The following is a 230,686-nucleotide window of genomic DNA, read 5'->3' as shown; positions in this document are numbered from 1 at the left end:
TCAGCTTTCCCGGCAGCTCCCGGCAGCCTCCGGGCAGAGCTCGAGCTCTGGCCGGAAGCTCTCGACAGCCTCGGGGCAGAGTTTCAGCTTTCACGGCAGCTCCCGGCAGCCTCCGGGCAGAGCTCGAGCTCTGGCCGGAAGCTCTCGACAGCCTCGGGGCAGAGTTTCAGCTTTCCCGGCAGCTCCCGGCAGCCTCCGGGCAGAGCTCGAGCTCTGCCGGAGGCTCTCGACAATCTCGGGGCAGGGTCTCAGCCTTCCCGGCGGCTTCCGGCAGCCTCCGCCCTGAAGTTTACCTCCTGCCTGGCCGGCCATGACACATCGCAATCGCGAGCTACCGCACGGCGTCGCGGTCTTGCGCCGCTCAGGCATCCACGAAGCCATCAGGAGGGCCGTACTATCCCCCTTGAGTCCGCCCTGAATGCTCGACGAATGTACCTCCGATCCGCGGTCCTTCAGGAGCCCGTTCGCTGATTGACCGGCGCAGGGTGGTGTTGATACGGTCCGCAACCGTCAGCGGATACACGAGTTGGTCGACGTGGGAGGGGAAACCGATGAAACTCGTGCCGAGCCTCTTGCTCGCTTTGCTCACCTGCGGCTGCTCGATCCCGACGACCGCGACGAGCTGCGACGCCGGATCGCAGCGCTACCGCCGGCCGAGATGTCGCTCATGAAGCGGACGATCATGAACGTCAAGGCGATGAACTGGCTGCGCGGGAAATAGGAAGGCGATCAGATGGGCAAGCTCCAGTGCCGCTACCAGGCTGGTGGCCAGTGGAGCAAATGGACCGACCAGGAACCCACGTACACCGTCGCCGACGCTCGCGGTCCCGCCACTTCGGTTCGCCGCGCCACACTTCTTCGCGCAGCGATCCGGCTTCTTTTACCTGCGCGCTCCGCGAGGACCGCGGCAACGTCACGAAGGTCGCCCAGCAGATGGGCAAGGATCGGACGCAGATCTACCGCTGGATCCGCAGGTACCGGATCAGCGTCACCGGAGTACGGCATGAGTCATGACGCAAGATCGCCCGAGGGGCTCGAGGGGCTCGAGCTCGCCGAGCTGGTCCGGGACGCCGCGCCGCTCCGGCTCCCCGCCCACGTCTCGGCGCGGCTCGCCGGCGCGGCCGCGCTCCACGGCTGCGCGCTCGCGTGGCTCGACGCCTCGGCCGTGCTCGCCGATCTCCGGGCCGCGCTGCCCGACGCGCTGCCGCCCGGCGCGAGCGCCGTCGGCGTCGTCGCCACCCCACGCGACGATCGCGCCGGCCTCGTGCGCGGCGGCCGCGCCGCCTGCCGCGCCTGGATCGAGGCCGTCTCGCTCGGGCTCGCCGTGCAGCCCGTGCCGTCGCTCGACGCCGCGGTCCTCGATGCGCAGCGCCTCCGCCCCGACGGCGCGATCGTCGCCGCGCTCGCGTTCGGCGCCGCGGCCTGAGCGCTCAGCGCTTGTAGAGGACGAGCGGCAGCGACACGAAGTTCAGGGTCGCGAACGCCACGCGCTGCCGCACCGCCGGCTCGGCGCCGAGCTCGACGCGCGCGTATCGATCGAGCATGGCGTTCAGCGCGATGCGCGCCTCGGTCTTCGCCAGCGCCGCGCCGAGGCAGAAGTGGATCCCCGATCCGAACGCCAGGCCCTCGGAGGTCGGCCGGTCCACCCGGAAGGTGTCCGGATCCGAGAACACCGCCGGGTCCCGGTTCGCCGCGCCGTACACCACGTCGACGAGGCTGCCCTCCGGGATCGTGGCCCCGCCGATCTCGACCGTCCGCCGCGCCACGCGCGTGAGCCGCTGCGTCGGGCTCGCGTAGCGCAGCGTCTCCGTCAGGATCGGCTCGACGAGGCCGCGGTCCTCGCGGGCGCGGCGCCAGAGCTCCGGCTCTTGCGCGAGGATGTGCAGGCAGTTGCCGATCAGGCCGGTCGTCGTCTCGTTGCCCGCGACGAGGAGGGTCATGCAGAAGCCGACCGCCTCGGCGTCGTTGAGCCGGGCGCCCTCGATCTCGGCCTCGACCAGCGCGGCGATCAGGTCGTCCGTGTGCTTCGCCCGCCGGGCCGCGACCTCCCGGCCCAGGAAGGCGTGCAGCTCGCCGATCCGCTGCCTGCGCTCCTCGGCCGGGATCCCGGCGTAGCCGATCGTCGCCTCCGACCAGTGGCGGAAGGTGACCGCCTGGTCGGACGGGATGCCGAGCAGCGCGCAGATCACGCGCATCGGCAGCGGCCGCGCGAGCCCGTCCAGGATCTCGGTCGGGCCCTCGCCGAGCTTGTCGACCAGCTCGCCGGCCACGCGGACCAGCCACGGCTCGAGATCGGAGACGCGCCGGGGCGAGAACGCCTTGCTCACGAGGCGGCGGAGGAGCGTGTGGCGCGGCGGGTCGTCGTGGAGCAGCGTGAACCGCGGCACCATCGTCATGACCGACGGCGTGTTGGACGAGAACGCCTCCGGATCGCGGACCGCGGCGAGGATGTCGGCGTACTTGAGCAGCCCCCAGGCGTAGATCGGCTTGTCGATGCCGGGCCCGGCCCCGGCCGGGATCCGCTTGAAGTACACCGGCGGGCCGTCGCGGAAGGCGCGATAGAGCGGATAGGGATCGGCGAGGAACTCCGTCGAGCCGAGGTCGTCGGGGACGTATGCGCGCGAGCTGTCCATCGTTGTCTCCCGTTGTCTCCATGAGCCTGGATGACCTGCGACGTCCAGGTCTGGTCCACTGTCCGGCGCTCGGCCATCGTCGCGCCGCGGGTTGGCAGATCCTCTGTAGCTTACACCCTCGGAGGCCAGGCCCGGTGACCTGGCTCTCGCCGGGGCGGCGCACCCACATCAGCGCCTGGTGAAGCCGCAGATCGTGGCCGCGGCGCCATGTCGCGTCGTGACCGCGAGCGTCCTCTCCGACAGCCCCGAAACGGCGGTACGGCAGCCACTTGACAGGAGGGTCCTCGATGTCGTCGCCCGGACTGCGTCCTGAACGTGGATTTGGCGTGCTCGCAGCTCGCCCGCTGGCTCAATTGAGCATGGAACCAGCCGAAATGATCGTGGGGGGTAAGGGGGGCGTGTGCCTTCGTGACGCTCTGGGCGCGGCCAATTGTAGTTTGAGCCGCATTCTCTTGGCCGAGCGCCGCTCGCACGGCACCTTCGGCTCGCTCGTGCCCCCTGGGCGCGAAATCCACGTTTAGACCGGGGCGAGCGCGAGCATCGACGTGATGCGAGTTCCTTCGTACATGAATCCTCCTGAGGCGAATGGGCTGATCGGGGGGCGGAGCGCGCCGGCGGGCCAGCGTCAGGGCGTCAGCGCGAAGCAGTAGAGCCCGCCGTAACCGCCGCCGGACCCGACGGTGGGCGAGTCGTCCTGGGGCGGGCCCTCCTCCACGAGGTAGACGCCCGGCGCGCACCCCGGCGCGTCGTGGGACGATATCCACTGGGACCCGCTCATCGCTGCGCCGAAGTTCCTCGGCCACGAGTGTCCGACGCGCGGTTTCCCGGAGGCACTGTCGCCTATCGCGCTCGTCCAGTCGTTGCACGTCGCCGTCGGGCCGACGAGCCGCCCTTGCCTGTCGCTTCCCGTCAGGGTGTCGTGGTTGTCCACCGTGGGCTGGCTCGGATCGGCCTGGTGGTTGGGGACGCCGTCCTCGTTGGGCAGATCGTTGATGATCGCCTCGTCGGCCCCGCTGGGACGCGTGCTCGGCATCTCCTCTTTGCTGTTTGCGACCAGCCGGCCGAGCCGGTCGTACCAGGGCCCCTCGCCGATGCGATCGATCGCATCGACCTGCTTGCCGTCCTCTCCTGCCGTGGCGCTCAGGAACGCGCGCCACCCCTTGCTGCCCGCGCCCGGGAGGCTGTTCTCGGCGATCGTCGCGCAGATCTTGTCCGCGCCGCGGAGACCGGCGCCCGGCCCCGTCTCCCCGAAGCGGAGGTCGCCCCCGAAGCCGTCCTCGGAGCCCGACAACTCCCGCATGGCTTTGAGGCTCGTCACGAAGAAGCTGAACTTCTCGGTCGTCCCGCCGCCGGTGGTCACGCCGCCGCCGGAGGTCGCGCCGCCGCCGCCGGAGGTCGCGCCGCCGCCGCCGGAGGTCGCGGCGTTGCCGCCGGAGGTCGCGCCGCCGCCGCTGCCGGAGGTCGCGCCGCTGCCGGAGGTCGCGCCGCCGCCGGAGGTCGCGCCGCCGCCCGAGGCCGACGACGAACTGGTCGCTCCGTCGTCCAGGACGCCCTCGTCCGAGCCGGAGCAGCCGAGCATGGGCGAGAGCAGCGCGAGGGTGAGGGGGAGCATCAAGGGATGATAAGCGCTTGTCATGGTCTTCGCTTTCCTGTGGTTGTTGCGTCGGGCTATCCGTTGCGCCGTGAGCCGGCGAGGCCCACTGGCACGTGAGATCGGCATGGCGAGCTTCACGTGGACGGTGGAGATGCCGGCCTGACCCGGCAGGGCCCACTCGACCGCCGGATCCGCCGGGGCCATCGGGCGCCGGCGGGTCGTTGCCGTCCGTCGTCGAGCTCGATCCGTTGTGCGACAGAAGGCTCGAGACCGCGCCTCGAGACCGCGTAAAGGATGCCGACCCGCCAATCTCGCCGGGGGACGAAATTTGCAGTCTGGAGAAGTTTTGGCGGCATCTCGATGGCGATCTGTCGGCCCGTTGAGGTCGCGGGTCAATGTCTTTGGCGCCGCGCCCGCGAAACCCGTGCAGGCGAGTACCTTTCGGTCCGGGGTTGCGCTCGGCGAGGTTCACGACGGCAGCGTCCGTCCGGGCGTTGGTCTGGCCCGGGAGGCGCGTCGCGAGACGCTATACGGCGTCACCGAGCGCCTTGCGGCGCACAACGGTGCTTTTCCAGTACGGTGGTCCCCGGTTGGGAGAGCGTGCTGGAACATCGGTCGGCTCGCCGAGCGCGGAGAGGAAGCGGACGATGTTCCGGGGCTCAGTGACCATGGCGACGAGCTTCATCCGCCCCTTGCAAGTTGGGCACTCGAGGACATCGATCGCAAATGTGCGGCGCAAGAGCTCGGCGCGGTTTGCCGACCGCCCGATAGCCGCCACGCTTGCGTTTCGGAGCGGCGTCATCGTCCGCCTTCGTAGGCTCTTCTGGCTTCGCAGGGCGCGGTCCGATGCGCTTGCGCGCTCGTCCTCCTCGACGTCGTGCTCGATCTCGAGATGCCCGTGCCGCCGGAGGTAACGGAGGATCCGCCCGACGGCGTGCTCTAGACTCGATGGCTTCGAGGCGACGCCCGCCGGCGAGAGCGAACGTGCTGCGGCCGAGGCGATGTCGCGCCTCCACCGGACCTATCTGTGGCAAGCCCTCTCGTCAGCGATCCGCGCCCTGCCTGACGCAAACGATCGGAACGAGTGGGCGCTACGCAAACAGGAGCTGCTCGAAATCTACGCCTGCGCGTGGCGGGAGGACGTCCCGGACGAGGACCGCGAATGGGCCCAGGCGTACCGCGATTGCTGCACGCGGTACGTCAACCGCCGACGCCGGGACGCGATCGCTCGGAACGCCTATGAGAGCTGCCTCCAGAGCAGTGGTGGCGTCTTCGACGGGGCGCCCGGACGAACGTGGCCGAATCACACCGATCGGGAATTGGAGCCGTGGCGTGCTTTCGCGGAGCGGGTCGATGACGCGCCCGAAGGCGAGAGCGAGCTCGAAACGGCCGAGGCGGCAGCTCGCGAATACTGGGATACGCTCTACCGGGACGCCCCGCCGTGGGACAGCAACCCGGACCGGGCGCACTGGCTCGCGGCGGCCCGCGCGGCTCGCGCCAAGGCGCTGGCCGGCGATGAGCTGCCGGAGAAGCGACGTTGGCTCCGGTGAGTCGGCTCTCCTGGTAGGCGCACTGGTCCGGCAGCCCTGCTCTCCGCCCTGGCCGTGTTCCTCAAGCCAGGGGCCGCCTTCTTCATCGCGCCCGTTCGCGGCGCTCGCCTGACCCGCCGGCGCGCCAGAGCGCCTCTCCGGCCCTGACGATCGGGTGATGGCGACGACGAGGTGCGGCCACACAGCCTCGACGACCACCTCGGAGGTACCGGATGCGATATGGGAAATGGCTGGCGCCCTTCGTTCTCCCTGCGCTGGCGGCGTGCGCGGCGGTCCCCGACGAGCTGCCCCGCGCGCTCTCGGTGGAGGAACCGCCCGTGGCCTCCGGCGCCGGCGAGGCAGCCGCCTGCAGCGCCCTCGCGCCCGCGGGGCCCTCGCTGAGCCTCGCGCTGCCGGGCACCGACCTGCTCGATCCTCAATGGGTCGTCGGGGGCAAGGACGCTCCGGTCTATCTCTACACCTCGTCCGCGACACCGACGGGGGGCCGGGTCCTCCAGCGCGTCACCCTGGATCCCTGGTCAGCGCAGCCACCCGCCTTCAGCGCGCCGGCGCTTGTGCTGAACGGGAGCAACGGGGTGCTCCTGGGTGATGCCTTCGCGGTGGCACATGTCTCTCCCCTCAACGAGGATGAAAACTTCGAGTCCGTGGTCGTTTTCCGCGAGCGCGACACGGTCCCCTTCCCGGCTCCCCTGCCTCCAGGCCACTTTTTCAGGACCGCGCTCGCCTGGAGCGAGGACAGCGAGTTCTTCTCTCCTCTGGCCGGGCACCACATCGGCATGCACTTCGGAGAACGCATGGTGTCGTTTCGTTCCTCGGGGGCGGTACAGCTCGCGGTCACCGAGGTCCACGAGCCCGGCCCGCGGTACTCGATGGTGGTCGGCGCCGTGTCGGAAAGGGTGAGCCACGCGATGACCGGGCTGTACGTCGGGTGCGCAGCAACGCCCATCGCCTTCGATGCGGCATCGTGGACGCGCGTGGATGAAGAGGATACGGGATGGGTGCTGCGCTACTGGCTCTTCGGCGCCGCGCTGGGCGCGCCCACCGATTGGAAGATCGGGTGGCGCCCGTGCGACGTGAAGTACCCGGGCGTCGGACCGGCGACGACCATTTACCTGGGACGGGTCTCCGCAGACGGCCTCAACATCGGCCCCAACGGCGAGGTGATGGCCTCGAATGAGGCGATCCACGAGGCCGCGCCGGTCGCGCGCCTCCGCATGGCCCCCCGCCCGGACGGCGCGTGGCTCGCCTGGACCCTCGCGCCGCTCGAGGACGCGCCGAGCGCGCTGCGCGTCGCGCGCATGACCCCTTCGGGCGCGATCGCGCTGCCGCCCATCACCGTCCCCTCGTGCTCCACGCCCGTCGCGGAATCCCTGGCCACCGAGCAGGTGGACGGAGACCTCGTGGTCGCGGTCGTCGAGACGAACACGGGCGGGAAAGACCGGATCGTGCTCCGCCGCTTCGACGCGGATGGCACATTGACCTGGATGACCACCCTTTTCCCGGGAGGGAAGGTGGAAGGCAGCCTGTCGATGCTCGCACAGCGCGACCGCGGGCTCCTGATCGCGTGGGCGGAGCGGCCGTCGAGCTCGTCCGCATCGCAGCTGCGCGCGAGGCGCCTCGATTGCGCCGAGGGGTTCGCCGCCGCCACGCCCGTCTGCGAGACCGAGGACGTGATCCCCCAGTGATGCGGCCGCCCGCCTCCGAAACTTGGCCCGCCCTCGCCCGGCGTGCGAACCCGGGGTCCGGAGACCTCTGCAAGGATGACCAGCCCTCGCTCCCACGCCGAGCTCGTCACGCTGCGCAAGCTCGCGCAGGATCTCGCCGCCCAGCGCAAGGAGCGCCTGTCGAGCGTGCACCTCCTCGCGGCCATCGCCCTGAGCGGAGGCCCCGCCGCGGATCTGCTCCGCGATCGGCGGCTCGACGACGAGGCGCTGCTCAAGGCGACCCGCTCGGTCGACGACGAGGGCCCCGACCCGATCGGCCGGGCCATGGGCGGCGCGCGCGACGTCGCGAAGCGAGCGACCGCGAAGGAGCCGGCGGCGCTCCACCTGCTGCTCGCGCTCCTGTCCGACAGGAGCTCGGCCGCGCACCGCGCGCTCACCCAGTCCGGGGTCGACCTCGCGCGGCTTCGGACCGCGGCGCTCCAGATCGCGCTCGGCGTGGTGCAGGCGCGGCGGATGCCCGGGCGGCTGATCCAGGACGGCGGGGCGCCCGAGACGCCGGCCGCGACGTCCACGGCGCGCCGCGCCCGCGGCGAGGCCGCCGATCCGCCGCGCACGCCGCGCGCGGCGCGCACATCCCAGGAGCTGCGGCCCGCCAAGGGCGCCGGCGTCGCGGTCCCGGAGCTGCGGCCCGCCAAGGGCGCCGGCGTCGCGGTCCCGGAGCTGCGGCCCGCCAAGGGCGCCGGCGCGCCGGAGACGCGGCCCGCCAAGGGCGCCGGCCCGGGCGTCACCGTGCCGCTGTTCCCGCCGGCGCCGCTGTTCCCGCCGGCGCGCCCTCGCCCCGCCGCCGTCCCGGCCGGCGCCGACGCGCCGCTTTCCGCCGAGTCGATCGGCGCCCTCACGCCCACCCCCTCCCCGGCCTCCTCCGCCCCCGCCTCCGCCGTGCCCGCGATCGGGCGGCCGCTCCCGCCGCTCGCGCCGCCGGCCGCCACGAGCGCGGCGGCGAGCGCCGCCCTCGCGGCGCGCTTCACCCTCGATCGCGCGCGCTTCCCGGCCCTCGCCTCCCTCGGCCACAACCTCTCGCTCGCGGCGGTGCAGGGGGAGCTCGAGCCGATCGTCGGCCGCGAGCACGAGATCGAGCAGGCGCTCGACGTGCTGGCCAAGCGCCACGCGAACAACCCCTGCCTCCTCGGCCCGGCGGGCGTCGGCAAGACCTCGGTCGCGCGCGGCATCGCCCACCGGCTCGCGTTCGACGAGCGGGAGCCGCGCATCGTCGTCGAGCTCGTGCCCTCGGAGCTGCTCGCCGGCACCGGCGCGCGCGGCGCGCTGAGCGAGCGCCTCTCCGCCCTCCGGTCCGAGCTCCGCGAGGCGGGCGGGCGGGTGATCCTGTTCATCGACGGCCTGTCGGAGCTCTTCGGCAGCGGCGCGCTCGACGAGGCGATGGCCGAGCTCAAGCTCGCGCTCGCCCGCGGCGAGCTCACGCTGATCGGCACCGCCACGCCCGAGGAGTACCGGAAGAGCATCGAGATCGACCCGGCGCTCGCGCGGCGCTTCACGATCGTCGAGATCGACGAGCCCGAGGAGGACGAGGCGTTCCTGCTCCTCCAGAGCGTCGCGGTGGGGCTCGGCGCGCACCACGGGCTCGCGTTCACCGACGAGGCGCTGGCCTCGGCCGTCGCCTGGTCCGTGCGCTACCTGCCCGGGCGCGCGCTGCCCGACAAGGCGCTCTCGATCCTCGACCTCGCGGGCGCGCGCACGCGGCGGCGCGCGCTGCCGGCATCACGCGCGTCCCGCGCGTCGCACACGGCGCTCCGTGAACCCGCGCAGCCCGCGCAGCCCGCGCGGCAGGTGGGCCCCGCCGAGGTCGCCGAGGTGGTCGCCGAGCTCGCCGATCTCCCGGTCGAGCGGCTGCTCGAGACCGACCGCGAGCGGATGCTCGCGCTGGAGACGCTGCTCGCCGACAAGGTCGTCGGCCACGGCGAGGCGCTCTCGCGCATCGCGCGGGTGCTCCGCCGGAACGCGGCCGGCCTGCGCGCGCGCCGCCCGATCGGGTCGTTCCTGCTGCTGGGGCCGACCGGCGTGGGCAAGACGGAGACGGCGAAGGCGATCGCCGAGGCGCTGTTCCACTCGCCCGACGCGATGACGCGGCTGGACTTCTCCGAGTACGCCGAGTCGCACGCGGTCGCGCGCCTCGTCGGCGCGCCGCCCGGCTACGTCGGCCACGAGGCGGGCGGCCAGCTCACCGAGGCGGTGCGGCGGAGGCCGTACCAGGTGGTGCTGCTCGACGAGATCGAGAAGGCGCACCGCGACGTGCTCGAGGCGTTCCTCCAGGTCTTCGACGAGGGCCGCCTGACCGACGGCCGCGGCCGGCGGGTGGACTTCACGAACACGGTCCTCGTGATGACCTCGAACCTCGGCGCGGCCGAGGCCGGCGCGCTCCGGTCCGAGCGCTCCGTCGGCTTCGCCCGCGCCTCCGCGGCCGTGTCGTCCGAGCGCCTGGGCGAGGCGATGCTCTCCGCGGCCCGCGCCGCGCTGCCGCCCGAGCTCTACAACCGCATCGATGAGGTCCTCTGCTTCTCGCCGCTCACGCGGGCGGACGTCGCCGAGATCACGCGACGGCTGCTGGGCGGCCTCGAGCGCGAGCTGGAGGCGCGCGGCGTGGAGCTCGAGGTCGAGCCCGAGGCGATCGACGCGCTGCTCGACGCCGGGGGGTTCGATCCAGAGCTCGGCGCGCGGCCGATGAAGCGCACGATCGCGCGCCTCATCGAGGCGCCGCTCGCGGAGCTCATCCTGCGCGGCCAGCTCGAGGAGGGGTCGGCGGCGCTCGTGGGCGTCGAGCAGGGCGAGGTCGTGGTCGACGCGATCGCGCGAGCCGGCACGCGGCGCTACGCCGCATGCTCCAGCTGAAGCGCGGCGCTACGCCGCATGCTCCAGCTGAAGCGCTGCGCTGCGCCGCGTGCTCCAGCTGAAGCGCTGCGCCGCGCCGCGCCGCGTGCTCCAGCTGAGGCGCGGCGCCGCGCGTCGGCGTGCTGCGCGGGCGCTCTCCGCGCGCCCGAAAGGTCTCCTCCCGCTCGATCCCTCGTGTAATCTGCCCCTTGATGAGCAGCGGAGGCGGGCCTCACCGACCGGACTCGCTGCGGGAGATCCCTAGACCCGGCGAGATCGTCGGGGCCAAGTACCGCATCGAGCACGTCATCGGTCGGGGAGGGATGGGGGTCGTCGTCGCGGCGCGCCACACCACCCTGAAGCGGCACGTCGCGCTGAAGTTCCTGCTCCCCAAGGAGAACCGTACTGCGCAGAACGTGGCGCGCTTCCTTCGCGAGGCGCAGGCCGCGGCCGCGATCACGAGCCAGCACGTCGCCCACGTCATCGACGTCGGCACGACCGAGGCGGGCCTGCCGTACTTCGTCATGGAGCTCCTCCGCGGGATCAACCTCGCCGAGCTCATCGAGCAGCGCGGGCCGCTCTCGATCGAGGACGCGGTGGGCTACGTCCTCGAGGTCTGCGAGCCGATCGCCGAGGCGCACGCGCTCGGGATCGTCCATCGCGACCTGAAGCCGAGCAACATCTTCCTCGCCGAGCGGGAGGACGGATCACGCCAGATCAAGGTGATCGACTTCGGGATCTCGAAGACCCTGGATGCGAGCGAGCTCGGCGTCGACGGCAAGCTGACCTCGACGCACATGGTCCTCGGCTCGCCTCCGTACATGTCGCCGGAGCACGTCCGCAGCGCGCGGTGCGTCGACGCCCGGACCGATATCTGGGCGATCGGCGTGATCCTTTACGAGATGCTCACGGCGAGGCGGCCGTTCGAGGCCGAGGCCGCGTCCGCGATCTTCGCGAGCATCGTGGCCGATCCGCCCACCCCGCCGCGCAGCCACCGCGCGGACCTCCCGCACGAGCTGGAGCGCGTCATCCTGAGCTGCCTGGAGAAGCGCCCGTACCTGCGCCCTCAGACCGTCGCCGATCTCGCGCAGGCGCTCGCGCCCTTCGCGCCGGAGCGCGCCCGCACGCCCCTGGAGCGCATCCTCTGCAGCGGCCCAGGGGCCGCGACCGTCCGGGCGTCGACCGCCGGGGCCCACGGGCCCGTCGACCTCGACGGCCCCACGCTCACGCTGGAACTCGCCGAGCGACGAGAGGCGGCGGCCGGGAACACCGCGCTGCCGGCGTCGCTTTCCGCGCCGCTCCCGGAGCCGCGAGCCGATCCCGCGCGCGATGGGGCGGAGCCGGCCCCCCCGCGAGCGGCCGCTGAGGGGGGCGCGCCGGCGGGGCGAACCGCCACGGCGATGAGCGTGGCGAAGCTCGTGGAGAGCACGACGCCGGCGCGGCACGCACCGGAAGACGGCGGCGACGAGGAGGACCGGGCGGGCGCGACGATGCGGGCCAGGCGCCCCGCGAGGCGCGCGCATGTCCTCCTCGGAGCCGCCGTCGTCGCGCTCGCGGGGCTCGGCTTCGTCGCGCTCCGGGGTCCTGGCGAGCGCGAGCCGGGCCTAAGGAGCGATCCGCACCAGGATCCGCAGCAGAAAGAGCACCAGCGCCAGCGCGTCCACGAGGCGTGCAAGCAGAGCCGCATGCGCCTCCAGAGCGGCGCGGCGCTCAGCCCCCTGGAAGGCATCGGCTGGGAGGTCGATCTCTGGCTCGCCAGCGGCGTCGGCAGGCCGGTCGCCGAGGAGCGTCCCTCGCCGGACGGCGCCGCCCGGGCGCCGGCGCGCGAGCCCGCCGGCGGCGCCACCCCGACGGCGAGCGCGCCGGCCCCACCGCTGACCGCCGCGTCCCTGGGCGACATCGCGGCCGGCGGGCGGATCACGCCCGCGCTCGACGCGGCGCTGAGCCGCGTGGCCGATGGAACGGTCGCGGTCAAGCAGGGCGTCCCCGCGAGCTCCCGCGCGTTCAGCGACGTCACCGTGACCTTCGGCGAGGGCTATAGCCGCGCCTTCTTCGATGCCCAGGTCCGGCCCCGCTTCATCGCCATCGCCGAGCGCCTCTACCAGGCCGCCGGCGCGGACGTCGGCGCGCTCTACGCCCGCTGCGCCGAGCTCGCGGCGCCCGATTTGGGCGTCTGGTTTCGCGGCCGCGACGCGAGCGGCGCCGCCGCGGCGCTGCTCCACCACATGGAGATGCGCGCCGAGCCGTCGCCCTCGGCGCTCCTCGCGCGATCCCCGGTGGACGCCACGGGGCGGGTCCGCTCGTTGCGCGCCAAGGTGGACGGCGCCGGGCTCGACGACAAGGCGCTCCAGGAGCTCCTCAATCAGCTGGGCGCCCATGTCGTGCCGTCGCAGACAGGCACCGCCGTGACGTTCCCGGCCGAGGCGCCGCTGCGCGCGAGGATCGTGAGCCGCGAGCTCTCGGACGTGCTCGACGCCGCCGAGCGCGGCGCTCCGTGAACGCCGGCGCCCGCGGCTTGCTCCGCGCTTCTCCGCCCCCGGGGGGAGCGGTCCCCCCTCGCGCGGGCCCCGTGTATGATCCGGCGCATGGGGGAGCGCACGCGCGCAGGAGAGGAGCTGGGGCGCGCGCCATCGGGGCAGCGCTCGGGGCCCTTGACCCGGGTCGCGCTGCGCGTCGGCGTCTTCTTTCTCGCCTTCCCGCTCGTCGTCTCCGGGGCGGCGTACCATCAGGCGCGACAGGCGGAGATGGCCGCGCTGGTGCGAGACGGGGACGCCATCGCCGACCTCCTCAAGTACAGCTCGCGGGCGCTCCTGGAGCAGGGGGCGCCGCACGCGATGCAGCGCGTGCTGGCGAACTGCGCGCTCCTCACCAGCGTGCGCCGGGTGCGCCTGACCGACCTCTCCGGCAAGATCCTCGCGAGCAGCTATCGCCCCGAGGTCGGGACGTCGAGCCCCTCTCCGCTGCTGCGCAGCTTCCTCGACGACGGCGCCGGCAAGCCGGTGGTCCAGCTGCTCGACGAGCGGAGCGAGCTGACGATCGTCCGGCCCGTGTACCACAGCCCCGCCGGGGGCATCACCGCCCAGCACGTGGTCGGGGCCATCGAGCTCGTCATGCAGCGGCGGGACGTCGACGCGATCGTGTCCGCCGCCGCGCTCCGGATGCTCGCGATCGCCACCGCCGGGTCGCTCGGCCTGTTCGCGGCGGTGCTCGTCGTGCTGCGCGCGACGCTCGCGCGCCCCCCTCCGCCCGTGTCCTAGGCGCGCCGCGCGGCCGGCGCGAGCCCGCCGCCGGCGCTCCTGCGCTGCCATCGATCGAGCCATGTCACGACGAGCCCCCGAGACGACCATGCCCGCCCCTCGCGCTCCACGCCTCCTGATCTGCGTCGCCCTGATCGCGCTCCTCGCGGCGGCGTGCAGCGACCCGGCGCCCGCGCCGCTCCGCGTGGGGCTGCTCGTCTGGGTGGGATACTCGCCGCTCTACATCGCGGCGGAGCACAAGATGAACGCGCCCGTCGAGGCGGAGATCATCACCTTCAGCACCGGCGTGGACATGGAGCGAGCGTTCATCGACGAGAAGCTCGACATCGTGGCGTCGACCCTGTTCGGCGCCCTGCGGCTGGCGGACCAGGGGGTCGATCTGCAGACGGTCATGGCGCTCGACACCTCGAACGGCGCCGACGGCATCGTCGCCCGCGACGGCATCGCGAGCATGCGCGATCTGAAGGGCAAGCGCGTGGCGGCCGACCTGGGCACCATCAGCCATCTCGTGCTGATCCGGGCGCTGACCATGTCGGGGATGTCGATGTCCGACGTCGAGATCGTCAACCTCACGCTCGAGCAGACCACCGACGCGCTGCGGACGGGAAACGTCGACGCCGCGGTCAGCTGGGAGCCGTTCCTTTCCCAGGCCGTCGCCGACGGGGCCAAGAAGATCTTCTCGAGCGCCGAGCTCCCGAACGAGATCACGGACGTGCTCCTCATGACCAGGGAGGCCGCGGTCCGGCGCCGGCAGGAGACCGTGGCGTTCCTGCGAGGGTGGGACCAGGCGCTCGAGTTCTGGCGGGCCCGGCCTTCGGAGGCGCTCGGCCTCATGGCGCGAGCCCAGGGGATGAAGGTCGATGAGTTCGAGAGCAGCATGACGGGCCTGAGCATCCTCGACCTCGCGCGCAATCAGCAGCTCTTCGACCGGTCCGCCGGGGGGCCGACGCTCTGGGCGGCGTACGACGCGACGGCCCAGGCGATGAACAAGGCGAAGATCCTCGAGAGCTCCCCGGCTCCGGCGGAGGCGCGGCTGAACTCGGAGCTCATCGCCGCCGCGCTCCGGAAGTGACGTCCTGCCGCCCCGAGCGGGACCGGCCTCCCCGCGGAGCGCCCGGTCGCCGGGGCGGACAATCGCTCGACGTGCTCCCGCGGCGGCGGGGCGCTACGCCGCGTGCCTGAGCGGGAGCCCGAGGGCCCTCGGGTCGAAGTACGCCTTGAACCGCGCGATCGCGCCGGCCGGGTGCTCGATGACGCTCACGCCTTCGTACGAGAACTCGGCCCCGCTGGGCAGCGTCCCGTGGCTCGTCCACTCGAGGATGGAGGCCTGATCCGACTCGGCGACGCACCGGAACTCGGATCGCACCTGGCCGAAGGCGTGGCGGTAGCTGCGCCAGAAGTTGCGGGCGCCGGCCGGGCCGCGCAGCGGCCTGGAGATCGTGGGGTTGCTGAGCTCGGCGTCGGGCGCGAACAGCCGCGCCATGGGCTCGACGTCGCCGCTCTCCTCGATCCGACGCAGGGCTTCGATGAACTCGCTCGACTTGGACATGATGCCTCCTGCGGCGCGGGCGCGTGCAAGGGGCGGACCTCGGCCCGCGCGCAGGCGGTGATGGAAGGGGCCGCCTCCGCTCGACGGCCTGCGGGCGACGTCCTTGCCCGCGAGCCCCCGGCGAGGCGCGCGCCCACGAGGGCGCTCGTCAGTGCGCGGCCGGGCGCTCGTGCCGCCGCGCGACGAGCGCGATGGCGACGGCGAGCAGCGCGGCGAGCAGGAACCCCCCGCCGAAGGCGAGGCCGATGATCCAGGGCTGCATCGCCCTCCCCAGGCCGTCCGCGAAGCCCGTTGCGGCTGCGCGGCTCGCGCGCTCGATCGCGGCGCTCGAGCAGCCGGAGTCGCCGGCGGGGCACCCGGCGAGCTGCTCCACGAGCTCTGCCGTCCCCTCGCGCGCCGCAGCCCTCGCCGCAGCGCCCGAGCCCTGCTCGACGAGGTTGACGAGCGCCCGATCGTGCTGGAGAGCGCCCTGGACCACGGCGCTGCTCACGGCCTCGCTCGTCTGCGCGATGACCGGCTCCAGGCCCTCGGCCTGCCGCCCGATCTCCGCCGCGCCGGCCCGGACCGCATCGTGGACGATGGCCCCTACGAGCGGCCGCTCGCCCTCGTGCGCGCCCTTCGCTGGCCCCTCGGCCGATGCTCCGGCGGGCCCGGTCCGGTCCTGCGTGCTGCGATCGAGCGCCTCGATCGTGCCGCGGGTAGCCTCCTTCGCCGCCTCGCGGACGCACCCGGGGGCGAGCACGAGGGTGGCGATCAGCGCCGCCGCGGCCGCTCGACCGGAGCGCGTTGGCTCGCCCGTGTGCAGCGCCGCCGATCCGGGTCCGGGAGAGAGCGAGCATTGCACAGCCGCGCCGGCCTTCATCAACCGTGCCCGCCGCGCGTCCAGCGGAGTGCGCGCGGCGTTCGCGCCCCGAGGGAGCTCGCGCCGTTCGGGCACCTCCCGCCGTCGGCGCACCACGAGAGCCGCGCTCGCCGCGCCAAGAGCCGCGCTACGGAGGCCCCGCCTCGATCGCCCGCCGGTACCGCTCGCGCCGGTGCGGCTCGCGCAGGATCTCGTAGGCCTCGTCGAGCACCTCGATGACGAGCCGCACGTCGTCGAGCAGATCGACGGTCGCGGCGGTGAGCAGGGTGGACGGCTCGAACGCCTTCCTGAGCGCGAGGTACGCGCGGCGGATCTCGTAGTTCGTCGCGTCGCGCGGGATGCCGAGGATCGAGAAATAGTCGCCGTCCTCCACCAGCGCGAGCCGCGCCCGGACGCGCTGCCGGATCGCCTCCTCGTCGAGCGGATCCTCCGCCGGCGGGGGCGGCGCCTCGGTGATCGACGGCGGGATGAGGACGTCGAGCACCTCCAGGCAGACGAGCGCGTAGATCACGCTGGCGTTCTCCGGCTCCGTCGCGCTCACGAGCTCGCCGACGCTGCGGCCGCGCGCGGTGCGCACGAGCTCCTCCTCCTCGCGCCGCAGCGCGCACTCGCCGAGGAGGTTGCGCCGGACGCCGTCGTCGAGGCGCGCCCCCGGGCCGCCGAGGCGGCGCAGGGCGATCTCGGGGGCGATCACGCGGCGGATCGTCTCGACGAAGACCTCGGCGCCGGTGGCGCCGCCGAAGACGTTCGGCTCCGCCTTGAGGCGGCCCGGCGGCTCGGGCTCCATGTCGCACGTGCCGGCCTCGACGAGCACGACGTGGCCGATGACCCACTCCGCGTGCGCGCGCAGGACCGGCCAGAGGTCGTCCTGGCCGAGGTGGCCGTGCGCGATGAGCGCCGCGCCGGCGTGCCGGCCCGAGGCGGGGAGCTTGCCCGCGAGCCGCGCCGCGACCTCGCGCTCGAGGTCGCCCCGCCCGACAAGGAAGGCGAGCAGCGTCTCCTCGGGGATGGTCGAGCCGGCGGTGACGAGATCGCCCTCGTGCAGGACGATGCGCCGCGCGCCCTCCTCGGTCGTGATCGCGAGGGCGCCGGAGGAGCGGCTGCCCACCGCGCGGGCGAGCGCGCGCGGCGCGTCGCCAGGGCCGAGCACCGTGGCCGACGAGGCGCCGCCGGAGCTCGGCGCGTCGTCGATGAGCTCCGGGGGCAGGGCGCGGCCGAGCACGGCCGCGCTGACCGTGGCCGGCGCGGGGGGCACCACGGGCGGCAGAGGGGGCGCGGGCGGCGGCGCGGGCCCACGCAGGGCCGCGCCGGAGATGGCCACGGACGGCGGAGCTGGGAGGGGCACGCGGCCGAGCGCGGACGTGCTGGGAGCGGCGGGCGAGAGCGGCGGGAGCAGACCGCGCCCGAGCGCACCGGCGCCCGCGCTCGCCGGGACGGGCCCCAGGGGAGGCGCCGGGGCGCGCGCCGCCGGGGCAGAGCGGAGCGGCGACGGCACGGGCGGCAGCGGCTCGGGCTCGGCCCTGCCGACCTGCGAGAGCAGCGCGGTCCTCACCTCGACCGAAGGAGGCGACACGAACGCGACGCCCGCAGAGGGCGCCGGGAGGCCAGGCGAGCGGGCGTCACGGGCGTCGCGCGACCGGGGCGGCGGCTCGGTGACGCGCTGGCGCAGGCTCGGCTCGACGCGACCCGACGGGGGGCGCGCCCAGTCGACGTCCTCCTCGGCGCGCGCGCGGTCGGACAGGGCGCGGTCCCACGCCGGCTCCTCCCGCGGCGCGGGGGAAGGCGCGGGCGACCGATCCCACGCGGCCTCGGGGCGCGATCGCGGCGACGCGAAGGCGTGGGGACGGCCCGCGTCGCGCGGGGTCGGCGGCGCGACGTCGCGGCCGCCGCTCCGGCGCGCAGGACCGCCGTGATCGCGCTCCTCCCTGCCGTAGTGGTGCGCGTCCCGCTCGGGCGCGAGCGGCGCCGCGAGCTCGGGGCCGGCGCGCTTCGTCGCGTGCGCCGCGTCGAGCGCGGGCTCGACGTCGCGGTGGTCCTCGTGCTCCTCGCCCGGCTCGGCGAGCTCCGCGAAGGCGTCGCCAGGCCCTGTGTGCTCGGCGCCTGTGGCCGCCGGGGGCGGAGCCGCCGCGACGACGTACGGCTCGGAGCTCGTCCTCGGCTGCGAAGGCGACCCGGTGGGCAGCGGGGCGTGGGCCCCGCTCGCGCCCGTCCGCGGCTCCTCCTCGTCCGGATCGAGGGGCTCGTCGAGGGCCGAGAGCAGCTCGGGCGACAGCATCAGGTCGACCTCCTCCTCGGCCGCCGGGATGCTCGACGGGTGCGCCTTCGCCGTGACCCGCTGCTCGGCGGCGACGAGGATCTCCTCGAGCTCCGGGCTGAGCCGCGCCGGGAGGAGCCGCGGGCCGACGGCGTCGCCGTCCTCCTCCGGGGGCGGCAGCACCGAGCCGACGTCGAGCGGATCGAGATCGCTGGAGAAGTCGGGGTTCGACGGGACCTCGTGCTCGACCGGCCCCGGGTAGCCCGCCGCGAGGCGCGCCTCGTCGGCGAGCTCCCCGCGGAACCGCCCGGGCTCCGCGACCGCGCTCACGTGCGCGGCGAGCTCGGCGGTGTCGACCGGGCGCTCGAAGACCTGCCCGAACAGCAGGGGATCGAGCTCCGCCGAGCGGACCGGATCGCCCACGAGGAGCACGGACGCGGCGACGCCGCCCGGCCGCAGGTAGAGGCGCTCGAGCGCCTCGATCGCGCCGGGCTCGTCGATGTCGACGATCACGACCCGCGGCGCGTCGATCGCGAGGCGCGCCTCGATCTCGGCCAGGGGCGCCGCGATCACCTCGAAGCCCCGGGCCCTCAGCGCCGCGCCGATCGCCTCCCCGTCCGCCGACGCGTCGGCCAGCAGGATGGCGCCTTCGCGCGGGCGCGCCTGCACAGCTTCGTGGTCGTCGCGGAGCTCGGACACGGCGGTCATCTCGTGGCGGCGGCCCGGCGGAGCAGCGCCCAGGGGCCCATATCGTCTGGACTGTCGACGGTCGCCGGCGGGCTGTCAAACGCGATCGCGGCCCCCTCGGCGTTCCCGCCGCGGTCGCGTGCGGCGGCGCGCTGCGGCGCCCCCCGCTCGGGGTGCCGCGTGGTAGACGTCGACGCATGGTGCTCGGCGCTTCCCACAACGAGATCGCCCTGACGGCCTTCCTGCTGATCGTCGTGCTGCTCGCCGCGAAGATCGGCCGCATCGGCGAGGCGATCGGCGGGCTGTTCGAGCGGGACGCGCCCGCGACGGACGGCGGCGCGCACGAGGACGGCGCGGAACAGCAGGAAGAACGCAAGGAAAGCTGAGCGCGCGCCCTCGCCGGCGGCCTCGGCTGCGCTTGCGTTCTGTTTTTTTGAAATTCATAGTCATCGATGTCCGTGAACGAGCCGGCCTCGCCGCGGCGTCGCGCGGCGATCGCGGCGCGGATCCCGCGCGGGTACAGCCCGGCGCTCCACCTCGCGGCCCCCACGGCGCTCGGCGCGCTCGTGGTCGCGGCGGCGGCGCGCCTCGTCGAGGCCGTCGAGGCCGTCGAGCTCCTCGCGATCCCGACGACGCTGCTGCTCGCGTTCGCCTTCGAGTGGTGGGCGCACAGGTCGGTGCTGCACCGGCGGGCGCCGCTGCTGGGCGCGCTGTGCGAGCGGCACGAGCGCGAGCACCACCTCGCCTTCACCGCGGACGACATGGCGCTGCGGAGCCCCCGGGAGCTCTGGCTGGTGCTGACGCCGCCCGCCTCGGCGCTCCTGGTCCTCGCCCTGCTCCTGCCGCTCGCCGCGGCGGCGGGCGCGCTGTTCTCGCGGGACGCGGCGCTGCTCGGGCTCGCGACGGCGATGGCGTTCTTCGTCGGCTACGAGTGGCTGCACCTCGCGTATCACCTGCCGGCGGACAGCCCGGTGTACCGGGTCCCGGGGCTCTCGAGGCTCCGCGAGCACCACCGCAGGCACCACGACCCCCGGCTCATGAAGCGCTGGAATTTCAACGTGACCGTGCCCGTGTTCGATCTCGTCCGCGGGACGCGCTGGTCACCGCCGCGCAAGGGCGCGTAGCCGCCGCGCCAAGGCGGGCAGCCCCGCGCGAGGGGGCGCCGCGGCGCAGCGCCGCCCTCCGCCCCGCCGGGGCGCGCGAGGCGCGACCGCGCCGGGGCGTCCGCCGCGGCCGTGTGCTAACGGGTCGCGCGTGCAGACGCGGACCAGAGACGGCCTCGTCCTCCTGCTCGTCGGGGTCCTGCTCGGCGGCGGCGTCGCCTGGCTCCTCGGCCGCCGGCGGGAGAGCCCCCCCGCCGCGCCGCGCGCGCTCGACGCCGTTCCGGCGGGCGCGATGCTCGTCGCGACGCTCGATCTCCCGGCGCTGCGCGCCTCTCCCGCGTTCGCCTCGTTCCTGCGCGAGGAGCGCGAGATCCCGGGGCTCGGCAAGGTGCGCGACGTGTGCGGCTTCGACCCGGTGGCCGCGTTGACCGAGGTCGCGATCGCCATCCCGGCGGCGGGCGAGGGCGGCGACTTCGGGCTTGTCGCGGCCGGCGCCGTGCAGGACGAGGCGCTGCTCGCGTGCGCCTCCAAGGTGATCGACGCCCGCGGCGGGCGGCCGATCGTCCACGGGATCGGCGGCTTCCGCGCGGTGCGGGACGCGAGCGCCGAGGGCCACGGCGAGATCGCCGTGCGCCCCGGGGGGCCGATCCTGCTCGGCGGCGGCGCGTACCTGCGCGCCATGATCGACGCCGTCGAGGGCCGCGCCGCGAGCGTCGGCGCGAGCGGCGCGCACGACGACATCGCCCGCGCCGTGGGCGAGGGCGCGGCGCGCGTCACCGTGGTCCTCGCGCCCGAGCAGCGCGCCGAGATCGGGCGCGAGCTCGCGCTGAGCGGCTCCAGCCGATCGCCCGCGGCGTCGCTCCTCTCCGGCGGCGCCAGCGTCGCGCTCGGCCCCGAGATCGCCGTCCACGCCGTCGTCCTCTGCGACGCGGAGGCCCCCTGCGCCGCGCTCGGCGCGGAGCTGCGCGCGGCCCGCGACGCGCGCGCGGCGGACTTCGCGACGCGGCTCGTCGGCTTCGGGGCCGTGCTCGAGCGCGTCGCGATCGCGGCCGACGGCAAGGCGGTCCACGCCCGCGTCAAGCTGTCGACCGAAGAGGCCGGCGTCCTCGTCGACCGGCTCGCCTCGCTGCGCGGCCTCCGTCAGCCCGCGCTCGCGCCCAGGCCGCCGCCGGCGCAGGGAGACAGCGGCGCACCGCCGCGCGAAGACGCCGGCGCGCCGCCGCCCGACGCGGTCGTCACACCCCCGCCGCGGGCCACGCCGGACGGCGGCGCGCGGTAGCGCGTGGACCCACACACCTTGGAGAACCGACCGCCGCGCTGCGGCAGGGGCTCCCTTGGTTCGTTCCTTACCCTCTCCCGTTCACCATCCACGGTTCCACGGTTCCACGGTTCCACGGTTCGTGATCCGCCTGACGAGCGCGCCGCGCCACCGCCGAAAGCCGCGCTGCGCGACCGATCGGGCCCCCACGGGCCGCCCCGAACTCCTGTAACCTGATCGTTGCCTTCCGACGGGATCGGCGCTCCGGTCCTTCCCGCCGCGCACGAGGCGGGCGGGGGCACATCGCATGCAGGTCGTCGGGATCTCCGCCTCCGTGGTCGTCGGGACCCTCCTTCTGGTCGCCCTCTGGGCGCTCCGAAGGCGGCTCCACGCCCGCGAGCTCGAGCTCGAGCAGAAGGCGCGCGAGCTCGAGCGGAGGGCGCAAGAGCTCTCGGTGAGCCGCGCCGCGGAGCAGCGGCTCGGCGAGGAGCTCGCCGAGGCGCGGCGGGCCGAGGACGAGGCGCGCAGGGCGAGGGAGGAGGCCGTGACCGCGAGCCGGGCGAAGAGCGCGTTCCTCGCCAACATGAGCCACGAGCTCAGGACGCCGCTCAACTCGATCCTCGGCTTCGCGCAGCTCGTGGAGCGCGACCCCTCGCTCGCCGACCGGCACCGCGAGAACCTCGCGGTCATCTGCAAGAGCGGCGAGCACCTGCTCGGCCTCGTCAACGACATCCTCGAGATGGCGAAGATCGAGGCCGGCCGCATGACGCTCGTCGACACCGACTTCGACCTCCACGAGACGCTCTCGGGGCTCTCGGAGATGTTCGCCGTCGAGGCCCAGAAGCGGGGCCTCACGCTCACGGTGGAGCGGGAGCAGGACGTGCCGCGGCACGTCCACGGCGACGAGGGGAAGCTGCGGCAGGTGCTGATCAACCTGCTCGGCAACGCGCTGAAGTTCACGCCCCGCGGGTCGATCACGCTGCGGGCCTCGGCGCGTCGCTCTACTGGCACGTACGAGGGCGGCGCGTACGACGGCGGCGCGCACGACGGCGCGGCGGCCGGGCGGGTGCGGGTGTCGTTCGAGGTGGCGGACACCGGCCGGGGCATGGCCAGGGAGGAGCTCGCGGAGCTCTTCGAGGCGTTCGCCCAGACCGCGACCGGGCGGCGGTCGCGCGAGGGCACGGGCCTCGGCCTGCACATCAGCCGGCGCATCGTGCGGCTCATGGGCGGCGACATCCGCGTGGAGAGCCAGGTCGGCCGCGGGACGACGCTCCGCTTCGACGTGCGCCTGTCGCTCGCCGACGCCGCGGGCGCGCGAGCCGGCGGCGCGCCGCGGGCGCTCCGCGTCGTGGGCCTCTCGTCGGGCCAGCCGAGGTACCGCGTGCTCGTGGTCGACGACCGGTGGGACGTGCGCCACTGCCTGCTCAAGCTGCTCGACTCGGTGGGCGTCGAGGCGCGCAGCGCGACCAACGGGCTCGGCGCGGTGGCGCAGTGGGAGACGTGGGCGCCGCACCTCGTCCTGCTCGACCTGCGCATGCCGCTGCTCGACGGCTACGAGGCGGCGAGCCGCATCAAGGCGAGCCCGCGGGGCCACGAGACGGTCGTGGTGGCGATGACCGCGAGCGCGTTCGAGCAGAACCGGGCGCTCGCGGCGGAGGCCGGGTGCGACGATTTCGTGAGCAAGCCGTTCCGCGACGCGGACATCCTCGGCCTGCTGACGAAGCACCTCGGGGCCCGCTTCGAGGTCGAGGAGCGCCCCTCGGAGCCCCGGTCGGCCCAGGCGGCGCCGGCCGTCGACCTCGCCCGGGCCGCGGCCGGGCTCCCCCCCTCGCTCCGCAAGGACCTCCGGCGGGCCGCGACGCGGCTCGACGCGAAGGCCGTCCAGGCGACGCTCGATCGGTTCCGGCCCGAGGACGCGGAGCTCGCCGGGGCGGTGGCCGAGCTCGCGCGGGGGTATCGCTTCGACAGCATCTTGGCGCTATCGAGCGCCGAGGAGGAGGAGCCGTCATGACGGACACCGACGCAAAGCCGGCCCCCCGGGGGGCGGCCCCGGGCGCGCGACCGGAGCGCCCCAGGGAAGAGCCCGCCAGCATCCTGATCGTGGACGACATGCCGGCGAACCTGTCGCTCCTGACCTCGATGCTGACGGCGCAGGGCTACGAGGTGCGGGCGGCGATCAGCGGCGCGATGGCGCTGATGTCGGCGGCGGCGGCGCCGCCGGACCTCATCCTGCTCGACGTGAACATGCCCCACATGGACGGCCACGAGGTGTGCCGCCGGCTGAAGGGAGACCCCCGGACGGCGGACATCCCGGTCATCTTCCTGAGCGCGATGACCGGCATCGGCGACAAGGTGATGGCGTTCGACGCGGGCGGCGTCGATTACGTCACGAAGCCGTTCGAGCTGCGCGAGGTGCTGGCGCGGGTGGGGACGCAGCTGCTCTTGCACCGGCAGCGCCGGGAGCTCGAGCGGCAGCGGAGGGAGCTCGAGGAGCGCTACGCGCAGGTGCGCCAGCTGCACGCGGCGCTGCGCGGTTACCTGTCCGACCGGGCGTGGGAGAGCATCGAGGAGAGCGTGTCGTCGAACAGGCCGAGCCCGCCGGCGCGCGAGGTGCTGACGGTGCTGGTCAGCGACATCGAGGAGTTCGTGCGCCTCTCGGAGCTCGAGGATCCCGGGCCGCTGCTCGCGGATCTCAGCCTGTACATGGCCACGGTGGCGCAGATCGTCTACGACCACGCGGGCGAGGTCGACAAGTATGTTGGCGACGGCATGCTCGCGTTCTTCCGGAGCGCGAGCGACGCGCTCGCGGCGGCGCAGCGGATCCAGCGCAGCATCGCGGCCTTCAACGAACACCAGCGCTCGCAGGGCCGGCCCGCGTTCCCGACGCGGCTCGGGCTCTCGACAGGGCCGGTCCTCCTGGCGAGCATCGGATCGAGCGGCAGGCGGGAGTTCACCATCATCGGCGATCGCGTGAACACCGCGTTTCGGATTCAGGCGCAGGCGAAGGCCGGTGGCCTGCTGATGGATGAGGCCACGTTCGCCGCGGCGGGGAGCCCGGGAGACGCGATGCCCGCGCTGGTGCGGATCCGGGGGAAGCAGGGGGAAGAGAAGCTCTATGCGATCTCGCCGGAGGCGATGTTGGCGGGCGGCGTGAGCGGCAGGGCGGACGACGCTTGAGCGCTCACGCGCGCTCCCGGCCCGAGAGGCCGACTCTTCAAGGGTGCTCCCGGGCGTGATCGTGTTGCCCCGCACCGCCGGGGCCATTCGAGTTCGAGCGCCTGGATCGTGCGATCTGCCGAAAACGTTCGTTCTTGTCCCTCGCGATGACCTCGTGCAATAGTCGCCGCGGAGGATGGAAACGAACATGAAGCTTCGATATAGCGTTACCTTGCTTGGCCTGCTCGCGACGTTCGCGGCGGGCGCGGCTGCGTGCTCGGACGATGGCGACACCACGACGACGACGACGACGTCGACCGGCACGGCCGGCGGCGGCGCCGGTGAGGGCGGCGGCACCGGCGGCGCAGGCCAGGGCGGCGCAGGCCAGGGCGGCGCAGGCCAGGGCGGCGGCGGCGCAGGCCAGGGCGGCGGCGCCGGCGGCGGCGGCACGGCCTGTGAGGCGCTGCTCTGCGACGGCTTCGAGTCGTACGAGGGCCAGGCCGCGAACGGCGATAAGCTCGGCAAGTGGACGGTCTACACGGCCATGGCGGGCTCCACCGTGTCGGTCGACACGGAGAAGGCGTACAGCGGCGCCAAGTCCATCAAGGTGACCACGCCCGCGAGCACGGGAGACAGCAACTACAAGTCGGCCATGATCAAGTTCACGGACGCCGGCGCCCCGCTCACCGCAGAGAACGTCATCCATGGACGCATGATGATGTTCCTCGAGGCTGCGCCGACGGGGGATGTCCACTGGACCATCATCGACGGTTCAGGGACCATTCCTGACAGCGATTTCATGGGAAAGCCCTACGCGGCGCAGTATCGCTATGGCGGGCAGCACCCGGTCGCGGCCGGCAGCCAGCTCATGGCGAATTACGATACGCCCGGATTCTGGAGCGACCCGAAGACCGGCCCGGAGACGGACTGCTGGAACCACGCGGCGGAGACGACGGTGGCCCCGGTCGGCAAATGGTCCTGCGTCGAGTTCAGCTTCGACGGGCCGAAGAACGAGATGCGCTTCAAGCTCGACGGCAAGGAGCTGACCGATCTCACGGTGACCGGGACCGGCCAGGGCTGCGCCAACAAGGTGGAGAACTACGAGTGGACCGCGCCGGCGTTCGACAGCATCGGCCTCGGCTGGGAGTCCTATCAGGCGGACGCGACCCGCACGATGTGGATCGATGACGTCGTGATCGGCACCGAGCCCATCGGCTGCCCGCCCGCGCAGTGAGCGCGCGTCGCTGAGCTCGGCGAAGCGCGGAGGCGGACTCCGCGCCTCGCTGGTCTCTGTCCAGGGGTCGGGCGCCCGCGCCACGAGCAGCGCCGGCGCCGGCGCGAGCGGCTCATCCCGCGCGCGGCGTCGGCCGACGGCGCGCCTGCAGAATGTCGGTATCGCCGATTGATCGCCCGCCGGGACCGCTCTACGAGACGGCGGTGGTCCAACGCCTCACGAACCTGGAGGTCCCCGCTGTGATGAAACCGGCCTATCGTCTCTCGCTGCTCGCCTCGTTCGTCCTGGTCGCTGCCGCTTGCGGCGGCGCGCCCGAGCCGGCCCCCGCGGTCCCCGACGTCCCCGCCCAGCCCGCGCAGCCTGCGCCCGAGGCGCCCGCTGCGCCGACGGCGGCGCCCGAGGCCAGCCCGCCGGCGGGCGGCGCGGCGCCGGAGGCCGCGGCCGCGCCGCCTGCAGCGCCGGTGAGCGTCTCTGTGCCCATCGAGGCGCGGTCCAAGTCGAAGCTCAAGGGCACCGCGATCTTCACCGAGGTCGAGGGCGGCGTGAAGGTCGCCGTCCAGGTCTCGGGCGCTCCCAAGGGCAAGGTCGCCGTCCACGTGCACGAGACCGGCGATTGCAGCGCGCCGGACGCGAAGAGCGCGGGCGCGCACTACAACCCCGAGAACCACCCGCACGGCCTCCCCGACGGCGCGCCTCGCCACCTCGGCGATCTCGGCAACATCGAGATCAAGCCCGATGGGACGGGCACCCACGAGATCGTCGCCAAGGGCGCGAATCTCAAGGACGGCGCTCCGAACACCTTCCTCGGCCGGGCCATCATCGTCCACGAGAAGGCGGATGACGGCAGCCAGCCCGCCGGAAACGCCGGCGGCCGCATCGGCTGCGGCGTCATCGCGCAGGGCAAGTGAAGCGCGCGCGACGCGGTCCGCCGCGCCGCGCTCATGACACGTTGAATCCGCATCACCCCCTCTCCCCGCGACCGCGCAGGTCGGGAGTCGCCCTCTCCGGCGTCACCGCGGCGGAGCGCTGACCGGGATATCCTGCTTGCGCGGGGGCGCGCCCGGGCCCGGGAGGCTCCCGCTCGCGGAGGGCCTCGGCGCCACCGCTGCGCGTCCGGGCTCCTGCTCCGTGCGCCGGACCTGCTCTGGGAGCGCCCCGCGCTCGAGGTCCGCCAGCGGCTCGGGCGAACGCGGCTGGGACGCGGAAGACGCCGCGGCCGCCGGGACGACCCGACCGGCGCCCGCGGCGCCGCGCTCCTCGCTGGCGCTGCGCGTCTCGTTCAAGGTGGCGCCCGCGAGGGGCGGCCCGGAAGCGGTGGAGCCCGACGCCCGCTCCTCGGGCCGCGTCCCGCTGACCAGCAGCGCGACGACGATCGCCGCCGCCATCGCCGCCAGGACGAAGCTCGCCCTGAAGGGCGAGCGCAGCCGCCGGAGCGTGTCGGCGAGCGTCGTCTCGTCGGCGTCCTCCTCGACCCGCGCCCTCTCCGGAGCCAGGCCGGCCGCGCCCAGCTCGACGCGGCCGGGCTCCGCCTGGGCCTGCGGCCGGGCCGAGACGGCTGCCGCCTCGCGCCGCTCCACCCCGTCGGCCTCCGCCTGGGCGCGCGGGCGCTCCGGGACCGTGGCCACCTCGCGCCGCTCCACCCCGTCGGCCTCCGCTCGGGCGCGCAGGCCGTCCGAGACCGTGCTGGCCTCGCTCCGCTCCGCCGCGTCGACCCCCGCCCGGCCGCGCGAACGGTCCGAGACCGTGGCCGCCTCGCTCCGCTCCACCCCGTCGGCCTCCGCTCGGGCGCGCGAACGGTCCGAGACCGTGGCCGCCTCGCTCCGCTCCACCGCGTCGGCCTCCGCCCGGCCGCGCGGACGGTCCGAGACCGTGGGCACCTCGCTCCGCTCGACAGCATCGTCCTCCGCGGGATCCGCCGGGAACAGGGGAGGCATCGGCTCCGGGCGCAGCTCGATCGCCATGCCGCCGGTGGACGGCCCGGAGCCCATCGTCGTGGGGATCGAGCCGCGCTCCCCCGCGTCGATGCCGTCCACGCCAGGGCGCACCCCGGAGAGCGAGTCGCGCAGCCCTCCGCGGAGGATGCGCTGGATGCGGTCGACGAGCGGCTGGGCCGCCGGCGGCGCGAACGGGCGGAGCGCCAGCGTGAGCTCCGCCAGATCGGGCCAGCGCTTGTCGCGGTCCCGCTCGAGGCACCGCATGATGATCGGATCGATCTCCGGCGAGAGCCCGCGGCAGACCTGCGACGGCAGCTGCGGCACGAACTTGCCCCCGAGCACGAGCGAGACCGTCTGAACGGAGCGGGCGTGCATGGGATACCGGCCGGTGAGCAGCACGTAGAGGAGCGACCCGACCGCCCAGATGTCCGCGCGCGCGTCGACGTCGCGCTGCCCGCGCATCTGCTCGGGGGGCATGTAGTGGGGCGTCCCGAGCATCTGGCCCGTGCTCGTCCGCATCTCGGCGACGCCGAGGAGCGCCGCCTGCGACACCTTGGAGACGCCGAAGTCGAGCACCTTGATGCACGGCGTCCCCTCGCGGGTCTGCGTCAAGAAGAGGTTGGCCGGCTTCACGTCGCGGTGCACAAGCCCGAGCGCGTGCGCCTCCGCGAGCGCGTCGCACGCCTGGATCACGTAGAGCGTCGCCTCCTCCACCGGCAGCGGGCCCCGCTGCTTGCGGATGACGCGGAGATCGCGGCCGTCGAGGAACTCCATCACCATGTACGGCAGCCCGTTCTCGAGCCGCCCGATGTCGTGCACCCTGACCGCGTGCTCGCTCCGGAGCCGCGACGCGATCCGCGCCTCCTGCATGAAGCGCCCGCACATCTCCGGGTCGGCCGCGGTGGCCGGCAGCAGCACCTTGATCGCCCGGAGCTCGTCGAGATCGACGTGGGTCGCGGCGACGACGGCGCCCATCGCGCCCTTGTCGAGCAGCCGATCCACGCGGTACTTGCCGGCGATCAGGGTCCCGATCTCCAGCCCTTCGATCTCTTCCAGGCCGCGCATGTTCGAAACCTCCGACGGAGAGCGCCGCGCCGCAGCACCCAGCATACCGCAGGCGATCGCCGGCCGGACAGCCGATGCCGCGGAAGCGACGCTCCTCGGGCCCGCCCTGGCCAGCGCGGCGTTCACGTGTCGGCGCGGCGCGATGTCGCGGACGCTCTCGCGTGGGCCGCTGCGCTCGGAGGAGCGCGCGGCGACGGCGCGACGCGCCCGGCTCAGCCCCCTCCCCGCGCCCCGCTTTGCCGCTTTATCGCGACCGTCCGCCGCGCGCCGCCCGACTCGACCGTGAGCTCCAGGGGGACATCCTCCTGCGCGCTCGGCAGCGCATGACGCATCGCTTCAAAGCTGACGAGCGGCCGGCCGTTGATGGCGACCACCACGTCGCCGATGCGGACGCCCGCGGCCGCGGCGGGGCCGTGCTCTTCCACGGCGACCACGACGGCGTCTCCGCTGCTCTTCAGCTCACCTTCGAGCAGCGGGAAGAGGGGCGCCGCCGTCAGCCCGAGCACGCTCACCGTCCTCCGGTAGCTCTGCACGGCGGCGTCGAAGCTCTCCTTGCGCATGCGGTAGCGCGCGACGGCCGCCACGGCGCCGTCGCGCTCCTGGAAGCGCGCGTCGACGCGCTCGGGGGTGGCGAACGCGCCGACCTGCTTCAGGTAGCGGCTCGCCTCGGCCTCCGCCATGCCCGCGCGCCGCGCGCCGCCGCCGTGCACCTGGATGAAGCCGTACGCCTGCGACCCCGCGAGCGCCGGCACGACGTTGCTCGCGAGCCGGGAGATCGCGTCGGCGCGCGCGACCGCGAGCGCCTCTTCCCGGCTCGCGCCCGAGCCCTCGCCGACCACGAAGATCGCGTCGCCCTCGGCGGTGAAGGGCTTATCCATCCACGGGGGGCTCTCGTCGGCCGGCGGCGCCGCGCGCCACCCCGGGCTCGACGCGGGCGCCGTGCCCGCCCCGGCGGCGGGACGCGGGCGGACCCGGACCTGGTACGCGAAGGCCACGGCGAGGACGAGCAGCGCCCCCGCCGCGAACGCCGCGAGCACCCCGCGCGCTCCGGAGCCGCCCGCCGCCGAGACGGCCGCGAACGGCGCCGGCACCCCTGCCGGAGCCGCAGCGCCCGCAGGCGCCGCTGCCGGCACCGCTGCGCCCGCAACGCCCGCAGGCACCGCTGCGCCCAGCGGCACCGCTGCCCTTGCCGCTGCCCCTGTCCCTGCCGCTGTCCCGACAGGCGCTGACCTCGTCACGTCGCCCCCCGCGGCAGAGCGCTTCGTCGCCGGCTCGGGCGGCCCGGGCGGCGTGCGTGCCGGCTCGGGCGGCCCGGGCGGCGAGCGCGCCGGCTCCGGCGCGGCGCCGAGCCGCTTCAGCGCCGGCCGGAGCCACGGGAACGCCAGCGGCGCGTTGCACCGCTTGCACGGCACGTACGGCTCCCGGTCCGCGAGGGCCGCCTGTGCGGCCTCCTTCACGTCGAGCAGCGTCTGCCGGGGCGCGTTGCACCGCTCGCAGGTGCCGTCGACCATCGCCGAGACCACCTCCGCACGCAGCGGGGGGCTCTCGGCGGCGAGGTGCTCGAGCAGCACCACCGGACAGCCCTCGATCTGGATCGACGTCACCTCGCCGCCCAGCGCGCGGAGCGACAGCGTGAGCGCCCTCGCGCCCTCGGACGTCACCCCGGCCGCGCCCGCGAGATCGAGCACCAGCGCCCCCTCGATCCCGTCGAGCGCGCGCTTCCACCGGACGTGCGCGTCGAGCTTGCAGCGCACGCGGATGCGCGTACCGCGCTCGTCGACCGTCTTCTCGATGGCCTCGTGGGTCCCCGCGTCGAGCCGCGCGAGCTCGTCGAGCGCTCCCCGCACGTCCTCCGGCAGCTCGATCCCCGCGTAGCTCGCCGCGAACGCGAAGTAGCTCTCGGCGTCGTCGTCGAACACCGCCGCCCCGCCGCAGCGCGGGCACGGGCTCACGGGCGGCTCGTGCGTCCTGACGAGGTGCGCGTCCCTGTCGCAGTCGAACAGCCGATCGAAGGCGGCGCCGCAGCGCTCGCACCGGTACGGGCCGTAGAACGACGCGACGCGCCCGTCCCCGAAGAAGCGGCGGATCATGCTGATCTGGTTGACGATCGGCTCGGTGCAGCGGCCGACGTAGATCTCGGACGCGCTCCGCGACACCTCCGCCAGCATCGCCATCCACTCGCGCACGCCGAACGACGTGACCCGCTGCACGCCGCCCAGATCGAAGAGCACGCGGCCGGAGATGCCGCGCGCGACCGCGAGGCCCTGGAGCTCCTCGGTCATGCGCCCCGACAGCGAGACGATCAGCAGGCTGCCCAGCCTCCGCTTTGTCACCATGAGGGCTCGCGGGCCTTGCCCGTGCGCCCGCTCGGGCTCCGCCCCGGGGCCGGCGTCCGCGGCCGACAGCGACAGGTGCAGCCTGGAGCGGGGCGGCGGATCCGGATCCCCCGCGTCGGGCCGCGACGCCGCGAAGAGCGGCGCCGACAGCTTCGTGGCGACCCCGCCAGGGCGGCCGGTCTCGACGGCCTGCGGCGCCCCGCCCGCGGCGTCGAGCGCGCCCGCGAAGGAGTCCTCGTTCTGGATCGACTCCTGCTTCTCGACGATGTGTGATTCGAGGTCCGCCCCCGAGGCGAGCGCGCCCCGCCACACCTCCACGCGCTGGCCGAACAGCTCCGACATGAACGACGACAGCGCGAGCGCCGAGGTGGCGAGCCGCTCCTCCCGCGCGAACGCCTCGAGCTCGATCTGGAGGTCCCTCGCGGTCGCGTACCGCTTCTCCCGATCCCGCTCCAGGCACTTGAGCAGGATGCGCTCCAGCGCCGGCGGGTAGTCGGCGCACACCTCGCTCGGCGGCATCACCGGGTCCTCGACGATCGCCCGCATCAGCTCGAACTCGGTGGCGCCGCGCCGGAACAGCCGGCTCCCCGTCGACATCTCGTAGAGCAGGATGCCGACCGAGTAGATGTCGCTCCGGCGATCGAGGTTGTCGCTCATGCACTGCTCGGGCGACATGTACGGGACCTTGCCCTTGAGCGCGCCGTCGCGCGTCTCGTTGACGCGGTTCGCCGCCTTCGCGATCCCGAAGTCGAGGATCTTCACGGCCCCGTCGTAGGTGACGATCACGTTGTGCGGCGACACGTCGCGGTGGATGATGTCGAGCGGCTTGCCGTCGAAGCCGACCTTCTCGTGCGCGTAGTGGAGCCCGGCCGCGACGCCCGCGGCGATGGTGATCGCGTGCTCGATCGGCATCCGCCGGTCCGCCGACCGGAGCGATTTCCTGACGGTCCTGAGATCCTCGCCGTGGAGGTACTCCATCGCGATGACCGGCACGCCGTCGACGTCCTCGATGTCGTACATCTGGACCAGGTTGGGGTGATCCAGGGTGGCGGCGATGCGCGCCTCGTCGAGGAACATCCGCACGAACTCGGGGCTGTCGGCGAGGTGCGGGAGGATGCGCTTGACCACGCAGATCTTCCGCACGCCCGAGATGCCGGCGACGGAGGCCACCCAGATCTCGGCCATGCCGCCCATGCCGATCTTCTTGATCAGGCGGTACCTTCCGAGCGTGCTGGGGTGGCGCGATCCGGCGCTCATGGGACCGGCGGCGTAGCGCTCGGTCATCCGACCGCCTCCACCGTGCGGGCCGGCGGCGTCACTTCTCCAGGAGCGCGGCGGGCGGTCATGGTGCTCATCGAGGGACTTCGGACTGGGATTTCGCGAAGCTCACGCTGCGGCGCTGCCCGCGCGACTCGATCTGGAGCGTCAGCGTATCACCGGGCGCGGTGCGCGCCCACGCGTCCGCCGCGGCCTTTCCGAACACCTCGACCGAGTGCACGGGGCGATCGCCGACCGAGAGCACGATGTCCCCCGCGGCGACCCCTGGATCCGCGCCGCGCTGCGGGCGCTCCGCCGCGACGACGACGAGGTCGCCGGAGGTGCGTACCCTCGCCTCGAGCTGGGGGAAGAAGCGCGCCACGGTGAGCCCCTGGAACGTGGCCGTCTGGCGGTAGAGCGCCGCGGCCGCATCGAAGCTCTGCCGGGGCAGCCTGTACCGCGCGAAGGCGAGGACCCCGTCGCCCTCCCTCCGCACGACGGCGTCGACGCGCTCGGGCGTCGCGAACGAGCCGACCTGCGCAAGGAAGCGCCCGGCGATGCGCTCGACGACCTCCGCGCGCGGCTCCGGTCCCGCCTCGGCCGGCGGCTGCGCGGCGAGGAGCAGGGCCGCGGGAGAGCCCGCGATCTCGGCGGCGAGGCCGGACGCGAGGCGCTCGATCGCGCCGTTGCGCGCCGCCGCGAGCGCGCCCGCCTCGCTGGCCGCGGGGCCGCCGCGGCCGACGACGAGCACGCTCTCGCCCTCGATGACGAACGGCCGCTCCACCCACGCGGGCGGGAGGTCGTCCGCGGCCGACCAGCCCGCCGCGCCGAGGCCGCTCCCGGACGGCCCCGGCGCGCGCGCCTCGCCCGCGGGCGCCGCCGAGGCCCCGGCTTCTGTCGAGATCGCAGCTGCTGCCGAGGCCGCAGGCGCTGCCGAGGCCGCAGCTGCTGCCGGGGCCGCAGCTGCTGCCGAGGCCGCGGGCGCCGCGGCGGAGCCGAAGCCGCCGCGCCACGCCGCGAAGCCAGCGGCCGCGAGCGCCACGCCGCCGAGCAGCGCGAGGAACGCCGCGTTGCCTCCCCCGCCGTGCCGCTGCGGCGCGGCGCCGCCCTCGCCGCGCTGCTGCGCCTGCGGCGCCGCCGCGGCCGGCTCCTGTTGCGCGCTCACCGGAGGCGGAGCCGATGGGGCGCGCGCCGCGTGGGCGCCGAGGAGGTAGAGCAGCGAGCGGGAGCCGTCGAAGGCGAGCGGCGTGTTGCAGCGCTTGCAGGTGACGCTCGGGTCCTGGCCGCCGCGGAAGAGGGCGGCGTGCCGATCGACCTCGACGAGCACCGGGCGGGTCGCGCTGCAGGACGCGCAGCGGCCCTCGACGACCGCCGACCCGATCCGCGCGAGCTCGGGCCACGAGGGGCCCGCCGTGCGCTCGGCGAGCAGCCGGGGACAGCCCTCGATGCGGACCGCCTCGACGGCGCCGTCGAGCTTGCGGAGCGCCGACTCGAAGCGCGCCGCGCCGTCGGCGGTGACCGCGGGGACGCTGCTCAGGTCGAAGACGACCTGGCCCTCGAGGCCGTCGATGATGCGGCTCCAGCGGAGCGTGGCGGTCAGCTTGCTCGCCACCTTGAGGCGCGTGACGCGCCCCTCGACGGACTTCTCCACCACGTCGCCGACGGCCGGCTCGTCGGCCCTCTCGAGCTCGAGAAGGATCTCCCGCACCTCCGGCGGGATCGCTCCGGCGCCGTGCTGGGCGACGAACCCGAAATAGGTCTCCGCGTCGTCGTCGAAGGCGCCAGGGCCGTCGCAGCGGGGGCACACCGCGTCGGGCGCCTTGCCCTCGGCGAGCGGGGCCGCGTCGTGGGCGCAGTCGACGAGCCGCTCGAACTGGGCGCCGCACGACTCGCAGCAGTACGGCGCATAGAACGAGACGACCCGCCCGTTGCCGGCGAACCGCCGGATCATGCTGAGCTGGTTGATGACGGGCTCGGAGCAGCGCGCGAGGTAGAGGGCGCGGAGGCGCGGCTGGGCCGCCTGGATCATCTGGAGCCACTCGCGGACGCCGAACGACGTGATCCGCTCGACGCCGGCGAGATCGAGCAGGACCTTGCCCTCGAGCTCCCGCGCGAGCGCCGCCCCCTTGAACGCCTCGGTCATGCGCCCGGCGAGCCGGACGACGAGGACGTCGCCGACCGTGCGCCGATCGAACGCGAGGCTGTCGAGGCGGCCGGCGGCGCCCGCGGGCGGCACGCTCCGCGTCGGCGCGGCGCGGTGCGCCCACGCGGCCGGCGGCGGCCGGTCCACGGTGGTGGGGCTGTGCCCCGACGAGACCGGCCCCGACGCGGGCTCGGCGATGTGCGGGCGCGACGCCCTGCGGCCGTTCTGCGGCGGCACCCGGATGGTCGGCCGCGCCTCCTCCCCGGCGCGCGCCGGGGACAGCGGCCCGGGCGTCGCGCTCGACGCCGGTGACGGCGGGTCGAAGGCGGCCTCGGACGTGAAGGTCGAATCCGACGCGATCTCGAGCTCCTCGAACTCCGCCATCCCGCCGGCCGGCTGCGCGACGACGCGGGCCGCCACGGCCGCCGGCGCCCGCTTCGCGGCGCGCGGCCTTCGCTCCCCTGGGCCTTCCCTCCTGGAGAGCGGCGTGGGCGCCTCGGAGAGGACGGTGAGGGTCATCGTCTGGTTGTGCAGGTCGCAGTGGCCTGTCGCGTACGGCGAGATCTCCCCGTACGAGTAGAACCCCGTCACCTGGGTGCCCTTCGGCAGCACGTCCAGCACCGCCTCGACCTCTTCCTCCGTCCGGTCTCCCAGCACGATCCGGCGCCCCACGCAGCTGATCGCGATCGCCAGCGCGCTGTCCCCGCCCGACTTGCCCGCCTCGCTCGCCGCCCTCGCCGCCTGCTCCGCGCCCCCGATCAGCCGCTCGAAGTCCGCCTTCATCAGCTGCACGAGGTGCCCTCTCGGCACGTCCCCCGCGAACGTCAGCGACTGCGCCTCGTGGTCCACGGCCAGCACCGTCCGCACAAGCGCCTTCTCGTCGTGCGCCGTCGCCCGCACCGCCAGCGGGAACAGGAGCGCCGACGCCGGCAGCTCCGCCGCCTTCTCCCCGAGGTACTCCTTGTAGAGCGCCAGCGCCGGGCGGCCGTCGACCTCGTACAGCACGTTGCCCTCCGAGCGCGTCACCACGCGCTCCGGCCCGAACTTGTCCCAGCCCCCCTTCGACCCGTGCTGGATCACCACGTGCTCGCCGTAGAGCCCCACCGCGGCCACGAGCCCGCTGCGCACCACGTCCCCCGCGCACACCCACGTCCGCTTGAAGTGCGTCCCGTCCCCGGACAGCCCTCCCGTCACGACGACCGACTCCGGCAGCACCGCGTTCATCCCGCGCACCAGCTGGCTGCCGTTCACGCCGAGCCCCTCCGACAGCACCAGCACCCCGCGCAGCCCCGGCCGCTCCAGCTTGCGCGCCAGCGCCTGCCCCGCGGCGAACGACGCGGACGCGCTCGCCACCTCCACCTGCGCCGTCGCCAGCGTCGTCCGCTCGAACCGCGCCACCGCCACCGTCAGCGTCCCGTCGCGCACCGACGTGCCCGCGATCTCTCCCGCGCTCGAGCACCCCAGCACGTGCGACCGCGGGTACGCGCGCCGCAGCTCCCGTATCGCCCCCGGGTCGTCGAGGAGCTCCGGCGCCCCGAACGCGAGCACCAGCGTCCGCTCGCTGTCGAGCACCGGCAGCGCCCGCACGGACCACTTCTTGGTGTCCCGATCGTAGTGGAAGGTCTCGAGGATCATGGAGCGCCTCGTTCTGAGGCTACAGCACGCGGGCCACGACGGGCGTCGCGTCGTGATGGCCGAGCCCGCTCGTGCGCTCGGCTACAACACGCGGGCCACGACGAGCGTCACGTCGTCGTCGAGGGCGCGCTCGCCGCGGAAGCCGGACACCGCCGCGACGATCGCGTCCCTCGCCTCCTCGGGCGGGCAGGCGGCCACGCTCTGGAAGAGCGATCGCAGCCGCTTCTCGGTGAACTGCTCGCTCGACTCGTTCTCGCACTCGGTCACGCCGTCGGTGAACCAGAGGAGGGCGTCGCCGCCCTCCAGGGCGACGGTGCTCGACGTGTACTCGGCCGAGCTCGCCGCGCCGAGCGGCTCGCCCTGCACGGCGAGCTGCCGGATCGCGTTGTCCCTGACCAGGTAGGGGAACGGGTGCCCGGCGTTCGCGAGGGTCAGCGAGCCGGCTCCCGGGTCGAAGATGCACGCCGTGCAGGTCATCAGGAACCTCTGCTGCCCCGCCTCGAAGATCGAGCAGTTCATGACCCGGAGCAGCTGCGCCGGGCTGAGCTGCTCGCGCGCGAACGTGCGCACGACGTCGCAGGCGGCCTTCGCCGCCCCCGTGATGATCGCGGACGAGATGCCGTGCCCGGTCACGTCGCCGACGACGGTGAGCAGCCTGCCGTCCGGCAGATCGTGGAACGTCCACCAGTCTCCGCCGCACTCCGCCGCCGGCTGGAAGTGGCTCGCGAGCCGCAGCGAGGGCCGCTCGATGACGTCCTCGCTCGGCACGAGCATCTGCTGGACGGCGCGCGCGACCTCGAGCTGCTTCTTCAGCGAGGCCTTCTCCGCCGTGTCGTAGAGCAGCTGCACGAGCCGGTCCCCGAGCGCGACGAGCTGGACGCGGACCTCGTTGATGGCCTCGTCCGAGCCGCTCGCGTCGGCGGCGCCCTGCCCCGCCGCGGCCTGCCCTAGCGCGGTCTGATGACCGCCGGCCTGGGTCGCGCCGCCGGGCGCCGCGCTGCTCAGGGAGAAGAGCTCGCCGAGCTTCGACGCGAAGCGCCGCTTGGCCGTCGAGATCGTCGAGCCGACCTCGATGGGCCGCGACGGCTCCACCTGCGAGCTCGCGGCGTCGTGGAAGATGGTCAGCGCGTCGCCGATGGCCACGACGACGCTGCGCAGCCGGTCCCGCTCGGCCAGGAGCTGGCGGTGGAGCGCGCCCATCTCGTTCGTGGAGAGGTCGAGCGAGCGGGTGAGCAGGCTCCGGTCGTCGGCGACGTGGCGGTAGTGCTCGCTGATACGCGCGAGCACCTTGTGCCAGGTCTCCTTGTCGGGGGGCTCGACGAGGTCCTCGAGCCCGAGGCGCCTGAGCTGCCGCGCGAGGAGCGGATCGATCTCAGCCATGGCGCCCTCCTCGGCCGGATCGCCCCGAGCGCGCCGCGAGCGCGGGCGTCACCACCCGGTCCGCTCCAGCGTCTCCATCGCCGGCGTGGAGCGCTCGAAGAAGTGGAGGGACGCGGGGAGCGAGCGGAACTCGCGCGGGTTGACGTCGAGGTCCCAGAAGGAGGTGACCATGGTCGAGGACATCGGCGAGACGTCGACGACAAGCACGGCGCCGGACGAGTAGATCTTGAGCATGCCCAGGCCGGCGCCGCCGCCCGAGGTGTCGAGCACGGGGGAGTTGGCGGAGTCGGCGCCGCGGGCGCTCAGGCCGCGGGTGATGCCCTCGAAGACGTGGTGCCGCCGGAGGCCGCCGAACGGATCGTGGGCCTGGAGGGCGAGGTACGCGCCGTCGGTGCCGAGGCGCAGGGTGGGGATCTCGTTCTCCTCGAGCACGAGGTCGCGCCGCCTGTCGTGCGCGTAGCGGGGGCGGCCGCGGCGGTCGACGGGCGCGTCGTACATGGCGTTCATGAGCAGCTCGTGCGCGAGGGCGGCGAGCCGCTCGGCGACGCGCGCGGGGGCGCCGGAGCGCTCGGCCCAGTGCGCGACCTCGGCGACGGTGCGGTCGCGGTCGTCGCTCGAGCGGGGGCGCCATTTCACGATGGTGGCGCCCCAGGAGAGCAGGTCGGAGAGGCGAGGCGGGAGGGCGAGCGGCTTGAGGATGCGGCGGGCGGCGAGGGCGATCTCCCACGGCCGCGGCATGGACGCGAAGCTCGGCCAGCCCACGATGCTGGAGAGGCGGGGCTCCTTGAGCGCGGCGTGGAGGATCGCGTCGGTGCTGCCCGAGGTCCACACGAGCAGGTGCATGCTGGGGTATCGCTCGGCGGCCCACTCGAGCGCGAGGTCGAGATCGGCGGCGTCGCAGCCGAGGAGGAGGGGCCGCTCGGACAGCCGGGCGCGCAGCTCGGCGGGATCGCTGGCGACGGGGACGTCCTGCAGGCCGGAGGCGGCGGCCATCGCGCGGGCGATGCGCTGGCCGACGACGCGGTTGCGCTCGAGGACGGCGATCGTCGCTTTGGGGGGGGAGGCGCTCAAGGGGTCACCGCGGGTCGTCCCCCTGGCAGCGGCTGCCTGCGGGTGGACACGGCCCCATTACATCACAGCGCGCGTCCGAGGGGCGCCGAGAAGACGCCGAGCCGCCGCGGGGGCGCCGGGGCGCGGGGGGCGCTCGCCCCGCAGTCCGTCGCGCCCGCGCGCCCGCAGAGGCGCGCCGCCGAGCGCCAGGTCCGGGGCCCGTACGGCATGGCGCCGTCGAGCCGCCGCGCCGGTCACGTCACCGGACGCACTGAGACCAGGCCGTCTTGTTGTTGACGGTGTGCTGTTCCCAGTCGAGCGTCGTTGAGTTGTACTCGAGCCAGACGCCGTCGGTCCAGGTGTTCGACGTGAAGGGCCCGCCCAGCCCGGTCATGCCGCACACCACCCCTCCGGCCGAGTCGTTCGCCAGGGGATCGATGCGGTGGTTGTTGCCGGCGATCCACTGCCATGCACCGTAGTTTTGCGGCACATCCACGCAGATGGCCTTCACCGTGGCCGTCACCGGGGTATCCACGCCCGTGGTGCTGGAGCCCTCGAGGAACCACTCGCCCGAGGCATCTTTTCGCACCTTCGCGTAGTCCGTGATCCAGTTAGGGTACTTGAACGCGCCGTTGCTGACCACCTGCGTGAGGAAGCACCGACGTGCCGACGTGCCGAATCCCATGCTCGTCGGCAGGCCGGAGCCCGGTCCCCAGGTCCAGGTGTATTGACCGGTCCTGTTCTCCACCGTGTTGACGCAGACGGCGTTGGCGCCCAGGTTCTGGCCGCTGGCGGAATCGACGTAGAGCATCCAGTCGCCGCCGGACCGCGTCACGCGCACGGAGGCCTGGGAGCTGGCCCCGAGCTTGCCCCAGACGCCCGAGAGGAAACACGTCCGGTCGGTGTCCGTCCCCAGGTTGAGCTCGCAGCTCCCACTGCACCCCCAGCCGTACGACCACCAGCCGACCCCCGCCTGGGCCTCCCCGACGGGCTCGTCCAGGGCCCCGTCGTCTTGCTGGCCCATCTCGCTCACACAGCCGAGCGCCAGGGGAGCGACAAGCAGCGCCAGCACCGGGAGGAGATGATCGCGCCTCAGCTCGTTCATCAGCGGCTTCAATCTCATGGGAGGAGCTCCTTGGCAGATCGGAAGTGAGTCGAATTTATGTTTAGGACAACACTCCACCCTTATCCTTTTCATCGGCACTTTGTCAACACGGCTAACTTTCGGACATCGCGCTCGTACGAGCATGAATCGCACAGCGAGACCGGAGGCGGCGGTGCGGCCAGAAGCGCTGAAGCGCCTTCATTGTAGGTCTGCTCTTCCCCGCAACGACTCCCGCGGTACATGCGCCCCGAGACGACGCCCGCGTCGCACCTGCGCAGCGCGGCGACCGCGAGTTAAGCCGACACCTTTAAGCCGCCAGAGGCCACGTCATGCTCGCCGGCGCGCCCTCACCACGCCCCGAGCGCCACCACGCCGATCTGGTGCGCCGTCGTCACCGGCAAGACCTGGAGCGCGGTCCGCGCCGGCTCCGAGCGCGGGGACGAGGAACCCACGAAGAGGGACGCCGCGGTCGCTGCGCCGACGACTGCCCCCGTCACGACGAGCGCGGTCCCGAGGGCGCCGGACGTGTCGCGCTGCACGCGCAGGCGGTGGAGCTCGGGGCACGCGGAGGGCTGCGGCGCCTTGGAGCACGCGTCCGAGGTCCACGCTGGATCGCGGCTGAGGCCATCGATCCGCTCGCGGATGTCCCCGTCGAGCGCGCTCGCCCGCAGCATGAAGACGGCCCCTGACGAGACGGCGGCCGTCGTGACGGCGATCCCCGCGATCCGCAGCGCCCCAGGCCACGACGCCCAGGGCCCTGGCGCAGGGGCCGCGGCCGGCCCGACCGGCGCGCTCTTCTTGGCGCTCGGCTCGGGGGCGCGCGGGGGCGGCGGGGCCACGCGCGAGAGCGTCAGCGCCGCGCCGACCGTCGCCCCGCCGGCGACCTCGACGCGCTGCGAGAGCTCCTCGTAGCCCGACAGCCGGGCCTGGAGCGTGTGCACCCCCGGATCGACGAACAGCTCGAGGACCGTGGTCCCCGAGCCGCGCGGCTCGCCGTCCAGGAGGATCTCGGCGTCGGGCGGGGCGGCGGTCACGTAGATCCTTCCGACGTGCTCCAGCGCCTTGTTGAACCCGCTCGTGAACCGGCGGAGGAGCGGCTCTTTCAGGACGGCGTCGTGATCGAGGCTCTCCGCCAGGTGATCGGCGGCCTCGCGGTGCTTGCCCTGCTCCAGCTCGGAGAGCCCGAGATACCCGAGGATCTCGGCCTGCTGCACCTCGGTCATCCCGGAGGCGTCGGGCGCCGCCAGGGCGGCCTCGAAGCCCGCCTCGGCGTCCGCCCACCGCCGCGTGAGGAACGCGATCCGGGCCTTCTGGCGCAGCGCCGCAGCCGCCGGCTGCGCCCCCCCGGGCGGCGGCGCCGCGCGCGAGGGCCCCGTGGCGCTGATCAGCGCGCCGAGGAGGCAGCACCGCAACAGGACCGACCGCAAGCGCGTCATAAGTAGCCCACCTTATCAACGACGTCGCCGGCCCGGCAACGGCGCACACCCGCGGTGCGGCGCGCGTTTACACGACGATTTTGACGTCGTCTCTGGAATGCAACCGACCGAGGCCTCGGCGGGTCGTCGTCCCCGGAACGCTCGGCAAGGGCGCTCCGGACGAAGGCCGGGCCCTCGAGACTGATCGCCCGGCAGCGAGCGCCGGTTCTGCGGCGCCTCGTCGACAGGCTCGACGACAGACGCCGCGCGGTCTTCATCGAGCATCGCTGTCCCAGGATCATCGCCGGCCCAGCACGGCGAGGCAGAGAGGTAGACTCGACCCCTACTCGCCTTCTTCGATCAGCACCTAGACCACCGATCACATTAGATCACGGGGAAAATCAGCAGAAGAGAAGAAAAAACCGCAAGGGCGCGAGGGGCGCAAGGGAAGAGAGAGAAAATTTCTCATCTCTCATCTCTCATCCCTTGCGCCCCTTGCGCCCTTGCGGTTTTTCTTTCCCGCATTCCCTTACCTTGGAGCTTGGTCCCAAACGGATCATTGAGTTTTGCAAGCCATTAAATTTAGACGACTTTCGCCCTGTTCGGCGCCCTAGCACGAGTCCCTTGGCCTGGTGAGCTATCCATGAGCGGGCCCATCACCTTGCCGATCGCGAGGACGGCGCCAGCCTGCGCACATCCACCGAGCACGACCTGCACCGAGACAAGCGCGGTTGGCTCTGAGCGAAGTGCCCGCCGGCCGCGTGCACCTGAACGTCTGCTCCTTACGCGAGACCGCCCAGCACGGTGGCGTTCCACTTCCACCCGCGCCCCGGGTTGGTGTTCCATGGAACGGTCCCCCCACCCACGCGCGAGCCCGATCCCATGCCCCCTGCCGCCTCGCCCAATTTCGCGTTTCTCGCCTACCACGACCCGCGCCTCGTCGTGCTCGGGACGCAGGCGGAGCGCTACTTCGCCGAGGACCCGAACACCTGCCTGGTGAAGCTGCGGCAGTTCGGCGAGATCCTCGCTCAGCGCGCCGCCGCGCGCCTCGGGCTCTACACGTCGCCCGAAGACAACCAGGCCACGCTGATCGGCCGCCTCCGCGACCGGGGCGCGCTCGACGCGACCACACGGCAGCTCTTTCACGACCTGCGCGTTGCCGGAAACAAGGCGACCCACGAGATCCGCGGCGATCACCACGAGGCGCTGCACCAGCTCAAGATGGCGCGCGAGCTCGCCGTCTGGTTCCAGCGCTCGTTCGGCAACAACAAGAAGTTCGACCCCGGCCCCTTCGTGCCGCCCCCGGAGCCGGCGAAGGAAGACGCCTCGCTCGCCGCCGAGCTCGAGCGGCTGCGCGGAGAGCTGGCCAGGAGCAAGGTCGACATCGAGGCCGTCCGAACCGCTGCTGAGGAGGAGGCAAGGAAGCGCCTTACGGCCGAGGAGCGCGCCCGAAAGGAGGCCGAGGACCGGGCGCTCTGGGAAGCGCTCGCCACCGAGGCCGAGCAGAAGCGGTCGAAGGACGTCGAGGCCTTCGAGCGCCAGAAGGCGCAGCTCGCCGCGGAGCTCGCCGCCCTCCAGGCCCAGGCCGCAGCGGCGCCTGCCGCGGAGGTTCAAGCCTTTGTCGACCGCGCTGCGGAAGCAGCGCAGGCGATCCACCTCGACGAGGCCGCCACCCGCCGGCTCATCGACAAGCAGCTCCGCGACGCCGGATGGGAGGCGGACTCCGAGCAGCTTCACTACAAGCGGGGAACGAGGCCGCAGAAGGGAAAGAACCTCGCCATCGCGGAGTGGCCGACGGAGACCGGCCCGGTCGACTACGCGCTGTTCGTAGGGCTCGAGGCGTACGCGGTCGTCGAGGCGAAGAAGATGAGCGTGGACGTGGCCAACGTCCTCAAGCAGCAGACCACCCGTTATGGCCGCGGCTTCAAGGTGGAGGGCAAGGGCAAGTTCGTGGGCGGACCGTGGGATAAAGGGCACAAGGTGCCTTTCCTCTTTGCCACGAACGGGCGCTCGTATCTCAAGCAGATCGAGACCAAGAGCGGCATCTGGTTCCGCGACGCGCGGCGCTCGACCAACCTCGCGCGCCCGCTCCAGGGCTGGTACACGCCCGAGGGGCTCGTCGCGCTCTTCAAGCAAGACGTCGACGCCGCCCACGCGAAGCTGGGAAGCGAGCCGACAGGCTACCTCGACCTGCGCGACTACCAGATCCGCGCCATCCGGGCCGTGGAGGCGGCGATCGAGAACGGGCAGCAGGCGTGCCTCGTGGCGATGGCCACGGGGACGGGGAAGACGCGCACCGCGATCGGGCTCATCTATCGGCTGATCAAGGCCCAGCGGTTCCGGCGCGTGCTCTTCCTCGTCGACCGGAGCGCGCTCGGCGAGCAGACGGTGGACGCGCTCAAGGACGCGCGGCTCGAGAACCTGCAGACGTTCGCGGAGATCTACAACATCAAGGGTCTCGACGACGTGCGACCGGACGCTGGCACCAAGCTGCATGTCGCGACCATTCAGGGCATGGTCAAGCGCGTCCTCTCGCCGAAGGAGGAGGGCGACAAGGAGAAGAGCGATGTGCCGCCGGTCGACCAGTACGACTGCATCGTCGTCGACGAGTGTCACCGCGGGTACACGCTCGATCAGGAGATGAGCGACGTCGAGCTGAGCTTCCGCAGCGTCGACGACTACGTCTCCAGGTACCGGCGCGTCCTCGATCACTTCGACGCGGTGAAGATCGGCCTCACGGCCACACCCGCGGCGCACACCGCGGAGATCTTCGGCAAGCCGGTCTTCCTCTACTCGTACCGGGAGGCGGTGATCGACGGTTGCCTCGTCGACCACGAGCCGCCGGTGTCCATCGTCACCGACCTCGCGAAGAAGGGGATGATCTGGAAGAAGGGCGAGAAGATGCGGCGCTTCGACCCGCGCACCGCCGCCGAGGAGCTTGTCGACGTCCAGGACGAGGTGAAGATCGATATCGACGGCTTCAACAGCAAGGTCATCACCAAGAGCTTCAACGAGGTCGTGTGCGCCGAGCTGGCCAAGCACATCGACCCCACCCTCCCGGGCAAGACCCTGATCTTCTGCGTCAACGACGCTCACGCCGATCTGGTCGTCACGTCGCTGGAGGCGGCGTTCGCTGCACACTATGGCAGCGTCGAGGACGGGGCGGTGGCCAAGATCACCGGCCACCCCAGCGTCGATCGCCCGCTCCAGCTCATCCGGCACTTCAAGAACGAGCGCCTGCCCAACGTGGTCGTCACCGTGGATCTCCTCACCACCGGCGTCGATGTCCCGGCGATCTGCAACCTGGTCTTTCTGCGGCAGGTCAAGAGCCGCATCCTCTACGAGCAGATGCTCGGCCGGGCCACGCGCCTCTGCCCGCAGATCGAGAAGGCGAGCTTCCGCATCTTCGACGCGGTGGCCCTGTACGAGAACTTCGAGCAGCTCACCTCGATGACGCCGGTGGTGAACGACGTGAGCTTCTCGTTCGAGGCGCTCGTGGGTGAGCTCCGGACGGTGAAGGACGACGAGGCGCGGGCAGCGGTGCTCGAGCAGCTCATCGCCAAGCTCCAGCGCAAGCGCCAGGTGCTCAAGGGAGATCGCCTGTCCCAGTTCGAGAACATCGCAGGAATGTCGCCGGCCGAGGTCGCGCGCCTGCTCAAGGCGGGGACGCCGGAGGCTGCGGCGGAGTTCTTCGCCCAGCACGGGTATCTCATCTCGTTCCTGGACAAAAAGAGCGAGGCTGGCCGGCCGCTGATCATCTCGGAGCACCTCGACCGGGTGATCGAGGTGGGGCCCGGCCACGGCAAGGTGGCGAGGCCGGACGACTACCTGGAAGGCTTCGCGGCCTATCTTCACGACCACGGCAACGCGCTCCCGGCGCTGATGCTCGTCACGCAGCGGCCGCGCGACCTCACCCGCGAGCAGCTCCGGGAGCTCAAGCTCGCGCTCGACGGGGCGGGCTACAGCGAGGCGGAGCTGCGGGCCGCGTGGCGGTACAAGACCAACGCCGACATCGCCGCCTCCGTCATGGGCTTCATCCGGCGCGCAGCGCTCGGCGATCCGCTCGTGCCCTACGGCGAGCGGGTGGACCGGGCGGTGGCGAAGATCGGCCAGAGCCGCGCGTGGACGGCCGTGCAGCGAAAGTGGCTCGAGCGCATCGGCAAGCAGATCAAGGCGGACGAGGTCGTGGACCGGGCGGCGCTCGATCGGGGGCAGTTCCAGGCCGACGGCGGCTTCCAGCGGATCGACAAGATCTTCGACGGGCAGCTCGAGCAGGTGCTGGGCGACCTGAAGGAGGCGATCTGGGAGAAGGCTGCGGGCTGACTGTGGTAGGTGGAAAGCGCCGACCATGACGACCGCTGACATCGTCCGCAAGCTCTGGGATCTGTGCCACGTCCTGCGGGACGACGGCATCACCTACCACGAATACCTCACCGAGCTGACGTACCTGCTCTTCCTCAAGATGGCGAAGGAGACAGGCACGGAGAAGGCGCTCCCCAAGGGATATTGCTGGGACGACCTCTCGACCAAGACCGGGGTCGGACTGCTCAACTTCTACCGCGCCACGCTGCTCCACCTGGGCACGGAGGCGTCAGGGCGCGTGCAGGCGATCTTCGTCAATGCCAAGACATCCATCAAGCAGCCGAAGAACCTCGAGACGCTGGTGAAGGAGATCGAGCGGCTCGACTGGTACTCGGCGCGCGAGGAGGGACTCGGCAACATGTACGAGGACCTGCTCGAGCGGAACGCGAGCGAGAAGAAGTCGGGCGCAGGCCAGTACTTCACGCCGCGGCCGCTCATCGACTGCATGGTGCGACTGGTCCAACCCAAGGCGGGGGAGCTGGTGCAGGATCCGGCGGCGGGGACGGCGGGGTTTCTGATCGCGGCGGATCGGTTCATCAGGGCGGATGACAAGATCTATGAGCTGAGCCAGCGCGAGCAGGATTTTCAGAAGAAAAAGGCGTTCTACGGGATCGAGCTGGTGGAGGACGCGCACCGGCTGGCGCTGATGAACCTGATGCTGCACGGCATCGAGGCGAACCTGCTGCGCGGGGACACGCTCTCGTCCGATGGCGAGCGGCTGGCACCTGCGGATGTGATCCTGACGAACCCGCCCTTTGGGACGAAGAAGGGGGGCGGGCTGCCGTCGCGGAAGGACTTCACGTATCCGACCTCGAACAAGCAGCTCGCGTTCTTGCAGCACATCTACCGCGGGCTGAAGCCGGGCGGGCGGGCCGCGGTGGTGCTGCCCGACAACGTGCTCTTCGAGGAGAACACCGGGGCGCAGATCCGGGCAGACTTGATGGACAAGTGCGATCTGCACACGATCCTGCGGCTGCCGACGGGGATCTTCTACGCGCAGGGGGTGAAGACGAACGTGCTGTTCTTCACGCGCGGGGAGGAGAAGAAGGACAAGGGGAACACCAGGGCGGTGTGGGTCTATGACCTGCGGGCGAACATGCCCTCGTTCGGGAAGCGGACGCCGCTCGGACAGGAGCACTTCGCGGAGTTCGAGAAGGCGTTCGGGAGCGATCCGTACGGGAAGAGCCGGCGAAAGGACCAGGGGGAGGAGGGGCGGTTCCGCAAGTTTACCCGGGAGGAGATCAAGGGGCGGGGGGACAACCTCGATATAAGCTGGCTCAAGGACGAGAGCGTGCACGGAGCGGATGAACTGCCAGAGCCGGAGGAGATCGCGGCGGAGATTCTGGAGAAGCTGCGGATCGCGACTGAGGAGATGGCGGCGCTGCAGGTGGAGCTGGGGGTGGAGGCGTGAGCGAGTTGCCGCAGGGGTGGGTGGTCTCGAACCTGGGTGCGTTGGGTATGTGGACGAGCGGCGGGACCCCCTCACGAAGTAAGGCTGAGTATTATGGCCCAGGGATCCCGTGGGTAAAGACCGGTGAGCTTCTAGATTGCACTATTCATGGGACAGAAGAATCAATCACCGAAGAAGGTCTCCGAAACAGCGCCGCCCGTAGGCTTCCCCTCGGAACGCTTCTTATCGCTATGTATGGGGCGACTATCGGTCGCCTCGGAATCCTCGGTGTCGAGGCTGCTACCAATCAGGCGTGTGCCGCACTGCTCCCACACGGTACAACTTCGAAACTAATCCCATTCCTATTCCATTTCTTGCGCTCGCAACGAGATGAGTTGAGGGCGATGGGGCAAGGTGGGGCACAGCCGAATATCAGTCAAGCGCTCCTAAAGGATTACCCGTGTCCAGTGGCGCCCATGGCTGAGCAGCACCGTATCGGTGCCAAAATCGAAGCCCTCACCGCCAAGAGCCGCCGCGCCAAGGAGGCGCTCGACGCCATCCCCTCGCTCCTCGATCGCTTCCGCCAGTCCGTGCTCGCAGCCGCCTTCCGCGGCGATCTCACGGCAGACTGGCGGGAGAAGAACCCCGACGTGGAGCCGGCCGAGGAGCTGCTCAAGCGGATCCGCGCCGAGCGGCGGCGGCGGTGGGAGGAGGCGGAGCTCGCCAAGATGCGGGCGAAGGGGAAAGTGCCGGGGGACGACCGGTGGAAAGAGAAGTACGAGGAGCCAGCGCCGGTCGATGCGAGCGAGCTGCCGGAGCTGCCGGAGGGGTGGGTGTGGGCAAGCACCGATGATGTCACGGCACCTGGCCGCCCAATCATTTATGGGATTATCAAGGCTGGTCCGGATGTACCTGGTGGCGTACCCTATGTACGAGTGACTGAGGTGGCATCTGGTCAGATTGACGTTCGGACTTTGCCCCGTTGCGATCCGGCACGCGCCGCACTCTTCTCCCGCGCCACGCTGCGTGCTGGCGACATCCTTATTTCGAAGGATGGTACTATCGGAAAGGTAGCATTCGTGCCGCCCGAACTGGAGGGCGGCAACATTACGCAGCACGTGCTTCGGCTCTCGCCCACGCCAGAGGTTGAGCGAAGGTTCATTGCAAGGATGATCGAAGCGCCGCATAGCCAACGATGGATGCGTGGCGAAACTCGGGGCATTGCACTTCAGGGTGTAAATGTAGGAGATTTTCGCCGAATGCCCATACCACTTGCACCGCAGGCGGAGCAGCGCGCTGTTGTCGATGCAATCCAACAAGCTCTCGGGCATCTTGACAGGATGCGAGGTATTCTTGAGGGCGCCGTCGCAGACATGAGCTTGCTTGACCGCGCCATCCTCGCCAAAGCCTTCCGCGGCGACCTCGTCCCCCAGGACCCGAACGACGAGCCCGCCTCCGTCCTCTTAGAGCGCCTCCGCGCCGAGCGCGAGCAGAACCGCAAGCCCACCAACGGCGCCGGCCGCCGCCGCGCCGCCGCATCCCCTCCCCCAGCTCAATCCGAGCCCACCGTTCCAGGAAGGAAACCCCTTGCGAGCCGCCGAAGCCAAGCTCCGGCGCGTTCTCGAGGCTAGCAAGCAGCTCCTGGTGCCGCACGACCAGCGGCCATACTCCTGGCATCGGCTCAGTGAGAGACATCTGGCAGCCTCCGCTGCCGAATGGGCCCACCGTCACCGCGGCGACCGGGATCGCTTAGCCTTCGCGATGGCCAGCAAGCAGCACGCGCTGTCGATCAGCGACCATCGTGAGCGTCAATGAGCCCGACGCCCAGGAGCCGGGGCAGGAAGCGCTCGCTGCGCACGCCCCGATCGCGGAATGCGGCCGGCCGCACCTGAGCCGCGCGCACTACCGCACGAACATAATCGTGGTCTGGGCAACCAGTTGACGCCGCTTCCCCGCCGGGAGAACGAACGCGCGCATCCGGAACGGGGAGAATGACATGGGATACGGGTTGAAGCTGAAGGCCAGCGCGCTCGTGCTGTGCGGTGGGCTCGTGACGTTGCTCGCATCGGCATGTGAGATGCAGTACGCCTGTGACACGCTGGAGCCGGGAAGCGCGGCTGCTGGATACCCGACGGAATCCGTAGGGGCGGGAGATTACCCAAGCAACGGAGGAGAAGACGAGCCGGACGACGAAGAGGTGGGCAGCGCACAGCTTGAGATGGCCGGGTCGTGCTCGCCGAGCAAGACATGCACCGACATGTACACCGACTGCCAAAGTATGCCTTGGCCCTGCTCGCGCTTTGTTGACCCAGGGATAACACTTTGTGCCATATGCCAGGAGAATTGCCTCAAAGGCCATGATTACAAATTCAGGCAATGCTACAAGTGCGGGTTCTATTGACCATGGGAGCCACCGTTGACATCGGCGGGTCCACCCACGTTGCTTTCGATGGGTTGACCACGGAACAACTATTCCAGATCGGCGCGAGCAACGTCGTGCGCGCATCGGACCGTCTCATCGTCGGTCCGAGTCGCCGGGATGCCATGGAACACGTCAGGGCACGTCGCGCGTGGTGGAATTCGACCGAAGACTGGGACAAGGTCTATTCGCCGGACGTCCACTGGGAGGCCCCCATCGTCTTGTGGGTGTCGGCGAGCCTTCACGAGCGGGTGAACCTCTGGAGGACTTGTAGCTGGTTGCGTCATCTCGGGTTCTCGCATCAAAACATCTTCGTTCTCGATTTTGAACCAGTTCCACCATCGCGAGCAGCAAGCCAAGAGGTCTTGACTCGTCCGTTTACCTGCTCTGAGTCGGTGTCCGATCATCCGGATGAGGTTCTTCTGCACCGTCTCGACAAAGCACAACCCTGGTCATCCGAACATTATGATCAAGCCGTCCGCCTCTGGGACAGCTACGTCGACGAGAACCCCTTGGCGTTCGTCGAGAGCTGCATCGCCAGCGTCGATGGCTTTGCAGAGCTCGCTCCCTTGTGGGCGCTCCTCTCGTGCTTCTTCCCGAGAAAGACCGCAGAAGGACGCCTGCGCCTCAGCCGATTCGACGAGATGGTCTTTTCCCTCCTCTCGTCCGAGTGGCAGACGGCCCTGGCGTTGGCCGTTCATAAATCGGAGACGCGAATGCACCTGTGGCATCTCCTCTCCTGCACAGGCGACCGGTTCCTGGAAGCTCGTCTGGATCAATGGGCAAAGCATGATTCGAGCGCGGCTGTCGAGCGCGCTCCTGGCCCGAAGCCACCTGGCCACCCGATGCTCTCGAAGGTGTACCGACTCACGGAACGTGGGATGCGCCTCCGAGAGACGGGGCTCGATCAGCTCGGGGACGCGCCAAGCCTGCCCATGGCGGGGACCGAGGCGTACTCGCCCGCGGCCCCCTGGGTGCTGCTCGACGACGGACGGCTCGCTCGTTCGTGAGCACGGGTCTCCCTGGCGGCGACGAACGAGCTCGATGAGGAGCGCCGGGCCGTCTACGGGGACCTGGTGCTATCCTCGCTGAACGCAGCCGAGGCGGAAGTTGGAGGCGATGATGAAGGGCGGATACCAGTTCCAGAGCGAATTCGCGCTCAGCCACATAGCGAAGGGGCGAGAGGAAGGGTTCCGGGAGGCGAGCATCAAGGCCAAGGCGCAGGCGGTGCTCACCTTCCTCGAGGCCCGCGGGCTCGAGGTCCCCGTCGAGGTGCGGGAACGCGTCCTCGCGAGCACCGACCTCGACGAGCTGGACCGCTGGATCCGCCGCTCCGCCGTCGTCAGCGACGCCCGGAAGCTCCTCGCCACGACCGGCTCCTGAACCGACGGCGCGGGCTTCAGGAGCGGACAAGCGCGCTGCTTCTGTCGCCACGGTGCTACGGCGGTGGCCCATGCTGCCCCAGCCAACCTCTCTGCGCTTGTCCGCCTCTGACAGCCTCGTTGCCAGATGCGCCGGCCATCATGGCCGCGACCGAGAGCGCCCATCGGCCCGGCGATCATCCTCGGCCAAAGCCCACCTGATTCACCGCCAGCCCGATGAGCCGCATCCGTCAACCGTCACGAGAGAACGTCGATGGCCGTCGTCGCCCCGAGGACGTTATCGATCCAGCGGTCGAGGGTCGCCATGTCCGTGCATGCCTGGACGCGCTCTCTCTCGCTCTCGCTGAGCACGATCCCGGCCCGCGCGAGCAACCGCAGCAGGGCGTCCCTCTTGCCTTCGAGCTTCCCTTCACGCATGCCCTTGAGCTCGCCCTCACGTAGGCCCCTGAGCTTGCCGCGATCGATGAGCTCCCGCACGAACGGAAACCTCTCCTCGTCTTCGATCTGCCGTTCCATGACCAACGCCTCCAGCGCCCGCCGCATGGGCTCACGCAACGCGTTCCAGATGACCTGAAATAGACCATCGCGTGCTCCTGGTCGAGCCGGGCCAGGGCGACGAGCGCCGCCTGGACCACGGTGAGCCCGTTCGGCCCGTTGCCGTGCGCCACCGCCGAGAGCACGGCCAGCTCGGGGTCCTGCTCCGCGTCGGCTGGGTCGGTGATCTCGGGGACGACAGCCGGACCGAGCACCAGCGGCTCGACGTGGCCCAGGCCCAGGCCGAGGTCGATGTTCTCCGCCGCCCAGGCGGCCACGCCGGCATCCGTCGCGATCACGAGGACGACCGTGCCGCAGCGCTTCTTGGCGCGCACGACGGTGACATACGTCGGCCACGAGAACTTCTTGTCCGGATCCACGTCGCGCTGGACCTCGATGACGATCGCCAGCACGAGCGCGCCGTTCGCGTCTCGAAGCTCGAGCACCAGGTCAGCGCGGAACTCCACCGGGATGAGCTGGTCGAGCGACGACTCGACCACCGCGACCGACGCGTGCGGCGGCACCTCGACGTGGAAGAGCGTCACGAGCAAGTGGGGCGCGAGCTCCGGGTGCTCGCGGAACATCTCGACGAGGGCGTTGTGCTCGAGCGTCGGCATGACGTTCGGCCTTGAGCACCCCCCATGCCGGCACGAAACGACGGGAAAACTCGGTGACAGTGCCGACTCGGGGGTGGCGGCGCCATGGCGGCGCGCGTCAGCCATTACTCCCCCTCCACGGCGATGGCCGATGCGCCAGCCAACCTCTCCGCGCTCGCCTCCCTGAGCACCGGCGGGCAACGCCGTCACCCAGGACGCTGTCGCTATGCCAGCTTGCGGTACCGCAGGCTCGGGGTCGCCTCGCTCTTCAAAACGACAATTGACACTCCTGATCCAGTTCGGCCTGTTGCCGTGCGCCACCGCCGAGAGCACGGCGAGTTCCTCCTCCTTGTCGTGGCCCCTGCTCCGCCATCGCCGCGCCCGCTTGCGGCCCGTTCACCCCCTCATTCGCCGGGATCTCCGCCGCGGCCCCGGCGCCGTCCGCGCTCGCTTCCTTGAGCGCCGGCGGCAACGCCAGCAGCCCCGGGCGCGGCCGATACCCCAGCTTCCGGTACGACAGGATCGGAATCGCCTCGTTCTGGTAGGGCGCGCTCTCCCAAGACGGCCCGCGCCTCCAACGGGCTACGTGCGCTGCGGACGCCGCCGCTCCAGGGACGCGGCCGGCGACGCCAGGATCGCGGACTCGATGCAGTACGCACATAACTGGGAGCTGGGTCGCCTGTTGACGCCGCCCTCCCATGGGAGACGCATCCGGAGTCGGGGAAGAAGATGGGGCACCGGCTGAAGGTGGAGACGCGCATGCCCGTGCGTTGCGGCTGTTCCTGTGCGCTCTTTGTCGATTCGGCACCCGCCAAGGCAGTCGAGTTCGGCGTTGGCATTCGCATGGCGCGAACCAGATCGGGGCTGGCCCCAGGCTTGCGGTCAATCCTTTCGCCGGGTTGCCTTACCGCTGGGCCTCTCTGTAGATCGGGGGAGAGTCGAAATGAGAAAAGTCTTTGCCATCCTGCTTCTTGGTCTTGTAGCTTGCAACTATGACATGGGGGAATGCTGGGTCCGCGGTGAGGAGACGAGCGGAGCCGGCGCTGGCAGCATTATTCCTACGACTGGTTCCGGAGACTTCGACGACGCGCCACCCGAACGGCAGAACGCCGAGGAACCAACCGAGTGCAACAGCACGGAGCCGAATCGCCCCGACGACAGCGGTCCGTCGCACGATGACGATCCGTATGAAGCAGGACTGAAAGTATTCTGCACCACGCCAGACCATGGTGCCACATGCTCAGAACGGTGCTTCGCGAAGGGAATCGGATGCGTTGCGCTCGCCGTACACCCATACAAGCCCGACGGCGGAAACGGCAAGCTATTTTCATGCAACGACTTAACAATCGGGTTCATGTGCGGATATCATTACCCGAATGGCGACGACTGCTATTATCCAGTTGGCGGCCTGCCATTCCCGAAGGTCTGTTCCTACTCTGGGAATGACTAGGTCTCTGCAATCGACCGTTGCAACGCCGACGAACCAGGAACATTGCCGAGGGCAGCATGGCGGACATCGAGAAGCTGCTGGTCGATTTCTACAACGGGGCACACATGGTCGACATCGTCGACAAATGGGCTTTTGTGGTCGCAAACCGACAGATGGTCCTTGAGAATCTCGCGTCGTTCGAACGGGCATACGAGCAGCTCGTCGAGCTTCGCGCAGCGGGGAAGCTCGGCGCCGGAGCGGCCGATTTCTCAGCGGAGAACCTCGACGTGGTCAAGCGCATCAACCAGCTAATCGCGCCGGGCTTCGACAGCGACGAAGCGCGTCAATCGGCTCGAGAGATACATGCTTTGGCTGAACGATGCGCGCGAGCGCTGCAAGGAAGCGACACGCCCCCCGCTGGACAAGGAAATCACTGACCCCGAGGAGGTGGGCAGCCCACGCGGGGTGAGAACTGTTGACGCTCACGCTGGCTCATGGTCCTGCGCGCAGGCTCATCAGCACGAGGGATGCGGGAGGGCCCCCTGAAGACCAAGGCCCAGGCCGTGCTCGCCTTCCTCGGGGCCTGCGGGCTGGAGGTCCCCGCCGACGTGCGAGAACGCGTCCTCGCGAGCACCGACCTCGACGAGCTGGACCGCTGGATCCGCCGTGCGGCGATCATCAGCGACGCCCGGGAGCTCCTCGCCGCGACCGGCTCGTGAACCGACGCCGCAGGCTTCAGGAGCAGACGAGCGCGCTGCTCCTGTCGACGAAATGCGACGGCGGTAGCCGATGCGCCAGCCTAGCTCTCCGCGCTCGCCTCCCTGAGCACCGGCTACTACGCCGGCAGCCGCGGACGCGGCCGATACCCCAGCTTGCGGGATGACAGGAGGTATCGGAACGGTGTCGGCGCCTTCCCGAGGACCGGCGTCCGCTCGTGTGCCCGAGAGCTCTCACGCGCGGCAGCGTGCCCTGGTCGCCGGCGAGCACACGCACGTCACATGGCGTGATGACCCCGAGGAGCTCCCCGGAATTCATGAGTGGGAGGGCGCTGCTCGGCCCCTGCGGGTCCCACCGCACGAGCCTGGCGCGCCACGCAAATCCAGCATGACTGCAACCACTCATGAGACGACCCGATGCCCTCAGTGACCCATGAAGCCCTTGTGGAGCTGTTCAAGAACCGGCCGACGCTCGCCGCCGAGCTGCTGCACGACGCGCTCGGCCACCCGGTCCCGACCTTCACGGAGGCGCGCGTCGAGTCCTCCGACCTCACCGAGATCGTGCCCTCCGATCGCCGGGCGGATGTCGTCGTCGTGCTGCTGGTCGGCGAGCAGCAGCGCGCGATGGCCATCGTCGTCGAGGTCCAGCTCGGCGTGGACCCGGACAAGCCCTACGTCTGGCCGGTGTACGTCACCCAGACGCGGGCCCGGCACCGCTGCCCAACCGGGCTGCTGGTCGTGACCATCGACGCGGCGATGGCGCGGTGGAGCGCGCGGCCGATCGACACGGGCCACCCTGGCTGGACGCTGACGCCGCTGGTGCTCGGGCCCCAGGGCGTCCCGGTCGTCACCGACGCCGCGCAGGCGAAGGCGGCGCCGGAGGTGGCCGTGCTCTCCGCGATGGCGCACGGACAGAGCGAGGCGGCGGAGGCGATCGGCTTGGCGTTCTTGGCGGCGGCGGACGAGCTCGATGAGGAGCGCCGGGCCGTCTACGGGGACCTGGTGCTATCCTCGCTCAACGCAGCGGCGAGGCGGAAATTGGAGGCGATGATGAAGAGCGGTTACCAGTTTCAGAGCGAATTCGCGCGCGGCTACGTAGCGAAAGGTCGGCAGGAGGGGATCCTCGAAGCCAAGGCGCAGGCGGTGCTCACCTTCCTCGAGGCCCGTGGGCTCGAGGTCCCCGTCGAGGTGCGGGAACGCGTCCTCGCGAGCACCGACCTCGCCGAGCTGGACCGCTGGATCCGCCGCTCCGCCGTCGTCAGCGACGCCCGGGAGCTCCTCGCCACGACCGGCTCCTGAACCGACGTCGCGGGCTTCAGGAGCAGACGAGCGCGCTGCTCCTGTCGCCGCGGTGCCTACGGCGATGGCTCATGCTGCGCCAGCCAACCTCTCCGCGCTCGCCTGCCTGACCGCCGGCGGGCAACGCCGTCACCCCGGACGCTGTCGCTATGCCAGCTTGCGGTACGACGGGCTCGGGGTCGCCTCGCTCTTCAAAATGACAATTGACACGCTGGAGCCGGGAAGCGCGGAAGCTGGATACCCGAAGGAATCCGTAGGGGCGGGACTACCCAAGCCACGGAGGAGAAGACGAGTCGGAAGACGAAGATGTGGGCAGCGGACAGCTTGAGATGGCGGGGTCGTGCCCGCCGAGATTAGGCCGTCCGCCTCTGGGACAGCTACGTCGACGAGAACCCCTTGCCGTTCGTCGAGAGCTGCATCACCGGCGTCGAAGGTTTTGCAGAGCTCGCTCCCTTGTGGGCGCTCCTCTCGTGCTTCTTCCCGAGAAAGACCGCAGAAGGACGCCTGCGCCTCAGCCGATTCGACGAGATGGTCTTTTCCCTCCTCTCGTCCGAGTGGCAGACGGCCCTGGCGTTGGCCGTTCATCAATCGGAGACGCGAATGCACCTGTGGCATCTCCTCTCCTGCACAGGCGACCGGTTCCTGGAAGCTCGTCTGGATCAATGGGCAAAGCATGATTCGAGCGCCGCCGTCGAGCGCGCTCCTGGCCCGAAGCCGCCTGGCCACCCGATGCTCTCGAAGGTGTACCGTCTCACGGAACGTGGGATGCGCTTCGAGAGACGGGGCTCGATCAGCTCGGGGACGCACCAAGCCTGCCCATGGCGGGGACCGCGGCGTACTCGCCCGCGGCCCCCTGGGTGCTGCTCGACGACGGACGGCTCGCTCGTTCGTGAGCGCGGGTCTCCCTGGCGGCGGCGAACGAGCTCGATGAGGAGCGCCGGGCCGTCTACAGGGACCCGGTGCTATCCTCGCTGGACGCAGCGGCGAGGCGGAAGTTGGAGGCGATGATGAAGAGCGGTTACCAGTTCCAGAGCGAATTCGCGCTCAGCCACATAGCGAAGGGGCGAGAGGAAGGGTTCCGGGAGGGGAAGGCACAGGACGTGCTCGCCTGCCTCGAGGCCCGCGGGCTGGAGGTCCCGGTCGAAGTGCGAGAACGTGTCCTCGCGAGCAACGACCTCGACGAGCTGGACCGCTGGATCCGCCGTGCCGCGATCATCAGCGACGCCCGGGAGCTCCTCGCCACGACCGGCTCCTGAGAGCGCCCCGGCCCCAGGAGCGGACAAGCAAGCTGCTCCCGTCGCTGGAAGGCGATGGCAGGTAGCCCGTGCGCCAGGCTGCTTCTCCGCACTTGCCTCCTTCAGCGCCCGCGGAGGGCCGGCAGCCAAGGACGCAAGCGATACCCGGGCTTCCGGTACGACACGATCGGCATCACCTCGCTCTTCAGAACGAAAACACACGGCTCCCGCCATGTCGTCCGAGTGAAGCCACCGGGAGTCCAAGCCGGAGCTGAATCGGAGGGCCAGCTGCGCAAGAACCACAGCGGACACAATGGCCGAAGCCTCGCTACGGCGTCGGCGCTCCTCAGGGACCTGAGTCCGCTCGTGTCGCCGAGAGCTCTGACGCGCCACCCTGTGCCCTGATCGTCGGGGCACACGCGCCTCACATGGCGTGATGACCCCGAGGAGCTCCCCGGAATTCATGAGTGGGAGGGCGCTGCTCGGCCCCTGCGGGTCCCACCGCACGAGCCTGGCGCGCCACGCAAATCCAGCATGACTGCAACCACTCGTGAGACGACTCCATGCCCTCAGTGACCCATGAAGCCCTGGTGGAGCTGTTCAAGAACCGGCCGGCGCTGGCCGCCGAGCTGCTGCACGACGCGCTCGGCCATCCGGTCCCGACCTTCACGGAGGCGCGCGTCGAGTCCTCCGATTTCACCGAGATCGTCCCCTCCGACCGCCGCGCCGACGTCGTCGTCGTGCTGCTGGTCGGCGAGCAGCAGCAGCCCGCGATGGCCATCGTCGTCGAGGTCCAGCTCGGGGTGGACCCGGACAAGTCCTACGTCTGGCCGGTGTACGTCACCCAGACGCGCGCTCGGCACCGCTGCCCGACCGGACTGCTGGTCGTGACCATCGACGCGGCGATGGCGCGGTGGAGCTCGCGGCCGATCGACACGGGCCACCCTGGCTGGACGCTGACGCCGCTGGTGCTCGGGCCCCAGGGCGTCCCGGTCGTCATCGACGCCGCGCAGGCGAAGGCGGCGCCCGAGGTGGCCGTGCTCTCCGCGATGGCGCACGGACAGAGCGAGGCGGCTGAGGCGATCGGCGTGGCCTTTTTTTCGGGGGCGGTGGACGAGCTCGATGAGGAGCGCCGGGCCGTCTACGGGGACCTGGTGCTATCCTCGCTGAACGCAGCGGCGAGGCGGAAATTGGAGGCGATGATGAAGAGCGGTTACCAGTTTCAGAGCGAATTCGCGCGCGGCTACGTAGCGAAAGGTCGGCAGGAGGGGATCCTCGAAGCCAAGGCGCACGACGTGCTCGCCGTCCTCGAGGCCCGCGGGCTCGAGGTCCCCGTCGAGGTGCGGGAACGCGTCCTCGCGAGCACCGACCTCGACGAGCTGGACCGCTGGATCCGCCGCTCCGCCGTCGTCAGCGACGCCCGGGAGCTCCTCGCCACGACCGGCTCCTGAACCGACGCCGCGGGCTTCAGGAGCAGACGATCGCGCGGCTCCTGTCCTGGCAGGCGATGGCAGGCCGGCCGGGCACCATCCTACTTCTCCGCCCTCGCCTCCTTCAGCGCCGGCGTCAGTGGCGGTAGCCACGGACGCGAGCGTGGCCCAGATCGGCGAGGGTGCCGGCGGTGAACGGTGAACGCTGGCGCTCCTATGGGGCCGCGGTCTTCACCCATCGGACGCGGGAAGCGGGATCCGTGAACCCCGAGCTCAGGGCGATTCCCCGTCATCGCCCGCCTCGCCGTCTCCCGACTCGCCCTCCTCCGACGCGCCGTCTTCCGGCTCGGCCTCCTCCGACTCGTTGCCCTCCTCCCCCTCCTCTTCTCCTCCGCCGTAGGCGCCGCGGGAGGCGGGGAACGGCGCATAGTCCTTCATCTTCTCGGTGCCCGCGTACCAGTACTCCGCGGCGGCGCGCAGCCTCCGCTCGGCGTTCACGACGAGGGTGTACGCGGCGTCGCGGAGCTTGCGCGAGCGCACCGCCTCGAGAGAGAGCTTCTTGTCGGCGAGCATGCGCGCGAGCAGCGGCGAGAGCTCGCGGAGGCGGTCCGCCGCGGCGCCCTCGCCGCGCGGCGCCTTGTGAATGGCCTCCGCGTGCTCGGCGCAGAGCAAGAGGAGATCGGAGGCGTCCTGGACCAGATCCGCGTCGCCGCTGCCCGCCCGGATCGCCATGAGCCGCTTTTTCCCTTCGGGGCTCTTCTTGAAGCGGAGATCGAAGAAGCGGAGCAGCGATTGCTTGATCTGGACGGCCTCGGCGGCCGGCTTCACGAAGGCCGCGGCGGCCCGCTCCTGGCGCTGCTGCGTCGCTTGCCAGCGCGATTGCACGACGCGCAGGAGCTCGATCTTCTCACGAAACCCGCGGATCTCCTCGCGCGTGAGCGTGGGCTCGCCCTCGGCGAACGGCGTGCGCACGAGATCCGCCGCGTCGCGCTCGGCGGCGAGCTGAATGCGGCTCGACCAGATGACGCGCCGAGCGAGCTTGCCTGGAAAGAGGGTGGTGTCATCGCCGAGCGACTCGGCCTCTCGGAGCAGCTCGGCCTCTCGCTCGGCGCTCAGCGTGAGCTCGGGCGCACCGCCCGACGATCGGCGCGCGCCTCCGGCGTCGCTCGAAGCGCGCGTGTTCTTGGCGTTCTTGGTCCTGGAGGAAGCGGCGATGGGTGCCTTCGTTGCCATGGCGATGAAATGTCTCCTTGTCGAGGTCAGCGCCCCTCAGAGCAGAGGCGCGGTCGCTCAATGGGGAAATCGGTAACGCCAAGGCTTCGGGTCACAGGAGAGCACGATACCGACGCTTTCGTCGCAAGGTCGCAAGGAGACAGAGGCGCCGCGCAAGCGGACACCGAGGCTGCGCAGCAGCGGTGCAGCAGCGGCAACGGCCCTGCGCAGGCGTCGGGCCATGGTGACCCAGGGCAGCAACTGGGCGTGCAGAGGGGCGCTGGGGCTGCACAGGAACCACGTGATCGTGCGATAGGACACCCAAATGGGTGCGCAGGAGGGTCGCGAGGGCCGCATAGGAGCCACGCGATCGTACGATAGGACACATCAATGGGTGCGCAGGCGGCTCGCCGGGGCTGCGCAGCTGGGCGCCGAGGCTGCGCAGGAAGGTCGCCGAGCCTGCGCGGCAGGGCCGCCGGGGCTGCGCAGCTGGGCGCCCAGGCCGCGCAGAAAGGTCGCCGGGCCTGCTCAGCAGGGTCGCCGGGGCTGCGCAGCTGGGCGCCGAGGCTGCGCAGCCCCGGCGGCCCTGCCGCGCGGGAGGGCGTCGAGGCCGCGCAGCAGGGCCGCCGGGACCGCGCAGCCGGGCCGCCGGGACCGCGCAGCACAACCGCTGGGGCTGCGCAGAAGGGCGCCGACGCCTGAACGACCGGGAGCCCTGGTAACACTTTAGACCGGGAGCCTAGGTGACACTTTCTGGGCTCCCGGGATCGCGGTCCGCGAGGCTCGGAGCCGCGGTCCGGGTGGCTGCCGTCACTTACCGGGGGGTGAGTAGACGCAGACCAATACGATTGGTTACGCGAACGGGGTTCTTCGTCGTCACGTACCAGCAGCCTATTAACGCAATCCGAGTCTCAAGACAAAGACAAAAGCCGTCATCGTCTCTCTTTGCGCGCGGTCGCGCCAGTTGACGGTGCCGAGGCGAGTGCCGCCAAAGGCTAGAAGCGAAGCTCATTCGAGGGGGGGCCGGGGGGGGAGACTGGCAACTTGTGAGTTTGCTGTTGGTTCGTTGTGAAGGCGCTCAGCGCTGCTTCTCGAAGCGGAGCTCCTTGTTCTTGAGCGTGACCTTTGCAAGCAGAACCGGCCCGTAGTAGAGGCTCCAGCCATCTTCCTCGACCGGATCGAGCCCCACCGGTTCGTAAGCGAGCAGCCGGGACACTCTCGTCTTCGAGGTCTGCCCGGCGAAGCTCAAGCGGCCCATATCGTCCAGTTTCCGCACCTTCATCGTGTCGGCATACTCGGGCGACTTGGGTCTCTCGGGCAGGCATCGACGAGATGGCGTGTACCGAGACGACGGCGTCTTCATCTCGAGTGCCTCATGCGGACGCTCCGTGTTGTACACCCGTCGGAACTGATCGAACGCGCGCTGCTGTGCGAGCATGGACGCGGCCGGCGGGCTTGCCACTTCGTCCTTTAGCGTGCGATGCATCCGCTCGTGCCGACCGTTCTGCTCCGGATGGCCGGGCTCGATTCGCTCCGGCGTAATGCCGAGCTGAATCCACCAGACGGACAACGCGGAGAGCCCACCGATGCCCGGGCTTGCGAACGGAGGCCCATTGTCCGAGCGGATTCGCGCCGGGAGGCCAAACTCTCGAAACGCTCGCTCGAAGTGAGGCCTTACAGCGATGTCATCTGCCTTGACGAGACCCTCGCACTTGAGTAGAAAACGGGTCGTGTGATCCGTGATGGTCAGCGGGTAGCAGCGCGTCTTGTCGCTGACCACGAAGTGCCCCTTAAAGTCCACGCACCACGTTTCATTCGGATACGCTGTCGGCGCGATCGGCAGCGGGTGCATGGGCGGATGAACCCGACGGCGGCGCGGCGGAATCAACCCGTGCTTCTTGAGTGCGTCGCCGATCGTGCTGGCGGCTGGCAGCTCCTTGACGCCTAGCGACTCCAGTCGCGCACGCAACTTCTTCGGCCCCCACTTCGGGTGCTCCTTGCGAAGCTCGATCAGCTTGTCGAGCACTTCCGCCGGCGTCCGATGCGGGCATGAGTGTGCCACCGGCCGATGCTCTGCGAGCCCGGCAGCGCCACGCGCTTCATAGCGCGCGACCCACTTGTAGCCTGTTTTCCGGCTGATCCCGAAGCGCTCGCAAAGCGCCGTGAACGTCTCGTCGGACTCGTTGACCAAACTGACGAAATGAACGCGCTGATCCATGGGACAGATCGCTTTCCAGGGCACCGACACCTCCGGTCGGTTTCCTACAAAAACCGAGAGCCTGTTACCTAGGCTCCCGGTCTGATCTGTCACCCAGGGTCCCGGTCAACTTTGTAACCCAGGCCCCCGGTCTGTACCCGCCGCGCAGCAGGCCTGCCGGAGCCGCACAGCCCCTAGAGCACCGATCACGCTGGAGTCACGAGGAAATCAACAGAAGGGAAGAGCAACCGCAAGGGCGCGAGGGGCGCAAGGGGAAGGCAAGAAAATATCTCGTCTCTGGTCCCTTGCGCCCCTCGCGCCCTTGCGGTTGCTCTCCTTCCCGCATTCCTTGCCCTTGGAGCTTGCTTCCCGGAAGAACGGTTGAACCACGCAACTTCTTGAATTCAGACAACTTTCAACCTGTTCGGCGCGCTAGTAATACAGCCGCACGTCGGTGAGCGACGAACGAGCTGGGCTCCACCGGAGTGCGGACAAGCCAAGCGTCACGAGCACCCGCCCGCCCATCGAGATCCGCTGAGATTCCGCGACGTGCGGCTGTAGTACCAGGGGCCCCGCGGATCACGAGGCGTGATGACCCCGAGGAGCTGCCCGGAATTCACGGGTGGGAGGACGCTGCTCGGCCCGTGCGGGCTCCACCGCGCGAGCGTGGTAGGCCACGCAAATTCAGCATGATTGCAACCACTCGTGAGACGACCCCACGCCCTCGGTGACCCATGAAGCTCGGCGATGGCGCACGGAGAGAGCGAGGCGGCGGAGGCGATCGGCTTGGCGTTCTTGGCGGCGGCGGACGAGCTCGATGAGGAGCGCCGGGCCGTCTACGGGGACCTGGTGCTATCCTCGCTGAACGCAGCGGCGAGGCGGAAGTTGGAGGCGATGATGAAGAGCGGTTACGAATTTCAGAGCGAGTTCGCACGCAGCTACGTGGCAAAAGGCGTGGAGAAGGGTCGGGAGCAGGGAATCCTCGAAGCCAAGGCGCACGACGTGCTCGCCTTCCTCGAGGCCCGCGGGCTCGAGGTCCCCGTCGAGGTGCGGGAACGCGTCCTCGCGAGCACCGACCTCGACGAGCTGGACCGCTGGATCCGCCGCTCCGCCGTGATCACCGACGCCCGGGAGCTCCTCGCCGCGACCGGCTCCTGAACCGACGCGCCGGGCCCCAGGAGCCGCCGAGCGCGCCGTTCCCATCGCCAGACGGCGGTGCAGGGCGTCCCCTGCACCAGCCTACTTCTCCGCGCTCGCCTCCTTGAGCAGCGGCGGCAACGCCGGCAGCCCTGGACGCGGCCGATACCCCGGCTTCCGGTACGACAGGATCGGGATCGCCTCGTTCTTGTACGGCGCGATCTCCCCCGGCTTCGGGCACTGATCTCGCACCCAGTACACGTCGTACGCCACGATCTCGTCCTCCGGCCGCCCGGTCCGCTCATGGTACCTGAGCAGGTAGTCCTGGAGGCCCGGCTTGCGAAACGGCTTGTTCCGGTCGAGCCGGATCCGGTTGAAATAGTCCTGCTGGATCTGCCCGAGCCCCAGCCCCCGCGCGTCGGAGAGGTTCAGATCGGGCGGGAGCCCCGTGAACGGATCCACGTGCCGGCCATCGACCGTTATCGCGTCGACGCTGATCGACCCGTCCTCCGTGATCGGGTTCGGCGCGAACATCCCCCACCCCTGGAGGGTCCGCGGATACACGATCGTCGCCTGCACGAACTTCGGCTGAGTGTGCTTGAGGAACGCAGGCACGCTCTTGTTCTCGTTGAGCGCCTGGCTCACCGCGCAGAGCCCGAGGTACGCAATCACCACCTCCCGCGCGATCACCCGGCCACGGGCGAGCCGCTCCCGGAGCGGCGACGGGCTCTCCACGACGCCGACAGCCCTCCCGCGCGGCGCCCGCGTCAGCCCGAAATACCGCGCGATGCCGTCGCGCCGACGCGACACGACCCCGAGCAGCGCGCCCGGCGCGCCGAGGGTCAGCGCCCAGAGGAACGGCCAGGCAAAACGACCTCCAGGGAGCGCCCGCACGACCTCGCGCAACGCCGCCGCCCCGCGGAACACCCGCCCATCCGCCGGGTCGCTCGGGTCGCGCACCTCGAAGAGCTCCGCCCTAGGCTCCCCTCCCCCGGCCGCCTCCGCGCCGCCCGCCGGGACGGCGCGCGCCTCCTCGAACCGGAGCAGCTCGAGGTTGTCGAGCCGGACAAGGAACCGCATGAGGGCGAAGGCGAGCGGCGAATCGCCGTCATAGACGACGACCCGGGGCGCCGCGCCGCGGCGATACCAGCGCGCGAGCGCGTCCCAGTGCTGCGCCGTCGGCAGCAGGAACGACCAGCCGATCATGAACCACGAGAACGGGCCGAGGCGCATCATCACCCCGAAACTCCCGTGCAGGGCCCACATCCCGCCCATCGCGAGCGCCCGCGTGAAGCGGCGGCCATACGGCGAGAGGATCCACGTCACGAGCAGCGCCTCGACCACCAGCACGCCCCAGGTGAGCCCCTTCATCGCCCAGAAAGGGATGAGCTCCCGCGCGATGACGGCGATTCCGGTCACCATGCGATCGAGGTGCAAGACGTAGTGCACCGTCTCGCCGCGATGCCAGATCTGGCCCGACTTGTTGACGACGTTGAAATAATAGATGGTCGCCAGGTTCAGGATCGCGAGCAGCACGATCCCCGAGACGTACGGCCGCTCGGCCCACTCGGGGCGCCTCCGATCCGCGAGATCGGCGGCCGTCCGCTCCCGCCGCTCGCGGTAGGAGCGAATCAGCGCGTCGACGGAGAAGCGCCTGCCCGTCGGCATGAACATGGCCCAGCAGGTGATGATGTTCACGACGACATAGCCGCCGTTCTCGATCATGACGATCCGGTTGTCCCGGCTCGCCACGAGCACGAACGACAGGATCGCGAACAGCCGAGTGTGCCAGCCGACGAAGTAGCAGAGGAAGCAGAAGAGCGAGAGCGCGAACGCGACGTGGACCTCTCCTGTCGACGAGAACGCGTGATACAGGCTGAAGTTGTATCCGCTGCTCGGGTGGAAGAGGTGATAGTGGTTGGTGAGCACCCCGTCGTTGCTGTAGATCCAGCTCGCCTCGGCCCAGTGGCGCACGCAGTCGGCCGAGAGGAGGAAGCCGAGCACCAGCCTGAACAGGCCGAGCGTGCGGACGTCGATGGTGCAGTAGTGCTCCTTGATCCACCGCCCCACGCGCCGTAGTCGGCCCTCGGCCGGCCGCCTCGGGGCCCCGCCCTCGGGCGCTGGCGGCGCGCCTTCACCGCGCGGCGCGCTCTCCTGCGGCGCGCCCTCATCGGGCGGCGCGCTCTCCCGTAGCGCGCCTTCGTCGGACGGCACATCCCCTGTCGGCGCGCCTTCGCCGGGCGGCACATCCCCTGTCGGCGCGCCTTCGCCGGGCGGCACATCCCCTGTCGGCGCGCCTTCGTCGGAAGTCACATCCCCTGTCGGTGCGCCGTCATCGTCCGGCGCGCCCGCGCCGGTTCCGCGCGCCGCGTCGGGTGCCGCGGCGCTCGGGTCCTCGTCAAGCTGACGCATGCGAGCGCCTCAGTTCGGCTTGCCGTGATGGCGGAGGGTCGGCAGGAGGGGCAGGCCCCCCTCGCCCAGCCTTCCCGTGCCGCCCCGCGAGTGCGAGAACAGCTTGTCCCGCTCGAAGCTCGTCGACGCGGGCTCACCCGGCGCGGGGGTCGGCGCCGAGACCCAGTACGCGTCGAAGCCCGACAGCGCCGCCTCACGCCCCGTTCCGGTCGCCTGGGGCCCGCCCTTCGCAAGGTAGTCCCGGAAGGCGCGCTGGTAGTCGGACCACTCCGGCCGCCGGATGCGATCGAGGTAATCGGACCAGAGCTGGCCGAGCCGCGCCCCGGGGTTCCCCGCCGGCTGGAGCTGCGGCTCCTCCCCGGTCAGCGGGTCGATCGGCTGCGACGCGCGCGTCTGGCCGTCGATCACCATCACCTCGTTGCTCCGCGGCGGCTCGGGCGCCATCACGTCCCACTTCGCCAGCATGCGCGGCCACGACGCCACGCCCGCGAGCACCGCCCCCTGCGGGACGGCCGCCGCGCCGGGCAGCGGGTTCTCCTTCGCCGTCTGCGCCAGCACCGCGGCGAGCACCACGAGCACCGCCGCCTCCCGCAGCGACCCCAGCACGAGCCGCGTCGTCCGCACCGCCGGCGCAGGGCCGTCCGATACCGGGCCCGCGCCGCCGTCCGCGTCGTCCTCGTCGGGCAGCGGGACCCCGCACGCCTGCCGGCCAAGGAGCTCGCTGATGCGGTGCCTGCACGCCGCGACAACGTCGTAGAGCGCGTTCAGGAGGTGCGAGATGCCCGGCAGCTTGAGCGGCCAGGCGAGCCAGCCGAGCGGCAACGCCAGGAGCCCCTCGGTGATCGCGGCGCCCCGCGTGTACACGCGCCCCTTCCGGTCGATCGCGAGCGCCGTCCGCTCCACGAGCTCCGGCGTGACCTCCTTCGGCATCGGCACGCGCTCCGTGGCGCCGGTCTGGTTGCGGACGTAGAGCTCGTCGAGCGCGACATTGCCCTGGAACGTCAGGTGCTCGCGCAGATCGAGCCGCTTGACCAGGCGCGCCAGCAGGAGGCAAACGCCGCAGTCGGCGTCGTACACGAGCGTGCGCGCCCGGCCCTCGCTCCAGCTGCGCTCGTAGGCGTCCCAGAGCTCGCCGGGCAGCACGAGCGGCGCCGCGGCGGCGAGCCCCCAGCCGAACAGCCCGAGGTCGAAGAAGATCCCGAGGATCAGCCCGTGCAAGACCATCAGCGCGGCCGCGACCCCGCGCGTCCAGCGGAAGAGCGCCGGGACGAAGAGCAGCGCCGGGATCGCGAGCTGCATGCCCCACGTGCCGAACGTCAGCCCGCGCAGCGTGCCGAGCGGCAGGGCGTCGCGGAGCCAGACGCCCGCGTCGCTCGCAAGGCGCTCGGCGTGGAGCGCATAGTAGAACGCCGTCCCGTCGCGCCACGCCTCCCCGCGCTGCTGGAGCGCCGTACAGAGGTAGATGAGGGCGAGCTGCAGCAGCACGGCCAGCGCGGCGAGCGACGTCGGCGACCACCCGGGCCGGCGCTCGGCCGCGATCTCGGCCTCCGAGACCCTCGACCTGTCGTTCAGCTCGGTGTCGCGCTTCTCGTCCCGGAGGGAGAGCGAGGCGCGCAGGCTGTCGAGCGAGAACCGGCTCCCGCACGGCAGGAACGCGGTGAGCGCGAGGATCGCGATCGCCGCGTAGTTGCCGGCGTTCTCGAGCAGGATGTTCCTCGACGTCAGGCTCACCAGCACGAGCAGCGAGAGGACGTGGAAGACGCGCGTCCGGTGCCCGATGAGGAACAGGGCGTAGACGATGAGCGCCAGCGAGAAGGCGAAGTGGGCCTCTCCCTCCGTCGAGAAGGCGTGGAACAGGCTGAAGACCTGCTGTTTGCCCCGGAGGTTGAAGAGGTGGTTGTGGTTCGGGAGGACGCCCTCGTTCGAGTAGAAGTCCCGCACCCATCGCCACCGCCCGAAGAGGTCGGCGATAAGGACCAGCCCGAAGGTGATGCGAAACAACCCGAGCGAACGGGCATCAAGACGCAAGAAGTGATCGCGAAGTGATTTCACGGAGAGTCCTCGACACGGAATCCGTAATCCGATGCGTGATCGAGCTCAGGGACGCTCGGCTTACGCAACAGCAGAGAGCGCACGCTCCAGAGATCGCCGAAGACGCGGTAGCGCAGCGCGGTCTGGTCGAGGTAGTCGACGCCCGCGGAGCCGCCCGTGCCGGTGCGCCGGCCGATCACCCGCTCGACCATCCGCGCGTGGCGCTGCCGCCAGATGAGCATGGCCTGCTCCATCTCCAGGATGCGGTCGAGCACCTCGCGCGGCCACGCGAGCCGGGGCAGCTCGCGGTAGCTCTCGATGAAGACGATCGCCGCGCGGATCGCCCTGCGCTTCTCGCGCGTGGGCTCGTCGGCCGCCGGGTCGTCCTCGGCGAGCAGGAACGCCTCGGCGCACGCGCTCTCCGCCTCGTAGCGCGCGCGGAGCCGCTCGACGTCCGCCGGGGTGAGCGCCCTGTCGATCGCCATCTGGACCCGGCGCTCGTTCTCCTCGCGCATCGATCGCGTGTAGCTGCGCAGGAAGCACAGGACGCCTTCCGGCTCGCTCGATCCGTCGATCGGCGTGCGCGAGAGCCACTCGTACAGGTAGTGCTTGAGGCTCGGCCCGCTCGCGAGCCGCGCCTCCACGCGACGCGTGGCCGCCGAGGGCAGGCCGTCCGCGGTCTTGAGCGCCTCCTTGTAGCTCCCCTCGCGGCCGAGCGGGATCCGGAGCGCGTCGTCGAGGCCCATCAGGAGCTCGATCTCGCGCAGCTGCGCCGACTGGAAGCCGCTCGCGGGGATGAGCCGATCGCGGAAGTCCAGGTAATCGCGGGTCGTCAGCGTCTCCATGACCCGGAAGTGCTCGATCGCCTGCTCGAAGATGGTGACGACCCGCCGGAACGAGCGCGCCGCGGAGGCGAGCTTCTGATCGGGCACGGGGTTCTGGCGGAAGAGCTCGCGCGCCGAGGTGAGCTCCCGGAGGATGAGCTTGAACCAGAGCTCGTAGATCTGGTGGACGACGATGAACAGGGCCTCGTCGTTGCCGACCTTCTGCTCGTCGTCGTCGAATCCACCCTGGAGGGCGAGCAGCTCCTCGACGTGGATGTAATCCCAGTAATTCATGTCGTTGGTGATTCGGGAGGCGCCGCCAGCGGAGCTCGCGCGGTGTGTTCGCAGCAAGCGGTGCGCCCGCGCCACGAGCAGCGCCGGGAGTCTACTTCCCGCCCCCCCGGAAACGGAAGGGCCTGGCACAGGTCGCACGGAATGCGCGTCGGCGCAAAAATCGACGTGATGCGCCGGTCGAGCGCGCGCGGCGCGGTGTGGCGCGCGCGGGCGGCCTCCACCGCAACGCGCTCGCGCGGCGCGGCGCGGCGCGCGCTTCGAGCGAGCGCGCGCCGTGCTCGGGGCGAGCGCACGGCGCGCGGTGGGCGAGCTCGCGGCGCGTTCAGGGCGCGCTCGCTGCGTCAGGCGGCGCATCGGCCGGGGCGCGCCGCACGCCGTCGGGGCCCATGTCGATGGGCGGCGCGTAGCTCTTCAGCTCGGCCCGCTCGTAGCTCGCGCCGCCCATGGCCTCGATCGCCACCACGCCGACGTCCGGGCAGAACGTCGACACGTAGCGCGCAGGCCTGTCGCCGAGGCGCTCCTCGACGGTCTGCACGCAGCCCGTGAACCGCCCCGCGGGCACCTCGATCGCCGCGTCGACCGCGGTGATCCGCGCGCGGCCGCCGTGCTCGCCGGTCCACGTGGTGCCGGGCGCGAGCGGCTCCTTGAGCACGAAGACGCCCGTGTCGCTGCGGATCACGCCCTCGCCGGTGAACTCGAAGCGCTTCACCCCCGAGGGGAACCGGAGCTCGCCGCGGCGCGCGTCCGCGCGGTGCACGCGCGCGACGAGGAGGCCCTGCTCGCCGCCCTCGCTCATGGTCGCGTAGTGGTAGATGTGCCCATCGACGAGCGGGAAGTAGCGCTCGGCCCGCGTGCCCGACGAGGCGCCCCGCTGCCCCTCGGGCGCCGCGTTCCACGCCGCGGGCCGACCCGGGCCGGGGGCGCCCCCGCAGGCCGTCGACGCGAGCGCGAGCGCCAGCGCGGCGCGCCGCACGGCGGGGAGGCCGCCTGAAGGGCGTCCGGTCTCGGCGTTCACCGCGCTGCCTTCTCGATCGTCACGGGGCCGTGTGGCCTTGGGACCAGTACCAGAGCGCGAGGAACGCGAGCAGACCCATGGCCGCGAAGAGAAGGACGACGGCGAGCGGGTCGGGGTCGATCCGGCGCAGGAGCTCCCGCGCTGCGCGGCGGACCTCGTCGCGCTCGGCCTCCTTCGCGAGCCGCCCCGCGTCCGCGCGGACGCGCGCGTAATCGCCGCGCTCGAACGCCTGCTCGAGGGCCTCGATCTCGGGATCGCGCTGGCGCGCCGGCGCGGCGTTCTCGGGGGCCGGCGCCGCCTTCTCGTCGCGCCGCTTCCCGCGCTTCTTCGTCCGGCGCCGCGGCTCGGCGTCGGCCTGCGCGTCCGGCGGCGAGCTCGGATCCGGCTCGGGCCGGGCGTCGTTGTCGGCCTGCTCCGTGTCCGTCACGTACAGCGCTCGGTGGTGATGAAGGCCATGGCCGAATTCCCGCGGCAGATCCCGGGACGGCGCAGGCTACCTCAAGCCCGGCCGCGTGTGCCCGAAAAAGGCCGGAAAACCCGCGCTCCGCCGGCGCTTTCCGCCGCCGGGGCCGCCCGGGCCCGGCGCGGAAGAGCACACCGCTCCGTGGCGCAGCGAGGCGGAGGGCGCCGAGGCCCCGGCCTACTGCAGCGGCAGCCGATCCCGCTGCCGGTCGACCTCGGCCGGATCCGGGCGGTCTCTCCAGGGGACCAGCGCCTCGCCCTCGCCGCTCACCACGCAGCGGAGCGCCTCGCAGGCGGCCCGGTAGTAGGCCTTGCGGCCGCAGCCGACGGCCTTGAAACGACCGCCGAGCTGCTCCTCGACGCGGACCTCCTTGTCGGCGCAGTCGAGGTCGGAGGTGGCGCGAGCCCGGACCATCGGCTCCGCGTTCGACGGCACGTTGGCCACGCTGCACGCCAGCGAGAGCGCGCCGGCGAGCAGGACGGCGAAGGGGGCGAGGGCGAGAGAAGGTGGACGCACGGCGAGAGCGTAGATCACAGCGGGAGCTCGCGCCGACTCATCTCTGCGCCGGCGGCGGCCATCCTCATCCAGGCCGGGTGCTGTCTTCATGCCGGCGGGGCGCGTCGTCATCCCGGCCGATGCCGTCGCCATCCGGGGACGTAGCCCACCTCACGCGCGCGTGGACTGCCGCTCCGGCCACCCGCTACGCTCGCTGGATCAATGCCCATCACGATGTGCGCCAACCTCGCCGAGCCCCACGCCTCGGGGACGGATCTCGTCTTTGGCGTTCCGCTCGCGCTCGCCTGGCGCAAGCTACAAGATCGCTTCGGCCCGCTGCGCTTCGACCCGCAGACGTCTCTTGCCGACGCAATGAACCGCGTTCCTCTCGACGAGGTCGTCAACCCCGCGTGGTGCGTCACTGGGGCTGGCTTTGGCGGCGAGGGAGTCCTCGAGCAACTGCGCGGCGAGCTCCAGGCCAAGTTCCCTGATGCCGATGCGCAGCTGCTGCCCAGCCGCGTGGCGCCTGACGACCTGCTCGCGTACGGCTATCTCTCGCGCGATCTCCAGTTCCCGACGGTCTTCGCCGTGCGAGATCTCTGGTTTCAGGGGCGGAATGTCCGTGCCTTCGGGATCAACGACGGCCCCCATCCCGACAACCCCGCCCGCTACGCGCAGGTCATCGCGCACGACTATGTGTCCGAGGACGAGTTCGTCATCGAGCTCTGCGCGGGCGACACCGAGGATCGCATCCTCATCGCCCAGATCCCGCCCTGCAGTCGGCTCGGCGTGACGGTGGGGGCTGCGCTCGACCGGCTCGAGCGGCTGCGGCCCGAGGACCGCGCGCTCCGATCCGACGAGGGGCTGTGCGTTCCACGGCTCCAGTTGGAGGTCTTCCGACAGTTCGACGAGCTCACCCATCGGCCTCTCTGCAATCAAGCTCTTCAGGGCGTGAGCTTCGATGAAGTGCAGCAGCGGGTGAAGTTCAGGCTCGACGAGGTGGGCGCCAGCGTAACCGCGGAGGCGGTCATGCACGGATATGGGGTGCCGGCGCGGAAGCGCTATTTCATCGTCCGAAGACCTTTCCTGCTGATGCTGATCCGCCGCTCCGCACCCATTCCGTACCTCGCGCTCTGGGTCGAGACCACGGCGTGGATGCAGGAGCAGCCGGCGCCCGCGCCCCCGGCATTCCCCCCGTTCGATCCGTCGTTATGGAAGGGGCCCCACCTGCGTTGATCGTGGCCCGCGCCACGCCCCGATCGACGAGACGCGGACGAATCCAGCCGCCTGATCTGTGGGGCGAGGGCTGCTCGCGGTCGAGGCGACGGCAGCGGTGTGCCAACGGGTCCCGGGCGGCGCACGACGCGCCGCGGCTAACCGATGCCTATCCGTCCGCCTCTCTGCTCCGCCTGACGACTTGCCCATCTGCTGCCGAGAAGCGCGGACGGCAGATGCGCTTGTTCGCCAGCTGATTCGAGTCAGATGGAGGGCACCGTTTACGCGGCACGTTTCGCGCCTTTGCCATGAGCGCTCCGTCCCGACGTTCGCCGAGGCGGCGGCTTCCCACGCGAATGAGGCGGAGGCGCGATCAGCACTTCGGCCGGGATCTGCATCGACGCGTGGAGCTTTCGGATCATCGGGAGCGTCAGCGCCCGTTTGCGGCCCAAGACCTCCGAGACGCGTGCCCTGGAACCGATCAGCGGCTCAAGCTCCTTGCGAGTCCACCCGAGTTGCTCGCAGCGCGCCTCGATCGCTGCGATCGGGTCTGGCGGCTCAATGGGGAACTGCTTGCGCTCGTATGCGTCGACCAGCGTCGCGAGCGCATCGAGCTCCTGCGCCTCGGGCGAGCCAGGCTCGGCGTCCCAGAGCTCTTCGATCCTGCGAAGCGCCCGACCGTGACTCTCCTCATTCACAACAGGCTCGATCATCGAAGTGCCCTCATACGCTCGTCGCGTCAATTTTGTCGTATTCGGCATGGGTGCCGACGAATCGGACATAGACCAGATACAATGGGCCGTACTTGACTTGAGCGATCAAGCGGTAGTTGTTGCCCTTGATGTCGAACACAACCCGGTTGTTCGGGAGGAAGTCGGCGCTTCCGAAGACGGATTTTATGTCAGCGGGCCCCGTCCAGGAGGCATTCTGGACGATGGAGAACCAGAGCCGCAGCGGAATCTCTGCATCGGCGTGCCGAGTCCAGAACTCAACGAGAGTGCTGCGGCTGAAGACCCTCACGGAGTGGAGGTATATCATGCTCCCACAGTGGGAGCAAGCCGTTCGAGTGCGGCCCTCGGTGGCGGCTGAACCAGGCTCTCCGCCATCGCCCGCCGAACGGCTGGAGCTTCACGCGCGGGGCGCGGAGCCTCGCTTCGCTCGGCGCCGCGCTCCGTCGCCTTGTTCGGCGGCCCAGGTACAGTTCCTTCCTCGCGGCACGGGCGGTTCGACGAGTTCGAGCATCGGCCCCTCTGCAATCAGGCTCTGCAGGGAAAGAGCCTTGATGAAGTGCAGCAGGACGCAGGAGCAGCCGGCGCCCGCGCCCCCGGCATTCCCCCCGTTCGATCCATCGTTATGGAAAGGGCCCCACCTGCGTTGATCGCGCCCCGCTCCCTCCGCCCCGTCGCGCCCCCTCTGCACAGGCGCCGCAGAGCGGCGGTCACCCGCACAGGAGACGGGCCCAGATCGGCGTTTTCGGCGCGGAAGCGCACTCCGGTGCGCTGAGCACCGAAAACGCCGAGATGGGCCCGTATCCGAAGCGGGTGACCGCCGCTCTCAGAATTGGAAGTAGACGAACGGGACCGCGGCCGCGCTCGCCGCCTCGTGGAGCCCGATCGCGATCACGAACAGCAGCGCGCCCTGCACCGGCGCCGGCGCCGCGATGAACGCGCCGCGGGCGCGCTCGTAGAGGCGCTCCGGCACGTAGTGGGACAGGAGCGCGATCCCGAGGAGCGCGATCAGCACGGGCGGCAGGTTCGGGTGGAAGGTCGTCAGCGTGCCGATCTGCCGCAGGATGAGCACGGCCTGCGAGAAGGTCGGCACGCGGAAGAAGATCCACGCGAGGCAGACGTAGTGGAACGTCAGCAGCACGCACAGCGCGCGGACGGCGAGGCGGGCGACGGGCGAGCTCGCGGCCTCGCCCCCGCGCTCGCCCTCGCCGGCGGATCGCCGGCGCTTGATGGCGCGCTGGACGGCACGCGTCACGGCGAGGCCGAGGCCGTGGAGGAAGCCCCAGAAGACGAAGTTCCACGAGGCGCCGTGCCAGAGGCCGCCGAGCAGCATCGTGATCATCAGGTTGCGGTACGTCGCCAGCTCGGAGCCGCGGTTGCCGCCGAGCGGGATGTACAGGTAGTCGCGGAGCCACGTGGAGAGCGAGATGTGCCAGCGGCGCCAGAAATCGGCGAGGTTGTGCGCCTTGTACGGCGCGTCGAAGTTCTTCGGGAACCGCACGCCGAGCAGGAGCGCCGAGCCGATCGCGATGTCCGTGTAGCCGGAGAAATCGCAGTAGATCTGCGCGGCGTAACCGTAGACGCCCGCGAGGACCTCCAGGGCCGAGTAGTTCTCCGGGCGCTCGAAGACGCGGTCGACGAGGTTGAGCGCGAGCTGGTCGGAGAGGACGACCTTCTTCACGAGGCCGATCGCGACGAGGAACAGCGCCTCCCCGCCCTCCTCGGGGGTGAGGCTCGGGGCGCGCTCGAACTGCGGGAGCAGGTCCCGCGGGCGAACGATGGGTCCGGCGACGAGGTGCGGGAAGAACGCGACGAAGAGCAGGTAGCGGAGGTAGCTCTTGTGGGGCGGGAGCTCGCCCCGGTACACGTCGACGACGTAGCTCATCGACTCGAACGTGAAGAACGAGATGCCGACCGGGGGCAGGAGCACCCGGAACGCGTGGCCGACGCTCACCGGCTCGCCCGTGACCAGGGCGCGCAGCGCCGCGGCGTTCTCGAGCGCGAAGTTCCAGTACTTGAAGAACCCGAGGAACCCGAGGTTCAGCACCACGGTGGCGATGAGCATCAAGCGCCGCGCCCTGGGCCGCTCCTCGCGGGCGATCGCCCGCGCGAGCAGGAAGTCGACGGTGGATGAGGCGAAGATGAGCGGCAGGTAGCGCCAGTCCCAGGCCGCGTAGAACCCGTAGCTCACGAGCAGCAGGAACACGAGGCGCGGCCAGGCGCCGGCGTACCGCACGAGCGCCCACGATCCGACGAAGACGGCGGCGAAGAACTCGGCGTAACGGAGGGTATTGAAGAGCACGGCCGGTCGGCGCCCGGGTCAGGCAGCGGCGGAGGGATCGGCGCGCGGCAGGGCCGAGCGCGTTGTCGAGGAGGAGCGGGCTACCCGGGCGGTGGGCGCCGTCTACCACAGGGGGCGCCGCGCGGTCGCGCTCCTGGCGCTGCCCGATCGCGCCGCGCGGTCACGCTCACAACGCGGCGCCCTGCGGAACAGCGCGGAACAGCGCGGAACAGCGTGGAACAGCGCGGTACGGCGCGAAATAGCGCGGAACGGCGCGGAACAGCGCGGTACGGCGTGGAACAGCGCGGTACGGCGCCGGGAACGCAACCGCGCGGCGCCATGTTTCGACGGCGCCATGGCGCGGCGCCATGTTGAACGGCGCCCCGCGTCGTGCCAAGGATGGAGCCGATGCTGGGTCGCCTGATCATCGGGGTCGTGAAGGGGCTCATCGTGGGGGGCTTGCTGGGCTTCGGGCTGGCGAAGCTCGGCTACGGCGCGCCCATCGCGATCGTCGCCTACCTGGCCGCGGCGCTCGCCGGGGTCCTCGTGGGGCTCGTCGCCGGCAAGCCCATCTGGGCGAAGGACGCGAAGATCGAGGCGGGGATGAAGGCCTTCGTCGGCGCGCTGCTCGGCGCCGGCCTGATGTATGCCGCGCGCCGGTGGCTCACCGTGCCGGTGCCGGTGCCGCTCGGCGAGCTCGGGGGCGCGAACCTGTCGCTCGGCGAGGCCGCGGGGAGCGCCGGGACGTTCGGCGGCCTGGCGGTCACGTCGCTCGCGGCGATCGCCGCGCTGCTCGGCGGCTTCTACGAGGCCGACAACGACCCCTCGGACGAGGAGAAGCCGGGCGCGAAGCCGGCGGTGAAGGCGGCGGCCGGGGGCAACAACAAGCGCATCGCCGCCCCCGCCGCGGCGGACGAGCTCGACGACGACCTCGAGGTCGAGCCCGAGAAGAAGCGCGCGAAGAAGTAGCCCGTGCCGTTCGCGCGGGCCCTCCTCTACGCGGTGTCGCTCGGCGCGCTCGCGCTCGTCGCGCGCTCGCTGCTCGTCGCGCCGGTGTCCATGGCGGTCGCGTGCGCAGCCATCATCGGCTACCTCGCGCTCGTCCTGTGCGGGGTCTTCTTCCTCGGGCTCGGGATGTTCGTTGACGTGGTGAAGCGCGGCCCGCCCGGCGCGCGGGGCGTGGCGCTGACGTTCGACGACGGGCCGAGCCCCGAGCACACGCCGGCGGTCCTCGATCTCCTCGACGAGGCGGGCGCGAAGGCCACGTTCTTCGTGATCGGCCGCAAGGCCGAGGCCCACCCGGAGCTCGTCCGCGAGATCGCGGCGCGGGGCCACGCCATCGCGCTGCACAGCCACGCGCACGACCGGCTCTTCTCGCTGCGCTCGGCCCGCCGGGTCGAGCGCGACCTCCGGCAGAACCTCGACGTCATCGAGCGGATCACCGGCGCCCGCCCCACCCTCTTCCGCCCGCCGGTCGGCCACACGAGCCCGCGCATCGCCCGCGTAGTCGACGCGCTCGATCTCGACGTCATCGGCTGGTCGGCGCGGGGGTTCGACGGGCTCCCCGGGGCCGACCCCGGGCGGGTGGCGTCGCGGATCATCCCGGGGCTCCGCGACGGGGCCATCGTGCTGCTCCACGATGCGGCCGAGCGCGACGACCACGCGCCCGCGGGGCCCCTGGCGCTCCCGCGCATCCTGGCGGCGATGGAGCAGCGCAACCTGGTCGGGGTCCGCGTCGACGCGTGGCTCGACGACGGCGCCCGGGACGACGGCGCGGCATAACGCGGACGCGCCGCGCTACCTCTCCGACATCAGCCTTTGAAGGCGACGAGCGCGCCGTGCGCCCAGCCATCGCGGTGACATCGGACGACGCCTCGCGCGAGATCGCCACAGACGCGTAGCCCTCGAAGGCGGCGACAACGTGCTTGGGGCGCGGGCTGGGTGGCGCGGTGCGCGCGCCCAAAGGCGCTTCGCCCCGCTGCGCGGGCGCCTGCCGAGGCCTGGATCCGCGCTGCGCACGCAGGAGGTCGCCCGAGCAGGGCTGAGCGGGCCACTGCACCGGCGGTGAGGGCCGACGCGGCGGTGGGTAGCCGGCTCCGGCGAACATCGGGTATCGTGGGGCGCATGACAAAATGGGCAGCGTGGGGATTGATCGCGGCGATCACGACGGTGCCGGCTTGCGGCGACGACAGCGCCGACAGCACCAAGGGCGACGAGGACACCGCGACGGCGAAGTGCTTGGCGTTCGCCAGTACCTGGTGCAGCCGCGCCGTCGGTTGCCTGGTGACGGTCGGGACGCTCCCCGAGTCCCAGCAAGCCGAGGAACAGGACAGTTGCGTCAACGTGGCGTTCGCGGCGGCGCGCTGCGAGGACGCGGTCGCGGTCAGCTCCAGCTACGACCAGTGCCTCGACGACGTCGAGGCCAAGCCCTGTTCGGACTGGGACGTTCCGGCAACAGAGATCTCGACGGTGACACCGCCGAGCTCGTGCAACGGCATCATCCTGCTGCCGTGACGCGCGCGGGCGGGCTGCCCGCGCCAGCGCCGGTCGATGGGGACGTCGCGCCGCAGCGATGCGGCAGCTCGCGCTTTCACCAGCCAAGGGACATCCGGCTGGACGTGGCTGCGTCCAGGAGCCCGGGGACCCGGCTATCGCCACCGCATGACGATATCCACCGGAGCGGTCGAGGCTGTGATGCCGGCGCTGGCTGCTCGCGTCCACCGGAGCCATGCGGCGATTGGAGAGCCGTGGTAGGATCTCGTCACCATGTACGCTAACGGCCGCCCCTCCATGCAGCCCTCGCGTTCGCTCCCGCCAACCCCGACAGCGCTGCAAGAGAGAAGGGCTTTGCAGCTCGGCGGCGGGGCGGCGCAGCGCCCGCCCCATCCGGCGACCGTAGCGCAGCGGCGCGAGGCGCCGTTCGGAGGAGCAAAGGCGCTGCCGCCCCATCCGGCGACCGTGGCGCAGCGGCGCGAGGCGCCGTTCGGAGGAGCAAAGGCGCTGCCGCCCCATCCGGCGACCGTGGCGCAGCGGCGCGAGGCGCCGTTCGGAGGAGCAAAGACGCTGCCGCCCCATCCGGCGACCGTGGCCCAGCGGCGCGAGGCGCCGTTCGGAGGAGCAAAGACGCTGCCGCCCCATCCGGCGACCGTGGCCCAGCGGCGCGAGGCGCCGTTCGGAGGAGCGAAGACGCTGCCGCCCCATCCGGCCCTCGCGCGCCGGGCGCCGGCGGGCCCCCCCCACGGAGCGGAGGCACAGGCTCGCTATGAGGCCGCGCAGGCGTCCTACAATTTCACCTCCCACGCTCGCGCAAGAGCGGAGCAGCGCATCATCGATCCGCAGTGGGTCATCGATCATGCAACCGAGGTTTGGGATTACCAGGACAACGAACAGGCGCGGGTGGGCTACTGGTGGTGGAATCAGACGCTGGGGGAGGGGGACTTCGTCGCCACGGCGAACGGAAGGGTGATCACCACGTTCTCGCGGTCAGAGATCGGTAGCTACATGAGGGCAAGGAACGGCCGCAAGCGCGAGAAGTCCTCGGTTCCTGGTCCGTTCAATCTATCTTCCAAGAAGAAGGAAGACGAAGACAAGGGGGGCAAGGGGGGCAAGCCCCCGCCCACGGCATTCGGCAACGCGCCCTCGTGGGCGAGGCTCGTCGGGAGCTCTTGAGCCGGGCGAGCACGTCCGGCGCGACGCTGCACGCTCCGGCAGCGAGTCCACGCGAGCGTCGGGCTCGACGTTCGGCCGGGGGCCATGCCTTTCGAGGGGGTGCGCTCCGTCGCCACGTTCTCCACAAATCCACGGGAATGCGATAAATCGAGATCTCTTGGCATCGCGGAACAGTCCCTGGCGGAATTTCTGACACACGGAACTACAGAGCCAGGCGAAACCTACGCCGGGGCGCGGAGCGGGGCGGAGCCCCGAGGAAACAAGTCCGGGCCGCCCGCGTGAAGGCTCCGTGAAGCCGCGCAGCAGTCCGGCCCTCGATGGCCGGGGCTTCCGGCGGGCGGCGCTAGACCGGCCGCGCCGGGTGGCGCTACGCTCGGTCCGATGCCCGCACCGGTGAGTCTGACGCTCTTTGCGCATGTCGCCGGGAGACCGGAGGACGAGCTCGACCTCGCCGAGGCGGCGCTCCTCATCGACGACGCCGCCTACCCGGGGCTCGACATCCCGCACTACCTCGGCGTGCTCGATCGGCTCGGCGGCGAGGCGCGGCGCGCGATCGAGCGCCCCCTGCGCGCCGCGGAGGCGACGCCGGGCAGCGGCCCCATCGAGCAGCTGCTCCGGTGGTTCTACGGTGACCTCGGGTTCCACGGCAACTCCGGGGACTACTACGACCCGAAGAACAGCTACCTGCACGAGGTCCTGGATCGCCGGACGGGCATCCCCATCACGCTCGGCGTCGTGCTCCTCGAGCTGTGCTGGCGCGCGGGCATGGAGGCGCAGGGCGTCTCGTTCCCGGGCCATTTCCTCGTGAGGACGCCGGTCCGCGGCGGCGTGCTGCTCATCGACCCCTTCGAGGGCCGCCTGCTCGGCCGGGACGACCTGCGCGCGCTGCACACCCGCGCCACCGGCGCCACGCGCGATCCGGATCCGCGGCTGCTCGTGCCGGCGCAGAAGCGGCAGATCCTTGTGCGCATGCTGAACAACCTGCGGTCGATCTACTCGAGCCGCTCGGACGCGTCGCGGCTGCGCAGCGTGCTCGAGCGGATGCAGGTGCTCGCGCCGACCGAAGAGCTTCGGAAAGAGCTCGATCAGCTCGGCGGCGAGCGCCCGTGGCCGTCGGTGGGGCGCGAGGTGAACTGACGCGGCCCGCTCGCCGCTCGCGCACCGCGCGCGATCGGATACGCTCGTCGGCATGGGTCAACCCGCCACGACCCCCCCGACCTTCGAGGAGCTCTACCAGAGCATCCGCGCCCTGCCCGAGCACCTGACGGGCGAGATCCTGGAGCCCGGGGTCCTCCGCACGACGTCGCGGCCCGAGAAGCGCCACCGCCGCGCGGCCAGGCTCTGCCTGCACGGCCTCGTCCCGTTCGACGCGAACGTCGGCGGCGCCGGCTGGTGGATCGAGCCCGAGACGGAGATCCGTTTCCCCGGCGGCCGGCTCGCCGTGCCTGACCTGTGCGGCTTTCGGGTCGAGCGGGTCCCCGAGCTGCCGGACGAGAACCCGCTGACGATCCTTCCCGACTGGTGCTGCGAGGTCCTGTCGCCGCGGACCGCCCGCGACGACGTGGCGGTGAAGCTGCCGCTCTATGCGCGCTCCGGCGTCGGCTGGAGCTGGATCGTGGACCCGATGCGCCGGCTGGTCGAGGTCTTCGAGACGGTCGGCGGGAGGCCGGCGCTCACGGCGACGGCGCAGGACGACGAGCGCGTCGTGCTACCGCCCTTCAACGGAGAGCTCGCGGTCGCCTCGTGGTGGATCCCGGGCGCCGTCGAGGAGTAGAGCGCTCCCGCCCAGGGAGGGCGGGCACGCTGCCAGGCGGGGGAAGCGAGGGCCATTGCCGATCGCTCCGGTCGTGTGGGAGCGCGCGTTGGCCTTCCCATCAGCCATGCCTGTCGGCCGCCCCCGGCAGCAGCACCACGAACCGCGCCCCGCCTTCCGCGCCTCGCTCGACCCCGATCGTGCCGCCGGCCGCCTCCACGAGCCCCCGGCACACCGCGAGCCCGAGCCCCGTCCCCTCGCCGACCTCCTTGGTCGTGATGAACGGCTCGAACAGCGTCTCGCGGACCGCCTCCGCGATCCCCGGCCCGTTGTCCTCGACCTCGATCCGCGCGCCGCCGGACGTCCCCCGCGACGCGCGCACCGCCACGCGCCCCCCGAGGCGCGGCGCCGCGTCGGCCGCGTTCAGGAGGAGGTTCAGGAGCAGCTGCACCAGCTGCCCGTGCAAGAGCGGCACGGGCGGCACGTCGGGCGCGACGTCCCGCACGAGCTCGATCGCGCGGAACGTCTTCTGCGGCGCCACCAGCGAGACGACATCGTCGATCGCCTCCGCGACCGACCCCGAGGGGTGGTGCCCTTCCTGCCCGTCGGCGCCGGCCTCGGCCGCGCCGCGCGCCGCCGGCCTGGCGAAGTCGAGCAGGTCGCGCAGGATCTTGTGGATCCGCTCCGTCTCCCGCTTCATCCGCTCGACGAAATCGCGCTCCTCGGCCGGCGTGAGGCCCCCGGCGAGCAGCAGATCCTGCAGGCCGAGGATCGCCGCGATCGGGTTGCCGATCTCGTGCGCGAGCCCCGCCGCGAGCCGCCCGACGGACGCGAGCCGCTCCGAGCGGACCAGCCGCTCCTGCGCGCTCTTCAGGTCCGCCGCGTAGCGCTCGACCTCGGCGATCTTCGCCCGCAGCGACTCCTCGTCGGCGCGGAGGCGGCTCGTCATGAGCGCAAGGCTCGCCCCGAGCTCCGCGAGCTCGCGCGCGCCGGCCCGCGGCACATCGAGATCGCGCGCCCCGCCGGCCACGCGGCGCGCTGCCTCCGAGACGGCGTCGATCGGCCGCACCACGAGGTGCGTCATGGAGATGTACGCGAACACGAGCAGCGCCAGCGCCACGATGCCCGTGTAGAGCGCCACGATCCGCACGAGCGGCGCGGCGGGCACCGTCGACGGGTCGGTCGGCACCAGCACGGCCACCGAGCCGGTCGACGCCGCGGGCGCGGGCTCCGCGAGCGGCGCCGCCTCACGCGGGGGCTCCGCGAGCGGCGCCGCCTCACGCGCGGGCTCCGCGAGCGGCGCCGCCTCGCGCGCGGGCTCCGGGACGACGACAAGGATCGCGCCGCCGCGTGCGGTGCGCACCGTCTTCAGCACCTCCGTGCCGGCCTCGACCGAGGCCGGCAGCGCCGCCGCGACCTCCGGCTCCCCGGCGCGGACCGAGAGCGCCCCGGCCGCGTCGTAGACGCCGATCGCCGACGCCCCGTCCGGGCCGAGCTGCGCCTCGAGCAGGAGCGAGAGCTCCGGGGCGGACCGGGTCGCCCGCGCCGCGGCCACGTGCCCGGCGATCGCGCGGCCGATCGCGCGGGCGCTCGACGCGCGCGCGCCGCTCATCGTGGCGCGCGTGAGGCTCGCCACCGCGAAGAAGAGCGGCACGAACGCCAGGAGGAGCAGCGCGCCGAGCGCGAACAAGAGCTGAAGCCGGATGCCGAGCCGCACGGTGTGGTCTGCCCCCTGTCGTCCCGCCCTCGCCCAGCGCTGCGCCCGCTGGTCCGTAGCAGCGAGCCGGGCTCGGAGGAACGACCTCTCTGATAGCGGCACACGCGCCCACGGCAAAGCTCCGGCCGATGGCCGGCCTGGGGTGTCGTGTGCGGCGTCCGGCGTGGTGCCCGCCGCGCCGAGCTGGTGCCCGCCGCGCCGAGGGTGCTACGAGGCTCTCCACAGATCGCGGCACACCGGCCGTTACAATGGCGACATTCTTATGAGCTTGATCGAACCCTCGTCCGACCTGCTCGAGCCACACCACGATCCCATCCTCGCAGGCGCTGCCGCCCGCGACGCGCGCCCGTCGACCGGCCGGCGCGACCGCTCGACCGAGCGCGCTGGACTGCCGCCGTCGAGCGACGCCGATCGCGAGCTGCTCCGGCTCGAGATCGAGCTCCTGCGCCGCGGCGGTCGCGACGCCCTGGAGCTGCGCCGGGAGCTCGCGGCGTTCTTCTTCGTCGTCATCGCGCTCTTCGGCGTCGCGCAGCTCGTCCGGGATCTCATGCGCGCCGATCTGCCGCCGCTGCTCCAGATGGGCCAATCGTGGGGCCTTTTGCTGCTGCTCCTCGTCCCGATCGGGTGGTTCGTGCGGCGGCAGCCGCTGCCGCTCGCGCGGCTCGGCGTGACGCTCTCCGGCGCGGGGCATAGCCTCCGCGAGGCGCTCGTCGTCGCCTCCGTCGCCTTCGCGGCGTGTGCCGCGCTCCGCGCGGGGCCCGCCCTCCGCGGCGAGCCGTGGCTCGACTGGGGCTCCGTCGCGGGCTACTCGCGCCTCGAGTTCGCGATCTTCCTCGCGAGCTATGGGCCCCACTGCCTGCTCCAGGAGTTCATCGCGCGCGGCGTGATCCAGACCTCGCTCGAGCGGCTCCTGCCCGACGCCGGACGCCTCTCGCCCGTCGTGGTCACCTCGGTGCTCTTCGGCGTGTTCCACCTCTATGTCTCGCTCGCCTTCGCGCTCATCACCTTCGCCGCGAGCGTCCTCTTCGGCCTCTTCTACGCGCGCCACCGCACCCTCGTCGGCGTCACCGCCGTCCATCTCACGGTCGGCCTCGCCAGCGTCGCCGCTGGCCTCAACTGACGCTCTCCGCGACAGGCATCCTCCCACGATGCGGCCCGTCCATCGTCTCGGGCAGGAGCGAGGGGGCCCGCTCGGATCGCGTCGCTCCGGGGCTCTCGACTCTACGATCCGCCCGCGCCGCCCTGGCCTCCGGGGCTGCCTTGGTCGCCGGGGTTGATGAACCAACCCTGGCCGCCGGCGCCACCGGCACCGCCTTCGCCACCCGCGCCACCGGCGCCGCCAGCGCCACCCGCGCCGCCCGCGCCACCGGCACCGCCAGCGCCGCCCACGCCGCCTCCCGGCCAGATCGGGCCCGGGCTGACGAGCCCTCCGCCGATCGCGGCATAGTCGTACGCGCGGTAGGTATCGAAATAGACACCGATCGGTCTGAGCGCGACGCCGTGGGCGATGACGAGGCTCACTGGACTGCCGTCCCAGCCCATGCCCACGGCGCCGACGACATCCCAGGAGTATTGCTGAAAGACCGGGTAGGCGGAGACCCGCGCATACGCCCCCGTGGGCACCAAGAAAATGGTGGAGGCCTCCAGGTCGACGCTCTCGCTCACGTCGAATCCGACCGCCGTGGAGAGCTCGTTGATCGACGGCGTGCAGCCGCCCAGCACGTCCGATGGGATCGCGGAGCCCGAGGGCTCGTCGTCGCCCGCCATTGCCGAGGAAGGCGCGGAGCCCCAGGACCCGCTGCCGGGCATCGGGATCGGTCGGGGGCTCCAGGGCGTGCCGCTACCCGGCATGCCCGGCAAGGGTTGCGTGCCCCAGGGCGCGTTGCCGCCCGGCGTGCCCGAGGAGGGCAGAGTACCCCACGGCATGCCACCGCCAGGTAGACCCGATGAAGGCAGGAGGCCCGTGGGGGCGCGAATGCCCCTCGACCTCGACGAAGGCTCCAAATTCGTGAGCGACGGGGGTTCCGGGATCGTGGGCGTGACGCTGGTCTCGATGCTCACCGAGGGTGAGACGCTCGACGCCACGGCGACCTGGAGCGCCCGCGGGCCGAATCCCTCCGCCAGCGTGAGCACGTGGGCAGGATCGTCCCAGTAGTATGTCCCCGGTAGAGCCGTCACATTCACGATCGCTTGCCCCTGACACAGGGCCGCACGGGCCACGCCGACCTCGGCCGGCACGCCGCTCCCGTCCGCGCTCTCCCGCACGTCGCGCACCTCCCGCTGGCCTCCACAGGAGAAAGGAGAAGCAAGTGCCATTATCGTGACAACCGAGACATGTGTGTGACGAATCGACATATACCGTCTCCTTGATCGCGGTCAGATCGGCGAACGAGCTCAGGAGCCGAGCCGCTCATCCCATGAGCACGCCGAGGGACGGATTGTCTCCCTCGACGTCGCTGTGTCCCGGGAGGCCTTATCTTCCGAGAGGGCGGCGACAAGCGGCCGGAAGCGAGGTCAGTCGGTGCGGCGAGCGCCCGGCGCCCTGGAGCGCTCCCTGCTCGATGAGTAGAGGAGGTCTATGACGCGCTCGATGCAAGAAGCGGGGAATGGCCTGGTGAGGCACCATGTGGTGGCCACGCCTAGATTGGGCGCCCAACATGATCTCGATGGCCTTGCGCTTGCTATCGGCCGGCGCGCGTGCTCGGCGTGCTCAGGGGCGCGGCCGGATCGGATATCCCGGACCGGCGTCTGCGCCCGCGCCCGAGGCGCAAGCGAGGCGAGTGTGAGGAGGTCTGCGGCTACAGGCGCTGCGCCGTGCGCGATCGCTGCGATTCACACCATGGTGGCCTGCACGCCGGGCATCGATCTGGACCGCGACCGCTGGTCGGCCGAGCGGGCGGCGCCGTCCCTGGGACGCGCGTCGCAGAGGGCGAGCGCGTACGGGTGGAAGGCCGTTCGCATGAATGACTTCAATCGCGACGACATGGTGGATGTCCTCTGGGAGCACCCCGAGAAGAGCCTGGCGGCGATCTGGCTGATGGAGGGGAGCCAGCTCGTCGCCCCGGGGCCGGTCATCCCGGGGCCGATCGGCCAGGGCTGGGAGGCGGTCAACGCGGGAGACTTGAATTCCGACGGCATGGCGGACGTGCTCTGGCGCAACAAGGAACAGAACCTGGTGGCAATATGGCTGATGGAAGGGAGCCAGCTGCTCTCGCCGGGGCCGATCATCCCGGGGCCGATCGGCCAGAACTGGAAGGTGATCTCGTTGTCCGATCTGAACCGTGACGGCATGGCGGATGTGATCTGGAACGACAAAGAGCAGAATGTGATGACGACATGGACGATGGATGGGCCTCAGCTCCTCGCGCCGGGGCCCGTCATCCCGGGGCCGATCGGCGAGGGCTGGGTGGCGCGCAGCGCACGGGACTTCAACCGCGACGGCATGGCGGACGTGATCTGGGACAACGAAGAGCAGAGCCTGATAGCCGTCTGGCTGATGGACGGCGCTCAGCTGCTCTCGCCAGGGCCGATTCTCCCTGGGCTCCCCGGCTTTCACGTCGTCACCGCGCAGGACTACAACGCCGACGGCATGGCAGATGTGCTCTGGAACGACACAGAACGGAACCTGATGGCCGTCTGGCTGATGGAGGGCGGCACGCTGGTCGTCGCGCCGGGACCGGTGATCCCGGGGCCGCTCGGCAGCGGCTGGGAAGCGCGCCCCGCCGCCGACGCCAATTTCGACGGCATGGCGGACGTGCTCTGGTACGCCACAGGAACGAACCAGGCGGCGGTCTGGTTGATGGACGGCGCCGACTTGCTCGCGCCAGGGCCGGTGTTCCTGGGGCCCGCTGACGGCTGGTGACACGGCGCCGCCTCACCGCCGCTGTCAGGCGATGTGGGACGAGGTGATGCGAGCGCTCCATCACCGCGAAGCGCCGCGAAACGCCGCGAAACGCCGCGCGAGCCCGGCGGGTTACCTCGTCGATCCCCCCGTTTCCCTGTGATCTTTCTCGCGCAAAGTCGACCGCCACCGGATTTCGGTCGTCTCGGGCCCGCGTCGTGGTTTGTAATTGACATTTACGAATCGCTTTGCTCTTCATGGCAATGCCGCCTTTCTGAGCCGGCCGGGACGTACATGACCGCCGCACGCTCCAGGACCCCCCTCCCGTACGAATCCATCCGCGGCCGGCGCCAGCGCGGCGTTCGTCGAGACGGAGGCGGCCTTGGCTCGCGGGATTGAGCTGGACCGCTCGCGCTACCCGCTGGTCGTCATGCGGGCCGGCGAGCACTATACCCAAGACGATTGGGACCTGCTGATGCGGGGCATGATTCAGCTCATCGTCGCGGGGCCGTTCGGCTTCATCAACGACACGCGCGGCGGCCAGATGCCGAACGCCGTGCAGCGGCGAGCCATCGCGCAGATGTACGTCGACCACGAGAGGCAGGTGCGCGCGCACATGCTCGCGTCCGGCATCGTGGGCGACTCCCGCCTGGTGAACGGCATCCTGACCGCGCTCAACTGGCTGAAGCCACCTCCGCACCCCGTCAGGGTCTTCTCGTCCATCACCGACGCGGAGCGCTGGGTTCTCCAGCATTTCAACTTCGAGCTCCGCCAGCAGGTCCTGGCGCCGAGCGTCGAGCACAGGGTCGGCTGACCCGCGCACGGCATCGTCGGCGCGCCGCGGTCGACGCCGACTGGGGGTAGCGGCGTGACCGCAAACCCCTTTCTTTTATCTTTTTCAAGTCTGCAAAAGACCCCATCTCGGGGCAATCAAGAAAGGCGAGTGAGGCTCACCGGCACGGGAAGTCATCGAAGTGGCCGCAAACGGAGAGGTCGGTGCGGCCAGCGCCTACGGATAAATCCCACGCGACCGCCGAAGGCCTACCGACGTATGGCTCGACCGTGAGCGTGCCTGTGATGGGATCGGGCTGCGAGACCATGCCGGCCCGCGCCGTGCCGTGCGGCGTCTCGACACCGAGCGTAAACGTTCCCGGTTGCCCGTCCCACCTCTGGATCCCGAACACGAGCACATCCTCCACGAGGGTCGCCGAGGCCAGACAGCCGGAGCCCTCCGGCCAGATCTCCACGAAGAGCGTCGGGGCGGCAGGGTCGTCGCCGCAATCGATGTGGCTGTAGGTCCGATCCGGCGGCACCGTCCAATCAGGTGAAGAGGACGAGTTGCTTGTGTCGTTGCCCCCGGCGCCTGGTGCCGACGTTCCGCCGCCGTCGCTCTCACCATTGCCGTCTTCGGGAACGATGACGCTGCCGCCGCAGGCGCTCGCGAAGAGGAGCGCTCCCAGGAGGACCACCCACACCATGCGGGCCATGCTAACACGGGCGAACGATCTCAGCGATGGTCGCCCCGCGGTCCGTGGCCGTGGAGTGATCCTCGGTCATCCCTGTCGCAGGAGCGCCCGCCTGAGCGACAGCCCCGAGGCTGTCACCGCCCCTGATCTCGGTGCTGCGCTGACGCTGAGACACGATCCGTTGCTCCATCGCTGATCTCCTGGTGTTCGCCCAGCGCTTGGTTGGCCACCACACAACTGGCACGCTCCTGCGCCGCGCCCCCCAAAGGCCGACCAGCCCCAGCAGATCTCGCGCTCCGCTCGTACCCACCGTCCACGGTCCCGTGGGGCAGCTCAGTTGCGCTCGCAAGGTCGTTCACGGTGCCCGCTGGCGCTCGTCGAGCCGCGTACGTGTCGAGCAGCATCGTTGCCCTCGCCTCCGCGTATCCGAGCGAGGCCCCTCAACCTGTCCTCCATCGATCGACGACTCCAGGTCACACCCTCACCCCCGCTCTCCCCCCTTTCCCCCCACGGTTCGGCCTCCTCTCTGCGCCAGCAGAGAACTGGGCCCCGGCGATCGACCTCTGGTACCGGCATCCGAGCCGATGGCCAACCTGGTGCTCGCCGTGCTCACCGCCCGCCGTATCGCGCGCAACGCGGCGCCGCTCGCCTGCGCGCTGGCCCTCGGGGGGCTCGTGGTCCTCGACGCGGCCACGCCGCTGCCGCCGCTCGCGGCCGCGGCCGCGCTGCTCGTGCTGCTCGCGGCGCTCGTCCAGCAGGCGCGGCGGCGCGCCGCCGCCATCGAGGCGAGCGCCCTGCTCGACCTCGAGGTCGGCGCCCTGCTCGTCGTCGCCACGTTCGCCGCCGTCCTCCGGCTCGACGGCTCGCTCGACGGCGACGCCCACGCCGCCCTCTACGTCGTCATCGCCCTCGTGAGCGCGTTCGCCCGCCCCGGGGCGTCGCTCCTCGTCGCGATCTCCGCCGCCGCCCTCGAGATCGCCGTCCGCTCGGCCGCGGCCCCGCGCGGCGCGCCGAGCCTCCTCGACGCCGCGCGCGCCGCCGCGCCGCACATCGGCTTCATGGCCGTCTTCTCGCTGCTGAACGCGACCATCCTCCGCGCCGAGATCGGCCGCGTCAGGAAGGCCTCGCACACCCGCCTCCAGGCCGAGATCGAGCGGCTCCGCGACGACGCGCGCAGCTACCGCCTGCTCTCCGCCCCGGCCCAGGCGCGCGGCGCGGGCGCGGGCCAGAAAGGCGACGACGAGCGGCTCGCCCGCTCCGGCGTCGAGGAGATCCACCAGTCGGTGCTCTTCGCCCTGCGCCTCCTGCGCGAGTCGCTGGACCTCTACACCGCCGTGCTCCTCTGGCAGAACGACGCCGGGACGCACCTGCGCATCAGCGAGCTCGCGAGCGACGCCCCGAACCTCTCCGAGGGCCCGTTCCTCTCCGGCGACGGCGTCTTCGGCGCGGCGATCACCCAGCGCGCGCCGGTCGTCCTCGGGGGCCTGAAGCCGGGCTACAAGCTCCCCTACTACGTCGGCCCCTCCCCGGTGCGCGCCGTGTGCGCGCTGCCGGTGTTCGAGCACGGCCAGCTCCGCGGCGTGCTCGTCGTCGATCGCGTCGAGGACCGGCCGTTCTCGCCGCGCGAGCTCGAGCTCATCGACGAGGCGTGCCGGTACGCCGTGCGGGCCATCCAGAACGAGCGCGTCTTCGTCCAGCTCGAGCGCGCCAAGGTCGAGCAGGGCAAGCTCTACCGCGCCGCCGAGGGGCTCGGCGCCGCCACGACGGAGGCCGGCGTCATCGAGGCGGGCGTCACGAGCGCCCGCGAGATCACGTCGGTCGATTTCGCGGCCGTCACGCTCTACGACGAGGCGCAGAAGGTCCACGAGATCCGCGCCGTCAGCGGCGACGGGGTCGCCGAGCTGACAGGGCAGCGCTTCCGCCACAACGCGGGGCTCGTCTCGATGGTGCTGCAGAACCGGCACCCGCTCCCGTACCGCGGCGAATACGACGAGAAGCGGCAGATCGTCTTCACCCGCCGCGTCACGCCGCCGTCGATGCCGTCGATCATCGTGCTCCCGCTCGTCGTGCACGACCGGCCGCTCGGCACGCTGGTGCTCGGCTCGCGGCGGCGCGCGGCCTTCACCGACTCGGTGCGCAGCACGCTGGAGGTCCTCGCCAGCCACATGGCCGTGTCGCTCTCGAACGCGCGCATGGTGCGGCGCCTCGAGGAGCTCGCGACGATGGACGGGCTCACCGGGCTGCTCAACAAGCGCGCGATGCTCGAGGTGGCGGACCAGAAGATCACCGCGGCGCGGCGGTTCTCGCGGCGGCTTTCGGTGCTCGTCACGGACATCGACCACTTCAAGAAGGTGAACGACACGTACGGCCACGACGTGGGCGACGTGATCATCAAGGGGCTCGGCGATGTCCTCCGGCGCGCGAAGCGGACGACCGACGCGGTGGCGCGCTTCGGCGGCGAGGAGTTCGTCGTGATCTGCGAGGAGACGGACGCGCGCGGCGCGATGCTGCTCGCGGAGCGCGTGCGCGAGGAGCTCGGCCGGACGACGTTCCACGCGGCCGGGAGCAACGGGCCGGTGCAGTGCCAGGTGACCTGCTCGATCGGGATCGCCACCTACCCCGAGGCGGGCAGCACGTGGGAAGAGCTCTTCAAGGCCGCGGACGAGTCGCTCTACGTCTCGAAACGGTCGGGCAGGAACCGCTCGACGGCGTGGTCGCCGTCGGTGCGGTCGAACAGCGCGCACCCGCCCGCGGCGGAGGCCGGCGCTCCGGCGAAGCCCGCGGCGGACGCGGGCGCCGCGGCCAGGCACGCGGCGGACGCGGGCGCTGCGGCCAGGCACGTGCCGCCCGCGACGACCAGGCCCGCGGCGGCGAAGCCCGCGGCAGGGACGCCCGCGCCGCAGCGCAGGCCGCCCGCGGCAGGCGGCGCCCCGGCGCCCTCCGGACAGGACGGCGCGCCGCCCGCCGGGAAGCGCGCCGCGGCCACCTCGCAGGCGCCGGGCAAGGCGCCCGGCGAGGCCGAGCCCCGGAGCAAGCCGAGGCGCCCGCCGGAGCTCGATCCCACGAGCAAGCCGAAGACGGCCGCCTGAGGCCCGCGCGCCGCTTGCGGCGCCCGCGCGGCGGGCACATAAGCCTCCTCGGCCAAGCCAAGGAGGCGCGATGAGCTCGGACCCCGATCGCGACGACCCCAAGGAGGATCTCAAGCAGGGGCTGAGCCTGCTCTGGCGCGCGGCGCGCAAGACGGCCGAGGACCTGCGCAAGGACATGGACCGCACGAGCGTCGGCAAGGCGATCGACGACGCCGGGCGCGAGCTCGTCCGGGCCGCGACGAACGTGGTCGGCCGTATCGGCGCCGAGCTGAGCAAGGGGCCGTCGCCGGCGCCCCCGCACCACGAGGAGCGCTCCGAGGGCCACGGAGAGGCCGAGGGGCCCGAGACGCGGCCCGCCGGGCCCACCCCGGAGGACCCGGGCTTCCGCATCGCGGTCGACCCGGAGGACAAGGACACGAAGCCCCGCTAGTCGCGTCGCGCCTGCCGGGGATCCCGCGGCGGCCCCGCTCGTGAGCGCCGGCGCGGGCGGGGCGCGGGCGGTGATGAACAGCCGACCGAGGCGCGGCGGATGTAGCAGGAGCGCGATCTCGCCGGTGGCCGCGACACTTGACGACGGGGGGCCGGTCTCGATGTAGCGCGCATGGGGCGACCATCCACCGGGCAACGTCCGCAGTTCCCTTCCACCGTGCCGCGACCGGTCCGGGCGCGCGCCGGGCGCACACCGACGGAGCGGACGCCGTTGGCGGTGCGGACCTTCGGCGTCGGCGTCGACGAGCCGACGAGGGAGCACGTGCGCCAGAGCCTCGCGGCGAAGCTCGGGCGCTTCGCGCCCCACATCGAGCGGCTCACGGTGCGCTTCACCGACGTGAACGGGCCGCGCGGCGGCGTCGATGTCGCGTGCGACGTGAAGGTCGTCCTGAGCGGGCTCCCCAGCGTCGTCTACCAGATGCGAGGTCACGAGCCGCGCGAGACGATCGACAGAGCCGTCCCGGGGATCGCACGTGCGGTGCAGAGCGCCCTCGAGCGCGCGCCGCGCGCCGCATCACGCGCGCCGGCGCGCGCCCCGAAGCGCACCGCGCGAGCGGCGAAGCGGAGCGCGGCGGCTCCGGCGCCGCTCGGTCATCCATCGCCCGAGGGCAGCTTCATCGGGCGGCGCGTGGGGAGCAGCAAGGAGAACCTCGAGCGCGCGCTGGAGAGGCCCGAGAAATCGCGGCGTGACGTCCCTGTCGACACGGCCGCTCCGGGGCGGAGCGCGACCGACCGAAAGGCGGGCGGCGGCTCGACGGCGCGGCGAAACACGTTGCGGAGGGCGCGGAAGGCCAGCGCGGCGCTCGAGGACTCGGCGCAGGACCGCCCGTCGCGCAAGTCGACGCGCAAGAGCGCCAATCGGGCGAAGCAGGGCTCGAAGCTCCAGCGACGCAAGGTCCGGGAGACGTCCACTCCGAGCGCCAGGGCCGCGAAGGCGATCGCCCGCTGATCAGGCGGTGCGCTCCTGGCCGCCCTCGGCCGTGACGCCTCCCACGAGCGCCAGGCACAATGTTCTCGCCCGCGCGCTGGCACGGACGATGCTCGAATCGGACGGGGTCCCGGCCACCTCGTCCGCCCGGCGAGTGACCGACGGGACACGCATGCTCCACGAACCAGAGGGGTGCCCATGGTCGGTCCGCTCGGAGAGTCCCAGAAGCCTCTGCGCTTCGCGCCTGTCGACATCGACACCGTGCGGGAGAAGCGCGGTTGGTTCCTCGCGATCGGCGTGGCCATGATGGTGCTCGGGGCGATCGCGTTCCTCGTGCCCTTCATTGCCTCTCTGGTCACCGCCATCACCCTCGGCTGGTTGATCGTGATCGCCGGCGTGGCCGAGGGCTGTCACGCCATCCAGAGCCGCGGCTGGGCCGGCGCCGGCTGGGAGCTCGTGAGCGCCTTGGTGCAGGTGGCGTTCGGGCTTCTCCTTGTGGGCTTCCCGATGACCGGCAAGCTCGCGCTGATGGTGATCGCATCGGCGTACTTCGTCGCCGAGGGCGCGCTCAAGCTCGTCCGCGCCTATCAGCACCGCGGGCCGCGGGGCTCGGCATGGCTCGTGTTCGACGGCATCCTGACGCTGGCGCTCGGGATGCTGATCCTCATGGGCGGCGTCATCACCGCCGCGAAGGTGCTCGGCTTGCTCGTCGGAATCAGCCTCGTGACCGGCGGCATATCGATGATCCAGATCGCGAAGGGCGCCCGCGTGCTCCCCACGCGATCGTGAAGGAGGCGACCTCCGCGCCATGTAGATGGAACACCCATTGCCTGGGGCGGGGAGCGCGAAGGCTCGGTTGGCAACCCGAACACACTCTTTGGTCATGTCGCACGCAAAGGAGCTCATCAAGGCCCTCACGGCAGGACGCTACGACGCCCGTCTGCGAGGAACACGGAAGGTGTGCGCCGTGCAGCTCACCGACGACGAGCGCGTCGTCGTGGAGCTCGCCGACGGGTCCTTCGGCATCGCGCCCGAAGGCGCGAGCGAGGACTGCCAGCTCTCCTGCTCGCTCGACGACTTCCTGCGGATCTTTCGCGGTGAACAGAACCTGATCACGGCGATCATGCAGGGCCGCGTCGGCGTGCGAGGAGACCTGGGCGTCGCCCAGATGTTTCAGAGCGTCTTCTCCCCGGGGGACCACCAAGCTCCAGAAGCGACGCGCTGAGCCACCATCGTCGGAGGGGACCCATGGAACGGCAAGTGAGCATTCTGGACGGCGGCACGTTCGTCGTCAGCGATCTGCGCGGCAACATCGAGCACTCCGTCAGCCGGCCGCTCGGCCTCTTCCACCTCGATACGCGCTTTCTCTCCGAGTGGATCCTGACGATCGACGGCATCGTCCCGGCCGCGCTGTCCACCGACGACGTGCAGTACTTCCAGGCCCAGTTCTTCCTCGTGCCGAGGCCTGCCGCGATGTACGTCGAATCGACCCTCTCGATCGTCCGGAGCCGGTTCGCGGGCGACGGCTTCCACGAGGACCTCCTGCTCATGAACCACGGCAAGGATCCCGTCGAGCTCGAGGTCCGCATCCAGGCCGCCGCCGATTTCGCCGACCTGTTCGAGGTCAAGGACATGCTCCCGAAGAAAGGCGAGCGCTATCACCGTATCGAAGACAGTCGGCTCGTCCTCGGCTATCGACGCGAGCGCTTCGTGCGCGAGACATGGATCTCCGCCTCGCAGCCCGCGCAGATCGATCCGAGCGGCTTGACCTTCCGGGTGAGCGTCGCGCCGCACGGCCGCTGGAGCACGTGCCTCGACGTCGTGGCGGCGATCGACGGCCTCGAGGAGCGGCACACCCGGGTGAAGTACACCCACGGCGAGAGCCACGCGCGCCCGAACATCGGCATCAGCCTCGAGAGCTGGATCGACCACGCACCGCGGCTCCTCACCTCGAACGAGTCGCTCGCCCGGACGTACGAGCGGAGCCTCATCGACCTGGCCGCGCTGCGCTTCTTCTCCAAGCTGATGCCGGACGCCGCCATTCCGGCCGCCGGTCTACCGTGGTTCATGGCGGCCTTCGGCCGCGACAGCGTCATCACGAGCCTGCAAGCGCTGCCCTTCGTCCCCGAGCTCGCGCGCTCCACGCTCCGCTACCTCGCGCGCCGCCAGGGCAACCGCCGGGACGACTTCCGCGACGAGGAGCCGGGGAAGATCCTCCACGAGGTTCGCTGGGGCGAGCTGACCGCCTTCGAAGAGCGGCCGCACTCTCCCTATTTCGGCTCTGCCGACTCGACGCCGCTCTTCCTGATCCTGCTGGACGAGTACGAGCGCTGGACCGGCGACGCGGAGCTCGTCCTGTCGATGGAGCACACAGCGCGCGCCGCTCTTCGATGGATCGACCAGTGGGGCGACCGGGACGGCGACGGGTATGTCGAATACGACACGCGCAACCCCGAGACCGGTTTGGAGAACCAGTGCTGGAAAGACTCGTGGGACGCCATCGTCTTTCACGACGGATCGCTCGCGCCGCGGCCTCTCGCGTGTTGTGAGATTCAGGGCTACGTCTACGACGCGAAGGTGCGCTGCGCCCGGCTCGCGCGCGAGCTCTGGGGGGACCCCGAGCTGGCGGAGCGCCTGGAGCGAGACGCGGCCGAGCTGAAACGTCGATTCAATCAGGACTTCTGGCTCGACGATCGCGGGTTCTTCGCCCTCGCGCTGGATGGCCGGAAGCGCCGGGTCGACTCCTTGACGTCGAACATCGGCCACTTGCTCTGGAGCGGTATCGTCGAGACATCCAAGGCGGAGCGCGTGGTGGAGCACCTCCTCGGCCCCCATCTGTTCAGCGGCTGGGGGGTGCGTACCCTGGCCGACGACGAGGGCGGATACAACCCCATCGGATATCACGTGGGCACGGTCTGGCCGCACGACAACTCGCTGATCGCGCTCGGGCTCCGGCGTTACGGCTTCAGCGTGGAGGCCGGGCGCGTCGCGACGGGAAACCTGGCCGCGGCGCCCTTCTTCCACTACCGCTTGCCGGAGGCGTTCGCCGGGTATCCACGAGAGCTCACAAAGTTCCCGGTCGAGTATCCGACCGCGTGCAGCCCCCAGGCCTGGGCCACCGCGGCTCCCTTGCTCTATCTGCGCGTCGTGCTCGGGCTGGAGCCGATGGGCAATCGCCTGTTCGTCGATCCGGCCGTCCCTGCCGAGCTCGGGGAGATTCGACTGCTCGACATCCCCGGGCGCTGGGGCAGGTGCGACGCCTTCGGTCGAGCGCGCCCGGAGTCGGGGCTCCGGGCGGCGTGAATCGCCATGGCGACGGCCAGCGCGTGGCCGTCGCCATGGATTCGCAGGATCCGCGCCGGTAGCGTCAGGCCGCGCTGCGCGCCTCGGCGGGGCGCTCCGGCGGCGCCATGAACTCGGGCCCCACCGGGTCGCGCACGGCTCCGTTGAGCACGGCGTCGATATGGGCGCGGGCGTCATCGTCGAGGCTCCATCCCATCACATCGTTGATCGGCGCTAGCTCCTCCGGCCGGCGAGCTCCCCAGAGGGCCACCGAGACCCCCGGTTGGTCCAGCACCCAGCGCACCGCGAGCGCGAGCACGCCGCGAGCGTAGCGGTCGTGCGCGAACCGATCGAGGCCCCTCACCGCGTCGAGGTACTGCGTGAAGCGTGGAGGCTGAAACTTCGGATCGGTCTTCCTGAGGTCGTCCCCCTTGAACGTGGTCTTCTCATCGATCGTACCACTCAAGAGCCCGCGGCAGAGCGCGCCGTAGGTGAGCGTGGCGACCCCGTTGTCGCGACACCAAGGCAGGATGTCCCCCTCCGCCTGCCTCTCGAAGAGGTTCAGCGGCGGCTGCGCCGAGGCGATCGGCGTGACGGAGCGGAACCGCCGCATCGCGTCGATCGAGTAATTGGAGACGCCGATCGCGCGGATCTTGCCTTGACGCTGGAGGTCGAGGAGGGCCTGGGCCGTCTCTTCGTAGGGAGTTTGTGGGTCGGGCCAGTGAACCTGATACAGATCGATGTAGTCTGTGCGCAGACGCACGAGCGAGAGCTCGACCTCCTCCAGGATCTGCTTGCGCGTCCCGTTCCGGAAGAGCGCGTCCCCGCGTCGCTCCAGGCCCACTTTTGTCGCGAGGACGACCTGCTCGCGCTGGCCCCGCTCGGCGATGGCCCGTCCGACGACCTCCTCGGAGTGCCCGAACCCGTAGGCCGGCGCGGTGTCGATCAGGTTGATCCCGAGGTCGAGCGCCGCATGAATCGTGCGGACCGACATGTCGTCGTCGGCGCCCCCCCATTGATACCCGCCCATGGCCCAGGTCCCGAGGCCGACCCGGCTCGCCGGAACAGGCACGTCACGAATGTTCGCTCGCTCCATGGTGCACCTCCTACGTTTCTTTCGATCGCCGCCGACGCAGGACGACCCGCGCTGGAGCCCCGTCGAGCCCCTCCAGGCGTATCGGCAGGGCGACGAGGTCGTACGAGCCGGGCTCGACGCGCGACAGGTCGAGCCCTTCGATGATGACGACGCCTGCCGCGAGCAGGACCCGGTGCGTCTCGGCCCCTTGATCCATGCCTCCGATCGACAGGTAGTCGATCCCTAAGGCCCAGACGCCTCGCTCGACCAGGAGCTGGGCCGCCTCCAGGGACAGGTACGTGTAATCGGAGCGAAATCGCTTCTCGCCCCAGCGCCCGGAGTTTCCCGTCTTGAAGAGGATCCGATCGCCGGGGCGGATCTCGACGGGCTCGAGGTGGGCCGGCTGGATACGATCGATCTCTCCGAGATCGAGGACACGCGCGGGTCCGATCAACCGGTCGAGCGGGACGCGATCGATCCCCGCGGCGCGGACGATGAAATGAACCGGAGCATCCACGTGCGTGCCGGTGTGCGCGCCGAGCGAGAGGCGTGAGACGGTCGCGGGATCGCCGCGCTCGATGTGCTCCGTCTGGACGATCTCTACCGGGGGATTGCCCGGCCAGTGCACCATGCCGTCGCGGATTGGCACGCTCACGTCGACCCACGGCTCCTCTGGCTGGTTCGGCGCTGGTTGTCGCATGGATATACGTCCCTCCAATCCATTCCGATGCATCCGTCATACCCGCCGGGGCCGGCGAGGCGGCGGGCTCAAGCGGCCATGAGGTTCACGGGCGACATCGGCTCCTGTCCCGACAGGACGCGAACGACCTCGCTCGCCGCAAATCGTCGGACGAACTCGATCGACTCTTCCGAGTAGTAGGCAGCGTGGGGCGAGATGACGACATTCTCGAGCGAGAAGAGCGGGCTCGTCGGCCTCCAGTCCCGGCGCTTCGACGGCTCCTCGGCGATGTCGTCGAGCCCGGCCCCCGCGATCCATCCCTCCTTGAGCGCCCGGAACAGGGCGCCGTCGTCGATGATCGGACCACGGGCGGTGTTGACGAGGATCGCCGTCGGCTTCATGCGCCGGAGCTCGCGTTCCCCGAGGAGACCACGGGTCCCGCGGGTCAGCGGCGCCTGGATGACGAGGTAATCGGAGCGCTCCAGGAGTTCGTCGAAGGACACGGGGACAGCGCCGGCGGCGCGGATCTCGTCCGTGTCGAGGAAGGGGTCGTGCGTCGTGACGCGCACACCGAAGCTCGCCATCCTCGCGGCGATATTTCGGGCGATCGCGCCGAACGACAGGAGCCCCAGGGTCGCGCCGCGCATCCGGTGGATCGGCCGGCCATCCTGCCAGGACCAGGAGCCACCGCGCGTGGCACGATCGTACGCGGGCAGCTTGCGGACGAGCGTGAGCAGGAGCGCCACGGCGTGGTCGGCGACCTCGTCGGCGCACCAGTCGTTCGGCGCGTTTGTCACGCGGATCCGACGGCGGGTCGCCTCCGCGACGTCGACGGTGTCGACCCCGGTGCCGTACCGAGCGATGACCTGGCAGCGCCGGAGCCCCGAGATGGCTCGCCCCTTCACCTCGGCGTACTGCGTGAGCACGCCGACGGCGTCGCGCGCGACGGCCACGACGTCCTCTTCGGTCTTGCACTGCGCGGCGACCAGCTCGAAGCCGGCCGGCTCCACGAGAGAGCGCTCGATATCGACGTCGCCGAAATCGTAGTCCAGCACGACGACCTTGCCCGTCCGTTCCATGCTCATGGTCCTTCCCCCTCCCGTGCCGATCAGTGTGAGTGACGAGGCAGCCCGCGGAGCTGAACGAGGTGCTGGTACCGAACGGCCGGCTCGAAGCACGCGCCGGTGGACAGGGGACCGACCGCGCTCCGGTAGATCTCCTGCCACGGCGTCTGGCTCTCGAGCTCCGGCAGCTTCAGGGACTTGCGGCGCTGCTCGATCTCGTCGTCCGAGAGCAACACGTCCACGCGACGCCGGCGCAGATCGACCTGGATGAGATCCCCCGTCCGGATCAGCGCGAGGCCGCCGCCCAGCGCGGACTCGGGCGACGCGTTCAGGATCGAGGGGCTGTCCGAGGTGCCGCTCTGGCGGCCATCGCCGAGCGTCGGCAGCGATATCCCCTTTCGAACCAGCGCGTCGGGCGGATCCATGTTCACGACCTCCGCGGAGCCCGGATAGCCGATGGGCCCCGTGTTGCGCATGACGAGGATGCAGCGCTCGTCGATCCCGAGCGACGGATCGTTGATGCGAGCGTGGTAATCCTCCGGCCCCTCGAAGACGATGGCCCGCGCCACGAAGACATCGGGCTGCGCGGGGTCCGACAGGTAGCGGTCGCGGAAGGTCTCCCCGATCACGCTGCTCTTCATGACGGCCGAGTCGAAGAGGTTCCCGCTCATGACGAGCAGGCCGGCGGTGCGGAGCAGAGGATCTTCGTACGGTCGGATCACGTCGCGGTTGGCGACGACAGCGCGGGCCACGTTCTCACCCGCGGTTCGCCCGGACACCGTGAGAGCGTCGCCGTGGAGACGGCCTGCGCGGAGCAGCTCGTGCATGACGGCGGGCGCCCCCCCGGCGCGATAGAAGTCCTCTCCCAGGAAGCGCCCGGCGGGCTGGCAGTCGACGAGCAAGTGGACGTCTTGCCCGACCCTCTGCCAATCGTCGTTGGTCAAGTCGACCCCGACGTGGCGCGCGATGGCGTTCACGTGGATGGGGCAGTTTGTCGACGCGCCGATCGCCGAAGCGACGGCGATCGCGTTCTCGAACGCCGCCTTGGTCATGATCGCGCTCGGCGTCAGGTCCTCGTGCACCATCTCCACGATCCGGCGCCCGGTCGCGTAGGCCATCTGCGCCCGCTCCCGATAGGGCGCCGGGATCGCCGCGCACCCGGGCAGCGACATCCCGACGGCCTCGGCGAGGACGTTCATCGACAAGGCCGTTCCCATGGTGTTGCAGTGGCCCACGCTGGGCGCCGCCGCGGCGACCATGTCCATGAACTCCGTGTAGTCGATGCTGCCGGCCGCCAGGAGCCGGCGCGCCTCCCAGATCACGAGCCCCGAGCCGGCGAGTTTTCCCCGGTAATATCCGTTCAACATCGGCCCGCCCGAGAGCACGATCGCGGGCAGGTCGACCGTGGCCGCCGCCATCAGGCAGGACGGCGTGGTCTTGTCGCAGCCCGTCGTGAGGACGACGCCGTCGATCGGGTATCCGAAGAGCACCTCCACGAGCCCGAGGTACGCGAGGTTCCGGTCGAGGGCTGCGGTGGGCCTCTTGCCTGTCTCCTGGAGCGGGTGCGCCGGGAATTCCAGCGCTATCCCGCCGGCGTCACGCACGCCCTCCTTGACTCGGACGGCGAGGCTCAGGTGATGGCGGTTGCACGGCACGAGGTCGCTCCCCGTCTGGGCGATCCCGATGACGGGGCGGCCGGACTGGAGCTCTTCACGGGTCAGCCCGAAGTTCAGGTAGCGCTCGAGGTACAGCGCCGTCATCTCCGGGTTCGTCGCGTCGTCCCACCACGCTTGGCTCCGCAGCTTTCGCTTCTGGTTCATCGCTCTTCTTCCTGGTTCCTGGACGAGGGGGCACCACGGCCTACCCGGCAGCCCGAAGCGCTTCGCCGCGCGTCGCCGTTCCGGCCTCTGCGATGTGGATCACCGTCTTCTCTCCACCCCCCGCTGCTCGCAGCAAGGCCGGCGCCTCGTCGAGCGCGATCCGCCGGCCGATCACGCGGCGCGCGGCGTCGGGAAACAGGATCAGGAACTGCTCGAGCATCCGCACGGCTTCCTCGTAGGCCTTGCGGCCGGCGTTCACGGTCCCGAACATCAGCTGGTTCTGGAGGACGAAATCGCGCATCAGGCCGCACGCGTCGAAGTCGATGGCGGGCCTCGGGGCAGGGATGCCGGTGAGGATGAACGCGCCGTTCGCCGCCAGCGCGGGGAGGGTCTTGAACGCGAACTCCGGCACGCCGACCGCCTCGATGATCACGTCGAACCGGCCGTGGCGCCTCACCAGCCCCGGGACGTCGGTGGACTCGCTCGATACGTAGTCGGCGCCGACGCTGCGCACGAAGAGCGCCCGATCGCCGTCGTCCGGCTCCCTCGAATACACGACCGCCCGATAGCCGTTCGCGACGAGCCCCATCGCCGCGAGCGCGCCGATCGGTCCGGCGCCGAGGACCAGGCCCCGCGGCCCGTCGTCCTCCCAGGGCAGGCGCGTCAGGGAGGCGTCGAGCTGGGCGAACGCTTTGGCCACGACGCTCAGCGGCTCGACGAGGACGCCGAGCTCGCCGATCGCCGGAGGGACGGGGACGAGGTAGCGCTCCTCCTCGACGAAGAGCTCGGTCATGAAGCCGCCCGCCCCGCAGATGCCGCGCTCGACGAACTCGCCTGTCCCGCAGAAGTCCTGGTGCCCGACGCGGCAGGCCGGGCACTCGATCCTGGCACAGGGCCGGCGCACGGTCGGCACCACGAGATCTCCGGGGCGAAGGCGAACCATGCCCTCACCCGTCTGCACGACCTCGGCGAGAGCCTCGTGTCCCAGCACGAGCCGGTCCGTCCCTGCCGGGGCGGACCCGTAGGTGAAAGCGGCGATCTCTCGGTCGGTCCCGCACACTCCGACGGCGAGGGTGCGGAGCAGCGCGTGCCCGTTCGCCAGCCGCCGAGCATCCGGTCGGTCTTCCTCCACGAGACACACCACCTTCTCGGCCATCAAGGCAGCGACCGACTTCACGCGTCCCCTCCCCTCTTCCTGCGAGCACCGGCCCGCTCGTCGTCGTGCGTGCCAGGCAGGGCACGTCGGCGATGCGTCCCATGGGTCGTTCGCCCGGGTGCGGCAAGCCCGTGGCGAGCCCCCGCCCGTGCGCTACCGCCTCGGCGAACGCGGTCGCTCCTTATGGGCGCGGAGGCGGAGAGCTTTCTCGTTTGATCGCGGTTGACCGGATTTGACGGGACTCGACCGATCGCTCGCCCTGCTGTCGCCTGCTCGCCTCAGGTGTCGTGTCCCAGGAAGGCGTGCATGCGCTCGAGCTCGGCGGCCAGCTCGCGGCGGAACGCCGGATCGCGCGGCGCGCGCCCCGACACATAGCCGAGCTCGGCCCGCTCGACGCCGTCGCGCGCGCTCAGGTTGGCCCAGCCGATCACCTTTTCGCCCCACAGCAGCGGCAGCGCGTAGTAGCCCAGCTTGCGCTTGGGTGCCGGCACATAGGCCTCGAAGCGATAAGCCCAGCCCCACAGCAGCTCGAAGCGGCGGCGGTCCCACACGACCGGATCGAAGGGCGCCAAGAGGCGCACCGACTCCTCCGGCGCATGGCGGCGCGATGCCGGGTCCTCGTCGGCCGGCCAAAGCCAGGTGGTGCCGTCGATCACGACGCTGGCCAGCCGCTCGCGCGAAAGCCGCATCGCCGCGCGCGTCTCGCCGCGCAGCTGCGGCGCGCCGTGGCCCAGCAGGGTGATCAGGTAACCGAAGCTGGCCGCCGGAAGCGGCGCGTACTTGCGCACCACCAGCTCCACCAGCGCGGCGGCGCGGCGCGCGCGGCCGGCCGGGCTGTCGTCGGCCGGCGGATGCGACACCGCCTCGTAGACGCGCGTGCCGGTGTCGCGCCGCACCACCCGGAGCAATCCGCGGTAGTGCATGCCCTCCAGCAGCTGGGTGCTGGCGTTGAGCGTGTTGCCCCAGTAGCCCACCACACGGCCGTGATGCGAGAACTCGGCCGCCACCTCCTTCGGATGGGTCGGGCCGCGCTCGCGGATGAAGGCCAGCACCTCGGTCGCGCGGCGCTGCGTGGCGGCGTCCCATACGCGCCTGGCGACGCGCGGATGCAGCAGCGCCAGGTGTTCGCGCGGCAGGAAGCCGTAGTTGACGAGGCAGTCCTCCTCGATCGCCAGCCGCGGATAGCGGCGCTCCAGGTCGCCGGCGCGATAGCCCTTGACGCGATGGCGCAGCGTCAGGTCCTGGGCGCGCGCTGGCGCGCGGATCGGGTCGGCCTGCACGAAACCCAGGCGCGAGATCGCGCGCCCCAGCGTGGTGGGCGCGAACAGCGTGCGCGCAACCGCATAGCGGCGCAGGTCGTCCAGATCGATGCTTTTCTTGGCGGGCATGGTGGCTCAGGGAGGTCGGCGCGCGGCGGGCGCCGCGAGCGGCGCCAGCCGGCGGTCGTGCCAGCCGGCCAGCAGCCGCTGCGCGGCCATCGAACGGTACTCCTGGTGACCGAGCGAATGTAACACGCTGATCGCAAACGGGCTCGACACGGCCGCGAAGGGCGGCCGGCGGCGCGGCGCCTACTGCTCGAGGCCCAGATCGATGATCGTGAGCGCGTCGCCCATCTCACCGACCTCGTCGCCGCAGTGATGCTCGGTGCCGGCGCAGCCAGGGCCGCCGAGATTGCCGCCCAGGCTTTCGCCCCAGCACTTGATCTGGTTCGTGTCGAGCAGCGCGCAGGTCACATCGCTCGTGACGGAGGCCATGACGGCCTTGGCGGTGCGTCCATCGCCCAGGTCGACCCTGGGAAGGTCGCCCCCCATCTCGCCGGCGCCGTCCCCGCGCGTCGCCCAGTCGCCGAGGCCGAGCTGGCCATAGCGGTTCCTCCCCCAGCACTTGACCGTGTTGTCGTCGAGCAGGGCGCAGGTATGGTCCGCGCCCGCCGAGACGGACTTGGCGGTGCGTCCAGGGCCCAGGTCGACCGTGGGGAGCAGCATCATGTCGGTGGCGGCGTCGCCCACGTCGCCGGAGTTGCCGATCCCGAGCTGGCCATAGCCGTTCGCGCCCCAGCACTTGACCGCGTTGTTGTTGAGCACCGCGCAGGTGTGCGCGTACCCGGCAGAGATGGACTTGGCAGTGCGGCCGACGCCCAGGTCGACCGTCGGGAGGTTCGCGCCCATCTCGCCGGCCTGGTCGCCCCGATCCGCCTTGTTCCCGAGGCCGAGCTGGCCGCTACCGTTGTCTCCCCAGCACTTGACCGTGTTATCGTCGAGCAAGGCGCACGTGTGTTGCCCTCCGGCGGCGACGGCCTTGGCCGTGTGGTTGAGGCCCAGATCGACGGCCGGGAGGAGATTGCCCATCTCGCCCGAGCTGTCGCCTCGATCGTTCATGTCGCCGACGCCGAGCTGGCCGCTGCCGTTGAACCCCCAGCACTTCACCGTGTCGTTGTCGAGCACGGCGCACACGTGGGCGTTGCCGACGGACGCGGACTTGACCCTACGGTCGGTGCCCAGGTTGATGAAGCCGAGGCTGGCCATCTCGCCGGCGCTGTCGCCGATGGCGGCGGTGCTGCCGATGCCGAGCCTGCCGGCGAAGTTGCTCCCCCAGCATTTGATGCCCGTCTGCGGCCACCACGGCGCGGGGAGCACCTTGAGCGCGCAGGAGAAACTGCTGCCCGCCATCACCGCGGACGCGTCGCCGATGAGGCTGTTCGGGAGAGAAGACCCCATCTCGCCGGCCACGTCGCCGCGGGCGAGGTTGTCGTCCAGGCCGAGCTGACCGGAGCTGTTGTAGCCCCAGCACTTGACGGCGCCCGTCATCAGGCGAGCGCACACGTGGTTGAAACCCACGCTGAGCCCTTGCGCCGTCTGGCTGCCCATCAAGGCATAGGGGAGCGAGTTGCCCATCTCGCTGGGATCGTCGCCGACGTTGCTGCCGTAGGAGAGCACGCCGGAGCCGAGCTGGCCATCGCCAACGGCGCCCCAGCACTTGATCCTGAGGTGACTGGACTCGATGATGCATGTGTGGTCGACGTCGGCGACGATCGTCACGGGGATCAGCGGGTTCACGCCGCCCGCGTCCGTCCCGATCTGGACATACGGTAGATTGCTCACCGCGGTCGCGGACGAGCCGCCTCGCGAATACGTATCGCCGAGCCCGAGCACCGCGGCGGAGTTGCTCCCCCAGCATTTGATCCTATCGTTGTCGAGCACGACGCACGTATGGTTGCCGCCGGCGGTGAGCGCCTTCGCGGTGCGGTTCAGCCCCAGATTGACGTTCGGGAGGGTGCTCATCTCGTTGACGTCATCGCCCCGTTCGTCCGTGTCGCCGAGGCCGAGCTCGCCCGCGTTGTTGCCTCCCCAGCACTTGAGCGCATTCGTATCGAGGATGGCGCACGTGTGGTTGAGGCCGGCGGCGATCGCCTTGGCGGTGCGGTTCGTCCCTAGGTAGACGGCCGGGAGGTTGTCGCCCATCTCGCCGGGCGCGTCGCCGCGGTCGGTGGTGTGAGGCGGGGAGCCGGGATCGCCGGACATCAGGCCGAGGTTCCCGGACTCGTTGTCGCCCCAGCACTTGACCTCGCCCGTGTTGAGCAGCGCGCAGACGTGGTCGTACGCGATGGCCACGCTCGTGGCGAAGCGGCCCGTGCCGAGATCGATCGCAGGGAGGTCGTCGCCCATCTCGCTGGACGCATCGCCCACGGACAGCCAGATGGGCCAGCCGAGGCCGAGCTTGCCGTAGCCGTTGCTCCCCCAGCACTTGAGCGCGTTGTCCTCGAGGATGGCGCACGTGACGTTGTTGCCGGCGAAGATGGCCTTGGCGGTGTGAGGCGCTCCGAGGCTGTTCGTCCCGAGGTTGACGGGCGGGAGGGAATCGCCCATCTCGCCGGGCGCATCGCCGATGTCCTGCGAGCCGTTGATCTCGAGGCCGAGCTGGCCGCTACCGTTGTCTCCCCAGCACTTGACCGTGTTGTTGTCGAGCAGGGCGCACGTGTGGCGCGCGCCGGCCGCGATCGCCTTGGCCGTGCGCCCCGTCCCGAGGTCGACGAACGGAAGCTTATCGTAGGTCGTGACCGTGCCTCGGTTGATCTCATTTTCGTAGCCGAGCTGCCCGACGTCGTTCGTCCCCCAGCACTTGACGAAGCCGCCTTCGAAGATCGCGCAGGTGTGGCTGGCGCCGACGGCGATGGCGCCAGGCCCCAGGACGCGGAGCGCGGCTGACGCGGCGAGCACGGGCTCTTCCAGATCACCCGTCTCCGCGCCGTCGTCGACGGCGCACCCAGCGAGCAGGCTCGCGGCGAGCGCGGCCAGAAGGAGCCCGGAGGAGACAAGGCGACAGCGCCGCCGGGAGGCGCGGGCCTCGCCGGCTAGATTCGAGTGCTTGAAAGAAGACTTCACGGAACCATCCTTTCGCGGCTCGCTGGTTGCAACGAGATCGTCGTCGAGGCGGCGCGGTGCGTGTGTCAGCCGCTGCCCGTCGGCCTCGCGGGTTGAGGGGGCCGCGCACGCAACACGCATACCAGCCAGCGCGGCGCGGTCTCCCTTCCTTGTTCCGGCGTCCGGGCCGGCTGGAGCGTGACATGTCACGCTCTGAGGCCGTGACATGTCACGCTCTGAAGCCGTGACATGTCACGCTCCAGCCGTGAAGATCCTATGCGCGACCGGACGCGCCGGCGCGCGCGCACCCGGCCGAGAACGCGCCTCGGCGGGATTCACGGCGCGTCTGCCCCTAGGTGCCGGGCACGGACGTGATGCACGGCCAGGTTGGGAGTGGCATCGCCTGGTATCCATCTTGCTGAGGGCCCGCGGGCTGACGTTCAGGCTGGCTCCAGGGAGGCTCGCTGTTTCAGCCGCTCGCGAGCTTGCCTCGCTCGTCCTTGGCCGGCGCGTGACAGCTCACGCGCCTGCCATCCGCTCGACAAGAGGACTGCTCAACTGCTCGACAATAGGACTTTTCCATGATGCCTCCCCGTGCACATTCCACATCGATCAACGCCCGGCGCGTCTCTCGGCGGGACGCGCTCTCCGATCCGATGGACCGCGCCGCGCGCCGGCGAACGACGGACGTCACGGCCCGCGCAGGCCGCCTGTCGGCTCATCCTCTGGTCCCCATGGCCGCGCTCGCGGCGAGCCTCCTCGCGTCGGCGTGCGCCGGCGGCGGCGGCGGCGCCGAGACGGGCGATCTGGAAGAGCCCGTGTTCGCCGCGTCAGCCGCGCTCCGCGTCCTGGGGCCCGGCGCCATCACCGCCGGGGCAAACCACACGTGCGCCATCTTCGAAGGCGGCTTCGTCAAGTGCTGGGGCTTGAACGACGAAGGGCAGCTCGGCCTCGGTGATAACGTCAATCGCGGCACCGGCACGATTTACGATAGCATCCCGTTCGTCAACCTCGGGACGCACAGCTCCGGACAGCCCCACACGGCGAAGGCGATCGCGGCGGGCGGCAACCATAACTGCGCCATCCTCGACGACGACACGGTCAAGTGCTGGGGCAGCGGCAGCAACGGTGCGCTCGGCATCGGGGTGGGCCTATTCGACAAGATCGGCGATTCGCCCTCCGAAATGGGCGACAATCTCCCGACCGTCAATCTCGGCACCGGCCGCACGGCCAAGGCGATCTATGCCCAAGGGAACCGCACGTGCGTCATCCTGGACAACGATCGGGCCAAGTGCTGGGGCGCGAACATCATGGGCTCGCTCGGCCAGGACACGGCCGCGGACACCTACGTGGGGGACAACGTGGCCGACATGGGCGACAATCTCCCGCCCATCGAGCTCGGCACCGGGCGCACCGTCAAGAGCCTCGCCCTGGCGCTCGAGCATTTCACCTGCGCGTTGCTCGACGACAACACGGCCAAGTGCTGGGGCAACAACAACTTCGGAGGCCTCGGTCTCCCGGGAGGCACGGGGTCCGGTCAATCCGCGAACCTCGGCGACCACGCGGGGGAGATGAGCACCATCCAGCCCATCGATTTCGGCACCGGCCGCACGGTCCAGGCCATCGCCGCCGGGGACAACCACGTCTGCGCCGTCCTCGACAACGGTCAGGTCAAGTGCTGGGGCGCCAACGAGGCAGGCGAGCTCGGCTACGGCGACCCCGGCAGCGTCAGGCGCGGCGATGGCCCGAACGAGATGGGCAGCAATCTCCCGGCGGTCAGCCTCGGCACCGGCCTCACCGCCAAGGCCATCACCGCGACCGGCAACCGCACCTGCGTCCTGCTCACCGACGACAGGATCAAGTGCTGGGGGAACAACTACCTCGGCGCGCTCGGGCTCGGAGACTCGACCCCGCGAGGTAACGCGGCCGGGACCATGGGCGACGCGCTGCCGTTCGTCGACATCGGCACGGAGATCACGGGCTCGACTCCTCTCGTGCCGACCACGCTCGTCGCCGGGGGGGACCATACGTGCATCGTCGAGTCCACCCATTCGCGGATCAAGTGCTGGGGCTCCGACGTTTACGGCCAGCTCGGCGTCGGCGTGATGGCCCCCGGGCCCCCGCCCGCCCGCGGGGATTCGCCTGGTGAGATGGGCAGCTCGCTCCCCTTCGCCTTCATTGGCAGCCAGACCGCGCACCAGGTCGCCGTCGGCTACAATCACGTCTGCGCGAGCCTGAAGAGCGGCGGCGTCAAGTGCTGGGGTTACAACGGCTCCGGCCAGCTCGGGCTCGGCGACGCCGACGCTCGGGGCGACGCGGCCGGCGAGATGGGGTTGAGCCTCGACGAGAGCCTGATCGGAGACGTGGAGTCGATCCTCGCGGGCGAGTCGTTCACCTGCGCGCTGCAGGAGCTCCCCTCCTCGTCCCTCACGGGCATCAAGTGCTGGGGCAGCTCCTATGCCGGCAAGCTCGGCAGCGGCGCTGCCAGCAACCAGGGTGACAGCGCTGCCGAGATGGCGAGCCTCGGCTTCATCAACCTCGGCACGGGCCGCACGGTCAAATCGGCGTCCGCCGGCAACAACCACGTCTGCGCCGTGCTCGACAACGACTCGCTCAAGTGCTGGGGCCTCAACGGCAACGGGCAGCTCGGGCTCAACGACACAACCAACCGAGGCGTCACGTCCGGCCAGATGGGAGACACCCTCCCCGCGATCTACCTGGGCGCCGGCCGCACGGCCAAGGCCGTCGCGTCCGGGGGCAATCACACGTGTGTGCTGCTCGACAACAACACGGTCAAGTGCTGGGGCTTGAACGACCACGGGCAGCTCGGCCGTGACGATACGCTCGCGCAGGGCGACCAGGCGAACGAGATGCAGAACCTCGCGACGGTCTTCCTCGGGACGGGGCGCACCGCCAAGGCGATCTCGGCGGGCGCCGAGCACAGCTGTGCGCTGCTCGACAACGACACGGTCAAGTGCTGGGGCGCGAACAGCTATGGCCAGCTCGGCCTCGAGGCCAGCTCGGACCGGGGCGACGCGGCCGGTGAGATGGCGGCCCTCACGGCCGTCAATCTGGGCTCCGGGCGCACCGCCAAGGCCGTCTCTGCGGGCAGGAATCACACCTGCGCCTTGCTCGACGACAGCACGATCAAGTGCTGGGGGAGAAACCACAGAGGCCAGCTCGGGCTCGGCGACACGACGGCGCGCGGGGACAGCGCCGGCGAGATGGGGAACAACCTTCCCACGGTCGACCTGGGCTTCGGCCGCCGGGCCAAGGCGGTCGTCACCTCGACAAACGGCCACTCGACCTGCGCCCTGCTCGACACGAGCCACATCAAATGCTGGGGGGAGAGCGTCGGCGGCAACCTCGGCGGCCCGGGCTGCACCGGCGCTACCGCGCACTGCGGCGACGGGGCCAGCGAGATGGGCGACGCGCGCCCGCTCATCGATCTGGGCCGCTCCTATCTGTAATAGCACACCGGTTGCGCTTACAGCGGCCGAGCGCCACAGCGCCCCCTGCGTCAGAGAGGTCGGCGCGTGAGGAGCGGCGGGGCGGCCGCGGCGGGGCGGCGTTCGGCGGCGGCCGGCGCCGCCTCCGCGGGCCTCGCGGAGGCCGCCGCGGCGGTGAGCCCGTCGGCCTGCACCACACACGCCTGGATCGGCCGGCCGAGCGACGCGCGCCCCGTCACGGCCCCGCGCTGCGCGTCGAGGAACGAGATCCCGCCGCGCGCGTCGCACAGCGCGAAGCCGCCCGCGTAGGCCGCGCCGCCGAGGAAGTCGGCCTCGCCGGCGTGGGCCCAGGCGAGCGCGCCGGTGCGCGCGTCGAGGCCGACCGCGGCCCGGTAGTACGTCGCCACGAAGCGCTCCCCCTCGATGCCCGGCGGGCCGGACGGCCGGGGGCGGGCGTAGAGCCGCGCCCTGTCCTCGGCCGACGCTGTCGGCGCGAGCACCTCGGTCCCGGCGGTCATCCAGACCGGCGCCCCGGGCAGCTCGCGCGCCGGAAGCCGCGCGGTCGACGCGCGCCCGGCCGCGCCGAGCCCGATCGAGGCGTCGAACCGCGTCGCCTCCTCGCCGCCGAAGAAGACCGCCCCGCCGAGCAGGAAGGCGCGGCTCACCTCGGTCCGGAGCAGCGCCCGCGCCACCTCGCCGCCGGTCTGCAGGTCGAACACCGTGACGTAGCGCCCCTGCCAGGGCAGGAACGCGTAGCGCCCCACGACCGCGGGCACGCCGATGGCCGCGGGGTCCTCGAGCTGGCGCAGCACCAGCCCCTCGTGGCTCACCGCGAGCACGACGCTCCTTGTGCCGGTGATCGACACGAGGGACACGACGGTGGTCTCGCCGTCGTCGCCCGCGCCGCGGAGCCTGCCGCCCGCGCGCCGCCTCCAGAGCAGCGCCCCGGTGCGCGCGTCGAGGGCGAACAGCTCGCCCCGGCCGAGCCCGACGACGACGCTCCCCGCCACGGCCGGGCGCGCGTCGAGCGGGTGCGCGAAGGTCCACGCCGGGCCGCCGTCGAGCGGCACCCCGACGAGCTCGGGCGCCCCCTCGGCGCCGACGACGCCGACGACGCCGACCGCGACGTCGGCGCCGAGGGGGATGCGTCTGCCGGCGAACCGCTGCTGGAAGGCCGCGATGCCCGCGCCGCCGTCGTCCTTCCAGCGCGGGTCGAACGCCTCGCCCTGCGTCTGGCCGCCGCCGCAGGCCATTGAGAGGGCCCCGAGCGCGGCGCACGCGGCGAGCAGGAGCGCGCGGGCGGCGGCGCGGGGCGAGCGCGGGGTTCGCATCGATGGGTCCCGCGGCGGTCGTAGCGTGGGTCAGGTCGGCCGAGCAAGCGCGCCGGGCGCGTCGGGCACGTCGGTCCGATCGCGACGACGCCAGCGCGCAGCGCGAGACGGGCGCGCGCCAGCCCGCCGCGGCGGGATCCCAGCGTCGAAGGACGACCGTGCCGGCACCTGCTCGCCCCGAGTCCGGACGCGTTGGCTCCCCCGTGATAGCCGTGCCGCCATGACCGTCCGTTCCGCCGAGCGCTTCGCCGTCCGGGATCGCGAGGGGCGCGCGCCCTTTCCTCCGGGAGCCTGGGTGTTTCCCGCAGAGCTCGAGGTCGCTCAGGAGCTCCACGCCGTGCTCCAGGCGACGTTCCGTGAGCGGCACGTGGTCACGCCGGCCGAGATCGAAGGCCAGGTACGCCGCGCGTTCGCCTTCGACGACCTGCGCGGGTTCCTCGCGCGGCGGCGGCCGGCGTTCGACCGCGCGCTCGCCGGCATGCGCTCGCCCATCGAGGCGTCACGGCTCGCGACGCTCGCCGCGGTCCTCCGGCTCTCGCGCGACGAGGTGACGGCGGCGCTGTGCGCCCGCGCGACAGGCGCCGGCCTCGTCGAGGGATCGACCGTCGTTTACAGCTCGCTCTCGCTCGCGGCGGAGCGCGTGGAGGGGCTGCGCGAGCTCGGCGCCTCCGAGGCCGTCATCGATTTCGAGCTCGATCTGGCGCGCCTCGTCGCGCAGCCCTCGTGGACGCCGCAGGTCGACTGGGGCGCGCTCGTGCCCGACGCGGTCGAGGCGGCCTCCTGCGTCGATCCTGCGTCCGGGGCCGTCGAGGTCGACGTCGACATCGCGCGCCTCGTGCTGCTCGCGGCCCAGTGCTGCGTCGGGCCGACGGCCCGTGCGGTGAGCGGCGACCACGACGGGCTCGCGTGGATGTCGCTCGCCGCGTTCGACGGCGATGCGCCCGCCCCGGAGCGCGCGCCGGGCTCGATCCTGGTGCGACCCTCGGTGGTCGCCGAGCAGGTCGAGCGCCTCGCGTTCGCCGCCGTCCCCGCGGCGCTGCGGGCGATCGCTCCCGGGGGCGCCCTGCTCGCCGTCACGCTGGTGGAGGACGAGGCGTAGCGTCCGGGGCAGCTCAGCAGCGAGCGGAAGCCAGAGCACGGCGCGGCGTCATCGAGAACCACGCGCTCTCCGGGTTCACGCTGCACGTCGCACGCGGCGAGTTCCTCAGCGTGATGAGCCCCTCCGGCTCCGGGAAGTCGAACCCGGGGCTGAACTGATGACCAGCATGTGCGAGAGATACGGCAGACGCCGCGTCGGACGCGTCGGAGCCGTGTCAGAGGCCATTGAGGACTCGGTTCCTCTTGTATACCCGGAATCCCTCTCGTGGAGCCCCGTGCCCTGGCGTCGGGGCACACGGAGGTCACACGGCGTGACGAACCCGGGGCGACGCCCGTAAACGAGCGCCGGGTCCGTTGATGGATCCGTCTTGAACGTCATTACCAAGCCGGCGGTCTGAGAGGGCGCCGAGCTGCCGCTGCGGGCCCCTGTCCGGTGACCCGACCGGACGGCCTCGCTCAGGTCGTCGCCTCGATGCCACCACAAGGACAACTGCAACCCAGGTCGCCTGATGACGCGGCTCATCTGCTGGGAGAACGGTGCGCCCATCCGGAAGGGGGAAGAAGAGATGGGACATGACTTGAAGGTGAAGGCGGGCGCGCTCGTCCTGTGCGGCGGGCTCGCGATGGTGCTCGCGTCGGCGTGCGATTTGACCTACACCTGCGACACGGCGGAGCCGGGGGGCGCGGGAGCTGGTTTCCCGACCGAATCTGTAGGCGCAGGAGATTACCTCCGAGACGGCGACGAAGGTGAAGGCGGAGACGAAGAAGTGGGTAGCGCATCACTTGCGATGGCGGGATGCACACCAGTTCACGAATGTACCGAGATGTACGAAAAGTGCAGGAACATGGGGCGGCCGTGCACGCGTCCGATTGGCCACAGGAGTCTTTGTGATTACTGTCGCGAAGATTGTCAGGATAAACGTCCATACAATACAGTGAATGCTATGAGTGTGGGTTTTATTGAGTATGACGGGCGCCCCTATGCTTCTTGATGCGACGCATGTCGCCTTTGACCCACCAACAGCAGACCGCCTGGTCCAGCTCGGTGCTACTAACGTCGTGCGTGCGTCAGACTGCCTTATCATCGGGCCGAGCCGTCGGGATGCGACGGAACACATCCGGCTCCGTGAGGCGTGGTGTTCTCTGTCTGAGGACCACTCCGATAGGGATGAATTTGGTAAAAAGTGGGATCGGCTCTACTCCCCGGATGTTCGCTGGAAGCCGCCCGTGGTCTTGTGGGTATCAGTGAGCCTCCACGAACGAGTGAACCTGTGGAGGGCCTGCAGCTGGTTGAAGCACATTGGTGTCGCGCGCGGTGACGTCATCGTCGCCGAGTTGGAGCTTGTGTACGGCACAAGAACAAGTCCTCCCGCACCACCGGCCGCTAGGCGGTTCAACTGCTCCGCGTCAGTTGCCGACCACCTCGACAAGGTTCTTCTGGGTCGTCTCGGCGAGGCGCGCCCCTGGCCAGGGGAACGCTACGATCGTGCCGTTCGCCTCTGGGAGCGCTACGTCGATGAGGACCCCTTGCCCTTCGTCGAAAGCTGTGTAGCTGGTGTTGAAGGCTTTCCGGAACTTGCCCCCCTATGGGGGCTTCTGTCCTCATTCTTTCCTAGGAAGACCACGGAAGGCACCCTGCGCCTTAGCCGACTCGACGAGCTCGTCCTGACCATCCTCTCTGCAGAGGAGTACCAAACTGATGTGGCCGTGTTCTGTCACAAGTCGCAGTCTGGAGTGGAATTGCGGGAACTCCTCTCCTGTACAGGCGACCTGTTCCTGGAGGATCGTTTGGCACAATGGGCGAGGCACGCGTCGAGCGCGTTCGTAGAGCGCGCACCCGACCCGAGGCCCGACGGGGCGATGAAGTCGTTCGTCTATCGTCTCACCGGGCGTGGCGTGCAGCTCCGAGACAAGGGGCTCGACCAGCTCACGGAGGCGCCGAGCCTGCCCATCGCCGGGACCGAGGCCTACTCGGCTTCAGCCCCGTGGGTGCTGCTCGAAGACGGCCGGCTTGCTCGGCTGTGAGGGCTGGCGAAGATACCGTCCCGTGTTTCAAGAGCAGCCCGTCCGGCAGCGGGCCGCAGCTGGGGTAGAGGGCAAGCCGGCGGGGTCGGGACTTCACCCGCCCGCCTGCATCCTCGCTCACTCGCGCCCGCTCGCCCGGCCACGCCGCTGGCGTCCCGGCGCCGCAGGCTCGGACCGGGGTTCGTCCCCGCCGGCCGGCTGCTCGTTACGGAGCTTCGTGGAGCCCGTACCCCTGCGTTACCCGTCGCGCCAGCTCCCGGTGATCCCGCTCACGCCGGACCCGCCCCAGATCCAGCGGCGCCGAAATTTATCAAGTCACACGCAGATCCCACAAAAGCAAGAAGACACGGCTCTCGCCGTGTCTTCTTTGTGGAGGCGCCGGGAATCGAACCCGAGGGTGCATTTCATGAGCACGGCCCACTCGACGTAGCGCGACGTTGCGAACAACCCCCCGACCGGCGGATCCTGTCGGACGCCCTCGCGCTCGCTCGTCCGGCGGGCGCGGACGACCCGTGAGCTCGCCCGCCGCGCGGCACGTCATTCGAACCGTACGCGCGTCGCGCGCACACCCCTCCTCGGAGACCGACTGGGCCGGTCAAAAAGACGCTCTCCCAGAGGTCACGTTCGCCTGCTCGGCTGCCGGGGGGGTTTCTGCGCGCTCGAGGACCCGGACGGCGATCACGTCGAGCTCTCCTACGGCCAGCCGCTCGGGCCCGGCGCCGACGCGTGGGAGATCGCGGCCGCTCGCGACGATCGCGCTGAGGACCGTCAGGGGGCGACCGACTCGGATCCTGGCGAGCAGTCCCCCGCGAGGGTGCTGCAGCCGAGCCGGTTCTGCATGAAGCTCACCCGCCGCGGGATCTCGACCTGCTTGACGAAATTCGAGAGGACGCCGGTGCCGTCGGGGCCGGGGGTCGCGAACGGCGCCACATGATAGAAGGTGGCGAGCTGCTGGGTCTCGGCGTTATGGCACCCGTTGCAGGTCTGCCCGGCGAACGCGTGGCGCAGCGGCTCGTCCGCGCCGGGGAAGACCCATTTCGTGGCGGAAGGCACGACGTTGCCCTCCGCCTCGCCGCCGAGGAACGAGGGGTCGAGCGGCGTCGCGCCGGCGATGATCCCGGTGCGGTTCGCGAGCAGGAAGGCCTCGAGGCCGGCGTCGCCGTTGAGCTGCTGGTCCGGCGTCTGGGCGGTCTCCACGAGCCGAAGGAAGGCCTGGTAGCCGGTCGGCTCGGGGACGAGGTGGAACTCCCGCCACGACCACGGAGCGCCCATGAGGTCCTCGCTCGTGCGGAGCTGGGCGAGCGCGCTCGCGTTGGGGTTGCCCATCGTGCTGCGCTCGGCGCCGCGCTGCGTGAAGAGATCCGTGATCTCCTGGAGCTCCTGGTTGTACTGGGCGCCGAAGGCGTGCTGCCCGAGCGCGTGGAAGCGGGCAATCCAGCTGTGCCGATCCGGCGCGATCGAGTTGGTCGGCAGGCGGTACTCGAAGATCACCGTCATTCCACCGATGAAGTGATTCGGCGGAACGATGCCGAACACGAAGCGCGCCTCGCCGCTGCCGCTCGCGTGCAGGTCGGTCCGGTTGAAGATGCCGAGGAGCCGGAACGGCGCCTGCGCGACGTCGAGCTTGCCGTCCGGCCGCGTCGGCCAGAGGTTCAGCAGCGAGAGCGTCCCCCGGTTCGTCGTGGGATAGCCGTTGATCGTCAGCGGCTGGAAGCCCTCCAGCCACTCCGCCACGAAATCCGCAGGATCGACGCCGCTCGGGGTCATCTGCTCGATCAGGTACCGGAAGCTCCAGGGCCCCCCCGTCGCGTTCGAGGTGCGCGCGTCCTGCGTGACCGACGGATCGACGATCGCGATCTCCTTGTAAGGATCGACGGCCGGGCCCGCGCCGCAGGCGCCTGCGCAGGTGAAGCTCTCGATCCGATCGGCCGTGACGCTGCCGAGGTTGACCGTGCTCGGCGTGATCGTCGCGCCCGGCTTGGACGGGCTGAGCGTGTACGTGCCTGCGGGCAAGCCGGTGAAGAGGAAGTTGCCGTGGCTGTCGGTGACGGCCTGCGCGCTCGCAGCGCCGCTGAGCTGGACGATGACGCCGCTCATCCCTGCATTCGAGGTGTCGTTGCCGACGTGCCCCGCGATCGCGACGGCGCCGTTCAACGCAGCCTCGGCGATGTCCAAGGATGGCTGCTCCTCGAGCGGCTCGACTCCGCAGGACGAAAGGACGAGGGCAGAGAGCGCGAGCAGGCGAGAGGGCAAGGGGCGTAACCTGGTTCTCATGACAAGGATCCTTTCAGGACAGGCGGAACGGGCGCGCGGCCGTGCTCGCCCGATCCTGGGCCTCTAAGAAGGTCGGAGCCCCGGTTCGTCAAGATAGTTTACATTACTTCACAGGCTTTCCACGAGGCGGAGCGCCTACGCGGCGTCTTCTCGGCGCCGGAGGTGCCCCATCCCTCGCCCTCGTCACAGGCTCATGGCAGCGCAGTGCTGATCACATACCGCGTCTTGCCCGCGCGAGACGGCCCATTGTTCCGAGGAACGGTTGCGTTCGCGGACCTGGATTCTCACGCACGTCGTTCACCCGCGGGAGTGTCGCGCGATCTAGCCACGTCCGCCAACCGGCGCGGCTCGACGCGCTGCACCCGTCAGGCGTTGGGTGCGCCCGGGCCGATCAGCGCGAGCGTCTGCGCGCCGAAGCGCTCGAACCAGGCGTCGCCCAGGCGCTTGAGCGCGGCGAGGTTGCCGGAGCTGGTCTCGTCGAGATCGTCGTTCACGTCGCTCGCCTCGTCGAGATCGGAGTTCACGCGGATGTAGTTGCCCTCTCCCAGGAGGGTCTGCGCCTGGTACTCGACCACGGTTTCATCCATCACCACGCCCAGCAAGTCGTGCGTGATCCAGCCGACAGCACCCCAGCCGCGGGACGTCTCGCCGGCGATCTTGCGCGTTCTTTTGCCGGTGCCGACCGACACGACACGGATGGGCTCGTTCGGGAAGCAGCGCACCGCCTCGGCATACGCACACAACGTCGGGTTGTTGGCGACCACGCCGCCGTCGATCAGCCAGCGCCCGTCCACCCGCACCGTCGGGAAGTACAGCGGCGCGGCGCTGCTCGCGTCGATCACGTCCACGGCGCGCAGCGTCCGATGCTCGGGGTGATGGCTCTTCAAGATGGCGCTCTCGCGGCGCTCCACGTCGTACGTGACGATCAGCGTCCGCTTTCTGGCTTCGCCGAGCGTCTTGTTGCCGAAGTAGCGCTCGAGCGTCCGGCGCTTGCCGACTCCGTCGTACTTCGGTCCGGCCTGGATCAGGCCCGCGGCGCGATCCCAGGGCGACTTGTCCATGATGCGCTGGACGTTTTCGAGGGAATAGAGCGGCGAGATCTCCGCGGCCGACATGCCCAGGACGCCGAGCGCCCCCGCGATGATCGCGCCCGTGGACGTACCCGCGAATAGATCGAACGCGTCATTGAGCGGACGCTCGAGCCGCTGTTCGAGCCGTTCCAAGAACCGCGCCGAAGCCGCGCCTCGAACCCCACCACCGTCCAAAGACAGGACCAATTTCGTCATGATTCTCCTCGAGCGCCCCTGCCCTGTTTTGCACCCGCGTGGACCCGACCGCGAGGGCTCGATCCCCCGGCAGGGGAGCAGGCAATCCTACCCGTTTTCGACGGGCGTTCCGAGACGAAAGGGGATGGTGGCAAAATGGTCGGAAATCGTCGGTGGTCAGCGCTCGATCACTCGATGCGTCCGGCCACGGGCGTGGCGGTCACGACGAAGACACCATCGGGCGGGCTTCTGCGAGCAGCGTCGCCAGCTCAGGCCGAGAAGCCGCCGTCGATCGTCAGGCTCACGCCGTTGATGTAGGTCGACTCGGGCCGAGCGAGGTAAGCGACGAACCGCGCGATCTCGTCGGGGTCGGCGACGCGCTTCGCGGGGCTCATGTTGCGCACCCAGTCGATGTGCGGGCCGTCGGACGGCATCATGTCGGTCGTCGTCGGGCCGGGCTGGACGTTGATGACCGAGATGCCGCGCGGGGCGAAATCCAGCGCCAGCCCGCGCACCAGCCGCGCGACCGCGGCCTTCGTCATCCCGTAGACGGCCGAGCCGGCGAGCATCGCGCGCTCGGCGATGTTGCTGCCGATGACAAGGATCTTCCCGCCGCGCGACAGGTGGTTCGCCGCGGCCTTGGCGGCGACGAACACGCCGCGCACGTTGACGGCGAGCATCCTGTCGAAGTCCTCGAGACGGTATTCGTCCGCATTGCCGAAGATCAGGATGCCGGCGTTGTTCACAAGGACGTCGAGCCCGCCGAGCGCCCTCGCGCCCTCGGCGATCGCGCGCTCGAGCGCGCTCGCATCGGCGCTGTCGGCCTGAAGGGCGATGGCGCGCCCTCCCTCGGATTCGACGGCGGCGACGAGCTCTCGCGCCCGGTCCGGCCTGCTCACGTAGGTGAAGGCGACCGCCGCGCCCTCACGCGCGAGGCGCTTCACGATGGCCGCGCCGATGCCGCGCGATCCGCCGATGACGATCGCCTTCTTCCCTGCGAGCGGTCCGGTGTCGTTGCTCATGTCGAGCTCCTTTGCGTCGTTGGTTGTTGTTCTTTTGTTTACTGGAACGATCAGTCAAAAATAGCGCGCGACGAGGGCGCGCTCCGGCGCGGCCGCGGCGCGATCAGCGCGGGCGCAGGCTCTGGACCGCGAAGGCCGCGACGTCGCGGAGGGCTTCGGTCGATGCGCCGGCCTTGGCCTGCACCTTCATCCCGCTGAGCGTGGACGCGAGGAAGCGAGCGGCCGCGCGGCTGTCGATCGCGCGCCCGATGTCGCCCTTCGCCTTGCCGTCATCGATGACGTCCTTCAGCACGGTCTCGAGCAGCGCGGCGCTTGTCGCGGTGAGCGCGCGCACCTCGTCGTCCTCGCGGGCGAGCTCGCAGACGGCGTTCACGCCCATGCAGCCGAGCGAGCGCGCCGCGCCGTGCTCCTCGGCGAGGTCGACGAGGACCCGCTCGAGCGCCGCGAGCGCGGTCGGTCCAGCCCGGAGCTCCTTGACCACCGAGGCGATGCTGTCGGCGTTGTAGGCGCGGAGCGCCTCGAGGAACAGGCGTCGCTTGTCGCCGAACGTGTCGTAGAGACTCTGTCGGCCGATCCCCATGGCACGGACGAGATCCTCGGTCGAGGTGCCGGCGAAGCCCTTCTCCCAGAAGACCGGGATGGCGCGCCGGAGCACCTCGTCGCGATCGAACTCCTTGGGACGGGCCACGGAGAGAGCATGACCGTTCTGGACTGCTAGGTCCAGAAAAAAAGAGCAGGGCGCCGGGCCTGCTTTCCTGCTGCTCTGGCCGGCGGGGCGCCGGGAGCGCCGTGAGCTGAAGGGCGCCGTCCCTGGGGCCCGGTCGAGACCCGTGCTGGGCAGGAGCCTCGGTCGTCGTAGGCGACGGCGAGCGCGCTCACCTTCACGGCTGTCAGCGGAACGCGTACGGCGGTTTCGGGGTCACCTCGGTCACGTCCATGCTCTTCGTGTTCGAATCCACGAAGCCGCTGAACGACCCGCTCGAACGATTCAAGCCGTCACCACGATACTCGATGTCACCGAGGAGAAGCGCGCTGCCCGAGGCTCCCTGACCGCCCTCGAAATAGCCCATCGGGACGAAGGTCGTGCGCACCGTCGCGGTGCCGGTCACCGAGAACGAGTACGTCCTGAATCCTCCCTTTCCGCCGATCACGGAGAGTCCGCCGACGGTGCCGCCGCTCGCTGTCGCGCCGGCCAGAATGATCGCCTGGTCCTCGATGCGCGCGTTGCCAGAGACGGTGCCGCCCAGGACTTGCGCGTAGGGCCCTACGTAGACGCTCGCGGCGAGCGAATCCGGCGCGCAACCGCCTCCGTTCTCATGACGAGTCGTCCCCGAGGGACATGCCGCGAGCTCCCCGTTCTGGAAACCTGCAGGCCAAGCACCATCCACCTGCACCACGTAGGGGTAGCGCCGGATCGAGGCGTACGGCTGGTCCCAGTAGATGTGCTCTTGCTCCGACGGAGTGCCGGCCACGACGAGCCAAACACGCTCCCCCGCGCTGATGCAGAACGTGAGCTCTCCGTCCGTGCCCTTCTGGAGCGCGCTGTAGCGCGCGCTCGTCAGCTCCGCGTTCGTTGCGACGAGACCCCAGCGGAAGTCAGCGTTCGCCTTAGGCTGCAGGACCCCACGGAAGGTCACCTTGACCTCCGACGAGCCCGCCTCGGGCACGAGCTCCGCGACGTTGTAGCCGAAGCGCTGCGGCGCCCAGTAATACGGCGAAGCAAAGCGGCGCGACGCCTGCCAGGTGTCGTCCAGCGGCGCGAGTCGAGTGATGCGATTGCGTCGTTCGGGCAACGACGTATCCGTGATCTTGCCGTAGCTGTCGCGGAAAGCCCCCGCCGAGACTTTGTAGTCCCAAGTCACGTTGTGCATCGCCCACTCACCGATGAAGTCGTTGAGCTCGGAGACGCTCCAGCCCCGGCTCGTCATGATCGCGGAGAAGGGATCGTTCGAGTTCGGCGTGGTCCAGATGTCGTTGACCGCGCGGTAGCACTCCTTGTCCTTCAAGTACTCCATGAACTGCCAGTTGCAGTAGCGATCGCGCGTCGAACCGAGATAGAGATGGGGCGCGTTCGCGAGCAATTCGCTGCAGTGGACGTTGTCCGCGTACTCTTCGAGCTGGTGCGGCGCGAAATTGGCGTGGCTCTCGAAGATCCAGCCGACGTAGTCCCCGCCACCGCCGTTCACGAGGCCGCCCGCGTGCGACTGCACACCGTGCATGAACTCGTGTCCGAGTCCCCAGTGGTCGCTCATCGCGCCCGGTCCAACCCACATGCCAGGCACCCGCCTCGCCTGGCCCACGTCGTACGCTCCACCGAGCAGCGGATAGGTGTTGTCGATGTGAATGCCCGCCTTGTACTTCGTCGTTTGATCGCAATAGGGCTCGGGCATGAACATCGGCGAGCCGAAATACGTCGTCCAAATCTCATTTTCGAGCGTATCGACGGCGCCTCCGGCCTTCGTGATGTCGGCGACCGTGATGTTCGTCCCGTCCTTCCAGTAGAAGGCAAAGTGCTCGGATTCGTGGCGCAGGGTCATCCCGTTCTCGACCGTGCCGACCGAGTGGCCCGGCGCCGTCCAGCTGCCCGCCTTGCAGGTCTTGTAGGGGGCAGTCGGGCAGCCCGAAGCCCACTCGGTCGTCGTCGCACCTGCGTCGCAGCCCGTGGCCGTCCCGCCAGCTCCGCTGCTCGTCGCGCCTGTCCCGGAGACGTCGCCGCCGGCGCCGGTCGCCGCACCCGAGCCGGTGGCCCCGCCCGAGCCGGTGGCGCCGCCCGAGCCCGCCGTGGCAACGCACGCTCCGCTCTGGCAGGTGGCCCCGCCCGGACACGCGTTTCCGCAGGTCCCGCAGTTGAAGACGTCCTGAGAAAGATCCACGCAGTCCTGACCGCACTGCGTCGCGCCCACCGCACAGCTATCGGAACAAGCGCCGAGCGAACACACCTGACCTACCTGGCACGCGTTCCCGCAAGCTCCGCAGTTCGCGGCGCTCGAGGCGACATCGACGCAGACGCCCGCGCAATCCAGGCTCCCCGCGCCGCACTGGCAGGCGCCATCGACACAGCTCTGCCCGGTACCGCACTCGACGGGGCAGGAAGGAGCGTTTGAAGCGCCCTCACTCTCTTCACCCTGGCCGCAATGGAGCAGCAGCAGCGCAGAGAACGCGGCGGTCAAGGACAAGAAGCGTGTCAAAGGGCGGGCCATGCGGATAGGAAACCGTACAACTTTCGCCCGTGTCAAGCCCAGGGGGGACGGCGCCTGGCGAGCTGTTTTCGTACGAGCGCGGCCACGGCGGTGCCGATCCTGGTGTGTGCGAGCCACATCCACGCGACGGATGCCGTCGCGCACGGAACCGCGCTGCGAACGACATGCCAGACCTACGGCAGGGAGGGAGCGAGGGGACCGTGCAGATCCGGGAGCGGAGCGAGCGAGGGCGCGGCGCGGGCGAGCTCGGCACGGTCCCGTCCAGTGCTCGGCTGGGATCCATCGGCATCTGACACACGGGGCTATGCGCGCTGTCCGGCGTAGTCCACACGAAGGGGGACCAATGTCCGTGTGCATCACCGATGTCATCGCCCGCGACATCCGCTTTCCGACCTCGCGCTCTCTCGCCGGCTCGGACGCCATGAACCCGAGGCCGGACTACTCGGCGGCCTACGTCGTGCTCAAGACCGATGGCCCGGAGCGGATCGAGGGGCACGGCCTGACCTTCACGATCGGCCGCGGAAACGAGCTCTGCGTGGCGGCGATCGAGGCGCTCCGCCCCATGCTCGTGGGCAGGCGCGTCGACGCCATGACGGCCGACATGGGCGCTTTCTGGGACGAGATCACCGGCGACAGCCAGCTCCGCTGGGTCGGCCCGGAGAAGGGGATCATCCACCTGGCGACGGCCGCTGTCGTCAACGCCGCCTGGGATCTGTGGGCGAAGACCGCGGGCAAACCGCTCTGGAAGCTGCTCGTGGACATGACCCCGGAGGAGCTCGTCCGCTGCGTCACCTTCCGCTACATCATGGATGTGCTGAGCCCCGCTGAGGCGCTCGAGATCCTCCGCCGGAGCGCGCCTACCCGCGCAGCGCGGGAAGAGGAGATGCGGCAGCACGGCTTTCCCGCCTACACGACCTCGGCAGGGTGGATCGGCTATCCCGACGACAAGCTGCGCCAGCTCTGCCGCGAGGCGCTCGCGCGCGGCTTCTCGCATTTCAAGATCAAGGTCGGCGCGAGCATCGATGACGACGTCCGCCGGGCGCACATCATCCGGGAGGAGATCGGGGCGCAGCGCCGGCTCATGATGGATGCCAACCAGGTGTGGGACGTGGGCCAGGCCATCACCAGCATGCAGCGCCTTGCCGCGTTCGATCCGTGGTGGATCGAGGAGCCCACGAGCCCCGACGACATCCTCGGCCACGCCGCGATCGCCAGGGCGATCGCGCCGATCGGCGTGGCGACGGGGGAGCACGCCCACAACCGCGTCATGTTCAAGCAGATGTTCCAGGCGGACGCGATCCGGTTCTGCCAGGCGGACGGCGCCCGGCTGGGCGGCGTCAACGAGGTGCTCGCCGTGCTGCTCATGGCGGCCAAGTTCGGCGTCCCGGTCTGCCCTCACACCGGCGGGGTCGGCCTCTCGGAGATCATGCAGCACATCTCGCTCTTCGACTACATCTCCGTGAGCGCGTCGCTCGACGATCGCATCCTGGAGTATGTCGATCACCTCCACGAGCACTTCGTCGATCCGGTCGTCGTCCAGGCTGGCCGGTACATGCCGCCCACCGCGCCGGGGTACAGCACCACCATGCGGCCCGAGTCGCTCGATCGGTTTGAGTTTCCGACCGGCGCGGCGTGGGCGAAGTGAGGCAGGCTGACGAAGCGCCGTGTCCTCGGACCGGCCTCAGCCGACGGACGTGCTGCCGGGATCGAGCCTCGTGAGCCGATAGCCGGGAATGGCCTGCATCAACACCGACGACACCGGGGGAGCCGAGCGCTACGGAGGTTGGAACCTGGCCTCTCGTCTCGACGTAATCACGACTCGTCGAGCCGCGAGCGGACGACCTCGCCGTCGAGCGTGCTGCCGTCGGCCTCGATATAGAGGTGATCGCCCACGATCGTGACCGCCCATTTGCGCCGCAACTCCGTGTTCTCCGCGAGCGCGGCGACGAGGCGGTGGTCGACGGTGGAGATCGAGATCGCGCCGGTGACCTTGCTCGCGCGCGAGGCGGCCTCACGCGCGCCGGACACGAGCTCGTCGCGCCGGCGCGCGTCCGAAAAGAGCGCGTGAACGGCCACGCCCGCGTTGTGCTGCACGATCCTCTTGAGCTTCTCGAACGGCGCCGCGCCGCACTCGATCCAGGTGAGCACGCGGCCCGCGGGATCGCGCGTCCAGAGGTCTGCCCCCTCGGCGTCGGCGAGCCCTGGGCCGAAGGCGAGGCCCTCTTCGTGAAAGAGGCAATACGCGAGCACCCGCAGCACGACGTGCTCGGCGCTCTCCGAGGGGTGGCGGGCGACGACCACCCGCTCGCTCGCCTCGCGGCCGCGATCGACGTGCGAGAGGTCGATGCGGAAATCCATTCGCGTCGAGGGGAGCGCCATCGATGCCGAGTACCACGCGAGCGAAGGAGAAGCCATCTGGAACGTGTTTCACGGTCACGTGCTCCGCGCGGGCCCCCCTCGCACGGGAGCCAGCGGGCTCGACCTCGCGGACGCCACGTTCCGATGATGCCTTCTCCCTGACAGCCTCTCGCTCAGGGCACCGTCGTGTTGAGCAGGAGCTGATTCACCTGGCCATAGTTCCCCAGCACGAGATCCAGGTCCCCGTCGCCATCCATGTCGCCGACGTCCCCGTCGGCCGTCAAGAGGAGGGTCTGGGTGAGCCAGGGGGCGTCGACCTGGGAGAAGTAGCCGGCGGTGTTCCTGTACAGCGAGTGCTTGCGCGGTAACATCGAGGAGATGTTGCTCCGCAGCACGACGATGTCCACGTCGCCGTCCATGTCGAAGTCGCCGAGCTCGACCTCGCGAGCGTCGGGGTCGTAGGCGTGCACGCTGATCCGGCTCGACGTCACGTTGGCGAAGTACCCGCTCCCGTTGTTGAAGAGCAGGACGATATGACTTCCGCCTGTGGGGGCGAACACCAGATCCAGGTCCCCATCGGTGTCGAGGTTTGCAGCCTCGACGTCGACCGACGGGAACGTCGTCAGCGCCATATTGGGGCCCAGACGACCGTTGGCGTTGACGAACGGGCCTCCCTGGGTGTTGCGCAAGAACATGGTCTTGGTGCCGGCCAGGATGAGCTCGGGGTAGATGGCCTGACGGATCGCGAGGCAATCCGCCTGCTGGGCCGGCGTCACCGCGCCGCTCGCCACGAGCCCGGCGACCGATCGCTTCGGATCGGAGCAGATCCCACACAGGGCAGGAGGGCGGCCAGCGCACGCGGAAGCGTTGACGTCCGCGATGTCCACGCACAGCGCCTTCTCCACCGTGATGTCCAGCGTGTCGCTGCCGAACCAGTAGGTGCTCTGGTCGGTGAACACGCCGTTGCCCCCGTTGATGAGCAGCGTCGAGTTGCCCGGCGCGACGTTCCCGAAGAACGCGTCGAGATCGCCGTCGGCGTCCACGTCGCAGAGCTCGACCGATCGATCCGACATCGTGGTCGATGGCAGGCGCCCGGTCGTGGCCACCGTGAAGGTGCCGCCGGAGTTGAGGTACAAGGCGGCCTGCTTCGACGCCGTCGTGCCCGTCGCGGAGTAAGCTGCCGCGATGATGTCCATGTCGCCGTCACCGTCCACATCGCCGGAATCCACATCGGTGTGCTTGACCAGCACGCTGGGGAATTGCAGCGCCGTGACGTCCACGAGGTGGCCGCCGTCGTTCCTGAGCAGGCGCGGCTGCGCGAGGGCGCCCGAGTAGGGCGCGATGAACACGTCGAGATCACCGTCGTTGTCGACGTCGATCAGATCGATGTCGTCGGTCGCGGTCGTCGTGCCCAGCGGGACGCGCCCCAGCGTGCCGTCGGTGAACAGCGGCCGCGGAGGCAGCGGCGCGGTGAGCGCGGCGTGCGCGTCGACGATGCCGCCGGTGCGGGTGAGGCCGGAGAACGCGGGCAGAGGCGCGGCGGTCTGCTCGATCATCTTCACCACGCGCACGGGGTCGCCACGCAGCGCGCTGTGCTGGGACAGGAGCAGCCCGGCGACGCCGCTGACCATCGGGGCGGCGATGGACGTGCCGTTGGCGCCGAGGAAGGTGTTCGTGCCAGGCGCCGCGACCGAGACCGTCTTCGCGCCATAGGAGGACGACTGGGTGCCTGACCAGATGGAGCGGTTGCCGGACTGGTCGCTCGCCGCGACCACGATCTTGTTGGGCAGCCCGAGATGAGCGGGGAAGTCGGCGAAGAGCGGATTCCCGGACGAATCGACCGTGTCGAGGTTGGCCCCCGAGTTGCCCGCGGCGGTCACGAACAAGAGGTGGGAGACGCCGAGGTCCCAGACGGCCTCCGTCATGTCACGAAGGGCGTCCTCGGCCGTGTACGAGATGCCCGTCCAGCTGTTGAAGCTGCCGCTGAACGAGCTGTTGACGATGTGCGCACCGTTGCGCGCGGCGTACTGGTACGCCTCGAGGATGGCATCGTACGTCGGGGCGGCGACGGTCGTCGGTGTGCCGTTCACGATGCGCGTCGCCAGGCGCGCGTTGCCCAGGGGCATGATCTTGACCCGATGCATCACGCCCGTGTAACCGGCGCAGTCGTCTCCGATCTCGCCGAGAGCCCCCGCCACGATGTCTCCGTGCGTGGTTACGGTGTCCACGGGCGACGGGTCGTTCGGCCTGAGCGGGCTGCCGCCGAGGTCCTGTCCCGGGCGCGCGAACTGGAAGCCGCGGCAGTCGTCCGGATAGCCGTTCTCGTCATCGTCTCGCGCGGCCCCGTCGCAGTCCTGTCCTTCGGGAGCGCCCAGCAGCGCGCCCGGGGGCAGGGCGTTGCAGGCGACGCCGCCGGGGCCGATCTCGTCGGCGATCGAGCCGTCGCCGTCGTCGTCAAGGTGGTTCGTATAGATGCGCGCGACGTCGGGATCGAGCAGATCCGTCGCGCCGTCGCCGTCATCGTCCACGCCGCAGCCGCCGGGGCAGCCGTCGTTGTTCAGGTCCGACCGCGGGCAGGTCCCGCCCGTCGTCATCGGCATGCAGTCGCTGCTGCACGGGGGCGCGGCGCAGCACTCGTCCGCGTTGAGGTAGACGTTGTCGACAAGCGGATGAGGGCCCGGGCCGCTGCAATTGTCCGTGTCGTGGTACGCCGCCTGATAGTAAATCACGCCGCTGTCGATCACCGCGACGACGACATCGTGGGATCCCCGCTGGATATCCCAGGCGGCGTCCACGTTCATCGCCTCGATGTACCATTGCTGCGTAGAATAGGATGGATCGTTCGGCACATGGGTCGGCGCGGCGATCAGGTTGGGCAGGGCGAGCCGCACCGGCTCGCCGCCCGCGAGGAGCGCCGAGAGCGCCTCCTTCTCCGTCCCCTTCGGCACGGTGACCACGCCCATGTCCGGAGTGATCTGCCGCGCGAGCGCGCCCTGGACACCGGAGAGGACCCTCGCGCGCTCCTCCGCCGACGTGCCGGAGCTGAACTTCACGATGAGCTCGCCCGGCACCATGGGCGCCAGGGACACGACCTCGATGTCAGACGCGCTCTCGTTGCCGTCGATGTCGGTCGCGACGATGTGGACCCGGTTGGGCGTCAGGAACTCACCCGGGTCGTTCCGGAGCGGCAGGTCGATGGAGAACTCTCCTGCCGGCGTGAGCGCCGACGCCTGCGCCGGCGCATCGCCGATGCTGACGCGGATCGATCGCGCCAGCGTGTTGTCCTCGACGCGGCCTCGCAGGGTGAATGGCCCCTGAGCCACGATGTCCCCCTTCGCCGAGGACCTCGCGTAGTCCTCGGCGACGCGGAGCCTCGGGGCCTCGTCCGTCGCGCCGAGGCGGATGGCGTCGAGCCGGCAAGGCCCCGTGGCGCCCCGCGGGAGATCCAGCGCGATCTTGAGCCGCAGGTCGTCGTACTCTGTCTTGAGCGCCGCCACCAACTCGGCAGGCAGCTCGAAATCGACGCGTGTGAACTGGCCTGCCGCTCGCTGGGGGAGCGCGACCTCCTGGGTGAACTGGCGCTCGATCCCCTGGGAGGGCAGCTCCACGAACAGGTAGACGTGCCCCAGCGGCTCCGCGCCGGGCGGCGCCTCCGGAAGCGAGAGGCTGATGGAGAGGGTGGAGTGGACCGCCGCGAGGGTGCTGAGCGGCGCGCTCACAACCTCGTGGTAGCCGCTGCCGGGCACCTCGAGGCTCTTCTCGCCGTGCGCGCGCTGGTCGCTCGCCCGCGCGGCGCCGCCGTCGAGCGTCCACGCGCCCGCGTCCTCGAACCCGAGGATGCTCTCGTTCGACGGCCGCGCCGCGCCGGCGCTCGGGGCGCCGCCAGGAGCGACGCTCGTGCCATCGCAGCCGCATATCAATGCTGCTGCGGCGACCCATAGTCCACGTTTCATCTCATTGCCTCGCTAATGCCCGAAGGTTGAACCAAGATAGAAGTCGGCGGGTCCACGATGGAAGGCATCCAGGGGACGTGCTGCATGACGTGCCTGTCGCCGTCCCGGTTGACGCCGGGCCGCGTGTCGGGCGTCCACCGGGCGCGAGGCAGGCATGGCAATGCTCATGCCGCCGGCTCTGCACGCGCGGCCATGTCTTTCGGCCGGCTCCTCTCGCGAGGGCGGGCGTGAGGTGGCGCGATGTCACGGTACAACGGCCCGTTGTCACGTGACAGTGTCACGTGACAGTCACGGGACAGGAGCCGGCCCCGCCGCTCCGGCCCCGGGCTCGCCTGCGCGGCGCCGCCGTCGAGCGTCCACGCGCCCGCGTCCTCGAACCCGAGGGTACTCTCGTTCGACGGTCGTGCCACTGGGCGTACCAGCTCGCCCTGGCCCGAGGCGCTCCGCTCGATTGGCGTCGATGCTGCCAACGTACCTACTCATCGCGAACCATCCGACACGCGCAGGAGAGGCCTGGATTTCGGCTCGACTCGAAAACGACGCGAGGCCATCGCGCGCTCGTTCGAATTCGCGAGCGACCCGAGTAAACTGCGCGGGAATGTTCGACATGTCGAAGCTCGCGGCGCTGCGGATCGCGGGGGTGTTCGTGCTGGCCTCGCTCGGGGGCTGCTCGAGCGAGGCGAGGGATGACGCGAAGGCGCCTGCCCCGAAGTCGTTGGCCGTCGTGTTCACGCCGAAGGGAGGCACCTTCCAGGCGTCCGAGCCCGTGGAGCTCACGGTCGAGGACGAGCGCGCCGTTGTGCACTTCACGACCGACGGCTCGCTGCCCACCGCGAGCTCGCCGGTCTACGTCGAGCCGCTCGTGCTCACCGCGTCCACGCGGGTGCGCGCCCTCGCCGTCGTCCCCGACGCCGCGCCTTCCGGGGACGGGGGCAACGGCGGAGAGGGCAGCGACGGGGCCGACCTCCTCGGGCCGGTCGCGACCGAGGCGTATTTCAAGGTCGCCGCCGATAGCGCGGAGTTCAGCTCGGAGCTGCCGATCGTCGTGATCCACACCTTCGAGTCGAAGCAGCTCGACCCGGAGGGGACCGAGTTCGTCCCGGCCACGTTCATGCTGCTCGAGCCCGAAGCCGGGCAAACGAAGCTCCTGGGCCGCGCGAGCTTCGATGGCCGCATCGGCATCCACGTCCGCGGCGCGACGTCTCGCGAGTTTCCGAAGAAGCAATACGCCGTCGAATTTCGTGACGACGCGCTGGACACGGATTTCGACCGGGCGCTCCTGGGGATGCCGGCGGACTCCGACTGGGTGCTCAGCGATCCGGTGAGCTTCGACCGCTCGCTGATCCGCAACGCGCTCGCCTTCGAGATGAGCAACCGCATCGGCCGGTACGCGCCGCGTACGAGCTTCGTCGAGGTGTTTCTCGTCGACTCGGGGGATGACGTGGCGGAGGAGAGCTTCCTCGGGTTCTACACGGCGATCGAGAAGATCAAGCGCGGTCAGGATCGTGTCCCGGTGGCCAAGCTCTCGGCCGACGATCTCACGGAGCCGGACGTGACAGGTGGCTTCATCTTGAGCATCGACAAGGGCGACAGTCACTTCTCGGCCGCCGGCCAGGACCTCCAGTTCGTGTACCCCAAGCCGGAGGACATGCTGGACCCCGCGCGAGAGCCGCAGCTAGACTACATTCGCCGTTACATCGACGACTTCGGTGAGGCCGTCGACGCGGACGACTTCACGCAGCCCAGCAGCGGCAAACACTATTCGAGCTTCATCGATCAAGACGCCTTCATCGATCACAACATCATCAACGCCCTGACGAAGAACGTCGATGCCCTGCGGATCAGCACGTACTTCTTCAAGGATCGACAGGGGCTCCTTTCGGCCGGTCCGGTGTGGGACTTCGACCGAAGCCTCGGAACGCCCTACGACGAACGCGCGGTCGATCCGGAAGAGTGGAAGCTCGAGGGCTCCGACGGGACCGACTACTTCACGGAGGGCTGGTGGGGGCCGCTGTTTCGCGACCCAGCGTTCAAGGCGCGGTACAAGGCACGATTTCTGGCGCTGCTCGAGGGCGAGCTCGCGCCCGACAAGCTCGACGCCATGGTGGACGGCCTGGTGCGCAAGGCGGGAGCTTCGGCCGTGGAGAGAAACTTCGCGCGCTGGCCGGATTCACCGCCTCGCAAAGGGTCTTACGACGCCGAGATCGACCTGCTCAAGGACTTTCTCCGCAGGCGGGCCAGCTGGATTCGCGACCAGCTCATGAAGTGGTGAGCACGTCGCCGAACGACGTGCTGGCCGCTGCCATCCGCGACGCGAGAGCGCGCCGGTCCGGCGGCCGTGCCGACCCTTCGTTCCGCGCGGTCGGCGCCGGAGCAGCGCGCGACACCGACGAAGCTAGGTGTCCGCCAGCAGCAAGCACTCGGCGGCGTCAGCGTGCATCGCGCGGATGGCGTCCAGCCGAGCGCGCCATGCGGGGCTGTCTCGGAGCTGCTTCTCGACCTGCAGCGACAGCTCGGCAGCCGACAGCGCGGCCGAAAGGCCGCCATGCTGGATGAGCCAATCGATCAGGGCGGCGGCGAGCCGGGGATCCTTCAGCTTGCCGGTGGAGGGGATCCGACGCGCAGGCTGTTCGTCTACAAGGGCCAGATACTCCGACCATAGCTCGGTGGCGAGCCTGACCTCGACGAGATCGACGTCGAGGATCTCCTTCAGTGTGGCGGCGGCCGTGAGGCGCAGGCCTGCAGCCTTCTGAGCCAGGCCGAGCGCAATCCGGAACGCCCGCGGCCTGGGCGCGAGCCGTGCCAGCCGGGCCAGGGCCCAGGTCCGACCGCCGCTCGCTGCTTCGACGAGCCGGGCCAGCGCCGCCTGCCAGTGTGGTAGTCCGGCGTCGTCAGGGAGGCGGCTCAATGAGTCGACAGCCTGGACCAGGACGCGGCCGGAGGTGCGCGCCTCGGCGAGGAGCCTGGTAGCCAGACCAAGCCCTTCCGAGCACAAGGCGTGCTGGGCAATGCAGACGCCCGCTGCCGTGGCAGCGATGCGCTCGTCGCCGCAGTCGACAAGCACCTCGGCCAAGGCGACGAAGCCGCGAGCCACCGCGGGTCGCGCCCGCGACTCGTTCGGGAACAGGAGCCTCGACCCGGGGTTGAGCAGCGGCCACGTATCCGGCACCGTCGTGATGCCGTCGATGAGCACCTGTCGGACGTCGGCCTGGTCGACGAAGCGCAGCAACCCCGCCAGGATGTCCGGCCGGATGCTGGGGTGCAGGTCCTCGGACCGCCACGCCTCCATCAGGAGGTCGCGAGCCTCCACGGTCGCAGAGGCCGAGACCTTGCCAGCGGCGTTCTTGCGGTTGACCACCGCGCAGTCCTTCGACAGCAGCAGCTCACGATACGGCGCCAGATCGAACGGACCGGGCATGCGCTCGGACAGCACGTTGAGGGCGCTCATCGCCGCGCGCCCCACCACGCCGGATCTTCGCGCGCGCGCCAGGAACAGCCGCCGGAGCTCGGCGGTCGGCGGAGCGATCCGGGCGCACCGCGCCAGGATGGCGGCGGCGACCGGCCCGGCCGCTCCCGGCAGCAGCTCGAGCAGCAGCGGCGCGTCCTCGACGCGGCCGATGGCCTTGACGCGCCTCGAGAGATCGAGGCTGGCGTCCCGCGCCACCCGCAGGAGGTGCTGCGTGAAGCGCCTGCGCTGGGAGGGCGTCCACCGCCCGGGGGCCGATCGTGAGATCGCCGCCACCAGATCGGTCTTGTGGGGATCGGTGGTGTCGTCCCGATCCAGCAGCTCGTCGACGAGGGCAGTCTCCTTCAAGCTGATCTCCGGGACGTACCCCATCACCTCGTCCAGCGGCCCGTCGCACGTGACAGGCTTGCGCGGAGGCCGCGGCGCCTTCGGTGTTCTTCCGAGGAGCAGGTCCACGATGAGCCGCTCCGCCTCGGGCTCGTAGCGACCGACCGCCACCGGTCCCAGCATGGGTGTGGTGCCGTCGAGGCGCACGCCCTCGTAGGCCGCATGGAGCTGAGCGGCGAGACCTTCGGCGATGCGCAGCGGGCTCGGCAGATACTCCATGGACGGCTTCTGGCCGGGCGCCGGCGCCTTGTCGGCGCGCCAGCGCACCCGGGGATCCAGGCGAATCTGAACCAGGAGCCCGAGCAGCTGCGCCGCGCGCGTGATGCTGCCCCGGAGGATCGCTTCGCCGATGGCCTTGTGCACGGCCCGCTCGGCATGGGCCAGGGTGGTTGCGTTCGACTCGCGCGACTGCACCGTGGTGAGCAGGGCGTCCCTATAGGTCTGCACGGGGATCTCCGAGACCTGACGATCGGACAGCTGGGCCAGCTCGGCCATGACCAGATGGCGGCTCGAGCCATGCCATGCCGGCTCCACCTCGGCGAGAACGGACGCGCACGTCGCCGGGTCGGCGCCGCGGCGGAGCGAACGCACCAGCGCAACCATCCGCGCCGCGCGCTCGCCCCGGTCCCGGGCCGCGCCCAGCGCCTCGTGCTCGGATCGCAGCTGGGCAAGGTCGAGGTGCTTCTCGATGGCCTGAAGCCGCTTGCGCCGAGTGTCCGGATCGACGGGTGGAATCAGGGCCGCCGCCATGAGCCGCGTGACGCTCGCCGGCGGCATCGTGGCCAGCCGCGCCGCCATGCCAGGACGGGGCGACCATGCCGCCGTCGCGGCCTGTTCCAGCTCGGCGCCAAGGAGACGTTCGCGCTCGGTCGGGGGCAGGAAGCGGAAGAGCGGATCGGCGGAGGCGTCGAGGGGCTTGCACCGGTTCCGGAGCTCCAGCACATCCTCGGTCGGCAGCGTCGAGATCGGCAGCGCTCCGGATGGAAGCGGACCGCTGGCGAGAGAGACAGTCCAGTCGTTCCGGCGCAAGACCTCGAGCAGCTCGGCCGGGCAAGCCATCGCCAGGGCGTGGATCGCCCACCCATTCAAGGCATCCTGCCGCACGAGCAGCGCCAGGGCCTCCCTGGGATATCGGGTGCAGAACAGCGTGGCCTCGTTCGCCGTGATCTTACGCCTCGTCGCCAGTGCCACGCGGAGGCCCCGCTCCGGCGCACGCGTCACCAGCTCGCGCCACGCGGCCTCGTGCTCGACCGCGTAGTGTTCCAGCGTGTCGAGATCGCATGTCGCGAAGAGGCGTGTCGCGAGCCCCACGCCGTGCCTGGCGATGACCAGGGGAATGACCGCCGTCGCCTGGGCGACGAGACCGTGCCTGTGCATGATCAGGACGACCCCGCGGGCCTCGCGGCGGTTCCCCTCGCGCAGCACCTGGAGCAACGCTTCGTCCGACACCGGCACTCGGCGCGCCGAGGAAATCGCGGCCCGACGCATCATGGGGTCGCGCAGCGCCTCCTCGATGCGCGCCACGTCCCGACGATAGGTCGCCAGGTCGAGCGCCAGCCGCCGCTCGTCGCCGTCGCCCCCATCCAACGCGGCCATGACCCGATCGGCCGTGGCCTGATCCCAGCCGCGGGCGAGCAGGGCAAGCGCCCGCCCCCGCTTCGCGAAGCTCAGGCTTCCGAGTCGACGGACCTCCGACAGCGCTTCCACCATGCTCCGAGTCTAGACGAACGCGACGCCGACGACGACCACGTGTGGGGCGTCGCGGCTCCCGCTGGTGCTCGTCCAGCGCGCGGGGTTCGACGCGATCCAGGCGGCCGCGGTGCCGTCGAGCTTCGAGCCCGTGCTGCACCCGGGCCAGGAGGCGTGAAAGAGAGATTTCCAGCGCTCGGACGTGCGGCTCCAGTGGGATCCGGACCACCATCCGTCGGGCGCGCCGGTCGCGCGGAGGGCGATCCAGCTCGGGCTGCGAGGCGCGATGCTGCGACGGTTCGCCGAGGACGGAGGCGATACGGAAATGCTATCAAACCAGGCGCGGCGCGCTGCGCGGCGGATGCGCCCGCGCAGCGTGCCGGGTTATCCAGGGTAGTTCGCCTCGATCAGGGCGGAGCAAACGAGGCTTTTCGCGCGGACGCCCTCGTGGCTCTCGGGATCGCGCGGGACGCCGCTCCATGTCGCAGGCGAGCATGACAAAGGCGCCGATCCAGGCACGGCGGGCCGTGCACGATGGTCCGGAAGTCTCGCGCCTCCTGCGCCGGCAGCATATGAGATCTTCCGTCGCTGGATCATGATCCGTCGAGTTGACGAGGAGGCCGCACACCCCCACTTACTCGTGGGAGGAGCTGCCATGCGTGATTCGAGCAATGCGAGTAATCCGCCGAAGGATCTGGATGTGACGATAAGCGAGATTCGCAACGCGATCGATGATTTGTCGAGCAGGCTGGAGGCACTGCGAGCATCGAATCCAGCCGCCGTCAGCTTTAGCTGTGGCGGCGGGTGCGGCGGCGGGTGCGGCGGCGGGTGCGGCGGCGGGTGCCGCTGCGGCGGCGGGTGTCGCTGCGGTGGCGGGTGCGGCGGCGGGTGTCGCTGCGGCGGCGGGTGCGGCGGCGGGTGCCGCTGCGGTGGCGGGTGCCGCTGCGGCGGCGGCGGGTGCGGGCGCGGCTAGCGCCCGAGGTGACGAGGTCGAACGAGAGAGCCCCGGGAAGGTGAGGAGCACGGAAGATCATCCAAAATATCTTCCCATCTTCCTGCGATCGCCCGCGGTCGCGCAAGCTCGCTTGTCGGCCGCCGCGAGGCGATCCTCTCCTGGCTCCTCGCAGCATCGATCCTTCGGCGACAGCGTCGAGGCTCTTCTGAAAGAAAGGGCACGCACGCTCGCTCTAGGGTTTGCGCCGTCGGCGCTTCGGGTCGAACATGACGGCCATGAAGGTCATCGTTACCGGAACGACCGGCATGGTCGGCGAAGGCGTGATGCTCGCTTGTCTCGAGGATCCCACGGTCGAGCGGGTCCTGTCGGTGGCACGCCGACCGTCGGGGCACGCGCACCCGAAGCTCGAGGAGCGCTTGATCCCCGACTTTCGCGAGCTCGGCGCCTTCGAGGCGCGGCTCTCGGGCTACGACGCGTGCTTCTACTGCGCCGGCGTGAGCTCGGTTGGCATGAGCGAGGCGGACTACACGGCGATCACGCACGATACGGTGCTCGCCTTCGCGACGGCGCTCGCGCGCCTCAATCCGGGCATGGTGCTCACGCACGTCACGGGTGCGCACACCGACTCGAGCGAGCAGGGCCGGGTGATGTGGGCGCGCGTGAAGGGCAAGGCCGAGAACGCGCTGATGCGCCTACCCTTTCGCGGCGTTTACAACTTCCGGCCGGGCTTGATGACGCCGGTGCCGGGACAGAAGAACCTGAAGCGAGTTTACCGCTTCCTGCTCCCGCTCGTCCCGCTCATGAAGCTCGTGCTCCCGGCCCTGAAGCTCGAAGAGGTGGAGCGCGCGATGGTGCGTTCCGTGACGAGCGGGGCGCCGAAGCAGGTGCTCGAGGTCGCCGACATCAAGGCGCTCGCGTCGGCGTAGCTCGCGCGCCCCACAGCGGGATCAGCCGACCACGGCGAGCGTCCGCTCGAGCTTGAGTCGCTCGGGGGTGATTGGCGTCGTCACGCCCGCGTAGCCGGCGCCACACGTCGCACGCGCCGTCTTGACGGACGAGCGCAGCCGCGCATTCTGGCAGCCATGTCGATACGCCGCGCGCACGTCGCTCCGCTCGCCCTGCTCACCTCCTTCCTCCTCGCCGCCCCCGCCGCGGCGGCCGTCGTGCCGGTCGGCACCGCCGACGAGCTCGTCGCCGCGATCGGCGCGGCCAAGGCCGGCGACGAGATCGTCCTCGCTTCGGGCACCTACGCCTTCGACGGCGTCTCCTGCGCGGCCGCAGGCACCGAGGCCGCGCCGATCGTCGTGCGCGCCGCCGAGCCGCTCGGCGCGATCCTCGAGCTGTCGGGCCTCGAAGGCTTCAAGGTCAGCGGCCCGAACTGGCACTTCGAAGACCTCGATATCCGCGGCGTCTGCGCCGACGACTCGGACTGCGAGCATGCCTTCCACGTGTTCGGCGCTGCCAGCCGCTTCACCCTCCGCGGCTCGAAAGTGCGGGACTTCAACGCCCAGCTCAAGATCAACGCCGTGCAGGTGGACGGCGTCTGGACGGCCCCCGACGACGGGCTGATCGAGCGATCGGAGCTGTTCGACACCCACCCGCGCAGGACCAGCAATCCCGTCACCAAGATCAACATCGACGGCGGCAAGCGCTGGACCGTGCGCGACAGCTACCTGCACGACTTCCAGAAAGACGGCGACGCTGTCAGCTACGGCGCGTTCATGAAGAGCGGCGGATCGGACGGGCTCTTCGAGCGCAACCTCGTCGTCTGCACCACCGCCGGCTCGCCGGACGGGGTGCGCATCGGGCTGTCGTTCGGCGGCGGCGGCACGGGGGCGCAGTACTGCGCCCCGGCCTACGACCCCGACGTGCCCTGCGAGGTCGAGCACACGGGCGGAACGATGCGGAACAACATCATTGCGAGCTGCTCGGACGTCGGGATCTATCTGAACCGCGCGACGGACACGCGGCTTCATTTCAATACGCTGATCGCGACGAGCGGGATCGACTTCCGCTTCGCGACGACCAGCGGCGTCGCGCGCGGCAACGTGCTCACGGGCAAGATCCGCGACCGCGACGGGAGCACGCACCAGGAGAGTGACAATCTGGCCGAGGTAGGGCTCGCGACGTTCCAAACGTGGTACGAAAATCCAAGCCTCGGCGACCTGCGCCTCAAAGGGGAGGTGGCGTCGCTCGTCGGCGCAGCGCCCGCCGAGGCCGCGGTGACCGACGACTACTGCGCTCGCGGGCGGCCGGGCAGCGGGAGCTTCACGCTCGGCGCGCTCGAACATTCGCTCGGCGACTGCGCGACGGTGCCGCCGCCGGGGCCCTCCGGCGAAGGGGGCGCGGGCGGCGGCACCACGGGCTCGGGCGGGATGGGCAGCGGCACCGGTTCCGCGGGCGGGGGTGAGGCGGGCGGCACAGGCGGCACAGGCGTAGGCGCAGGCAGCGGCACAGGCGCGGCCGGCGGGGGTGGCGACGCCTCCAGTGACGGCGAGGGCTGCAGCTGCGGCGTCGCGGGCGTCGGCGGGAATGACACCCTCGGCCTCCTGATGGCGGCCCTCGCCGCGTTCGCCCTCCGGCGACGACAGGCCTCCTCATCGCCGAGCGACGCTGGTTAGGTGGCGAGGGATCGCGGCCGCAGATCTCGTCGGTGATCCCTGACAACGCGCCGGCAGAGCGATTGTACGAAAAGCTCGGATTTGTGGAGCTTCGCGCGGAGCTGACGGCGAACGGCCGAGCTGGCGCTTCGGGCCACGCGCTCCGGCGCCCCGTGATAGAATGACCGCCGTGAATCCGCACGCGGACGCTGGCCCAGCGAGCAGCGACTACCTGGATCGCCTGATGCGTCGAGGGTCTTTCGAAGCCCTGTGGCCGCTCTTCGCCAAAGCCACGCGCCCCGCCAAAGAAATGACCGAGAGCTATTCGGCGCTCGAGCACCTGCGGCCCTTCATGTCCGGCGCGCCGTGCCGGGTCATCCACGTCGGTGACGGCGCCCACGCCCGCACCGGGGCGCTGTTCGCGCTGAAAACGGAGGCTGAAAACGTCAGCGTCGATCCGGTGCTCAACGAGCCGCTGGTCGAGGCCTGGCGCGCCAAATTCGGCATCCGCCGCTTCGCCTGGCAACGCGCCGACGTCTTCGCCGCCATCGAACGGCTCAACGCGTTGCCCGACATGCCCGTGCTCGTCACGTTCGTGCACGCCCACGTCCCCATCGACGACGTCCTCGCCCGGCTGCGCTGGAACGTCGCGTACACGCTCGCCTGCTGCCAGCCAGGTCATCAGCTGAGCCAGCAGCACGACGTGCTCGCAACCGGCGAGGACCCGTACGTGTTATCCAGCGGACGGCGCTTTCAGGTGCTCGCCCCGCGCGCGTGAGCGCGAGGCGCCGCGGCAACGCGCGCGCTGGCCGTCATCGCACCGGCGCCGGTGCGATGCCGCCCGGGGTGCCGTAATGAATTAGCCTAGTTCCGCATAGCACGCGAAGCCCGGCCCGCCGAAGCCCCGAGCTCTCACAGCGGCTCGATGCTCAGAAGATCGCCCGCCAGGTGATACACACGGTAGTGGGCGCCGTGCGTCGTGAGCTCCCACGCTTTCTGCGAGACGACGAAGGCGACTCCGCCGATCACGTAGCGCCATTGGCTCGGCATGCCGCCGCGGCCGTCGACGTGCACCTTTTGGAGCGGACCCTGGGCGACCAGCGCGGGGCTCTGGGCGTACGCCTTGCGCCTCGCGCTGACCTTCCGGAACATCAACAGCGCGCCGATACCGAGCAACCCGCCCAGCACGACGCCGCCCCCGCCGAGCGCGTAGAGCCCGTTCATGTCGGTGTCGGAAATCGGCTTCGAGTAATCGTCGTGGAGGTAGAGCGCACCTCCGACACCTCCGGCGGCGACGAGTAACCCGAGCAGGAGCAAGAACACCCCGCAGCCGATGCCGGAGCTCTTGCCGCGCTTGGCCTGCGCCGGATGAAGGCGCCCTTGCCGGTTCACTTCGAGCTCTTCGAGCGTGAAGCCGTGGGCCGCTCCGAGGTCTCGGAGGTACGCCTGCCGCGGGTCGGAGGGTGAGGTCATCATGCGAGCCTCGAGTGACCCAGGGCGACCAGGGCGTCAATGGGTGCTTCGAGCTCGGCGGGCTTCAGCGGCTGACCGCCGTAGGAGAGACAGAGCTCGCCGTTGTCGTAAGAGAGCCCGACCTGATTCATGGGCAGCTTGAGCAGCGCTGCCTGCACCGCCGAGTTCATGAGCGCACGAGAGAGGGCGGGCGAGTCGCTCCTGAGCGAAATCATGCGATCGAAGTTCGGGTCGCCCGTCGGGACCAGGTGGTGCTGCGGACCACCCGCCCCGCGCGTGATCTGGAGCGAGAAGCGATGCGGCGCCGGATACAACGAGCGCGCATAGAAGGCCGTGGAGGTGGTTCTGGTGTTGCCCACCATGCTCCAGGTGGAGATGACGCGGAGCGGCACGTTCTGCACGGCGCCGGTGAGGGACTTGACGCGGCGCTGTGACGTGAGCGCGCTGCCCTCGTTCTGCTGATCGAAGGTCAGCCCGTACCTCGTCGCACAGTTCGGCCAGACCGCGTCCGTCGCGCGCGAGAGCTTGATCGCGCCCGCCACGATCGCGACCAGGACGAGGGCGCCCGCCCCGAGCCCCAACCATTGGAAAAGTTCGTACGTGCTCATGTCGTGTTCGCTATCTCAGAATAAGATTACTAGCCTTTGGAGAGGCGCGACAACGGGACGCTCTCGCGCCACGAGGATACTCACCACTTGATCATTAAAATGACGAAATACCGGCCACTCCCCCTTAGGCGTTTCGAATGAACGTGTCGCGATGATCAAGATTCAGCGAGGCGGGGACGGGTGGGTCGTGGTCGGGAGCAGCGTGCTTTCGAGAGGATAGCCCGCGCAAAGCCATTCCGACCTGTCAAGAATTTCTCGCCAACGACCGGCAGTTGACATAACATACAAAAGGTACGATTCACTGATCCGCCTACAAAAACCGACAGCTCCAGCGGATAGGAAACCGCAGGACTTTCGCCCATGACAAGCCCGCGGGGACGGCGCCCGGCGAACCGCCACGTACGGCGAGACATCGATCTCGCTGACGGCCGTCACGTTGAGGTGCGTATGCGCTTCCTGGAGCGCGAACCAGTGCACCGTATTTCCGAAATAGTCGAGGCCGCGATGACCCGCGTCGCACCCGCTCTGATCCTGGTCGGGGTCTCCGCGTTTCTCGTCCTCACCGCGCTCGCCGCGGCCGCGTACCCGGGCGGCACCTTCTGCGACGCGAGCGCGCCCGGCTACGAATTCTGGGGCAACTTCTTCTGCGACCTCACGCAGCCCGTGACCCAGCGCGGGGTGGACAACACGCGCGCGCGCTCGCTCGCGCAGGCCTCGTTCGTCTGCTTTTCCCTCGCGCTCGTCCCGTTCTGGTGGGTTCACGGCGCCCTGCTCGGCGGCCGGCTCGGCGGCGCGGTTCGCGTGTTTGGACTGCTCTCCGCCGCCGGCACGAACCTGATCGCGTGGCTGCCGTCCGTGGTCTCACCGCTGCTCCACGAAGTGTCCGTATTCGTCGCGGCGATCCCCGGGCTGCTGGCGACGCTCCTGGGCGTGACCGGCGCGTTTGCACGGGGCAATGCGGGCGAGAGCCGCTCGTCACCGTTGCGCTCCTCGGCGGGGCTCGGTGCGCTCTCGCTCGCGCTCGGCAGCGCGAACGCCGCGTACTACGCGTATGCGATCGCGGCGCCGGGCTGCCACGTATTTCTGCCAGCGCTCCAGAAGCTCGCGGCGCTTTCGGTGCTCGGGTGGATGGGCACGATCGCGCGCGCGGGTGCCGCGCGTGGGGCGCGCTAGCGCGCCGAATGGCGCCTGCGACCCATGCCGTCGAGCCCTCAGTCACCCCTGGGCGTGAACCCGACCCCGTTCCTGGGTCTGCCGAAAGCGCCGCAAGTTAGGACGCACCCAGGGCGGCGGCCGATGCCCGTTCGGAGCGCAGCGCTTCCAAGAGCGCCGAGCCGAGGATCAGCGCGCCGCCTGCGCAGGTGCTCAACTCGCACCGCAGGCTCGGCATGCGCGAGCGACGCCGCTGAGGCCGCCGACGGAGCGCACCGGGAGACGCTGTTGAGCGCCCCCGGACGCATTGGGTGAGCGCGTGATCGCGCGATCGCGCGATCACGCGCTGGTCCCGCTGCGGGCGGAAAGAGAAAAGATTGCGGAGACACTCCTTGCTGTTGGTGCCCCAAGGGAGTAGCCTGGGCCCCTCACGACGTCACTGGCTCTCGACACGATGCGTTCTCTCTCCATCCACGCGAGGGAGATCGTTGGTCGCGCGGATGACTGGACGACGCACCGTGTGCCTGCGCGGGTTCGCTGCGCGGCACGTCCCCGTTCGATCCGCGACGGCTTCATCGAATGGCAGGCGAAGAGCGCTCACGAGCGCAGCTGCAAGCCGTGAAAGTAACGTGTCATGGGTAATCGTCTCTATGTCGGAAATCTCTCGTACAACACCACCCGCGAGTCCCTCGAGGCCGCGTTCGCTGGCAGCGGCGAGGTCCGCGAGGTCTCGATGCCGACCGATCGGGAGACGGGCCAGCCGCGCGGGTTTGCGTTCGTCACGATGGGCTCGGCCCAGGCGGCGAACAACGCCATCTCGCAGCTCAACGGCATGATGCTCGATGGGCGCTCGCTCAAGGTAAACGAGGCGCAGGAGCGTCCGGCAGGCGGCGGCGGTCGCGGTCGTTACTGATCGCTCCTTCGTCGAGTCGGAAAATCGCGGCGGGCCATGAAGGCCCGCCGTTTTTTTGTCTTCAAGACGCTCGAGCCGCACGCCGGCGCGTGCGAGCAGCACACGTTCGAGGCGAGCGACCTGGGGCACGGGCTACGCCCTTTTCTACATCGCCTTCGCACGCAGTGGTGGCAGTTCCTGTTCCTCCCGTTCCACTGGACCATGGGGCCGCTGCACGGCGCCATCGTGAACTGGTTCGGCCATCGCTACGGCTACCGCGACTTCAAGAGCGACGACGACTCGCGCGCCACGCTGGTCCTCGATATCGTGACGCTCGGCGAGCTCTTCCAAAGCAACCACCACAAGCACTCGATGAGCCCGAACTGGGCGTGCGCTGGTTCGAGATCGAGCCGGCTTATCAGGTCATCTGCCTGTTCGTCTGGAGGGGCATCCTCCAGGTGCCCGGGAAGAGCGCCAGGTCGCCCGCCTGCAGCCCGCGGCCACGCGTGTCGAGGGGTCCACAGTCGTCTCTGGCCGAGGGGATTTCCCTGATGCCTGAAGCGCAGGATCGTGAAAAAGCCCCGCATCGAAAAGATCGGCCTCTATATTATCAACTTTCGTGGTGCCGCGGCTCGTTCTCTGGTATATGATGGCGCTCGCGCAGCGAAGTTGATAGAGATGCCGCCTGGACCTGTCGGGCTCGAGCGGCAAAAAAGGCCGTAAAGAGCCGCTCGAGGCAGCTCCTGCATGCCCATCCGGAAAGCCGCGCCCGGCGTGCTTTCCGCGTTCGAGAGAAACTCTGTATGAGCCACGCGTCCGCGCCAAGTACCACGACCGCGCCAAGTACCACGACGGCGGTGGAAGGCGCGACGCCGCGCGCCGCGCAGATGCCGGCCGATCTGCGCGCGCTGGCGCTCTGCCTCGGGAGCCCCTTCGCTGGTCTCTCGAGGGCGGCGCGGCGGCGCCTCGCGTTCCTCTGCGACAGCTTCGCCGAGCTGCTCCAGGCCGAGGGACAGCTCCCGGGCGCCGGTGACAGCCTGCGAGCGTGGCCTCGCTTCCTGCTGAGCGCGCTGTTCGCGCTTCGCCACGCCGAGGACGCGCCGTCGCTCTCCGACCAGGAGGAGCAATGGCTGGTCGCGGAGGTCGAGGCGGAGCTCAGGGAAGCGCGCGCGGCGGTCGAGGGCGGACGGGCAGACCGCGCCGGCTGGGGCCATCGCGTTTGTTGATTCCGTCTCTCCAACATGCGGCTGAGCACAAGGAAAGTGGTCGCTATGAATGCGTGTTTATCGCGGGTCGTGGATGGCGTGGAACAGAGGCTCTGCTGGCGCTTCCAGGTGCACGGGAGGAGCGAGGCCATGTACGAGCCGGCGGACGGCCCGCACGGTCCGTTCGATCGCGACCGCCAGCGCAACCTCAAGCTGGGCGAGACGTTCCAGCGGCTGGACCGCTCGGGCTCTCCCCGAAAGTACGATGGGCTCTTCTGGCAGCCAAAGAGCTCGAACGACCGATCCGGTCCGTAAGAGAGCGACTGGACCGTGGCGGCCGGAAGCGAGGACATCATCCATTTTCGGCATGACACGGGACCGTGAACTTGTCGTCCAGCTAGCAACCGAGTTGTGCAACACAGCCATGTCTACCTCCCAGAAGCCCGTCACCTCCGCCACCTTGCTCGCCACTGCTGCCCACCTCAACTTCCGCGCGACGTCCCGCGACCGAAGCGGCTCGACGCTCGGCGTGCTCGTCAACGCGTCCGGCGCTCAGCAGTACCTCGTGATCGCCTCTGGCGGCGCGGAGGGCACCTGGACGCTCGCGAGCGAGCTGCCCGTCGGCCTCGCGCCCTTTCTTCTGTACGAGAGCGCCGCCAACGTGCTGCGCGGCGGAAGCTTGAGCGAGGACGGGAGCATCTCCTTCTATGGAGCGCTGTATACGATCGAGTCATCGTTCGACGGCAGCACCCGCGCAGCGAAGGTGAGCGGTAGCGCTTGAGCGCTGTCGCGCTCGGATGCCAATCCGAGGTTCTGGTTCAGCGAACACCGCCGTCAACGAGAGCCCCTGCGCCTGGCGAGTGGAGACGTGTGTCAGCGACGCGCGGCTATCTCGAGAACATCAGCCGGCGGCGAACTCCCGCTCATGGATGGATCGCACCTTCTCCAGCACCCTCGGGCCGTGCTCTCGGAACGGGAGATCCATCGCGCGGTCCTTCTTCAAATAGACGCCTGAGAGCTCCCGGTTCGCGCCGAACGCCGCCTCGTAAAGCCGCGAAGCCCCCTGGCTCGGGGGCGGGAACAGGAACCTCATCAGCGGCTGCACGTAAAACGGCAGCCCCGACCGCTTTCCCTTCCTCAGCGTGTTGTTGGGCCCAGGATCCACGCTCCGGATCTTGATCCCGTCCCCCTCGAGCAGCGGCGCCACCTCGCGCGTCCAGAGGGAGAGCGCGAGCTTCGACGTCGCATACGGGCCGAAGAGCTGCTTGAACGACGCCGGGCGCTCCAGGGCGTCGGGGTCGAAGCGCCTCGTCATCTTGAACGCATCGGAGGATGTGTTCACGACCGTCTTCAAGGCTCCCTTCCGCAGCAGCCCTCTGAGCTCCATCGCGATGACATACGGCACCACCGTCTGGAGCTCGAAGTGCAGCTCGCGCCCTTGCCTGGAGAAGGTCAGCTCCGGGACGCTCCCCCCGGCGTTGTTGAACAGCACGTCGATCTTCTCTTCGCTCGCCTTGATCGCGCCGAGCACGCGCCTGAGGCCATCGAAATCGGACAGATCCGCCTCGTGGACGCGGAGCCTCCGGCGCGCGAGGCCCTCCCGGATCAGCGGATCGTCCTCGGGGAACCTCGAGCGGTTCAGCGCGATGACCTGAAAGCCCTCCGACAGCAGACGACGCGTGAGCTCGAGCCCGATACCGTGGCTTGCGCCCGTGATGAGCGCGACCTTGTCGTGTTCCATGATGCTCCTCGTAGATCCTGTGGTGGCCGCCTCCATCCGCCGGCGGACAACGGCCGTGGGCGCGCCGATCGCCCGAGCCGACCGGCGCGCGCGCAAATGTCGGCGTCCGCCGCAAGGCGGTCTCCCGCGATGCGCCCGCGCGCGAGGGCTCTTGTGCGCAACGGCCGCGCCGAGGCCTCGGTCGTCGCCCAGGGCGACGGCGATGGATGGACTCCGTGCCTGTGAAGGCGCGCTCCTCCGCCCAAAATCGCTCCAATCGGCGGGGAGCCGCGACAGGAAGAAGAATGTGCTACTGAGTAGCATTTGTCAAGGAGGGGCACCGGGATCCTGCGCGTGGTAGCTTGCGGGCATGGCGGAGGGCGAGGCACCAGGGCTCCGAGAGCGCAAGAAGGAGCGGACGCGCGCGCAGATCATCGAGACCGCGATCGACCTCTTTCTGAAGAACGGCTACGAGCAGACGACGCTCGACGACGTGCTCGGCGCGGTCGAGGTCTCGCGGAGGACGTTCTTCCGCTACTTCGAGTCGAAGGAAGACCTCCTCATCGCGTGGATGGATCAGCTCATCGAGGTGGCGTGCGACGCGGTCCGCGCGCGCCCTCCGAGCGAGCCGCCGCTCGTCGCGATACGCAGCGCGATCCGGGATACGCTCGGCCGGCTCTACGAGGGGAACCTGCCGCGGTTCGTCGCGGTCCAGCGGTTCGTCGCGAAGACGCCGCCGGTCCGCGCGAGGCAGAGCGAGCGGCTCGGCCACTGCGCGGAGGCCATCTGCGAGCCGCTGGCCGCGCGGATGAACCTGGACCCGCAGCGCGACCTGGCGCCGCGCGTGCTGGCAAACTGCGCGATCGCCATCATGGAGTGTGCGATCGAGGCGTGGATCGCCCGCGGCGCGGCGGAGGATCTGCTCGAGCTCGTGGACGAGGGCTTCCGGGCGCTCGCGCGCGAGCACGAGCGCCCGTGATCGCTCCACAGCCTGCGGGGCTCGTCCCTTGACTTCCGCGTCGCATTCGAAGACGTGGATGGCCCTTGGGACTGGCACGCCGATTGCTCAGCCTGCGGCGCTGGCACACATGGAGTAGATGAAACCCGCAATTCGAGCGTCGTTCCGCCTGCGGCCGCGGCACGACGATCCGGGTTTGGCACACCGGCACACCAGCCTCGTGCCGCCAAAGGAGTAGGGAAACCCGTGTACACCCGACGAATTGTCTCCACCCTGGTCAGCGTCGGCTTGCTGACGGCGTGTTCGGCTTCCACCGAACAGGGCGGGCCAGGCCCCGCGGGTCCCGGCGACGAGCGTCCCGATGACGTCGGAACCCAAGTGCAGCTCGAGCTCAGCTCGGTCGCCGCGACCGAAATCGAAGCCCAGGTGGCCACCGCCAGACAACACGACGCGGCATCCCTCCAGGAGGCCTACGCCGTCTCGTTCTCGAACGATCTGGGCTACGGTCTCAAGGACGTCCAGAACCTCGATCTGATCCAGGGATCGGAGTTGAGTCTGAATGACGCGGAGCTCGCGGTCCTGGCCGCGAACGGCTTCGTAGTCTCCAGTCGACTCGCCTACCCCAGCTTTCCCTACGCCTACGCTGCCATCTACGTGCACGATTTGCCGGTCTTCGTGAGCGGCGACATGGTGCTCGAAGCCATGCACCGTTCGTACGACGACATCCTGCAGGCCCTCGAACAAGCCGTATTGATCCCGCGTGTCACCCGCTTGCTCGACACGATGCGTGCTCGCCTGGCGTCTGGAGGTCCCGGGCTCTCGCAGCAGGCAGCGGCCGACGCGGACTTCTACCTGACCGTCGCGCGCAGCCTGCTGATGGGAGCGCCGAGCGACCCCGTGGCGGGAGCCAGCAAAGCTGACGTCGCGTCCTTCCTGACGCACGCCGAAGCGGCCGGCGGAGAACAGGAAAAGTCCATGTTCGGCGTCCCGCGCCGCTTCGACTTCTCTCAGTTCAAGCCTCGGGGCCACTACACGGACACGGTGGAGCTCGAGCGCTATTTTCGCGCCATGATGTGGATGGGACGCATCGATTTTCGGCTCATCGAGACCATGCCCGACGGCTCGCGCGTCTTCTGGCGCCGTCAGCTCGAGGCAGCGCTGGCGATGCGTGACTTGATGGATGCCGCGGCGCTGGAAGACTGGTCGGGCATCGATCGAACCATCACCGCGTTCGTGGGTGAGCACGACTACATGATCGTGCCCGAGCTGGACGAGCTGTTGAAAGGCCTGGGGGTGTCTGACGCGAGCGGGCTCGCTGCCATCGATGACACGACGATCGCTCAGGCGATCATCGACGGGCGTTACGGCGAGCAGCGCATCGCGAGCCACATCATGCGCAAGACTGGCGGCGATTCCACGTTCCCGCTCAACGCGAGCTTTGCGTTCTTCGGGCAGCGCTACGTGATCGATAGTCACGTGTTCTCCAACGTGGTGTACGACCGCACCGCGACACGTGTGGTTCCGAACCCGCTCGACGCCGCGTTCGCCGCCCTGAAGAACGACCACGCGGTGAGCCTGCTTGCGAGTGAGCTCGAAGAATGGAATTACGCCGGCGATCTGGCGGCCGTTCGCGTCATCGCCGACGCCCACCCGCCGTCGTACTGGGAAGGCAGCCTGTACACGTCATGGCTCGGGGCGCTACAGACGCTCTCGGCGAACGCCACGACCCTGGGGCCGGCCGCGGAAGGTCTACCCAGCGTGGCGCGCAGCGAAGCGTGGGGGCGCCGCTTGCTGAACACGCAGCTCGGATCGTGGGCACAGCTCAGGCACGACACGATCTTGTATGCCAAGCAGTCGTATACCGGCAGCGATGGCTGCGACTTTCCGGATGCGTACGTCGAGCCCTACCCCGAGCTGTTTCAAAGGATCGCCAAATTCGCCGACCAGGGCCAGGCCTTGGTCGACACCCTCGACTTCAGCTTGAACGGAAACAACACGCTGGCGGAGCAGGTGAGCGCCTACTTCGGCACCCTGTCACGTATCGCGGCCACCTTGGGTGAAATGGCGGAAGCGCAGCGGACGGGCATGCCGCACTCGGCGGAGCACATCACCTTCATCAAACAGGCAATTCACATCGAGGGCGGTGGCAGCGGTGACCCCTGGCAAACGGGCTGGTACAAAGATCTGTTCTTCAACCCCGTCGACGGCTTGAAGAGCGACCCGACCATCGCCGATGTACACACGGACATCGGAGGCGACCTGCCGGTCCCGCGATCTCCGTCGGTGTTGCACGTGGGCACCGGCAATCCACGCATGATGGTCATGACGGTCGATACGTGTCAGGGTCCTCGCGCGTACGCGGGCGCAGTGTTCGCCTACCACGAGCACCTGGCACAGGGCCTCACCCGGCTCACCGACCAGGAATGGGCTCGGAAGCTGGGTGAGGATCCGCCGGCCGATGTGCCGTGGATGGCGCCGGTGCTGGCGGAGTAGGAACGAAGGCGTGCTCGGCTTGCCCGTGCGGTCGGCGGCGGAGGATCCTGGCCGAGAGCGCCGAGCCGACGGCGATCATCGCCATCCTTGATTCACCGTCCCGTTCTTGCTTCCTGGCGTCGTCCGGGGTGTCCGAGGAAGCGGGGAGGACCAATCCAGTTGCGGCGCCCCAGGTGGTGCGGCTAAAAGGGCGGCGAACGATCCCCGGCGGAGAAGCAAGAACGAGATGCGAATTCCCAGCAGCCTGATGTCTCTGGCCGACGAAGGGCTCATCGAGGAGGTCGTGCGCCCGCTGATGAGCGGCAAGGAAGCGGAGGTCTTCCTGGTGCGCTCCGGCGGCGAGCTTCGGGTGGCCAAGGTCTACAAAGAGGCGCAGCACCGGACCTTCAAGAACCGGGCGGAGTACACGGAGGGGCGCAAGGTGCGCAACAGCCGCGATCAGCGCGCGATCAACAAGCGCTCGCGCCATGGTCGTGCGCAGGACGAAGCCGCCTGGAGATCGACCGAGGTGGACATGATCTTCCGCCTGCGCGACGCGGGGGTGCGCGTCCCGATACCCCACCATTTCGTCGACGGCGTGCTGATCATGGAGCTCATCACCGCCGCCGACGGCAGCCCGGCCCCGCGGCTCGCCGAGGTGAGCCTGAACCCCGACGAGGCGGTGAGGGTCTTCGACCGATTGCTGGCAGAGGCGGTCCGGATGCTGAGCGCCGGGGTCGTGCACGGCGATCTGTCCGACTTCAACGTGTTGATGGGGGCGGACGGGCCTGTCGTCATCGATTTCCCGCAGGCAGTGGACGCTTCCAGCAATCAGAACGCGCGAAAGCTGCTGCTGCGCGACGTCGACAACCTCCAGCGCTTCCTCTCTCGGTTCGCTCCCAATCGACAGCCCCGCCCTTACGCGCAGGAGATGTGGGAGCTCTACTCGTGCAGCCAGCTCACGCCCGAGACACGGCTGAGCGGCCGTTTCCGGGCGTCTTCGAGGCGGGCCGACACCGAGGCGGTCCTGGAGCTCATCAACGATGCCAACCACGACGAGCGCCGCCGCCGTGAGACGCAGGGGCTGAGCATGCGGGGCGTATCGTCCCCGCCTCGCAAGGTCGAGGTGGTGATTCTACCGAGCGGCCCGCGAGACCGCGCGCGACGGAACGCTCAGGGACCACAGGCGGGCGACGCCGCGAACACTCGCCCGGCACAGGCGGGCGGCACGGCGAACACTCGCCCGGTACAGGCGGGCGGCGCGACGAACACTCGCCCAGCGCAGGCGGGCGGCGCCGCGAACTCTCGCCCTGCACAGGCGGGCGGCACGGCGAACTCTCGCCCTGCACAGGCGGGCGGCACGGCGAACTCTCGCCCGGCACAGGCGGGCGGCGCCGCGAACTCTCGCCCGGCCCCCCGCAGACCGTGGAACGGTGAAGTGAAGACGGCCCCTTCGAGGCATAGATAAATTGTTTGTATCGTGTCGTGTTCGCACCTCGGGCATCGCAAAACACCGAACCCGAAGGTGCGTTTCATGAGCACGGCCCACTCGAGGCAGCGCGACGTTGCGAACGACTCCCCGTCCGCGAGATCGCCGCACGCGAGGTAGCCCCCGAGGGCGGCGACAAACTACGTTGGCAGTGGGGCCGTGTAGGTGCGCGCCGCGTGTGCGACAGAGGTGGCGAGGTGCTCCTAAAGGAGCTGGCGGCCGAGCGCGTCTACGGCCAGTGAGCGCGAGCCGAGCGTGACCCGATCCTGCAACGGAGGGAAGATTCCTGGGCTCGATTGCAGTATGGATGGACGATGGAAATCCAAGACCTGTCGGACTGCCTGCGTGCCGACCCTCGCTTCGCCACCCGTCGCAAATGGCTGATCCTGAGCGAGCTTGTCTATACTCCGACGGGTGAGAAGGTGGAGGAAGGCTTCCGCTACTTCACCTGCCCCGTAGAAGCCCTCACCGCCGCCCTGCAGAGGCGGGACTTCGCTGCCATCGCGAAGCTCCCCTTCGCCCTGGACGAGGACGGCGATCCGGACACCTCCGCTGTGCGCCTGGATCTCGCCTACACCGCGTCCGGTGCCCTCGCCGCGTTCCAGCCCGTGGAGTTTCGCGAACACGTGCCCACGCCCCTGTCGGCATCCGTGGTTATCGAGGGAGCCGAGGCCCAGGCGCTCCGCGACACGCTGCGGGAAATCGACCAGTCCGCCTAGCGCACCGCCGGGGGGGTGGGGGCCTCTTGGCTCACCCGGCCGCGACGCGCAGCACGTCGGACCGGAGGTGAAGAAACGACGCGTGCACATAGCGCACGAACGGCGCCTTCAAGCCAAAGAAGGCCGCCAGATCGACCTCGGCCGCCGCGCGGAACATCCCCTGATCCAGCACGGGAGCCTCCGTGCGGAGCGCCCCGCTCGCGAGGCTCCGGCAGGCCGGGGACGCCGACGCGGGGTGGATCGCGACCACGAGCGTGGCAGCCCACGGGGCGGCGGCGAGGCGCTCGCCAAGGGAGCTCGGGTACCTGTAGCGGAGCGCCAGCACGGCGCCCCGCAGCGCGGCCTCGAAGACAGGCGCCGCCGCCGCGGCCGGCGCCGGAGGGGCGGCCTTCGCCCCCGCAGGCGCGCCCTTCGCCCCCGCGATCGCGCCCCCCGTCCCGGGAGCGCCGCCGCACCCCCCGAGCACCACGAGGCCGGCCCCCGCGGTGACCTGCGCGATGAACGCGCGCCGCCCCTCAATCGCCATGCGACGGCCCCTGGAACCTGCGCCTGCGCGCCTGCCCCACCAGCATCCGCGCCGGCGTGATGCGGCCCAGCGCCGCCGCGCTCTCCTCCGCCGTCGGCCGCACGGGGTGACCCGGCGGGAGCTCGGCGACCATGCTCTGCCACAGCGCGAGCGCCCGGTGCTGGTAGATCTGCGCCAGGCTCGATCGCGGCGAGAGGAAGCGCTGGCCGAGCACCATGGCCCTCTCCAGAAAGGCGATCGCCTCGTCGTCGCGGCCGTCGTTCAGGAGGTGGAGCCCCTCGTTGTACCAGGGCATGGGATCCGCCGGATCCTCCTCCCGCATGCGCTGGTTCGCCTCGAGGTAACGCGACAGCTTCTCTTCCATGATGCCGTCGTCCTTCAGGAAGCCGTAGTGCTGGATCTCCACGCCGGACGCGCGGACGACGAGCTCCGGGTGCCGGTCGAGGCTCGGCTGCACCGTCTCGTGCACGGCGCGCCCGTACCGGATCCGCGCGTCGTTGCGGAACAGCCGCACCGCGATCGTCATGACGGGCGGTCCGTCCTTCTGATGATTGGCGATCTCGAAGGAATAGGCGTGGACGTCGAGGTCGTCCATGAGCCGGACGAGGCGCGGCAGATCCCAGTGCGCGAGCTCCTCGTCCGGATCGAGGCTCAGGATCCAGGGCCTCGTGGCCATCTCCAGGCCCACGTTGCGCACCTCGGCCAGATCCAGCCGGTCCGTCCGGTGGACGCGCACCCGGTCGGTGAACCTCCGCGCGATCTCGACGGTCGCGTCGTCGCTGCCGTTGTCGACGACGCAGATCTCGTCGACGAACGGCTCGAGGAACGCGAGGAACCGCTCCAGCCGCTCCGCCTCGTTCTTCGCGATGATGCACAGCGATACGCCGGACGCGGGCGCAACCCTGCGCAGCGTCACCGTGTTGCTCGCGAGATCGGCCAGCTCGGGGGGCGCGCCCGCGCGCGGCGCCGCGTACGAATCCGGCCGCCCGAGCAGCGCGAGCCGCGCCTGCCGCGAGGCCTCGGTCTCCCAGCCGATGCGCCGCACGCGGACGTCGGTGAAGCGCGCGCACCCGTCCGGCACCTCGGGGATGCCGCCGCCAGGCAGGCCGCCCTCGGCCCCCCGGAAAGCGCGCAGGCCCGGCTCGTGCCGGTACATGCGGTACCCCGACATGGCCCCGAGCGCGCCGTCCGCCCGGAAGTACGTGCGCGTCGGCTCCCAGAACGTGTACCAGTGGAAGCCGAGCGCCTTGATGTGCGGATCGGCGAGCTGCATGAGGCGCTCGGCGCGCTCGCGGTCCATCTCGAACAGCTCGTCCGCGTCGACCGCGAGGATCCAGTCCGGGGAGAGCTCCGCCGCCATCTGCAGCGCGCGGTCGCGATCGCGCCGATCGTCGACGCCCGACGGCAGCTCCGTTCGCTCGTACCTGGCCACGGCGGGGTGCGACCGCGCGATCGCCGCCGTCCCGTCCGTCGACCCGTCGTCGAGCACGACGATCGCGTCGGCGAACCGCGCCGTCGCGTCGAGGCTCTCGCGCAGCGTCGCCTCCGCGTCCCTGACCCGGTACGCGGCCACGAGCCGCGTCCGCCCCGCGCGCCGGGCGCGCCATTTCTCGAAGAAGAGGTCCGCGCTCCCGAGGCCGCCCTGCGCACCGGGGAACGCCTTGCTCAGCGTGGCGCTCCCCTCGTGGTGCACGTAGACGTCGCTCGCGATCATGCACTCGAAGCCGCGCTCCTGCGCCCGCAAGGCGAGATCGGCGCCCTCGTGGCCCAGCGGGAAGAAGCGCTCGTCGAGCCCGCCGATCTCGGCGTACGCCTCGCGGCGGATCATCAGGCAGAAGGTCGAGAGGACGAACGACGGCGCCCACCGCCGCCGGAACGCCTCGCGGTGCTCCGCCGCGTGCTCGCTCAGCGCCTCGGGCTGGAACGGCGGCGGGTTCTGCACCTTCTGCGGGCCGCGCGCGCTGTTCGTCACGGGCCCGACGAGCCCGACGCGCCGCACGCCGGGCACGGCCCGCGGCGCCTCCTCCATGCACTCCCGCAGCCCCTCCAGCCACCTCGGGGTCACCACGACGTCGTTGTCGAGGAGCACCAGGTAATCCCCGCGCGCCATCTCGAGGCCCCGGTTCGCGCCGCCGGCGAGGCCGCGGTTCTCGTCCAGAAAGACCGTCTTCGCGGCGTCGCCGAACCGGCGCGCGACGTCGGCCAGGTAGGCGGGGGTGCCGTCCTCCGAGCCGTTGTCGACGAAGATGACCTCCGCGTCCGAGGGGAGCGTGCGGAGGAGGGCGTCCACACATCGCGCCGTGTACTGGAGGTTATTCCACGAGACGACGATAACGGAATAGACAGGCGTCATCGGGCACCGGGCGGAGCCATCAGGCGAACCACGTTGGAGACGTACTGGCGATACGCCGCGTGCAGATAGAACGCCCCCGCCCGGGCCGCCAGGACGATCTCGCACCGGAAGCTGCCCACGAGGTCCGCGCCCACATCGTCGATGTCGTCGGGGAAGACCAGCCTCGGCCCGAGCAGAGGCACCGTGACGCCGCCCTGCGCGGGGGCGTAGATCAGCGTGAGAAAGACGCCGCGGAGCACCTCGGCGCGCTCGACCTCGATATCGACGGCAGGCACACGCGAGCTGCCGTGGACGACGTGGACGAGGGCGCCGCCCTCGAAGGTGGGCGGGCCCGGCTCGGCGAGGACGACGCCCGCGCCGGAGGTCGCGGGCGTCTCCGCGGTCAGGCCGAAAGAGACGGATCGGACGAGCATGAGTTCACCGCCGGTCAGAATTCGATGGCCTTCTTGTCGACGAGATCGATGCCTATCACGTTCGACACGTAGTTCTCGAGGATGAGGTACACATAGACGCTCGGCCGGTAACGGGGCACCGCCACGGCGCACGGGAACGCGACGGTGACGTTGAGCCAGGCGCCCTGATAGCCCTCGGACGCGAGGCTGCCGCGGCCCGGCATCGGCAGCGGGGGCTCGGCGAGCTGGTTCGGGCCGTCGCGCTCGCCGGGCGGGAACTCGATGAACGTGTTGCGCGCGAGCAGCGCGCCGCCGTCCGCCTGCTCGATGTCGTGGACGACGAGGACCATCGCCTCCTCGACGTCGCGGTAGCGGCTCGCGATGGCGTCCGGGAACAGGAACGACGCCGAGACGTCGAGCTCCACCGTGCCAGCCTCGAAGGACACCCGCGAGATCGCGAGTCGGATGGCCTCCTTGCCGGCCGCGATCTCCGGCGAGCCCGCGTGGGGGGCGAAGCCAAAGGGTGTCCGGGGTTCGATCTCCATGGGGTCCTCTCGACGTGGGTGCGGCGCGGGGCGCGGGGTCGAGAGAGCAGCGCGCCCCCGCCCCGCCCGCGAGGTTCAGCCAAAGTGGTTCCAGTTGCGGGAGGTCTGCGCCGGCGTATCGAGGCGCACGCGGCGGATGCGCGGGGCGCACACGGGGCAGAAGACGCCGTCGTCGCGGTTGCTGTGCCCGGCGTGATAGATGGTGCAGAGCCGCCCCGCGCCGAGCGCGGGCCACCAGTCGTACCGCTGGGTCGACGTGGTGGACGGGTCCGGCGTGAGGCCTGCGTTTGTGTTGCAGTGCGGGCCCTGCCCGCCGAACTGGTCCGTGTACCAGGTGGGGTTGGCGAGCTGCGTGGCGAGCGCCACGCCGGCCGCGCTGTACTGCGGCTCCTGCCGGACGGTCTGCCCGATGCCGTGCCCCATCTCGTGGACGAAGGTGCCGAGGACCGCCGTCTCGCTCCGGCCGGGGCCCGTGCACCCGACGACGCAGAAATTGCCCCAGCTATAGCCGTTGATCGAGCTCTTCCAGATGAACGAGAAGGTGAGGTTGAACGTGTTGCCCGGCGTGGCGAGGTGGGCCGTGAGGCCCGGCAGCGTGGTGAGGTTCCAGTTGACGCGGTTCGGCGACCCGTACGTGACGGTGAAGTACGACCGCACGTCGGTGGCGCCGGCCGCCGGCCACGACGCCTGCGCCGTCCACATGAAGTTGTTGCCGTTCACGGGGTCGCGCCACACGTTGCGGAACGTGGTCACGTTCCCGACCGCGTTGTTCGCCGTGGGGAACGCGCGCCGCTCGAGCTGCGTGTAATAGCAGTTCGGCACCAGCAGGAAGGCCATGTGCAGCGGCTTGTCGGACAGCGTGCCTCCCGCGGGGGGCGCGCCGCCGACGCGCAGGTTGAGCAGCGCGTTCGGGCCGCCGTTCATGAACGGCCAGTCGAAGGTCGGCGAGCTGACGGCCTGCTGCGACAGGCTCTGGAAATCGACGCGGGCCGAGTCCACGACCGCGAGCGCCGGGAGGACGGCCTTGCGCTCCAGCTCGATGAAGTGCCGCGCGAACTCGCCAACGAACCGCGGATCGATGTTGTTGTACGTGGCGAGCGTCTGCGCGCCGGAGTACCAGACCGTATAATAGAGCTTTCGCCACGTCTGGAACTCGTCGGTGGCGAGGAACTGCGCCCGCTGCCCGTCGCGCGACGCCTTGACCGTGTACTTGTCGCCGCCGATGTGCGTGAACGTGAGCGTGTTGTCGAAGTGGTGCCCCGCGCCGACCGTCACCCCGGGGGCGGCGCCGTGCGCGAGCCGCGTGCGCTCGGTGAGCGACTGGAAGGCGAGGCTCTCGTTGCCCGGGTCGGGCTCGATCCACCAGTCCACGCGATCGCCGGGCGCGACGTTGGGCACCTGGTTGGGCGTGACGCGCAGCTGCCGCACAGGGCCGTTCACGCCGGTCGCGGCGGCGGGGAGGTTCACGTATTGCTTGATCGTCGCCATGCGAGAGCTCCAGGCGAATCAGCGGGGAGTCCGGTCCATCAGTCCATCAGCGGGCGCGGGGGGCAGCGCGGGTCGAGGCTCGCTCCGCGGCCGCCCCATCAGAGCACCTCGATCTTGTCGACGCCCCAGTCCTTCGGGTTCTCGGGCGCGGGCGGCGGCTCCTCCATGACGATGACGATGAGCGGCGGCTGAATGACCGGCGTGGGCGGGGTGTTCTTGCTGTTGTGGAGCATGAGATCGAGCGCGCGGGCGCAGCCCTTCCCCTCGACCTTGACGTCGAACGAGTAGCTGATGAACTCGGCCTTGTTCATGTTCACGCCGGAGACGACGCCGCCGTTCGTGCCCGCCTCGTCACCGCTGCTGCGCGAGAAGTTGCTGTCCTGATGGCAGAGCGGGTTGCCGTCGGCCTTGACGTTCTTCGCGGTGCTCGCGGCGTCGGACGACATGGCGATGTTGGGATAGGGAACAGGGACCGGCGGGGCGGGCGGCGCGGGGGTGAGGCACACGTCCGGGAAAGCGATGGTCATTCCATTGCTCGCGGCGTGGACGACCGTGCGCGAGTTGACTCCTACGGTGACAGGCATATCGGTCCTCCTTCACGCCCTCTTCGCTGCAGCCGAGACGAGGCACACGGCGGCGCGGGTCCCGTCGCCGGAGCCCGCGAAGAGCGCGGCGCGCGCCTCGGACGACGCGGGCGCCGCGCCTCGCTCGAACGATCGCACGCACACGGCCGCGAGGCACCCGCCGGTCGCGGCGCCGACGTCGCCGTAGCCGTCGGCGGGGTGCCACAGCGCCCGGACGCCGCCGAGGACCCCGGGCTCGCGGACGCGCGCGAGCCCCCACTCCTTGGCCCGGTAGCTCTCGCCGTTGAGATCGCAGAGGACCCACGCGGGCGGGCCGCCCGCGGAGCACGCGCCGGCGAGCGCCGCGGCGAGGGCCGCGCCCGAGGGGGGCTCGCCGCTCTCGATGAGGTGGGGCTCCGCGCCGGTACCGGAGCCCTCGATCTCGGCCAGGATGGGGGCGCCGCGGGCCTCGGCGCGGCGGCGGTGCTCGACGAGCAGCGCGGCGGCGGCCTCGCCCGGGATGAACCCGTCGAGGTTGCGGCGGCTCTTGAGCCGGCGCGCGTGGTCGAGCGCCTCGAGCAGCCCCACGTCGACGAGGGAGTCGGCGCCGGCCACGATCCAGGGCCTGCCGGGGTCGGCCTCGACGGCGCGCGCCGCGTGGGCCAGGCCGAGGAGCATGGCGGCGTGCCCGTCGGGGGCGAGCAAGCCGCGGGTCACGGCGTCGATCCCGGCGGCGTCCGCGACCCGCTCGCGGAAGGCGTCGCGCAGCTCGTGGTGGTGCGCGGAAGGGCCGGGCGAGGGGCGCGCCAGGAAGAACGAGGCGTCCTCCAGGTCGGCGCGCGCGAGGTCGGCGGAGGTCACGAGGTCCTGGAGCGCCAGCGCGAGCAGGCGGACCGGGAGGTCGAACGCGCGGGGGAGATCTGTGTGGGCCGCGACCACGGAGAAGGGCTCCTCCGGGCGCGGCGGGTCGGCGGGGAGGCAGGGGTAGCTCGGCCACTCGCGGAAGCGCGTGAGGCGGGCGCGGACCGCGGCGGTGGTGGCCGCCGCGGTGTCGCCGAGCGCGGTGACCATGCCGGCGGCGGTGATGACGGCTCCGGTGCTCATGCGGGCTCCACCTCGATCCGGCGCACGCGGAAGAGGTCGCGACCGACGGGCATGGCGCCCCGGTACACGAGCACGGCGCGGAGGTCGTCGGGCTCGAGGATCACGGTGTCGAGGACCAGCGGGAGCGGGCGGCGCTCGGAGTCGATCAGCACGACGGCGCGAGGCGACGCGGGGGGCAGCGAGAAGCGCTGCGGGCCGAGGGGGCTCAGGTGCACGAGCTCGACCGGCTCGCCGCCGCGGAGGTGCGGCGTGGCCACGAGGCGCGGGTGCGCGCCCTGGTGGTAGCGAGCGTCGAAGGCGGCGGGCAGGAACGGCGACGCGGCGGGGGACGGCGCCCCGGCGGGGGGCGGCGGCGACGCGGGGTCGGGCGCCGTCGCGGCGTAGCGCAGGCGCGGCTGCCAGCTGCGCCCGATGAAGCCGAGGCCGACGGGCTCGGGGCGATCGTCCGGGGAGCGGAGCGGCTTCCTGGGATCTTCGATGTTCGGCATGGCGAGGTGCGCGAGGTCGACGCGCGAGCGCCGCGCCCGGAACCCGCGGCCGACGGGGTTGCGCGGCTCGACCTCGTGATCGGCGGCGGCCTCGGCGGACTCGTCCCGTCCGCCGAACGCGCGCTCGTACACGAGCGGCATCCGCTCGAAGGGGGCCGGGGACGCGGGGTGCGCCCAGGTGCGGTCGCCGAAGACGGCGAGGGTGGTGCGGATCGGGCCGACGCGCACGGAGACCTGGACCTCGGCGTCGCGGCGGCCGGGCGGGTACGCGTGGCCGAGCACCACGACGTCCGTGCCGACCTTGTGGGGCGCGAGATCGCTCTCGTAGCGGACGCTCGAGAGCCCCGGCTCGCCGTAGAAGGCGTCGGCGTGCTGGAGCGGCACCTGCTCGGCCGCGGGCGCGAGGCGGCCGCCGGCGTGGATGGCGAGCGTCGCCTTGACGAGGACGACGAGCACCTCGGCGCCGGCGGCATCGACGTGGACGATGCGCTCGGCGACGAAGGGGGTTCGGTTGCGGAGGTCCATGGTCAGGTGGGTGCGGGCGCGGCGTCGGGCACCGAGCGGAGGAACGACGCGCCGAGGCCGTCGGCCGCGACCTTCGCGGGGCGGCGCTTGCGCGGGGGGATGAGCGGCTCCGACGAGGGGCGCGCGTCCGGGGCGACGCGCTGCCGGCGCGGGCGCGCGGGGCGCCGGGCAGGGGCGGCCGCGGTGGGTGCCGCGGCGGGCCACGGGGAGGCGGCGGGCGACGATTCGAGGACGTAGGACGGCGCGATGCGCGGCTGGGGGAGGGCGTACGACGGCGCGCCGGGCGGCGGCGAGGGCGGCGAGGCAACGAGCGCCGAGGCCGCGGCTGCGCCCGACGCCCACGGCGATTGCGGCTCCGGGGCGGCGTGCAGCGCCGCGCCCGACACCCATGGCAGGGAGCGCTCGTGCGCGGGCGGCGCGGGAGGGTGCGCGGACGGCGCCTGGGGAGCAGCGAGCTCGGGCGCCGCCGGTGCTGGCGCGAACGGCAGCACGCCGGACACCGCCGCCGGTGCCGGCGCGAACGGCAGCACGCCGGACACCGCCGCCGGTGCTGCTGGCGCGAACGGCAGCACGCCGGACACCGCCGCCGGTGCCGGCGCGAACGGCAGCACGCCGGACACCGCCGCCGGCGCTCGGACCGGCGGCGCAGGCGATCCCGCCGCGGGGGCGACGAACGGCAGCACGCCGGACACCGCCGCGCCGTCGCGGGCGCCAGGGGAAGACGGGGCGGCGGGCGCGAACGGCAGCACCCCGGGAGCTGCAACCGCCGGCGTCGGCGCCACGAAGGGCAGGCCGCCGCGCCGCGGCTCCGCAGGCGGCGTCCCCGCTGCGGCAGGCATCTCCGCCGTGCCAGATCTCGCGAGGCGCGGTGCTCCCGCGGAGGCCGCGGGCGGCCGGAACGGCAAGGCGGGGTTCGGCTGCCCTTCGTCCGGATCGAGCGGCACCGTCCCGGCCAGCGGATGCTCCGCCGCCCCGCGCCTTGCCCGCTGCACGCTCGCCGCCGCCGACGACGCCTCCTCGGGATCCAGCGCCACCGTCCCGGCCAGCGGATGCTCCGCCGCCCCGCGCCCTGCCCGCTGCACGCTCGCCGCTGCCTGCGCCGCCCGCGCCAGCTGCGGCGCCGCCTGCGCCCGCTCCGCGCGGAGCGGCGGCGCTGCCGCGGGGTCCCACGGCACGTCCTCGCCCGGGAGCGCGACCCTGGCCTCGACACGGGCGCCGGCGAGGGCCTCCTCGCCCGGCAGGAGCGCGCTGCCGCGCCACACGAGCGAGCACAGCCATCGGTCGGCGTCGATCACGAGCATGTCGGCGACCAGCGGCACCGCCCGCGGCCGCGCCGCACCCCCGAACGCGACCCGCGCCTCGGCGACTGGGCCGGGCAACCAGGCTTCGATGCGCTCGAGATCAGGGTGCATCCCCTCGATCAGGATCCACTCGTTCCCCCGGAGGAACGGCGTCTGCTGATCGGCCGGCGCCGCCTGGAAATAGGCCCAGTCGAAGCCGTCCGGGATCACCGGCCACGGGGCCTGCACGCCGCGCGGATCGGCGTTGCCCAGCCGGCGCTGCCGCGAGGGCCAGCGCGCCGCGATCGGCCCGAAGCCGGCGGCGCGCGTCGGTTGCCGAGGATCGATGATGTTGGGCGCGCGGCCGGCGCGCGGATCGACGCCGGCCGGGTTGTCGGGGTCGGCCGGGCCGCCGGGGGCGCGATCGTAGCCGAGCGGCATGGCGAGGAACGGCTGCGGGGCGCCGCGGCCGTTGCCGCCGCGGTCGCCGTAGACGTGCAGGGTCTTGTCGAGCAGCACGGCCGCGTCGAGGCCAACACGAAGGCGGACGGGGACGAGCGGCGCCGGGCTCCGGTGACGGGCCCAGGCGTGACCGCCGAGGAGGATGTCGGCGCGCGGGAGGTACGGGGCCATCTCCGCGGCCGCGGCGACGGGGGCGCGCAGGTCGGCCGCGGCCACGGGGGCGCGCGGGTCGGCCGCGGCCACGGGGGCGCGCGGGTCGGCCGCGGCGGGGGCGGCGCGCAGCACGTCCGCCGCGACGATCGGCGCGGGCGGGAGGGGGGACATGGCGCGCTTGTGATCGAGCTGGAAGGTCGCCTTGACGATCACCGCGAGCATCACCTGCCCCCGGGAGCGGAAGGGGCGCACCGCGACCGCGGCGTGCCCGAGGGCGCGCGGCGCGGGCGGCGCCCTCACCGCGAGGCCCCGAGCGCGGCCCTCTGCCGCTCGACCCGCGCGGTGACGTCGAACAGCGGGCGGCCGGGCGCGCGGGCCGCCCGCTCGAACGCCGCGCCCGCGCGGCGCCGCTGGCCGCCCAGCCGGAGCACGCGATCGAGCGCCCCGTCCTCCAGCGGCTGGCCCTCCACATGGCGCACCCCGTACGCGGAGCGCCCGCGGTGCGCCGCCCAGAACGCCCGCCCGTTCGGCCCGTGAGGCCACGCGAGCTGCGTGTCCGGGTCCATCTTCACGCTGGTGTCGCGCGGATCGTCGCTCGGCCCGGCGTCGAAGCCGGGCGCCGGGGCCCCGCGCAGCGCCCCCTCGATCGGCGCGCCGGTGATGCGCGACAGCGCCTCGCCGGCGAGCCGCGCGAGCGGCGCGGCGTCCAGCCGCTCGATCACCCACGGCAGCAGCGCCGGATCGCCCAGCGCCCCCGCCGCGACCAGGCAGACCCGCTCGAGCCCCGGCGAGCGCGTCAGCGCCTCGATCCGCCGGCGGGCCTCGCCCGGCGGGCTCACGCGGGCGGCGCAGTCGGCCGCCTCCTCGGCGAACGCGCCGCCCCGCCCGGCGACGCTCCACAGCGCCTCGTCCGCGCCGCGCACCCCGAGCAGCGCGCCGGCCCACGCCGACCAGAAGCGCCCGGCCTCGTCGTCCGAGCCAAAGGCGCCGCGGAGCTCCCCGGCCAGGTCGCCGCGTCCGAGCGCGCCGGCCGCGCGGAAGGCGAGCGCGCGGACCGCCGCGTCGCCGTCGGAGAGCGCGTAGCCAAGGATCTGCCCGGGATCGCGGCGGTGCGCGAGGCACGCGGCCAGCGCGAGGCGGCGCAGCGCCGGCGGCTGGTCCACCGACAGCATCGGCGCCACGATCGCGAACGCGTCGGCCGGCGACGCCCACGCGAGGGCGCCCGCGATGCCGGCGGCGGGCTCGTCCTCCTCCTCGGTCGCGTCGAGCACGGCCGCGAACCCCGGGTAGTCGCGCGCCTCGATCGCGGCGACCGCGGCCGCGAAGAACGCGCCGGGGTCCTTCGTCGAGAGGGCGGCCAGCGTGAGCTCCCAGCCGGGCTCCCCCGCGATCCGGAGCCCATCGAGGTGGGCCTCGACGCGCTCCTCGAGCTCCGCGAGATCGGCCAGCGTGTAGTGGTGCGACCTCACGGCCATCTCGCGGAGCTCCCAGAGGAACGACGCCATCTCCGCGTGATCTGCCACCACCTCGTGAACCATCCGCCTCGGCTCCGATCCTGCGCGACGCCGCTCAGTTGATGTCGACCCCGCTCCCCGAGAGCTTGATGTTCGAGCCCGCCTTGACGCTGACGTCGCCGTCGCTCTTCACCTCGACCTTCGCGCCCTCCACCTTGACGGTGCCCGAGCCCTTCACGGTGATGTCCGACCCCTCGACCGTGATCTTGCCGGAGCTGTCGACGATGATCTTGCCGCTCCCGCACTCGAGGGTGAACTTCTCGCCGACCTTGACGGTCTTCTTCGCGCCGACGGACTCTGTCGCATCCACGTCGATGTTCCGGGTCTCGGTGCCGCCGACCGACAGCGTGTCGTCGCCGCCGACGGTGGTGTTGCGCTTCGTGCCGACCTCCAGCGTCGCGCGATCGCTCACCTTGACGGTCTCCTCGCCGCCGACCGTGAGCTCGCGCTTGCCGCCCACCGACTCGATGTCGTCCTTCCCGACATCGGTCTTCCTGCTCTGCCCGATCTTCAGCGTCGCGTTCTCGCCGATGTCCACGCTCTCGCTCTGGACGACGCCGAGCGTGCGGTTCGCGCCGATCTTCTCGTTGTGATCGCGGCCGACCTCCGTGGTCTTGAAGGCGCCGATCGACTCCCACTGGCTGTTGTCGATACGCTTCTTCCGGTCGTGGCCGACGGTCAGGCGCTCGTCGTGGCCGACGGACTGGGTCTTGTCGTTCTCGACCTCGATGTTCCAGTCCTTCTGCGCGTGCAGGTAGATCTCCTCGGAGCCCTTCCTGTCCTCGAACCTGAGCTCGTTCGAGCCGCCGCCGCCGGGGGAGGTGTCCGACTTGATGGTGCTCTTCGTCTTCTCGGCCGGCAGCGCGTAGGGCGGCACGTTCGCGCCGTGGTAGACGCGCCCGACGATCAGCGGGCGATCCGGGTCGCCCTCGAGGAAGTCGATGACCACCTCGTGGCCGACGCGCGGGATGTACATCGATCCCCACGCGGCGCCCGCCCAGATCTGGCTCACGCGCATCCAGCACGAGCTTTGCTCGTTGCGGCGCCCCTGCCGATCCCAGTGGAACTGCACCTTCACCCGGCCATAGATGTCCGTGTAGATCTCCTCGCCGGCCGGGCCCACGACGATCGCCGTCTGGATGCCGCGGGGCGTCGGCTTGGGCGTCTGCACGGGCGTCCGGTAGGGCACGTCGTCCGGGATGCACTGGAATCGATTGGAGTACCCGACGACGCTCTCCTGCGACTCCCCCCCGACGGCGCGCGAGCCGAAATGGTCGACGCGCGTGATCAGGTATCCGCGGTTGAAGCTCTCGCGGCCGTGGTCCTCGAGCGTGAAGGTGGTCCCGGGCGTGAACCGGAGCACGCTCCCCTGCCCCTCGGCCGTGCGGCGCACGAGCTGGAGCTGCTCGAGCCGCAGCTTCGCGAGCTGGGTGCCCTCCTCGGGCAGGTCGTGCTCGGTGGCGTACACGTACACCTCGAGATCGGTGTCGCGGTCGGCGGCCGCCTCCCCCTGGAGGCTCAGGCTGGGCTTCTGGAAGTTGTAGTCGCGGACGGTGACCTTGCCGGGCCGGACCTCCTCGGCCATCGAGAAGCGGGAGATCGCCTCGTGCGCGGAGAGCGCCCCGCCGACCGCCCGGTACGGCACGACGCTCGGCCCGGCGATGGGCTCGTGGACGAACGGGGCGTCGCCGAAGACGAGGACGTGGTTGTCGGCCTTGTGCTCGAAGAAGCAGAACATGCCTGTCTCTTCCATCAGGCGGCTGATGAAGGCCCAGTCCGTCTCGGCGTACTGCACGCTGTACTCTCGCCGGTCGTGCGTCATCGTCGTCGCGACCCGGAAATCGTCGGAGGACAGGCCGGCGGCGCGGAGCACCTTGTCGATGATCTCCGGCGCCGTCGCCTCCTGGAAGATGCGGTAGTCGTGGCGGTGCTGCAGGCGCCACGCCCGCGGGACGACCGTCGCCAGGTACGTGGTGACCGTGCGGCCCTCCTCGTGCTGCTCGAAGCGCGCGACGATGCCGTGGATATATCGAGTCGACGCGTCGGTCCGGATCGTGAGCAGGCACGTTTGCCCGACCAGCCCGTCGAACGCGAGCGCGGCGTCCATCGACGCGAGCGTCACGCGGAAGTGGAACAGCCGCGATATGCCCTCATGGCCCTCGATCCGCGCGACGCGCCACGGATCGGTCGCGCCTTCTACAGCGAAATCAAACTCGATCGCACCGTCCGACATCGACCGCCTCGCCCGTCTCGGAGCCCGGCCGTCGAGGCTACCATCGCTCGCCGGCCGGGGGGGCACATTCACGCGCGTGAAGACGCGCGTCTTCACGCGCGTCGACGGCGTTGACGCACGGGTTACGCACCTTGACGCACGGCAAGCGCGGGCATAGTCAGACCGGGCGCCGGGGGAACATCGGACAGCGGATCGCGCGGATTCATGGGCAACGTCTGGCAGGTCGTCGATGCGTACGGAGACGTCGGCTTCGTCCGCGCGGCCGGCGCCGTCCTCCCCGACGGCGCGGAGCCGATCGAGCCTCACCTGGCCGCGCTCGAGGTGCCCGCGTGGTTCCCTTCCGAGGAGCCCGACCGCGAGCGCGTCGATCTCCTGAGCGAGCTGTGCGCCGCGGGCGCCGGCATCGTGTCGCTCGACGCGGCGCGCGAGCTCGATCTGCTCCGCGAGCGCGTCGCCGAGCTGCTCCGGACGGGGTGCATCCTCGCCTTCCGCGGCCCGCCGCCCCGCGCCCCCGAGGCGCGCAGGCCGCTCGACGTGCCGCCGCCGGCGCAGCCGTCGCCGAAGGCGCCCGACATCGTCCATGCGCTCGTCGGCGTGATCCAGGTCGACTTCTCGGCGAACCACGTTGTGGAGCGGGACTCTCTCGGAAACTTCGCCTCCCCCGAGTGGCTCAGCACGCGGCAGGCGGCGGATCAGTCGCCGGTCTGCTACGCCCGCGGCGCGCGCGTCCCGCTCGCCGTGGTGCTGCGCGTGCTCCGGCCGCCCACCGGGACCGAGCCCGTGCAGCTGCGCGGCCGCGCCATGGCCGGCGGCGCCACGCTCGAGTGGACCTGCACGGTGAGCGTGTCGCCCAGCTCGGTCGACGTCTCCACGCCCACGATGACGAGCAGCGCGCCGCTGCCGGACGTCGTCGCCTGCTACGATCCCCTGACGATCGCGTGGGAGGCGAACGCCGCCGGCACCGGCTGGGTCGGCGCGGGCACGACCACGCACCTCGTGTACGCGGTGCTCGGCGCCCCGGCGGGCACGGTGTACTGGACGCTCGTGGACATCTCGTGCCGCGCGGCGCAGGGCGAGACCACCGAGGGGCGCGTCGTGTCGCAGAGCTTCGCGCCGTTCACGACGCGCGCGCTCACGCGCAAGCGCGACGGCGTGGGCCTCACGTACTGGAACCCGAACACGACGACGTGCACGAACACGCGCCTGCTGCTCGCGAGCGCCGATGGCAGCGGGCAGTGCGGCTCGTGGGCCGAGCTCTTCGTCGACATGCTCAAGGTCCACGGCATCACGAGCGCCGACAAGGTGGTGGTCGTCGTCACGGTGCCGGCGTGGACCTCGGGATCACAAGGGTTCCTCGTGAAGAACTGGCAGTGGAACGCGGCCACGCAGCCCGCGCCGTGGACCCACCGCATGTGGACCGACGTCGTCAACCTGCCGGGGATCCCCGGCCAGCGGAACCCCGAGCCCCCGCCCGCGTTCTTCAACCATTTCATCGTCGTGCACGGCGGTCAGCTCTACGACCCGTCGTATGGCGGCGGACCGTTCGCCGACGCGGCCTCGTGGGAGACCGGCGCGATCGACGGGCTCTTCGCGGCCGCGCTCGCCGGCTATCCGAAATCGTCGAACCCGCAGGCCCTCGTGCAGCTGTGGAACATGCGCACGAACGCCCGCATCTAGCGCGGCGCGCAGGTCGACCGGCATGCCCTCGCCCCTCTCGACCGACGCGCCCCTCTCGACCAGCGCGCCTCGCTCGACCCATGCTCCCTGGAGGCCGCGACGCGGGCCTCCCGCGGCCGCGCTCCTCGCCTTCCTCGCGGCCGCCGCGTGTCGCCCTGCCCCCGGATCTGCGCCCATGAACGAAACGCCCCCTCCGCCTCTCGCGCTCTCTCCCGCCGCGCTGCCCGACGCCCCGCGCGCCGACACCTTGCGCCTCGTCGCGATCGGCGCCGCGCCGGTGCTGCTCGCCTCGTCGACGCACAGCGCGTCGCCGCCGCACCACACGGAGATCTGGGCCTTGCCGCTCGCGGGCGGCGGTCCGTCGGGCACCGTCGCCACGATCCCGCAGCTCTTGCCCGCGCTGCCCCGCTGGGACGCCGCGGCGGCGGAGAACGGCGCCCTGTCGTTCGTCGTGGAGGTCGCAGGCGGCGCGGTGAACGCGCTCGTCCGGCTCGACGGCGCCTCCGGTCAGCGCACCTCGCTCACCGCGCACCGGCCGTTCGCGAGCTTCAGCGGGCCGCGGTTCGTGCGCGGCGCGGGCGCCGTGTCCGCCGTCGTCGACAACGCGACCGCGGTCGTGCTGGAGGCCCCGGCGGCCGATGGGGCCGCGGTGGAGCGCCCGATCGGCGAGTGCATCGATGTCGTGGTCCTCGCCGGCCCGCCGGGCCCCACCGCGGTGTGCAAGCGCGTCGCTCCGGGCGCCTCGCGCGGCGGCGCGCTGCCCGGCACCGTGCGCGTCTCGCCGCTCGATCCGGCCTACCGCCCTGCCGGCGCCGAGGAAGCGCCGTTCGGCGAGCGCCGCGTCTTCGAGCTCGACGCCGATCGCGCGGGCGGCGGGCTCGTGATCGTCGCGACGTCGGCCTCCCACCTGCTCGTCGCGCACCGCCCGGCGCCCGGCGCCGCGTTCCGCGTGCTCCCCGTGGACCCAGGCGGCGCCGATCCGGGGACGTTCTCGGCGCCGTGTGTGCTCGTCACGGATCGCACCGTGACCGTCGCGGTGCTCTCGAAGGCGCGCACGCCCGACGCGCGCGCGCTCGCGGCCACGTGGCCGCTGGACCCGCCGCCGTGACGGGCGCGGCCGTCGTTCCACCCTCGCCCCCCTCGCCCATGCGCCGTCGCGTCCTGTACATCGGCAATTTCGGACCGTCGTTCTCGACCGAGAACCACGTCGGCGAGAGCCTGCGCGAGCTCGGCGTCGAGGTCGTGAAGGCCCAGGAGAGCGACCTCACCCTGGAGCAGCTCGACGGGATGGCGCGCGACGTCGATCTGCTGCTCTACACCCGCACCTGGGGCCTGCGCGGCGGGGACGCGCTGCGCTGGATCACGCAGCTGCCCATCCCGACGGTCTCGTACCACCTCGATCTGTACGCCGGCCTTTCGCGGGGCCGCGATCTCCGGCTCGACCCGTTCTGGCGCACGCAGCACGTGTTCACGCCCGACGGCGGGAGCGAGGCCTTCTTCCGGGCGCAGGGCGTGCGCCACCATTATTTGAAGCCCGGCGTGTACGGCGCCGAGTGCTACCTCGCCAAGGCCGACCCCGAGTTCGCCGCTGACGTGTGCTTCGTGGGCTCCTACGATTATCATCCGGAGTGGCCTTATCGGAGGCGGCTCGTCGATTTCCTGTCGGACACCTACGGCCGCCGCTTCGTGAAGCACGGGGCGCCGGAGAGCTGCGTGCGCGGCGACGCCCTCAACCGCCTGTACGCCTCCGCGAAGGTCGTTGTGGGCGACAGCCTGTGTGTCGGCTTCGATCACCCGCATTACTGGTCCGATCGCATCTACGAGACGCTCGGCCGGGGGGGCTTCATGATCCACCCCTACATCTTCGGCCTGGAGGAGGAGTTCCGGGATCGCGAGCACGTGGTCTTCTACCCGTTCGGCGATTTCGCGGCCCTGCGCCGCCTCATCGACTATTATGTGAAGCACGACGACGAGCGCGAGGCGATCCGGCGCGCCGGGCACGCGCGCGTCAAGGAGGGCTCTACCTATGTGCACCGCATGCGCCAGATGCTCGGCGTCCTCGGCGAGCACCACGCGGGGCTGAGGGGCTGGGTGTGACCCTGGCTTGGTGGAGGGCCCTCGCGACGCCGGGACTCCGCCTGGAGCACCGCGCAGGTTGAAATCGCGTGAATTCAACAGGATGCGCCCCCGCCGTATACGCCGGGGAGAAAGCTGGAACGACGCGGAGTGCGGGAAGGAGAGAAACCGCAAGGGCGCGAGGGGCGCAAGGAAACAGAGATAAAATCTGTTCCCCTCTCCCCCTTGCGTCCCTTGTGCCCTTGCGGTTCTCTTCCCATCTGCTGAATTTCTATGGATCTTGACGTGGTCGGTGCTCCAGGCGGGGCGGTATCGAGCTGAGATGCGGATCCACATCGTCACCAACATCGACAACGGCAAGGGGCTCGAGCGCGACTACCGTCTTCTCAGCAGCCTCCTGGAGAGCTGGGGGCACCGGGTCACCGGCGTTCACTTCCAGTCGCCCGAGAGCGCTGGAGGCGCCGATCTGGTCATCTTCCTCGAGGTCTACGAGCCGCGCCTCGCCGAGGGCGCGCCGCGCCGCTGGTTGATCCCCAACGCCGAGTGGTGGCGGCCGGAGGCCCGGTCCGCGCTCGACGATTTCGAGCTCGTCCTGTGCAAGACCCGGGACGCGCTGTCGCACTTCGCCCCGCTCACGCCGCGCGCCCGCCAACTCGGCTTCTTCTCGGAGGATCGCTGGGACCCGGCCGTGCCTCGGGCCCGGCGCTTCCTGCACGTCCCTGGCGGCTCCGACGCCAAGGGAACCGACTCCGTGCTCCTGGCCTGGGAGCGCCACCGGATCCCTTATCCGCTGACGGTCGTGTCGTCGCTCGGCTGGCCGTTGCGGCCGCGGAACGTCGAGTTCGCGGGGCGCGTCGACGAGCGGCGGCTCCGATTTTACCAGAACGCGTCTCGATTCCACCTCTGTCCGTCTCGTTATGAGGGCTGGGGCCATGTGATCCACGAGGGCCTGTCGGCCGGCGCCGCGGTCCTCGTGCCCGATACCGAGGCGATGAGCGAGATCGACGGCTGCGCGCTGCGCATGCCGGCCGCCCCGCACGGCGTGCAGGGCCTGGTGCGCACGCACGCGGTGGCTCCCGAGGACATCCGCGATGCGGTCGAGCGGTGCATGGCGTTCACGGAGGCGGATCTCCGGCGCATCCAGGAGGCGGCGCGGGACGCCTACCTGAGCGAGCGCGAGCGGTGCCTCGCCAGCTTGTGGGAGGTGCTTGGCGAGCGGCCGGCGCTGAGGGGCGGCTCCTCGGCCGGCGCAGGCGACTCCGCGGCCGGCGCGGGCGGCTCCGCGGCCGGCGCAGGCGGCTCCGCGGCCGGCGCGGACGGCTCCGCGGCGGAGGCTCGCGCAAGGACCGCCGCGCCGCCGCGCATCGCCCTCGTGATCCCGTGCCATGCGTCGACCGCGCCGCTCGTGCGGCGCGCCGTGCTCGCGCTGCGCGCGCAGACGGCCGCCCCGTCGTCCTTCGAGGTCGTGGTGGTGTGCGACGGCGACGACCCGGGCGGCGCGATCCGCGCCGCGCTGGAGCCGGGCTCGCACGCCTTCCGGGTCGAGATCGTCGACAGCCCGCGCCCGCGCGGGCAATTCCCGCACTGCAGCCACGCCAGGAACGCGGGATTTCGCGCGGCCCGGGCGCCCTTGATCTGGTTCCTGGACGCCGATGTCCTGCTCTCGCCCGAGGCGGTCGAGCACGCGCTCTCGGAGCACGACGCGGCGCTCGCGCGCGGCGTGCCGGCCGTGCTCACGCCGGTGCTCACCCGCGTCGCGGTGCCGCCTGCCGCGTGGATAGAGCGCTCGGCCGCGTGGGCGGCCTCCGGTGCGGCCGAGGGGCTCGCCCCGCTCCTCGCGGCCACGCCGCTCGACGGAGGCGTGCCCGGGGTCCAGGGAGACCGGCTCCGCCCCGGCGCCCCGAGCTCCGAGTCGCTCTCCGATCTGCGCGACGGCATGCCCATCGTCTGGCGAGGCCTCGTCGATGCCCTCGGCGGCTTCGACGAGTGGTTCATCGGCGGGGGCGCCGAGAAGGGCGCCTTCGTCGATCTGCTGGAGGGCGCGCGGCGCGCCGACCTCATCGACCTGCGCCTGCTCACGAGCGTGCGCGCCCTGCGCCAGCCGCAGAAGGCCGCTCCGGAGGCGTTTCACGTCCACATCCAGCGAGGGCGGGACGAGCGCGACCGCCGCGCTCGGGAGATCGGCCATGGCGCGCGGTGGTGGCGAACGCGGCTCGCCGCGATCCGGGCGGCGCTGCCGTCGGCGATCACGGCTGCGGCCCCGGGCGCGTCGACGGGGGAGCCGCTCCCGGACTGCTCTCCGGACGCCATCGAGGCGCGCGCGCGGCTCGTCCGCGGCGTGAGGGCGGTCGCCGCGCCCACCTTGCGCGGGCTCTACGGCGGCGTCGTCGTGGTCGGCGAGGCCGCCGAGCTCCTCGCGCAGGACGTCGCGCACGTGTGCGGCCTCGCGGCCCGCGCGACGACCGTGGCCGGGCTCGCCACGCTGCCCGCGAACCGCGCCTGCGGGGTCATCCTGAGCGGCGTCCTCGCCGGCGCGACGGAGCAAGAGCGGGCGCGCGTGCTGGACCAGGCGCGACGCATCGTGAAGGCGACGGGGCCGCTCCTTGTTGCAGAGATCGAGGGCGGCTCGGGGGCGCGCGGCGCCGCCACGGCGGCTGGAGATGCGGCGCCCGCGGCCGCCGATGTGCGGGTGCGCGTCGAGCGCGTCGGCGTGTCCGCCTCGTAGCCTTAGCTCTCGGCCTGGGAGTCTGCAGGATGACGGTCCCGTTGTGTACGCGCACCGCTCGACGCGGCCCGGGCGCGCGTCTATCCATGCCGTCATGGAACGCTCGCCGCGCATGCTCCGATGCCGACTCGCCCTGACCACGTCGCTCGCCCTCGCCTGCGTGTCGGGCTGTGGAAAGGACGTCGAGCGCCCCTCGCCGGAGCGCACGCCCGGCGCTGCTCAGGAAGGAAAGGCCATGTCGCTCTACGACTTCACCGTGAAGACCATCGACGGACAGGACCGCTCCCTCGGCGAATACCGGGGCAAGGTGCTGCTCGTGGTGAACACCGCATCGGAATGCGGCTATACACCCCAGTACGCGGGGCTCGAGGCGCTCCACGATCGGCTCAAGGATCGTGGCTTCGCCGTCCTCGGCTTCCCATCCAACGATTTCGGCGCGCAGGAGCCGGGAACCGACGCCGAGATCGCCGCCTTCTGCTCCACGAAGTTCGGCGTCAGCTTCCCCATGTTCTCGAAGATCCCGGTCAAGGGTGGCGGCAAGCACCCCCTCTATGCCTTCCTCACGCAGGCCGCGCCTGCCGGTGAGGTGAAGTGGAACTTCACAAAGTTCCTGATCGGCAAGGACGGGTCTGTGATCGCGCGGTTCGAATCGGCCGTGGCGCCGGACGATCCGAAGCTCACGCAGGCGATCGACAGCGCGCTCGGCGGGTGAGGAAGGGAGCGCCCGGGCCCCCGCCTTCGGCCAGACCAGACCGCCGTCAATTGCAGTCGAGGCACCTCCACTCGACCTGTCCAGACGCTGAGACCCCGAACCGCTGAGCGGTGTACTTCTCGATATCGATCAGGTACCCCGACGGCCGGGCGTTCTGCGTGCAACACCCGCTGCAATCGGAGTCGGAGCACATGTCATACACCTTGACGTCGATCTCCTTGCCATCCTTCCGAAGGCGCAGGGTCTTGAGCTTGTACCTCTCGAAATCCTTGGAGTGCACCGCGGCGATGTTGTTCTCTCTGACCCAGCTCTCCGGCTGCTTTCCGTCGAGGGCCGCGAACTGACCGGCCCACGTGCACCCGTTGTACTCGATGCACTCCTCGCTGCCGGGGTCGGGGTAAGACTCGAACTCCGTCAGGCTGGCCGTCTGCCACACCACGGCCGAGCCACCGCCACTGCCTCCACCGCCCGTCGTGCTGCCGCCGCCCGTCGTGCTGCCGCCACCCGTGCCCGTCGTGCTGCCGCCACCCGTGCCCGTCGTGCTGCCGCCGCTCGAGGTGGTGCTGCCGCCGCCGCCCGTCGTGCTACCGCCGCTCGAGGTGGCGCTGCCGCCGCTGCCCGTCGTGCCGCTGCTGGAGCAGCTGGTGTCGCGGAGCTCGATGCGGGACGGGTTGAACGAGGACGTCGAAGTAGTGGAAAAATTGAGTGTGAATGACGCGCCGCGCGCGACGGACACGTTCGATGTCCTCGAATAGGTACACCTCGAGCCGGCTTGCGTGTGGGCCCAACCCGGCTCGTGATGATCGCACGTGACGCCGGCCGGCACGTCGAATGCAACGGTCGGCTTCTTCAGCGCGCTCGCGCCCGTGTTCTTGACCTTGATCGTCCCCCAGTACTCCGGTGCTCCTTTGTACGAGCTCGCCGTGACCGAATACGAACAGGCTGCAAGATTCTGGTCCATCTCGCTCGTGTCTTCGGCCGTGGGGATCGTGTCGGCCGAGCACGCCGCGAAGGAGAAGGCTGCTCCCGCAGACGCGGACGCGAACGCAAGCTGAGCTGCCCGCAGACCCCGGATTCGATCGGTGCGCATGCTAAGATCCTTTCCTGCGTGCATCGCTGACAGGTCGCGATGTAATGACATATCCTCCCCCTCAGCGCTGGATATACGTGATTTGTAGCACTGCCGTGCTGGGCTGTCGAGACGAGGAGCTCGGGATTTGCGCCAGGCGCCGCGTGAGTCCTTTCGGCAGTCTTCACGGCGTCCTCTTGCGCTTGCCGTCGACCTTCACCGCGACTAACTTCTCGGCCTCGTCAGCTCACTCTTTGCGCTCGCCCAAGCGGAGCGAGGAACGAAGCCAGGGGGTCCGCCAATGATCGAATCACCACGCCTGCAGATGATCGACGGTCGCTACATTCCGCAGCTCGGGCTCGGGGTGTATCAATCAGCGCCTGGCGCAGAGACCGAAGGCGCCGTCCTCGAGGCGCTGCGCCTCGGCTATCGCCACATCGATACCGCCCAGTTCTATGGCAACGAGGCGGACGTCGGCAGCGCGTTGCGCAAGAGCGGCCTCGGGCGCGACGCGGTGTTCGTCACGACGAAGATCGCGAATTTCAACCAGGGGCGCGACGCGACGCAGCGCTCGCTCGAGCGCTCGCTGAAGGAAGCCGCGTTCGATGCCTACGATCTCGTGTTGATCCACTTTCCCGTCACCGGCAAGCGCAGCGACACCTGGCGCGCGCTCGTCGACGCGCAGAAGCGAGGCCTCGCGAAATCGATCGGCGTGAGCAACTACACCGTGCGGCACCTCGAGGAGCTCCTCGGCGAGAGCGCGGTGGTGCCGGCGATCAACCAGGTCGAGCTCAGCCCGTTCCTCGGGCAAACCGAGCTGCGTGCGTTCTGCGCAAAGCACGGGATCCTCGTGCAAGCGTACAGCCCGCTCACGCAGGGCGTGAAGCTCGGGCACAAAGACATCGTCTCCGCGGCGGCAAAGGTCGGGCGCACACCAGCGCAGGTGATGTTGCGCTGGGCCGTGCAGCACGGCTTGATCGTCCTGCCGAAGTCGGTGACGCCCGCGCGTATCGCCGAGAACGGCGCGATCTTCGACTTCGCGCTCGACGCCGACACGATGCGCACGCTCGACGGGCTCGATATCGGCTTCCGCGCGAGCTGGGATCCGACAGACGTCCCCTGATCCACGCCGCCAGCAAAGGGCGCTCAGGCGCTGCTCGGCAGGTGCTCCACGTGCGGGCTCAGCGCCTGCTCACGAGCAGGCGAAGGTATAGCCGGGCTTGAACCGATTGTGGCGGAGGATCAGGGACTCCAGGCACTCGCCATCACCCGTGTTCCCGACGAAATCGATGGCCACGATGCCGAGCCGAAGAGCGCTGTTCGTCAGGTGGGTCTTGAGGTAGTTCAGGACGTCCATGTTGACCACGGAGGCGGCGGTCCCCACATACGCGCCGGCGGCATAGCTGGCGAAGTTCAGGTAGAACTTGTCGGCGCCGACCTTGCCCCCGGCGGCGTCTTCAAGGCACCGCACCACGGCCGTCGCCTTGTCCTGGTTGTTCTGGTCCCAGCTCTTCTTTGTCCAGCGCTCCCAGCCGTTCTGGGTCTCGAACAGCTTGTTGTACGACGGCCCGTCGATGTGGAATCCGTTCCATTCGAAGCCGGCGCCTCCGGGGAGGTTCCCGCCGGTCCAGCCGGCGTTGCTGGCAGGATCGCAGGGGCGAACCAGGAGGATCTGGCCGCGAAACTCGTGCAGCTGCGGGATCCAGTCGGGGAACGACCAGCGGGCGCGGTCGATGAAGCGCAGGAACTTGCCCTCGAACTCCGAGGACGGGCGGTTGATCAGCAGCGGGTCGTTCTCCTGCTGCACGTTCATCAGGATGATCTCGCCGGGGTTGTCGGACAGGAACTTCACGCACTCGCGCTGCACGGCCCGGAAGGTGGTGAACTCCGGGGTGACGCCGTGGAAGATGAGGAAATCATCGTCGGGCAGGCCGTCGGCGTTCACGCAACGAATGTCGAGGAACCGGACGCCACGCGCCAGCTGCTCGGTGATGCTGAGGGCCTGACACTGGCTCATGCCGCCGCCGTACAGGGCGGCGGACTCGTGGCTGCCGACGATGCTCAGCGCGTGCAGCGGGGTGCTGTCCTCGACGCCCGACATCCAGTTCGACCCGTTCACCTTCAAATTCGACATTGGCTTCTCCTCAATCGTCCGGGATGCGCGCAGGCGCAGCCTCGTCCAGGGATCATGTCCTGTGCGTGGACTGATTCTGTCTGCTTGATTGCAGCGTGCATGCCAGCAGGGCGCGTCATCCTCGGAAGCGCTGGGCCCCCTATGTCAGCGGGAAGAATGCGAGCGGCGCCCGTCCGTTTCAGGGGGAGCGCCGCGCCCGCCCATGGCCTCTTCGGCAAGATCTTGCCCGCAAGCGATTGCCGTCGCGCGGTGCCCGGCAAGAATTTGCCGGCGGGTATTTGCCGAACGTGGGAAACGTAGCAGCAGAGTCCTGGCGGCCGTCGCGACCTTCGTCCAGATCGTCGCCCCGCCCGGAGCGCGCCGGCCTCCTTGCGCTGCCTCTGCCGGGTGCGCTTGAATCCGCGGGGTGCCATGAGCGACATCTCCGTGAAGGTCTTCCAGGCCATCGTCGCCGGCGCGGCGGCCGGAGGCGTAGCGCCTGCGGAGCTGCTCGCTGCCGCCGGGGTCGATCCGGCGGACCTCGCCGATCCGGACATGCGGTTCCCGCGCCCGGTCGAGGCCCGGCTCTGGTGCGAAGCCGCCCGACTCCTCGGCGATGACAGCTTCGGCCTGCACCTCGCGGAGCGGCTGCAGGTGGGCAGCCTCGGGGCGCTCGGGTTCGCGGTGCGGAGCAGCGCCACCGTCGGGGAAGCGCTTACGCGAGCGGCGCGCTACCTCCGCGTCGTGGCCCGCGGCCCCTCGCTCGAGATCCGGATCGACGGCGACACCGCCCATCTCCGCCACGAGCCGCCCCCGAGCGGCCCCGCGCCCTCGCGCCACGCCGTCGAGTTCTTCCTGGGCAACCTCGTCGTCCTCGCCAGGAGAGGCGCGGACCCGGCGTTCACCCCGCGCGCCGCGCGCTTTCGCCACGCCGCGCCCGCGCGGGTCGACGAGCACCGCCGCCTCTTCGGCGCCGGCCTGCGCTTCGGAGCCGCGCACGACGAGCTCGAGATCGAGCGCGCCTTCCTCTCGAGGCCTCAGGCGCACGCCGAGCCCCTGCTCTGCGAGGTGCTCGATCAACACCTCGCCTCGCTCGCCGCCGCGGTGCCGGCGGAGGCGAGCTTCCTCGACCGCGCGCGCTCGGCGATCGCGGCCGAGCTCGCCCACGGCGAGCCGACGCTGCCGGCGATCGCGGCGCGCCTGCGCATGAGCCCGCGCAGCGTCCAGCGGCGGCTCAAGGAGGAGGGCGCCTCGCTCTCGTCGGTGCTCGATCGGCTGCGCGCCGATCTCGCCGTGCGCTACCTGAGCGAGTCGCGCGACGCGATCTCGGAGGTCGCGTTCCTGCTCGGGTTCTCCGAGGTGAGCACGTTCCACCGCGCCTTCAAGCGCTGGACCGGCGTGACGCCGGCGGCCTACCGCCGCGGCGCGGGGAGCCCTCCGCGAAGGCCCGCGCGCGCGGCGCCGCGTCACTCGCCGAACAGCGCGTCATAGGCGTAAGGCAGCGCGTCGTGCGCGGTGAGATCGTCGAGCGTGTACGTCTCGCCGCCGCCGTACCAGGCGCCCTCGCTCGCGGTGAGCGGGTTGAAGCTCCGGTCGTCGCCCTCGAGCGGCGGCTTGTCCGCGTGCGTCTTTTCCCATGTGTACCAGTACCGATCGAGCTCGCTGTGGAGCATCCAGAACACGGGATCGACCGTCAGCTCGTTGAAATAGGTCACGGTGCCGCGCACGTCGGCGTTCGCCGGATCGAGCCCGCCCGCCCACAGGTGCATCCGGACGTGGGGCATGAAATTGAAGAGGGAATAGACGTCCTTGACGGCGTCGAAGAGCTCCATGTCCGGCGCCGCCTTCCGCGCCTCGACGGCCCCGATCCAGCCGATCTCGAAGAGGGCATTTGTCGTCTCCGCGCCTCCCTGCGAGCCGCTCGGGGGCTGGGAGAAGGTGTCGACGAGCGTCTGCACGGCCGCGCTGTCCGGCAGCTTCATCTCCAGCACATCCAGCCCCGACAGCGCCCTTGGGTAGTTCTCGAGGCGGAGCTCGGGGGTGACGTCGAGCGCATCGTAGAAATCGGCGAACGTGGCCTTGGCAAGGATGCGCCCGACATCTTCGGGCGCCTGCAGCGTATCGAAGACCTGGTTCTGCCCCGGCCAGCGCCCGAACACGATGCCGTAGCGCTCGCCCACCGCCTTGCCGTACCCGGCGTGCCCCTCGGGCAGGCCGGGCGGCACGATGGCCGTCCCGCCCTTGGGCTCGAACCCGTGGACCCAGTGCGGCAGATCTTGATCGTGGGCCGCGTCCCAGTACGGAAGGAACAGGAGGTCGGCCTCGCTCGGGTCGACCCCCTCCTCCTCGTCCCGCTGGCGGAGGGCGGCGCGGAGCATCTGCTCGGCCTCGAGGAGGAAGGCTCGGTGCCACGGCAGGAGCCGGTACCCCGACGCCTCGTCCATGACCTTGACGGTGATGGGCGAGGTCGCCTGGAGGTCGGCGCCGTGGTGGCGATTGCGGTGGTGGTCGTAGTGCTCGTCGTTGAAGACGTCGAAGAAGCCCTCCGCCACGGCGTACTCGTAGGCTCGCTTGAACCTGTCGATCTCTGCGCTCGTCATCGCCGAGGCGCTCTTGCGGACGATCCTCCCGGCTTCAGCGCTCGCGTCGCCTGCGTCCGCCGAGGGTTCGACGCCGCAGCCGAGCGAGAGCCCGAGCCACGCAGCCGCCGACGCCGCGATCACCCCACGCACGAACGCTCCTCGATGCACCTCACGTCTCATGTCCTGCCTCCTTCGAACGGGAGATCCGTCGTTCACGAGGTCGGATATAAAGACGCGAGCGCGCCCCCGCATTGGCCGAACGCGACGAAAACATTGGCCTGCCGCGCCAGCGGGCGGCGCCGCGCGCGTGCGCCCCGCGGTGAAGCCGCCAGACGAGGCCGCCGTCAATCGCAGTCGACGCACTCGGGAGCTCAGAACTCCGTGCAGAAGCCGTCGATGCACTCGTACACGATGAGGGGTCCACTTCCGCTGGGGCACCGCTGCTCGTACTGCATGTAGTACTCCGTGGTCTTCCCGCTGTAGACGATGGGGCCGGGGACGCAGCTCCGGAACGATTGCCCCACCCTCGTCGTGAAGGTCTCGTCGGCGTAGTAGATGTTGCGCACCTCGTTGAGCGGGAGCGCCTGCCGCGTCTCGGCGACGTCCTGGCCCTCGGCGACGTCCTCGCCCTCGACGGCCGGCGCCAGGGCGCAGGCGGCGAGGAGGGCAGGGAGGCTCAGGGCCACGCTGTACGAAAGAGCCTTGCGAACGAGCTTCACGATCACGATGTGCCTCGCTGGGGTCGATTTCCGCGAGCCAGCCTCGCGGACTCGTGGCTACCTACGCAGTCCCGACCGGTCGGTTTCACTGCGGCGGGCCAGCGCCCGAAATCCCGCGGCCCCTTCACCACGGGCGTGCTCTCCTCCGCGGCGCGCGCTCGACGGGCCAGCGGCTCGGTTTCACCGCGTGCGCCCGATTTCGTCCTTATCGAACAAAAGGACTGTCGGCGCATCACCCGGCGACGCTCCTCGGAAGGCGCGGCGGTATCGCCGGACGCGGCACACGGTCGACCGTGCGGCTGTGCGGACCGGACCAGGGGGCCTTGCCTCGGAGAATTTCTCCGAGCTCGTGTTAGCTTCGACGACCTCGCACGCCCCTCGGCGTGCGCCGTGCCGCATCGCCCGAAAGAGCGCCGGGAGGCTCCGAGCTTGCCATGATCGCGGGACAACAGCTCACGCTATTCTCAGGCTGGTACCGCCCCTCGGGCAGGGCGCGATGGGCAGCGTACGGGTCGCCGACCACCTCGCGCTCGGCACGCAGGTCGCGGTGAAGCTCATGGCGCCGGCGCAGGTCAAGAGGCCGAAGGATAGGATGGGATTGTGAGGAGATGCACGATGCGTAGGCAACTGAGGGGCGCGGGCGTGCTGCTGTTCGCGCTGGCGGGCGTGCAGGTCCAGGGCGCGGCGCTCGCCGCGGAGCCCACCGCCGCCGACCGGGAAACGGCGCGAACGCTCCTGATCGACGGCAGGGAGAAGCTGAGCGCCGGCGACGCGAAGGGCGCCCTCCAATCGTTCCAGGCGGCGCACGCGATCATGGGCGTTCCTACGACCGGCCTCGATCTCGCGCGGGCGCAGGCGGCGCTGGGCGATCTCGTGGGCGCGCGCGCGACGGCGCTCGGCGTGGCCGCGTCAACGGCCGCGCCGAACGAGCCCGAGGCGTTCGCGTACGCACGAGAGGAGGCGGAGAAGCTCGCGGAAGAGCTGGCCGGCCGCATCCCGTCGCTCTTCATTCGCGTGACCGGCCTCCCGGCGGGCGCGTCGCCGAAGGTGACGGTCGACGGGGTCGTGATTCCGCCGCAGGCGCTGGGGTTCGCTCGCAAGGCCAACCCGGGGCAGCACAGCATCGACGTCGAGGCGCCCGGGCACGCGCCCGAGCGGCGCACCGCCGAGCTGAAGGAGAGAGAGGAGCTCGCGGTCGAGATCCAGATGAAACCCGCGGCGCTGCCCGGCGGACCAGCGCCGGGGGGAGCAGGCCAGGGCGCGGACGTCCGCCTGCCCCCAGGCGCCGGCGAAGCGACGCGACCGGCGAAGGACGGTGCCGGGCGCCCGGCCCCTGCCTGGGCCTGGATCTCCGGAGCCGTCGGCGTCGCGTCGCTCGGCGCGGCGATCGGGTTCGCCGTCGACTACGCGACGGTGCGCGGTATCGCATCGAGCGAGTGCCCCGAAGGCGCCTGCGATCCGCGGCGATACGACGAGGAGCGCGTCGCCGATCTCGAGGCGCGGTGGAATCGAGACGCCGGGCTGATGATCGGATTTGGCGCCGTGGGCGCCGTCGCTGCCTCCATCGCGGTGGTCGGGTTCGCGTTCCCGCTCGCAGAGAAGGCGAACGCCGCGCCCCGCGCCCGCGAGAGCATCGCCGTCGTGCCGTGGATCGGGGGCACGCTGGGCGGGGCGGTACAGGGCACCTTCTGAACGCCGGCCACACAAGGAGAGCGACGTGATGAGGCGAACGGCATGGATGGGCAGCCTGCAATCGCAGACGGTGCTGCTGTGCGCGGCTGGGGTGATCGCGCTCGGATGCGCTCCGGATCTCCACGTCGGCGTGCTCGATGGCACCGGCGGAGGCAGCAGCAGCAGCGGCACCGGCGGGAGCGGCACCGGCGGAGGTGGCAGCGGCGCCGGCGGGGGTGGCGGCAGCGCCCCGGACGAGACGTGCACCGCGCCGACGAGGCCGTGCTACTCGGACCTTGCCGCCACCAAGGGGGTTGGCCGATGCCACGCCGGCGTCCAGCGCTGTGACGAAGCGACGCAGTCGTGGGGCACGTGTGAGGGGGAGATCACCCCTGTGGCCGAGACGTGCAACAACGAGGACGACGACTGTGACGGCCAGCTGGATGAGGACACCCCGGGCTCGGGCGAGCCGTGCAGCACCGGGCTGCTGGGCGCCTGTGCGGACGGGGTCACCGCGTGCGTGAACGCCGGCAAGGTGTGCAGCCCGAAGCGCACGCCTGCCGTCGAGGTGTGCGACACCCCCGAGGACGAGAGCTGCGACGGGCTCACGCTCTGCCAGGGCGCGGTGCTCTGGAGCAAGCGGTTTGGCAGCTCCGCCGGTGAGCGGGCCGTGGCCGCCGTCGATCCGGACGACAACATCGTGCTCGTCGGCGGGTTTGGCGCGACGCTCGGCCTCGGCGGCACCGAGCTCGTGAGCGTCGGCCTGGCCGACATGTTCGTCGCGAAGCTCGATCGCGACGGCAAGCACCTCTGGAGCAAGCGGTTCGGCAGCGCGACAGGAGGAGAAGAAGCCACCGCGGTCGGGATCGACGGCGCCGGCAACCTGGTCATTGCCGGGACGGGCACCGGCTCTGTCGACTTCGGGCAGGGCGAGATCTCCCTCGAGGGCGGCTTCCTCTTAAAGCTCGATCGCGACGGTCGTCTGCTGTGGAGCCAGCCGTTCGGCGCGTCCGCGAGGTTCGCCGTCGACGCCGCCGGCAACATCTACACCGGCGACAGCGGCGACGATCCTGCGCTCTGCGGCGACATGACCAGCAATGGCGTCCTCTTTTCGAAGCTGGATCCTTCTGGCCACGCGCTCTGGAAGAGCTGCGTGCCGGGCAGCGCGTCCGTCGCTCAGGTCGTGGCCGACAGCGACGGAAGCCTCGTGGCCATCGGCGCTGTCCTCGAGGGACTCGATTTCGGCAACGGTCCGATCGGCAACAGCAAAGCCGATTCTGTCTTCGTGGCAAAGCTCGATCCGGCCGGCGACATCGCATGGGGTCGAAGGGTCATCAATTCGAACGGCTTTGATCCAGCCTGGGTTGGGCCCGTTGCTGTGGACCGCGATCACAACATCATCGCCGGTGGCGAATCCGAGACGTCTTCTGGCTCGGATTCGTATTCGAGAGCAAGGCTGCACGCGTTGACCCCCGGAGGCAGCCCCCTCTGGGACCGCTATTTCACGCGGTCGCCGGCGTCGGGGTCGGTCGATCACGTGGTCACGGACGGGGCGAATCAGGTGGTGGTCTCCGGCGGCTTCTACGGCACGGTCGACCTCGGGGGCGCAACGCTCACGACGGGCGGCGCGTACGTCGGCAAGCTGAGCCCCGCGGGGGATCACATCTGGAGCCGGACGCTCAGCGCGGTCCCGCACCTCGCGGTCGACCGCACCGGCAACGTCGTCCTCTCGGGCGCCTTCGGCGCCTTCGGCGAGCCGTTCGACCTCGGCAACGGCCCCACCGCGAGCCTCGGCGGGACGGACATCTTCCTCGTGAAGCTCGCGCCCTGAGCCCACCGGGGCTGCGCGCCGCGCGCCCTCCTCACACGGCCGCGCTGTCAAACGCCTCCCGCGCGCCGCCGATCGCGCGCCGAGCCGCCGCACGGGGAAGGAGCACGCCGTCGCTAGGGCGTGAGCTTCGCGACGAAGGCGTCGAGCGCTCCAGCGGTCGTCAGCGCGCCACCCCCGAGATCGACGCTCCCGCTGAACGGTGCGGACAGGAGCACATTGCCCAGCCTGTTGCGCTTGCCCGCCGCGCTCGTCTCCTCCACCAGCCGCTCCGCGCGGCCTTACCTTGCTCGTCCCCGTCATTGTTGCGCACTTCCGTCACCCGGACGAGCTCCCCGAGCGGGTTGTCCTCGTAACGCATCACGATCCGCGGAGCGCCCGCTTCGTAAGCGCTGCACGAAGCGCCGTCTCTCCCCAGCCGCCACGTCCAGCGCATGAACACCGCAGGAGTGCGTCGCCTTTGCGTTATTCGCCCACGCATTGACACTGATCTACCCAGCGCTGCGCTCGCTTCCTACCAGCGCCTGACCGGCATGGACAACGCAGGCCGCCTCCGCGAGGATACCGTCGGCAACGGCCTCGAACGCTCTCGCTACGACCCGCTCGAGCGGCTGACGTGCGCGTACTTCAGCGACGTCGAGAGCGGGCCGGCGCCGTGCGCCCTCCGCTACGACCATGCCCCCAACCCGAGCAGGTCGCAGCACGCGAGCCGCTCGATGCCTACGCGCTACATGAGGGGGAGATCGCCCGGGGCCGACCCTCGCAAGGCGCGTCCTTGACGGCGTCTATCCCGACCTGCTCGTACCGTCGGCAGAGATTCCAGATCGTCGTCCGCTCCACTTCGAGATGGTCCGGCCGGCATAGACCGTCGACCACTCAGTTCCCCGCGACCGAGCACGCCAGCCACAGGTCGGGCCTGGCTGCATGCACCTTCCTAGCGGAGGCTGCCGAGCGGATACCTCGAGCCTGGGCTGGACATGGGCGGGCCTCGCTGGATACGTTCGGAGCAACGCAGCAGCAGGAGCGAACATGCCGAACTTCATGGATGCGCTTCGAGACATTGTCTTGCGCCCGCCCGAGAGCATCTGGCAAGGGGCATGGCGCGAAGTAGTACTACGGGCGCTGGCGAAGGAAGCCGTTCGTCGCATCGACTTCGACAGCGCCGCTCTGGGGTTGGATTGGGATCGGTTGGATGATATCGGCGAGCGAGGCCGTATCATCCGAGCGGCGCGGCAGTCGCTGGAAGAGGAGTGTCTCGATAAACTGCTTCGCCACAGGCAGCACATCAACGGGAAACTTGTCGGCGCTGGTCATCAAAAGATGACAGGGCCTGTGCTGAGGAGATATTTGAGCCAAATCCTGCCCTCCCTCCTCGCCGATCGCAGCAGCGAAAAACAACTGGAGAACCCGTTCCCCGAGATGTGGCCCATGGTGGGCGACACGATCGCCGGCCAAGTGCACGGTCGGGCGAATAGCGGCGCATCATCCGCTGAGTGGCGGCTGCTGAACGATCTGCTCCTCGCGGCGTACTTCCACGCGTGCAAGCTCGTGAGCGCCAAGCTCGTCCGTGACTCTATTCGTGACATTCCTCAAAGGATGCTGTCCATCAGGGGGACCTTCGTGCGCATCGTGGAGCAGGTCTCGGACGGCGGCATCGTCGATGCACGACCTCCGAGATGCCCGGCGCCGCGATCCTTCGTACTTCGCCATGCTCACCTGTCCGATCTGCTCCAGACAACCTCGGACGAATATGGGAGGATCATCAACGACTCCGGGATCATGCACAGGGTGCTTAAGGTCAATGATCCCATCCCACCGGAAATGATGCAGAAACTTCATGGGCGGATCACCGAGGCGCAGTTTCGCGCAGGAAGGAGCACGGCATATCGCCAGTACGAGTACACACTGCTGGCTTACATGGCACTCTCGTGCATAGAGCAGTTGCTGCGGGCGTGGGCCACGAACAAGGGCATCGATCACATCCGCGCCGACGGGCATCCGTCGCCGGTGCTCAAGTGGCTGGCGAGGCTCGGTTGCTCGCCCGGTCTGGAGACTGCGATTCGAGATCTGTACGGTACGCGTGGGGGCAACGTCAGGAACCGAATCATGCACGGCGGCTTGTTAGACGTCGAATCGAAGCGCATGGAGCAGACCATCGCCACCATCGGAGTCTCCGGCAGTGTGATGGCCACGCTAGCGAGGCAGGACGAGTACTCGCCCTCGAACATTGCAAACATCTGTCTGTCGTGTCTCGGCGAAATCGACTCCGAGATAGCCAGCACTACGACGCTCTCTCAGGCCGATCTCGCATGGGTTCCGAAGGTCGCGCTGGAGCAATCCGAGGTTGAGCTGGGGCGGCGCTTGGTGTTCGACTTCACGGATCCCGAAGGGCTCGAGATTCGGCAGCAGATGAGCGACTACCTCACAGTGATGCTGCCGTCCGTGGGGCAGTTCGTTCGGGTGGGGTTCGTCGGGTGGGTGGGGCGACGCATGCCTGATGCGCTCGTGTACTTTATGGCATCCATGTTGGTCTTTGAGGCGCTGTACCGAATGACGGTGCATCTGCACGGTATCGACATCTTGCAGAAGGATCCGGCTGGAGGAGTCTACCAGTACCTGATGCTCGACTCGCGAGGGCTTCACAAGCCTGAGGTTCGGCGCAGGTTGTTGAGCAGCGTCGACAGCGCCCACCGAGCCTCCGCTGAGCATGTGATCGATCTGACAGTCAAGGCCAGGAACGCGCTGGCGCATGGCGGCGTCGTGCGTTTCGGCGCACCCGAGGCCGACGGTATTGGACACCTGCTCATGAAGTCCTGTTTGGCCTTCGTGCAGGCGGGAATTCACCGCATGATCGAAGAGGCGGCCTATTATCGCTGGATCGAGGAGGGCACGACTCACCAGGGGTCGCAGGTCGAGCATTGGCTCTGGGCTGAACGTCGGGTGTTGGGCTCGATCGACCGAGCGGCACGGATCGCGCGGAGCGCACGTGGGATCCTATGATCGTCGGTCCCGGCTATGCGGTCGGACTCAGCAGCTGGCTAGTGCCGCCCGCCAAAAGTTTGGTCAGGGATCCCGGGCTCTCGTAGGAGGGGAGCCATGATCGATTCCTTGTAAGCGCTGCGCGAAGCGCCGTCTCCCCCTGGCCGCGCTGTCCAGTTCATGATGGCGTGCATGACAAGGACGAAGGCGACCGAAGTGATGTGGTCCGAGCGCGTTCGGGCGTGGCGCGAGAGCGGTCAAACGGCGGAGGAGTTCGCACGGAGCCGCGGATTTGCGGCCTCGACGCTGCACGGCTGGTCGAGCCGGCTGTCGCGGACCGAGCAACCGCGCTTTCTGCGGCTGGTGCCGAAGGCGCCCGCCGTGACGAGCAGCGCTTCGGAGCTCGTCGTCGAGGTCGGAGGCGCGCGCGCGTGCGCGTGGCAGCAGGCTTCGACGCCGCGCTGCTGGCCGACGTGGTCCGCGCCCTCGGCGGAGGTGCGCGATGATCCCGGCCGGCGTGCAGGTGTTCGTCGCGCTGGAGCCGGTGGACATGCGCTACGGCTTCGAGCGGCTCTCGGGGCTGATTCGCGAGCGTGTGGGGTATGAGGCCCGCTGCGGAGCGCTGTTCGCGTTCATCGGCAAGCGGCGGACCAGCATCAAGATCCTCTTCTTCGATGGCAGCGGACTCTGCCTGTTTTCAAAACGCCTTGATCGCGGGGCGTTCGTGCTGCCCGACCCCCCGACCGAGGGCGCCACGCACGTCGAGGTGGACGACGCGACGCTCGAGACGCTGCTCGACGGCATCGAGATCGGTCAACGTGCCCTTCATCCCCGGGAGGTCTAACCCCCCTCGTGTGCTTTTGGGGCCGAACGAGCTCTGTGCCACAGTTGTCACACTTGTTCACACCATCGTTCGTTGCGGCATTCTTCCTCCACACCTCATCCTTGCCCGCTTTCGTGAACGGTTGCCCCGGACGGGTTCCAGGTGCTCCGCCTCTTGCTGCCGGCTTCTTCGGCGGCTCCGCCGCAACTGCGGCAGGCGGCTTGGGAGGCTCCTTCGCCCCGCCCCCTCCCGCTGCTGGCGGTGGGGGTGGCGCCGGTACTGCCGCGGGAGGCGCTGGCGCAGGCGCAGCTTCCGATGCCTTGGGCGGGTCTCCATCCGTGACGGCATCGTAGATCAGATAGCCCGCGAGGCCTACGCCTCCCAGAATGACCGCGCCAACGACGATCACCTCCCCAAAGGGCGTGGGCTCAGCCACCGCCGCCGCAGCGGCCGGACCGACTGCCTTCACGGCGGTTTCCACAACCTGCGCAGCTTCCTTTGAATACCTGCCATCCGGATCGATGAAGACCACGGGGTTATTCCACGTATACGTGTACAGCCCCAGGTTGATCGGCCGGTACACCCCGCCGTTGATCCTGCCGGCCATGTACCCTGCCAGCACCGGATCCGGGCTCAGCCACACTCCCAGCCGCGGCTCATAGCTCCGCGCCCCGTAGTGATAGAGCCCCGTCGACAGGTCGAGCTCCTTCCCGTTGAACAGGTACGGCTGCCGGTTCTGGTACCGCGAGTCCGTCTGGTCCGCCCACAGCTCCCCGCTCGGCAGGTACTCCACGTGCTGGCTCAGCGCCTGGTCCTGGTCGGTGACGTACTGCGTGCTCCCGAGGTGGTCCGGGTGGTAGTACAAGACCGGCGGCCTCTGGAACCAGTCCGCGTCGAGGTACTTCGTCTCGATCCCGTTGCCCGCCATCACGCGCACCCGCTGCCCGAGCTCGTCGTACCCAATGTGCCTCAGGTACTCCGTCGTCCTCGGTTCGTTCGGGTGCTGCGGATTGACGCGCTGGGTTTCCCCGACCACCGACACCACCGCGCCCCCGCGGTCGTACCCGTAGCGCACAACCTCCTCGCCCGAGCCGGGGAAGTGGATCTCCTGCATCCGCCCCAGCGCGTCGAACACGTACTTCATCGTCGCCTGGTACGGCCCCCTGTGCGGCTCCCGCAGCCGCGGGAACTCCGACGTCAGTTCCGACGTGTTGCCGAACCGATCGTAACGAAAGCTGCGCTTGCCCGCCGCGCTCGTCTCCTCCACCAGCCGCGCCGCTCGGTTGCCGTCCTCGTCCCCGGCGTTGTTGCGCGCCTTGGTCACCCGGACAAGCTCGTACAGCGGGTTGTTCTCGTAACGCATCACTATCCACGCAGAGCTCGCTTCATTGAATAGATTTCAGGAACGCCAATAACCATTCTACAAAACTGGACCCCTCAACAGAGGGCTCCTGGCCTTCTCCAGCCTCATGGTCCCACAGAACTACCAAGGGCTCCTCGACCCGGATATCCAAACAGTAAAGATTACCTCCACCATCATTCATAATCGGCACCAAATACTCCGGAAGTCGCGGACTCATCTCCCTTCGCTCGCTCTCCGCAATGCACACAAGATCAAGATACGAAGGCACATCACTACCTAGCCCATACAGCTCAACAGACCCAATACCCCCCCATCCATAGATTCTCAAAAATTCGCGATACCCCCCATCCAACTTTATCCCGAGCCGTTGCTCTGCTGCCGCAACTTCCGAATCTTCTGCTCCGCGACCAACCGACCGACTCGGACTCTCATCAAACAACGTTCGCAATTCATCAATACTCATTTCTTCATCTTCCTCATGGCAAATTTGGATGATTTTTCTTGTAACTCGGACCCAATCGGTGCTCAGTCCGACTCATGGCTCTCAGGTTACTAAAACTGTTGGTCCCGCTCTCGGCTAGAGGCCTGATGTGATGCAGTTCCATCGGATACCCATCAGGCCCGAGCGGCGCTTTCCCCAGCCTCATCCGTGCGATATTCTCCGCCGAGTACGAGCCCGCGTTAACTGCGGCTTCATTCTGCCAAAATCTCGGCTTGATTGCGTTAAACTCAACCCGCGCCGCTTTCAGCGCATCCCCGGTAACCCTTGCTCCGTCTCCTGCCGGCTTCTTCGGCGGCTCCGCCGCAACTGCGGCAGGCGGCTTGGGAGGCTCCTTCGCCCCGCCCCCTCCCGCTGCTGGCGGTGGGGGTGGCGCCGGTACTGCCGCGGGAGGCGCTGGCGCAGGCGCAGCTTCCGATGCCTTGGGCGGGTCTCCATCCGTGACGGCATCGTAGATCAGATAGCCCGCGAGGCCTACGCCTCCCAGAATGACCGCGCCAACGACGATCACCTCCCCAAAGGGCGTGGGCTCAGCCACCGCCGCCGCGGCGGCCGGACCGACTGCCTTCACGGCGGTTTCCACAACCTGCGCAGCTTCCTTTGAATACCTGCCATCCGGATCGATGAAGACCACGGGGTTATTCCACGTATACGTGTACAGCCCCAGGTTGATCGGCCGGTACACCCCGCCGTTGATCCTGCCGGCCATGTACCCTGCCAGCACCGGATCCGGGCTCAGCCACACTCCCAGCCGCGGCTCATAGCTCCGCGCCCCGTAGTGATAGAGCCCCGTCGACAGGTCGAGCTCCTTCCCGTTGAACAGGTACGGCTGCCGGTTCTGGTACCGCGAGTCCGTCTGGTCCGCCCACAGCTCCCCGCTCGGCAGGTACTCCACGTGCTGGCTCAGCGCCTGGTCCTGGTCGGTGACGTACTGCGTGCTCCCGAGGTGGTCCGGGTGGTAGTACAAGACCGGCGGCCTCTGGAACCAGTCCGCGTCGATCTTGCTCGCGATCCGCGTCTCCCCCGCGAACAGGTGCTTCGTCGCGATCACTCCGTTGCGCACCACGAGGTGCTGGTCGACGTACGCCGTCTCCTCCTCGCCAGCGACCCGGTGCAGAAGGACCCGCCGCTCCCCGGCGCCGTCGTACAGCGCACGCGACATCTCCTGCCCGTTCTCGCTCACCGACACCAGCCGGTTGTCCTCGTCCCAGCTCAGCGTGCGCTGCAGGCTGTTCCGGTACTTCCACTGCTTGTGGTTGCCGTTCGCGTCGTAGAACAGCTCCCTCAGCCGCGGCTGCGACTCTGCCGGCACGTACTCGTCCACCTGGTTCGCCGCGTGCGGCCTCGGCCCGGCGTAGCGATAGTCGTTCCGGTACGTCCTCTCCCGGATCGGATACTGCATCTGCCAGTTGTCCACCCCGACCCGCGCGTACTGGGCGACCTCCTGGCGCTTCGTCGTCGCGTTTCCGAGGACATCGTAGTCGATACCCAGCGTGTACCGCTGCTGCTCGTTTCCCCGCTCCTGGTAAATCCCCGAAGCCTCGGTCAGCTGGTTCAGGTCGTCGTACGCGAACCGCTGCTGCGTGCGCGCCACCATGACCGCCCCGCCCAGCGACTCGTCGAACGGCACCTCGTTGTTCAGCTGCCGGATGTTGCCGACGAGGTCGTACCGGTACCGCAGCCGCTGGAACGGCCTTGGCGGCCGCCCCATCGACCGCATCTGCGCGCTCTGGTGGTCCGCGTCGACCTCCGCCATCCGCCGCGTCGACTCGTCGTAGCGGTACCTCGTCTCGATCCCGTTGCCCGCCACCACGCGCACCCGCTGCCCGAGCTCGTCGTACCCGATGTGCCTCAGGTACTCCGTCGTCCTCGGCTCGCTCGGGTGCTGCGGATTGACGCGCTGGTTTTCCCCGACCACCGACACCACCGCGCCCCCGCGGTCGTACCCGTAGCGCACGATCTCCTCGCCCGAGCCGGGGAAGTGGAGCTCCTGCATCCGGCCCAGCGCGTCGAACACGTACTTCATCGTCGCCTGGTACGGCCCCCTGTGCGGCTCCCGCAGCCGCGGGAACTCCGAGGTCAGCTCCGCCGTGTTGCCGAACCGATCGTAACGAAAGCTGCGCTTGCCCGCCGCGCTCGTCTCCTCCACCAGCCGCGCCGCTCGGTTGCCGTCCTCGTCCCCGGCGTCGTCCGGCTCGCCGTACGTGTAGACAACATCCTGCGTCACCGGATAGTCGATCTTCCGCAGTCGGTTGAAGTCGTACTCGTACCGGATCAGCTGCCCCCGCGCCGCGAGCTCCGCCGTCTGCTTCGCGCGCAGGTTCCCGGCCAGATCGTAGCGCCACCCAGTGTGCCCAGCGTCGGGGCTCACGAGCTCTACCATCCGGCCCACCGAGTCGTACCTCGCCGTCGTCGCGTTGTTGCGCGCGTCCGTCACCCGGACGAGCTCCCCGAGGGGGTTGTGCTGGTAACGCGTCACGATCCGCGTCTCCACCCCCTTGATCCGGTTGAACTCCTCCACCGCCGCGATCCGCCCACCCACGTCCCGGTACGTGTTCCGCACCTTCCCGTTGGCGTCGATCACCATCTCCTGGAACAGCAGCTGTCCTTCCAGCGCCACCAGGTCGTGCTCGATCGCCGTCCGCGCGTAGCCGCCCGGCGCGCTCGTGTCCGGCGTGGCGACCTCCCGCACACGCGACAGTGCGTCGTAACGCGTGAGGGTCGGCCGCACCAGCGGCAGGTTCACGAACGCCGTGTCCGGCTCCGCGCTGAAACCCGGCTGCCCCTGCTCCACCACGCGACCGAGCGCGTCGAACACCACCGCCCCGCTGACCGTCATCCCGACTTCCGTGCCCGTACCCGTGTCCCGCTCGTGGTCCTTCTTTGTCTGCAGCGCCCGCCCCAGCCCGTCCGCGATCATCACCGTCACGATCGGGTCGCCCGGGTGCTCCACGTCCTTGTGGCTCGTCTTCGCCCACGCCGGCAGCGCGGCAGTCTGATCCGGCTGGAGCGCATACTCGAACCCGATCGTCGGCTCGCCCTCGCCCACGAGCGCTTCCGGATCGTACACCGTCGTTGGCGTGCACCCGACCGGCCCGGCGTCCTCGCCGTCCTCCGCCAGGTCGCTCGGCCCCCAGACCTCGGTGAGCCGCCCGAAGTCGTCCACCCGGTGCACCATCGTGTGCCCGTTGACGTCGGTCTCCTGTGCCACCGTGCCATACAGCAGATTCGGCACGCTGTTGGAACGGTACCCGAAGCTATCGCTCGCGCACGTGCGGTAGCTGTGCGTCACCTCATCGTAGCTGTAGGTCAACTTGTAGCTGTTCGGGTCGGTCGACGTCTCGAGGTTGCCGAAGTCGTCGAACACATAGCTCCACGTGGCCTCCGCGTTCGCGTAGGTCGTCCCATCCGCCCGCTTGCCGCCGGAGATGACGTTCGTGACCGTCCGCAGCGCGCCCGTTCCCGGCCAGTACGTCGCCGTGCGCCGGCGCAGCACGCGACCCTGCTCGTCCGTCGTCTCGACGAGCTCCGGCTTCACGATGTAGGCCGAGCCAGGCTCCGTGTAGTCCACCCGCTGATGCACGTTGTCGTCCGACGTATCGGCCTCGCCGTCGGCGTGCAGCGCGATCAGATTGCCGAGCTCGTCGAAGACCCGCGTCTCGCGCGTGCTCTTGTGCGGCGCGCTCGGGTCGTCGGTCGTCCCCTCGTAGAACGCGCTCCTCCTCTCCGTCTCCTTGGGGAAGAACGAGCCCACCCCGGGCTCCAGCCCCTCGGGCGGCGGCGCGTAGTCGACCTCGTTCACCGTGTAGAGCAGCCCGTCGCCGTCGCGCAGCGTCGACCGAACCACAAGCCCGCGCCGGTAGAAGCTGTCGTTCAGGTGCTCGACCTCCTCGCTCGACATCGCCGTGACGCCATCCTCGCCGAGCGCCGTCGTCGTCACGAGCCCGTACCCGAGCTCGACCCGCTCGTCCCGGTCGTAGACCCCATCCGCGTGCGTCGCGATGCTCGTCCGGTACGCGTGCACCCCGTACACCCCCGGCGCTCCCTCCACGCCGTCGTGCACCGTCACCTCGCTCAGCACCCACTGGCTCGACGGCATGTCGACCTGAGGTGCCCTATCCATCTCCCCGAGCGCGCCCTCGCTCGGCACGACCAGGTTGCCCTCGCGCCGGTAGTCGAGCTCGATGCTCCCGCCGAGCGGCCGGCTCACCCGCCGCAAGAGGTTCGTCTTGCCGAGCGCGTTGACCCGCGCGTACACCGTCGCGTCGCCGTCCCGCTTGAGCACGTGATCTTGAAGCCCATCGCCGTCGATGTCCTCGAACGCGAGGTGCGATGAGCCGGCGCCTTCCGAGTAGAACACCGACCCGCCGACGCACACGAAGTAGCAGACATCGACCTTGAAGCTGCCCTCGTAGCTCTCCGACCTGCGGAAGCTCACCGCGTCGCCCCCGCCCATGAACGCGTACTCCGGCGGATCGATCGACACGCCCCACGCCCCCGCGGGCCAGGGCTCCTCCGGCGCAAACCGGCTCCCGAGGTTGAGCTGCACCCGGAACCACGGCTCTTCCGGCGCCTTCATCACCTTGTCCGGCAACCCGTCGCCGTTCACATCCGCGAAGTCCACCACGGTCCGCGCCGTCGTGTACGTGTACCCCGCGCCGGCGGCGGCCACGGTCGCGTCCACGCCGACGCCGACGCTGTTCGCGCCCGTGTCCTCCAGCCGCACCGCGTCCACCCCGGCCGCGTCCGTGAACTCGCTCAAGATGTCGCCGAGCGTCTCGCGCAGCGTCCCCGCATCGAAGTCGCTCTTCTCGAAGCGCGCCCGGTCCAGCGGCGCCGGCCCCGCGAACCGATGCCCCAGGTTGAACGCCACCTTCATCACCCCGCTCCGGGGATCCTGCGTCACCTGGTCCACCAAGCCGTCACCGTTGACGTCCACCAGATCCACCTGAGTGGCAGACAGGCCGTAGCTCGTCCCAACGCGGAATTGCGTGTGCAGGTACCCCTCGAAGCGCCCCTCGCTCGTGGTCTTGGAGATCGTCTGGATCTCGCTGTCGACAGTGACCGATGCGCTCCCTTCCAGCCGGATCGCACGGTGCTCGATCCGCCGCAGCGCCTCCGGCAGCGACCAGCTGTCCCGCGGCCCGAACCCTCGCCCCGTGTTGAGCACCGCGCCCTCGCGCGTCACGCTGTCGGGCAATCGATCGCCGTTGATGTCGATGAGGTCCAGGTCCGACGTGGTGCTGCCCCAGCTGTAGCCCGCCCCCAGCGGCCCGAGGTTGGCGCTGATCTCCGCGTTCCACGTCTCCGCGCTGCGCAGCCGACCGAGCTGCCCCTCTCCCCGCCTCACCTTGCCCACGATCGACGGCTTGACCGCGCTGCCGCCGACGAACGCCTCCGACGCGGCCGCGCCCCACACCGGCGCGCTCCCCTGCGGCAGCGGCACGGCGAGCGTGAAGCCGCGCTCCGGGTGGAGCGTCGGAAAGGCGATGTCCGCCTCCGAGAACGCGCGATCTCCGTCGAGGAAGCCGACCGACCAGCCATGGAACCCGCCGGCCATCGGGTCCTCTGACCCGCCGCTCATCGCCGCCTCGGGCGCGAAGACGCCGAGCGACACCGGCTCCCCGTCGATCGTCGCGTGCAGGGCGGCGCCCGTGGGCGGCTCCTGCGCGAAGGCCGTGACGAAGATGGGCTCGCCGGCCTGGACCTCGAGGTCGAGGTCCACGGGGTATGCGGTGCCAGCAGCGCTCGGCGCGGAATACGCCTGCTTGAAGAGCAGCCGGTGCACGCCCTGAACGACCAGGGTCAACGGCTGAGAGAAAGTATAGGTCCCCGGCACGAACAGCATTCCCTCGAGCCGCGCTGTCCCCGTGCTCGGCGCGATCCACGGCTTCGGGCGCGTCGTATGCGACCACCTCGCGACAGGCATCGACACGTGCGCCCGCTGCTCGATGAGCGCGAGCGGCAGCGGCGCGTCCCCGGGCCCGTCGTTGTGCAGCGTGCAGCCAGTGCGGCCGTTCGGCTGTCCGCTGCACTGCACTTGCCCGCGCCGCGGCGCGCCCGTCGCACGATCCACGCGCGTGTACTCCTCGTAACGGACCACCGGGCTCCACGCGATGCGCGCCGGGTCATCTGGCAACTCGGCCTTCACCCGGAACCGAAGGCGATCGCCCGCGAGCACCGGGATCGCCTCGGGCAGCAGCGCGCCCAGCCCGAGCCCGCCGGCACCCGCGTCCACGCGCTGCGGCGTCAGAATCGATTCCGCCGCGGCGCTGCCGCGCTCCCGCACGATCTCCACCCGCAGCTCATCGCTCGTTGCCCACTTCGTGAGATCGCCCGTGATCCGGACGCTGCCGTCAGCAGGCGCCACCCACGGCACGTCGGGCCGCCCCGCGAGCCGGTGGTCCTGGCTGTACTCGAAGCGGTGGATCGGCGCTCCATCCGGCCCCACCTGCGCGAGCTGCTCCTCGCTCGCCTCGTAGGTGATCGACGGGCTCCACGAGATCAGGTCGGCCGCCGTGTCCACGGGCCGCTCGGGGTCGATCGCCGGCGCCGCGCTCACCCGGAAATAGATCCGATCGCCCGCGGCCACATGCGTCGTGAGGACCTCGCTGCCGCACCGATGCGCGCCAAGGAGGCACGGAGTCAGCTCGTCCCCGTCGAGCACATCGTCGAAGAGCGGCTCGGCCTCGCCGCTCCGCACGATCTGCACCCGCACCCCGTCGCCGCCCGCTTCTTGCTTCTGCAGCGCCCCGCCGATGCGGATGTCTCCCTCGAACGGCGCGATCCAGCGCAGCAGCGGATCGGCCGGGTGCAAGTCCTTGCGCGCCGCCGCCGCGAAGTCGGGGCGCCCTGAGGGCGCGCCGCTCGTGTCGAGCGCGCCCCACGGCTGCTTGCTCCCGAAGCGGCCTCGCCGGTCGTTGAGCGCGGCGTAGACGCCACCGAGCGGACCGCCCGACACCAGATCGGGGTAGCCATCGCCGTTGATGTCCGTGACGATCTGCTCGTCCTCCGTGCTGCTCCGCGTGTACCCCACCGAGCCGCTCACCGCCGCGATGTTCAGCCCCGCGTAAACGCTCCACCCCGAGCGGTCCGTCAGGCCGAGATCCCTGTCGAACGAGCCGAGCGCGCTCGCCGCCGTCACATGGTTCCCGGATGCCGCGCGAAGCAGGTTGAGCCCGACATCGCCGCTGTCCTCCAGGAAGTCGGGCATCCCGTCGCCGTTGAGATCGAACACGCTCTTGCGCACCGTCTCGTCGCCGAAGAAGCCGCCCCCGCCGACCGAGATCGAGAACATGCCGATGCCCAGTCCGACGGACGCGCTGCCACCCGCAGTCGAGTCCTCCGTGCGCGACAGGCCGTCTTTCGTCTTGGCCTGTCCCCATGCCTCGGCCGCCTGCGCGAACGCCGCCACCTCGCCGGACGCGGTGCGCGGCGCCGTGAAGTACTCGAACGTATGCCGGTAAAGCTCCTCGCCGAGCGTCACCTGCCCGCCCGCCCGCCGCGCGCCTCGCCCGTGGAACGCGATGGCCTGCAGCAGGCGCTTGCCGAAATCGCCGTCGATGTAATGGAGCGCGTAGCTGCGGACCACGACGTCGCCGAACCGCACGTCCACACGCGAGAGCTGCTTGGCTGTCTGCTCAAGAAAGCCGGGCCTGCCGCTGAGCATGACGTCGGGCCGCCCGCTCTCGGACACGAAGTCCACGGCATAGGCCGCTTCGACCCCTCGTGACGCGTTCGCCGTGTACTCGATGCGCTCGGGGTGCACCTCGATGCGCGGCGGCGGACCTGCCTCGACCTCGCGCTCATAGTGGACCCGCATCTGGTTGCCGAACGTGTCGCGCACCTCGTCGAGGTACCAGCGGAACACATTGCGCGGCTGGTCCGGCCCCGGCTCGGGATCGTCGAGCCGCGCGTTCGCGTCGCGGCCATAGACAGCCGTTGTCCCGTCCTTGTCCGTCACCTCCCAGAAGTAGTCGGTCGCCCCGGTACCGTGCCGCGCGATGCGGTCGAACCGCCCCTCCACGCGCCGCCGGAACAGGCACGGGTCGCCGCAGGCGCCGCCTTCGGCTTGCACGAGCTCGCTCCCGTCGAGCAAGTAGCGCGGCGTCTCGCCCGCCGCGTACGTCGGCACCCCGAAGCGCGTGTCGATCTCGATGCTCGACAGCCTCAGATCCCACCCCACGCCGAGCCATCCGTTGCGGTGCTCGCTGTCGTACGCGATCGCGAGCGCCGGCTGGATCCCGTTGCGCCCCGGCGGGACCTCGATCGCATGGCTCAGCCGCGCCGCGCCGCTGGAGCTCGCCTCCGGCGGCGCGACCACCGTCACCGCGGCGAACGGGCTGCCCAACGCGAGCCCCTTGATGCTGTTCGGATCGAAGCTGCGCGTGCCCGGCGCGTCCGGCATCGCGAGCGTGGCATTCACGAAGTCGGTGAAGTGGTCGGTCAGGCTCGCCAGCTTGCCCTTTTCGGCCTCGCCGTCCCGCGCGACGTGCTGCCACTGGCCCAGCGCCTCGTCGAAGTAGAAGCCCGTCACGTGCTGCGCGGTCATCCCCGGGGGAATCGCGCGCTCGTCATAAGGCAACGTCAGCCGCACCGGCTTCTTGAACTTGAGCCCGTGCGGCCCGAATCGGTACGCCCTCCCCTTGGGCGTGACGTTGACCATCGCGCGCCCCATCGGACGCACCTCGCCTTGGTCGAGCGGGCGAATCGTGATCCGCACCGGCTCGTCCACCGCGCCCTGAGGGATCTCCAGCACGGCCCCCTCGAACGCCACCACGCGTGCCTTGTCGGGGAGCACCACCTCACCATGAGGCGCCCCCACGTCATCGACCGGCGGCACGTCCACCCGAGGCCCGAAGGATAGCCCCCCGACACCGTCGCTCGGCAGCCGGAAGGGAATCGAGGAGAGCGCTACCCCGCCGCCCGGCGGCGCCAGCGGCACGAGCCGCGGCTCCGGAGGCCCTGCCAGCGCGAGGCCTTCATGCCCCCGCCCGAGCAGCAGAAGCACAGCACAAAACAAAGCAAGACGACACAACCAGCCCGCGTGTCGCATTAGAGACACCCCCGACGCAAGGTCTATTGAACTCGCGGCCACCCATGTCCGGCACGACCCACCGTGTCAACACCCGCTCGATTACAGCCGATTACAGCGCGCCGCCCTTCCCTCTCCTCGCCGGCCGCCTCTCCCTCAATGTCGCGCCAAGGGCTCCTCGCAGCAGGATTCCGGCGCATCAGCGCGCCAAACGTCCTTGACAGCCACTCTCGATAAGCGACCATCCTCCGGTACCTCTCAACCAGGAGGGAGCTCATGCCCCCGACACGCACCGTGAAGAACACGCCCGACTCCACGTCTCGCAAACCCAGGTCGTCCAGCGGGACGCCGGCCGCGAAGACGAAGCGCCCAGCCGCAAAGACCCACGACCCCACCACCGACGAGGCGCTCCTCGCGCTCGATCCGGGCTATGCGTCCCCGCCCGATATCCCCCTGAGCGTCGCCGAGCGCGAGCTCGCCTCGCTCTCGCGCCTCGCGGGCGCTGAGCAGGCGCGCCTCGCGAAGATCGGTGTCACCGCCGACAAGGTGGATCTCCTCGCGCGCTTCGCGCGGCGGCTCGGCGCGATCGAGAAGGCGTGGCAGAAGGCGCGCGGCGCCGTGAAGCTCACGTCCGCGCAGCGGAGGCTCCGCGACGAGGCCGAGGCGCTCGATGCGAAGCTCCTGGCCGGCGGCCGCTGGGGCTGCCGCAACGACGACGCCGCCCAGGCGGAGCTCTCGCGCATCGCCGACGGCTCCGGCCTGGCCGACACCATCCAGGACCTGCGCGATCTCGTCGATTTCTGGGCTGACCACGAGGGCGCACTCGGGGTGACCGATATAACGAGCAAGGATCTCTCGAGGGCCAGCGCGCTCGCCGACGCCCTCGAGGACGCCGCCGCCAACGAGGCCTCGGACGCGAGCGCCGCGCAGGCGCTGGAGCTCCGCAACCGCGCGTTCTGGGCCGCGGACGAGCTCGCCAGGGAGATCCGCGAAGGCGGCCGCTATGCCTTCCGCGATCAGCCCAAGCTCGCAGCGAAGTTCGTCTCCCGCTATCGGGCGAGCGTGAAGCGGCGCTCCCACCGAAAAGTGACGGCCGCCGCGCCCGTCGCCGTCCCGGAGCCCGCCCCGGACGCATAACCGGCCCCCGCGCTCGATCCTCCCACGCCCGCGCCCGATCCTCCCACGCCCGCGCTCGATCCTCCCACGCCCGCGCTCGATCCTCCCACGCCCGCGCTCGATCCTCCCACGCCCGCGCTCGATCCTCCCGCCCTCGCGCCTGGTCCTCGAAGCGGGCGTGTTACAAGGCCGCGTGCACTTCACCATCGCCCACGAGCTCGACGCGCCCCTCGACGCCGTGGAGCTCGCCGTGCTCTCGCCGGATCTCGGGCCGCGGCTCGCCACGCGGGTCGCGTCCCTCGAGAGCGTCGTGACCGTCGAGCACGCGCTCCGCGACGGGGAGCTCCTCCGCGTCCTGCGCTTCCAGGCGAGCGCGCCGCTGCCGATCTTCCGGAGCTACCCCGTCGCGAAGGACGCGATGTCCTGGGAGGAGCGCTCGACTTACCGCCTCTCGGACCACGCCTCCACGTGGCAGGTCAGCCCGAAGGAACAGTGGCGCAGCTACTTCCGCTCCGCGGGGACGTACCGGCTCGAGCGCCTGCCGCAGGGCCGCACCCGGCGCCGCGTCGAGGGTGACATCGAGATCCGGCTGCATTTGCTCGGCCCGCTCGTCGAGCGCCTCGCCCTCGCCGAGGTCCAGCGGACGTACGACGCGGAAGCGGATACGCTCCGGGAGCTCATCCGCGCATGAACAACCTACACCGCCCCGAAAGCCTCGCCCGCTCCCCGCGTCCCGCCCGGCTGGGGCGGCTCGCCAGCATCGCTCACCCCGCCGGCGCCGCTCGCCCCGCCGGCATCGCTCGCCCCGCCAGCGTCGCTCGCTCGGCCAGCGTCGCTCGCGCGAGCGGCGTCGCTCGCCCCGCCAGCGTCGCCGCCGCGCTCCTCGGCCTCTGCGTACTCGCCGGCGCGACCGCCGCGCACGCCGCGCCGACCGACGGCCCCTCGCAACCGCTCCCCGATCCCGGCAAGGCCGTCGCCAGCAGCGACGACACCTCGGCCATCGCGCTGAACCCCGCGAACCTCTCCTTCCTGCCAGGCACGGAGCTCCGGTGGACGTGGGTCAACACGGGCTCCGCCTCGCCGCTGCCCGCGCGCGGCCACTCGATCTCGCTCGGCGCGCCGCTCTGGTTCGTGTCGACAGGCCTGCGCTTCGACTTCCTCGACCCGCCCGACGCCGCGCCGGCGCCGTTCGACAGCCCGTCGCGCTGGGTCCGCTGGGGGCTCGCCCTCGACACCGGCCCGTCCTTCGCCTTCGGCACGACGCTCGGCTGGGGCAGCTCCGACACGCCTGCGCTCGACGGGTACTTCTCGCTCACGAGCGGCATCACCCTCCGGCCCGCCACCTGGCTCTCGCTCTCGGCCGTCGCGCGCGACTGGAACCGCCCCGAGAACCGCCTCCGCGAGGCCATCGAGCGCAGCTACGACTTCGGCATCGCCGTGCGGCCCGTCAGCGGCAGGCGCGCGCTCGAGATCGGGCTCGAGACCTCCTACGTCGAGAACAGCGATCCCGACGAGAGCGGCGCCTGGACGCCTCGGGCGACCCTCGGCCTGCGCGTGCCCTACGTGGGCACGCTCCGGGGCGACGTGGCGCTGCGCGACCTCACGGAGCGCGGCGGCCCGCAGATCGCCGCCATGGCCGGCCTCGACGTCAACGTCGACGAGGTGCAGGTCTCCGCCGGCGGCGTCTTCGGCAACGCCATCACGAAGAGCGGCACCGGCTTCTACGCCGGCGTCGCGCTCCGCAGCTTCTCCGAGCCGGGCGTCCAGCTGCCGGCCCGCGTCGTCCGCGTCCGCCTCGACTCGACCCCGGGCGTCCGCAGGCACACGCGGCTCCTCCAGCAGCTCTGGCGCCTCGCCGAGGACCCGGAGGTCTCGGGCGTCGCGCTCGTGCTCCGCGCGGAGCCCGCCAGCTCGCTCGCCCACGCCGAGGAGGTCTCCGACGCGATCCGCAACCTGAGGAGCCACGGCAAGAAGGTCCTCTGCCACCTCGAGGACGCCGGTGGGCGCGCGCTCCACGTGTGCTCGAGCGCCGACGCCATCGCCATGAACCCCGCGGGCGGGCTGCGCTTCTCCGGCATCTCGTCGAGCTACTTCTACTTCGGCGGCCTCCTGAAGAAGCTCGGCGTGCAGGCCGACATCGTCCGCATCGGCGCGCACAAGCTCGCCGCCGAGCAGTTCGCGCGCGAGACCAGCACGCGGGTCGGCAAGGAAGACCACCAGGCGCTGCTCGATCAGCTCAACGACGCCTTCCTGGCCGAGGTGAGCGCCGGGCGCCGCATCCCCGCCCCGGAGCTCGAGCGCCGGCTCGCGCGCGGGCCGTTCCTGGCGCAGGAGGCGCGGAAGAGCGGCCTCGTCGACCTGCTCGCCTACGACGACGAGCTCGGCCGCGCCGTCGACGAGGTGATGGGGCGCGCCTCCCGCGTCGTCGACGACAGCCCGAGCGACGAGGCGCCCGAGCGCTGGGGCCACGCGCCCAAGCTCGCGCTCGTCTACCTCGACGGCGACATGATCGACGGCGAGAGCCGGTCGATCCCGTTCGTCGGCGTCAAGCTCGCCGGCTCGTACACGGTCGCGGGCGCGCTGCGCCGCGCGCGGGAAGACGCGAGCGTCCGCGCCGTCGTGCTCCGGGTCGAGACGGGCGGCGGCTCGACGCTCGCCGCGGACGTCATCCTCCGCGAGGCGATCCTCACGGCGCGCGTGAAGCCGCTCATCGTCTCGATGGGCTCGTCGGCCGCGAGCGGCGGCTACTACGCGTCCCTGGCCGGCGCCCCGATCTTCGCGAGCCGCTCGTCGATCACCGGATCCATCGGCGTCTTCTACGGGAAGGTCGACGTCACGGGGCTCCTGCAGAAGCTCGGCGTCAACATCGAGACGTTCCGCTCGACGCCGCGCGCCGACGCCGAGTCGATCTACAGGCCGTACACAGACGACGAGCGCGAGCAGCTCGGCATCAAGGTGAAGCAGTTCTACGATCGGTTCGTCGCCCGCATCGTCGAGAACCGGCACATGAAGGCCGAGGAGGTCGACGCGCTCGGGCGCGGGCAGGTGTGGACCGGGGGCCAGGCCGTCGAGCGCCGGCTCATCGATCGCATCGGCGGGCTCCGGCAGGCGATCGCCGAGGCGCGCCGGATGGGGCAGCTGCCCGACGACGCGCCCGTCCTGTCGCTCCCCGAGGAGGACACGTCGCTCCTCGGCTACGCCCTCAGCCTCGTCGGCTTCTCGGCGCAGGCCCAGGGCGAGCTCGCGAAGGCGTCGATCCCGCCCGTGATGCTCGACGCCGCGCGCGCCCTCACGCCGTTCTTCGTGTTCGGCGCGGACAGGCCGCTCGCGCGCAGCGAGTTCGCCGGGGAGATCTCGTTCGGCGCCCCCGCCACGGCCCGCGAGGACGAGCGCGAAGGGCCCGCGTGGCCCGCGTCGAAGGACCGCTGAGCCGATGGAGCAGGCCGAGCCCGCGTCGCCGAGGACCGCCGATCCCGCGGAGCACGCCGCGCCCGCGGCGCCGCCGCTGCTCGACGCCCGCGCGGCGCGCATCGCGGTGGACGACGTTGTCGCCGTCGAGGCGCTCACCGCGGCGACGCGCGGCGATCGCGTGCTCTGCGCCGGCGACGGGGGCGCGCTCTTCGCGGCGATCACGGGCATCCCGCTCTCGGCCCTCCGCGGGCAGGCGCAGGCAGGCGCGGGCGACGACGCGAGCGACGCGGCGCCCGGCGAGGCGCGCGTCGTCGCCGGGCGCCTCGAGATCGCCGGCCGCGACGTCGCGCGCTCCGCGCACCGCGCGGCGAGCGGGGCGGCGCCGCTCGATCCGCCGCTGCCGCTCGCCTGGACCGTGGACGCCTACGTCGGCTGGGGCGCGCGGCTCGCGGGGGCCTCCTCGCGCGCGGCCGCCGAGATGGTGGCCCCCGCCCTGGCCCGGGTCGGCCTCGCGGCCTTCCGGAAGCGCGCGCTGAGCACGCTCGCGCTGCCCGAGCGCCGCGCGCTCGTCCTCGCCCAGGCGATCGTGACCTCGCCCGCCGTGCTGATCGCCGAGGATCCGCTCGTCGGCCTCGACGGCGCCGCGGCCGCCTTCGTCCTGGCCGCGCTCGCGGGCGCCACCGACGGCCGCGGCGCGCTGCTCACGGCGGCGCGGCTCGACGTCGATGGCCCGCGGGGCGGTCTGGTCCGCGGCGCCACCGATGTCCTCGTGCTCACCGGCGGCGAGCTCGCCTTCTCGGGCACGTTCGCGGACATCGCCGCCGGGAGCCGCCTCTACGCCATCACCGTCCGCACGAACGCGGAGCTCCTCCGCGAGGAGCTCGCCGCCCGGGGGATCGCGCTGCGGGGCGGGCCTGCGCGCTTCGCCGCCGCGCTGCCCGAGGGCGCGACCACCCGCGACGTCGTCCTCGCCGCGACGCGCTGCCGCGCCGCGATCGTCGAGCTCACCCCCCTCTTCTGACCCGCCGGCCGCCGTAGTACCGTGCGCCCGATGTCATCCGAACCCGCCGCGAACAAGCCGACCGCCGCTCAGGTCACCCCGGGCGGCCCGCCTCCCGGAGGTCGACTCGCCGTGCTCACCGCCTTCGCGGTGGGCGCCTCGTGGATCCCGGTCCCGGTGCTCCCCGCGCGGATGCTGCTGCGCATCCGCGGCGCCATCGTGCAGGACACGGTCGCCCGCCACGGCCTCAGCCTCACCACCGACGCGCGCGCGCTCCTCGTCGAGCCCGGATCGGAGCAGACCACGCTCCGCAAGGCCGCGCAGCTCGTCACGAAGGAGGTCCTCCGGCGGCTCAACCCGGCCCTGGCGCTCGCCGCGGCCGCGCGCGGCCTGGAGGTCTACGCGCTCGGCCACCTCCTCGACCGCTACATCACGCGCTTCCGCCGGACCAGCGCCGTGCGCGTCCACGCCGACGAGGCGCGCTGGGTCCGCGACGCCGTCGATCGCGCCGTGCGCCGCGCGCTGTCCCCCTCCCTCCAGGCGAGCTTCACCGTCCTGCCGAGCGGCACCGAGGACCTGCGCGACGAGTTCACGCGCTGGATCGACGCCTTCCTTCTCGCGGGCGCCTCCGTCCCGGAGTACATCGAGCGCCGCCTCGACGCGGCGTTCGACGAGATCGCCGCCGCCGGCCTCCCCCATGACTGAACCCGAGGACCGCACCGCCGCGAAGGGCGCCGCCGCGGGCCGCCCCGCGGCCGACGCCGCGCCGGAGCTCGATCCGCAGGGCGCGCGCGCCGCGCTCCGGCGCTGCCGCCGCATCATCGTCAAGATCGGCTCGAAGAGCCTCTCCGGCGACGCCTGGGACCGGCTCGCCGCCGAGGTGGCCGCGCTCCGCGCCCGCTCCGGCCGGAGCCTCGTCATCGTGTCGAGCGGCGCCATCGCCCTCGGCGTGGCGAAGCTCGGGCTGAAGTCGCGCCCGAAGGACATGGCGTGGCTCCAGGCCGCCGCCGCCGCGGGCCAGAGCGTGCTGATGCAGCGCTACGAGGAGGCCTTCGGCAAGGTCGGCCTGCTCGTCGCGCAGGTGCTCCTCACGCACGCCGATCTCGCGGATCGCACGCGCACAAACAACGCAAGGAACGCCCTGGCCGCGCTGCTCGAGGCGGGCGCCATCCCGATCATCAACGAGAACGACGCCGTCGCGGTCGAGGAGATCAAGTTCGGCGACAACGACCAGCTCGCGGCGATGGTGACCCCGCTCTGCGAGGCCGATCTCCTCATCCTCCTCTCGGACGTCGAGGGCCTTCTCGACGGCGACGGGCGCCGGGTCCCCTTCGTGCGCAGCGTCGCCCGCGAGGCGCGGCACCTCGCCGGGGCGTCGACCTCCGGCGTCGGCACCGGCGGCATGGCCAGCAAGGTGGAGGCCGCCCGGCGCGCCACGTTCGCGGGCTCGCACGTGGTCATCGGCGCCGCCCGCGAGCCGGGCATCATCACGCGCATCGTCTCGGGCGAGGACGTCGGCACCCTCTTCGCCGCCGTGCCGCAGCGGCTCAGCGCGCGAAAGCACTGGATCGCGTACACGCTGCGCCCGCGCGGCGCCATCCTCGTCGACCGCGGCGCCGCCGAGGCGATCGGCTCGAAGAACCGGAGCATCCTCGCGGTCGGCGTCCTCGGCGTGCGCGGCACCTTCCTCCCCGGCGACGCCGTGGCCGTCGTCGACCCGGACGGCACCGAGATCGCGCGCGGGCTCGCGCGGATGTCCGCCAGCGACGCCGCGCGCACCGCGCGGAAGAAGCGCGAAGAAGCCGGCGACGACGACGTCGTCGTCCACCGCGACGACCTGGTGGTGCTCCCGAGCGAGTAGCCCCGCAGCCGATGGCCGTCCTGTAGGCGCGCCGACCACACGGCCAACCGCCCGGCCAGCTCCCGCCAGTTACCCAACTGCGCGCCGCTCGCGCTTCGCGGGAACCTCTGCGCCGCCCCGCTGTCGCTTCGTTCACCGCATGTTACCGCACGTGACTGCCCGTCACCGACGGCCGCCGCCGCCGGCGGCCGGCAGCCCCTGCCGGTTCCTGGAGGTCGGGTGATGCGCTTCGGGTTGTTCGTCGCGAACGGCTTGGTTCTCGCGGGGGTCGCCTGGACGATCGGGCTCGGGCCGAGCGTCCGGGCGTCGCAGCTCCTGCCGCCGCGCGCCGCGGCGGGGCTCGACGAGCTCGCGGCGCTCGAGGCCCGCTACGCCGAGGGCAGGACGCCGGCCAGCGTCACCGCCCTCGCCGCGGCGTACCTGGAGCGCGATCAGCCCGGCCTCGCCTCCTCGGCCCTCGACGCGGCACCGAGCGAGGTGCGCGCGCTTCCGGAGGCGGCGCACCTCTCGGCGCGGGCGCTCCTGCGCCGGGGCCGCGTCCGGGACGCCCTTGCCGCGGCCGAGCAAGCGTCGGCGGCGTGCGCGGCCGGCGCCTGCCCCGCGTGGCTCGCGGCGAAGTCCGAGCACCAGCGCGCCTTCCTCGAGCAGCTCGTCGCCGCGGGCGTCGAGGATCCGCAGGTCGACGCGGTCGCCGCCCGCGCCGCTTACGAGCGCAGCGCGAGCCAGGTGCGCCTCGTCGCGGTGCGCTAACGCGTCACGCGGAACGTCGTCGGAAGCAACAGAGGCAACCGAGGCAACCGAGGCAACACAAGCAACAAAGTGTGCGCGCAAGCATCAACGTAAAGCTACAGGGCCACGAGACGCGCGATGCGGATGCGATCGTCGAGGCCATATCCAAGCTTGGAAACCCTGTCGATGTCGAATGACGGTCACCGTCTTATGCCGTAGCCTTTGGCAATGCTCGGCGCGTCCGTACCGGGGGCGCTGTCCGATAAAACAACCGGTTGCGCTTGGGAGGGTCTCCCTCAGGTGGAACAGCCGCAAGCTCGCACGCTGGGCGCCCTGGCGACCGCATCGACAGGGTTGTACCGACGCGGCGCCGCCGTAGCGGCCGCGCTCGCCCTCGCCCTCGCCGTCGCCGCGGGCTGCGCGCCGCCGATCACCAACGCGGGGCTGCCGATCCCCGCGGCGAAGCCGGGCATGGAGCAGCGCGAGGTCGGGCTGCGGCCGCCGTTCGAGCTGGCGACGAACGAGGACGCGATCGTCCGGATCGTCACCGACGTGACGTGCACGGGGACGCTGATCACCGAGGATCTGGTGCTCACCGCGCACCACTGCGTCGCGTCGCGGGACGACAACGGCAGGACGCTGCGGCGCGATCAGGACCCCGAGGCGATCTCGGTCGAGCTCGGGGGCGATCACCTGCCGTGGGGCGACGTGAAGGTCCGCGCGGTGGTGTCGCCGGACTGCGGGTACACGTCGGGCGAGGGCGACATCGCGATCCTCGTGCTGTCGCGTCGCCTCATCGGGATCCCGACGCTCCCGCCGCGGATCGAGGCCGAGCCGGTGTCCAAGGAGCAGGTGACGCCCTACGGCTTCGGCCGCTGCGCGCTCTCGCGCGACCCGATCCACCTCGTGCCGCGGCTGGGCGGCACGATCGACGCCGTGAACCCGGGGCACTTCGTCGCGACCGCCTCGATCTGCCCCGGCGACTCGGGGGGGCCCGCGCGCAGCGATCGGGGGGGCGACGTCGTCGGCGTCATCTCGTCGAGCGTGATGGACGGCGACGAGCACACGACCGGGACCTCGTACTTCAGCCGCCTCGACGTGTGGCCCGAGCTCTTCTCCGCCGCCCGCGAGATCGCGGCGGGCGCGAGCCCGAGCGAGCTGCCGCCGTACCGGGGGTGCCTGCGTTGACGGCGCCGCGGCGACGGGCAACCTCGCTTGCCCGTCGCCCGCGGCCAGAGCTGCGCTAGGCTGCGCCGCTGCATGCGGAAGCTGTTCAACGGGCTGCTCTGGATCGTCGGAACCCTGCTGGTGCTCGGCGTCGTGCTCCGCGCGCTGGTCCTCGACGTCTGGGTGGTGCCGAACGACCCGATGCTCGGCGCCTCGATCGCGCCCAGCCTCGCCCCGGGCGACGCGGTCGTCGTGCTGACGCGGGGCACCCCCGGCTTCGGCGAGCTGGTGCGGTGCCCGGATCCCGAGGCCCCCGGCAGCCACATCGTCGGCCGGATCGCGGGCGTGCCGGGCGACACGGTCGACGTCGACCACACCTCTCTCGTCGTGAACGGGCAGCGCTACGACGCCGAGACGGCGTGCGCCGAGCCCAAGGTGAGCATCACCGACCCGGCCACGGGCAACCCGGTGCAGCTCTCGTGCGAGATGGTGATGATGGGCCCCGGCCTCCACGCCCGGGCGACGGGGCGCAGGCCTCCGCTCGAGCGCCGCCACCACGTCGAGGTGCAGCCCGACACGGTCTTCCTCCTGAGCGACAACCGGAGCTACCACGACGACTCGCGCGACTTCGGCCTGCAGCCGCGCGCCGCGTGCAACCAGCGGATCGTCTTCCGGCTCTGGGGCGGCGCCGGCTGGAGCGACGACCGGCGCCGCTTCACCTTCGTGCGCTGAGCAGGGCCGGCCGTCGACCCGGCCGGCGTCACCTCGAGCTTGACCCCTCCGCTCATCGACGTCTAGAACCGTGTCTCTCTCCACCCGGGTCGGGGACCCCGCGCGAGCAGCGGCCCGGGTTCCCCGTCCTGGCTCGCTTCATCGGTCGGAGGTCCGCCACGGCGGCCTTCCACTGGCGCGGGTCGGAGAACCGCGATCCGCGGTCCTCCAATGCACCGAGGAGACGTTTGCACACCGAGCAGCACGAGATTGGCATCGTCTGTGGCCAGTGCGACCTGTGGAGCCCGATGGGCACCGCGCGTTGCCCTGAGTGCGCGAACGACTTGGCCCTGTTCACGCCGCAGCGCCGGGCGAGCTCGCCGGCCATCGCGGCCCGGCGCTCCCCGACGCCCGCGGCCGGCAGCGCAGGCGCCCGGCTCGACCCGACGAGCCCGCGCGGTCAGGGCCGGGGCCCCAAGACCACCTCGCCCAAGAGCGAATTCGCCGAACTCTCCCAGGAGGAGCTGATGGAGCAAGCCCGTAACTACGTCTGCCGTTCCTGCTCGAGCGGTGTCCCCTCGGGCCACAAGTTCTGTGGGAGGTGCGGAACGGCGGTCCCGCCCGAGATCCTCAACGCGCAGACGCTGTTCTTCGGGGACATGCAGAACCCGGCGAAGGCGAAGCTGATCCTCATCCGCGGCGAGGGCATGGACGGCCTCTCGTTCCACCTCAAGGCGGAGCAGCACATCGTCGGCCGCAACGGGCAGCTCGTCTTCCCGGACGACCCGTTCGTCTCGCCGAAGCACGCGAACTTCTTCTACCGCGACGGCAAGCTGGTGGTGCGCGACGAGGGCTCGCTGAACGGCGTGTACATCCGCGTGCGCGGCACCATCGACATCACGCCGGGCGACACCTTCCTCGCGGGCGAGCAGCTCTTCCGGCTCGATCCGACGCCGCGCGCCTCCGACGGCCAGGATCCGGACGGGACCTACTTCTACTCGTCGCCGAAGCACCCGAGCCCGTTCCGCCTCACGCAGGTGCTCCAGGGCGGCGCGGTCGGCATGACCGTCTGCGCGCGCGGCACCTCGCTGCAGATCGGGCGCGAGGGGGGCGATCTGAACTTCCCCGTCGACCTGTACATGTCGGGCTCGCACTGCCGCCTCGAAGAGCACAACGGCAAGTTCACGCTGACCGATCTCAACAGCCGCAACGGCACCTACGTGCGCATCAAGAGCGAGCGCGAGCTCGCCCACGGCGACTACCTCTTCATCGGCCGCAAGCTCCTGCGCGTCGAGCTCAACACGAACTAGCGCTGGCCCGCGGGCTCGACGCCCCTCGCCCATGACTGCTGCGCGTTCTGCCCTCGACGTCTTCCGCGCCGGCCCGGTCGCGGCGGCCGCGGCGCTGTGGCGCAGCCGCGGCCAGCTCCATGTGACCCTCGTCGCCAAGGCCACGTTCGCGATGGTCCCCGGCGGCGAGGTGCGGCGGATCGAGCCGCTCGAGGTGATCCGGAGCGAGGTCTACACGCGGGGGAACCCGATGAAGCCGCTGCTCGCGGCGAGCGAGCTCGCGCCGTGGCTTCCGCGCGCCGAGGTGGTGCTCACCGGGCACGCGTGGGCGACGGGCGGGGCGCCGGTCCGGCGCATGGCGGTGCGGCTCGCGATCCTGCGCGCGGGGGCGGCGCTCGTGGACAAGCGCCTCGAGGTCGTGGGCGATCGGACGGGCGGCGCGGCGCCTGCGGGCGCGCAGCCCGAGCCGTTCGTGAAGATGCCGATCGAGTACCAGCGCGCCTTCGGCGGCCCCGGTGAGCCGGAGAACCCGCTCGGCGTCGGCGCCGTCATCGACGAGCGCGCGGGCGGCGGCGCGCTTCCCAACCTGCTGCCGCTGGGCGGGGGGCGCGCGCCGGTCGGCCTCGGGCCCATCCCGCCGATCGTGCCGAGCCGGACGCGCCTGCTCCGCGGGCTCGCGCGCGCCGAGCTGGAGGGGATCGCGTCGATCCCGGACGATTTCGACTGGTCGTACTTCCAGTCCGCGCCCGCGGATCAGCGGTTCGATCGGGTGCTCGGCGGCGAGGAGATCGTGCTGGAGGGCCTGAGCCAGCGCCACCCGACGCTGGCGACGCGCCTGCCGGCGCTGCGGGCGCTCGCGACGATCCTCCTGCCGAACGGCGCGGCGCGGTGGCTGCCGCTCGCGGGCGACACGCTGATCGTGCAGCCCGACGCCGAGCGCTGCGCGATCGTGTTCCGCGGGAGCTTCCAGGTGGCCTCGGAGGAGGTGCTCTCGGCGCTGCGCGTCGCGGTGGGCGTGGAGGTGGGGGACGAGCCGGTGCCCTGGCCGGACCTGAGCGAGGCGCCCGCGGGCGCGGCGAGCGCGACGGACGCGGCGGCGGGGGAGAGCGCGAAGCGGACGGACTGGAGCTCCACGGTGCGGCTCGGGGAGGGCGACGTCGTGGATGCGCCGGTGAGCGTCGCGGCCGCGCGAGAGCGGCCGCGCGACGGGGCGCACCCGCTGGAGGGCACGTTCCCGCTCGATGACACGTTGCCGCCGGCGGGGAGCGAGCGAAGGCCGCGCGAGGCGCGCACCGTGCCCCTGCCGCCGCCCGTGAGGGTCCGAGGCCCGGGTCAGGACGATGCGGTGAGCGCGCCGTTTCCGATCGCGCCTGCCGGGGCGCACGGCGAGCGGGAGAGCGGCGAGCGTCCGAGCGCGCCGTGGGCGGCGGGCCGCGCGACGGCGATCCCGGCGATCGCGTCGCCGCTGGAGGGCACGGTCGATCTGACCGAGCCGGAGGCCACACCGGCGCCCGCGCCGGCTGGCCCCGCGCAAGACACCGCGCCTGCGCCTGCGCCCGTGGAGATCGCCGCACCTGCGCCCGCGCAAGCCGCGGCGCCTGCACCTGCGCAAGCCGCCGCGCCTGCACCAATGCACGCTGCCGCGCCTGCCCCTGCGCCCGCGCAAACCGCCGCGCCTGCGTCAACGCACGCCGCCGCGCCTGCACCTGCGCCAACGCACGCCGCCGCGCCAGCGCCGGTCGCCACGCCCGCGCCCCCGCGCGCCCCCGAGCCGCTGCCCGCGCCGGAGCGCGATCCGCAGGTCGAGCGTTCACCCGAGCCGCGCGCGCCGACCCCGTCGCCGTCCGCGTCGAAGCGAGAGCGGCCCAATCTCCTCGGCAGCCTGTACAAGCGCTTTCGCAAGGACTGAGCCGGAGCGAGGATGGAGGGACCACCATGTCGGAGGGAGCCGTGGTTCGGGAGCGCGCCACGTCCGCGCGCGCCGAGGAGTACCTGGGACCGGCGCACGTGCTGGAGGCCCGCGGGCAGGCGGTGGTGGTCGAGCTGCCGGACGGCGAGAGCAGCGAGGCGACGATGGCGCTGGCGCTCCCGTATGCGCCCGCGGTGGGCGACGTGCTCCTCGTGATCGGCCGCGGCGCGCGCCTCTATGTCATCGGCGTCCTGCACGGGACCGGCAAGGTGACGCTCGAGCTCCAGGGCGACGTCGACGTCCGGGCCGCGGGCGGGGCGCTCAGGCTGTCCGGGGACCGGGGAGTGGAGCTCCGGGGGCCGGAGGTGGACCTCTACGGCGACAAGGTGCGGGTGTTCGCAGGGTCGCTGGTGCAGAAGGCGGCGTCGCTCGTCCAGCGCGTGACCGACCTGTTCAGCCTGCACGCGCGCGAGAGCCACACCGTGGTGGACGGGTCGGCGACGACGAAGGCGAAGAGCGCGACCGTGCTGACCGAGGAGACGATGACGATCAACGGGAAGGAGATCCACCTGGGCTAACCCCCCCGAGCTCGGGCCTGGGGTCCTGACACCGGGCGATGGAGAGCCTCTCGTGGCCCTCAGTCGAGGAGTGCCTCGATGTCCTCCGCGAAGTCGTGATTGCCCATCTCCACGAGCCTCTGCTGCAAGATCCGGAGACGGCCCTCGTCCTCGTTCGCCCACAGGGTGCCGATCAGCTCCTTCAGCACACCGACATTGTTGGTCACGGAGCCCAGGTTCCGGTAGTCGAGCTTCATGGCCGCATCGACGTCGAGTCCGGCGCGGTCCCGCTGCCTGAACTTGAGGTCCGGTTCGACCTTGCTCGCGAGGTCCCGCGCGCTCACGGTCGTCTGATCGATGCGCGTGGGCGTGATCGCTCCCTTCGAGATCGTGTAGACGACATGAAAAGTGCAGCCCTTGATCCCGCCGAGGGCGGTGATCGTGATCGTCTGGTGAGGCTCCCGCTCGGCCTCGTACTTCACGTTGCGCGCCTTGTTGCAGTGTAGGCCCTGCTTGATGCTGACGGCGATGTTGTCGCTGTCGAGGTAGTCGAGCAGTTCGGGCATGAACTGGCGCGCCGCGTCCCTCAGCAGCCGTTTCTCCAGCGCCTCCAGCGGAGCGCGATCGCCCTTGTCGAATTTGTCGAAAGCCTGTCGGTACTCGTCGTTCTTCGTGAGCTCGGCTTCACTCTCGCGAATCCAGCGGGTCGCCTCCCTGGCGTAGCCACCGCGACGCTGGGTCGCTTGCTCGGCGCTCGGCGGGCGATCGCGCTCAGCTTCCGAGCTGTTGTAGCTGCCGACGAGCGCCGAATCCATCGCCGCCCGCTGTCCGGGCTCCGAGACGCGCACCGGGGCAGGCTCCGGGACGCGGCGATTTTCCCCGCCGGATTCGAGGTCGGATGCGCGCTCCGTCCCCCGGCCCGATGTGGTGACGGTCGGTGGCTTGCCGTGAGCCGCGGTGGCACGCTGCACGGGATTCGACGCTGTCCTCTTCCTCTTCCGCTTTCGGGGAGGCGAATCAGTCATCCCGGTGGCCTCCCGCCGCCCCCACACGGCGCGGCAGCGCGCTGCGCGCGTCCACGTCAGCGTCCGGCATGAGGCCGCCCCCCCTGCGCCCTCGCGTCGAGCGTGAAGCTCGGATCGGCGGCGACACGCGCGGCGGCGCTGGTCGAGGAGACGATGACGCTCGAACGAAGATCCATCGGGGACGGGCTAGGGGAAAAGGAAGGGGCCGAAGGATATCAGCCCGGATCCGCTCTGTATGGTCCCAGGGATCGGGGTGTAGCCCGTGTGATCCGCGTCATCGCCCTCTCGCCTGTGGACGGTACACTTCGTCGCCTTGATCTGCGCCTCGTCAGGGCGGGCCTCGCCCGAGGCGCCTGCGTCACAGTGGAGGAAATACCCGCCCTTCCGCGCGCGGGAGTGCGTGAACTTGATCACCCGCTGTTCCTTTGTCGCGCCCTCCGCCTTGTCGGTGTAGGTGCTGAGCCAGTCGGTCTCGGGGAGCACGCCGAGCGAGGGGAGGATGTGGACATCGACACCCTCCATATCGGGGTACGCTCCGCTGTCCTCGACGTGCTCATCGTAGAATCGAAGGACGTGGTTCCGCCGATAATCGTTGCACACCTCGGTCGCGAAGGTGAGGCCACGCAACCGGAAGAGCGCCCTCGTGTCCTTCGAGGCGTCGGGGTACAGCGTTCCCCAGGTGAGCCCCTCAATCCTCTCATTGCCGCCCGGCCATCGCTTGCAGTACACGCACTGCAGCTCGCCGCCGTAGAACACGGGGACGACGTTGAATACCTGCGTCTTGGTCCTGAAGTAACATGTCCCGGGGATGATCAGCACCCCGGGGTGCTCCTTGCTGTACTGCGCGATGCGCTTGAATGCGTCCCGGCGCTCCTTATCCGTCAGCGCCCCGCCGTCCTGGTTGGAGAGGAATCCCTCCGGGGCCAGGAGTATCGGCAGCGTCCCGGCGTCGTCGCCTGCGCCGAGCTGGTCGGTGCGGTCGAGGCATTGGCCGAGCAATGCGAGCCTGTCCTTCACAGAGCCTTCGTAATCGTAGGGGTGCGTGAACGGGAGCATCGTCACCCGCGTCTGCGTCGGGCGATCGCCCGCGGCGCCGCACTCGAAGATCGCGGGGCGGGCGTCGTCTCGGTGATACGCGCGCGTCATGGCGCTCCCCGGATCGTCGGCCCGCGCGGGGGGACGCGCGCTGGGGGACCAGAGCTCCGGTCCGCCGTCGCTCATCGCTGGCAGCGAAGCCCCGTGATCATGGCTCGACGCCGTGATGGTCGGAGGATCACCGCCGAATGCGGTCGCCCGCTTCTTGGGATTGCCGCAGCACAGGAGGGCTCTCAGCCAGTTGGGCACGGCATCATCCCTCCCCCGGCCCGACCCCCACGCCCTGCACCTCTGCCCCATCCGGCAGCATCACCCGCACCGCCGTCATCATCCGCGCTCCACGTCCTCCGGCGCAGAGCGCCTGCCCCACTCCCTTTCCGTAAGTCCTCTCCCCCGCGATCGCCGCCCGCCCGTGCGCCCTGAGGCACCCCGCGAACAGCTCCGCCGCCGACGCCGTCCCGCGGTTCACAAGGATCGTCACCGGGACCGCATACGGCTCCTCCTGCCGCGAGCGATAGACCACCTCGTCCCCGTCGCCGTCCGTCACCGTCGCCACGACGCTCCCCGCGGGCAGGAAATCCCCCGCCAGCTCCACGAACGCCCGCAGCTCTCCCCCCGGGTTGTCGCGCACGTCGATCACCAGCTCGCGCATCCCCTCCGCCTCGAGCGCCCGCACCGCCCGGTACACGAGCGCCGGCACGTCGAGCGAGAACACCCGGATCCGGATCACCCCGATCCCATCGGCCAGCAGCGCGTGCGCCACGTTCCCCACGCCCGGGAGCACGTCCTCCGGCGCCGCAGCGCACGTGTAGAACACGTTCACGGCGCTCGGCACGAGCACCGCGCCCACCGCGTTGTTCCCGGCATTTCCGGTCGTGGGGCAAGTGAGGTTGATCCCCGGCAACCCCTCGATGATCACCTTGGAGTTGCCCGCCACATACGCCCCGACATCCATGTAGAGCGGGTGCGCCACCCCGGGCTCCATCCCGAAGGTCATCGGGATGGTCGTGCCGAGGTTCAGCGCGTTCATCATCGATACCTTCACCTTCACCGAGAAATTCACCGCCATCGCGTTGAGCGCGAAGTTGGGATACGGAATCGGCACCACCACCGGCCCAACCGGCGTCAGGCACACGTCCGGAAAACCGATGCTCATCCCGGCGCCGTTGTTGCTCGCAGGCAGCATTCGTCCGCTCCTTCCCCCCGCTGTTATCGCGGCGGCCGCGGGGGCGTGTACGCCTCCGCCTCCAGCCGATCGACGTCCGTCCGGCGCGCGCCGAGCAGCCTCGCGCCGGAGAAGCGCGCGCCCTTGTCGTGGAGGGCGTGCAGGTTGGCGCCGCCGAGATCGGCCTCGCTGAAGTCGGCCTCCTCGACCCGCGCGTGCGACAGATTGGCGCGCTCGAGGCGCGCGGACAGGAAGAGCGCGCCGCGGGCCTCGGCCTGATCGAGCATGGCGTCCCGCAGATCCGCGGCGGCGAGGTTCGCGCGGTCGAGGTCCGCCCGGGTGAACGTGGCGTACCGGAGCATCGCCCGAGAGAGCTTCGCCCCGCGCAGCGAGGCGCCGCCGAAATAGGCGGCCTTCGCCACGACCCCGGGCAGGCTCGCGCCGTCCAGCGCGGCCTCGCGGAGCCTGGCCTGCGTCAGGATCGATCCCTCGAGATCGGCGCCGCGAAGGTTCGCCTTCGAGAAATCGCTGCCCATGAAATCGCAGTCGCGGAGGCTCATCCGCTCGAGGTTCGCCTCCATGAAGGCGCAGCGATGCACCGTGAGGCCGGCGAAGGAGACGGCGCGGAGATCCACGCCGGTGAAGTCGACGCGATCGAAGATCGTCTTGCCGAGCACGGCGCCCTCCAGCGCGGCCCCGCGGAGGAGCGCCTGCTGGAGCACCGCGCGCGTGAGGTTCGCGCGCGAGAGCCGCGCGCGGTCGAGGATGCAGCGGACGAGGCGCGCGGCCGTGAGATCGGCCCCCTCGAGATCGGCCTCGATGAGGATCACCGACTCCAGATCGCGGCCCGAGAGGTCCACGCCGCGGAGGATCGAGCGCGAGAGATCGCAGCCGAGGAGGCTCGCGCCGCGGAGGTCCGCGCCGGTGAGATCGCAGTCCGAGAGGATCGAGCGCTCGAGCCGGGCGCCGCGGAGGCTCGCGCCCCGGAGATCCGCGCCGCGCAGCGAGCAGAGCGAGAGGTCCGCGCCCGTGAGGTCGAGGCCGGAGAGATCCGCGCCCGTGAGGTCCGTCCCGGCGAGGTCCTTGCCCGCGAGCTCGGGCCGGCCGAGCTTTGCCTCGTCGAGGACCACGCCGTGCATCCGCCTCGGGAAACGCGCGCCGCGAAGGTCGGCCCTGACGAAGACCGCGCGATCGAGCTCCGCGCCGTCGAGGTCCGCACCGCCGAGATCGGCCCCCACGAAGGCGCCGGCCTCGACGCGGGCGCGGGCGAGGCGCGCGCGGCGGAGGTTGGCGCGGGTGAAGGAGGCGCGCGTGATACGGGCCTCCGTGAGATCCGCGCCCTCGAGGTTCGCGAGGTCGAGGCGCGAGCCCTCGAGGGTCGCGCCGACGAGCCGCGCGCCGGACCAGTCCGAGCCCACCGCCTCGACCTCGGCGAGCGTCGCGCCGGAGAGATCCGCGCGGGCGAGGCGCTGGTACGAGAGCTTTGCGTGCGCGAGCCTCGCGCCGGGGAGGCGCGCGCCCTCGAGGTTCGAGCCGAGCACGAGCGCGCCGTCGAGCGCGCAGCCCGCGAGGTCCGCGTCGCGGAGGTCGCACTCGACGAAGTGCGCGCCCGAGAGCGCGCTCCCCGCGAGCTGCGCGCCGCGCAGGTTGGTGCGGAGGAACCTGACGCGGCCCAGATCGACGTTCGTGAGATCCCGGCCCGAGAGGTCGAGGCCGTCGATGCGGGCGCCGCGGAGCGGCGCGCCGGCGCGGAGGCGCTCGAGCAGCTCCTCGACGCTCTTCACACGCCCTCCAGGCTGGAGCGCCGCAGGTTCGCCCCCTTGAAGTCGCAGCCGGCGGCGCTCGCGCCCTCGAGGCGGGCGCCGTAGAGGCTGGCCCCGGCGAAGGAGGCGCCGTCGAGGCGCGCCTTGCAGAGGTCGGCGCCGAAGAGGTCGGCCTGCGCGAGATCGGCGCGCTCCAGCGAGGCGCGGTAGAACCGGCTCCCGCGCAGGACGGCGCACGCGAAGCGCGCGCCCCGGGCCGAAGCCCAGGAGAGGTGCGCCCGCGGGAGCGAGGCGTACCGGAGGTCGGCGCCGTCGAGCTTCGCCCGGAGCAGCGCTGCGCCCTCGCCGCGCGCTTCCACGAGCGTCGCGCGCTCGAGATCGGCGTCGGCGAAGCTCGTGCGCGGCAGGGACGCGCCCGTGAGATCCGCGCCCGTCGCGGAGGATCCCGCGCACATGCACCCGATGAGGGCCGCGCCCCGCAAAGAGGCGCGATCGAGCTTCGCCCCCTGGAGCACGGCGCCGTCGAGGTGGAGCTCCTCCCCGTCGATCTCGCGCAGGTCGGCCTCGTCGAGCAGCGCGCCGCGCCCGCGCGCCCTGGCGAGGCGGGCGCGGGCGAGATCGGCGCGCGTGAAGACGGCCTGGTCGAGCGTCGCGCCGCGCAGATCGGCGCCGGCGGCGCGCGCGCCGGTGAGGTTCGCCTGGGAGAGGTCGGCGCCCGAGAGATCGGCGCCCTCGAGGTTCGCCTCGAACAGCACGGCGCGCGAGAGATCCGCGTTCGAGAGGTTCGCGCCCGAGAGGTTCACGCCCGACAGGAGCGCGCCGGAGAGCTTCGCCCCGGAGAGGTCGCGGCCCGAGAGGTCCTGCCCCGAGAGATCCCGCCCCGAGAGGTCGACGCCGGGGCCGGGCTCGGGCGGCGGCGCCGCGGCCTCCCCCGGGAGCCGGTAGCCGGGGACGATCTCGCGGAGGCGGGGATCGCGGAGCAGCTCGTCGAGGCGGTCGACGCCCTGGAGCTCCGTCCCACGCGCGGCCGCGTCCCGCCGGAGCTTCTCGACGCGCGCGACGAGCGCGTCGAGCGCGCCGCCCATCGGGACGCGCGGCGCGCCCGCGGGCGTGGCCGGGAGGTACGCGGCCTGCCGCTGCGCCGGGAGCCGCGCGAGCGCCTGCGCGAGGGTGCGCTCGAGGTCGACGCCCTCGGGGGTGCGCAGGTCCCGAAGCTTCGCGACGAGCTGCCGCACGCGGTCCTGGTCCGGCGCGTGGAGGTCGCCTAGCCGGTCGGCGAGGAGCTTCGATACCGGATCCTCCTCGTCTGCGACGGCGCGCGGCGTCCGCGGCGCGCCGTCGCGGACGAGGTCGTAGGCGTCGCGCATCTCCGGCGGGAGATCCTCGAGGCCGCGCGGATCGCGGGCGAGCTGTGCGAGCTTCTCCCGGTAGTGGTCGAGCGGCAGCGGCGCGGCGTCCAGCGGCTCGGCCGCGATGACGACGGCGCGCACGTCGGCGAGATCGTCCTCGGCCACCTCGGCGTGGCCGCGCCAGGTCAGGGTCACGAGGCCCGCGTCCGGCTCGACGAAGAGGGTGTCGAGGCTCATGCGCGCGTCCTGCACGCGGCCCTGGGCGTCCTCGACGACCGCGCGGATCCGGAGGCCCGGCAGGCGGAACGACGCGGTCTGCGCGGCGGGGTGGAGGCTCAGGAGCGTGACCTCCTCGTCGCCGCGCAGGTGGCCGGCGAGGCGCTGATCCGGCGGGGCGGCCTGGAAATAGGCCCAGTCGAAGTCCTCGGCGTACCAGGGAGCGCGCGTCTTCCGGTACGAGGGGCCGTACTCGTTGCCGAGCATCCGGCGGTGCTCGGGCGAATCCGGGTGGATCGGCCCGAAGGGCGCGGGCACCTGGCGGCCCTCGCGCGGCGCCGGGACGAGCAGCGATTTCGACCAGCTCCCGACCGCGAACCCCACGGGGTGCTCGCGCTGCGGATCGCCGGGAGGCGGGTGGCACGCGCCGCGGAGCAGGAGATCCGCGGCCGGCTTCCAGTCGGCGAAATCGCCGGGGTACGTACACTCACCGTCGCGCTCGCCGTCGCCTCCCTCGAAGGTCGCGGCGGTCAGCGCCCCCTGCGCGAGCTGGCCCTCGAGCGGCGCGAGCGGCTCGCCCAGGCGGAGCGAGAAGCGGCCGCGGACGACGAGGACCACCTCGGGCTGCGGCGGCCTCCGCGAGCAGACCTTGGCGCCGAAGGGGAAGGGCGTGAGGTTCCGGATCTGCATCAGAACAGGTTGATGACGCCGGACATCAGGTTGTATGCCCCGGTGCTCACCGACTCGGCCGACGAGACGCTCGAGCAGATGTTCTTCACGTTGGTGCGGAACTGGGAGAGCTCCTGCCGGTTTGTCAGGTTGAGCTCGGCCTTGGGGCCCATGTTGATCGAGACCCCCGCCGTGAGCGAGACCTCGAGCAGGGCCGCGATCGTCAGCTCGACAAGGCCGCCGATCGTGACCTCCTCGGTGGCGCCGACGGTGATCGACGCCGTGTTGCCGACGGTGACGTCGCTGATATTGCCGACGGTCACCGACTGGACCTCGCCGATGGTGGTGTCCGAGACGAGCGAGGCGGTCGTCGTGCTGGACACGGTGCTCGCCGTGGTCTCGTCGCTGATCGACGTCGCGTTCGTGGTGCTGGAGATGGTCTGCGCGGTGGTCTCGTCGCTGATCGAGATCGCGTTCGTCTTGCTGGCGATCTGCCCGGCCCAGGTCTCGTCGGAGATCAGCGGCACCGGGCAGGCCGCTGAGCCGGTGTACGACTCGATCCGCTGCGCCCAGGTGGAGCTCAGGCAGGTGGGGTTCGGTCGCTCGGCCGTGGGGGCCTCGGAGCCGGTGATGCTTGTTTGCTTGTTGCCGTAGAATCGATCGAACGTGTCGCCGTGATAGGTGGTGTCGACGTCGCCCTTCTCGGTCTTCTCGGTGACCTTCCAGGTGCCGTTGTAGTTCTGGACCCATTCGATCGTGGTGGCGGCGGTCCAGAGATCGGTGGCGTCCTGGATATGGCCGCCGGAGACGTCCCAGCCGGCGGTGTCCTCCTGCCGGCCGAGGACGAGCATGCGGTAATTGCCCCTGATGACCTCGACCTTGTCGCCGCGCGTGGTGGTGATGCGGTTGCCGTCGGAGTGGTCGCGCCAGCCACCCTTTGTGTGGAGCTTCGCGGTCTCGGCCTGCCGCTCGGCCTCGGGGATGAACGCGGGGCAGCCGTCGCGCTTGCGGGTGTCGTCGATGAACTCGGTGACCCGGGAGGCGAGGTCCTCGCCGGTCGCCCTCGGCGCGTTCGGGTTGGCGGCGAGGCTCGGGTCCTTGACCGCGCCGAGGCGCAGATACGAGCCCATCGCCTCGGCCTCGGACGCTGCATCGTTGAAATTGGGGACCTCGATGAGGAGGTATTTCCCGTTGATCCCCTCACCCTCGCGCGTACCCATGTGTGCCTCCGCGTCAGGTACAGTACCAGGCGAGCCGCGGAGGAGGCGCGACGATGAACCGAGAGCCGACGCAATCCCTGAGGTGCAGCGAGCCGAGCGCAGCCCAGCCGTGCGGCGAGCACGCGGCTGCGACGGCGCACCACGCGAAGAGCGCCGTGACGGTGGGCGCGGCGTCCGCTGCGGCGTCCGCTGTCGCGCGCCCCCACGAGGCCCCCGACGCAGGCCCCCCGTGCGACGAGCCGATCGCGCGCGCGGCGTGCCCTGCGAGCGCGGAGGAGGCGGCCGAGCCGGTGGAGGACGCCCCCCCGGCGCCGCATCCGGACGACGGAGGCATCCTCGCGGCTCCGGCGCGAGCGAGCGCCGGAGGACCGCGGGGGCTGCCTCTCTCGCCACCGCACGCGACCCTCGGAGGGCCGCGGGAAGCGCCGCCGCAGCAGCCGGGCGCGATCCTCCGAGGACCGCGGGATGCGCCGCAGCAGCAGCCGGGCGCGAGCGCCGGAGGGCCGCGGGGGCTCCCGCCGTCCCAGGGCAGCCCTCACGCGGCCGATCACCTGCCGTCCCGCGAGCTCGGCGCAGCGGGATCGGCGCTCTACGCCGCGCGCGGGGCGCCGGTGGAAGCGCTCCAAGCGGCGAAGGCCGCGCTCCGGGACCGGGCACGGCAGGCGCCGATCCTGCGGCTCGACTCCGACGATTTCTCCTGCGACCTCACCCGGGTTCGCGGGGTGCACGGCAAAGAGGCCATCGGCCAGCTCTTCTCGTACGACATCGACGTCGTGTGCAGCGACGGCGCCGAGCTCTCGATCGAGCAGGTGCTCGGGGCGACGGCGTCGCTCGTGTTCGAGGTCCAGGGCGCGGAGGAGCGCACCGTCTACGGCATGATCGCCGAGGTGGAGGACCGCCACGAGACGGAGGCCGCCTTCCGCTCCTACCGGCTCCGGCTCGTGCCGCGGGCGTTCCGCGCGACGCTCGTGGAGCTCCAGCAGGTCTTCCTCGACATCAGCGTGCCGGAGCTCATCCAGCAGAAGCTCGCGATGATCGGGCTCGGGCCCGAGGACGTGGTGATGCGCCTCTACCGCGATCACCCGGCTCGGGAGATGATCGTCCAGTACAAGGAGACGGATCTGGCCTTCATCTCGCGGCTCGCCGAGCACCTCGGGATCTCGTTCTTCTTCGAGCACGGGTCGGGCCGCGACGTGATGGTGTTCACCGACGAGCAGAGGGGCTTCCAGCCGCTGCCGGGGGGCGACGAGGTGGTGTTCCGGCCGCGGGGCGAGCGGCGCGACATGTTCGAGCTCAAGGAGCAGGCCAGGGCCTTCCCCGCGACGTACGTGATGCAGGAGTACAACTACCGGACGCCAAGGCTCGACATGACGGCGGCGCACGAGTCGCCGGCGGGCCTCGGGGGCGGGGTGGTCGAGTACGGCGCCCACCACAAGACGCCGGAGGAGGGCCAGCGGCTGGCGCAGATCCGCGCGGAGGAGCGCGCCTCGTCCAGCCGCTATTTCGAGTGCCAGAGCGACGAGCTCCGGCTGATCCCGGGGGCCGTCTTCGCGCTCGATGGCCACCCGCGGCTCGACGGCGAGCGGTTCCTGGCCGTCGAGGTCGAGCACCGCGCGGTGCAGCCGGTGGCCATCGAGGGCAGCGGCGGCGGCGAGCAGGAGTACGTCAACCGCGCGCGCCTCGTGCGCGCCGAGCAGGCCTACCGCCCGCCGCGGACGGCGCCGCGGCCGAAGATCCACGGGGTGGTGACGGCGCTCGTGGAGCCGCTCCCGGACGGCGAGATCGGGGAGGTCTCGCCCATCGACGAGCAGGGGCGCTACCGGGTGCGCTTCCACTTCGACGCAGGGGATCCCGCGTCGCGCGCGTTCCCCTCGCGGCTCGTGCGGATGATCCAGGCGCACGCCGGGCCGAACTACGGGATCCACTTCCCGCTCAAGCCCGGCATCGAGGTGCTGATGGTCTTCGTCGACGGCGACCCCGACCGCCCGATGATCGTGGGCGCCGCGCCCAACCCGATCACGCCGTCCCCCGTGACCCGGGAGGTGAACCTGATGCACCGGATCGAGACCTCGACCGGCATCCTCATCGAGATGCGGGACTGCCCGCCGCGCGGGTGACGCGGCCCGCCGCTACTTCTTGCGCCCCGATCGGCCGCTCAGGCGGCTGATCGCGTCGCCCGCCGCCCAGGCGACGCGGGCCGCCGCGTTCAGGGAGCGGACCATCGCCTCGGGCACCTGCGCGATCAGCCGCTCGAGATCGACCGGGCCGTCGATCGACGGCAGGAGCTGCTCCATCAGGTCGGCGAACAGGTCGTACTTGCGCGACAGGTCGTCGAGCCGCGAGCGCATCGCGTCGGCCTCCGCGCCCTGCGCGTCGCCGAGCAGCGCGAGGGCGCGCCGCGCGAGGGCGCGCTTGTCCTGCACCACGCGGCGCAGGCGGCCGAGGTAGGCGCCGACGATCACGTCGGGGTACTTGCCGCGCAGCGCGAACGAGTCGTGCCGCGCGCCCGACTCCCGCCGGCGCTCGATGATCCCGGCCGCCTCGAGGCCGCGCAGGTTCGCGAAGATGTTGCTCTTGGAGCGGCCGAGTTCCTGGCTCAGCTCATCCATCGAGCGCGGCTCGTCCGCCAGGTAGAGCGCCGCCACGACCTGCCCCCCCAGCCGGGTGATGCCGGGGAACGACGCGGCGATCTCGGCGCCCACCCCCTCGAGCAGCGCCTGCCGCGCCGCCGCGACCCGCTCGTCCGAGGCGCTCCCGTCGCCCCCCTCGACCGTTGCGGGCGTCTGCGGCGGGTGCGCTGTCGGCGACGTCGGCCTCCGGGCGGTCATGATGGGTGACTCACATAACGATCTTTCGCGAATGCGCCAAGCGGCGAGCGCGCCCTGTACGCCCCGCGCGCCTGGCCCGATCACCCGCGCGCCGGAGAGCCCTTCAGGAATCGTCGGCGCAGACGTCGACGGCCCCGGCGCGCGGCTTGCTCTTGTAGATGTCGGCCGGGCAGCTGCCCCAGCGCGAGACCATCTCGCCCACCTCGAGGGCCAGGCTGCTCGACCAGTCCCGGGCGCCGTCGAAGCGGGCCCGGATGATCCCGTTCGGGTCGATGATCCACGTCTCCGGGTAGAGCTGCGTGCCGTACTGGTCCATCACGACCTTGGACTCCGGGTCGAAGAGGACCGGGAACGGCGGGTCCCCGTTCAGGGCCACCTTGAGCGCGTCGCGCACGTCGTCCGGCCCCTCGTCGGTCGAGACCGTGAGGACGACGATGTCCTTCCGCGACTGAGCGATCCGGCCGAGCTCCGCGAGCGCCGGCATCTCCTGCAGGCACGGAGCGCAGGTCTTGGTCCAGAAGTTCAGGAAGACCGTCTTGCCCCGGAAGGACGACAGCCGGACGGGCTTGCCGTTCATGTCCGGCAGCTCGAAGTCCGGCGCGAGCCGGTTCCGGCCGGCGTACGCCGGGCGCAGGGCGCAGATGGCCTCGCAGCCGGTGGTGCGCTGGTCGTTCTGCGCCGCGTGCACGAAGCCGTAGACCGCGACGGCAGCGACGAGGATGAAGGCGATCTGCGCGATCGACGTCCACTTCACGGGGATTCGCATAGCGTAGCGCGGCGCAGGGCGAAAGCGCGCCGAAACGCCCCGCCGACGCGCGGCCTCACTCCGGCCTCACTCCGGCCTCACTCCGGCCCGGAGAGCAGCCGCTCGAGCCGCCGCTCGTCGACGCGGTACTTCATGATCTTCCGCCCATCGAGCTCGACCACGGGGACCTCCCAGTCGTACAGCGCTCGCTTCTCCGGGCCGGCCTCCCGGTCGAGGTCGACGACGGCGAGCTCGAACGGCAGCCGGGCGCGCACGCGCTCGAGCGCCGCGTGGGCCTCCTCGCAGAGGTGGCAGCGCTCGCGCGTGAAGAGGGTCAGCGACTTCATCGTCACGTGGCGTCCTCCGGGCCGGGCTGCCGCCCCGCTCACCCCGCCGCGAGCAGCGGCAGGCTCTTCTGGCGCGGCGGCTCCGGCCGCTTGATCTTCTCGAACGCGCGCTCGTAGTCGCGGAACGAGCCGCCCGCGTGCACCGCCTGCAGCACGGCGCGCCCCTCGGCCTCGCCGCCGGCGGCGAGCACCGCCTCGACCCACGCCCAGCGCGCGCTCGTGGCCCGCACGTCCGCGCGGCCGCGCAGCCCGCGGCGGAGCCGGTCGAGCCGCTTGTTCACGACGTCGATCCCAGCGAAGCGCGCGCCGTGGAGCGGCGTGTTGCGCTTCGGGCAAAACGGCGCGATCCCGAGCGCGACCGGCACGATCCGGGACAGCTCCGTGACGAACGCGACGCACTCGTCGACGTCGGCGTCGGTCTCGCCGGGGACGCCCACCATCAGGTACAGCTTGAGCCGGTTCATCCCGTGCTGCCGCGCGAGCTCTGCGGCCCGCTGGAGGTGCCTGGGCCGCGCGCGCCGCTCGAGCGTCTCGCGGACCCGCTCGCTCGTGCCGTCCATCGCCGTCGTGAGCGTCTTGTAGCCAGCGAGCCGCAGCGCGCCGACGAACTCGTCGGTCAGCCTGTCGGGCCGGAGGCTGCTCAGCCCGACCTCGCAGCCCCGCTCGGCGAGCGTCCGGACCACCTCGACGATCTTCGGGTGGTCGCTGACCGCGGCGCCGACGAGGCCGACGCGCCGCGCGTCCTCGGGGACGAGCCCGAGCAGGCGCTCCTTCGGGACGATGCGCATGCCGCCGTTTGTCGAGCGGCGCATCACGCAGTAGGTGCACCCGCGCGAGCAGCCCCGCTCCGCCTCGATGAGGAACATGTTCGAGAGCTCCGTCTCCTCGGCGCGGATCGGCGACCAGGCGGGGAGGAGCGCGTCGTCGCACCGCGCGACCGGGGGCATCTCCGCGCCGTGGCGCGCGGGGACGAAGACGTGAGGGAGGCCCGCGAGCGCGTCGAGCGCCGCCTCGCGCGACGGGGCGTCCCGCAGCACGCGGAGCGCCTCCACGGCCAGGGTGTCCGCCTCGCCCATGATGATCGCGTCGGCGAACACGGCGAGCGGCAGCGGGTTCGAGAACGTGAGCGGCCCGCCCGCGAGGACGAACGGGTCGCGGTAGGAGCGCTCCTCCCGGAGCGGAGGGATCCCCGCCAGCTCGAGCAGGCGGACGACCCCGGCGAGCTCGAGCTCGTAGGCCACCGAGAGCGCGATGACCGGGAAATCGGAGATGGGGCGGAGCCCCTCGTACGTGACCGGAGGGCCGTCCGAGCCCTGGCCCTCGTCGTCCGGCAGGAAGGCCCGCTCGCACGCCATCCCGGGCTCGGCCTGGATGGTCTTGTAGATCTGGAGGAAGCCGAGCGAGCTCATTCCAGCCCGGTACGGCGAGGGGTAAGACAGCGCGACGCGGAAGGGCGCCTGCTTGTCGATACGACCGACCTCCCCCGCGAGGCGGCGGCGGATGGTGGTCGTCATCGCGCTACGAGACATCGGCTCCAGCGTCGCTCAGGGGACGTCCAGGCGCAAGGATGGGAGGCCAGCTGACAGCCGCCCGGAGCGGGGATTTTTTCCAGCTCACGGCGCGCCGTTCTCCGGGTCGTGTCCGGCGGCCACACCCGCGCGGCGGGGTCCGGGAGCCGGGCGCGGCGGCTCGCCCGGGCGGGACCAGAGGACGCGCTCGCCGTCGGTCTCCCAGGTCAGGGCGCCGCCGCGGTCCGTGCGCGCGATCGCGACGCCGCCGGCCGAGAGGCGGGAGAGCACCTCGGGGCTCGGGTGCCCGAAGCGGTTGCGGACGCCGCAGGAAACGGCGGCGATCGAGGGGTCGACGGCCGCGAGGAGCGCCGCGCCGGTCGAGGTCCGGCTGCCGTGGTGCCCCACCTTGAGCAGATCGGCCCGGAGCGCGGCGCCGTAGCGCGCCACGAGCGCGTCCTCGGCCTCGTGCTCCGCGTCGCCCACGAGCAGCGCGGAGCGAGCCCCGTAGCTGATGCGCAGGATGAAGGAGTTGTCGTTGGCGCCCCGGTCGGGGTGGAGCTCCGGGCACGGCGCGAGCACCTCGATGGTCGCCCCCGAGAGGACCCGCGGCCTGCCGCAGAGCGAGGCGGGCCGCACGATGGGCACGCCGCGCCGGCGCAGATCCGACAGGAGCTTCCGGTAGACCGGGCCCGCGCCCTCGGCCTCGCCCTGGCCCGTGTCCCAGAGCTCGCCGACCTCGACGCCCTCCACCGTGGCGGGCAGGCCGCCGAAGTGATCCGGGTGCGGGTGCGAGAGGACGACGGCGTCGAGGCGCACGCGGCGGCGCGATCGCAGCAGCGGCCGGAGGACGCGCGCGCCCGTATCGACGGGGCTGCCCACGAACCCGCCGGCGTCGACGAGCATCGCGCCGCCCTCGGGGAGGTCGATCAGGAGGGCGTCGCCTTGCCCCACGTCGAGGACGTTGACGCGCAGCACGCCGCGCGGCGCGCCCGCGCGCGAGGCGATGCCCTCGAGCAGCAGCCACGCGGCGGCGCCGACGGCGAGCGCGGCCAGCCGGCGGCCACGGCGGTCCGCGGCCCACGCGAGCGCGATCGCGGCGGCGAGCGCGGCCAGCTGGGCGGGCGACGGCTCGGGCAGGCGCAGCACGACGCCGGTCTCCGCCGAGGCGCGGGCCACGGCGCGCACCGCGAGCAGCGCGCCCGACCCGACGAGCGCGCACCCGCGCTCGACCGGCGGCGCCCACGAGAGCACCGCGTGCGCGAGGCAGAACGGGAGCGCCGCCAGCTCGCCGATCGGCGCGGCGACCACGTTCGCCGCCACGCCGAGCAGCGGGAACGTCTCGCTGTTCATGAGCAGCAGCGGCGCGCACCCGAACATGGCGGCGAGCGTCGTCGCGAGGGGCGCGAGGACCTTGCGCGCGAGCTCCCGCGGCGACGACCCGCCCGGCCCGCCCTCGGCGCCGCCGTCGCCGCGCTCCCCCGGGGAGGGCACGAGCAGCGCGGCGAGCGGCCGCTGCAGCCAGAGCAGCCCGGCGGTCGCCGCGGCGGACAGGCCGAACGAGAGATCACACGCGACGAGCGGATCCACGGCGGCGGCGCCCGCGAGCGACAGGGCGAAGCAGCGGACGCCCACCGGGCGGAGGCCCAGGAGGCGGGCGCCCATCGCGCAGCTGAGCATCGCCGCGGCGCGCATCGCCGAGCCGCCGCCGCCGGCGAAGTCGGCGTAGAGCCACGCGGCCGGCACGCACAGCGCCGCGGTGATGCGGCCCGCGTCCCACCGGGCGGCGATCGGCCCGACGCGGACGAGGATCGCGCGGAGCGCCGCGGCGAAGCCCGCCACCGCGAGGACGAGGTGCGTCCCCGAGACCGCGAGCAGGTGCGCGAGGCCGCTCTCGCGGAAGGCCTGCTGGTCCTCGGGCGCGAGGTCGGTCTCGCCGAGCACGAGCGCGCGCCCGAGCGCCACGGCGTCGGGGTGGAACGTCGCCTCGATGCGCCCGCGCACGAAGGCGCGCGCGCGGTCGACGGCAGCGCCGATCGAGCGCCCCTCCGACGTCCGCCGCGCCTCGACGATCGTTCCGCTCGCGACGATCCCGCTCCGCGCGATCGCGGCGCTCGCGTCCCGGAGCCCTTCGTTCCGGAACAGGTGGATCGGCGCGAGGTCCACGGCGACCTCGATCCGGTCGCCCCGCGCGAGATCCAGCGGCGCGCCGTAGAGGCGCGCGCGGAGCGGCCCCGGCAGCGCTCGTCCGCCGCACGTCCCCGAGGAGAGCTCCACGTCGATGCGCGAGGCCGGCGGCTCCGGCGCCTCGCCCGCGTCCGGCGCCGCGCGCGGGTCGGCCGAGCGCTGCTGCGCCGCCCCGACCACGACCGGCGAGCTCACGACGGCGCCCGCCACCTCGCAGCGCGCCGGCGGGTGCAGCAGCGCGAGGGCGCCATCGTAGGCGGCGCCCGCGCCGTCGAGCAGCGCGCGGGCGCGGAGGCCGCTCACGACGAGCGCCACCCCGGCGGCGGCGAGCGCGGCGCGGCCGGCCCGGCGGCGGAGCGCCGCCGCGGCGAGCGCGGCGCCGAGCGCCGTGGCCAGCGGAGAGAGGGCGAGCGGCGCGCCCGCGGCGAGCGCGAGCCCGAAGAGCAGGACGGGATCGATCACGGCCGCACCGCCCCGCAAACCCCGGGCCGCGCGCATTCCCGCGGCATTTCACGCCGGAGCGAGCGCCGTGTCCCTGGCGCCGCCATGGCGGCGCCGGGCGCGCCGGCGCACCGCGCGAATCCTGCAAGAGCTCTCTCTTGTGTAGTGAAAGCAACGAGCCGAGTCGGTCATCGCACCCGGTACGCGTGCATGACCGCGACTTCGCCTCTAGAATCTTCCGCTCGTTGCGGCGCCCCGCGGCACGCGCAGACATTGCAGCATTTGGAGGCTCTCGATGTCCTTTTGCTTGCCCAGAGTCACCTTGATTCTCGCCCTGGGACTCGCTGCGACAGCGTGCAGCTCGGCATGGGACGAGCCCACTGACCCGATCGGCGAGGCGCGGGACGCCATTCAGGACGGATATCTCGACAACGACGACAGGGCTGTCGTGGGCATCTACAACGAAGAGATCGGCGCGATCTGCACCGGTAGCCTGATCGCCCCGAACGTGGTGCTGACCGCGCGCCACTGCGTGTCGGACATGGCCAATGAGCTCAACGGCCAGATCACCTGTCGATCCACGAGGTTCACGGACACGCACCTGGCGCGGCGGATCTTCGTGACGACCGACGCGGAGATCGGCACGTTCGCGCGTTACTACGCCGGCAGCGAGATCGTGCTGCTCCCCGGCGGGGAGACGGACGAGTTCTGCGGCAACGATCAGGCGATCCTGATCCTGGCCGAGCCGATCCCGGAGAGCGAGGCCGTCCCGCTCGTGCCGCGCGTCGACCTCCCCCTCCAAGAGGGGGAGGAGTACTACGCGGTCGGCTTCGGAGCGACGAACGACGAGAGCGCCGGCGCGGGCCTGCGGCGGCGCCGCGACAGGCTGTTCATCGACTGCGTGGCCGACGGCTGCCCGTCGTCCTTGGTGAAGGCGACGGAGTGGGTCGGAGACACCGGCATCTGCGAGGGCGACTCGGGCGGACCCAGCCTCGATCTGATGCAGCGCGTGATCGGCGTGACCTCGCGCGGGGCCGCGGGCTGCGAGTACCCGATCTACGGCTATGTGTACCGCTGGGCGGAATGGATTAAGGAGACGACCGTGCGTGCCGCCCGTGCCGGAGGATACGAGGCGCCCTCCTGGGCGACCGGCTACCCCACCGATCCCGTCTATTCGGCGGAGGTCGGCGCCGCGTGCTGGCAGCCGGAGCAGTGCCCTGCGAACGCGTGCCTCGACAGCTACTGCACGCGGCCCTGCAGCGAGGCCGCGGCGTGCCCTGGCGGCTACAGCTGCAACGACGAGCTCGGCGTCTGCGCGAAGGTCCCCGAGCCGTCCGAGGACGAAGCGTGGAGCGGCTCCTGTAGCAGCGCCAACCCGCGGCCCGATCCGACGCAGCCGGTCCCCTGGGTGCTCGGGGCGGCGAGCCTGGGCGCTCTCGCGGGCCTGCGACGGCGCCGCGGCCGGGAGCAGCTTGGCTGACGATCGGCGCCCTTCCACGCGGAGCGCCGCCGGCCGCGCGCTCCTGCCGGCTTCTCCGGGGCCTGCGCTCCTGCCGGGCGCTCCGGACCACGCGCTCTCGCGGCGGGCCGCGCTCGCCGCGCTCGCGGCGCTCGGGCTCGCGGCGTGCGGGCGCGCCGCCCCGGCGCGCGCGACGGGAGCGCGGGTCGTCTCCCTGTCGCCCAGCACCACGGAGGCGGTCTTCGCGATCGGCGCCGGCGCGGCCCTCGTCGGCCGCTCCCGCCACTGCGACCACCCGCCCGAGGTGCTCCGCCTCCCCAGCGTCGGCGGCTACGCTGATCCGAGCATCGAGGCGATCATCGCGCTCTCGCCGACCCTCGTCGTCGGCGCCCGCGGCCCCGCGGGGCCCGCGCTCGACGAGACGCTGCGCGGGCACGGCATCGCGACGTTCTTCCCCGAGACCGAGTCGCTCGCGCAGATCGAGGACATGCTCATGGAGCTCGGGCGGCGGCTCGACGCGGCGCCCGGCGCCGAGCAGGCGATCGGCCGGATCCGCGCCCGGCGCCTCGCGGTCGAGCAGGCCGTGAAGGGCGCGCCGCGCGTCCGGGCCGCCCTGCTGTTCGACACCTCGCCCGTCTTCGTCGCGGGCCCCGGCAGCTTCGTCGATGAGCTCATCCGGATGGCCGGCGGCGAGAACGTGATCACCCGCGGCGGCGCTTACCCGTCGATCAGCGTCGAGCAGCTGCTCGCGCTGGATCCCGATGTCCTTCTCGACGGCACGTCCAACGACGCCGAGGCGCACGGCCCCTCCAGGCTGGCGGTGCTCAGGGACGCGCCCGGCTGGAGATCCCTGCGCGCCGTGCGCGAGGGGCGCCTGCGCCCGCTGAACATCGACGTCGCGCTGCGCCCGGGCCCGCGCATCGGCGACGGCCTCGCGACCGTCGCGCGGGCGCTCCACGGCGAGTCGCTGGCGCTCTCCGACGCCGCGGCCCTCCCTCCCTCCCCGGGCAGCGGCGCGGGCCTCGCGACCCCCCTGCCCCGGACGGCGCCATGACCCGCGTGCGCGCCGACGCCCTGCTCGTCGCCCGGAAGCTCGCCGGCTCGCGGACCGAGGCGCAGGCGCTGATCATGGCCGGCAAGGTCACCTCCGGGCCGCGCCGCATCGACAAGCCGGGCACGCTGCTCCCGGAGGACGCCGAGGTCCACGTCGCCTCGGGCCCCCGGTTCGTCTCGCGCGGCGGCGACAAGCTCGAGAGCGCGCTCGCGGCGTTCACGGCGCACGGCCTCGACGTCGCCGGCAAGACCTGCGTCGACGTGGGCGCCTCGACCGGCGGCTTCACCGACTGCCTGCTCCAGCGGGGCGCGGCGCGGGTGTTCGCCGTCGACGTCGGCTACGGCCAGCTCGCCGCCAAGCTCCGCGCCGATCCGCGCGTCGAGGTGCGCGATCGGGTCAACGCCCGCGAGCTCCAGCGGGAGGACTTCGACGTCCCCATCGATCTCGTCGTCGTCGACGCGTCGTTCATCAGCATCTCGCGGCTCATCGACGCGATCGCCCGCCTGCTCCGCCCGTCGGGGGACCTTGTCGCGCTGATCAAGCCGCAGTTCGAGGCGGGCCGCGAGGCCGCCGCCCGCGGCCGCGGCGTCATCCGCGACGAGGCGACCCGCCTCGGGGCGATCGCCGACGCGCGCCAGGCCATCGAGGCCGCGGGCTTCACGGTCGTCGGCCAGGTCGACAGCGCGGTGCGCGGGCCGAAGGGGAACGTCGAGCACTTCGTCCACGCGCGCCGCGTCGGTTAGCCGCCCGTCGTTGGCTAGCCCTCATGCGCACCGCGTCGGCCAGCCGCCGCGCGCCCCGCGTCGGTGTGCCGCGCCTCACCGCGACGCGCGACGTCGACGCGGCGCGACGTCGGGCTCGGCCGGTGGAATCCGTGGAAAATCGAATACTTAAAGTGCTCCATGCCGACCGCGCGGCGGCCGGACGGTGCTGACGTGCCGCGTAGACAATGGTAGACGCGATGAGTACACGCGCTCTGAGCCGCTGCGTGGGCGGCCATGGCCACCGCGGGCGACTCCCACGCGAGGCAGCCCGGCGACAGGGAGGACGACGACATGCTCGGACGACGGGGTTTGGTGGGGATGATCGCCGGGGCGCTCGCGCTCAGCGCGATGACGCTCGGTTGCGACAAGAAGAGCGAGGGTTCGGCCGGCGACGCGGCCAAGCACGCCCAGGATGACGCCGAGTGGAAGGTCGGCGCTTACTTCAGCCTCTCGGGCGAGGAGACGGCGTTCGGCGTCGACTCGAAGGAGGGTATCGATCTCGCGATCGACGAGGTCAACAAGGCCGGTGGGGTCAAGGGCAAGCCCATCCACGTCCTTTACGAGGACAACAAGTCGAAGCCCGAGGAGGCGACGAACAAGGTCCTCCAGCTCATCGATCGGGATCACGTGCTGGCCCTCCTCGGCGAGGTCGCCTCGTCGCGGTCGCGCGCCGGCGGCATCGTCGCCAACAAGAAGAAGGTGCCGATGATCTCGCCGTCCTCCACGAACCCGGACGTGACGAAGGTCGGCCCGTTCGTGTTCCGCGCCTGCTTCACGGACGACGTGCAGGGCCAGATGGGCGCGCAGTTCATCGTGAACACGCTCGGCAAGAAGAAGGTGGGGCTCTTCTTCGCCTCCGACGACCTCTACTCGTCGGGCCTCGCCAAGGAGTTCCGCGACGAGGTGAAGCGACTAGGCGGCGAGATCGTCATGGAGAAGAGCTTCCTCAAGAAGGAGACAAACTTCACGACGTACATCAACGAGCTCAAATCGGCGAACCCCGAGATGATCTACGCGCCGATCTACTACACGAGCATGGCCCCGGTCGCGCGGCAGGCCAAGGCCGCGGGCGTCCCGGGGAGCATGTTCGTCGGCAGCGACGGGTGGGACGCGAACGAGCTGCTGCGCGACGCCGCGGACGAGCTCGACGGCGCGTACTTCACGAACCACTACGCGCCCGACGTCCCGTGGCCCAACTCGCAGGCCTTCGTGAAGAAGTACAAGGATCGGTACAACCGCACGCCGTCGAGCATCGCGGCCCAGGGCTATGACGCGGCCAGGCTGCTCGCCGACGCGATGGGCCGCGCGAAGGAGATGACGCCGGACGACATCCGGGCGGCCATCCAGGACACAAAGGGGTTCCAGGGCGCGACGGGCGTCATCACCATCGATGCGGAGCGCAACGCGGACAAGCCGGTCGTGATCGTCCGGATCAAGGACAAGCAGTTTACTTACTACGCAACGGTCAACGAGAAGGCTGCGAAGCAGTAGCGGTTGTACCCGCGCGCTCGCCGGATATGCGGAACGTGCGAAACGTGCGGTGAAGAGGTCTCCATGGAGAAGATCGTGAATGCCCTGATCACGGGGCTCGCCCAGGGGTCGATGATCGCGCTGGTCGCCCTCGGCTACACGATGGTTTACGGCATCCTCAAGCTCATCAACTTCGCTCACAGCGAGATCTTCATGATGGGCGCCTTCGCGGGGCTCTTCGGGATCGCGGCGTTCGGCGGCGACAGCGCGCCGCTGTTCGCGGGCGTGGCCGGCACCCTCGGCGCGATGGCCTTCGCGGGCGTCCTCGGGGTCCTCGTGGAGAAGGTGGCTTATGCGCCGCTGCGCTCCCGGGGGCGGGGCCTCGCGAACACCCGGATCACGCCGCTCGTGACGGCGCTCGGGATGAGCGTGCTCCTCCAGAACCTGGCGCAGCTCCTCTTCACCGCGCGCTACCGCGGCTATCCGCAGCTCCTGCCGATCGAGCACACGCGTCAGGTGATCTTCGTCACCTCGATCCTCGTGATGATCGGCCTGGAGCTGCTCGTGCGGCGCACCTGGACGGGCAAGGCGATGCGCGCGCTCAGCGTGAACGTCGAGGCCGCCCGGCTGATGGGCGTCCGCACGAGCCGCATCATCGCGCTCACCTTCCTCACGGGCTCGATGCTCGCGGCGGTGGGTGCGGTGCTCTACTGCCTCGATCAGTCGCAGGTGTACCCCACGATGGGCGTGGTGATCGGCAACCGCGCGTTCGTGGCGGCGGTCATCGGCGGCATCGGCAACATCACGGGCGCCATGCTCGGGGGCATGCTGATCGGGGTCATCGGAGAGATGACGAAGCTCACGCCCTACTCCGGCCTGCAGGACGTCCTTGTGTTCGCGGTGCTGATCGGGGTGCTCCTTGTGAAGCCGACAGGGCTGCTCGGCACGACCGGCACCGAGAAGGTGTAGGGCCGCCCCGGCCCGCTGCCCGAAACGCCGCGCTTCCAGCCTCCGGAACAAGCCCCATCCTCCAGAACGAGCAGGCCGCCCTGGCCCGCCGGCCGACGCGCCGCGCCTCCTTGCGGTATGCTCGGCGCATGCGACGCCTCGCTCTCGTCGTGCCGCTCTCGCTGCTCGCGGCGTGCGCCCCGGTGCCTCCTGCCGACTGGGTCCGCGGCGGCGCGCTGCTCGACATCCCCCGCGCGCGCTGGGCGCTCGCCGACCTCACGATCGACGTCATGCCGGACGGCAAGATCCTCGTGAACGGCGAGCACCAGCTCAGCGTCGATCGCGGCGGGCGCGTGTTCGGCCTGGAGGCCGAGCCTGTGGCGCTGCTCGAGCCGGACGGCCGGGTCATGGGCCCGAACGACGACCCGCTGGGCCAGGTCGGCGTGCTGCACGCCTCGCTGCCGCGCCAGGCGAACGCCTGGATCACGGTGGCCGAGGGCGGCGCGGTGATCCGCTACGCCGAGGACGGCGAGCGGGAGCCGCTCGGCACCTGGATCGGATGCGAGGCGACGGCGCGGGCGCACCAGGCCTGCACGCTGATCACACACGTGATCGGCATGCGCCTTGGCAAGCTGGCGCGGCCGCGCGCGCCGGACCCGTTGCAGATGGGGCTCGGGAACGGGCTCGGGTTTGGCAACGGGTCGCCCTTTCCGTAAAGCGGGCCTACTTCAGCAGCCAGCCGAACAGCATCCGCTTCGTCGTGTCGCGCGCGACGGAGGCGAGCGAGTCGACGAGCGGGATCTCCTTCGGGCACACCTCGACGCAGTTCTGCGACTTGCCGCAATCGGTGATCCCGCCCTCGCTCATCACCGACTCCAGGCGCTCTCCCTCGTGCATCGCCCCCGAAGGGTGCATGTTGTAGAGCCGCACCAGGTTGA

The 230,686-nt window shown here is 70.9% G+C and carries 169 protein-coding genes and 4 pseudogenes (1 of these 173 only partly in view); 96 read left to right on the top strand and 77 right to left on the bottom strand.

Going from position 1 to position 230,686, the window contains the following annotated elements:
* The first annotated feature begins 526 nt into the window (after positions 1-526).
* Positions 527-721, top strand: a complete 195-nt coding sequence (locus WME90_RS44620; RefSeq protein WP_437278199.1) for a hypothetical protein — start codon at positions 527-529, stop codon at positions 719-721.
* 282 nt (positions 722-1,003) lie between these two features.
* The gene (locus WME90_RS44615) at positions 1,004-1,426 is read left to right on the top strand and encodes a hypothetical protein (protein WP_437278198.1); all 423 of its coding nucleotides are present in this window, start codon (positions 1,004-1,006) and stop codon (positions 1,424-1,426) included.
* Between the two features lie 4 nt (positions 1,427-1,430).
* Here WME90_RS44615 and WME90_RS44610 read toward each other — a convergent pair whose 3' ends face one another.
* Positions 1,431-2,633, bottom strand: coding sequence for a cytochrome P450 (locus WME90_RS44610; RefSeq protein ID WP_437278197.1), 1,203 nt, complete (start codon positions 2,631-2,633; stop codon positions 1,431-1,433).
* A 625-nt stretch (positions 2,634-3,258) separates the two neighbouring features.
* On the bottom strand, positions 3,259-3,933 hold the full coding sequence (locus tag WME90_RS44605; RefSeq protein ID WP_437278196.1) for a hypothetical protein: 675 nt from the start codon (positions 3,931-3,933) through the stop codon (positions 3,259-3,261).
* Between WME90_RS44605 and WME90_RS44600 the strand changes: the two genes are divergently transcribed.
* The 7 genes from WME90_RS44600 to WME90_RS44570 all read left to right on the top strand — a co-directional run bounded on the left by WME90_RS44600 (position 3,932) and on the right by WME90_RS44570 (position 14,653).
* Entirely contained in the window at positions 3,932-4,255 is a 324-nt protein-coding gene (locus tag WME90_RS44600) for a hypothetical protein (protein WP_437278195.1), read from the top strand. The two genes, WME90_RS44605 and WME90_RS44600, sit on opposite strands and share 2 nt — an antisense overlap.
* Positions 4,256-5,228: 973 nt before the next feature.
* Positions 5,229-5,777 carry a hypothetical protein gene (locus WME90_RS44595; RefSeq protein WP_437278194.1) on the top strand — a complete coding sequence of 183 codons (549 nt, stop codon included), beginning with the start codon at positions 5,229-5,231 and terminating at the stop codon, positions 5,775-5,777.
* A gap of 212 nt (positions 5,778-5,989) precedes the next feature.
* Positions 5,990-7,462, top strand: a complete 1,473-nt coding sequence (locus WME90_RS44590; RefSeq protein ID WP_437278193.1) for a hypothetical protein — start codon at positions 5,990-5,992, stop codon at positions 7,460-7,462.
* A 75-nt stretch (positions 7,463-7,537) separates the two neighbouring features.
* Positions 7,538-10,345, top strand: coding sequence for an AAA family ATPase (locus WME90_RS44585; RefSeq protein ID WP_437278192.1), 2,808 nt, complete (start codon positions 7,538-7,540; stop codon positions 10,343-10,345).
* A 191-nt stretch (positions 10,346-10,536) separates the two neighbouring features.
* Positions 10,537-12,822 carry a serine/threonine-protein kinase gene (locus WME90_RS44580; RefSeq protein WP_437278191.1) on the top strand — a complete coding sequence of 762 codons (2,286 nt, stop codon included), beginning with the start codon at positions 10,537-10,539 and terminating at the stop codon, positions 12,820-12,822.
* A gap of 87 nt (positions 12,823-12,909) precedes the next feature.
* Entirely contained in the window at positions 12,910-13,581 is a 672-nt protein-coding gene (locus WME90_RS44575) for a hypothetical protein (protein WP_437278190.1), read from the top strand.
* Between the two features lie 61 nt (positions 13,582-13,642).
* Positions 13,643-14,653, top strand: a complete 1,011-nt coding sequence (locus WME90_RS44570; protein ID WP_437278189.1) for an ABC transporter substrate-binding protein — start codon at positions 13,643-13,645, stop codon at positions 14,651-14,653.
* A 93-nt stretch (positions 14,654-14,746) separates the two neighbouring features.
* On the opposite strand, the gene WME90_RS44565 is transcribed toward WME90_RS44570, so the two are convergent.
* From WME90_RS44565 to WME90_RS44555, 3 genes are all read right to left on the bottom strand, one after another.
* A complete protein-coding gene (locus tag WME90_RS44565; protein ID WP_437278188.1) occupies positions 14,747-15,130 on the bottom strand; it encodes a nuclear transport factor 2 family protein in 384 nt (127 codons plus the stop codon).
* Between the two features lie 148 nt (positions 15,131-15,278).
* A complete protein-coding gene (locus WME90_RS44560) occupies positions 15,279-15,992 on the bottom strand; it encodes a hypothetical protein (protein ID WP_437278187.1) in 714 nt (237 codons plus the stop codon).
* A 127-nt stretch (positions 15,993-16,119) separates the two neighbouring features.
* Positions 16,120-18,945 (bottom strand): DUF4388 domain-containing protein, encoded by a 2,826-nt coding sequence (locus tag WME90_RS44555; protein WP_437278186.1) that lies wholly within the window; start codon positions 18,943-18,945, stop codon positions 16,120-16,122.
* A 185-nt stretch (positions 18,946-19,130) separates the two neighbouring features.
* On the opposite strand from WME90_RS44555, the gene WME90_RS44550 reads away from it, so the two are divergent.
* From WME90_RS44550 to WME90_RS44520, 7 genes are all read left to right on the top strand, one after another.
* Positions 19,131-19,319, top strand: a complete 189-nt coding sequence (locus WME90_RS44550; RefSeq protein WP_437278185.1) for a hypothetical protein — start codon at positions 19,131-19,133, stop codon at positions 19,317-19,319.
* A 66-nt stretch (positions 19,320-19,385) separates the two neighbouring features.
* Positions 19,386-20,057, top strand: a complete 672-nt coding sequence (locus tag WME90_RS44545) for a sterol desaturase family protein (RefSeq protein WP_437278184.1) — start codon at positions 19,386-19,388, stop codon at positions 20,055-20,057.
* Between the two features lie 130 nt (positions 20,058-20,187).
* Positions 20,188-21,315, top strand: a complete 1,128-nt coding sequence (locus WME90_RS44540) for a hypothetical protein (protein WP_437278183.1) — start codon at positions 20,188-20,190, stop codon at positions 21,313-21,315.
* 286 nt (positions 21,316-21,601) lie between these two features.
* Complete coding sequence (locus WME90_RS44535) at positions 21,602-23,305, top strand: ATP-binding protein (RefSeq protein ID WP_437278182.1); 1,704 nt, start codon at positions 21,602-21,604, stop codon at positions 23,303-23,305.
* Positions 23,302-24,471, top strand: a complete 1,170-nt coding sequence (locus WME90_RS44530) for a response regulator (protein ID WP_437278181.1) — start codon at positions 23,302-23,304, stop codon at positions 24,469-24,471. The genes WME90_RS44535 and WME90_RS44530 overlap by 4 nt, the downstream gene beginning before the upstream one ends.
* Before the next feature lie 187 nt (positions 24,472-24,658).
* Positions 24,659-25,684: a hypothetical protein gene (locus WME90_RS44525; RefSeq protein ID WP_437278180.1), complete on the top strand. Its 1,026-nt coding sequence runs from the start codon at positions 24,659-24,661 to the stop codon at positions 25,682-25,684.
* A 203-nt stretch (positions 25,685-25,887) separates the two neighbouring features.
* Positions 25,888-26,592 carry a superoxide dismutase family protein gene (locus WME90_RS44520; RefSeq protein WP_437278179.1) on the top strand — a complete coding sequence of 235 codons (705 nt, stop codon included), beginning with the start codon at positions 25,888-25,890 and terminating at the stop codon, positions 26,590-26,592.
* Between the two features lie 102 nt (positions 26,593-26,694).
* Here WME90_RS44520 and WME90_RS44515 read toward each other — a convergent pair whose 3' ends face one another.
* From WME90_RS44515 to WME90_RS44485, 7 genes are all read right to left on the bottom strand, one after another.
* Entirely contained in the window at positions 26,695-28,683 is a 1,989-nt protein-coding gene (locus tag WME90_RS44515; protein WP_437278178.1) for a protein kinase domain-containing protein, read from the bottom strand.
* 212 nt (positions 28,684-28,895) lie between these two features.
* On the bottom strand, positions 28,896-32,303 hold the full coding sequence (locus WME90_RS44510) for a protein kinase domain-containing protein (RefSeq protein WP_437278177.1): 3,408 nt from the start codon (positions 32,301-32,303) through the stop codon (positions 28,896-28,898).
* Between the two features lie 67 nt (positions 32,304-32,370).
* Positions 32,371-36,054, bottom strand: a complete 3,684-nt coding sequence (locus WME90_RS44505) for an FIST N-terminal domain-containing protein (RefSeq protein ID WP_437278176.1) — start codon at positions 36,052-36,054, stop codon at positions 32,371-32,373.
* Between the two features lie 81 nt (positions 36,055-36,135).
* A complete protein-coding gene (locus WME90_RS44500; protein ID WP_437278175.1) occupies positions 36,136-37,434 on the bottom strand; it encodes a PP2C family protein-serine/threonine phosphatase in 1,299 nt (432 codons plus the stop codon).
* Between the two features lie 48 nt (positions 37,435-37,482).
* Entirely contained in the window at positions 37,483-38,505 is a 1,023-nt protein-coding gene (locus WME90_RS44495) for a hypothetical protein (protein WP_437278174.1), read from the bottom strand.
* Positions 38,506-38,743: 238 nt separating this feature from the next.
* Entirely contained in the window at positions 38,744-39,607 is an 864-nt protein-coding gene (locus WME90_RS44490; protein WP_437278173.1) for a hypothetical protein, read from the bottom strand.
* A gap of 329 nt (positions 39,608-39,936) precedes the next feature.
* Positions 39,937-41,025 carry a PEGA domain-containing protein gene (locus WME90_RS44485; protein ID WP_437278172.1) on the bottom strand — a complete coding sequence of 363 codons (1,089 nt, stop codon included), beginning with the start codon at positions 41,023-41,025 and terminating at the stop codon, positions 39,937-39,939.
* A gap of 861 nt (positions 41,026-41,886) precedes the next feature.
* Here WME90_RS44485 and hsdR point away from each other — a divergent pair.
* The 5 genes from hsdR (at position 41,887) to WME90_RS44460 (ending at position 50,558) form a co-directional block, all read left to right on the top strand.
* Positions 41,887-45,327 (top strand): type I restriction-modification system endonuclease, encoded by a 3,441-nt coding sequence (gene hsdR / locus WME90_RS44480; RefSeq protein WP_437278171.1) that lies wholly within the window; start codon positions 41,887-41,889, stop codon positions 45,325-45,327.
* A 25-nt stretch (positions 45,328-45,352) separates the two neighbouring features.
* Positions 45,353-46,777, top strand: a complete 1,425-nt coding sequence (locus WME90_RS44475; RefSeq protein WP_437278170.1) for an N-6 DNA methylase — start codon at positions 45,353-45,355, stop codon at positions 46,775-46,777.
* A complete protein-coding gene (locus WME90_RS44470; protein ID WP_437278169.1) occupies positions 46,774-48,387 on the top strand; it encodes a restriction endonuclease subunit S in 1,614 nt (537 codons plus the stop codon). Before WME90_RS44475 ends, WME90_RS44470 begins: the two co-directional genes overlap by 4 nt.
* Before the next feature lie 772 nt (positions 48,388-49,159).
* On the top strand, positions 49,160-50,185 hold the full coding sequence (locus WME90_RS44465; protein WP_437278168.1) for a hypothetical protein: 1,026 nt from the start codon (positions 49,160-49,162) through the stop codon (positions 50,183-50,185).
* A 109-nt stretch (positions 50,186-50,294) separates the two neighbouring features.
* Positions 50,295-50,558 carry a hypothetical protein gene (locus WME90_RS44460; protein ID WP_437278167.1) on the top strand — a complete coding sequence of 88 codons (264 nt, stop codon included), beginning with the start codon at positions 50,295-50,297 and terminating at the stop codon, positions 50,556-50,558.
* 236 nt (positions 50,559-50,794) lie between these two features.
* Here WME90_RS44460 and WME90_RS44455 read toward each other — a convergent pair whose 3' ends face one another.
* On the bottom strand, positions 50,795-51,073 hold the full coding sequence (locus WME90_RS44455; protein ID WP_437278166.1) for a hypothetical protein: 279 nt from the start codon (positions 51,071-51,073) through the stop codon (positions 50,795-50,797).
* Positions 51,074-51,144: 71 nt separating this feature from the next.
* On the opposite strand from WME90_RS44455, the gene WME90_RS44450 reads away from it, so the two are divergent.
* The 6 genes from WME90_RS44450 to WME90_RS44425 all read left to right on the top strand — a co-directional run bounded on the left by WME90_RS44450 (position 51,145) and on the right by WME90_RS44425 (position 57,817).
* Positions 51,145-51,723 (top strand): hypothetical protein, encoded by a 579-nt coding sequence (locus WME90_RS44450; protein ID WP_437278165.1) that lies wholly within the window; start codon positions 51,145-51,147, stop codon positions 51,721-51,723.
* 1,470 nt (positions 51,724-53,193) lie between these two features.
* Complete coding sequence (locus WME90_RS44445; protein WP_437278164.1) at positions 53,194-53,553, top strand: hypothetical protein; 360 nt, start codon at positions 53,194-53,196, stop codon at positions 53,551-53,553.
* 90 nt (positions 53,554-53,643) lie between these two features.
* A complete protein-coding gene (locus tag WME90_RS44440; RefSeq protein ID WP_437278163.1) occupies positions 53,644-53,835 on the top strand; it encodes a hypothetical protein in 192 nt (63 codons plus the stop codon).
* A gap of 414 nt (positions 53,836-54,249) precedes the next feature.
* Entirely contained in the window at positions 54,250-55,131 is an 882-nt protein-coding gene (locus WME90_RS44435) for a hypothetical protein (RefSeq protein ID WP_437278162.1), read from the top strand.
* 1,004 nt (positions 55,132-56,135) lie between these two features.
* A complete protein-coding gene (locus WME90_RS44430) occupies positions 56,136-56,387 on the top strand; it encodes a hypothetical protein (RefSeq protein WP_437278161.1) in 252 nt (83 codons plus the stop codon).
* Between the two features lie 542 nt (positions 56,388-56,929).
* Positions 56,930-57,817 carry a hypothetical protein gene (locus WME90_RS44425; protein WP_437278160.1) on the top strand — a complete coding sequence of 296 codons (888 nt, stop codon included), beginning with the start codon at positions 56,930-56,932 and terminating at the stop codon, positions 57,815-57,817.
* Positions 57,818-58,069: 252 nt separating this feature from the next.
* Here WME90_RS44425 and WME90_RS44420 read toward each other — a convergent pair whose 3' ends face one another.
* Positions 58,070-59,029 (bottom strand): ATPase, encoded by a 960-nt coding sequence (locus WME90_RS44420; RefSeq protein WP_437278159.1) that lies wholly within the window; start codon positions 59,027-59,029, stop codon positions 58,070-58,072.
* A 1,057-nt stretch (positions 59,030-60,086) separates the two neighbouring features.
* A complete protein-coding gene (locus tag WME90_RS44415; RefSeq protein WP_437283738.1) occupies positions 60,087-61,250 on the bottom strand; it encodes an IS481 family transposase in 1,164 nt (387 codons plus the stop codon).
* Between the two features lie 702 nt (positions 61,251-61,952).
* On the opposite strand from WME90_RS44415, the gene WME90_RS44410 reads away from it, so the two are divergent.
* Positions 61,953-62,363 carry a hypothetical protein gene (locus WME90_RS44410; RefSeq protein ID WP_437278158.1) on the top strand — a complete coding sequence of 137 codons (411 nt, stop codon included), beginning with the start codon at positions 61,953-61,955 and terminating at the stop codon, positions 62,361-62,363.
* 81 nt (positions 62,364-62,444) lie between these two features.
* Here the strand turns inward: WME90_RS44410 and WME90_RS44405 are convergent, their stop codons facing one another.
* The 6 genes from WME90_RS44405 to WME90_RS44380 all read right to left on the bottom strand — a co-directional run bounded on the left by WME90_RS44405 (position 62,445) and on the right by WME90_RS44380 (position 69,897).
* Positions 62,445-64,754: a hypothetical protein gene (locus WME90_RS44405; protein ID WP_437278157.1), complete on the bottom strand. Its 2,310-nt coding sequence runs from the start codon at positions 64,752-64,754 to the stop codon at positions 62,445-62,447.
* Positions 64,755-64,763: 9 nt separating this feature from the next.
* The gene (locus tag WME90_RS44400) at positions 64,764-66,806 is read right to left on the bottom strand and encodes a DCC1-like thiol-disulfide oxidoreductase family protein (RefSeq protein WP_437278156.1); all 2,043 of its coding nucleotides are present in this window, start codon (positions 66,804-66,806) and stop codon (positions 64,764-64,766) included.
* Positions 66,803-67,915 carry a tryptophan 2,3-dioxygenase family protein gene (locus tag WME90_RS44395; RefSeq protein ID WP_437283737.1) on the bottom strand — a complete coding sequence of 371 codons (1,113 nt, stop codon included), beginning with the start codon at positions 67,913-67,915 and terminating at the stop codon, positions 66,803-66,805. The genes WME90_RS44400 and WME90_RS44395 overlap by 4 nt, the downstream gene beginning before the upstream one ends.
* Before the next feature lie 310 nt (positions 67,916-68,225).
* Positions 68,226-68,918: a hypothetical protein gene (locus WME90_RS44390; RefSeq protein ID WP_437278155.1), complete on the bottom strand. Its 693-nt coding sequence runs from the start codon at positions 68,916-68,918 to the stop codon at positions 68,226-68,228.
* 19 nt (positions 68,919-68,937) lie between these two features.
* The gene (locus tag WME90_RS44385; protein ID WP_437278154.1) at positions 68,938-69,345 is read right to left on the bottom strand and encodes a hypothetical protein; all 408 of its coding nucleotides are present in this window, start codon (positions 69,343-69,345) and stop codon (positions 68,938-68,940) included.
* Between the two features lie 213 nt (positions 69,346-69,558).
* Positions 69,559-69,897, bottom strand: a complete 339-nt coding sequence (locus tag WME90_RS44380) for a hypothetical protein (RefSeq protein ID WP_437278153.1) — start codon at positions 69,895-69,897, stop codon at positions 69,559-69,561.
* Positions 69,898-70,098: 201 nt separating this feature from the next.
* On the opposite strand from WME90_RS44380, the gene WME90_RS44375 reads away from it, so the two are divergent.
* The gene (locus tag WME90_RS44375; RefSeq protein ID WP_437283770.1) at positions 70,099-71,112 is read left to right on the top strand and encodes a hypothetical protein; all 1,014 of its coding nucleotides are present in this window, start codon (positions 70,099-70,101) and stop codon (positions 71,110-71,112) included.
* A gap of 260 nt (positions 71,113-71,372) precedes the next feature.
* Here the strand turns inward: WME90_RS44375 and WME90_RS44370 are convergent, their stop codons facing one another.
* The 3 genes from WME90_RS44370 to WME90_RS44360 all read right to left on the bottom strand — a co-directional run bounded on the left by WME90_RS44370 (position 71,373) and on the right by WME90_RS44360 (position 74,121).
* Entirely contained in the window at positions 71,373-71,804 is a 432-nt protein-coding gene (locus WME90_RS44370) for a helix-turn-helix domain-containing protein (RefSeq protein WP_437278152.1), read from the bottom strand.
* A 10-nt stretch (positions 71,805-71,814) separates the two neighbouring features.
* Positions 71,815-72,111, bottom strand: a complete 297-nt coding sequence (locus WME90_RS44365; protein ID WP_437278151.1) for a type II toxin-antitoxin system HigB family toxin — start codon at positions 72,109-72,111, stop codon at positions 71,815-71,817.
* Between the two features lie 534 nt (positions 72,112-72,645).
* Positions 72,646-74,121: an MBOAT family O-acyltransferase gene (locus WME90_RS44360; protein WP_437278150.1), complete on the bottom strand. Its 1,476-nt coding sequence runs from the start codon at positions 74,119-74,121 to the stop codon at positions 72,646-72,648.
* Between the two features lie 387 nt (positions 74,122-74,508).
* Here WME90_RS44360 and WME90_RS44355 point away from each other — a divergent pair, with 387 nt between their 5' ends.
* From WME90_RS44355 to WME90_RS44330, 6 genes are all read left to right on the top strand, one after another.
* Positions 74,509-75,069: a hypothetical protein gene (locus WME90_RS44355; RefSeq protein ID WP_437278149.1), complete on the top strand. Its 561-nt coding sequence runs from the start codon at positions 74,509-74,511 to the stop codon at positions 75,067-75,069.
* A 3-nt stretch (positions 75,070-75,072) separates the two neighbouring features.
* Positions 75,073-75,882 carry a polysaccharide deacetylase family protein gene (locus WME90_RS44350; RefSeq protein WP_437278148.1) on the top strand — a complete coding sequence of 270 codons (810 nt, stop codon included), beginning with the start codon at positions 75,073-75,075 and terminating at the stop codon, positions 75,880-75,882.
* A 342-nt stretch (positions 75,883-76,224) separates the two neighbouring features.
* Positions 76,225-76,614 (top strand): hypothetical protein, encoded by a 390-nt coding sequence (locus WME90_RS44345; protein ID WP_437278147.1) that lies wholly within the window; start codon positions 76,225-76,227, stop codon positions 76,612-76,614.
* Between the two features lie 333 nt (positions 76,615-76,947).
* Positions 76,948-77,769, top strand: a complete 822-nt coding sequence (locus WME90_RS44340) for a hypothetical protein (protein WP_437278146.1) — start codon at positions 76,948-76,950, stop codon at positions 77,767-77,769.
* A 381-nt stretch (positions 77,770-78,150) separates the two neighbouring features.
* Complete coding sequence (locus WME90_RS44335) at positions 78,151-78,906, top strand: SirB1 family protein (RefSeq protein ID WP_437278145.1); 756 nt, start codon at positions 78,151-78,153, stop codon at positions 78,904-78,906.
* 52 nt (positions 78,907-78,958) lie between these two features.
* Positions 78,959-79,543, top strand: a complete 585-nt coding sequence (locus WME90_RS44330; protein WP_437278144.1) for a Uma2 family endonuclease — start codon at positions 78,959-78,961, stop codon at positions 79,541-79,543.
* 100 nt (positions 79,544-79,643) lie between these two features.
* On the opposite strand, the gene WME90_RS44325 is transcribed toward WME90_RS44330, so the two are convergent.
* Positions 79,644-81,239 carry an ATP-binding protein gene (locus tag WME90_RS44325; protein ID WP_437278143.1) on the bottom strand — a complete coding sequence of 532 codons (1,596 nt, stop codon included), beginning with the start codon at positions 81,237-81,239 and terminating at the stop codon, positions 79,644-79,646.
* A 262-nt stretch (positions 81,240-81,501) separates the two neighbouring features.
* Here WME90_RS44325 and WME90_RS44320 point away from each other — a divergent pair, with 262 nt between their 5' ends.
* A complete protein-coding gene (locus tag WME90_RS44320; RefSeq protein WP_437278142.1) occupies positions 81,502-82,359 on the top strand; it encodes a CPBP family intramembrane glutamic endopeptidase in 858 nt (285 codons plus the stop codon).
* A 101-nt stretch (positions 82,360-82,460) separates the two neighbouring features.
* Here WME90_RS44320 and WME90_RS44315 read toward each other — a convergent pair whose 3' ends face one another.
* Positions 82,461-83,504, bottom strand: coding sequence for a hypothetical protein (locus WME90_RS44315; RefSeq protein WP_437278141.1), 1,044 nt, complete (start codon positions 83,502-83,504; stop codon positions 82,461-82,463).
* Between the two features lie 313 nt (positions 83,505-83,817).
* On the opposite strand from WME90_RS44315, the gene WME90_RS44310 reads away from it, so the two are divergent.
* On the top strand, positions 83,818-85,101 hold the full coding sequence (locus WME90_RS44310) for an FG-GAP repeat domain-containing protein (RefSeq protein WP_437278140.1): 1,284 nt from the start codon (positions 83,818-83,820) through the stop codon (positions 85,099-85,101).
* 361 nt (positions 85,102-85,462) lie between these two features.
* Entirely contained in the window at positions 85,463-85,894 is a 432-nt protein-coding gene (locus tag WME90_RS44305; protein ID WP_437278139.1) for a hypothetical protein, read from the top strand.
* Between the two features lie 136 nt (positions 85,895-86,030).
* Here the strand turns inward: WME90_RS44305 and WME90_RS44300 are convergent, their stop codons facing one another.
* The gene (locus WME90_RS44300; RefSeq protein ID WP_437278138.1) at positions 86,031-86,558 is read right to left on the bottom strand and encodes a hypothetical protein; all 528 of its coding nucleotides are present in this window, start codon (positions 86,556-86,558) and stop codon (positions 86,031-86,033) included.
* A 572-nt stretch (positions 86,559-87,130) separates the two neighbouring features.
* Here WME90_RS44300 and WME90_RS44295 point away from each other — a divergent pair.
* The 6 genes from WME90_RS44295 (at position 87,131) to WME90_RS44270 (ending at position 94,355) form a co-directional block, all read left to right on the top strand.
* Positions 87,131-89,635 carry a diguanylate cyclase gene (locus WME90_RS44295; RefSeq protein WP_437278137.1) on the top strand — a complete coding sequence of 835 codons (2,505 nt, stop codon included), beginning with the start codon at positions 87,131-87,133 and terminating at the stop codon, positions 89,633-89,635.
* Between the two features lie 70 nt (positions 89,636-89,705).
* Positions 89,706-90,065, top strand: coding sequence for a hypothetical protein (locus WME90_RS44290; protein ID WP_437278136.1), 360 nt, complete (start codon positions 89,706-89,708; stop codon positions 90,063-90,065).
* A gap of 270 nt (positions 90,066-90,335) precedes the next feature.
* Positions 90,336-91,073: a hypothetical protein gene (locus WME90_RS44285; protein ID WP_437278135.1), complete on the top strand. Its 738-nt coding sequence runs from the start codon at positions 90,336-90,338 to the stop codon at positions 91,071-91,073.
* A gap of 177 nt (positions 91,074-91,250) precedes the next feature.
* The gene (locus WME90_RS44280; protein ID WP_437278134.1) at positions 91,251-91,841 is read left to right on the top strand and encodes an HdeD family acid-resistance protein; all 591 of its coding nucleotides are present in this window, start codon (positions 91,251-91,253) and stop codon (positions 91,839-91,841) included.
* Between the two features lie 94 nt (positions 91,842-91,935).
* Positions 91,936-92,277 (top strand): SCP2 sterol-binding domain-containing protein, encoded by a 342-nt coding sequence (locus WME90_RS44275; RefSeq protein ID WP_437278133.1) that lies wholly within the window; start codon positions 91,936-91,938, stop codon positions 92,275-92,277.
* 23 nt (positions 92,278-92,300) lie between these two features.
* Positions 92,301-94,355, top strand: coding sequence for an amylo-alpha-1,6-glucosidase (locus WME90_RS44270; protein ID WP_437278132.1), 2,055 nt, complete (start codon positions 92,301-92,303; stop codon positions 94,353-94,355).
* A 64-nt stretch (positions 94,356-94,419) separates the two neighbouring features.
* On the opposite strand, the gene WME90_RS44265 is transcribed toward WME90_RS44270, so the two are convergent.
* From WME90_RS44265 to WME90_RS44235, 7 genes are all read right to left on the bottom strand, one after another.
* On the bottom strand, positions 94,420-95,430 hold the full coding sequence (locus tag WME90_RS44265; protein ID WP_437278131.1) for an aldo/keto reductase: 1,011 nt from the start codon (positions 95,428-95,430) through the stop codon (positions 94,420-94,422).
* 10 nt (positions 95,431-95,440) lie between these two features.
* Complete coding sequence (locus WME90_RS44260) at positions 95,441-96,109, bottom strand: cyclase family protein (RefSeq protein WP_437278130.1); 669 nt, start codon at positions 96,107-96,109, stop codon at positions 95,441-95,443.
* 68 nt (positions 96,110-96,177) lie between these two features.
* Complete coding sequence (locus WME90_RS44255; protein ID WP_437278129.1) at positions 96,178-97,173, bottom strand: C-terminal binding protein; 996 nt, start codon at positions 97,171-97,173, stop codon at positions 96,178-96,180.
* A 23-nt stretch (positions 97,174-97,196) separates the two neighbouring features.
* On the bottom strand, positions 97,197-98,972 hold the full coding sequence (locus WME90_RS44250; protein WP_437278128.1) for an IlvD/Edd family dehydratase: 1,776 nt from the start codon (positions 98,970-98,972) through the stop codon (positions 97,197-97,199).
* Between the two features lie 40 nt (positions 98,973-99,012).
* A complete protein-coding gene (locus tag WME90_RS44245) occupies positions 99,013-100,149 on the bottom strand; it encodes a glucose 1-dehydrogenase (protein ID WP_437278127.1) in 1,137 nt (378 codons plus the stop codon).
* A gap of 257 nt (positions 100,150-100,406) precedes the next feature.
* On the bottom strand, positions 100,407-101,516 hold the full coding sequence (locus tag WME90_RS44240) for a DNA glycosylase AlkZ-like family protein (RefSeq protein WP_437278126.1): 1,110 nt from the start codon (positions 101,514-101,516) through the stop codon (positions 100,407-100,409).
* A 180-nt stretch (positions 101,517-101,696) separates the two neighbouring features.
* On the bottom strand, positions 101,697-104,510 hold the full coding sequence (locus WME90_RS44235) for a hypothetical protein (protein ID WP_437278125.1): 2,814 nt from the start codon (positions 104,508-104,510) through the stop codon (positions 101,697-101,699).
* 560 nt (positions 104,511-105,070) lie between these two features.
* Between WME90_RS44235 and WME90_RS44230 the strand changes: the two genes are divergently transcribed.
* Positions 105,071-107,959, top strand: coding sequence for an RCC1 domain-containing protein (locus tag WME90_RS44230; RefSeq protein WP_437278124.1), 2,889 nt, complete (start codon positions 105,071-105,073; stop codon positions 107,957-107,959).
* A gap of 50 nt (positions 107,960-108,009) precedes the next feature.
* Here the strand turns inward: WME90_RS44230 and WME90_RS44225 are convergent, their stop codons facing one another.
* A complete protein-coding gene (locus WME90_RS44225) occupies positions 108,010-109,269 on the bottom strand; it encodes an outer membrane protein assembly factor BamB family protein (protein ID WP_437278123.1) in 1,260 nt (419 codons plus the stop codon).
* A 220-nt stretch (positions 109,270-109,489) separates the two neighbouring features.
* Between WME90_RS44225 and WME90_RS44220 the strand changes: the two genes are divergently transcribed.
* The 3 genes and pseudogenes from WME90_RS44220 to WME90_RS44210 all read left to right on the top strand — a co-directional run.
* Positions 109,490-110,368: a hypothetical protein gene (locus WME90_RS44220; RefSeq protein ID WP_437278122.1), complete on the top strand. Its 879-nt coding sequence runs from the start codon at positions 109,490-109,492 to the stop codon at positions 110,366-110,368.
* Between the two features lie 965 nt (positions 110,369-111,333).
* Positions 111,334-112,392: a DUF1835 domain-containing protein gene (locus WME90_RS44215; protein ID WP_437278121.1), complete on the top strand. Its 1,059-nt coding sequence runs from the start codon at positions 111,334-111,336 to the stop codon at positions 112,390-112,392.
* 643 nt (positions 112,393-113,035) lie between these two features.
* Positions 113,036-113,128, top strand: a pseudogene (locus WME90_RS44210) (VOC family protein); the annotation flags it as partial.
* Positions 113,129-113,160: 32 nt separating this feature from the next.
* Here the strand turns inward: WME90_RS44210 and WME90_RS44205 are convergent.
* The 5 genes from WME90_RS44205 to WME90_RS44185 all read right to left on the bottom strand — a co-directional run bounded on the left by WME90_RS44205 (position 113,161) and on the right by WME90_RS44185 (position 119,826).
* Positions 113,161-114,666, bottom strand: coding sequence for a carboxypeptidase regulatory-like domain-containing protein (locus tag WME90_RS44205; protein ID WP_437278120.1), 1,506 nt, complete (start codon positions 114,664-114,666; stop codon positions 113,161-113,163).
* A 365-nt stretch (positions 114,667-115,031) separates the two neighbouring features.
* Positions 115,032-115,952: a patatin-like phospholipase family protein gene (locus tag WME90_RS44200; protein WP_437278119.1), complete on the bottom strand. Its 921-nt coding sequence runs from the start codon at positions 115,950-115,952 to the stop codon at positions 115,032-115,034.
* Positions 115,953-116,200: 248 nt separating this feature from the next.
* Complete coding sequence (locus tag WME90_RS44195) at positions 116,201-116,953, bottom strand: SDR family oxidoreductase (protein ID WP_437278118.1); 753 nt, start codon at positions 116,951-116,953, stop codon at positions 116,201-116,203.
* 103 nt (positions 116,954-117,056) lie between these two features.
* The gene (locus WME90_RS44190) at positions 117,057-117,641 is read right to left on the bottom strand and encodes a TetR/AcrR family transcriptional regulator (RefSeq protein ID WP_437278117.1); all 585 of its coding nucleotides are present in this window, start codon (positions 117,639-117,641) and stop codon (positions 117,057-117,059) included.
* A 202-nt stretch (positions 117,642-117,843) separates the two neighbouring features.
* Positions 117,844-119,826 (bottom strand): DUF6055 domain-containing protein, encoded by a 1,983-nt coding sequence (locus WME90_RS44185; protein WP_437278116.1) that lies wholly within the window; start codon positions 119,824-119,826, stop codon positions 117,844-117,846.
* Positions 119,827-120,496: 670 nt separating this feature from the next.
* Between WME90_RS44185 and WME90_RS44180 the strand changes: the two genes are divergently transcribed.
* Positions 120,497-121,798 (top strand): enolase C-terminal domain-like protein, encoded by a 1,302-nt coding sequence (locus WME90_RS44180; RefSeq protein WP_437278115.1) that lies wholly within the window; start codon positions 120,497-120,499, stop codon positions 121,796-121,798.
* A 167-nt stretch (positions 121,799-121,965) separates the two neighbouring features.
* Here the strand turns inward: WME90_RS44180 and WME90_RS44175 are convergent, their stop codons facing one another.
* Positions 121,966-122,568 carry a YaeQ family protein gene (locus tag WME90_RS44175; protein ID WP_437278114.1) on the bottom strand — a complete coding sequence of 201 codons (603 nt, stop codon included), beginning with the start codon at positions 122,566-122,568 and terminating at the stop codon, positions 121,966-121,968.
* Positions 122,569-122,684: 116 nt separating this feature from the next.
* The gene (locus tag WME90_RS44170; protein WP_437278113.1) at positions 122,685-126,464 is read right to left on the bottom strand and encodes an FG-GAP-like repeat-containing protein; all 3,780 of its coding nucleotides are present in this window, start codon (positions 126,462-126,464) and stop codon (positions 122,685-122,687) included.
* 607 nt (positions 126,465-127,071) lie between these two features.
* Here WME90_RS44170 and WME90_RS44165 point away from each other — a divergent pair.
* Entirely contained in the window at positions 127,072-128,736 is a 1,665-nt protein-coding gene (locus WME90_RS44165; protein WP_437278112.1) for a CotH kinase family protein, read from the top strand.
* 123 nt (positions 128,737-128,859) lie between these two features.
* On the opposite strand, the gene WME90_RS44160 is transcribed toward WME90_RS44165, so the two are convergent.
* Positions 128,860-132,027: a hypothetical protein gene (locus WME90_RS44160; protein ID WP_437278111.1), complete on the bottom strand. Its 3,168-nt coding sequence runs from the start codon at positions 132,025-132,027 to the stop codon at positions 128,860-128,862.
* Between the two features lie 172 nt (positions 132,028-132,199).
* Between WME90_RS44160 and WME90_RS44155 the strand changes: the two are divergent.
* The 4 genes and pseudogenes from WME90_RS44155 to WME90_RS44140 form a co-directional block, all read left to right on the top strand.
* Positions 132,200-132,403: pseudogene (locus WME90_RS44155) on the top strand (DUF4291 family protein); the annotation flags it as partial.
* 833 nt (positions 132,404-133,236) lie between these two features.
* On the top strand, positions 133,237-133,887 hold the full coding sequence (locus tag WME90_RS44150) for an NAD-dependent epimerase/dehydratase family protein (RefSeq protein WP_437278110.1): 651 nt from the start codon (positions 133,237-133,239) through the stop codon (positions 133,885-133,887).
* Between the two features lie 156 nt (positions 133,888-134,043).
* Positions 134,044-135,582, top strand: coding sequence for an MYXO-CTERM sorting domain-containing protein (locus WME90_RS44145; protein WP_437278109.1), 1,539 nt, complete (start codon positions 134,044-134,046; stop codon positions 135,580-135,582).
* A gap of 169 nt (positions 135,583-135,751) precedes the next feature.
* Positions 135,752-136,339, top strand: coding sequence for a hypothetical protein (locus WME90_RS44140; protein ID WP_437278108.1), 588 nt, complete (start codon positions 135,752-135,754; stop codon positions 136,337-136,339).
* 134 nt (positions 136,340-136,473) lie between these two features.
* On the opposite strand, the gene WME90_RS44135 is transcribed toward WME90_RS44140, so the two are convergent.
* Positions 136,474-137,037, bottom strand: a complete 564-nt coding sequence (locus tag WME90_RS44135; RefSeq protein ID WP_437278107.1) for a hypothetical protein — start codon at positions 137,035-137,037, stop codon at positions 136,474-136,476.
* On the bottom strand, positions 137,034-137,642 hold the full coding sequence (locus WME90_RS44130) for a hypothetical protein (protein WP_437278106.1): 609 nt from the start codon (positions 137,640-137,642) through the stop codon (positions 137,034-137,036). The genes WME90_RS44135 and WME90_RS44130 overlap by 4 nt, the downstream gene beginning before the upstream one ends.
* Before the next feature lie 447 nt (positions 137,643-138,089).
* Here WME90_RS44130 and WME90_RS44125 point away from each other — a divergent pair, with 447 nt between their 5' ends.
* From WME90_RS44125 to WME90_RS44100, 6 genes are all read left to right on the top strand, one after another.
* On the top strand, positions 138,090-138,815 hold the full coding sequence (locus WME90_RS44125; RefSeq protein WP_437278105.1) for a hypothetical protein: 726 nt from the start codon (positions 138,090-138,092) through the stop codon (positions 138,813-138,815).
* Positions 138,816-139,428: 613 nt separating this feature from the next.
* Positions 139,429-139,707, top strand: a complete 279-nt coding sequence (locus WME90_RS44120) for an RNA recognition motif domain-containing protein (RefSeq protein WP_437278104.1) — start codon at positions 139,429-139,431, stop codon at positions 139,705-139,707.
* A 36-nt stretch (positions 139,708-139,743) separates the two neighbouring features.
* On the top strand, positions 139,744-140,238 hold the full coding sequence (locus WME90_RS44115; protein WP_437278103.1) for a hypothetical protein: 495 nt from the start codon (positions 139,744-139,746) through the stop codon (positions 140,236-140,238).
* A 251-nt stretch (positions 140,239-140,489) separates the two neighbouring features.
* Complete coding sequence (locus WME90_RS44110; RefSeq protein ID WP_437278102.1) at positions 140,490-140,912, top strand: hypothetical protein; 423 nt, start codon at positions 140,490-140,492, stop codon at positions 140,910-140,912.
* Positions 140,913-140,990: 78 nt separating this feature from the next.
* Positions 140,991-141,206: a hypothetical protein gene (locus WME90_RS44105; protein ID WP_437278101.1), complete on the top strand. Its 216-nt coding sequence runs from the start codon at positions 140,991-140,993 to the stop codon at positions 141,204-141,206.
* Positions 141,207-141,315: 109 nt separating this feature from the next.
* Positions 141,316-141,672: a hypothetical protein gene (locus WME90_RS44100; RefSeq protein ID WP_437278100.1), complete on the top strand. Its 357-nt coding sequence runs from the start codon at positions 141,316-141,318 to the stop codon at positions 141,670-141,672.
* 120 nt (positions 141,673-141,792) lie between these two features.
* Here WME90_RS44100 and WME90_RS44095 read toward each other — a convergent pair whose 3' ends face one another.
* Positions 141,793-142,632 (bottom strand): SDR family NAD(P)-dependent oxidoreductase, encoded by an 840-nt coding sequence (locus WME90_RS44095; RefSeq protein WP_437278099.1) that lies wholly within the window; start codon positions 142,630-142,632, stop codon positions 141,793-141,795.
* 349 nt (positions 142,633-142,981) lie between these two features.
* Here WME90_RS44095 and WME90_RS44090 point away from each other — a divergent pair, with 349 nt between their 5' ends.
* The 4 genes and pseudogenes from WME90_RS44090 (at position 142,982) to WME90_RS44075 (ending at position 148,249) form a co-directional block, all read left to right on the top strand.
* The gene (locus tag WME90_RS44090; RefSeq protein WP_437278098.1) at positions 142,982-143,590 is read left to right on the top strand and encodes an acyl-CoA-like ligand-binding transcription factor; all 609 of its coding nucleotides are present in this window, start codon (positions 142,982-142,984) and stop codon (positions 143,588-143,590) included.
* Positions 143,591-143,815: 225 nt separating this feature from the next.
* Complete coding sequence (locus tag WME90_RS44085) at positions 143,816-146,062, top strand: DUF3160 domain-containing protein (protein ID WP_437278097.1); 2,247 nt, start codon at positions 143,816-143,818, stop codon at positions 146,060-146,062.
* A 226-nt stretch (positions 146,063-146,288) separates the two neighbouring features.
* A pseudogene (locus WME90_RS44080) lies at positions 146,289-147,158 on the top strand (PA4780 family RIO1-like protein kinase); the annotation flags it as partial.
* A gap of 686 nt (positions 147,159-147,844) precedes the next feature.
* Positions 147,845-148,249 (top strand): hypothetical protein, encoded by a 405-nt coding sequence (locus WME90_RS44075; protein WP_437278096.1) that lies wholly within the window; start codon positions 147,845-147,847, stop codon positions 148,247-148,249.
* Between the two features lie 31 nt (positions 148,250-148,280).
* On the opposite strand, the gene WME90_RS44070 is transcribed toward WME90_RS44075, so the two are convergent.
* From WME90_RS44070 to WME90_RS44020, 11 genes are all read right to left on the bottom strand, one after another.
* Positions 148,281-148,775 (bottom strand): hypothetical protein, encoded by a 495-nt coding sequence (locus WME90_RS44070; protein ID WP_437278095.1) that lies wholly within the window; start codon positions 148,773-148,775, stop codon positions 148,281-148,283.
* Complete coding sequence (locus tag WME90_RS44065; protein ID WP_437278094.1) at positions 148,765-151,128, bottom strand: glycosyltransferase; 2,364 nt, start codon at positions 151,126-151,128, stop codon at positions 148,765-148,767. Before WME90_RS44065 ends, WME90_RS44070 begins: the two co-directional genes overlap by 11 nt.
* On the bottom strand, positions 151,125-151,541 hold the full coding sequence (locus tag WME90_RS44060; protein ID WP_437278093.1) for a hypothetical protein: 417 nt from the start codon (positions 151,539-151,541) through the stop codon (positions 151,125-151,127). The genes WME90_RS44065 and WME90_RS44060 overlap by 4 nt, the downstream gene beginning before the upstream one ends.
* Before the next feature lie 14 nt (positions 151,542-151,555).
* Positions 151,556-152,065, bottom strand: coding sequence for a hypothetical protein (locus WME90_RS44055; RefSeq protein WP_437278092.1), 510 nt, complete (start codon positions 152,063-152,065; stop codon positions 151,556-151,558).
* Positions 152,066-152,140: 75 nt separating this feature from the next.
* Positions 152,141-153,553, bottom strand: a complete 1,413-nt coding sequence (locus WME90_RS44050; protein ID WP_437278091.1) for a hypothetical protein — start codon at positions 153,551-153,553, stop codon at positions 152,141-152,143.
* 98 nt (positions 153,554-153,651) lie between these two features.
* Entirely contained in the window at positions 153,652-154,137 is a 486-nt protein-coding gene (locus WME90_RS44045; protein WP_437278090.1) for a DUF4150 domain-containing protein, read from the bottom strand.
* A gap of 12 nt (positions 154,138-154,149) precedes the next feature.
* Positions 154,150-155,220: a hypothetical protein gene (locus WME90_RS44040; protein ID WP_437278089.1), complete on the bottom strand. Its 1,071-nt coding sequence runs from the start codon at positions 155,218-155,220 to the stop codon at positions 154,150-154,152.
* Positions 155,217-156,233, bottom strand: coding sequence for a DUF2169 family type VI secretion system accessory protein (locus WME90_RS44035; RefSeq protein ID WP_437278088.1), 1,017 nt, complete (start codon positions 156,231-156,233; stop codon positions 155,217-155,219). Before WME90_RS44035 ends, WME90_RS44040 begins: the two co-directional genes overlap by 4 nt.
* A 2-nt stretch (positions 156,234-156,235) precedes the next feature.
* Positions 156,236-158,428, bottom strand: a complete 2,193-nt coding sequence (locus WME90_RS44030; protein WP_437278087.1) for a DUF2169 domain-containing protein — start codon at positions 158,426-158,428, stop codon at positions 156,236-156,238.
* Positions 158,425-159,666 carry a TIGR02270 family protein gene (locus tag WME90_RS44025; protein WP_437278086.1) on the bottom strand — a complete coding sequence of 414 codons (1,242 nt, stop codon included), beginning with the start codon at positions 159,664-159,666 and terminating at the stop codon, positions 158,425-158,427. The genes WME90_RS44030 and WME90_RS44025 overlap by 4 nt, the downstream gene beginning before the upstream one ends.
* A 31-nt stretch (positions 159,667-159,697) precedes the next feature.
* A complete protein-coding gene (locus tag WME90_RS44020; protein ID WP_437278085.1) occupies positions 159,698-161,875 on the bottom strand; it encodes a type VI secretion system Vgr family protein in 2,178 nt (725 codons plus the stop codon).
* 204 nt (positions 161,876-162,079) lie between these two features.
* On the opposite strand from WME90_RS44020, the gene WME90_RS44015 reads away from it, so the two are divergent.
* The 5 genes from WME90_RS44015 to WME90_RS43995 all read left to right on the top strand — a co-directional run bounded on the left by WME90_RS44015 (position 162,080) and on the right by WME90_RS43995 (position 169,065).
* Positions 162,080-163,552, top strand: coding sequence for a hypothetical protein (locus WME90_RS44015; RefSeq protein WP_437278084.1), 1,473 nt, complete (start codon positions 162,080-162,082; stop codon positions 163,550-163,552).
* A gap of 175 nt (positions 163,553-163,727) precedes the next feature.
* A complete protein-coding gene (locus tag WME90_RS44010; protein WP_437278083.1) occupies positions 163,728-164,660 on the top strand; it encodes a hypothetical protein in 933 nt (310 codons plus the stop codon).
* Positions 164,636-165,649, top strand: coding sequence for a glycosyltransferase family protein (locus WME90_RS44005; RefSeq protein WP_437278082.1), 1,014 nt, complete (start codon positions 164,636-164,638; stop codon positions 165,647-165,649). The genes WME90_RS44010 and WME90_RS44005 overlap by 25 nt, the downstream gene beginning before the upstream one ends.
* A 301-nt stretch (positions 165,650-165,950) precedes the next feature.
* The gene (locus tag WME90_RS44000) at positions 165,951-168,353 is read left to right on the top strand and encodes a glycosyltransferase (RefSeq protein WP_437278081.1); all 2,403 of its coding nucleotides are present in this window, start codon (positions 165,951-165,953) and stop codon (positions 168,351-168,353) included.
* Positions 168,354-168,465: 112 nt separating this feature from the next.
* Positions 168,466-169,065, top strand: a complete 600-nt coding sequence (locus WME90_RS43995; protein WP_437278080.1) for a glutathione peroxidase — start codon at positions 168,466-168,468, stop codon at positions 169,063-169,065.
* A gap of 46 nt (positions 169,066-169,111) precedes the next feature.
* Here WME90_RS43995 and WME90_RS43990 read toward each other — a convergent pair whose 3' ends face one another.
* Positions 169,112-170,155 (bottom strand): cellulose binding domain-containing protein, encoded by a 1,044-nt coding sequence (locus WME90_RS43990; protein ID WP_437278079.1) that lies wholly within the window; start codon positions 170,153-170,155, stop codon positions 169,112-169,114.
* A gap of 280 nt (positions 170,156-170,435) precedes the next feature.
* Here WME90_RS43990 and WME90_RS43985 point away from each other — a divergent pair, with 280 nt between their 5' ends.
* Positions 170,436-171,257, top strand: coding sequence for an aldo/keto reductase (locus tag WME90_RS43985; protein WP_437278078.1), 822 nt, complete (start codon positions 170,436-170,438; stop codon positions 171,255-171,257).
* 69 nt (positions 171,258-171,326) lie between these two features.
* Here WME90_RS43985 and WME90_RS43980 read toward each other — a convergent pair whose 3' ends face one another.
* Positions 171,327-172,268, bottom strand: a complete 942-nt coding sequence (locus tag WME90_RS43980) for a phosphatidylinositol-specific phospholipase C domain-containing protein (RefSeq protein ID WP_437278077.1) — start codon at positions 172,266-172,268, stop codon at positions 171,327-171,329.
* A gap of 411 nt (positions 172,269-172,679) precedes the next feature.
* Between WME90_RS43980 and WME90_RS43975 the strand changes: the two genes are divergently transcribed.
* Positions 172,680-173,738 carry an AraC family transcriptional regulator gene (locus WME90_RS43975; protein ID WP_437278076.1) on the top strand — a complete coding sequence of 353 codons (1,059 nt, stop codon included), beginning with the start codon at positions 172,680-172,682 and terminating at the stop codon, positions 173,736-173,738.
* Here the strand turns inward: WME90_RS43975 and WME90_RS43970 are convergent.
* Positions 173,714-175,009: a tyrosinase family protein gene (locus WME90_RS43970; RefSeq protein ID WP_437278075.1), complete on the bottom strand. Its 1,296-nt coding sequence runs from the start codon at positions 175,007-175,009 to the stop codon at positions 173,714-173,716. The two genes, WME90_RS43975 and WME90_RS43970, sit on opposite strands and share 25 nt — an antisense overlap.
* A gap of 191 nt (positions 175,010-175,200) precedes the next feature.
* A complete protein-coding gene (locus WME90_RS43965; protein WP_437278074.1) occupies positions 175,201-175,554 on the bottom strand; it encodes a hypothetical protein in 354 nt (117 codons plus the stop codon).
* Between the two features lie 609 nt (positions 175,555-176,163).
* Between WME90_RS43965 and WME90_RS43960 the strand changes: the two genes are divergently transcribed.
* Both WME90_RS43960 and WME90_RS43955 read left to right on the top strand, forming a co-directional pair.
* Entirely contained in the window at positions 176,164-177,240 is a 1,077-nt protein-coding gene (locus WME90_RS43960) for a hypothetical protein (RefSeq protein ID WP_437278073.1), read from the top strand.
* Positions 177,241-177,268: 28 nt separating this feature from the next.
* On the top strand, positions 177,269-179,050 hold the full coding sequence (locus WME90_RS43955; RefSeq protein ID WP_437278072.1) for a hypothetical protein: 1,782 nt from the start codon (positions 177,269-177,271) through the stop codon (positions 179,048-179,050).
* A gap of 113 nt (positions 179,051-179,163) precedes the next feature.
* On the opposite strand, the gene WME90_RS43950 is transcribed toward WME90_RS43955, so the two are convergent.
* On the bottom strand, positions 179,164-179,310 hold the full coding sequence (locus WME90_RS43950) for a hypothetical protein (protein WP_437278071.1): 147 nt from the start codon (positions 179,308-179,310) through the stop codon (positions 179,164-179,166).
* A 270-nt stretch (positions 179,311-179,580) separates the two neighbouring features.
* On the opposite strand from WME90_RS43950, the gene WME90_RS43945 reads away from it, so the two are divergent.
* The 4 genes and pseudogenes from WME90_RS43945 to tnpB all read left to right on the top strand — a co-directional run.
* Positions 179,581-179,826 carry a hypothetical protein gene (locus WME90_RS43945; RefSeq protein WP_437278070.1) on the top strand — a complete coding sequence of 82 codons (246 nt, stop codon included), beginning with the start codon at positions 179,581-179,583 and terminating at the stop codon, positions 179,824-179,826.
* A gap of 250 nt (positions 179,827-180,076) precedes the next feature.
* Positions 180,077-182,047 (top strand): DUF2934 domain-containing protein, encoded by a 1,971-nt coding sequence (locus tag WME90_RS43940; protein WP_437278069.1) that lies wholly within the window; start codon positions 180,077-180,079, stop codon positions 182,045-182,047.
* A gap of 159 nt (positions 182,048-182,206) precedes the next feature.
* Positions 182,207-182,632: an IS66 family insertion sequence element accessory protein TnpA gene (gene tnpA / locus WME90_RS43935; RefSeq protein WP_437278068.1), complete on the top strand. Its 426-nt coding sequence runs from the start codon at positions 182,207-182,209 to the stop codon at positions 182,630-182,632.
* Positions 182,529-182,783, top strand: a pseudogene (gene tnpB / locus WME90_RS43930) (IS66 family insertion sequence element accessory protein TnpB); the annotation flags it as partial. The gene tnpA and the pseudogene tnpB, both read left to right, overlap by 104 nt.
* Here the strand turns inward: tnpB and WME90_RS43925 are convergent.
* From WME90_RS43925 to WME90_RS43915, 3 genes are all read right to left on the bottom strand, one after another.
* On the bottom strand, positions 182,683-183,777 hold the full coding sequence (locus WME90_RS43925; protein WP_437283736.1) for an RHS repeat-associated core domain-containing protein: 1,095 nt from the start codon (positions 183,775-183,777) through the stop codon (positions 182,683-182,685). The pseudogene tnpB and the gene WME90_RS43925 overlap by 101 nt on opposite strands.
* Before the next feature lie 457 nt (positions 183,778-184,234).
* Positions 184,235-184,675, bottom strand: a complete 441-nt coding sequence (locus WME90_RS43920) for an SMI1/KNR4 family protein (RefSeq protein WP_437278067.1) — start codon at positions 184,673-184,675, stop codon at positions 184,235-184,237.
* A gap of 13 nt (positions 184,676-184,688) precedes the next feature.
* Complete coding sequence (locus WME90_RS43915; protein WP_437278066.1) at positions 184,689-193,721, bottom strand: SpvB/TcaC N-terminal domain-containing protein; 9,033 nt, start codon at positions 193,719-193,721, stop codon at positions 184,689-184,691.
* 300 nt (positions 193,722-194,021) lie between these two features.
* Here WME90_RS43915 and WME90_RS43910 point away from each other — a divergent pair, with 300 nt between their 5' ends.
* The 12 genes from WME90_RS43910 to WME90_RS43855 all read left to right on the top strand — a co-directional run bounded on the left by WME90_RS43910 (position 194,022) and on the right by WME90_RS43855 (position 207,516).
* Entirely contained in the window at positions 194,022-194,882 is an 861-nt protein-coding gene (locus WME90_RS43910) for a hypothetical protein (protein ID WP_437278065.1), read from the top strand.
* 172 nt (positions 194,883-195,054) lie between these two features.
* A complete protein-coding gene (locus tag WME90_RS43905; RefSeq protein WP_437278064.1) occupies positions 195,055-195,552 on the top strand; it encodes a DUF2505 domain-containing protein in 498 nt (165 codons plus the stop codon).
* Positions 195,549-198,290: a signal peptide peptidase SppA gene (gene sppA / locus WME90_RS43900; RefSeq protein WP_437278063.1), complete on the top strand. Its 2,742-nt coding sequence runs from the start codon at positions 195,549-195,551 to the stop codon at positions 198,288-198,290. The genes WME90_RS43905 and sppA overlap by 4 nt, the downstream gene beginning before the upstream one ends.
* Before the next feature lie 4 nt (positions 198,291-198,294).
* Positions 198,295-199,293, top strand: coding sequence for an ABC transporter ATP-binding protein (locus tag WME90_RS43895; protein WP_437278062.1), 999 nt, complete (start codon positions 198,295-198,297; stop codon positions 199,291-199,293).
* A 30-nt stretch (positions 199,294-199,323) separates the two neighbouring features.
* Positions 199,324-199,977, top strand: a complete 654-nt coding sequence (locus WME90_RS43890; protein ID WP_437278061.1) for a hypothetical protein — start codon at positions 199,324-199,326, stop codon at positions 199,975-199,977.
* Positions 199,970-201,133, top strand: a complete 1,164-nt coding sequence (gene proB, locus WME90_RS43885; RefSeq protein ID WP_437278060.1) for a glutamate 5-kinase — start codon at positions 199,970-199,972, stop codon at positions 201,131-201,133. Before WME90_RS43890 ends, proB begins: the two co-directional genes overlap by 8 nt.
* Positions 201,134-201,355: 222 nt before the next feature.
* On the top strand, positions 201,356-201,883 hold the full coding sequence (locus WME90_RS43880; RefSeq protein WP_437278059.1) for a hypothetical protein: 528 nt from the start codon (positions 201,356-201,358) through the stop codon (positions 201,881-201,883).
* A gap of 279 nt (positions 201,884-202,162) precedes the next feature.
* Entirely contained in the window at positions 202,163-203,050 is an 888-nt protein-coding gene (locus WME90_RS43875; RefSeq protein WP_437278058.1) for a trypsin-like serine peptidase, read from the top strand.
* A 72-nt stretch (positions 203,051-203,122) separates the two neighbouring features.
* Positions 203,123-203,761 (top strand): signal peptidase I, encoded by a 639-nt coding sequence (gene lepB / locus WME90_RS43870; RefSeq protein ID WP_437278057.1) that lies wholly within the window; start codon positions 203,123-203,125, stop codon positions 203,759-203,761.
* A 227-nt stretch (positions 203,762-203,988) separates the two neighbouring features.
* Positions 203,989-205,050, top strand: coding sequence for an FHA domain-containing protein (locus WME90_RS43865; RefSeq protein ID WP_437278056.1), 1,062 nt, complete (start codon positions 203,989-203,991; stop codon positions 205,048-205,050).
* A gap of 31 nt (positions 205,051-205,081) precedes the next feature.
* Positions 205,082-206,938 (top strand): DUF2169 family type VI secretion system accessory protein, encoded by a 1,857-nt coding sequence (locus tag WME90_RS43860; RefSeq protein ID WP_437278055.1) that lies wholly within the window; start codon positions 205,082-205,084, stop codon positions 206,936-206,938.
* Between the two features lie 26 nt (positions 206,939-206,964).
* Positions 206,965-207,516, top strand: coding sequence for a DUF3540 domain-containing protein (locus WME90_RS43855; protein WP_437278054.1), 552 nt, complete (start codon positions 206,965-206,967; stop codon positions 207,514-207,516).
* A 59-nt stretch (positions 207,517-207,575) separates the two neighbouring features.
* On the opposite strand, the gene WME90_RS43850 is transcribed toward WME90_RS43855, so the two are convergent.
* From WME90_RS43850 to WME90_RS43825, 6 genes are all read right to left on the bottom strand, one after another.
* Positions 207,576-208,343: a hypothetical protein gene (locus WME90_RS43850; protein WP_437278053.1), complete on the bottom strand. Its 768-nt coding sequence runs from the start codon at positions 208,341-208,343 to the stop codon at positions 207,576-207,578.
* A 363-nt stretch (positions 208,344-208,706) separates the two neighbouring features.
* Entirely contained in the window at positions 208,707-209,864 is a 1,158-nt protein-coding gene (locus WME90_RS43845) for a hypothetical protein (protein ID WP_437278052.1), read from the bottom strand.
* Positions 209,865-209,868: 4 nt separating this feature from the next.
* Complete coding sequence (locus tag WME90_RS43840; protein ID WP_437278051.1) at positions 209,869-210,801, bottom strand: S41 family peptidase; 933 nt, start codon at positions 210,799-210,801, stop codon at positions 209,869-209,871.
* Between the two features lie 23 nt (positions 210,802-210,824).
* A complete protein-coding gene (locus WME90_RS43835; protein ID WP_437278050.1) occupies positions 210,825-212,564 on the bottom strand; it encodes a pentapeptide repeat-containing protein in 1,740 nt (579 codons plus the stop codon).
* Complete coding sequence (locus WME90_RS43830) at positions 212,561-214,798, bottom strand: DUF2169 family type VI secretion system accessory protein (protein WP_437278049.1); 2,238 nt, start codon at positions 214,796-214,798, stop codon at positions 212,561-212,563. Before WME90_RS43830 ends, WME90_RS43835 begins: the two co-directional genes overlap by 4 nt.
* The gene (locus WME90_RS43825; protein ID WP_437278048.1) at positions 214,798-215,997 is read right to left on the bottom strand and encodes a hypothetical protein; all 1,200 of its coding nucleotides are present in this window, start codon (positions 215,995-215,997) and stop codon (positions 214,798-214,800) included. The genes WME90_RS43830 and WME90_RS43825 overlap by 1 nt, the downstream gene beginning before the upstream one ends.
* 53 nt (positions 215,998-216,050) lie before the next feature.
* Here WME90_RS43825 and tssI point away from each other — a divergent pair, with 53 nt between their 5' ends.
* Positions 216,051-218,114, top strand: coding sequence for a type VI secretion system tip protein TssI/VgrG (tssI, locus tag WME90_RS43820; protein WP_437278047.1), 2,064 nt, complete (start codon positions 216,051-216,053; stop codon positions 218,112-218,114).
* Positions 218,115-218,126: 12 nt separating this feature from the next.
* Here tssI and WME90_RS43815 read toward each other — a convergent pair whose 3' ends face one another.
* The 5 genes from WME90_RS43815 to WME90_RS43795 form a co-directional block, all read right to left on the bottom strand.
* A complete protein-coding gene (locus WME90_RS43815; RefSeq protein WP_437278046.1) occupies positions 218,127-218,825 on the bottom strand; it encodes a GbsR/MarR family transcriptional regulator in 699 nt (232 codons plus the stop codon).
* 103 nt (positions 218,826-218,928) lie between these two features.
* Positions 218,929-219,579, bottom strand: a complete 651-nt coding sequence (locus WME90_RS43810; RefSeq protein WP_437278045.1) for a TlpA family protein disulfide reductase — start codon at positions 219,577-219,579, stop codon at positions 218,929-218,931.
* Between the two features lie 89 nt (positions 219,580-219,668).
* Positions 219,669-219,917 carry a glutaredoxin family protein gene (locus tag WME90_RS43805; RefSeq protein ID WP_437278044.1) on the bottom strand — a complete coding sequence of 83 codons (249 nt, stop codon included), beginning with the start codon at positions 219,915-219,917 and terminating at the stop codon, positions 219,669-219,671.
* A 38-nt stretch (positions 219,918-219,955) separates the two neighbouring features.
* Entirely contained in the window at positions 219,956-221,446 is a 1,491-nt protein-coding gene (locus WME90_RS43800; RefSeq protein WP_437278043.1) for a B12-binding domain-containing radical SAM protein, read from the bottom strand.
* Positions 221,447-221,530: 84 nt separating this feature from the next.
* Complete coding sequence (locus WME90_RS43795) at positions 221,531-224,074, bottom strand: DNA internalization-related competence protein ComEC/Rec2 (RefSeq protein WP_437278042.1); 2,544 nt, start codon at positions 224,072-224,074, stop codon at positions 221,531-221,533.
* A gap of 274 nt (positions 224,075-224,348) precedes the next feature.
* On the opposite strand from WME90_RS43795, the gene WME90_RS43790 reads away from it, so the two are divergent.
* From WME90_RS43790 to WME90_RS43765, 6 genes are all read left to right on the top strand, one after another.
* The gene (locus WME90_RS43790) at positions 224,349-225,533 is read left to right on the top strand and encodes a trypsin-like serine protease (protein WP_437278041.1); all 1,185 of its coding nucleotides are present in this window, start codon (positions 224,349-224,351) and stop codon (positions 225,531-225,533) included.
* The gene (locus tag WME90_RS43785; protein WP_437278040.1) at positions 225,526-226,566 is read left to right on the top strand and encodes an ABC transporter substrate-binding protein; all 1,041 of its coding nucleotides are present in this window, start codon (positions 225,526-225,528) and stop codon (positions 226,564-226,566) included. The genes WME90_RS43790 and WME90_RS43785 overlap by 8 nt, the downstream gene beginning before the upstream one ends.
* The gene (locus WME90_RS43780) at positions 226,563-227,309 is read left to right on the top strand and encodes a TlyA family RNA methyltransferase (protein WP_437278039.1); all 747 of its coding nucleotides are present in this window, start codon (positions 226,563-226,565) and stop codon (positions 227,307-227,309) included. Before WME90_RS43785 ends, WME90_RS43780 begins: the two co-directional genes overlap by 4 nt.
* A 312-nt stretch (positions 227,310-227,621) precedes the next feature.
* Positions 227,622-228,821: an ABC transporter substrate-binding protein gene (locus tag WME90_RS43775; RefSeq protein ID WP_437278038.1), complete on the top strand. Its 1,200-nt coding sequence runs from the start codon at positions 227,622-227,624 to the stop codon at positions 228,819-228,821.
* Positions 228,822-228,884: 63 nt separating this feature from the next.
* Positions 228,885-229,769 (top strand): branched-chain amino acid ABC transporter permease, encoded by an 885-nt coding sequence (locus WME90_RS43770; protein WP_437278037.1) that lies wholly within the window; start codon positions 228,885-228,887, stop codon positions 229,767-229,769.
* Between the two features lie 128 nt (positions 229,770-229,897).
* Positions 229,898-230,464, top strand: coding sequence for a hypothetical protein (locus WME90_RS43765; protein ID WP_437278036.1), 567 nt, complete (start codon positions 229,898-229,900; stop codon positions 230,462-230,464).
* 7 nt (positions 230,465-230,471) lie between these two features.
* Here WME90_RS43765 and sdhB read toward each other — a convergent pair whose 3' ends face one another.
* Positions 230,472-230,686 carry the final stretch of a succinate dehydrogenase iron-sulfur subunit gene (gene sdhB, locus WME90_RS43760; RefSeq protein ID WP_437278035.1) on the bottom strand. Its footprint extends 607 nt past the window's final position, so 215 of the gene's 822 nt are visible here — the last part of the coding sequence; the start codon falls outside the window, past its right edge — the gene reads right to left on this strand; it ends in the stop codon at positions 230,472-230,474.

Source organism: Sorangium sp. So ce375 (assembly GCF_051473855.1).
Classification (GTDB): Bacteria; Myxococcota_A; Polyangia; order Polyangiales; family Polyangiaceae; genus Sorangium.
The sequence above is the reverse complement of the archived record's forward strand: the minus strand, read 5'-3'. Positions and strand labels throughout refer to the sequence as shown.

Bases quoted from the DNA above. Each gene is read 5' to 3' on its own strand.
- WME90_RS44275 (WP_437278133.1), top strand. From the start codon at position 91,936: ATGTCGCACGCAAAGGAGCTCATCAAGGCCCTCACGGCAGGACGCTAC.
- WME90_RS43790 (WP_437278041.1), top strand. From the start codon at position 224,349: ATGTCCTTTTGCTTGCCCAGAGTCACCTTGATTCTCGCCCTGGGACTC.
- tssI (WP_437278047.1), top strand. From the start codon at position 216,051: ATGAACCGAGAGCCGACGCAATCCCTGAGGTGCAGCGAGCCGAGCGCA.
- WME90_RS44375 (WP_437283770.1), top strand. From the start codon at position 70,099: ATGCCCATCACGATGTGCGCCAACCTCGCCGAGCCCCACGCCTCGGGG.
- WME90_RS44045 (WP_437278090.1), bottom strand. From the start codon at position 154,137: ATGCCTGTCACCGTAGGAGTCAACTCGCGCACGGTCGTCCACGCCGCG.
- WME90_RS44560 (WP_437278187.1), bottom strand. From the start codon at position 15,992: ATGAAGGCCGGCGCGGCTGTGCAATGCTCGCTCTCTCCCGGACCCGGA.
- WME90_RS44010 (WP_437278083.1), top strand. From the start codon at position 163,728: ATGAACGAAACGCCCCCTCCGCCTCTCGCGCTCTCTCCCGCCGCGCTG.
- WME90_RS44535 (WP_437278182.1), top strand. From the start codon at position 21,602: ATGCAGGTCGTCGGGATCTCCGCCTCCGTGGTCGTCGGGACCCTCCTT.
- WME90_RS44120 (WP_437278104.1), top strand. From the start codon at position 139,429: ATGGGTAATCGTCTCTATGTCGGAAATCTCTCGTACAACACCACCCGC.
- WME90_RS44435 (WP_437278162.1), top strand. From the start codon at position 54,250: ATGCCCTCAGTGACCCATGAAGCCCTTGTGGAGCTGTTCAAGAACCGG.
- WME90_RS44425 (WP_437278160.1), top strand. From the start codon at position 56,930: ATGCCCTCAGTGACCCATGAAGCCCTGGTGGAGCTGTTCAAGAACCGG.
- WME90_RS44150 (WP_437278110.1), top strand. From the start codon at position 133,237: ATGAAGGTCATCGTTACCGGAACGACCGGCATGGTCGGCGAAGGCGTG.
- WME90_RS44075 (WP_437278096.1), top strand. From the start codon at position 147,845: ATGGAAATCCAAGACCTGTCGGACTGCCTGCGTGCCGACCCTCGCTTC.
- WME90_RS44115 (WP_437278103.1), top strand. From the start codon at position 139,744: ATGAAGGCCCGCCGTTTTTTTGTCTTCAAGACGCTCGAGCCGCACGCC.
- WME90_RS43920 (WP_437278067.1), bottom strand. From the start codon at position 184,675: ATGAGTATTGATGAATTGCGAACGTTGTTTGATGAGAGTCCGAGTCGG.
- WME90_RS44025 (WP_437278086.1), bottom strand. From the start codon at position 159,666: ATGGTTCACGAGGTGGTGGCAGATCACGCGGAGATGGCGTCGTTCCTC.
- WME90_RS44110 (WP_437278102.1), top strand. From the start codon at position 140,490: ATGAGCCACGCGTCCGCGCCAAGTACCACGACCGCGCCAAGTACCACG.
- WME90_RS44300 (WP_437278138.1), bottom strand. From the start codon at position 86,558: ATGGTGTGGGTGGTCCTCCTGGGAGCGCTCCTCTTCGCGAGCGCCTGC.
- WME90_RS44505 (WP_437278176.1), bottom strand. From the start codon at position 36,054: ATGATCCTCGAGACCTTCCACTACGATCGGGACACCAAGAAGTGGTCC.
- WME90_RS44160 (WP_437278111.1), bottom strand. From the start codon at position 132,027: ATGGTGGAAGCGCTGTCGGAGGTCCGTCGACTCGGAAGCCTGAGCTTC.
- WME90_RS44465 (WP_437278168.1), top strand. From the start codon at position 49,160: ATGGGAGCCACCGTTGACATCGGCGGGTCCACCCACGTTGCTTTCGAT.
- WME90_RS44330 (WP_437278144.1), top strand. From the start codon at position 78,959: ATGGGTCAACCCGCCACGACCCCCCCGACCTTCGAGGAGCTCTACCAG.
- WME90_RS44175 (WP_437278114.1), bottom strand. From the start codon at position 122,568: ATGGCTTCTCCTTCGCTCGCGTGGTACTCGGCATCGATGGCGCTCCCC.
- sppA (WP_437278063.1), top strand. From the start codon at position 195,549: ATGAACAACCTACACCGCCCCGAAAGCCTCGCCCGCTCCCCGCGTCCC.
- WME90_RS43805 (WP_437278044.1), bottom strand. From the start codon at position 219,917: ATGAAGTCGCTGACCCTCTTCACGCGCGAGCGCTGCCACCTCTGCGAG.
- WME90_RS44135 (WP_437278107.1), bottom strand. From the start codon at position 137,037: ATGATGACCTCACCCTCCGACCCGCGGCAGGCGTACCTCCGAGACCTC.
- WME90_RS44545 (WP_437278184.1), top strand. From the start codon at position 19,386: ATGTCCGTGAACGAGCCGGCCTCGCCGCGGCGTCGCGCGGCGATCGCG.
- WME90_RS43990 (WP_437278079.1), bottom strand. From the start codon at position 170,155: ATGCGCACCGATCGAATCCGGGGTCTGCGGGCAGCTCAGCTTGCGTTC.
- WME90_RS43895 (WP_437278062.1), top strand. From the start codon at position 198,295: ATGGAGCAGGCCGAGCCCGCGTCGCCGAGGACCGCCGATCCCGCGGAG.
- WME90_RS44280 (WP_437278134.1), top strand. From the start codon at position 91,251: ATGGTCGGTCCGCTCGGAGAGTCCCAGAAGCCTCTGCGCTTCGCGCCT.
- WME90_RS43945 (WP_437278070.1), top strand. From the start codon at position 179,581: ATGGACAACGCAGGCCGCCTCCGCGAGGATACCGTCGGCAACGGCCTC.
- WME90_RS44565 (WP_437278188.1), bottom strand. From the start codon at position 15,130: ATGTCCAAGTCGAGCGAGTTCATCGAAGCCCTGCGTCGGATCGAGGAG.
- WME90_RS44205 (WP_437278120.1), bottom strand. From the start codon at position 114,666: ATGAGAACCAGGTTACGCCCCTTGCCCTCTCGCCTGCTCGCGCTCTCT.
- WME90_RS44575 (WP_437278190.1), top strand. From the start codon at position 12,910: ATGGGGGAGCGCACGCGCGCAGGAGAGGAGCTGGGGCGCGCGCCATCG.
- WME90_RS43980 (WP_437278077.1), bottom strand. From the start codon at position 172,268: ATGTCGAATTTGAAGGTGAACGGGTCGAACTGGATGTCGGGCGTCGAG.
- WME90_RS44615 (WP_437278198.1), top strand. From the start codon at position 1,004: ATGAGTCATGACGCAAGATCGCCCGAGGGGCTCGAGGGGCTCGAGCTC.
- WME90_RS44095 (WP_437278099.1), bottom strand. From the start codon at position 142,632: ATGGAACACGACAAGGTCGCGCTCATCACGGGCGCAAGCCACGGTATC.
- WME90_RS43775 (WP_437278038.1), top strand. From the start codon at position 227,622: ATGCTCGGACGACGGGGTTTGGTGGGGATGATCGCCGGGGCGCTCGCG.
- WME90_RS43830 (WP_437278049.1), bottom strand. From the start codon at position 214,798: ATGCAGATCCGGAACCTCACGCCCTTCCCCTTCGGCGCCAAGGTCTGC.
- WME90_RS44595 (WP_437278194.1), top strand. From the start codon at position 5,229: ATGTCGCGCCTCCACCGGACCTATCTGTGGCAAGCCCTCTCGTCAGCG.
- WME90_RS44445 (WP_437278164.1), top strand. From the start codon at position 53,194: ATGGCGGACATCGAGAAGCTGCTGGTCGATTTCTACAACGGGGCACAC.
- WME90_RS44125 (WP_437278105.1), top strand. From the start codon at position 138,090: ATGCGCTTCCTGGAGCGCGAACCAGTGCACCGTATTTCCGAAATAGTC.
- WME90_RS44195 (WP_437278118.1), bottom strand. From the start codon at position 116,953: ATGAGCAACGACACCGGACCGCTCGCAGGGAAGAAGGCGATCGTCATC.
- WME90_RS44510 (WP_437278177.1), bottom strand. From the start codon at position 32,303: ATGACCGAGCGCTACGCCGCCGGTCCCATGAGCGCCGGATCGCGCCAC.
- WME90_RS44100 (WP_437278100.1), top strand. From the start codon at position 141,316: ATGTCTACCTCCCAGAAGCCCGTCACCTCCGCCACCTTGCTCGCCACT.
- WME90_RS43770 (WP_437278037.1), top strand. From the start codon at position 228,885: ATGGAGAAGATCGTGAATGCCCTGATCACGGGGCTCGCCCAGGGGTCG.
- WME90_RS43955 (WP_437278072.1), top strand. From the start codon at position 177,269: ATGAGGCGAACGGCATGGATGGGCAGCCTGCAATCGCAGACGGTGCTG.
- WME90_RS43855 (WP_437278054.1), top strand. From the start codon at position 206,965: ATGTCGGAGGGAGCCGTGGTTCGGGAGCGCGCCACGTCCGCGCGCGCC.
- WME90_RS44405 (WP_437278157.1), bottom strand. From the start codon at position 64,754: ATGCGTCAGCTTGACGAGGACCCGAGCGCCGCGGCACCCGACGCGGCG.
- WME90_RS44055 (WP_437278092.1), bottom strand. From the start codon at position 152,065: ATGGAGATCGAACCCCGGACACCCTTTGGCTTCGCCCCCCACGCGGGC.
- WME90_RS44290 (WP_437278136.1), top strand. From the start codon at position 89,706: ATGAGCTCGGACCCCGATCGCGACGACCCCAAGGAGGATCTCAAGCAG.
- WME90_RS44270 (WP_437278132.1), top strand. From the start codon at position 92,301: ATGGAACGGCAAGTGAGCATTCTGGACGGCGGCACGTTCGTCGTCAGC.
- WME90_RS44240 (WP_437278126.1), bottom strand. From the start codon at position 101,516: ATGCCCGCCAAGAAAAGCATCGATCTGGACGACCTGCGCCGCTATGCG.
- WME90_RS44345 (WP_437278147.1), top strand. From the start codon at position 76,225: ATGACAAAATGGGCAGCGTGGGGATTGATCGCGGCGATCACGACGGTG.
- WME90_RS44040 (WP_437278089.1), bottom strand. From the start codon at position 155,220: ATGAGCACCGGAGCCGTCATCACCGCCGCCGGCATGGTCACCGCGCTC.
- WME90_RS44410 (WP_437278158.1), top strand. From the start codon at position 61,953: ATGGCGCACGGAGAGAGCGAGGCGGCGGAGGCGATCGGCTTGGCGTTC.
- WME90_RS43860 (WP_437278055.1), top strand. From the start codon at position 205,082: ATGACTGCTGCGCGTTCTGCCCTCGACGTCTTCCGCGCCGGCCCGGTC.
- WME90_RS43765 (WP_437278036.1), top strand. From the start codon at position 229,898: ATGCGACGCCTCGCTCTCGTCGTGCCGCTCTCGCTGCTCGCGGCGTGC.
- WME90_RS44310 (WP_437278140.1), top strand. From the start codon at position 83,818: ATGACGCGCTCGATGCAAGAAGCGGGGAATGGCCTGGTGAGGCACCAT.
- WME90_RS44000 (WP_437278081.1), top strand. From the start codon at position 165,951: ATGCGGATCCACATCGTCACCAACATCGACAACGGCAAGGGGCTCGAG.
- lepB (WP_437278057.1), top strand. From the start codon at position 203,123: ATGCGGAAGCTGTTCAACGGGCTGCTCTGGATCGTCGGAACCCTGCTG.
- WME90_RS43825 (WP_437278048.1), bottom strand. From the start codon at position 215,997: ATGGGTACGCGCGAGGGTGAGGGGATCAACGGGAAATACCTCCTCATC.
- WME90_RS44420 (WP_437278159.1), bottom strand. From the start codon at position 59,029: ATGGCAACGAAGGCACCCATCGCCGCTTCCTCCAGGACCAAGAACGCC.
- tnpA (WP_437278068.1), top strand. From the start codon at position 182,207: ATGATGGCGTGCATGACAAGGACGAAGGCGACCGAAGTGATGTGGTCC.
- WME90_RS44170 (WP_437278113.1), bottom strand. From the start codon at position 126,464: ATGAAACGTGGACTATGGGTCGCCGCAGCAGCATTGATATGCGGCTGC.
- WME90_RS43840 (WP_437278051.1), bottom strand. From the start codon at position 210,801: ATGCTGCCTGCGAGCAACAACGGCGCCGGGATGAGCATCGGTTTTCCG.
- WME90_RS43970 (WP_437278075.1), bottom strand. From the start codon at position 175,009: ATGAGACGTGAGGTGCATCGAGGAGCGTTCGTGCGTGGGGTGATCGCG.
- WME90_RS44585 (WP_437278192.1), top strand. From the start codon at position 7,538: ATGACCAGCCCTCGCTCCCACGCCGAGCTCGTCACGCTGCGCAAGCTC.
- WME90_RS43910 (WP_437278065.1), top strand. From the start codon at position 194,022: ATGCCCCCGACACGCACCGTGAAGAACACGCCCGACTCCACGTCTCGC.
- WME90_RS44550 (WP_437278185.1), top strand. From the start codon at position 19,131: ATGGTGCTCGGCGCTTCCCACAACGAGATCGCCCTGACGGCCTTCCTG.
- WME90_RS43925 (WP_437283736.1), bottom strand. From the start codon at position 183,777: ATGGCGGGCAACGGGATCGAGACGAAGTACCTCGACGCGGACTGGTTC.
- WME90_RS44295 (WP_437278137.1), top strand. From the start codon at position 87,131: ATGGCCAACCTGGTGCTCGCCGTGCTCACCGCCCGCCGTATCGCGCGC.
- WME90_RS44580 (WP_437278191.1), top strand. From the start codon at position 10,537: ATGAGCAGCGGAGGCGGGCCTCACCGACCGGACTCGCTGCGGGAGATC.
- WME90_RS44215 (WP_437278121.1), top strand. From the start codon at position 111,334: ATGACGGGCGCCCCTATGCTTCTTGATGCGACGCATGTCGCCTTTGAC.
- WME90_RS44230 (WP_437278124.1), top strand. From the start codon at position 105,071: ATGATGCCTCCCCGTGCACATTCCACATCGATCAACGCCCGGCGCGTC.
- WME90_RS44180 (WP_437278115.1), top strand. From the start codon at position 120,497: ATGTCCGTGTGCATCACCGATGTCATCGCCCGCGACATCCGCTTTCCG.
- WME90_RS44610 (WP_437278197.1), bottom strand. From the start codon at position 2,633: ATGGACAGCTCGCGCGCATACGTCCCCGACGACCTCGGCTCGACGGAG.
- WME90_RS43975 (WP_437278076.1), top strand. From the start codon at position 172,680: ATGAGCGACATCTCCGTGAAGGTCTTCCAGGCCATCGTCGCCGGCGCG.
- WME90_RS44490 (WP_437278173.1), bottom strand. From the start codon at position 39,607: ATGAGATTGAAGCCGCTGATGAACGAGCTGAGGCGCGATCATCTCCTC.
- WME90_RS44530 (WP_437278181.1), top strand. From the start codon at position 23,302: ATGACGGACACCGACGCAAAGCCGGCCCCCCGGGGGGCGGCCCCGGGC.
- hsdR (WP_437278171.1), top strand. From the start codon at position 41,887: ATGCCCCCTGCCGCCTCGCCCAATTTCGCGTTTCTCGCCTACCACGAC.
- WME90_RS44070 (WP_437278095.1), bottom strand. From the start codon at position 148,775: ATGGCGATTGAGGGGCGGCGCGCGTTCATCGCGCAGGTCACCGCGGGG.
- WME90_RS44485 (WP_437278172.1), bottom strand. From the start codon at position 41,025: ATGACGCGCTTGCGGTCGGTCCTGTTGCGGTGCTGCCTCCTCGGCGCG.
- WME90_RS44525 (WP_437278180.1), top strand. From the start codon at position 24,659: ATGAAGCTTCGATATAGCGTTACCTTGCTTGGCCTGCTCGCGACGTTC.
- WME90_RS44225 (WP_437278123.1), bottom strand. From the start codon at position 109,269: ATGCGAACCCCGCGCTCGCCCCGCGCCGCCGCCCGCGCGCTCCTGCTC.
- WME90_RS44370 (WP_437278152.1), bottom strand. From the start codon at position 71,804: ATGATCGAGCCTGTTGTGAATGAGGAGAGTCACGGTCGGGCGCTTCGC.
- WME90_RS43780 (WP_437278039.1), top strand. From the start codon at position 226,563: ATGACCCGCGTGCGCGCCGACGCCCTGCTCGTCGCCCGGAAGCTCGCC.
- WME90_RS44500 (WP_437278175.1), bottom strand. From the start codon at position 37,434: ATGGCTGAGATCGATCCGCTCCTCGCGCGGCAGCTCAGGCGCCTCGGG.
- WME90_RS44145 (WP_437278109.1), top strand. From the start codon at position 134,044: ATGTCGATACGCCGCGCGCACGTCGCTCCGCTCGCCCTGCTCACCTCC.
- WME90_RS44130 (WP_437278106.1), bottom strand. From the start codon at position 137,642: ATGAGCACGTACGAACTTTTCCAATGGTTGGGGCTCGGGGCGGGCGCC.
- WME90_RS44220 (WP_437278122.1), top strand. From the start codon at position 109,490: ATGACCGTCCGTTCCGCCGAGCGCTTCGCCGTCCGGGATCGCGAGGGG.
- WME90_RS43960 (WP_437278073.1), top strand. From the start codon at position 176,164: ATGCGTAGGCAACTGAGGGGCGCGGGCGTGCTGCTGTTCGCGCTGGCG.
- WME90_RS44200 (WP_437278119.1), bottom strand. From the start codon at position 115,952: ATGACGAAATTGGTCCTGTCTTTGGACGGTGGTGGGGTTCGAGGCGCG.
- WME90_RS44355 (WP_437278149.1), top strand. From the start codon at position 74,509: ATGCTGGGTCGCCTGATCATCGGGGTCGTGAAGGGGCTCATCGTGGGG.
- WME90_RS44475 (WP_437278170.1), top strand. From the start codon at position 45,353: ATGACGACCGCTGACATCGTCCGCAAGCTCTGGGATCTGTGCCACGTC.
- proB (WP_437278060.1), top strand. From the start codon at position 199,970: ATGACTGAACCCGAGGACCGCACCGCCGCGAAGGGCGCCGCCGCGGGC.
- WME90_RS44090 (WP_437278098.1), top strand. From the start codon at position 142,982: ATGGCGGAGGGCGAGGCACCAGGGCTCCGAGAGCGCAAGAAGGAGCGG.
- WME90_RS44250 (WP_437278128.1), bottom strand. From the start codon at position 98,972: ATGAACCAGAAGCGAAAGCTGCGGAGCCAAGCGTGGTGGGACGACGCG.
- WME90_RS43940 (WP_437278069.1), top strand. From the start codon at position 180,077: ATGCCGAACTTCATGGATGCGCTTCGAGACATTGTCTTGCGCCCGCCC.
- WME90_RS44515 (WP_437278178.1), bottom strand. From the start codon at position 28,683: ATGCGCGGCCTGGAAGAGATCGAAGGGCTGGAGATCGGGACCCTGATC.
- WME90_RS43800 (WP_437278043.1), bottom strand. From the start codon at position 221,446: ATGTCTCGTAGCGCGATGACGACCACCATCCGCCGCCGCCTCGCGGGG.
- WME90_RS43880 (WP_437278059.1), top strand. From the start codon at position 201,356: ATGCGCTTCGGGTTGTTCGTCGCGAACGGCTTGGTTCTCGCGGGGGTC.
- WME90_RS44605 (WP_437278196.1), bottom strand. From the start codon at position 3,933: ATGCGGGAGTTGTCGGGCTCCGAGGACGGCTTCGGGGGCGACCTCCGC.
- WME90_RS44020 (WP_437278085.1), bottom strand. From the start codon at position 161,875: ATGTCGGACGGTGCGATCGAGTTTGATTTCGCTGTAGAAGGCGCGACC.
- WME90_RS44255 (WP_437278129.1), bottom strand. From the start codon at position 97,173: ATGAGCATGGAACGGACGGGCAAGGTCGTCGTGCTGGACTACGATTTC.
- WME90_RS43995 (WP_437278080.1), top strand. From the start codon at position 168,466: ATGCTCCGATGCCGACTCGCCCTGACCACGTCGCTCGCCCTCGCCTGC.
- WME90_RS44015 (WP_437278084.1), top strand. From the start codon at position 162,080: ATGGGCAACGTCTGGCAGGTCGTCGATGCGTACGGAGACGTCGGCTTC.
- WME90_RS44035 (WP_437278088.1), bottom strand. From the start codon at position 156,233: ATGGACCTCCGCAACCGAACCCCCTTCGTCGCCGAGCGCATCGTCCAC.
- WME90_RS44260 (WP_437278130.1), bottom strand. From the start codon at position 96,109: ATGCGACAACCAGCGCCGAACCAGCCAGAGGAGCCGTGGGTCGACGTG.
- WME90_RS43815 (WP_437278046.1), bottom strand. From the start codon at position 218,825: ATGACCGCCCGGAGGCCGACGTCGCCGACAGCGCACCCGCCGCAGACG.
- WME90_RS44060 (WP_437278093.1), bottom strand. From the start codon at position 151,541: ATGCTCGTCCGATCCGTCTCTTTCGGCCTGACCGCGGAGACGCCCGCG.
- WME90_RS44460 (WP_437278167.1), top strand. From the start codon at position 50,295: ATGATGAAGGGCGGATACCAGTTCCAGAGCGAATTCGCGCTCAGCCAC.
- WME90_RS44320 (WP_437278142.1), top strand. From the start codon at position 81,502: ATGAGCTTGATCGAACCCTCGTCCGACCTGCTCGAGCCACACCACGAT.
- WME90_RS43985 (WP_437278078.1), top strand. From the start codon at position 170,436: ATGATCGAATCACCACGCCTGCAGATGATCGACGGTCGCTACATTCCG.
- WME90_RS44165 (WP_437278112.1), top strand. From the start codon at position 127,072: ATGTCGAAGCTCGCGGCGCTGCGGATCGCGGGGGTGTTCGTGCTGGCC.
- WME90_RS44065 (WP_437278094.1), bottom strand. From the start codon at position 151,128: ATGACGCCTGTCTATTCCGTTATCGTCGTCTCGTGGAATAACCTCCAG.
- WME90_RS44050 (WP_437278091.1), bottom strand. From the start codon at position 153,553: ATGGCGACGATCAAGCAATACGTGAACCTCCCCGCCGCCGCGACCGGC.
- WME90_RS44265 (WP_437278131.1), bottom strand. From the start codon at position 95,430: ATGGAGCGAGCGAACATTCGTGACGTGCCTGTTCCGGCGAGCCGGGTC.
- WME90_RS44455 (WP_437278166.1), bottom strand. From the start codon at position 51,073: ATGGAACGGCAGATCGAAGACGAGGAGAGGTTTCCGTTCGTGCGGGAG.
- WME90_RS44430 (WP_437278161.1), top strand. From the start codon at position 56,136: ATGATGAAGAGCGGTTACCAGTTCCAGAGCGAATTCGCGCTCAGCCAC.
- WME90_RS44600 (WP_437278195.1), top strand. From the start codon at position 3,932: ATGGCTTTGAGGCTCGTCACGAAGAAGCTGAACTTCTCGGTCGTCCCG.
- WME90_RS43890 (WP_437278061.1), top strand. From the start codon at position 199,324: ATGTCATCCGAACCCGCCGCGAACAAGCCGACCGCCGCTCAGGTCACC.
- WME90_RS44440 (WP_437278163.1), top strand. From the start codon at position 53,644: ATGCGGGAGGGCCCCCTGAAGACCAAGGCCCAGGCCGTGCTCGCCTTC.
- WME90_RS44570 (WP_437278189.1), top strand. From the start codon at position 13,643: ATGTCACGACGAGCCCCCGAGACGACCATGCCCGCCCCTCGCGCTCCA.
- WME90_RS44590 (WP_437278193.1), top strand. From the start codon at position 5,990: ATGCGATATGGGAAATGGCTGGCGCCCTTCGTTCTCCCTGCGCTGGCG.
- WME90_RS44335 (WP_437278145.1), top strand. From the start codon at position 78,151: ATGCCCGCACCGGTGAGTCTGACGCTCTTTGCGCATGTCGCCGGGAGA.